We start from the raw sequence: 228809 nt of genomic DNA, 5'->3' as shown, positions 1-228809 counted from the left end.
CCGATGGCGCCGAAGCCCATCGTGACCCACAGCACGATCCACACGAAGCGGTTCGACAGATCGAACCACAGCAAGGTGGCGAACGCGATGGCGAACAGCACGAGCACGCCGCCCATGGTGGGCGTGCCGCTCTTGGTCAGGTGCGTTTCCATGCCGTAGCCGCGGATCGGCTGGCCGATCTTGAGTGCAGCGAGGCGGCGAATGACGTACGGGCCGGCCACCAGGCCGACCACGAGCGCGGTCAGCGCGGCCATGAGCGCGCGAAACGTGAGGTACTGGAAAACGCGCAAGAACCCGAACTCGGGCGACAGCGTCTGCAGCCATTGGGCCAGGGACATCAGCATGGTGTGTTGCGCGGCTCATGCGTCATGACCGGCCTCCTTTTGTTGTTGTGCCTCGATCGCCTGCACCACGCGTTCCATCTTCATGAAGCGCGAACCCTTGACCAGCACGCTGCCCAGCTGCGGCAGGCGGGCGAGCACGGCCGCGCGGAGCGTGTCGAAATCGTCGAAATGACGGCCCCAGGCATCGCCGGCGTCGTCGTTGTTGTTGTTGAAAGCCGTCGCCGCGTGCACGGTCTCGCCGCCCAGCGTGTAGACGGCGTCGAGCCCGCGCTGCCGCGCCCAGGCGCCGACTTCGGCGTGGAACGCGGGCGCACGGTCGCCGACCTCGCCCATTTCGCCGAGCACCAGCAGGCGCGGCGCGGGCAGGCCCGTGAGCACGTCGATGGCGGCAATCACCGAATCGGGGTTGGCGTTGTAGCTGTCGTCGACCAGCGTGAGCGCGTGCCCGCCGGGCAGCACGATCTCGACCGCCCGGGAGCGGCCCTTGACCGGCTCGAAGGCCGACAGGCCCGCGGCGATGGTGTCGAGCGACACGCCGGCCGCCAGCGCGCAGGCGGTGGCGGCGAGCGCATTGCCCACGTTGTGCCGGCCCGCGATGTGCAGGCGCGCGTCGAACGCGCCCAGCGGCGTGCGCACGCGCACGGTCCAGGCGCCCTGCTGCCATTCGGCACTGTCGAGCGAGATGTCGGCGTCGGCGTGCTCGCCGAAGGTCAGGCAGCGGCGCGAGCCGCTCTGGCGCGCCATGTCGGTCCACAGCGAGGTGAAGGTGTCGCCGTATGGGAACACGGCCGTGCCGTCGTCGGGCAGCGCCGCGAACACGGCGGCGTTCTCGATGGCGACCGCCTCGACGCTGGCCATGAACTCCTGGTGCTCGCGCTGCGCGTTGTTGACCAGGGCGATGGTCGGGCGCGACATGGCGGCCAGCCGCGCGATCTCGCCCGGATGGTTCATGCCCAGCTCGAGCACCGCCAACTGGTGCTGCGCGCGCAGGCGCATCAGCGTGAGCGGCACGCCGATCTCGTTGTTGAAGTTGCCGGCCGTGGCCAGCGCGCGGTCGGCGCGGAAGGCGGCGAGCACGGCCGCGATCATCTGCGTGACCGTGGTCTTGCCGTTGCTGCCGGTGACGGCGATGAGCGGCAAGCTGAACTGCGCGCGCCAGCCGGCGCCCAGCGCGCCGAGCGCGAGGAGCGAATCGGGCACCTCGAGGCCGGCAAGGCCCGCGGCTTCGAGGCCGCCGTGCGCAATGGCGGCCACGGCGCCCTGCTTTTTCGCGTCGGCCAGGAAGTCGTTGGCGTCGAAGCGCTCGCCCTTGAGCGCAACGAACAGGTCGCCGGCGGCCAGGGTGCGGGTGTCGGTGTGGACGCGCGCGATGAGGGTAGCGGGGTCGCCCACGAGGCGCGAACCCGGCACCCATTGCTGCGCTTGCGCCAGCGTGAGGTTGAGCGGTGTCGACAGGGGCGTGGCCATGGCGGTCATGCGGCACCCCGCTTCGTGAGCGCGTTGAGCGCGTGGGTCTTGTCGGAGAACGGCAGGCGCTGGCCCGCTATCTCCTGCCACTCTTCGTGGCCCTTGCCGGCGATCAGCACCACGTCTTGCGGCGCCGCCTGCGCAATGGTTTCGGCGATGGCGCGGGCGCGGTCGACCTGCACGCGGGCCGCCTCGACGCGCGTGAAGCCGCGCAGCGCCTGGCTGATGATGGCGTCGGGGTTCTCGTTGCGCGGGTTGTCGCTGGTGAGCACGACGTGGTCGGCCTGGCGCTCGGCGACGGCGGCCATCAGCGGGCGCTTGATCGGGTCGCGGTTGCCGCCGCAGCCGAACACGCACCAGAGCGCGCCGCCGCGCTGCTTGGCGAGCGGGCGCAGGCCAGCGAGTGCCTTGTCGAGCGCGTCGGGCGTGTGGGCGTAGTCGACCACGGCCAGCGGCGCACCGTCGGCCGGCTGCACGCGGTCCATGCGGCCCGGCACGCTGCTGAGGTGGGCGCAGGCGGCCACGGCTTGTGCGAGCGTGAGGCCCAGCGCGCGCAGGGTGCCGAGCACGCCGAGCAGGTTGGCGATGTTGTACTGGCCGATGAGCCCGGTGGCGAGTCGTTCGGCCGGCGCCGTGCTGCCGTGCTCGGCCACGGTGAACTGCAGGCCCTGGGCGTCGTAGCCGATGTCGCGTGCCATGAGCCGCGCGGGCTTGCCGGCTGCCGAGACGGTCCAGACGTCGAGCGCGCCGATGCCGGCGTCGACGAGGTTGGCGCACAGGCTGGCGCCATGCATGTCGTCGATGTTGATCACGGCGGCGCGCAGGCCGGGCCAGCGGAACAGCTCGGCTTTGGCCTGCCAGTAGGCGTCCATGCTGCCGTGGTAGTCGAGGTGGTCCTGCGTGAAATTGGTGAACACGGCGACCGCGATGCGGCTGCCGTCGAGTCGGCGTTCGGCGATGCCGATCGACGAGGCCTCGATGGCGCAGGCGCCGAAGCCGTCAGTGACGAAACCGCGCAGCGCGCGCTGCAGCATCACGGGATCGGGCGTGGTCAGGCCGGTGTAGGTGAGGTCGGGCGGCACGCCGATGCCCAAGGTACCCATCACGGCGCAGGGCGACGGGGCGCCGCGCTCGGTCGTGCCGTCGGGGCGCATCGCGCGCACGCCGCCGGCCGCGCGCAGCGTGGACAGCGATTCGGCCAGCCACCACGCGGTGGAGGTCTTGCCGTTGGTGCCGGTCACGGCCAGCAGGTCGAGCTGCGCCGAGGGGTTGTCGTAGAAGGCGGCGGCAATCGGGCCGGTGGCGGCCTTGAGGCCGGGGTAGCTCACGATGCGCTCATCGCCGTCGAAGCCGAAGGCGTCCACGCCCTCGTGCTCGACGAGGCAGGCCACGGCGCCCTGCGCCAGCGCGGCCGCCACGTGCTGGCGGCCGTCGGTTGCGGCACCGGGCCAGGCGATGAAGGCGTCGCCCGGGCCGACCGCGCGGCTGTCGGCCTGCAGTGCGCCCTGCACGCGCTCTTTCAGCCAGAACGCGGCGGTGGTGGGGGAAGTGAATGTCAGCATGTCAGAAGCTCTCGGGGACGTCTTGCGTCAGCACGAGGGGTTTGACCGCCAGATCGGGCGCAACGTTCATCATGCGCAGCGTCTGCTGCACGACTTCGCTGAACACGGGCGCCGCGGCGAGGCCGCCGTAGTACTGGCCGTCGCTGGGCTCGTCGATCATCACCGCGACGATGATGCGCGGCTTCTCGATGGGCGCCATGCCGGTGAACCACGCGCGGTACTTGTTGCTGGCGTAGCCCTTGCCGACCTGCTTGTGGGCCGTGCCCGACTTGCCGCCGACCGAGTAGCCGACCGTTTGCGCGCGCGTGCCGGTGCCGCCCGGGCCGGCGGCCATCTGCAGCATCTTGCGCACCGCGAGCGCGTTGGACGGCGAGAACACCCGCACGCCGACCGGCGGCTCGGTGTTCTTCAAAATGGTGACCGGGATGATGGAGCCGTCGTGCGCGAACGAGGTGTACGAATGCGCCATCTGGAACAGCGACGCCGACAGGCCGTAACCGTAGGCCATGGTGGCCTGCTCGACCGGCTTCCAGGTCTTCCATGGACGCAGCCGGCCCGTCACGGCGCCGGGAAACTGGATCTGCGGTTTCTGGCCGTAGCCGAGCGCGGTGTAGGTGTCCCACATCTCGTGGGGCGTCATCTTCTGGGCGATCTTGAGCGCGCCCACGTTGCTCGACTTCTGGATCACGCCCTCGACCGTCAGCGCCCCGTAGTTGTGGGTGTCGCTGATGGTGAAGCCGCCCAGCTGGTAGCGCCCGGGCGCGGTGTCGATGATGGTCGACGGCTTCACGCGCCCGGCCTCCAGCGCCATCGCCACGGTGATGGGCTTCATGGTCGAGCCGGGCTCGAAGGTGTCGGTGAGCGCGCGGTTGCGCAGCTGCTCGCCCGTGAGGTTCTGGCGCTTGTCGGGCACGTAGCTCGGGTAGTTGGCCAGCGCCAGCACCTCGCCGGTGGTGCTGTCGAGCACCACCACGCTGCCGGCCTTGGCCTTGCGCGCCGTGACGGCGTCGCGCAGCTTCTGGTAGGCGAAGAACTGCACCTTGCTGTCGACGCTGAGCTGGATGTCCTGGCCCTCGACCGGCGGCACCTGCTCGCCCACGCCTTCGACGACGCGGCCCAGCCGGTCCTTGATGACGCGGCGCGAACCGGCCTTGCCGGCCAGCTCCTTGTTGAACGCCAGCTCGATGCCTTCCTGGCCGTTGTCTTCCACGTTGGTGAAACCCACCACGTGCGCCGCGGCCTCGCCCTCGGGGTATTGGCGCTTGTATTCCTTGCGCTGGTAGATGCCCTTGAGGTTGAGCGCGGCGATCTGCTTGGCGATGGGCTCGTCGACCTGGCGCTTGATCCAGACGAAGGTCTTGTCTTCGTCTTCCAGCTTCTTGTCGAACTCCTTCTGCGGCATGCCGAGCAGCCTGGCCACCTGCTTGAGCTTGGCGCGCACCTCGGGGTCGTCGCGCTCCACGTCTTCGGGAATGGCCCAGATGCTGGGCGCCACCACGCTGGACGCGAGGATGAGCCCGTTGCGGTCGAGGATGCGGCCGCGGTTGGCCGGCAGCTCCAGCGTGCGCGCAAAACGCACCTCGCCCTGGCGCTGGAAGAAGCTGTTGTTGAAGACCTGCACGTACGCGGCCCGCCCCGCCAGCATGACGAAGCCGAAGGCGATGCCGGCGACGATGAACTTGCTGCGCCACACCGGCGTCTTGCTCGCGAGCAAGGGGCTGGTGGTGTAGCGCACGCTGCGGTTGCCGCGGCTCATCGGGTGGGCCTCGCGGTGGCGGCGCCGGGCTTGGGCGGCGTGGTGGGCGGCAGCGGTGCGATGGCCGGGATCACCGAGCCGTCGGGGCGCACGTACTGGGTGATGGCCGGCGAGGCCGTGCGCATCTGCAGCTGTTCCTTGGCGAGCTTCTCCACGCGCAGCGGCGTGGCCTGGGCGCGCTTTTCCACCTGCAGGCGGTCATGCTCGGTTTCGAGCTTGCGCGTCTCCTGCTGGGCGCGGTCGAACTCCGTGTAGAGCTGGCGCGACTGGTACTGGGTGTGCACAAGGTACAAAGCCGTCGCAATGACGGCCAGCAGAAGGAGCAGGTTGATCCGCGCCATGGCTACCCGGCTTCCGTGCGTTCGGCCACCCGAAGGATGGCGCTGCGCGAGCGCGGGTTGCCGCGCACTTCTTCTTCGGACGGCTTGATGCGCTCGAGCGCGTGCAGCTTCATCACCTTGGGCGCAGCGAAGGGCGCGCGGCGGTCGTAGACCTCCTTCGAGTGCTTGGCGATGAACTGCTTGACGATGCGGTCTTCGAGCGAATGGAAGCTGATTACCGCGAGCCGGCCGCCGGGCGCGAGCACCGACAGGCTGGCTTCTAGCGCTTGTTGCAGCTCCTCAAGCTCGGCGTTGATGAAAATCCGAAAAGCCTGAAATGTGCGCGTTGCAGGGTTCTGGCCCTGCTCGCGGGTTTTGACCGTGCCAGCCACGAGCTCGGCCAGTTCGGTGGTGGTTGAAATTGCGCCCCGTTCTTGTCTGCGAGCAACAATCGCCTTTGCAATCTGAACAGCAAACCGTTCTTCGCCATAGTCACGGATCACCTCTGCAATTTGTTGAAGTTCGGCCGTTGCCAGCCACTCGGCCACGCTCTCGCCGCGCGTGGTGTCCATGCGCATATCGAGCGGACCGTCGAAACGAAAACTGAAGCCGCGCACCGGGTTGTCGATTTGCGGCGAACTCACGCCCAGATCCATCAGCAGGCCGTTGACGCTGGCGTCGGGCAATTCGCCCAGCGAGCGGAATCCCTGGTGGCGGATAGAAAAACGCGCATCCGAGATGCGCGCTGCTTCGGCCACTGCTTCTGCATCCTTGTCGAATGCGATGAGCCTGCCTTCCGGCGCCAGCCGCGCGAGGACGGCGCGCGCATGCCCTCCGCGGCCGAAGGTGGCGTCCACGTACGTGCCCGCGGCTGCCGCGCTGCCGGAAAGAAGTGCTTCCACCGCCTCGTTCAACAAGACGGTCGTGTGGGTCAGGGGGGTGTTCACAGGGCTCCTCAGAACGCGAAGTCCTGAAACACATCCGGCATCTCGCCCTGGGTGGCCTCGGCCTCCTTGGCCTCGTAGGTCGCCTTGTCCCAGAGTTCGAAGTGGTTGCCCATGCCCAGCAACAGCGTCTCGCGGTTGATGCCGGTGGCGGCGCGCAGCTCGGGCGACACCAGCACGCGGCCGGTGCCGTCCATCTCGACGTCCATCGCGTTACCGAGGAAGACGCGCTTCCACCACTGCGCCGACATCGGCAGCGCAGCAATGCGCTCGCGGAATTTTTCCCATTCGGGACGGGGGAACACCATCAGGCATCCGTGCGGATGCTTGGTGATCGTGAGCTGGCCGCCCGCCGTGGCGCTCAGGACGTCGCGATGCCGGGTCGGCACGGAGAGCCGCCCCTTGGCATCCAGACTGAGCGATGAAGCGCCTTGAAACACGACCACGAAACCCCTGTGGTGGGAGGTGCCGCGACACCCGAAAGGGGCGTTGCCCGCACTTTTTCCCACTTAACTGCACTTTTTTCCACTGTAGCAGGAAACACTTGCGACGCAACTGGGGCTCGAGGGTATTTTTTGTAATGGAATCAACGACTTAGCGCCGATTTCCAAACCTGGAAATCGGCGAATTGTGTTGAGAATGAAGTACTTAGCTCACGCAGTGAAAGTGATGCGTGAAGGACGACCCCGTTACAGGGGCCGAGGGAGGCGGCTTCAGAGGATGAAGCGCGAAAGGTCTTCGTCGTGACTTAGTGCCGCAAGGCGCTCGTCGACATAAGCGGCATCGATGCGGACCGTCTGGCCCTCGATGCGGGTGGCGTCGAAGCTTACCTCATCGAGCAGGCGCTCCATGACGGTCGACAAACGGCGTGCGCCGATGTTCTCGGTGCGCTCGTTCACCTCGAAGGCGATGGCCGCCAGCCGCGTGATGCCGTCGGGCGTGAAGTCGAGCGTCACGCCTTCGGTGGCCAGCAGCGCCTGGTACTGCTTCACGAGCGACGCACGGGTCTGCGTGAGGATGCTCTCGAAGTCCGACACCGAGAGCGATTGCAGCTCGACGCGGATCGGAAAGCGCCCCTGCAGCTCGGGAATCAGGTCGCTCGGCTTGCTCAGGTGAAAGGCGCCGCTCGCAATGAACAGCATGTGGTCGGTGCGCACCACGCCGTACTTGGTCGACACGGCCGTGCCCTCCACGAGCGGCAGCAGGTCGCGCTGCACGCCCTGGCGCGAGACGTCGGAGCCCCCTGCTTCGCTGCCTGCACCTGAGCGAGAAGCGACCTTGTCGATCTCGTCGATGAACACGATGCCGTTCTGCTCGGCGTTGGCAATCGCCTGCGTGCGGATCTCGTCTTCGTTGACCAGCTTGGCGGCCTCTTCGTCGATCAGCAGGCGCATCGCCTCGGCGATCTTGAGCTTGCGCGTCTTGCGCTTGCCGCCGCCCATCTGGCCGAACATGCCGCGCAGTTGCTCGGTCATTTCCTCCATGCCGGCGGGGCCCATGATCTCGAGCGGCGCGCGGGTTTCGGCGAGGTCGAGCTCGATCTCCTTGTCGTCGAGCTGGTGCTCGCGCAGCTTCTTGCGGAAGGCCTGGCGCGTGGGGTTGGGGCTGTCGAGTGCGGGCGCGGCGCCATCGGCACCACGTGCGGGGGGCAGCAACGCGTCGAGGATGCGCTCTTCGGCCGCATCTTCGGCGCGCGCACGCACCTTCACGCTCTCGGATTCACGCGTCTGCTTGACGGCGATTTCGGCGAGGTCGCGAATGATCGAATCGACGTCCTTGCCCACGTAGCCCACCTCGGTGAACTTGGTGGCCTCGACCTTGATGAACGGCGCGTCGGCAAGGCGGGCCAGGCGGCGGGCGATTTCGGTCTTGCCGACGCCCGTCGGGCCGATCATGAGGATGTTCTTCGGCGTGATCTCGTGGCGCAGCGTGTCGTCGACCTTCTGGCGGCGCCAGCGGTTGCGCAGCGCAATGGCCACGGCGCGCTTGGCGGCGGGCTGGCCGACGATGTGGTTGTCGAGCTCGGAGACGATTTCCTGGGGGGTCATGGACATGGTCAGAGCGCTTCCACCGTGTGGTTCATGTTCGTGTAAATGCAGATTTCTCCGGCGATCGCCAGCGATTTGCGCACGATCTGCTCGGCCGAGAGGTCGGTGTTGTCGATCAACGCCTTGGCCGCCGATTGGGCGTACGCGCCGCCCGAACCGATGGCGATCACGCCGTCTTCTGGTTCCAACACGTCGCCATTGCCGGTGATGATGAGCGAGGTCGTGGCGTCGGCCACGGCCAGCATGGCCTCGAGCTTGCGCAGCACGCGGTCGGTGCGCCAGTCCTTGGTGAGCTCGACCGCTGCACGGGTCAGGTGGCCCTGGTGCTTCTCGAGCTTGGCCTCGAAACGCTCGAAGAGCGTGAAGGCATCGGCGGTGGCGCCGGCGAATCCCGCCAGGACCTTGCCGTGATAGAGCCGCCGCACCTTGCGCGCCGTGCCCTTGATGACGATGTTGCCGAGAGTGACCTGCCCGTCCCCGCCAATGGCGACCTGATCGCCTTGGGGGGTCTTGCGGCGCACGCTCACGATGGTGGTGCCGTGAAACTGTTCCATCGCAGCCATCTGGGGATGGGCCCCGCCAATGCAACCCCTGCGGTCGGACAAGCTGCTGGCGGAAAAAACCGCGGCGCAGAGGCCGCGGACACCCCTGTTACGGGGTCAGTTCTTGCGGACAGCGACCGTGGCGTGGTCGGTGATGCCGATGAGCCCGAACAGCGCGGCAATCAGCCGGTGCGCATCGACGAACTGCACCCGTTCGCCATTCGCGTCCCGCTCGCGGACCCAGCTCAGCAGCGTGCCGGCCGCCGTCAGGTCCATGCGCAGCAGGGCCGCGCACGAGATGACCGGCGCCGTCGTGTGGCGCAGGTCATGGTCCAGGCGCTGCCAGCACGACAGCGAATCGCCGCGCAGGTCGCCCGCCAGCGCGGCAAAGCCGCTGTCGGTGGACGGGAAGCTCTCGGAATCGCCCCCGACCGACAGCAGCGACCACACCGAGCTCGGCCGGCTCGCCGGCGGCGCGGCCAGCGAGGTGCACTCGCCCTTCGGGTCCTGCCAGGAGGGCGGCGACACCTCGTAGGTGATGCAGTAGTTGAGCGCCACCAGCTCGAAGTCGTCGGGCATGTGCAGCATGCGCAGCGTCGCGAGGCGCAGCTGCCACCAGGCGTCGTCGGGATGGCGCTCGTTGTTGGGCGTGGCCGCGGCCAGCACGGCCAGGAGCTGCGAAGCGCCGAAGAAGCGCAGCTGCACCGGCGAATCGGACCAGTGCGTGAACAGGATGCGCAGCGGCGCGACGGCCGGCGGATCGATCTCGGTGAGCGCGCGCCAGTCGAGCGTCCAGACCATGCCGGCCTGAGAGAGCGCGCGCGTGAGCGCCATGAGCCCCTCGCGCGTCAGGTGTGCGGGGCTGACCCAGTCGGCGGCGCCCGTCGTATCGGAGGCCGCTTCGGCGTCTTCGCTGGCCGTGACGGCCTTCACGCTGCGTGCGAGCTCGTCGAGCGAGACCCAGTCGGGCCCCATGCGCTTCATGCGCTGCGCGTAACGCATGCGGGCGGCCGCGAACTTGGCGGCGTCACCGGTGGCACGGTACAGGTCGAACAGCGCGCGCCAGCGGGCGTCGTCGCGCTCCACCGTGGCGGCTGCGGCGCCGTCGTCGGGGGAGAGCGCGCTTTCGGCGGCCAGGGCCTGCAGCAGGATGGCTTCGGCGCCGGTGTCGTCGCCGTGCGCGAAGCGGATCACCGCTTCTTCGAGCGCGCCGTCGTGGGCGAGCCGGGACGGCTGCGGCGCGGGCACGGCTGCCGCGGCAACAACCTGCGGCGCCGCGGCTGCAGGCGCTGCAGCGGCCGGCAACGGGTCACCGCCACTGTCGACCGGCGGCAGCGTCTCAGCGCCCGCGTCGGGCGGCGGATTGACCAGCGTCTCGCCATTCGGCCCGCGGCCCTTCCACCACTGCTGCGACATCTGCTCTTCGATCTCGTCGATCTTCTTGAGCGTGAGCGCGCGGCCTTCGGGCTTTTCGGAGGTGCTGTTGAGGTTGAACGACGACGGCGTGACCGTGGCCTCGAAGGCATGGGCCGCCGCCTCGCGTTGGCGCAGCTTGCGCAGCATGTCGAACTCGCGGCGGCGCACGAAGTCGTTGCGCTGGCGCCGCTCGATCATTTCCTTCAGCATCTCGCGGCTGTAGGTCTGTTCGGGCAGCGACGAGTCGGAGGACGGGGCGTCCAGCTCCGACCAGTCTTTCAGGGGATTCCGAACGAACTTGGCCACCTTCGAAAAAAGGCGGCCTGATTCTTCCTTTGGCATTCAGAGAAGGTTATCGAAAGCGCGGATTTCGCTCTACCTTGCAGCCGTTCAATCCCCGAACATTTTCTGCTTCAGCTCGCGGCGCTGCTGCGCTTCGAGCGAGAGCGTGGCGGTCGGGCGGGCCAGCAGGCGGCCGACGCCGATGGGCTCGCCGGTCTCGTCGCAGTAGCCGTAGTCGCCGGCGTCGATGCGCTGGATCGACTGCTCGATCTTCTTGAGCAGCTTGCGTTCGCGGTCGCGCGTGCGCAGTTCGAGTGCGTGCTCTTCCTCGATGGTGGCGCGGTCGGCCGGGTCGGGCACGACCACGGTGTCTTCGCGCAGATGCTCGGTGGTTTCACCGGCGTTTTCCAGGATGCCGCGCTTCAGTTCCACCAGCTTCAGGCGGAAGAACGCCATCTGCTTTTCGTTCATGTACTCGTCGTCGGGCATGGCGATGACTTCGGCATCGCTCAGTTCGGCGGCGGTCTTGGCCTTCCAGTTGTTGACCAGCTTCGGGTCTTTCTTGACGGCCAGCGGCGGCGGCGGCACCAGCGCGGTGGAAGGCGCCTGCGAGAAGCTGGATTTGGCGGCGGTCGAGGCCACGGATTGGGGCATCGAGGGCACGGTCAGTTGCGACAGCCGGGACACGCGGCCACCACGCGCAGCGGGAGCGGGCGTAGCGGGGATCGAGGGTGTCGCCGGGGCGGAAGAAGAGGCGGCAGCCGTTTTTTTCATGGGGGTCGGGGGAGCAGAAAGGGTGGCCGCAGGACGGCCGACCGGTTGGGATGACGTAGGCGCCGCGCCCGCGGACTTGGTTGCGGGCTGGGCGGACTTCTTGGCAGCCGCGGTCCCGGTCTTGGCCGGGGTTGCCGCTGGCTTTTTGACAGCGCTTTTCTCTTTCGCGGCAGGGGCGGCAGCAGCGGTGGCAGAAACCTTCTTCGTCGCGGGTACAGCCTTCACAGCCGTCGCCTTCTTTGCGGCGGGCTTGGTGGCTGGCGTGGCCTTGGCGGCGGGTTTCTTCACGGTGACTGGCTCCTTGTACGAACTGGAACGCGCTTTCACTGGGTGTCTCCTCCCAAGGGAGCCGTCGCGGGTGTCAGGCCGCGTCGGCTCACGTTGTCGGGGGCGTCCTCAGTGGTGAACCCCGGGGTTATACCCCCGAAAGCCCGCCAAAAACCCTCGGCGCCCCGTGCCGTAAGTCATATCTCGCCCCTGTGGGCGAAGCATGGCTCCCGGAACAGGCGCGCGATTGTATAGAGAACTCGAAACGCAGCGCCATGGGGTCGCGCACTGTCCTGCTCCGGTAGCATCGCGCGGCGCCGCCGGCGGAGGCGGCGCAGGCGAGGCGTGTGCTCCGGGAGGCGCCGCGCCCGCCATTCAAATACAACCGATCGGGAAGAAATCTTGAGCAAAAAAGCAGTATTGGGAGTCCTGGCCGCGGCCATCGCCGTCGCCTATGGCGGCAGCACCTGGTGGGCCGGCACGCAAATCAAATCGAGCTACGACGTCGCCCTGGGCGAACTGCCGAAGCAGACCGCGCTGGTGCGCGTGATCGAGCGCAACTACGAGCGCAACTTCTTCGGCGCCGTGAGCACCGTGACGCTCGAGCTGGGCTGCCCGGCCGAGGCCGAAGCGGCCACCGCCCCTGCCGCATCGGCACCTGCCGCCGCGCCGGCCGCAGCCACGACCGACGTCGCCCAGGCCACCGCCGAAGGCGACGAAGAAGAACCCACCGAAGACGACAGCGACGCCGTGGCCACGCCGCCCAAGCCCGTGCGCATCACCTTCCGCGACACCATCCACCACGGCCCGTTCGCCGGCGGCACGCTGGCCGCGGCCGTCATCGACAGCGAACTCGTGCTCGACGCCAAGGCGCAGGCCGAAGCCGAAAAGCTGTTCGGCAAGGCCAAGCCGGTGACCGCGCACACCAAGGTCGGCTTCGGCGGCGGCTTCACCAGCGACCTCACGGTCGCGCCCGCCAAGCTGGCCGAAGAAGGCAAGGGCGAGTTCGCCTGGCAAGGCGCGCAGGCCCGCCTGGACATGGATGCGGCCCGCACCCGGTTGCGCTACGACATGACCATGCCGGGCATGGACATCAGCACCGCCTCCAAGGGCGTGCAGGTGAAGGTGGGCAAGTTCACCGCCAAGGCCGACATGGACGGCAGCGCCGGCTGGCTCCTGGCCACCGGCAAGTCCGAAGGCCGTCTGGACAGCTTCGAGCTGAACGCGCCCAAGGGCCTGCTCCCCGGCGGCGAGGGCGCCGCCCCCGCCAAGTCGATCAAGGTGCTGCTGCAGAACGTCGACCTGATCGCCGAAGCCACCATCAAGGACGGCCTGTACGCCTCGGAAGGCGCCTTCAAGGGCAAGGGCAAGGTCAACGAGACCGCCATCGACAAGTTCGAGATCGCCAGCAGCGCGCGCCGCATCCAGGCGGCCGGCTACAAGAAGCTGGCCGACGCCTGGCTGCAGTCGACCGACGGTGCCGGTTGCGGCCAGCGCAGCAAGGGCCAGAAGGACGCGATGCAGGCGCTGATCAAGCAGCTCGCGCCCGACCTCAAGGCCATGGCCAAGCACAGCCCCGAGGCCGGCCTGGACCGCATGCTGATCGAGATCGGCGGCCAGAGCGCCGAGATCAGCTACTCGGTGGCCCTTGTCGGCGTGACCGACGAAGACCTGAAGCTGCCCGGCAACACGCTGCTGCTCCAGCGCGGCGTGCTCAAGGCCAACGCGCGCGTGCCCGTGAAGTGGATCGAGAAGCTGGCCGAAACCGGCGCCGAGAGCGGCCAGACGCCGCCGCCTGAAATGGTCGCGGGCCTGATCGAACAGGCCGAGGAGAACGGCTACGTGAAGCGCGCGGGCGACGACGTGGTCAGCCAGGTCGAGTTCAGCGAAGGCCAGCTCAAGCTCATCGGCAAGCCGGTGGGTTCGCCGCTCGGCAAGTAATCGGAAGTCTGGGTATTTCTCCCTCCCCCGCTTGGGGGAGGGCCGGGGTGGGGGCACGACGGCCTCCGCAAAGACGCGGCGCCTCATCGAAGGCCTGCCCCCATCCCTACCTTCCCCCAGCGGGGGAAGGAGCAAGTCATTCAGGGCTTCAGACCAGGCACTGCTCCAAGCCCTGTTCCAGAATTTCGCGCGGCAGCTCGATGCCGATGAACACCATGCGGCTCTGGCGGTTCTCGTCCTTGCCCCACTCCGGGCCCAGGTCGCTGCCCATGAGCTGGTGCACGCCCTGGAAGATCACCTTGCGCTCGGTGCCCTTCATGTTCAGCACGCCCTTGTAGCGCAGCATGCGCGGGCCGTAGATGTTCACGATGGCGCCCAGAAAGTCTTCGAGCTTGGCCGGGTCGAAAGGCCGGTCGGCCTTGTAGACGAAGCTCTTCACGTCGTCGTCGGTGTGGTGATGGTGGCCGTGGCCTTCGTGCTTGTGCGAGGGGTGGTCGCACGCCTCGCCATGCGCGTGGTCATGGTCATGGTGATCGTGGTCGTCTTCCTTCAGGAAGTCCGGGTCGATGTCCAGCTTGGCGTTCAGGTTGAAGCCGCGCAGGTCGAAGATGTCCTTCAGCGGCACGTCGCCGAAGTGCGCCTTCTGCTGCGGCGCGCGCGGGTTCATGTGCTTCAGGCGGTGAATGAGCGCGTCGGTCTCTTCGGCCGACACCAGCTCGCTCTTGCTGATGAAGATCTGGTCGGCAAAGCCCACCTGGCGGCGCGCTTCCTGGCGGTCATTGAGCTGCTGCGGCGCGTGCTTGGCATCCACCAGCGTGAGGATCGAGTCGAGCAGGTAGCTCTCGGCGATCTCGTCGTCCATGAAGAAGGTTTGCGCCACAGGGCCGGGGTCGGCCAGGCCGGTGGTCTCGATCACCACGCGGTCGAAGTCGAGCAGGCCCTGGCGCTTCTTGGCGGCCAGCAGCTGCAGCGCCTCGCGCAGGTCTTCGCGGATGGTGCAGCAGACGCAGCCGTTGCTCATCTGGATGATCTGCTCCTTCGACTCGGTCACGAGGATGTCGCTGTCGATGTTCTCTTCACCGAACTCGTTCTCGATGACCGCGATCTTCTGGCCGTGGGCCTCGGTCAGGATGCGCTTGAGCAGCGTGGTTTTGCCCGAGCCGAGAAAGCCGGTCAGGATGGTCGCGGGAATGAGGGCCATGGAAAAGTGCTCCGGAAGCGGAAAACAGAAAAAGGCGGGGGATTGGCGGGCAGTTTAGCCAATGCCACTGAGTTGCGTTGCCGATGGGGTCAAGCCCCGGTTCACAACGGCTTTCTGACCACCACCAGCCCCTTCAGGTACTCCCCTTCCGGAAACTCGATGGTCATCGGGTGGTCGGGCGAGGCGCCCAGGCGTTCGGCGATGTAACCGTCCACGCCCGCGTCGAGCCCGGCCGAGGCCACGATCTTGTGGAACAGGTCGGCGCTGATGCCGCCCGAGCACGAAAACGTGAGCAGCACGCCGCCCGGCTCCAGCAGCTTGAGCGCGAGGCGGTTGATGTCCTTGTAGGCGCGCGCGGCGCGCTCGGCGTGCAGCACCGTGGGCGCGAACTTCGGCGGGTCGAGCACGATGGCATCGAAGGTGCGGCCCTGGTCGATGAACTCGCGCAGCACCGTGTTCACGTTGGCATCGAGAAACTCCGTGGCAATGCCCTGCCCCTCGAAGCCGTTCAGCGCCAGGTGCGCACGGGCCCGGTCGAGTGCGGGCTTGGACGAATCGACCGACACCAGCGAAGCCCCCTCGAGCGCCCCGGCCGCCTTCAGGCCCGCGAGCGCCGCCACGGTGAAGCCGCCCGTGTAGCAAAAGCAGTTGAGCACGCGCCGAAAGCGACGGTGCTGCGCCAGCTCGGCAAAGCGCTGGCGGCTGTCGCGCTGGTCGAGGTAGAAGCCGGTCTTGTGGCCGGTGGCGATGTCGAGCGACAGTTGCCAGTCGTGCTCGCGGATGGTGATCTGGGTCTCGCCCTCGCCGCGCAGCCAGCCCGTGACCGGCTTCAGGCCCTCGCGTTCGCGGCCGCTGGCGTCGGAGCGTTCATAGAGCTTGGTCAGGCCCGTGGCCTCGAGCAGCGCATCGGCCAGCACGTCTTTCCAGCGCTCCACGCCGGCCGACAGAAACTGCGCCACCAGCGTGTCGCCGTAGCGGTCGACGATCAGCCCCGGCAGGCCGTCGGCCTCGCCGTGCACCAGCCGCACGCCGTCGCTCTGCAGGTCGAACAGGCCGCGCGCATGCACCGCGCGCGCGCAGACCGTGGAAAAAAAAGCAGCGTCGATGCGCTGCTTCTCATCAAAGCTCCAGGCCCGCGCCCGGATCTTGGACGTGGGGCCGAAGGCCGCCCACGCAAGGAAGTTGCCGTCGTGCGACTCCACGCGCACTGTTTCCCCCGAGTCCGCGCCGCCGCGCGCAATGGCGGATTCGAAGACCCAGGGATGGCGGCGTTGGAGCGAGCGCTCCTTGCCCGGCTTGAGGCGAAGGGTTTTCATGGGAGAACGGAGGAAGGAATGAAAGAAGAAATAAAAAACGAAAACAAACGATGCAGGCGGTGGGCGGTGGCTACTTGCCATCCTTGTCCGGCCGGGCCTTGGCGCGCGGATGCGCCGCGTCGTAGACCTTGGCCAGGTGCTGAAAATCCAGCCGCGTGTAGACCTGCGTGGTCGCGATGTTGGCATGGCCCAGCAGCTCCTGCACCGCGCGCAGGTCGCTGCTCGACTGCAGCACGTGGCTCGCGAACGAGTGGCGCAGCATGTGCGGATGCACCGGCGCGGCCAGGCCCGCCTTCAGGCTGCGCTCGCGCAGCAGCTTCCACACCCCCTGCGACGACATGCGCGCGCCGCGCGCACTCACGAACAGCGCCGGCTCCTGGCGCTCGCCGCGCACTGCGAGCCAGTCGCGCAGCGCCTCGGCCGCCTTGCTGCCCACGGGCACGCTGCGCCGCTTGCTGCCCTTGCCGAGCACATGGGCTTCCATCGCATCGAGATCGACCCAGCCGCGTGCCGTGCCGCTGGCCTGTGCATCGAGCCCCGTGAGCTCGCTCACGCGCAGGCCGCAGCCATAGAGCACTTCGACGATGGCGCCGTCGCGCGCTTCGGTCCAGGGGTCGGCTTCGGGGTCGTACAGCTCGGCCAGGCGCACCGCGTCGTCCACGCCCAGCGCCTTCGGCAGCGGCCGGCCCGCCTTGGGCGCGTGCACGTCCTGCACCGGGTTGAAGCCGATCAGCCCTTCATGGCCGAGCCAGCGGTAGAAACTGCGCCAGCACGACAGCACCAGCGCAATGCCGCGCGGCTCGCGCCCGGCGCTGTGCAGCTGCGCCATCCAGCGGCGGATGTGGGCCGTCTGCACGCGGTCCAGCGGCAGGTTGGCCTCGGCCGCGTGGTCGGTCAGCGCGCGCAGGTGGAAGGCATACAGCTCGACCGTGCGCGGCGCGAGCCGACGCTCCACGCGCACGTGTTCGAGGTATTTGTCGATCCATTCCATGGTGTCGTCGTGCTCCGTGCGGCGCCCGGGCCCGCTAGCTGGAACTAGAACAGATAGCCCAGGGAGGCATTGTTCACGATGGCCGCGGGCTCACGCAATGCGCCCTTGAACAGCATGCCCCAGCGGCGCCAGCACGAGGTGGGCGCGGCGGCGTACTGCACGTCGAAGGCCTGGTCGAAACCGCTGGCACGCACCAGGCGCTCGATGCGCCACAGGTGGTACGGCTCCGACACGATGATCACGCTGCGCACGCCGTTGGCCTCCAGCAGCGTGCGCGACAGCGACAGGTTGGCGCGCGTGGACGACGACACCGACTCCAGCACCATCGGCCCCGTGTAGCCCTCGGCCGTGGCGTGGTCGCGCATCACCTCGGCTTCGATGCGGCCGTCTTCGACATCGACGCCGCCCGAGAACACCAGCGTCTGCACACGACCGGCGCGCGCCAGCACGATGCCCTGGTCGACCCGGCCCGTGAGGCAGGGGTTGGGCCTGCCGTCGAGGTAGGCACGGTTGCCCAGCACCAGCGCCACGTCGGCCGCGCGCGGCAGCGGACCGGCCAGCGAGGCTTCGGCGCGCTGCCAGATCACGCCCGCGATGGCGACATACGTGAGCACGCCGGCCAGCAAGACCACGCACAGGCCGGCCAGCCAGGGCCGGCGGCGCCACCCGCGTCGCGCGGGACGGCTGGGACCGCTCAAGGGCGCAGCCGCGACAGCGCGCCCGACGACAGCTCGGCGATGCGCTCGAGAAAGTCCGTGCCCATTTCGGCGTTGAAACGCTGCGCGTCCGGCGAGGCCAGCACCAGCAGGCCGAAGGCCGGCGATTCGGCGTCGGCACGCAGCGGAATCAGCGCGATCGACGCGGCGCCGGTCGGCTCGGGCAGCCAGTTCGCCGCCTCGAAGCCCGAGTTGAGCCCGCAGTACGGCGAGGTGAGCGAAGTGGCCAGCGCCTTCACGTCGTCGCTCACCCACTGGGCATAGGCTTCGTTCAGGTACTCGGTGCCGCAGTCCCACACCTTGATGGCCGTTTGCGGCACCAGGAACAGCGACTGCAGGTCGACCGCGATGCGGTACGGCAGGCTGCGCGGGTCGCGCGTGGTCAAGAGGCCCTTGGTCCAGCGCTGCAGGCGGTCGGCGATGACGACGTTTTCGGTGCCGTGGCGCACCATGTCCATCAGGCGGTGCTCCAGCGCCTTGATCTTCTCGCGCAGCATCTCGGCCTGGCGCTCCTGCAGGCTCACGGCGCGGTTGCCGTGCGGGCTGGTGAGCTGCACCTGCGCCAGCAACTGGGCGTGGCGCTCGAAGAAGTCGGGCGTGTTCGACAGGTAGTTCGCGATGTCGTCTTCGGTGATCGGGTTCATGGCGTTGTTGTCGTGGGTGAATGGGGTCATGGCTGTTCCGAAATGTCGGGCACGTCGATCTCGCCCTCGAACACCGTCGTGGCCGGTCCTGTCATGAGCACCGGCCGGCCGTCGCCCTGCCACTCGATCGTGAGAATGCCGCCGTGCGTCTGCACGTCGACGCGGGAGTCCAGCAGCCCCAGGCGAATGCCCGCCACCACCGCCGCGCAGGCGCCCGTGCCGCAGGCCAGCGTTTCGCCGGCGCCGCGCTCGAACACCCGCAGCTTGATATTCGACCGGTCGAGAACCTGCATGAAGCCTGCGTTCACGCGCTGCGGAAAACGCGGGTGGTGCTCGATCTGCGGGCCCTGCTCGGCCACCGGCGCCGTGTCGACGTTGTCGACCACCTGCACCGCGTGCGGGTTGCCCATCGACAGCACAGCGACCGAAACGATAGCGCTGCCGGCCCGGGTGCCCAAGGCGAGGTGCCACTTCTGCCACGCGCCTTCGGGCTGCGGGTCGAGCCCGGCCGTGTCGAAGGGCACGCGCGCCGGTTCGAAGACCGGGGCGCCCATGTCGACCGTCACGCGGCCGTCGTCGCCCATGCGCGGCTCGATCACGCCGGCCAGCGTCTGCACGCGCACGTCTTTCTTGTCGGTCAGGCCGTGCTCGCTCACGAAGCGCATGAAACAGCGCGCCCCGTTGCCGCACTGCTCCACCTCGCCGCCGTCGGCGTTGTGGATCACGTACTGGAAGTCGATGCCTGCAGCGGGCGACGGGCGCACCGTGAGGATCTGGTCGGCGCCGACGCCGAAATGGCGGTCGGCCAGGAAGCGGTACTGCGCGGCGCTGAGGCCCAGCGTGCCGCGCGTTTCGTCGAGCACGACGAAATCGTTGCCGGCTCCCTGCATCTTGGTAAAGCGGATTCGCATCGCCGGATTATCGCCACCGGCGCCGCCCTTCGCGCCGGAAGGGCCGCAGCATGCGGCCCTTTCGGCACACCCGTCTCAGTGGCCTCAGCCCTGGATGAACGCCAGCAGGTCGGCGTTGACCTGCGCCGCGTGCGTGGTGCAGGTGGCGTGCGGCGCGCCGGCGTACACCTTGAGCTGGCTGCCCTGGATCATTTCGGCCGCCAGCTTGCCGGTCGCCTCGAAGGGCACGACCTGGTCGTCGTCGCCGTGGATCACGAGCGTGGGCACGTCGATCTTCGCCATGTCGGGGCGGAAGTCGGTCTCGGAGAACGCCGTCACGCAGTCGATGGTGGCCTTGATCGAGGCCTGCAGCGCGATCTGCAGCGTCTGCTTGAACACGCCCTGCGACACCTTCGCGCCCGGGCGGTTGGTGCCGTAGAACAGCGTGCTGAAGTCGTCGAGGAACTGCGGCCGGTCGGCGGCCAGCCCGGCGCGGATGCCCGCGAACAGCGAGGCCTCGGGGCCCACGGGATGGTCGGCCGTCTTCATGAACAGCGGCGTCACCGCGCTGATGAGCGCGAGCTTGGCCACGCGGGCGCTGCCCTTGCGCGCGATGTAGCGCGTGACGTCGCCGCCGCCCATCGAGAAGCCCGCCAGGATCACGTCCTTCAGGTCGAGCGTTTCGATGAGCTCGGCGATGTCGTCGGCGAAGGTGTCGTAGTCGTAGCCGGTCCAGGGCTGGCTCGACCGGCCGAAACCGCGGCGGTCGAACGCGATGACGCGGTAGCCGCGCTCGGCGAAGAACAACATCTGGGCGTCCCACATGTCGGCGCTCAGCGGCCAGCCGTGGCTGAAAAGAATCGGCTGGCCGCTGCCCCAGTCCTTGTAGTAGAGCTCGGTGCCGTCGCGAAGGGTCAGTGTTGTCATGGTTTTTCCTTGGGTTGGTTGAGAAAAGGAGCGCGAAAAAAAGGAGCGCGCAGACAAGCAGGATCCGCGCCGCTCAGAGCCAAAACATCAGAGCGCTAAAAAGTGATGCACCTCGGGCTTGCCCGGGCCGATGTGAAAGCGCAGCGCCTCGGCCTGCAGGTCGGCATCGGCCTGCGACACGCGGTGGTGCTGGCGCAGGTGCTCGGCCCACGATTCGACGAGGAACCACTCCATCACGCGCTCGGCGTCGGTCGTGTGCTCCTGCACGCCCCAGGCGTAGGCGCCATCGCGGCGGCGCTCGAGCGACAGCCGCTTCATCGCATCAAGGAACGCCGGACGGTCTTCCTTGCGGATGCGGTACTCGACCTGGATCATCACGGGCCCGCGGTCGTGCGCCACCGGCTCGGCCAGCAGCGGTTCGGGCCAGTGGTTCGAGGCCTGCAGGTCGGCCTCGCCGGCGGGCAGCCGCACGCGATGGAACACCAGCCCCATCACCACGAGCCCCACCGCGCCCGCCACCAGCGTGGCCGGCACGCCGATCTGCTGCGCAATCAGGCCCCAGCCCAGGCTGCCGGCCGCCATCGCGCCGTTGAACACCGTGAGGTACACGGCCAGCCCGCGCCCGCGCACCCAGTTCGGCAGGATCGACTGCGCCACCCCGTTGAGCGTGGTCAGCGCAATGATCCAGCCCAGGCCCAGCACCAGCAACATCAGCACCGCGAGCCATTGCGGCGGCGCGAACACCAGGCCGCCCATCACCGCGGCCGTGAGCAGCGAAGCCAGCAACAGCATGCCGTCGGCATCGAGCCGCGCGCGCAGCCGCGGCATCACCAGCGCGCCGCCGATGGCGCCCGCGCCCACCGCGCCGAGCAGGATGCCGTAGAAGCTCGCCGTGCCGCCGAGCATCTGGCGCGCCACCAGCGGCAGCAGGGCCCACACCGAACTGGCGAACAGGAAGAACACCGCCGCGCGCAGCAGCACCACATGCAGTTCCTTGCTGGCCCGCGTGTAGCGGATGCCCGCACGGAAGGCGCCGAAGAAGTTCTCGGACAGCCCGCTGTCGACCGCCGCCGGGCGCTTCCACCACAGCAGTGCCGCGATCACGAACACATAGCTCAGCACGTCGAGCCCGTAGGTGGCCGCCGCGCCGAAGCTCGCGAGGATCAGCCCGCCCGCCGCCGGCCCGATGGAACGCGCGATGTTGATGCCCAGCGAGTTGAGCGCCACCGCGCCCTTCAGTTCACTGCGCGGCACCAGCTCCGGCACGATCGACTGCCAGGTCGGCCCCATGAGCGCCGCGCCGATGCCGCCCACGAAGGTCAGCGCAATCAGGTACTCGACCGTGAGCGTGCCCGTGTGCGACAGCACCAGCAGCGTGCCGCTCACCGCGGCCAGCAGCACCTGCACGAAGATCAGGAAGCGCCGCCGGTCGAGGATGTCCGACAGCACGCCCGCCGGAATCGCCAGCAGGAAGATCGGCAGCGTCGCCGCCGTCTGGATCAGCGCCACCGCCGTCGGGCTGGCCGACAGGTCGGTCACCAGCCACGAGCTGGCCACGTCGCGCATGAAGCTGCCGATGTTGCCCAGCACCGTGGCGCCCCACAGCACCGCGAAGACCGGCTGGCGCAGCGGTGCAAAAGCGCCGGCAGACTTTTGAGGCTCAGTCATCGTGGCGCTCCTTGAGGTCGAGCCAGGCGACCAGCACGAAGCCGCCGACCAGGCCCAGGTGTTCGAAGAAGGAGTTCGCGGCCATGAAGCGTTCGTGCCCGACGGGCATCTCCCAGAAACGCAGCGCGACAAAAGTCGCCATCAGCGTGAAGCCGCCCAGTGCGAGCGCGCCGAGCCAGCGCCAGAAGCCGATGAGGATGAACGCCGCGGCACCCAGCTCCAGCACGATCACCGCCACGGCCAGCGGGCCGGCGGGCAACAGGCCGAAATGGTTCATCTCGCCGATGGCGGCGTCGAAGTCCATCGCCTTGTTCAGGCCGCCCTGCAGGTAGGCCGCGCACAGCAGCAGCAAGGCGATCCAGCGCACAGCGGGCGAAAGGGTCCAGTGCATCGTCTTCATCACACCGCCCAGCAGGCGCAACCCAGCGCGCCCCAGAAGCTCTTCAGGTCGGCGATGGGCAACTTGCTGCTCCATGCCGTCGCGTGCTGGTGGCCGTGCACGTTGCAGTCGTTGGCGCAGGCGCAGGACATCGCGGCGTTGCGCATCACCTTCTGCAACGGTGCGCCTTCGGCCTTGTCGGCCCAGCCGGCGTAGCCGCCGAAGGTGCGCGCGGGCGACCAGTCGGGCATGGCGGGCGGCACGCCGCCTTCGTCGTGCGGGGCGAACGGGCCGGCGCCGTAGACCACCTTGCCGCCCACCATCGTGAGCAGCGCGGTCGTGTCGGCAATTTCCGATTCGGCGCAGGCGAAGAAATCGCGGTCGGGCACCACCAGGTCGGCGAGCTGGCCGGCCTCGATGCGGCCCTTCTTGCCTTCTTCGTTCGAGAACCAGGTGACGTTCTCGGTCCACATGCGCAGCGCGGCCTCGCGGTCCAGGCAGTTGCGCTGCGGGTACAGCTGCATGCCGCCCACCGTCTTGCCCGTGACCAGCCACGACAGCGACACCCACGGGTTGTACGAGGCCACGCGCGTCGCGTCGGTGCCGGCCGAGACCTTCAGGCCGCGCTCGAGCATGCGCTTCACGGGCGGCGTGGCCTCGGCCGCGCCGGGGCCGTAGCGCTCGACGAAGTATTCGCCCTGGTAGGCCATGCGGTGCTGCACCGCCACGCCGCCGCCGAGCGCGGCGATGCGGTCCATCGACTTTTCGGAAATCGTCTCGGCATGGTCGAAGAACCAGTTCAGGCCGGCGAGCGGCGTGTCCTTGTTGACCTTCTCGAACACGTCGAGCGAACGGCTGATGGTTTCGTCGTAGGTCGCGTGCATGCGCCAGGGCCAGCGGTTCTGCGCCAGGATGCGCACCACGCCTTCGAGGTCGCCTTCCATCTCGGGCGCCATCTCGGGGCGCGGCTGGCGAAAGTCTTCGAAGTCGGCCGCCGAGAACACCAGCATCTCGCCTGCGCCGTTGTGGCGGAAGTAGTCGTCGCCCTGCTTGTAAGTCGAGTTGGCCGTCCAGTTCAGGAAGTCGTCCTTCTCGGCCTTGGGCTTCTGCGTGAAGAGGTTGTAGGCCAGGCGGATCGTGAGCTGCCCGTCGTCGTGCAGCTTGCGGATCACTTCGTAGTCGTCGGGGAAGTTCTGGTTGCCGCCGCCCGCGTCGATGGCGCCGGTCACGCCCAGGCGGTTGAGCTCGCGCATGAAGTGGCGCGTGGAGTTGAGCTGGTAGTCGAACGGCAGCTTCGGCCCCTTGGCCAGCGTGGCGTAGAGGATGGCCGCGTTCGGCTTGGCCAGCAGCAGGCCGGTCGGGTTGCCGGCGCTGTCGCGCACGATTTCGCCGCCGGGCGGCGCGGGCGTGTCCTTGGTGTAGCCCACGGCGCGCAGCGCGGCGCCGTTGAGCAGCGCGCGGTCGTACAGGTGCAGGATGAACACCGGCGTGTCGGGCGCCACCGCGTTCAGCTCGGCCAGGGTCGGCAGGCGCTTCTCGACGAACTGGTGCTCGGTGAAACCGCCCACCACGCGCACCCACTGCGGCGCGGGCGTGATCGCCACCTGGCGCTTGAGCATGCCCATCGCATCGGCCAGGCTCTTCACGCCGTCCCAGCGCAGCTCCATGTTGTAGTTCAGCCCGCCGCGAATGATGTGCAGGTGGTTGTCGATGAGCCCCGGCAGCACGCGCTTGCCCTGCAGGTCGATCACGCGGGTGTGGCTGCCGGCCAGCGGCAGCACGTCTTCGGCGCGGCCCACGCGGGTGAAGCGGCCGTCCTTGATCGCCACCGCGTCGGCCGTGGGATTGGCACGGTCCAGCGTGGTGAAGCGACCGTTGCGCAGGATGAGGTCGGGGGTGGAGTTTTCGGTGTGGGCCATGGTCGATGCGGGTGCGAGGGAAGTGGCTGCAAAAGCGCCGAGGGCGCCGAGCGTACCGAGAAATTGGCGACGTTGCGGGTCTTGCGCGCTCATGCGTCGCTCCGGTCCGTTGCGCGGGCGGCGGCGGTCTTCACCGCGTCGGGCTGCACGCACGTTGGCAGCTCGCCGAACACGTGCGGCTTGACCTGGTGATGCAGCCACGAAGTGGCGGCCGGCCGCTCGAACACCTGCCGCACCAGCGGCGGAATCTGCTCGCCCAGCAGGATGCCCAGCAGGCCCACCAGGGCGATCACCGGCGGCGCCGGCGAGCGCACCTGGAAGAGCGCGTAGATCACGCCGACCAGCAGGCCGAGTGCAAGGGAAACGACATAGGTCTTCATGGCCGACGCTCTCTTTCGTTCTTTCTTCGCGCGCTCAGCCTTCGTGGGCGCCGAACATCGTCTTCGCGTAGGTCACGCCGAGACCGTAGGCGCCGCCCACCTTCTTCGCAATGCCGGTCGTCAGCTCGTACGTGTCGCCACGCGCCCAGTCGCGCTGCAGCTCCAGCAGGTACTGCAGCGAGGTCATCGGCCGCGCGCCGGCCTGCACCATGCGCTCCATCGCGCGGTTGTGCGCCTCGGCCGACACGTCGCCGCTGGCGTCGGCAATCACGTACACCTCGAAGCCCTGGTCGAGCGCCGACAGCGCCGGGCCCACGATGCACACGCTGGTCCACAGGCCGGCCAGCACGATGCGCGGCTTGCCGATTTCGTTCACGCGGTCGATCACGGCGGCGTCTTCCCAGGTGTTCATCGAGGTGCGGTCGAGCATCTTCTGGCCGGGGAAGGCGTCGGTGATCTCGCTGAACATCGGGCCCGAAAAACTCTTCTCGGCCACGGTCGTGAGGATGGTCGACACCTTGAAGCCGGCCGCTGCCTGCGCCACCAGCGCGGCGTTGTTGCGCAGGTTGACGGCATCGATCGAGTGCGTGGCAAAGGCCATCTGCGACTGGAAGTCGATCATCACCAGCGTGTGGTCGGTGGGGGTGAGCAGCTGGGAACCGGCGGTGGCGGTGGCGACGGGGGTGGCTTGCTTGGTCATGGAAAAGCTCCTGGATTTGGTTAGATAATCGATTGCATTCACTATTGCCGCCGGGAGAAATCTCCCTTGGCATGGACGCAATCATCGGCGCCTGAACCCGGGCCTTCGACGAAACTTTTCACTATCAATGATCGAAGTTTTCGATCATTCCTTTTCTAACGAGGAACGCCCGTGCTCAAGCTCACCCTGGAAGCCATCGAGGTCGTCGACGCCATCGCGCGGCACGGCTCCTTTGCCGCCGCCGCCACGCGGCTGAACAAGGTGCCCTCCACCATTTCGTATGCCGTCGGCAAGCTCGAAGAACAGCTCGGCATGCTGCTGTTCGAGCGCAACGGCCCGCGCGTGACCCTCACCGGGGCCGGCGAAGAAATGCTCAAGGAGGGCCGCTGGCTGCTCGGCGCCGCGAGCGATCTCGAATCGCGCATGCGGCAGATTGCCACCGGCTACGAGTCGGAGCTGCGGCTGGTGCACGACTCGCTCATTCCCACCGAGGCCTTCATGAGCGACATCCGCGCCTTTGAAGACCTGCGCTGCGGCACGCGGCTGCGCATCGGCTGCGAGGCGCTCACCGGCAGCTGGGAGGCGCTGCGCGAGGGCCGCGCCGACATCGTGGTGGCCGCAGGCGAAGGCCCGGCCGGCGGCGGCTACCAGACCGCGGCCGTGGGCAACCTCGACTTCGCCTTCTGCGTCGCACCCACCCACCCGCTCACGCGGCTGACGCGCCCCGTGCAGCGCGGCGACCTCATCGACTGCAACGCCATCGTCGTCGGCGACACCGCACGCATCCTGTCGGACCGCACCGTCGGCCTCATGGCCGGGCAGCCGCGCATCACCGTGCCGTCGATGGCCGCCAAGGTCGCCTGCCAGGTCGCCGGGCTGGGCCACGGCTTTCTGCCGCGCGCCTGCATCGCGGGCGAGCTGTCGCGCGGCACGCTGGTCGAGCTGCCGACCGAGGAACCGCGCACGCCCGAAGCCTTCTGGCTCGCGTGGAAAACCGGCGCGCAAGGCCAGGCGCTGCGCTGGTGGCGCGAGCGGCTGAACCGCTCGCTCATTCCCGCGCTGCTGCCGCGCTCGTTCGCCTGAGGAAGAAGAAAAACGAAGAGGCTGTCGCTCAGCCGCCGGCGCGCAGCTTGTCCAGCGCCCGGTCGAGGAACGCCAGGCGGTCTTGCCCCCAGAAGCGCTCGCCGTTCAGGATGAACGTGGGCGCGCCGAACACGCCCGCTTCGACCGCGTCGGCGCTGTTCGCGCGGTACACGGCCAGCACCTCGGCCGACTGCTCCTGCGCCTGCAGCGCCGCACCGTCGTAACCGTTTTCGTCGGCGATCGCGATGCGCACGTCGGCCTGCGACGTGTCGCGCTCCTCGGCCCACAGCGCGCGCAGCAGGGCGTGCGACAGCGGCTGCGCGTCGAGGCCCTGCAGCTGGGCGGCAATCACCATCCAGCCGGGGTACTTGTTCCAGTTCGGGTCGGTCGGCGCGCCCTTCGGGTAATGCGCGGGTTCCAGGTTCATCGGCATGCCGAGGTAATCGCGCCAGCGCGACAGCTCCAGCGCGTGGTACGTGCGGCGCGGCTCGGGGCGCGTCTTCAGCGGAATGCCGCCGGTCTGCGGCACCACCGCCTGGAAGTCGTAGGGCTTGAGCGTGAGCTGCACGTGGTGGCGGCGCACGATGTCTTGCAGTTGCGGGCCGCCGAGGTAGGCCCAGGGCGAGGAGAGGCTGTAGTAGCAGTCGAGAGCGATCATGTCCGGATTATCTTCAGCCCCCGGCCACCGCGCCGCGCGGTACCGCCATACACCTCGCAACGCAGCGCCTCGCGAACGCGGTGAAACTACGTCCCTTGCGCGTTGTGCGTTTTGCACCGGCCGGGTCCTGCCCTTGCGATGCACCGCAGCCACTTTTCAGGGAGCCCCGATTTGCAGCCGAAGACCCAAGCCAAGATTGCACGCATTGCCCTGTCGGCCTCGGCCGCCGTTCTTGGCAGCCTGGCCGCCTACTGGACCCTGCTCGCCACGCGACAGGGCCACATTCTGTTCAACGCCCGCAAGCTGCCCGTGGTGCATCTGTCGGAAGATTTCTCGACCTACTCGCACCCCGTGCCGGGCGGCATGGTGCGCGGCTACGTGTACCACCCGCAGGGCGAAGACGCGCTGCAAGATTTGTTCATCTACTTCGCCGGCCGCGGCGAAGACGTGCGCGCCACCGCGCAGATGCTGCACTGGCTGCCCGAGGGCTTCGGCTTTGCGGCGGTCAACTACCGGGGCGTGGCCGACTCGGAGGGCGCGCCTTCCGAAATCGCCTCCGTGGCCGACGCCGCCCAGTTCGCCAACCACCTGCGCCGCGCCTTTCCGAATGCGCGCCTGCACGTCGTCGGCCGCAGCCTCGGCACCGGCGTCGCCATCCAGCTCGTCGCGCAGCAGAAATTCGAAAGCCTGCAGCTCGTCACCCCGTACGACTCGCTGCTCGAAGTTGCCAAGAAGCGCTTTCCGCTCGTGCCGCTGTCGCTGTTGCTGCGGCACCGCTTCAACTCCATCGAGCACAGCAAGGAAGTCGCCGCCAAGACCCAGGTGCTGCTCGCCGCGAAGGACGACGTGGTGCCGCACGAGCGCTCCGAAAAACTCATCGCCGCCTGGCCCACGCCCGTGAGCGTGCAGACCGTGTCGAACTCGGACCACCACAACATCACCGGGCTCGAAGAGACCTGGCTGATGCTGGTGGACTTTGCGTTGACGGCGGTGTTGCCGGAGCCGAAGGCGGCGTAGGAGTGGCAGGCCGGCAGTGATGCAGAGGCTTCACGCCGGCTGCTGCGGGCTAGGCCGGCTTGAGCGAGGGCTGCGCTTGCAGCGCATCGCGTACGGCGCCGGCTGTGGTGTTGACGGTGGCGATGCGTGTCATCAATGCTTCGTTGAGCAGGCGCAGCAAGGCGCTCAGTTCAGTGCGGGTGGGGGCGAGCTCTTCGCTGTCGTTCAGGGCGCTGGTGTCTACGAGCTTTTCTAGCGCGGTGTAGGCGCGCATCACGCCGTTGAGGCTGTCGGCGTCGTCGCAGACTTGCAGGGCGAGGTCGTCGAGAGCGGGCAACACGGCAATAGGACAGGCGTTTGCTTGCGCGGACACAGGTGCAGATTCAGCCATAGAGGCCTCCAGGCGGGTTCTGTTTGCTACAGCCGACGCACCCGCTTCCAAACGGTGGCGGCAGCTCGAACGGGTTGGAAGACCGGGAACCCTCTTGCGAAAGCCGGCAGGGCTCGCGCCCTCCCGTCCGAGCCGCCTAAAAAGGCGCACGAACGAAAAAGCCGCAGACCATGTGCGGTATCTGCGGCTTTCGTCGCAGAGAGTTCGACGGGCTTCCAAACCCGATCACACTTTGTTTGTGTGACAGAGCGGAGTGTATCCATCAGCTCATCCATCACACTTGCGACTTCATCTAGGAGTTCGGCCCGAGTAAGTTTCGAGCCAGCTGACTCCTCGGTGCGCCGGGACGTCTGGTTTCGCTTATCTTCCCTGTCTTCATCGTGAGCACCATGGGACCAGCGTCTATCGCTCAGCATTCTTAAGCCCTCGCGGAAGGGCATTGCTTCCCAACATTATTCGGCATCGATCTACGCAGCTACAGAATTCCCGAGCCCTGCTTCAGCACCATCGGTGCAATTTTGAGATTTGGCACCCCACTAAAAAACTGGCATGTCCTCTACAACCCACGTGGCCAAAGAAATAAACGTCGACCGGCAACGCGCCCTTGGAATTTATTACACCCCTTCAAGCGTTGCAAAAATACTGGCATCTTGGGCGATTCAAACCCCATCAGATACAGTTTTAGAGCCGAGCTTCGGAGGTTGTGCGCTCCTATCCTCCGCCATCGAAAGGCTCCAAGAGCTTCATGCAAAAAATCCGGAGTCCCAATTTTTGGGCTTCGACGTCGATCCAGAAGCCTTTGTTCATCTTAAAGGTCTGTTTGCAAAAAGAGATTTAAGCTCATCTTTCTTTAAGTCTGATTTTTTACTATCGACGCCCAGCTCTTTTAAAGTCACCGCCGTAATTGCAAACCCTCCGTTCGTGTCCTACCACAGAATGGACAAGGCTCAACGAGAAATCGTTTCGGACTGGAGAGAAAAAAATAGCCCCAGATTTCCTCTTACTGCAAGTCTATGGGCATATTTTTTAGTCCACGCGATGTCGTTCTTAAAAAAAGATGGTCGCATGGCTTTTGTCTTACCGTCAGCAGCGGTGAGTTCCGATTATGCGAAGCACGTAATTAAAGCTGTGAGCGAAAAATTCAGAAGAATAAGAATCTTTCAAGTACAACAACAGTTTTTCAGTGATTCTGGTGCTGATGAGCGCGCAGTCATCATGCTTGCCGAGGGGTTTCAATCATCGCAAGGCAGCCAACCTCTATATTTTTCCGCATTGGATATAGAAGATCTACAGAGCTCCATCGACCAAAAGAACGAAAGCTCTGTCTCACCTAAAAATTTCGAAGAGGCGAACTTAATTGTTCAAAAACTGAAGGAAGCCGGCCTATGCATTCAACTCGGTGAGGTAGGTAGTGTTGCAATAGGCGAAGTTATAGGTGATACCAAATATTTAGCCAAACCGCTTGCCGATTGGAAGCTCCTAGGCATCGCACGAGATCATCTAAAGCCATTGCTAACACGCACAAGACAGGCAAAAGGACTGACGTTATCTGACCGCGATTTATTGGACCCTCATTTCCCCTATCTGTTTCATCCAAAAACCGCACGCGCCCAGGCTGTCGCCGCCTACTTGGAAAAATACCCTCTTGCAAAAAGAGAGGCCAATGCAACATTCTCCAAAAGGATGCACTGGTACCTAGCAAGCTATGAAACCACTGCTGACGCGTTTATTGGCTCACTTTGTCACGACTCGCCAAAAATAATTTCAAACACAGGGAAATTAAGTTGCGCCAATGGCTTATACAAAATAACAACAATTAAAAAAAGCTGGAATGCTCTACTCGTTGCAGCCTCGGTAAGCTCCATTTTTCGCTGGTCGGCAGAATGTCACTCTCGACCAATGGGAGCCGGCGCCATGAAACTGGAACCGAGCGATGTGCGAAAACTTCTCTTACCTTCGATTTCGGAGAAATTAAGCACTTCAGGCGAGCAGCTATTAAAATCCCTTGACGATAAAATTCGCAACGGGAAACTGACAGAGGCAATCGATATCGCCGATCAAGTTCTTTTTCTGCAAACCAACATATTAACAACTGTCGAGCTTGAAATAATAAAAACCTCCTTAGCACATCTTCAGCAGCGAAGGAAAAAGAAAGTTCAGTAAAAAATGGAATTAGTCGCTAGACATCTCATAAAGGCGATTTTGTAAAAACCTTTTTTTATCGTTAGTAGCCGCCCCTAAGAACTTTACTGCATCCCTGTAATAAGGAAGCAACACCTTTCGTTCGGCTTCGGCAACGATATTTCTCCATCTATCCGCCATCAAAATAGGATGCGACGCAGGATCACTTTGAAATTCTACGAATATCCAATTAAGAAGAAGCGCTAGCGAAACTGGTGGCAAAGGAATTCTGGGCTTCTCAAAACCAGGATACCAAGACGACAAATGTCGATCGAGATAGCCTGCATCGCGATGTGCCGGGCTAAGTTTTCCGCATATCTGCAAATGAACACTCGGCTTTGGCTCGTTACTGTTCCGGTAGCCAATAGGCTCGTAGTCGAAATGGAACTTTCTAATTAGCGGACTGCGAGCGGGCTCCGCGCCCTTACACAAAATCAAACTATATGAAGCATTGCTAATATTTCTCTTATTGGTAGCCTGATCCACTCTCGCGCCAATATCTATTCGGCGCTCGATCCTTTTCTCTTTCACATCAGCGCGCAGACGAATATTCAATTTGAATCCCAAATTGAAATTCATCGGCCCACCTTGCTTAGGAAGAAGTGCGAGCGCTCTTTTTGCAGCATTTTGCAGTTCACCCAGTCTTGCAAAAGCTCCTTGTTGGACAATGCAGTTAAGCGTGTCTCGCTCCAATTGACAGAGCTCAGCAATATTTTCGACCATTTTATTTTGCGGCTCTGGGCTTCAGAATCAACTGATCTTCGATTCCTGGCGTTGTCCCACGATCATTTGGATGAGGCTCGGCGAATTGCCTTCTCACCACTACATATTGAGCAGTACTTGTAACATCTGTCGCCGCCACGGCCTCGGGAGCAGGTTCCGCCGCACCAGAGATATAGCAAATACTGAAATCTCGTTTAGTTATCCCCGCGAGCTTGCGACCTAATGCTTGAGGCGCACTAAATCCACTCTCCTTGACGACTGTAAAGAGAATTCTTTGTAACTCACTTGCCCACCAGCGCGGCTCTGCCTCGGTCGAAAAAATACCTTTGTATTTTGCTTTCTCAAAAATATTCTCCACTTTCCCGAAGCCCTTCTCTGTCAGGCCCAGCAAAGTTGCGGCATGGAGGCGGTCGTACAAAAACCCGGGGCGTCCAATCAAAACTGAATTTATCCAGCGCCCAATACGATGCGGAGTGGTGGAGAATAATTTTTGACTTTGAAATTCTTCCGGCAGACAACGCTCAAGATCGGTTTTATCGCGACTAGGCGCTTTCAAGAGGCGTATAACATGCCCTCGAACATTCGGGTCATTAGTATGCAATTTCGGAAAATCGATGGCGATCGCAAAAATCTCCTCAATATTTCCATTCAAATCTTGATAGGAAAATATTGAAGTGAATTCAGAGATATCTTCTTGATCAAAATGCTTGGAATCTAGCATTCCCGTCACGCACACCATTGGAATATTAGGGAACGTGTTCCTTAATAAATTGGCGACCGACGACCCCTTAAGTTTGATCGCGAGTTGCAAATTGAAGACCTGGTCGATAATAAAAAGCTGAGGAGGCTTCACTCGAACACGTTCGACTAGCTTCTCCAACAAATCCAGGACATCGCCTTTTGCTTCAACAAATTCCAACTCCGCGGTTGTTTTTCCTGAGCCAGCCTCGATAACGGCGCGGTAGTCCTCCACCTTTGCCCTCAGATCGTCAATCCAGATGATTTTTATTTTCTTCATGGCAGGCTTACTTGCGCGCAAGTTTTCCAAGGTTCTGTAGTTTCTATAAATTTAATATCGCCGCCTCGCGAACGTGCGACATCTCGCGCAATAGGAAGTCCCAAACCACTTCCCGAGCCAAACATTGAGGCGTCCTCGGAATTAGCTCGCTCCTCGAGCTTGTCATACAGTTCCCCCGAGGGGTCTGAAATAAAAGGTGTAAATACCTCTTCAAAAAAAGTGGGGTCCAGTCCAACGCCTGAATCAAGAACTCTTAAAATCACTTGCTTTCCCTCGCGACGAGCTTGAAATGATATGAGCCGCGCATCGCGACCTGCAGCAATAACCGACTTTACTGAGTTGGATATTAAATTTAGCAAAATCGTGTAAATCTCACCTTCCATTATCGGTCCCACAGTCAAATCGGAAGGCACCTCATTATCCTTAATTTCAATTCCATAATTTGAAATCAACAACTGAAAGCATCCGACTGCCCTTGCAATTGTTGTTTTCAAATGGACATTGATTAGCTCATCCGATCGCCTAAATGAGCTCACAATCCCGGTCATACCCACCAAGTTATCGAATCGCTGTTTAGTGGAATCCAACTGGGTAGAAAGAGCCGTCAATTCTTTGACGTGTTTAGGCACAGATTTAGCAATCTGATTCAAGCGGGCCGACGCCGCACCGAGAGATCCCAAGACTGTTCTTACTTCGTGCGCGAAGAGAACTGTCAACGTCGATGCTGATGCGACCAAGCGAAGATGGCGAAGCTGTCGATGGCTGTCTAAGCTTTCGGTTTCTATCGCCTTTACAGTCCTAAATAGTGTTTCCTCAGTCTCTTGCTGCTCGCGTTCTGGCAATTCCTGAACGAGCCTCTTTATTTCGCTTCGAAGATAATTTGCGGCTTTAGGAACAACTTCTTCGCGTGGAACATCTAAATCAAGAAATGGTCGAATCGCATCGCGTGCTCTCTCCGCGTCTTCACTCTCTCGAATACGAATGTAGTGATCTCTATGGATGTTCGCCCAGTCAATTGCGAACCGTGCGAAGCTTCGCAATTGTTCGAAGGCGTCGTTCTCCACGAAACCTTGACGATCCAGTCGTGGAATAAGATTCTCAATTAGTGAGCTTACTTCTACTTGCCCGAGGTAATTTCTCATACCCAGCATATTTAGAAGCGTTCGACTCGCGTCGACTCGGTTCAGGCTAGCGGCAAATTCAAAAAGCTCACCATTCGGCTTCCCCAGTCTCTTTCCGCGATCTGCGTCGATGCCGAGCCAATCATCGCGTGGATCACCATATGGAAACATGCGAAATCCGTTAAATCGAACTTGCACACCGCCCCATATATCAACGATATCCGACAAAACGTAATTTGCCAAGATTTCCGGCCGACGCGCCTCATCTTTTCGAGTTGGCACGATACCGATTCGCAGTTCCGCTCCTTTTATTAGTGGGAACTTAATTTGACTGACAAGTTTTTTCGTCCCTCCCAAGCCTTTAGCATTCAATGAGCAACTAAGCTGACCATCTTTATCAACGCTCGCCACAAGCGTGCCCCAACAGCCATCAATAATCGACTCTCTCACGTCAATTGGTGTTCCCGACAGTTCAGGCGCCATCAATCCGACATTGAAACCTGGATCGTTTTTAAAACCTGGGCGCTGCGCCCCTCGGTTGCTAACCAATAAGGCCAATTGACGTTGCAAATAATTGAAGCCGCGAGTTTGCCATTCGTCAATCAGGCCATTTTCAATCTCCAGCCTCGTTCCCGTTTTCCCCACGCTTGAAATTGAAGTTGACCCAATGCAGGAAACTGATTCAACATCGACGCCTTCCACAAAATCTTGCCAATTAAAGACAATTTTTGTTTTCTGATAGGGAAATTCTTTATTGACTGAATCATCAAATGCGGTAGTCGTGAGCGTAAGCTTTAGCCCTAGTCGGCGACATGCAAAACGACCTACACCCTTCGAACCTGTTTTAAGCCGTCCATAAAGATCAGAAACCGGATTTGTCTTCTTATTCGATGTCCCGATCTTCATCCAATATTTTTTGACCTCATCCAAAGTCATACCCGCGCCATCATCTTCGACTGTGATGGTCGGTGCTCCAAGTTCTTGAGGCTCTATGCCAACTGAGACGTACGAAGCATCGGCGTCGTATGAGTTTTTGACAAGCTCCGAAAGGGCGACATGCACGGTCGAAACCAGCTTCTCGCCTAATTCCCCTAACAACGCACTGTCGACAGCAAATCGGAATGGCTGCTCTACAGGAGTATTTTTTGTTTCGCTTATCGGCATATTTATCGTCAGCAGATTTTTTCTCAGTGTATCTGCGCCAGCAACATATGGAAACTCTTCTAGAAGAGTCAGCCCATTCAGCACTGAGCCGAAAAGACTACCGCGCATTGAGGGATTGCACCCGAACAGAGGAGTGAGTATTCGAATTTATTATTGATTTGAATGCAAATATTTTCTGCTCAATCCCTCCTTAATCCGCAAAGATAACCGCAAGACACTCCTCCTCATCCCACAAGGAGTGCTCTCATGCCAATCGCCTTACTCGCGCTGACCCTCAGCGCCTTCGCCATCGGAACGACCGAGTTCGTCATCGTTGGCCTCCTCCCCACCGTCGCTGCCGACCTCGGCATCGGCCTTCCCTCCGCCGGCCTGCTGGTCAGCCTCTACGCGCTGGGCGTTGCCATTGGCGCGCCGGTGCTCACGGCCCTCACGGGCAAGCTGCCGCGCAAGGCGCTGCTGCTCGGGCTGATGGCGCTGTTCACGGTCGGCAACCTGCTGGCGTGGCAGGCGCCCAGCTATGAATCGCTGATTGCCGCCCGCGTGCTCACGGGGCTGGCGCACGGGGTGTTCTTCTCGATCGGTTCGACGATTGCCACCGGCCTGGTGCCGAAGGACAAGGCGGCGAGCGCCATCGCGATCATGTTCACGGGCCTCACGGTGGCGCTGGTTACGGGGGTGCCGCTGGGCACGTTCATCGGGCAGCACTTCGGCTGGCGCGAGACCTTTTTGGCGGTGTCGGCGCTGGGCGTGGTCGCCTTCATCGGCAGCTGGATCTTCGTGCCGGGCAACATCCGCCACACGCCGCCGGCCTCGCTGGCGCAACAAGCGAAGGTGCTGGCCGAGCCGCGCCTGCTGCTGGTGTATGCCAAGACGGCCATCGGTTACGGCGGCTCGTTCATTCCGTTCACGTTCCTGGCGCCGATCCTCACAGACGTGTCGGGCTTCAGCGCCGGCACGGTGGGCTGGGTGATGCTGGTGTACGGCATCTCGGTGGCGGTGGGCAACATCTGGGGCGGCAAGCTGGCCGACCGGCTGGGTCCGATTCCGGCGCTGAAGATCATCTTTGCGCTGCTGGCGGCCGTGCTGCTGGTCTTCAACTTCGCGGCGCCGCACAAGTGGCTGGCGCTGGTGGCGGTGCTGATGTGGGGCGCGGTGGCGTTCGGCAATGTGCCGGGGCTGCAGGTCTATGTGGTGAAACAGGCCGAACGCTTCACGCCGCAGGCGGTGGACGTGGCCTCGGGCCTGAACATCGCGGCCTTCAACCTGGGCATTGCAGGCGCAGCCTGGGCCGGCGGTTTGATCGTGTCGCACCTCGGGCTGATGCACACGCCCTGGATCGGCGCGCTGGTCGTGCTGGTGTCTCTCGCCCTCACGCAGTGGAGCGGATGGCTTGACGCTAACCCCCAGTCTTCGCGCACTTCGTGTCGCTTCGCCAACCCCCTTGCAGGGGGCAACGCCAGCGGCCCGGCAAAGCCGGTTCCGCGGCATTCCTCGAACTGAATCCATTCATCCCCAAGGACCCACATGACCACGAACAACATCCACACCCCCATTCCCGCCTTCGGCCTCGGCACCTTCCGCCTGCAGGGCCAGGTGGTGATCGACTCGGTGAAGAACGGCCTCGACCTGGGCTACCGCACGATCGACACAGCGCAGATCTACGGCAACGAAGCCGAAGTGGGCCAGGCCATTGCCGAAAGCGGCGTGGCCCGCAGCGAGCTGTTCATCACCACCAAGATCTGGACCGACCATTACGCGAAAGACAAGCTGGTGCCCAGCCTGAAAGACAGCCTCGCCAAACTGCGCACCGACCATGTGGACCTGACGCTGATCCACTGGCCCTCGCCCGGCAACGCGGTGCCGGTGGCGGAGTTCATGGGCGCGCTGGCCGAGGCCAAGGCGCTGGGGCTCACGAAGCAGATTGGCGTGTCGAACTTCAACATCGCGTTGATGCAGGAGGCCATTGCCGCCGTGGGCGCGCCAGCTATTGCCACGAACCAGATCGAGCTGCACCCCTACCTGCAGAACCGCAAGGTGGCGGCCTTCGCGCAGCGCCACGACATCCGCATCACCTCGTACATGACGCTGGCCTACGGCAAGGTGCTGAACGACCCGGTGATCGGCGCGATGGCCACGGCGCACGGTGCCACGCCCGCGCAAGTGGTGCTGGCCTGGGCGATGCAACTGGGCTACGCGGTGATTCCGTCGTCGACGAAGCGCGCGAACCTCGAAAGCAACCTGAAGGCGCAGCAACTGACGCTGACCGAGGCCGAGATGGCGCAGATCGCAGAGCTCGACCGCGGCGAACGGCTGACCGATCCGCAAGGGCTGTCGCCGGCGTGGGATTGAGGCTCTGGCGTCGGGCGTGAAGCTGCGCGGCAGAATGCAGCAACCCCTCGGGGCGCCACGACCGGCGCCCTCTTTCTTCTGCTTCTTCTCCCCTCGCCAGCCATGACCGATCTCCACACCCGCGTCTCCGACAGCTTCAACGCGCAGGGCCTGATGGCCACGCTCGGCGCGCGGCTGGTGCATGTGGGCGATGGCGAGGTGCACATCGAGATGCCGTTCTCGAAAGCGCTGTCGCAGCAGCGGGGCTATGTGCATGCGGGCGCGGTGACGAGCATCGTCGACAGCGCCTGCGGCTACGCAGGGCTCACGAAAGCGCCGCAGGGCTGCGACGTGGTGACGGCGGAGTTCAAGATCAACTTCATGCGACCCGCGCTGGGCGAGCGCTTCCTGGCGGTCGGCCGGGTGCAGAGTTCGGGCAAGCTGCTCGCGGTGTGCACGGGCGAAGTGCGCGCCTTCGCGAAGGCGGGCGACACGGACTACAAGGTGGTGGCGATGATGCAGGCGACCATCGTGAACGTGGCGCAGTAAGCGCGCGACCGCAGTCGTCGTCGCTTTGCGCGGCTACTCGCGCGGCGTGGCGGCTTTGCCGTGTTCTTCTTTTTGCTTCTGCTGCTCGGCGATCACCGCGCGGCACATGGCCTGCAGTTCCGCCGCGACGGCGTCCGGCGCCTTGCGCAGTTCGGCAATGTCGCGCTCACCGACGCAGTGGCCTTCGAGGCGAACGTAGATGCGATTGAAGTTGCTCCCGAGCGCGCCTGCAATGTCGCGCAGGCAATCGGCGACGCTGGCAAAGCCGGTGTGGCTGTAAGAGCTGGGCGGGATCACGCCCTTGGAGCGCGGCGCGCGCACGGAATACAGGTACGACGCGCCTTCAGAGCGCAGCTCCACCACGGGCTGCAGACCGCGCTGAACGTCGTCTTTTCCTTGCTTTCCTTGCATGGGGCGGAGTGTAAATCTGGCGCGGGCAGAATCAGCTGACCAGGCCGAAGGCCGCTTCGCGAGGGGTGGCACTTCTTCATTTTTGTCACGGCGCCGCGCTTGCATTGCAGCCGCCATTCACACTTTGGACCCATGGCCAATCGCTCTTACCTGTACAGCCTCAGCAACCGGCCCACGTCGTATGCGGACCGGCCCGAAACGATCTCGGGCGTGTCCGAGTGGAACTACGACGTGCCGTTCATGTACCGGCTGCTGATGTCGGGCGACCCGCAGCTGTGCGCGTCGCTGATCTCGGACGGGCTCGATGACGACGAGGCGGACGAGAAGGTGAAGCTGTACGCGATCAGCAGCAACTTCGAGCCGGGCTTTGCGCGGGTGAAGCGCTTCATCGACATCGTGAGGTTCCTGGCAACGCAGGCGCCATCGCCCGCCACGCCGTCCACGGCACCTGCTGCGGCGCCGAAGGCCCTGTCGCTGATCGACCGGATCAAGAGCCGGCTCTCGTCGGCCGCCGCATCGAAGGCGCCCCCTGCCGTTGCCGCGCCCGCCGCGACCACACCCGCGACGGGCTCGACGCAACTGCCGGGCTGGCTGGACGAGACCCTGGCTTTTCTTGAAGCCCACCGCGACACGCACCTGCTGCTGGAAACGGTCGAGCTCGACACCATGTCCGAATCGGAAGAAGGCCCGCTGCGGGCCTGCGTCGAACAGGAGCTCGCGCGCTGCCAGCAGGCCGGCGCCGCGCTCGATGCGTTGCCGCAAGACATTGCGGCGGCGGCGCAATTGCTGCGCGAGGCCGGTGCAACAAAGCAGGCGGCCCCGCTCGATGCCTTCTTCGGGCTGCGCTTCGACGACGACTGCGACAGCACGCGCAGCCGCGCGACGGAATATCCGCTGGGGCTGCAGTGGTCGGAGGTTCTGTACTTCGGCCTGTTCAACCGCGCCGAGTTCGAAGCGGCGCAGCGTGGCGACGCTGCGGCGGCATAGCACCTCGACATCGATCCCCTGTCTCAGGCCTTGCGGGTTTGGTCGATGGGGCACGGCGCGGGTGCAGCCTTCGCGTCGAAGAGGCCTGCGGTGGCGCTGGCGTAGCGGCGCGGGTCGAAGCGCAGCACGGCGGGCAACAGCAACACGGCAACCACGGCCAGATAGGCCCAGGCCATGGTGAAGCCGCCGGTCTGCTCGCGCACCCAGCCGGTGACGAAGGGCGCGAGCGCCGCGATCATGAAGCCCACGCCCTGCATGAAACCCGCGAGCGCGCCGGCCTGCGCGGGGTCGGGCCGATGGTCGAGCGCGAGCACCATGCACAGCGAGAACGCACCGCCCAGGCCGACGCCGAGCACGACGGCGACAGCGGCCGCCGGCACGGGCAACGCAAACCCGAGCGCCGCAAAGCCTGCGAGCTGCGCCAGCAGCGCACCGGCCAGCCAGGGCCGCAGGTCGCGCTGGCCGCCGCGCCGCGCGAGCGCCGGCAAGGTGAGCGCACCGACGACCTGCGCCAGCGTCATGAGCGCGAGCACGGCACCGCCCTGCTGCGCCGTCCAGCCGCGCTCGGCATGGAAGTAATGCGGCAGCCACGCGACGAGGCTGGTGTAGCCGCCGTTGATGAGGCCGAAGCACAGCGCCAGCAGCCACGCGCGGCGGTGGCCGAAGCAGCGCAGCCAGACACGGTCGAGCGAGGGGTCGGCGGTGCCGCGTGCGGATGACGATGCAGACGGCAGCTGCCGCGCACCGCGCAGCCACGCCACCAGCGCCACGACCGCGAGCACCGCCCACATCGCAAGGCCGGCGTGCCAGTCGAGCTGCGCATCGCCGCCCACTGCGCGCGCGAGCCACGGGCTGGCCATGGCGCCGAGCCCGCCGCCGCCCATGATGGCGGCCGAATAGAGCCCGGTCATGAGGCCGAGCCGCGCAGGGTAGGCCTGCTTGACCACGCCGGGCATGAGCGCCTGCACCAGCCCGACGCCCGCGCCCGCGAGCGCGGCGCTCCACAGCAGCGCCGCGGCACCACCCGCCACATAGCGGCCGGCGCAAGCCAGCGCGATCGCGCCGAGCCCGAGCGCGATGCCGCCGCGCGCACCCAGGCGCTGGCCCACGGCCGCGCCCGACAGCGACACGGCGCCCATCGCGAACATCGGCAGCACGGTGAGCAGCGCGACGGCGTGGAAGCCGATGCCGGTCGCGGCGCGGATCGGTTCGAGCAAGGGGCTGCTCGACGTGAGAAAGGCGCGCAGGTTGAGCGCGACCAGCACGACCACGCAGGCGAAGAAGACCGGGCCCGCGCCGTTGCGCGAGGGGACCGATACAGCAGATGCAGCGCGGCTCACGCGGGCACGGCGCCGGGCACGAGCGTGCCGTGGCGCGCGACCACGCGGCCGCCCGACACCACGAGCCGGCGCACGGGGCGGCTCACCACGGCCTGCGCGGTCGTTTGCGCGTCGACCAGCACGAGGTCGGCGCGGCAGCCCACGTCGAGCCCGTAAGCCGCAAAGCCGCAGCCGCGCGCGCCGGAGTGGGTGACGGTGTCGAGCGCCACGTCGAGCTCATCGTCGCGGCGCAGGTTGTAGCGCAGGCCGATGAGCATGGCGCGCTCGAGCATGTCGGGGTTGCCGTAGGGCGACCAGGTGTCGCGGATGCCGTCGTTGCCGCCGAGCACGGTGACGCCGGCCGCGCGGCACGCCAGGAGCGGCGGCACGCTGCGCGAAGCCGGCGCGCTGGTGACGAGCACCACGCCGAGCTTCGCCATGCGCGCGAGCAAGGCATCGCGCTCGCGTTCGCTGACGTCGCCCAGGCAGAAACCGTGGCTGATCGCGACCTTGCCCTGCATGCCGAGCGCCTCGGTGCGCTGCAGGATCAGGTCGAGCGAGAAGGCGCCCATGGCGCCGGGTTCGTGCAGGTGGATGTCGAGCGGGCGCTGGTGCTTGTGGGCGATGCCGAAGAGCACGTCGAGCGACTTCACGGGGTCGCCGTCGATGGCGCAGGGGTCGAGGCCGCCGAGCACGTCGGCGCCCATCGCCAGCGACTGGTCGAGCAGCTCGGCCGTGCCGGCGCGCCCGAGCAGGCCCGACTGCGGAAAGGCGACGACCTGGATCTGCTGCACCTCGCGCAGCGTCTCGCGCGTGCGCAGCGTGCCTTCGAGGTGGCGCAGGCCGGCCTGGGTGTCGACGTCGACATGCGTGCGCAAGCGCGTGGTGCCGAGCGCGAGAAAGGCCTTCGCGAGCACCAGCGACTGGGCGGCGGCATCGTGCCCGCTGGCGTGGCGGAAGGCGCGCTCGTTCTCGATCTTGTCGGTGAGGTTGGTGCCGACCTCGTTGCGGTACCAGTCCATGCCCCACATCGTCTTGTCGAGGTGGGTGTGGCCTTCGACGAGGCCGGGCAGCAGCAAGGCGCCCTCGCCTTCTTCGACGGTGGCACCGGCCGGTGCGGCGAGTGCGGTGCCGATCTCGGCAATGCGGCCGTCGTGCACGCGCACATCGACCGCGGAAGCACCCAGGGGGCGTACGTTGCGAAGCAACAGGGAAGGCATGTTCGAACTCATGGGGTTGTATTTTTGTCAACCATATCGAATTATTTTGGGACGCGCTGGAGCAGCGCGTGATCGCCGGTGCGGCGGCGGTGCAGGAAGCCGACCTGGCGGCGCTGCTGAACGGCGATGCGCGGCGCACACGCACGACCACTGACGCGCGCCGGAGTTCGTGCCGCCGCGCAAAACTTTTGCGCCCGCGCCCTGCTTTTTTACGCGGCCTTTAGACGCGCCCTTCTACGCTGCCGGCTCCTCCATCCGTTAGCGAATTCTTTCGATGAAACACCTCCTTCGCACCGCCTTGCCGGTGCTCGTTCTTCCCACGCTCATCGCCCTGCCCCTGCTCGCCAACGCGCAGCTCACGGGCAACGTGGCGCTGACCACGAACTACAAGTTCCGCGGCCAGGACCAGGACATGCTCGGCAAGAACGACCACGCCAAGACCCGAGGCCTCAAGCCCGCCGTGCAGGGCGGCTTCGACTACGCCTTCGGCGACAGCGGCTTCTACATTGGCAACTGGAATTCGAGCGTCAACTGGCTCCAGGGCAACAGCCTCGAAAGCGACCTGTACGGCGGCTACAAGTTCAAGGCCGGCCCGCTCGACATGGACGTGGGCGCGCTCACCTACATCTACCCGGGCAATTCGACGGGGAACACGACGGAGCTGTACGCCAGCGCGGGCTACACCGACGAAACCATCGGCTCGTTCACGCTGAAGTATTCGCACACGGTGTCGAAGGACTACTTCGGCTACGCCGGCGCCAAGACCGGCTCGGGCCGCACGGGCCGCAACACCGGCTACCTGAACCTGGCCTACAGCAAGGAGATCGTGCCCAAGGTCACGCTGAAAGCTGCGGTGGGCTACACGAACATGTCGAGCGACATCCGCAGCCTGGGCTACAGGAGCTACGTCGACTACAACGTCGGCGCCACCTACGACTTCGGCAGCGGCCTCACGCTCACGGGCTCGGTGCAGGGCGCGAACAAAAAGAGTTCGTACGTCTCAGTGGCCAACCCGGGCTACGACGTCGGTTTCGGCACCGTCGGCCAGACGACGTACTCGCCGAACAAGGCGCGCTTCATCCTGACGCTGACCAAGACGCTCTGATCAGTCGATGCTGATGTTCGCCGCCTTGGCGACTTCGGCCCACTTCACGCGGTTGGCGTGCACGGTCTTCTTGAACTGCGCGGGCGACTCGATGCGCACGGTGTTGCCCTGGCTCTCGAAGCGCTCGCGGATCTCGGGCTGCTCGAGCACCGTCTTCACGGCGGCATTGAGCTTGTCGACGATGTGCGCGTCGGTGCCCTTGGGCGCGAAGATGCCGAACCAGATCGCGCTGTCGAAGCCCTTGGTGCCCGGCAGGCCGCTGGAGGCGATGGTCGGCACCTCTTTCACGGCCGCCACCGCCGTGGCGGTGGTCACGCCCAGCAGGCGCACCTTGCCGGCCTTGTAGTGCGGCAGCACGGTCTGCACCTGGTTCATGATGCAGCAGGTTTCGCCGCGCACCACCGAGGTGATGGCCTCGGGGCCGCCCTTATAGGGCACGTGGACCATGTTCAGGCCCAGGCGCGAGTTGAACTCGGCAAAGGCCATGTGCGTGCCGGCGCCGTTGCCGGTGGAGGCGTAGTTGTACTTGCCGGGGTTGGCCTTCACCAGCTCGACGAACTCCTTGAGCGTGCGCACGTTGATCACGTCGGGGTTGATGGTGAGCACGTTCGACACGTCGAGCACGGGCGCCACGGGCACGAAGTCGGCCTCCACGTCGAAGGGCAGCTTCTTGTAGAGCGCCGCGTTGCTGCCGTGCGTGGCGGCGGTGCCGAACGAGAGCGTGTAGCCGTCGGGCTTGGCATGCGCGACGTACTCGCTGGCGATGTTGCCGGCCGCGCCCGACTTGTAGTCGATGATCACCGGCTTGCCGAGCTGGCGCGACAGCGGCTCCTGGATGGCGCGGGCCACCACGTCGACGCCGGAGCCGGCCGGGAAGCCCATGATCAGTGTGACGGGTTGTTGCGGCCAGTCGGGCTGGGCCAGCGCCAGGGTCGATGCGGCAGCGGTGCAGAGCAAGGCGCCGGCGGCCAGCAGGGCGCGACGCGAGAAGGGAGAATGGGCCATATCGGTCTTTCTTCGAGGCGGACGGTGCAGGCGCACATTGTGGCGCGCGGCTGATATCTGTTTGCACATGTGCTTATGCACCGCGCCCCTTGCCTCTCCATAATCGCTCCATGGTCCGCCCCACACAACAACTCCACGCCCATCGCGAGCCGGTGCCCGTGCGCGCCGCCGCCACCGTCCTGCTGCTGCGCGACACCGACGCCGGGCTCGAACTCCTCATGACCCGCCGCTCGGCCACCGCGAGCTTCGCGCCCGGTGCCTACGTTTTCCCGGGGGGGCACATCGACGCGGCCGACGCGGACGCCGCACGCATCGCAGCACGGCGCGCCACGCAAAGCACCACGCAGCACACGCAGGCCATCGCCGCAATTCGCGAGGCTTTCGAAGAACTCGGCATCCTGCTGGCCCGCCACGCCGACGGCCGCGCGGTGAGCGCCGACGAGGTCGCCGCGATGGACCGCAACGCCACCGCCGGCACGGCCTTCGCCGACCAGTGCGCGGCACGCGGCCTGGTGCTGTCGGCCGACGAGGTGTTCACCTTCGCGCACTGGATCACCGACCGCGACCTGCCCAAGCGCTTCGACGTGCCCTTCCTGGTGGCGCGCATGCCCGAGGGCCAAGTGCCCACGGCCGACGAGAGCGAACAGTTCGAGCCCTGCTGGGTGCGCCCGGCCGACGCGCTGGCGCGCCACGAGGCGGGCAGCTTCTTCATGATCTTCCCGACCATCCGCACGCTGCAGCGCATGGCGACCTACGCGACGGTCGATGCGGTGCTCGCGACCTGTGCGCCGGCGAGCGGTGCGGAAGAAAAGCCGCTGTGGACCAGCTGCCCGCGCGCCGGCCTGCTCAAGGGCGAAGATGCGCGCTACATGGAACACGAGTCGCCCTTCGGCGAACTCGCACTGGTGTGCCCCGACGGCCAGATCGCGCACACGCTCGACTGGCAGAGCACGCAGCCCGTGGCGCTGTTGAAGAACGTGCAGCGCCTCACCGCGCCGAACCCCAGCGCCATGACCGGCCCGGGCACCAACACGTACATCGTCGGCGACGCGGCCACGGGCTACCTCGTGATCGATCCGGGCCCGAACGACGCCACGCACCTCGCACGGCTGATCGAAGCCACGCAAGGCGACATCCGCCTCATCGTCTGCACGCACTCGCACGCCGACCATTCGCCGGGCGCCGCGCCACTGCAGGCGCTGTGCGCGGCAGAGCGCAAGCCGCCGATCCTCGGCCTGTCGTCCGCGCCCACGGCACGTTCCACCGCGCGCTTCAACGCCGAGCGCGAACTGGCCGACGGCGAACGGCTGGTGCTCTCGGGCACCGCGGCCGACGGCACGCCGCTCACGCACACGCTGCGCGCCATCCACACGCCCGGCCATGCGGCCAACCACCTGTGCCTGGTGCTCGAAGAAGACGGCCTGCTGTTCTCGGGCGACCACATCCTCAACGGCAGCACGACGGTGATCGATCCGCCGGACGGCGACATGACGGCGTATCTCGATTCGCTCGACAAGCTCGACGCAGCCTGCGCGGCCGGCGGCATCGACTTCATCCTGCCGGCGCACGGCTACGTGATCGGCTTTGCGCGCACGGCCATCGCGCACCTGAAGGCGCACCGCCTGAAGCGCGAGGCCAAGATCGCCGCCGCGATGCAGCGGCTGCCCGAAGGCACGCCCGAGCAGTGGCTGCCGCTTGCCTACGACGACGTGCCCGAGCGCATGTGGCCCGTGGCGGCGCGGTCGCTCGCGGCGCATGTCGCGCGTATCCGTCAACTGGCGGACGCGCGATGAACCGCTCGAACCGCCCCTCTGCTCCCGGCGACGAAGGCGTGCGCCTGGCCAAGCGCGTGGCCGCGATGGCCCAGGTGTCGCGCCGCGAGGCCGAACTGCTGATCGAGAACGGCGCGGTGCGCGTCGACGGCGTGCCCGCGCTGCTGCCGCAATCGCGCGTGCAGGCGCACCAGCAGGTCGAGATCGCGGCCGGCGCGCGGCCCGAGCCGATCGTGCCGGTGACGCTGGTGCTCTACAAGCCCGCCGGCATGCCGACCGACAACGCACACCAACTGCTGGTGGCCGCGAACCATCACGACCCCGAACGCGAGGGCCAGCGCTTTTTGCCGGCGCATGTGCGCGGACAGCGCTGCATGACGCCGCTCGAAACCGGCGCGAGCGGCCTCGTGGCCTATACGCAGGAGTTCCGCGTCGAGCGCAAGCTGCAGGAAGACGCGGGCATCCTCGAACATGAAGTGATGGTCGATGTGGCCGGCCCGGTCGGCCCCGAAGTGCTGGCGCGGCTGGAGCGTTCGCCTGCGCGCGTAAGCATCGGCCGACAGGCCGACGACCAGACCGGCCTGCGCTTTGCGCTGAAGGGCGCGCGACCCGGGCAGATCGCGAACATCTGCGACACCGTGGGCCTGCGCATCCTGGCGATGCGGCGCCTTCGCATCGGCCGCGTGCCGCTGGCCGGGCTGCAGCCGGGACAGTGGCGCTACCTGGCGCCGCACGAGCGTTTTTGACAAAGGACCGAGGCGACGAGGCAGCACCGCAAACTGCCCCTTGACGACAGCGGCCTCGCGCCGCACACGGGAGATTCCAGCACCATGAAGTTCGGCACACCGATCCGCACCCTGGCCTGCACCCTGCCGCTGACATTGCTGGCGGGCTGCAGCTACCTCACCGCCCTGCTGTTCCCCGACGCGCCGATCGGCGCGCCGGCCGCAGCGACGGCCACCCAGCCCACCGTGGTCTCGAAAGACGGCCTCGCGCCGATTACCGCGGTGCAGGTCGATCGCATCCGCGAGGCCGTCGGCGGCAAGCCCCCGAGCCCCGCGGTGGGCAAGGTGGTGGGAAGCGCATCGCCGACCATCGAATCCTTCTTGCGTACCGAAGGCTGCATCACGGCGCGCAACGGCGCGGTGCTGAACCCGTTCGCGGCGCCCGGCCGGCTGTTCGACGGCACGGGCTTCCAGGGCGGGCCGATGGCCGAGATGCAGTACCACGACAAGACCGCCTGCGTGACGGTGCAGCGCATCCAGAACTGGAAGCTGGTGTCGCCCCGGCTGCTGCGCTTCGAGGTGGTCTACGTGGGCGACGACGGCGAGGAGCGCGCCATCAAGCGCCACGAGCTGACGCGCCAGCCCAAAGGCGGCTGGCTGTTCACGCGCTGAGCGTCGTCGCAGGCGAGCAGCGCGTGCCGCTCAGCGGACGGTCGTGGCGGGCTTGCCTTGATCGCCTTGCGCGACCACGTCATCGGCCGGCTCCCAGCCACCGCCGAGCGCCATGAACAACACAACCTGGTCGTCGGCCAGCTGCGCCTCGCTGGCTGCCAATGCAGCGTCGGCGCCGGCCAGCGCGCGTTCGGCGTCGAGCGTGTCGAGGTAGGCGGTGCGGCCGTTGCGGTACAGCTGGCGTGCCTGCGCCGCGACCTTGGCGCTTTCGTCGCGCGAGGCCTGCAAGGCGGCGCGGCGGTCGAGCTCGCGGACGTAGGTGCCGAGCGCGGTCTCGGTCTCGCGCAGCGCGGTGAGCACAGTGCCGTCGAACTTCGCGAGCGCGGCGCGCGTGCCGGCTTCGGCCTGCGCGATGCGGGCCAGCGCGGCGCCGGTGTTGGGCACGGTCCACGAGATCAGCGGGCCGACGCTCCAGGCCAGCGTGTCCTGGCGGCCGAAGCCGGTGGCATGGCCGGCCGACGAGCCTGACAGGCCCAGCGTCACCTTCGGATAGAGATCGGCCGTGGCCACGCCGATGCGCGCGGTCGATGCAGCGAGGCTGCGCTCGGCCTGGCGAATGTCGGGGCGGCGGCGCAGCAGCGCGGCGCCGTCGCCCACTGGCAGTGCGCCGGCCACGCGCGGCGCCGTGGTGCAGTCGGCCACCTCGCGCGGAAAGTCTTGCGGCAGCGCGCCGGTGAGCGTGGCCAGGCGGTAGAGCGCGCCCTGGCGCTGGGCCTTCAGCGGCGGCAGCGCGGCATCGAGCTGCGCGAGCTGGGCACGTGCGCGGCCGGCATCGATGGCGCCGGCACGGCCCGCGCGCTGCAGGCGCTCGGTGACGTTCACGGCGTCTTGCTGCAGCGCGACCGACTTCTGCGCGATCTGCAGCCGCAGGCCCGCCGAGCAGGCCTCGGCGTAGGCCCGTGCGGTGCCCGCCGCGACGTTCACGCGCACGAGGTCGAGCGCGGCTTCGGCGGCCTGGCTGTTGGCGGCCGAGGCCTCGATGGCGCGGCGGATCTGGCCGAACAGGTCGACCTGGTACGACAGCGACGCACCCGCGCTGTAGTTGAAGGTGTTCGGCGGCTCGTAGCCCTTCTGCAGCAGCGACAGGCCCGAGACGTGGCCGAAGGACGGCCCGCCGTTCACGCCGATCGTCGGGTACTTCGCGCCGGCCACTTCGGTTTCGATGGCGCGTTCGCGCTCGAGGTTGGCCACGGCTTGACGCAGGTCGGTGTTGTGCGCGAGCGCCTGGGTGACGAGCCGGTCGAGCAGCGGATCGTGGTACAGGCGCCACCAGTGCGCGGGCAGCGGCGCGGCGTTCGCCGGTGCTTCGGCGAAAGGCCTGGCGGCAGCGGGCTGGCTGGCCAGTGCCTCGGGCGGCTGCTGGTAGTCGGGGCCGACCGCCGCGCAGGCCGCGAGTCCGGCCGCGAGGGCCAGCGAGGCCATGCGAAAGGCGAAGCGGGTCATGGCGTTTATCCCTTCTTCGGTGCAGCGTTGGTCCGGGCCGTGTCGCGCTCGAGGACCTGCACAGTCACCGTCTGGCCGGCCACGAGGCGCGCGCCGTCGGGCAGCGGGTCGAGCTTCACGCGCACCGGGATGCGCTGCGCGAGTCGCACCCAGTTGAAGGTGGGGTTCACGCTGGGCAGCAGGTTGGCGCTGGTGGAGCGGTCGCGGTCGGCAATGCCGGCGGCCACGCTGTCGACCGCGCCTTCGAGCACCGCGCCGCCGCCCATCGGCGTCACGCGCACGCGGTCGCCCAGGTGGATTCGCGGCAGTTTGGTTTCTTCGAAGTAGCCCTCGACGTAGAACGACTGCGCATCGACCAGCGCGAGCACCGGGTGGCCGGCCGCGGCGTAGCTGCCCTGGCGCAGGTCGAGGTTGGTGACGAGGCCGTCGGCCGGCGCGCGCACTTCGGCGCGCTGCAGGTTCAGGCGCGCCGAATCGAGCGCCACCTCGGCCTGCGCGACGGCAGCGTGTGCCTGCTCGACGCGGGCGCGGGTCTGTTCGCGCGACTCCTTCGACACCAGGTCGTCGAGCCCCGTGTTGCGCGCGTTCTCGCGCTGGGCCTGGGCGCTCACGGCGCGCTGCGCGGCGAGCGCGGCCTGCGCCTGGCGCACGGCGAGGTCGTAGCGCGCGCGGTCCACTTCGAACAGCAGCGTGCCGGCGGCGACGGCCTGGTTGTCGTGCACCGGCACGGCGGTGACGAGGCCCGAGACGTCGGGCGCAATCTGGACCACGTTGGCGCGCACGCGGCCGTCGCGCGTCCACGGCGCGAGTTCGTAGTGGTCCCACAGGCGAAAGCCTGCCCAGACGGCGGCGGCCACCACGGCCACGGTGAGAAGAACGCGCAGCAGGCTCTGGGCCCGGGGGTTGTCTGCGAAGGGGTTGGCTTTCATTGGAATCTCTGTGTCGTTTGGGTTGTCATTGCAGGCGTCATTGCAGGGGTGCCGTGAGCCGGCTCAGGCCGTACAGCAGCAGCAGGTACAGCGCCATGTCGAACAGCGCCGGGTGCCACACCCAGCGGTACAGGCCGGTGGCGGCGAGCAGCCGGCGCACGCCCCACAGGGCGAGCAGCGCGGCGGCGGCCAGCAGCATGAGCCAGGGCACGTAGAGCCCGTAGAAACTGGCTTCGCCGATCATGCGGAAGCTCCTTGCGGTGAAGAAGAAGACACGCCCGCCAGCGAAGGCGGCGCATCGGGGAACAGGTTGCGGCGCAGGCCGACCAGTGCGGTGACGGCGGCGCGCGACGCAGTGGAGGTGTCGCGCGCAGCGAGCACGGCGGCCAATGCTTCATCGATCTGCGGCAGCAATGCCGCCGGGCGCGGCGCCATGCGGCCTTCGCCGCGCTGCCGGAAGAAGCGCGCGATGCCGCCGAGCAGCGCGGCCGACGTGGCCATCGGCAGCTGGGCGCGCACGCGCTGCAGCACGGCGATGTCGGCGCCCATGCGCAGGTCGCGCAGCGCGTCGTTGGCGGCCACGCCCTCGACGGTGCCGCCGGCCTGCGCGATGCGCGGCGCCAGCAGGCCGATGCGGTCGAGCATGCGCACGGCGTAGGCGTCGCTCTGCGCGTACTGCGGCTGGGCGGACGCGGCCATGTCGCCGAGTTCGCGCCAGGTGGCGCGCTGGATGCGGCGTGCGCTCCAGTCGGCGCCCACCGAACGCACCAGCCGCGTGACGCGCGCGGCGACCACCACGCCGACGATCTGGCCGATCATGCCGTTGATGAAGCTCACGAGGTCGGCGCTGGCGGTGTCGTGCAGTGCGAGCGTGCCCGACACCCCGAAGACCAGCGCCATCGCGGCCATGAAGTGCGTCGGGCGCGGCAGGTACAGGCCCAGCAGCAGAAAGAGCGGCGCGCAGACCAGCGCGAGCATGCCGAAGTCCTGCACCGTGGGCATGAGCACGAGCACGTAGACGGCCGAGATCGGAATGGACCACAGCGTCCACTTCAGAAAGCCGTGCATCGCGGGCACGGGGTCGTCCATGGTGGCGAAGAAGCAGCAGAAGACGGCGGCCATCATGGTGGCGGCCGAGCCCATGGTCCAGCCCGTGAGGATCCAGAACGCGCCGCACACGCAGATGGCAATGACGGCGGCGAGCGCCGACAGCAGCGCCATGCCGTGGTCGCGGTGCATCGCGCGCTGGCCGAGCGCGGCCGTGCGGCGCAGCGGCGCGCCGCCCTTCAGGCCTTCGTCGATGTCGCGGCGCAACTGCGCGCAGGCGGTCCAGCCGTCGACCAGTTCTTCGAGCCGGCCCGCGAGGCCGATGCGCAGCGCGCGGGCCCACGGTGTGAGCGCTGCGTCTTGCGCGGTGCCCAACGCGCCGATCGCCTGGCGCAGCGCCTGCAGGCGGGCCGACGCGTCGATGGCCAGGTCGCTTTCGTCGCGCAGCCATTGCGCGGCCAGCGCCAGCACGGCGGTGACGTCAGCCGCGAGGCGGCCTTCGGCCTGCGCCAGCGCCTGCAGCCGGTCTTCGACGGCCGACAGCGCGGGCGTGAGCGCCGCCACGCGGTCCTGCATGGCGCGGATTGCGCCGGCGGTCCAGCGCAGGTGCGTGGTGTCGAAGGGCACGTGGGTCGAGAGCAGGCGCAGCTGCGTGATGTCGCCCGCGAGGCGGCGGCGGTCGTCGTCCAGGCGCTGGGGGGCGGCGTTCGTGGGGGCGCTGCGGTCGCCCGGCTGGAACAGGTCGCCGATCCATTGGCGCGCGTCTTTCAACGTGCGGTCGAGCAGGCCCAGCACGGTGGGCGCCAGCCCCGTGGGCAGCACGAGGCTGTGGACCAGCGTGGCGCAGAAGATGCCCAAGCCGATTTCTTCCACGCGCGCCACGGCCGTGTCGAACAGCACGAGCGGCGTCTGCACCGACGGAAAGCCGATCAGCGCCGCCGTGTAGCCCGCGAGCATGAAGACGTACGAGCGCGGCGTGCGGTCGAGCAGCGAGATGTACAGGCACAGGCCCACCCACAGCGCGAGCACGAGCGTGAGCAGTTCGGGCGCGTTGGACAGCGCGGGCACGAGCAGCACCGTCGCCGTGCTGCCGATCAGCGTGCCGACGAAGCGGAACACCGCCTTGGAGCGCACGGCGCCGGCCAGCGGGTGGGCGACGACGTAGGTCGTCATCAAGGCCCAGAAGGGGCGCGGCAGGCCGGCGCGGCTCGCCAGGTACATCGCGAGCATCGCGGCGGCGAAGCTCTTGACGGAGAACAGGACTTCCGCGCGGGTGAAGCGCGGCAGGCGCAGCGCAGTCATCTACCTGCGGCCTTCCTGCGCGGCCAGCGCGTTGCGGCCGAGCCGCTCCTCGAGCGTGCCGAAGACGCGCAGGCACGCGGCGATGTCGTCGTCGGCGATGCCTTCGAACAGCGTGTTGCGCATCTGGCTCAACGCGGCCTCGAGGGTGGCGCACGCGGTCACGCCCGCGGGCGTGAGGTGCAGCGTCTTGGCGCGGCGGTCGGCCGGATCTTCCATGCGCTGCACGAGGCCCGCCTCGACCAGCTGATCGACCGAGCGAACCAGCGACGGCCCCTCGATGCCCAGCACCGAGGCCAGCATGCCCTGGCGCATGCCGTCGCCCATGCGGCCGATCATCACGATCGGCCAGGCCAGCGTCTGCGACACGCCGACGTGGGCCACCGCCTTGTCGGCCGCGGCGCGGTAGGCGCGCTGCAGCGTGGAGAACGACATGCCAAGGTGCATGAGCGCGTGCTCGCGGGTCTGGGAGTGGTTGTGGTCGGTCACGTCGGATAGCAATTAGTTAGCTTGCTATCTATTATACGGGTAACTACCAATCCGTGCAGCGGCCACGCGCGCGCCCGCCTGGGGCGCCGGCGACCGGGAAAAACAAAAGGGGAAAGAAGAAAAGTGTGAAGCTCGCCGATAAGCCGGATTCTGTGCACCGGAACCCTCTTGCGAAGATTCCGGCGTGACCGCCATTACTCTGGGCCGTTTGTCGCCAAACGGCTCGATGCCACCTACCCGCCAGCTCAGCGGAACCACCTCGATACTGGCCTACTTGGTGTTGCTGCGCGCAGAGATTGCCCGTTTCACCCGAACTTAATCGGCTCGTCTCTGTTGCTCTGATCCTCACCTCACGGTGGAGAGTCGTTAACTCCTGCGCTGTCCTGTGCAGTCCGGACGTTCCTCCAGTGCGATCTTTCGACCCGATGCTGTTGCCCGAAGGCAGAGCGTCGTCCCTTTCGGGCTTGCACCAGCGGCGGTCTGGCGTGCTTCACGGCGCGATTATCGCCCGGCGCGCGATGACCCTTCGGGCGATGCCGCGATCGTCAGCCCGGCGCCTCGTGGTCGCCGGCCTGCAGCAGGCCCAGTTTGCGCAGCGCCCGGTGGAAGTTGCTGCGGTCCATGCCGGCTTCGCGCGCGGCGCTGGCCACGCGGCCGCCGTGGCGGGCGAGGACGTCCGAAAGCCAGGCGCGCTGGAAGGCTTCGGTCGCTTCGCGCAGCGTGCCGCCCGCGGTGGCAAGCGCTGCGGGTTCGCTCGCCCTGGCCTGCGCAGGCGCCGCCACGGGCGCTGTCGAGGCGGCGGTCTCCAATGCCAGATGGTGCGGTTCGATGGCCGTCCAGCGCGAACCCCGCGGCTGTTCCCTGAATGCCCGCAGCGACGCACGGCTGATCACATGCTCGAGCTCTCGCACATTGCCCGGCCAGCCGTGCGCCAGCAGGGCGGCCTTCGACGCCGGCGAGAGCCGCAGGTTGCGCGCGCCCAGCCGATGCTGGTTCTCCTCGAGAAAGCTGCCGGCGAGCACGAGCACGTCGCGCCCGCGTTCGCGCAGCGGCGCGACGACGAGCGGATAGACCGACAGCCGGTGGTACAGGTCGGCGCGAAACCGGCCCTGCGCAATCGCTGCGGGCAGGTCGCGGTTGGTGGCCGCGATCACGCGCACGTCGACCTTGCGCATGCGGTCGCTGCCGGGCCGCTGCACCTCGCCGCTCTGCAGCACGCGCAGCAACTTGGCCTGCACGCTCAGCGGCAGTTCGCCGACCTCGTCGAGAAAGAGCGTGCCGCCGTCGGCGATCTCGAACTTGCCGTCGCGGTCCTGCACGGCGCCGGTGAACGCGCCGCGCTTGTGGCCGAAGAGTTCGCTGTCGGCCAGCGTCTCGGGCAGCGCCGCGCAGTTGACCTGCACCAGCGGCTGCTCGCTGCGGCGAGAGCGCGCATGCAGGCGTTGCGCGACCAGGTCCTTGCCGACGCCGGTTTCGCCGAGCAGCAGCACCGTCAGGTCGGACACGGCGACGGTGTCGATCTCGTCGCACAGCTGCTTCATCGCCGGGCTGCCGCCCAGCAGCTCGCGGGGCGCGCCGCGACCTGCGCGCAGGGCCTGTGCGACGGCCTGCTCGCGCATCGCGCGCGCCTGCATCTCGCGGATCGTGTGGGCGGCCTCGATGCCGGTTTCGACGAGGGCGACCAACGCCTCCATCTGCGCCGGGCTCACGGCATCGAAGGCGTGCGGCTCCAGCGCATCGAGCGTGAGCAGGCCCCAGAGGGTGCCGCGCAGGCGCAGCGGCGCGCCCATGCAATCGTGCACCGGCAGGATGCCCGGCTGGCCGGCGACGAGGCCGTCGTACGGGTCGGGCAGGTTGCTGTCGTGCGCGAAACGCAGGCCGCGTTCGCTGGCGAGCAGGCGCGCAAAACGCGGATGGGCGGCGACGGGAAACTGGCGCCCGAGGGTTTCATCGCTCAGGCCGTCGACCGCGACGGGCTTCAGCACGTCGACGTCGAGCTGCAGCAGTGCGGCGGCGTCGCAACGGACCAATCCGCGCGCGGCGGCGAGCAGCGAGCGGTAGCGGGCGGCCTCCGGTTCGGGCTCGGTGGTCGAATCGACACGGTTTGCGGTCATATGTACAACGCTGGATTTGTTGTTAATTTGACCACGCCCGATAAATCCCCAATGGCGTCAAGCACTTGCAGCGGCCTTCCGACTGGCACGGATCGTGAGAAGACAAAGGCATCTCAACAGAGGAAGCGCCAGACCATGAACCCGCAAACCATCGCCATCGTCAAGTCCACCGTGCCCGCGCTGAAGGCCCACGGCGAGGCCATCACCAGCCACTTCTACAAGATCATGTTCGAGGGCCATCCGCAGGTGAAGGCCTTCTTCAACGAAGCGCACCAGGCCGCCGGCACGCAGGCGCGCGCGCTGGCGGGTGCGGTCATCGCCTATGGCGCGCACATCGACAGGCTGGACGAGATCGCCGGCGCCCTGCCCCGCATCATCCAGAAGCACGCAGCGCTGGGCGTGCTGCCCGAGCACTACCCGATCGTCGGCCACTACCTGCTGCGCGCCGTGAAAGAGGTGCTCGGCGATGCCGCGACCGATGAAGTGATTGCGGCGTGGGGCGAGGCCTACGAATCGCTCGCGGGCCTGCTCATCGCCGCGGAAGAAGCCGTCTACAGCGCCAACGCGACGCAACCCGGCGGGTGGCGCGGCACGCGCGCGTTCCGCGTGGCGCGGCGCGAAGACGAGAGCGAGGTCATCACCTCGTTCTACCTGGAGCCCGTGGACGGCGGCGCGCTGCTGGCCTTCTCGCCGGGGCAGTACCTCACGCTGGTGCTGGAGATCGACGGCCAGCCGGTGCGGCGCAACTACTCGCTGTCCGACGCGCCCGGCAAGCCGTGGTACCGCATCAGCGTGAAGAAGGAAGAAGGTGGCCGCGCCTCGAACTGGCTGCACGAGGCTGCCGTGGTCGGCACGCATCTGCAGGTGCAGGCACCGTGCGGCGACTTCGTGCTGCAGCCCGCGGGCGAGCAGGCGCGCCCGCTGGTGCTGGTGACGGGCGGCGTGGGCATCACGCCCGCGATGAGCATGCTTGAATCGATGGCGCACACGGGCCGGCCGGTGCACTTCGTCCACGCGGCGCGGCACGGCGGTGCGCATGCGTTCCGCGCCCGCGTCGACGCGCTCGCGCAGCGGCATGCGAACGTGAAGCCGCTGTATGTCTACGACGCGCCGCGCGACACCGACACGCCGCACGCGACCGGTTTCGTCACCCGCGAGCTGCTGGCCGGGGTGTTGCCAGAAGACCGCGACGTCGACCTGTACTTTCTCGGGCCGAAGCCTTTCATGAAGGCGGTGTATGCCAACGGGCTGGCGCTCGGCGTGCCGAAGCAGCAGCTTCGCTACGAGTTCTTCGGGCCGCTGGAGGCGCTGGAAGCCTGAGCACAGGAAAACCCGCAACACCCTCGCGCTGAAACGGTCGCGGGCTGGTCTCACAATGCGCGCTGTCCGTCCGACAAACGCATTGATCCAAGGAGATTCCATGAAGGCCCAGAACATCCTCCAGACCATCGGCAACACGCCGCACATCCGCATCAACCGCCTGTTCGGTACCGCGAAGCAGCAGGTCTGGATCAAGTCGGAGCGCGCCAACCCCGGCGGTTCGATCAAGGACCGCATCGCGCTCGCGATGGTCGAAGACGCGGAGAAGAGCGGTGCGCTGAAACCCGGCGGCACGATCGTCGAGCCGACCTCGGGCAACACCGGCATCGGCCTGGCGATGGTCGCGGCCGTCAAGGGCTACAAGCTGATCCTGGTGATGCCCGACAGCATGTCCATCGAGCGCCGCCGCCTCATGCTGGCCTACGGCGCCACCTTCGACCTCACGCCGCGCGCCGGCGGCATGAAGGCCTCCATCGCCCGCGCCGAGGAAATCGTGGCCGGCACGCCCGGCGCGTGGATGCCGCAGCAGTTCAACAACCCCGCGAACGTCGACGTGCACGTGCGCACCACGGCCGAGGAGATCGCGGCCGACTTTCCCGAGGGCATCGACGTGCTCATCACCGGCGTGGGCACGGGCGGCCACATCACAGGCGTGGCGCGGGTGCTCAAGAAGAAGTGGCCCAAGCTGCAGGTGTTCGCGGTGGAGCCGGTGGCCTCGCCCGTGATCTCGGGCGGCGCGCCGGCGCCCCACCCCATCCAGGGCATCGGCGCGGGCTTCATTCCGAAGAACCTCGACACCTCGCTGCTCGACGGCGTGCTGCAGGTCGACGCCGAACCGGCGCGCGAAATGGCGCGCCGCTGCGCGGTCGAGGAAGGCATCCTGGTCGGCATCTCGTCGGGCGCGACGCTCGCGGCCATTGCGCAGAAGCTGCCCTCGCTGGCACCCGATGCGGTGGTGCTGGGCTTCAACTACGACACGGGCGAGCGCTACCTCTCCGTAGAAGGCTTCCTGCCCGCTTGACGCAGCTACAAGTTTCATAGCGCCACGGGCGCTTAAAATCGTCGGCCTGCTTGATAACCACAAGCCCCACGACATGCTGCGAATCTCCGAACTCAAACTCCCGCTCGACCACGCGCCTGACGCGCTGGTCACCCAGATCGCCCGAACGCTCGACGTTCCGACTGAAGCGATCGCCTCCCACACCGTCTACAAGCGCAGCTTCGACGCCCGCAAGGTCGACCTGCTCACGGTCTATATCTGCGACGTGCAGCTGGCCGACGCCGCGCTCGAAGCCACGCTGCTGGCCAGGCACGCCAGCCACCCGCACATCCAGCCCGCGCCCGACATGCGCTACACGCCGCCGGGCCATGCGCCCGCCGATGCGCCGCGCCCCGTGGTCATCGGTTTCGGCCCCTGCGGCATCTTCGCGGCGCTGATGCTCGCGAAGATGGGCTTCAAGCCCATCGTGCTCGAACGCGGCAAGACCGTGCGCCAACGCACCCGCGACACCTGGGGCCTGTGGCGCAAGAGCGTGCTCAACCCCGAGTCGAACGTGCAGTTCGGCGAAGGCGGCGCCGGCACCTTCTCGGACGGCAAGCTCTACAGCCAGATCAAGGACCCGCGCTTCCTCGGCCGCAAGGTGATGGAAGAGTTCGTGAAGGCCGGCGCGCCACCCGAAATCCTGTACGTCGCGCACCCGCACATCGGCACTTTCAAGCTGGTGAAGGTGGTGGAGAACATCCGCGAGCAGATCGTCGCGCTCGGCGGCGAGATCCGCTTCGAGCAGCGCGTGACCGACGTGCACATCGACGATGGCCACCTGCGCGGCCTCACGGTGCTCGACCAGACGACGGGCCAGAGCAGCGAGCTTCGCGCCGACCACGTCGTGATGGCGCTGGGCCACAGCTCGCGCGACACCTTCGAGATGCTGCATGCGCGCGGCGTGTACATCGAGGCCAAGCCTTTCTCGATCGGCTTCCGCGTGGAGCACCCGCAGGGCCTGATCGACCGCGCCCGCTGGGGTCGCCATGCGGGCCATCCGCTCCTCGGCGCGGCCGACTACAAGCTGGTGCACCACGCGAGCAACGGCCGCTCGGTCTACAGCTTCTGCATGTGCCCCGGCGGCACCGTGGTCGCGGCCACCAGCGAGCCGGGCCGCGTGGTCACCAACGGCATGAGCCAGTACTCGCGCAACGAACGCAACGCCAACGCGGGCATCGTGGTGGGCATCGACCCGAAGGACTTCCCGGGCGACGCGCTCGCAGGCATCGCGCTGCAGCGCCAGCTCGAAAGCAACGCCTACGTGCTCGGCGGCAGCAACTACCACGCGCCCGGCCAGCTGGTGGGCGACTTCATCGCCGGCAAGCCGTCGACCGCACTCGGCAGCATCATCCCGTCGTACAAGCCCGGCGTGACGCCGACCGACCTGCACCAGGCCCTGCCCGCCTACGCCATCGAAGCGATGCGCGAGGCCTTTCCGGCCTTCGGTCGCAAGATCAAGGGCTTCGACACGCACGACGCCGTGCTCACCGGCGTGGAAACGCGCACCTCGTCGCCGATCCGCATCACGCGCGGCGACGACTTCCAGAGCCTCAACGTGCGCGGCCTCTACCCGGCCGGCGAAGGCGCGAGCTACGCGGGCGGCATCCTGTCGGCCGGCGTGGACGGCATCAAGGTGGCCGAGGCCGTGGCGCGCAGCGCGCTCGGCACGGCGGTTTGAGTTTGATGATGAACTTCCAGCGCCCCACCACCGGCCAACTGGTCGTCGCCACGCTGGCGATGGCCGCCGTGGTGCTCGCGTCCAACATCCTCGTGCAGTTCGCGATCAACGACTGGCTCACCTGGGGCGCCTTCACGTACCCGGTGGCCTACCTCGTGAGCGACCTCGTCAACCGGCGCTTCGGCCCCGGCATGGCGCGGCGCGTGGCGTGGGTCGGCTTCGCGGTGGCCGTGGCGGTGTCGCTGCTGCTCGCACCGGCGCGCATCGCCGCCGCTTCGGGCCTGGCCTTCATCGCCTCGCAGTTGCTCGACATCCGCGTGTTCGACCGCCTGCGCCGCGGCCTCTGGTGGCGCGCGCCGCTCGTGGCCACGGTGATCGCGGCCGTGCTCGACAGCATCGTCTTCTGGGGCATCGCCTTCGCAGGCACCGACGGCCCCTGGCTCACCTGGGCGCTCGGCGACCTGGGCGTGAAGCTCGGCGTCGGCGTGCTGATGCTGCTGCCGTTCCGGCTGCTGATCGGCCGCACGGCCGCGCGCACCTCGGCCCTGAGCCATTGAAGGCCATGATGTCCAGCAACGACGATTTCCACTACTACGAGCCCGACAAGGGCCACGGCCTGCCGCACGATCCGTTCAATGCGATGGTCGGCCCGCGCCCCATCGGCTGGATCTCGTCGCAGGACGAGAACGGTGCGCTCAACCTCGCGCCCTACAGTTTTTTCAACGCCTTCAACTACACGCCGCCGATCGTCGGCTTCGCGAGCATCGGCGCGAAGGACAGCCTGCACAACATCCGCCAGACCCGCGAGTTCGGCTGGAACCTCGCCACGCGCCCGCTGGCCGAGCGGATGAACCAGTCGTGCGCGGCCGTGCCGCCCGAAGTGAACGAGTTCGAGCTCGCGGGCCTCACGCCGGTGGCGTCGAATCAGATCGCCGCGCCGCGCGTGGCCGAGAGCCCCGTGTCCTTCGAATGCCGTCTCACGCAATTGATCCAGCTCGAAGGCGTCGATGGCGTGCCGGTGCAGACCTGGCTCGTGCTCGGCGAAGTGGTGGGCGTGCACATCGCGCGCCACCTGCTCAAGAACGGCATCTACGACACCGCAGCGGCGCAGCCCATCCTGCGCGGCGGCGGTCCGGCCGATTATTTCGAGATCAGCGCCGACAATATGTTCAGGATGTTCCGGCCCCGTTGAACGCGGTCACCGGCTTTCTGTTGTTCCTCTTTCCATCCCATCGCGCCCACCGCCGATCCCACGTATGACCGACGCATCCACCGCCGCCCCGAACACGAACGCGCGCAACGCACGGCGCCCGCGCCAGGACCTGGCCGACCAGCTGCAACAGCTGAAGACCGGCGTGGGCCCCGACGCAGGCGCTGACGCGTCGGGCGCGCAGCCCGCTTCCGAGCCACAGCAGCAGCAACAACAACAACGCCCGCCGCGGGCGAAGCAGCAGCGCCCGCACGGGCAGCAGCAGCCGCAGCAGGGGCGCAAGCCGCGCGGTGCCCAGCCACAGCAACAACCGGCGGAAGCCCAGCGCGCACCGCGCAAGGTCAACCCCGTGCTCGAGCGCCTGTTCGAGCTGTACCCGCAGCTCTTCGGCGCGCGCTTCGTGCCGCTCAAGCTTGGCGTGTACGAAGAGCTGATCGCGCGCCATCCCGAAGACTTCAAGGCCGAAGACCTGAAGGTCGCGATGGGCCAGCATGCGCGCTCCACGCGCTACCTGGAGAGCGTGGCCGCCGGCCATGCGCGCCATGACCTCGACGGCAACGCGCTCGACCCGGTCGCGCCCGAGCACGTGCACCACGCCATCCTCGAGCTGCACCGCCGCCGCTCGCACCGCAACCCCGGCGAAGACCTGCGTCCGCAGCTGGTGACGCGCATCGCCAAGGCCATCGAAGCCTCGGGCCTCGACCACGAAGCGTATGCCGTGCTGGTGCGCTCGCGCGACGCCAACAACAACGCCATCGTCGACGAAGCCCTGGCCGAACTCGCCCAGCAGGCCGCCAAGCGCGAAGCCCTGCTGCGCGCCTTCGAAGCCAGCGGCCGCAGCGAACAGGAATTCGCCGACATGTACGGCATGAAGCCCGCCGACGTGACGCGCACGCTGCAGCGCGTGCGCGACGATCAGAAGCGGGCCGCGGCTGCGGCAGAGACCGCCGCAGCGGCTGCCGCAGCAGCACCGGAAGCGGAAGCGACCGACGTGCAGGCTGCTGCGCCCGAAGCAGAAGCCGCCCCGGCCGCACCCGCAGCACCTGCCGCGGACTGACGCCACGCGCCCGTCCCAACGAAAAAAGCCGCCACATCACTGTGGCGGCTTTTTTCATGGCGACGGCGTTGGCCGTCCCTGGCAGTTGGCTCAGCGCGCGTTCTGCAGCGCGGCAATGCGCTCTTCGATCGGCGGGTGCGTGGCAAACAGCTTGCCCATGGCGCCCGTGATGCCCATGGCTTCGACGGCCTTTGGCAGTTCGCCGGCCGGCAGGCCACCCAGGCGCGCGAGCGCGTTCATCATCGGCTGGCGGTTGCCCATGAGTGCGGCGGCGCCGGCGTCGGCGCGAAACTCGCGCTGGCGCGAGAACCAGGCCACCACGATCGCGGCGGCGAAGCCGAGCACGATGTCCAGCACGATGGTGCTCACGTAGTAGCCGATGCCGGGGCCCGACGAGCGGTCGTCGCCGCGGCGAAGGAAGCTGTCGACCGCATAGCCGATCACGCGCGAGAGGAACACGACGAAGGTGTTCATCACGCCCTGGATCAGCGTCATGGTGACCATGTCGCCGTTGGCGATGTGCGCGACTTCGTGGCCGATGACGGCCTCGACCTCTTCGCGCGTCATGCCCTGCAGCAGGCCGGTGGACACGGCCACGAGCGACGAGTTCTTGAACGCGCCGGTGGCAAAGGCATTGGGCTCGCCTTCGAAGATGCCGACCTCGGGCATGCCGATGCCGGCCTTGTCGGCGAACTTGCGCACGGTGCCGACGATCCAGGCCTCGTCGGGCGACTGGGGGTTGTCGATCATGCGCAGGCCGGCGGTCCACTTGGCCATGGGCTTGCTGATGAGCAGCGAGATGATCGCGCCGCCGAAGCCCATGATCAGCGCGAAACCGAGCAGCGCCGTGAGGTTGAGCCCGTTGGCCGTGAGGAAGCGGTTGACGCCGAGCAGGCTGGCGACCACGCCGAGCACCGCGACGACCATCACGTTGGTCAGGACAAACAGAAGGATACGTTTCAAGTTGAATTCTCCGTGGGGGAAATCTGCCACCTAGATAAGGGCCCCGGGGCCCTCTTCAAGCCGCGCGCGGCGCGGAGGCCCTCGGTGTTGCTTCCGGTGGAGCCATGATAGGAGCAAAAGTTCTGGCGCCCCGATATTCCCCGCCGGAGTCAAGGCCTGTCAGAAAAGCCCGCTGGTGCCCGGTGCCGGACGGGTGGCGATGTCGGCGTCGAGCCGGGCGCGGCGGCGGCTGTCCTGCGTCCAGCGCAGCGCAAACAGCACGCCGTTGACCAGCACCAGCCCTGCGGCGAACAGCCACCACAGCACGTGCGCGCCCGCTGCGGTCATGCGCGAAGCATCGAGGCTTGGGTCGATGCGCACCCACGGCGTGCCGGCGGCGTCCTTGCCGCTGGCGGTGACGAGGCCTTCGAGGGTGAAGGGCTTCAGGCCTTCGGCCGTGGCGTTGCGCTGCAGGCGGGTCCAGCGGCCGAGCAGCGAGCTGTCGGTGTCGTCTTCAGCGACATCGGCCGCGCCCGCGGTCGCGCCCGGCACATCGTCGCTGCCTTCGCCGGGCTGCTGCACCGGCGCGTTGTCGATGCGCATGGAAGACGCCAGCAGCACGCCGCCCTGCGCGGGCACGATGGCAGGACGCGCGGCCTCGATCTTCGCGGCCACCACGCTGTCGACCGCTTGTGCCAGCGCACGCTGCACGGACGCCAGCTGCTGGCGCGACAGGATGAGGTCGGCGTTCTCCTGGCCTGCTGCTGCGCTCGTGGCCAGCGCCTGCCAGGTGTTCACCGGCGTGTCGACGCCGTCCTTGTCGACCGTGGCGTCGATGGCGCGCACGAGCTCGCGCTGCAGGCGCTCGCAGGCGGCGGGCGACAGGCCGGCGGCGTCCTTGCAGGCGGCGTCGATCATCGCCACCGCGCGGTCGAAGCCGCGCACGGTCAGCGGCACGCTCTCGCGCGCACGGTAGGCCGCGAGCGGGTCGGAGGCCTGTCCGCCCATCTGCTGCATGCGCAGCATTGCGATCAGGCTGGCCATCGCGTGGTTCTCGGTCGTGCGAAGGAAGCCGGGCTCGCCGAGCGCCAGCACGCTGGGCGGGATGTCCAGAGAAGGGACGACGGGTGCGGTGCCGTTCCAGCGCACGGACGTGCAATCGATGACCGGCACGCCGCTGGTGGTGTGCGCTTCGGCACGGCCGCTCATGTCGATCTCGCACCGGCCTTGGCCCTCCATGCGCGCGCGGCTTCCCCAGCCGGGCGGCTTGTCAGCGAACTGTGCGGCATCGCCATAAGCAGTCGTGGCGCCGCCGCTCGTCAGCCATTGCGCAGCGAGCGCGGCCTCGCCGCGCGGGTCGGGTGCCGACAGCACGACCGCACCGATGGCGAGCAGGCCGACGACCAGGTGCAGCAGGTGCCGGCCCCAGTACGCGGGCCGGAAACGCCGCCATTCGTCGGCCACCGCCCACTTGTCGCCGAAGCTCACGGCGCTGAAGTCGCTGGTGCGCAGCTCGGCTTCGATCACCTCGCCGTAGGGGACCAACGCCGTCGTGCGCCAATGCGAAGGCAGCACCAGGCTCAGCTTGTCGCCGATGAAGAGGCCCACGCTCTGGACCGACGCGTTGCCGGCGTTGACCACCGCGATCTGGTTGAGCATGCCGCGCACGCGGTTCACCGGCTGCGGTTGCCGCGCAGGCGCCGTTGCCGGCGGCGTGCGCACGAACAGCCACGCGGCCCACAGGCCCGCGAGCCCGCCTGCGCCCATCAGGTAGACGCTCACCGCTTGCGTGGCGTCCCAGGTGGCGATCCACAACAGCACGAAGGCAAGCAGCCACGCGAACGCCGAGGCCCAGCCGCCGCGCCCCATGCGGCTTGCGACCTCCTCGGGCGTTTCGGTGCGCTGGCTCAGGATGTCGACCTCGCCGCGTTGGTAGCGCGCGTTCGGGTCGGTCGCAACGGATGCGGCCACGGCTTCGGGCACGGCCGCGCCGGTGTCTGCGCCGACTTCATCCAGCGACGGGAGCGCACCGATCTCGCCGCGCTTCCACTGCTGGTCCTGCGCCTGCTGGCGCTGCGCGCGCTGCCGGCCTTCGAACAGGTCGAAGCCGTTCAGGCGGATCACGACGGCGGACTTTCCGGCCAGCACCACCAGCGCCTGGTTGTGCGGCTCGATGTAGTCGATGGCGTCGTAGGGCAGCAGCACATCGACGTCGCCGATGGTGTCGTGCTCCGTGGACGAGCCCTGCGTCGACAGCCCATGGCGCAGGAAGGCGCCGCTGAGTTCGCGTACGTTGTCGTCGACCGTGAGCTTCTGCCCCATGAGAAAGGGCTGCAGCGCCGATTTTTCTTCGTCGGTGATGCGGCGCAGCACCGGTGCATTGCGGAAGTCTTTCAGGGCACTCCGGTTGTCGGAGCGGCGCGACATGTAGACGATGAAACTGTAGATCCCGTAAAGAATCAGCCCGACCTTGAGCACGATGATGATGGTGTCCATCTTTTTGGCCTCTCCCTTGGCATATGACGTATGACGCACGCGTGGCGTGCGATGCGCGCGCTTGGCAAAGGCCCCTCCCGGGCCCGTGAACGCTAGCGCGACTTCAGCTCTGACAACGCGCCCGGCAAGGGTCGAAAGACCTGCGGGTCGGCATAGAACGAAGCCGATGTATTTTCGACGCACCAGCCGGGCACGCCGAGCACCGGAATAGGAACGAAAGGCTTCGCTTCGAGCTGTTTCGCATCGATATTTCTCGCCATCGCCGCATCGTCGAAGGCGGTGGAGCCCGTCGCGCGGTGCGTCAGCAGCACATGCGCGGTGATCGGCTTGCGCGGCGTCACCAGTTTTTCGAGCAGCGCATGGCCGAAGAGCAGCAGGCGCGCCTCATGCCACAGGCTGCGCTGCGTGACGAACAGCGTCTGCCAGTCACGCGCGACCAGCGCCTCCCACAGCGCAGGCGGTGCATCGAGCACAGCGCCGTTCTCGTCGAAGAGCGTGAGCGCATCTCGCAGCGGCCCGCGCGTGGCGCCGACGCCGGCGCGTGCGATTTCGGCGGCCTGCAGTTCGTTGAGCCGGCGCTTGGTTTCGGGAAAGGCCAGCCAGACGAGGCCGTTGAAGAAGTCGTGCAGGTTGTCGCGCGTGGGCACGGTGCGCGTGCGGAAGATGTGGGCCTCGTAGGCTTGGCCTTCGGGTAGCGCGTTCTGCGTGACGAAGCCGGGCACTGCGGGTGGCTTGGCCGCCTGCAGCGCGGCGGCGACGGTGCCGCCCTGCGCGACAGCCTGCGCCACGGCTTCGCCGGGGTCGCGGTACGGAGCCAGCCAGGGTGCGGCCCACGCGATGGCCGCGACCGCCGGCAGGGCCGGACTCAAGGCGCGGGCGCCCCCGTCCATCGGATGCGGTCGGGGTGTTGCATCACCGCGAACTCGGCCGTGAGCTTGTCGAACAGCTTGAGCGAGCTGCCGCTCTTGCTGAGCAGGCCGGCGGTGCGCAGGGCCTTGGCCACGTCGTTGAGCGGCACGTCGGTGCCGCGGCGCAGCGCGGGCATGGCCTGCAGGATGAACTCGGCCGCTTCGGAGATTTGAGGCACCGGCGGCGGTGGGGGGGGCGCGGCAGGCTTGGCGGTCTTTGCCGCCGTCTTGCGCGCGGTCTTGGCGGCCACCTTCTTCGCGGGGGCCGTCTTGGCGGCCGGCGTCTTCTTCGCGGCGGCTGTCGTCTTCTTGGCCGGCGCGGTGCGCACGGCCGGCTTCACGCCGTGGTGCGGGATGTCGATGAAGCTGTCGTAGACGCCAACGGTCTCTTCGCCGGTCTTGCCCTGCTGGCCGATGCCACAGACACGGCAGCCTTTTTCGCGCAGGCGAATGACGAGCGGCGCAAAGTCGGAATCGGACGACACCAGCACCACCACGTCGGGCCGCTCGGCGATCACGAGGTCGATGGCATCGACGGCCAGCGCGATGTCGGTGCTGTTCTTGCCGGCCGACAGGTTCACCATCGGACGCACCGACAGCCGCTTGAACAGCGCCTGGCGGTTCACGGCCATCTCGGCGTTGCAGTAGGCACGGCGCACGTGGATGGCGCCGAAGTCTTCCATCGTGCGCTGCACGGCCTGCTCGATCACGTCGGCCGAGACGTTGTCGGCGTCGATGAGCAACATGATGCACAGCGACGACAGGGGCGCTGCCGGCGTCATGCGAGCTTCCAGTTCACGGTCTCGCCGCCGCGCAGCGGCTTGAGCGTGGCTTCGCCGTAGGGCACGGTCTCGGGCACCGTCCAGGTTTCGCGCTTCAGCGTGATGGTGTCGGTGTGGCGCGGCAGGTCGTAGAAGTCGGGGCCGTGGAAGCTGGCGAAGCCCTCGAGCTTGTCGAGTGCGTTCACGCTGTCGAAGGCCTCGGCGTACAGCTCGATGGCGGTGAGCGCGGTGTAGCAGCCGGCGCAGCCCAGTGCGTGCTCCTTCAGATGCGCGGGGTGCGGCGCACTGTCGGTGCCCAGGAAGAAGCGGTCGCTGCCGCTGGTGGCGGCCTCGACCAGTGCGACGCGGTGCGTCTCGCGCTTGAGCACGGGCAGGCAGTAGTAGTGCGGGCGGATGCCGCCGGTGAAGATGGCGTTGCGGTTGTACAGCAGGTGGTGCGCCGTGATGGTGGCAGCCGTGAAGCGGTCGGCGTCGCGCACGTAGTGGGCGCCTTCCTTCGTGGTCAGGTGCTCGAACACCACCTTCAGCTCGGGGAAGTCGCGGCGCAGCGGAATCATCACGCGGTCGACGAACACGGCTTCGCGGTCGAACAGGTCGATCGCCGGGTCGGTCACTTCACCGTGCACCAGCAGCAGCAGGCCGTGCTTCTGCATGGCTTCGAGCGTCTTGTAGGTCTTGCGGATGTCGGTCACGCCGGCATCGCTGTTGGTGGTGGCGCCGGCCGGGTAGAGCTTGAGCGCGCGCACGCCGGCTTCGGCGGCGAGGGCGATTTCTTCGGGCGGCAGCTTGTCGGTCAGGTAGAGCGACATCACGGGCTCGAAGGACGTGCCCGCGGGCACGGCGGCGCGGATGCGGTCGCGGTAGGCCACGGCCTGTGCGGCGGTGGTCACGGGCGGACGCAGGTTCGGCATGATCAGCGCGCGGCCGAACTGGCGGGCGCTGTGGGGCACGACGGCTTCAAGGGCGGCGCCATCGCGCACGTGCAGGTGCCAGTCGTCTGGGCGGGTGATCGTGAGGGTGTCTGTCATGGCCCGCAATTGTCGCATCGCCCCCCGCGGCAGACCTACCCCAGCAGGTACTCGCGCACCAGCAGGCGCGCCCGGCGCAGCCGGCTCTTGACGGCACCCGGCGGCTCGTTGAAGCGCTCGGCGATCTCCGCGATGGTCAGTTCCTCGAAGTCGCGCAGCAGCACGACCTCGCGGTAGTGCGCCGGCAGCGATTCGAGCGCGTTGGCCAAGTCGATGCGCAGCGCGTCGTCGCTGCGGGCCGCGAGCTGGCGTTCGATCACGTCGTCGTCGAGCGGGTCGTGGCGGAACATCGCGCGCTGCAGGCGCAGGCATTCGCGCCGGATGACGGTGAACAGCCACGACGAGAACGCCGCGGCCGCCTGCAGCCCGCGCACCCGGCGCGCGACCACCAGCAGCGACTCCTGCACGGCGTCGTCCACGTCGCTGGCCTGGCAGTGCCGGCGGGCGTAGCGGCGCGCGTCGGTCTGGCAGGCGGCGAGCAGGCCCTCGATGGCGACGGGGTCGCCGGTCTGCGCGGCCAGGATCAGGCAGGTGCGGTCGATGGTGGCGGCAGCCATGGGTCAGCGTCCTTCTTTGTCGAGCCTGCGCCCGAGCATCGCGCACATCGGGCAGAAACCGACCAGCCCGGTGAGGGCCAGCATCGCGCCCATGAGGCCGACCGCGACGGCCAGAGCGTCCGCCGGCCAGTTCATGGCGGCGAAGGCGAGGCCGGCGAGGCCCATGGCGATGCGCAGGGCGCGTTCCCAGCCGGGGACATTCTTGACGTAGAGCATGGTGGTTTCCTTCGATCCGTGACGTAGGTGAATGCGGGGGAACAGAACGCCCCTCCCGCATGGAAAGAGGCGGTCACCCGCCGAAACGGTTCGCGGAAAGTCAGGATTTTTTCATGCGCTCGCGGCGACGCCCATCCGCGCAGCCCGCCGGCAGACCTTGGTAGGCTCGCTCCCATGACCGCGCCCACCCCTACCGCCCAGCCCATTGCCACCGAACTCGCCGACGGCGGCCTTGCGGCCCTGTTCACCGCGCCCGGCGGCGCACCGGCCTTCGCGGTGCGCTGGCAGGGCGCCGTGCACGGCTACCTGAACCAGTGCCCGCACGCGGGCGGCCCGCTCGATTTCGAAGGGCAGATCCTCGAAAGCTCGGGCCGCTACCTGATGTGTGCGCGGCACGGGGCGATCTTCGAGCCCGACACCGGGCGCTGCGTCGGCGGCCCCTGCCGCGGCGCGCGCCTCACGCCGCTGGCGTTGCGCGAAGCGCCGGACGGCAGCGTGTGGCTGGCCGACTGAAGCCTTCGAGCCGCTACAGTCGCGACCTCTTCTTTCCGCCCTGCCCCATGCGCCGATTCGCTGCTTTCTCCGTCCTCGTTCCGGCCCTGCTCATCGTCGCGGGCTGCGTCTCGCGGCCCGCGCCGCGCGTCACCTTCCTGGCCGACGGCGTGTTCAAGTCACCCACCGCGCAGGACGCCGAGAACTACTGCCGCAACTTCGGCGCGCCGATGCGCTTTTTGAGCAGCACGCTGTCGGAAGTGGCGGCAGAGGGCGTGCCGGCCGGGGAAGTCGTCTACCGCTGCGACTGAGCCTCGGCTTCCGCCGGCCGCACGACTCCCGGCCTGACTGGCACCTCGCGCGGCCGCCGATCGCGGACATGGGAGTCGAGGTGCGCCTGCGTTGCGCACGGCGCGAGATCGCCTGAGTCGGCCAGGGGATATCCGTCGGCTGGCACATGTCGTGCTTGAGGGGTTTTCGTCCTTTCCGTCACCCCCACCCACCGGAGTTCCATGTGAAGCGTGCTGCCCCCGCCCTGTCCCTGAAACCCCTGGCCGCCTGCGCGGCGCTCGCCACCCTGGTCTTCGCCGCGCCCGCCGCGCTGGCCCAGGAAAAGACGCTGCGCATCGCCATGACCGCGGCCGACATTCCGCGCACCCTCGGCCAGCCCGACCAGGGCTTCGAGGGCAACCGCTTCACCGGCATCCCGATCTACGACGCGCTCACGCAGTGGGACCTGTCGAAGGCCGATGCGCCCAGCGTGCTGATTCCCGGCGTCGCCACCGCGTGGGCGGTCGATGCGAAGGACAAGACCAAGTGGGTCTTCAAGCTGCGCCCCGGCGTCAAGTTCCACGACGGCTCGGCCTTCAACGCCGATGCCGTGGTGTGGAACGTGCAGAAGGTGCTCGACAAGGAGGCGCCGCAGTTCGACGCCAGCCAGGTCGGCGTCACGGCCTCGCGCATGCCCACGCTCAAGTCGGCCCGCAAGATCGACGACATGACGGTCGAGCTCACCACCGGCGAGCCCGATGCCTTCCTGCCGATCAACCTCACGAACCTGTTCATGGCTTCGCCCGCGCAGTGGCAGAAGAAGTTCGATGCCGCAGCCGGCGCCACGCCCGCCGACAAGGCCAAGGCCGCCTGGACCGCCTTCGCCGCCGACCCCGCCGGCTCGGGCCCGTTCAAGGTCACGCGCTTCGTGGCGCGCGAGCGGCTGGAACTGGCCGCCAACAAGGCCTACTGGGACGCCAAACGCACGCCGAAGATCGACAAGGTCGTGATGATCCCCATGCCCGAAGCCAACGCGCGCACCGCCGCGCTGCTGGGCGGGCAGGTCGACTGGATCGAGGCGCCCGCCCCCGACGCCATGGCGCAGATCACGCAACGCGGCTTCAAGGTCTATTCGAACGCACAGCCGCATGTGTGGCCGTGGCAGCTGTCGTTCGCAGAAGGCTCGCCCTGGCTCGACAAGCGCGTGCGCCAGGCCGCCAACCTGTGCATCGACCGCGGCGGCATGAAGCAGCTGCTGGGCGGCATGATGGCCGAGCCCAAGGGCACGGTACCGCCGGGCCACCCGTGGTTCGGCAAGCCTGGCTTCGACATCCGCTACGACGTGAAGGCCGCGCAGGCGCTCATGACGCAGGCCGGCTACTCGGCCGCCAAGCCGATCAAGGTGAAGGTGCAGATCTCGGCCTCGGGCTCGGGCCAGATGCAGCCGCTGCCGATGAACGAGTTTGCGCAGCAGTCGCTCAAGCAGTGCTTCTTCGACGTGCAGTTCGACGTGATCGAATGGAACACGCTCTTCACCAACTGGCGCAAGGGCGCGAAGGACCCGTCGGCCAACGGCGCCAGCGCGGTCAACATCAGCTTCGCGGCGATGGACCCGTTCTTCGCGATGGTGCGCTTCGTGAGCACCAAGGCCTTCCCGCCGGTGTCGAACAACTGGGGCTACTACGGCAACGCCGAGGTCGACAAGCTGGTGGCCGATGCGCGCACCAGCTTCGACGACAAGGCGCGCGACACCGCGCTGGCCAAGTTGCACACCCACATCGTGGACGACGCCCCCTTCGTGTGGATCGCGCACGACGTGGGCCCGCGCGCCATGTCGGCCAAGGTGAAGAACGTGGTGCAGCCCAAGAGCTGGTTCATCGACATCGCGACCATGACGATGGACTGAGCGTTTCGCTCCAGCCAGCCACGAGCCAGCCACCCCATGCTCACCTACCTCCTGCGCCGCGTGATCTACGCCGTGCCGATCATGATCGGCGTGGCCCTCGTGTGCTTCCTGCTCGTGCACATCGCGCCCGGCGATCCGCTGGTGTCGATCCTGCCGCCCGACGCCTCGGCGGACCTGCAGGCGCAGCTGCGCGAGCTCTACGGCTTCAACCGCTCGCTGCCCGAGCAGTTCGCGCTGTGGGTCTGGCGCGCGCTGCACGGCGACCTGGGCGTGTCCATCGCGAGCAACCGCGCGGTGGCCGGCGAGGTGTTCACCGCGGTAGGCAACACGCTGCGGCTGGCGGTGGTGGCCACCTTCATCGGCTTCGTGCTGGGGTGCCTCTTCGGCTTCGTGGCGGGCTACTTCCGCAACTCGTGGATCGACAGGCTCGCCTCGATGTTCTCGGTGCTCGGCGTGAGCGTGCCGCACTACTGGCTGGGCATGGTGATGGTGATCGTGTTCTCGTCGCAGCTCATGTGGCTGCCCGCCACGGGCGCGGGCCCGAGCGGTTCGGGCGACTGGGCCTGGGACTGGGAGCACCTGCAGTTCCTGTTGCTGCCGGCGTTCACGATGTCGGTGATCCCGATGGGCATCATCGCGCGCACCGTGCGCGCGCTGGTGGCCGACATCCTCGACCAGGAGTTCATCGTGGGGCTGCGCGCCAAGGGCCTCACGCACGTCGGCGTGTTCCGCCACATGGTGAAGAACGCGGCGCCCACGGCGCTCGCGGTGATGGGCTTGCAACTGGGCTACCTGCTGGGCGGCTCGATCCTCATCGAGACGGTGTTCTCGTGGCCCGGCACGGGCTTCCTGCTGAACTCCGCCATCTTCCAGCGCGACCTGCCGCTGCTGCAGGGAACGATCCTGGTGCTGGCGATGTTCTTCGTGGTGCTCAACCTGCTGGTCGATGTGCTGCAGACATTGCTCGATCCACGCATCGCGCGTGCCTGAAGAAGAAAGCCGCCAAGCCATGTCCACCGTGCTCGCTTCTTCTCCCACCGCCGCAGCCGTCGAGCCGTTGCCGCCCCAGCGCTCGCGCGGCTACTGGGCTTCGGTCTGGCTGCGCTTTCGCCGCGACCCCGTCGCGGTCGGCGCGGCCATCGTCGTGCTGCTGCTGATCGCACTCGCGCTGTTCGGCCCGTGGCTCGCACCGTCCGACCCGTACCAGTCGTCGATGCTCAAGCGGCTCAAGCCCATCGGCACCGAGGGCCTGCCCCTGGGCAGCGACGAACTGGGCCGCGACATGCTCTCGCGGCTGATCGTCGGTGCGCGGCTGTCGCTTTTCATCGGCATCACGCCGGTGCTCTGCGCCTTTGTGTTGGGCACGGTGATCGGCATCGTCGCGGGCTATGCGGGTGGCATCACCAACACACTGATCATGCGCACGATCGACGTGTTCTACGCGTTTCCCTCGGTGCTGTTGGCCATCGCGCTCTCGGGCACGCTGGGCGCGGGCGTGGTCAATTCGCTGATCTCGCTGACCATCGTGTTCATTCCGCAGATCGCGCGCGTGGCCGAAAGCGTGACCACGCAGGTGCGCACCCGCGACTACGTGGAAGCGGCGCGCGCCTCGGGCGCCAGTCCCTTCACCATCGTGCGGGTGCATGTGCTGGGCAACGTGCTTGGTCCGATCTTCGTCTACGCCACCAGCCTCATCGCGGTGTCGATGATCCTGGCGTCGGGCCTGTCGTTCCTGGGCCTGGGCGTGAAGCCGCCGGAACCCGAGTGGGGCCTGATGCTCAACACGCTGCGCACGGCGATCTACGCGCAGCCGTGGGTGGCGGCGCTGCCGGGCGTGATGATCTTCATCACCTCGATTTCCTTCAACCTGCTTTCCGACGGCCTGCGTTCGGCGATGGACAACAAGGGGTGAGGCCATGGACGCACTGAAAGACATCGGCGGTCCGGCACAGCCGCTGCTCACCATCTCGGGCCTGGTCAAGCATTTCCCGCTCAAGAAAGACCCGCTCGGCCGCGGCGGCGGCGTGGTGCGCGCCGTGGACGGCGTGGACTTCGAAGTCATGAAGGGCGAGACGCTCGGCGTGGTCGGCGAATCGGGCTGTGGCAAGTCGACCACCGCGCGCCTCCTGATGCAGCTCATCGAGCCGACGCGCGGCGAGGTGATCTTCGACGGCCGCGAGGTCGGCAGCCGCGACCTGCCGCTGAAAGAATTCCGCCGCCAGGTGCAGATGGTGTTCCAGGACAGCTACGCCTCGCTCAACCCGCGCCTCACCATCGAGGATTCGGTCGCCTTCGGGCCGCAGGTGCACGGCGTGTCGCGGCGCGAGTCGGTGGCGCGGGCGCGCGACCTGCTGGCGCGCGTGGGCCTCGCGCCGCAGCGCTTTGCCGAGCGCTATCCGCACGAACTCTCGGGCGGCCAGCGGCAGCGCGTGAACATCGCGCGGGCGCTCGCCTTGCAGCCGCGCATGGTGATCCTCGACGAGGCCGTGTCGGCGCTCGACAAGTCGGTCGAGGCGCAGGTCATCAACCTGCTGCTCGACCTGAAGACCGAGTTCGGCCTGACGTACGTCTTCATCAGCCATGACCTCAATGTGGTGCGTTACGTGAGCGACCGCGTGATGGTGATGTACCTCGGGCAGGTGGCCGAGATCGGCCCGGCCGATGCGCTGTACGAGACGCCCGCGCATCCCTACACGCGCGCGCTGCTCTCCTCGATGCCGTCGATGGACCCGGACCACCGCACCGAAGAAGCGGCGCTTGCTGGCGATCCGCCGAACCCGATCAACCCGCCCACGGGCTGCCGCTTTCACCCGCGCTGCGCGCTCGCCGCACCGGTGTGCAGCAAGGTCGTGCCCGAACGCATCGTCACCGGCTCGCAGCATGCGGCGAGCTGCCTGATCCACGAGGCGGGCAGCGGGCATCCGATGGCGCAGCAGCAACAACCCCTTCAGAGGCAAGCGGCATGAGCGCAACAGCAGCAGACACCAGCGCCGGCGAACCGATGGTCCGGCTGCGTGACCTCAGCGTCACCTTCAGCGGCGGCCGCAAGCCCGTGCATGCGGTCAGCGGCGTGAGCCTCGAAGTACAGCGCGGCGAGGTGGTCGCGCTGATCGGCGAATCGGGCTCGGGCAAGAGCGTGACCATGCGCACCCTGCTGCGCCTGCACCCCGAGCGCCGCACGCGCATGGGCGGCCAGGTGCAGGTGGCGGGCCGCGACGTGCTCGCGATGCCGCAGCGCGAGCTCGCGGACTTCCGCGGCAAGGTCGCGTCGATGATCTTCCAGGAGCCGCTGCTCGCGCTGGACCCGGTGTACTCGGTGGGCGCGCAGATCGTCGAGTCGATCCGCCGCCACGAGTCCGTGAGCCAGGCCGAGGCGCAGCAACGCGCGCTGGCGCTGTTCGAGCGCGTGCGCATTCCGAGCCCCGAACGGCGGCTGCAGGCCTACCCGCACGAGATGTCCGGTGGCATGCGGCAGCGCGCCATGATCGCGCTCGCCCTCGCCTGCAAGCCGCAGCTGCTGCTGGCCGACGAACCGACCACCGCGCTCGATGCGACGGTGCAGATCCAGATCCTGCTGCTGCTGCGCGAGCTGCAGCGCGACCTCGGCCTGTCGGTGATCTTCGTCACGCACGACATCGGCGCGGCCGTCGAGGTGGCCGACCGCATCGCCGTGATGTATGCGGGCCGCATCGTCGAGGAAGGCACGGCACGCGAGCTGATCCGCTCGCCGCGCCATCCGTACACGATCGCGCTGCTCAAGAGCCGCGCGCATGGGGCGCTCGCACGCGGCACGCGGCTGGAAACCATCGGCGGTGCGCCGCCCGATCTTTCGGCGCTACCGCCCGGCTGCTCCTTCGCCGAGCGCTGCGCGCTGGCCAGCGATGCCTGCCGCGCCGCACAACCGCCCGTGGTCGAGCTTGCGCCGAACCACCGTGCGCGCTGCATCCATACGGATGCCGCAGCGGCCATTGCGCCCGTGCTGGTCGCCTGAACCTTTCACCCTTTCGATCCCACCACCATGCCGTTGCACGACCCCGCCCACGCCTTCGTTCCGTACCCCGATGCGCCGGTGGCGCGCGCCTCGACGGGCCCGCTGGCCGACCTGAGCTTTGCCGCGAAGGACCTGTTCGACGTGGCTGGCTATCCCACGGGCGGCGGCAACCCGATCGTGCTCGCGATGTCGGGCATCAAGACCCGCACCGCGCCCACGGTGCAGAAGCTGCTCGATGCCGGTGCGCGCTTCGCGGGCAAGACCGTGACCGACGAGCTCGCGTTCTCGATGAACGGCAACAACGCGCACTTCGGTGCGCCGACCAACGGCGGGGCGCCGCTGCGCATCACGGGCGGCTCGTCGTCGGGCTCGGCTTCGGCGGTGTCGTCGAATCTGTGCGACTTCGCGCTCGGCACCGACACCGGCGGCTCGGTGCGTGCGCCGGCCAACCACTGCGGCCTGTATGGCCTGCGCCCGACCCACGGCCGCGTGAGCCTGGAAGGCGCGCTCGACCTCGCACCCAGCTTCGACACCTGCGGCTGGTTCGCGCGCGACATCGGCACCTTCGCGCGCGTGGCCGATGTGCTGCTAGACGCCGACGCAGCCGCCCTGCCCGAACGCGTGCGGCTGCTGCGGCCCGACGACGTCTGGGCGCTCGCCGTGCCTGCCGCGACCGAAGCGCTGCAAGGCGCGGCCGATCGCGTGCAAGGCCTGCTCGGCCCGGCGAAGGGCACGACCGTGGCGATGGAGTCCTTCGACGCGATGTACTGGCACTTCCGTTACCTGCAGTCGCGCGAGGCTTGGCTCACCGACGGCCCGCTGATCGAGCGCTACGCGCCGCCCCTGGGCCCCGGCGTGGCCGAACGCTTCGCGTGGTCGCGCGACGTGACCGATGCGCAGGTGGCGACCGCGCGCGTGTTCCGTACCGCGTTTCGCGCGCACCTGACCGAACTGCTCGGCACCGACGGCGTGCTGCTGATGCCGACCATGCCCGACATCGCGCCGCTGCGCAGCGACACCGAGACGGCGATGGAGGATTACCGCAACCGCGCGATCCGCCTCTTGTGCATCGCGGGGCTGGCGGGGTTTCCGCAACTGTCGATGCCGCTCGCCACGCGCGATGGCGCGCCGCTTGGCCTCTCGCTGCTGGGTCCGGCGGGATCGGACCGGTCGCTGATCGCGCTGGCCGAGCGCATCGCGGGCTGATACAGGGCCATGCGGCCTGGGTTAGGCTGCTGTTCCCACGTCCGCACAGAAGCGCCATGTCGAACAACACCCAGGTCACCACCCCCAAGGAAATCGCCGCCTCGCTCACCGAGTTCTGGTCGCCGCGCGTCGTCGCAGAAGTCGACGACGCCTACATCAAGGTCGCCAAGGTCCACGGCTCGCTCGCGTGGCACAGCCATGACGACGAAGACGAGCTGTTCCTGGTGCTCAAGGGGCGCCTGCGCATCGAGATGGAAGCGGGCCCGGTCGAACTCGGCGAGGGCGAGATGTTCGTCGTGCCCAAGGGCGTGCGGCACAACCCGGTCGCCGACGAGGAATGCCACCTGATGCTCATCGAGCGCAAGACCACGCTGCACACCGGCAGCACCGTCACCGAGAAGACACGCTCGCTCGCGGACCAGCTGCGCCTGTCTGATCAGCGCGACGCGGCAGCAACCGTGCCGCGCGCGCGTTCGAGGTCGTCCAGCCAGCGGGCATAGGCCTCGGCGCGCTCGCCGTCCGCGAGCCGCAGCAGCGCCGAGGGATGCAGGGTCACGAACACCGGCCTGCCATCGCGGCGCTCGTGCAGCCACGCACCGCGCTCGGCCTGCACCGCCACCGGCCGGCCCAGCAATGCACGCGCCGCCGTGGCACCGAGCGCCACCAGCCCTTCAGGCCTCACGAGCGAGATCTCGCTGTCGAGCCAGTGCGCGCAGGCGTCGGCCTCGCGCTGCGCCGCGGTCTTGTGGATGCGGCGCTTGCCGCGCAGTTCGTACTTGAAATGCTTGACGGCATTGGCGAGGTACACGCTGTCGCGCGCCCAGCCCAGTTGCGCCATCGCGCGGTCGAGCAACTGGCCCGCCGGGCCGACGAAGGGGCGGCCCGCCAGATCTTCCTGGTCGCCGGGCTGCTCGCCGACGAGCATGTGCCGCGGTGCGAGCGGGCCTTCGCCGCACACGGCCTGCGTGGCGAGCGCGCCGATGGGGCAGGCGCGGCAGGCATGCGCGGCTGCGCGCAACTCGCCCAGGTCGGCGGGCGCCACGCCCTCGGCCGGCCGCACATGCAGCGCGATGGGCGCGCGGATGCGCCGTGCGGCGGTGGGCGGCGCATCGATCATCGACTGGCTGCGCGCCTGCGCCGCGTCCGTGAGCGGCTGGATCAGCGCGGCCTCGGGCAGGTTGTGCCAGTAGCGGCGCGGCATCTCGCGCCGCATCATCGCGACCTTCAGGCGCGCCGGGTTGAAGATGTGCTCGTAGTAGGTGAGCCAGAGCTGCTCGCCCGCATCGGGCGACGGCTTCTCGCGGCGGTCGGCGCCATCGCGAAAGGCCAGCGCCTCGCCATTCCATTCGACACAACGCTCGGGCGTGAGGATGGCCCAGCGCATCTGCGCGAAGCGGCGCGCGAAGAACGGCGCGTTGGCCTCGACGATGTGGTGGTCGGGCTCGAACCAGGCCACGTGGCGCTCGAGCCCGTCGTCGCCCATGACGCGGGTGAAGCGCACGAAGGCGCGCATCTTGTGGATGTCGCGGTGCACGGCCTTGGCCATCAGTTGCGCCTGCATCATGTCGGCGTCGAGCGGATCGTGCCGCAGCGCGGGCTCGTGCGCGAGGCGCCACAGCAAGCGGTACATCAGGGCGAAGCGCTGCGGGTCGCGGTGCAGGATCAGGTCGCCGCACAGCGCGATAAAAGACGCGGGCACGGCATGCGGCGTCCCGGCGATGAGCGGTGTTGGCGACACCTCGTTCGCCTCGTCGAACAGACCGGCAACCCGCTCCCCGTTCCATTCGACCTGCGCCGGCGGCACGCCCCCGGCCAGCAGCTGCCGCGCGTGACGGCGAAAGGCGTCGAGATCGATCGGGTCATCGAGCCGCACGTGCATCGCAGGCCTGCTCAGAACAAGGCGGCTTGCGTCGGTTGCGCGGCAGGTACCGCCGCCGCCATCGCACCCGCCGCGGGCCGGTGCCCATCGGCCACCACGAACGGCAACACCTTGCGCGCCGGCACATGCAGCCGCCGCAGGTCGTCCGCCCGCACCCGGCGCACGCGCCGCGCCTGCAGCAGCCGCTCGACCGCCTTCACGCCCAGCCCCGGCACGCGCAGCAGCATCTCGCGCGGCGCATGGTTCAGGTCGACCGGAAAACGCTCGGCATGCGCGAGCGCCCAGGCCATCTTGGGATCGACATCGAGCCGCAGCAGGCCATCGGGCGCGGCCACGATTTCCTGGTGCTCGAAGCCGTAGAAACGCATGAGCCAATCGGCCTGGTAGAGCCGGTGCTCGCGCATCAGCGGCGGCGCGACCAGCGGCAGCGCGCGCGCCGCATCGGGGATGGGGCTGAAGGCCGAGTAGTACACGCGCTTGAGCTTGTAGGCGCCGTAGAGCGTGGCGCTGGAGGCGAGGATGTGGCGGTCGTCGGTGGCGTCGGCGCCCACGATCATCTGCGTGCTCTGGCCCGCGGGCGCGAAGGGCGGCGGCCTGGCGGCGGTGGGCGCGGCGCCCGGCAGCGCGCGGATCGGCACCACGCGGCGCGCCTCCTCGCGCGTGTCGTCGATGCGCAGCCGCAGCCGCGCCATCGACCGGCGGATCGCGCTCTCGTCCTTCTCGGGCGCGAGCGCCTGCAGGCCTTCGGTGGTGGGCATCTCGACGTTGATGCTGAGCCGGTCGGCATAGCGGCCGGCGCGGGCGATGAGCTCGTCGCTGGCGTCGGGAATGGTCTTCAGGTGGATGTAGCCGCGAAAGTCGTGCTCTTCGCGCAGCTGGCGCGCCACCTCGACCACCTGCTCCATCGTGTGGTCGGGCGACTTGATGATCCCGCTCGACAGGAACAGGCCCTCGATGCAGTTGCGGCGGTAGAAGTCGAGCGTGAGCTGCACCACCTCCTCGACGCGGAAACGCGCGCGCGGCACGTTGCTCGAGGCGCGGTTGACGCAGTAAAGGCAGTCGTACTGGCAATGGTTGGTGAGCAGCACCTTCAGGAGCGAGATGCAGCGGCCGTCGGGCGCGTAGCTGTGGCAGATGCCCGCGCCCTCGGTCGAGCCGATGCCGCGTCCGCCGAGCGAGTCGCGCGGCTGCGAGCCGCTGGACGCGCACGAGGCGTCGTACTTGGCGGCGTCTGCGAGGATGGCGAGTTTGCGCTGGATATCCACGGTTGTGCTCGGCTGAAAATACTGTATGAATATACAGTTTTCGAGAGCCCCTGTCGGAAGAAGTCGCACGCTGGCGCCGGCACCGGGCATGCCGGCCGGGCCAGTCGTCTACTGCGGCGACTGCGCCTCGGCTTCTTCCGGCCGCACCCGCGCCAGGATGAAATCGATGAACGTCCGGATCGCCCGCGTGTGCTGGCGGTTCGGCATGTAGAGCATGAACATCTGGGTGCCGAAGATCGACAGGCGCCAGTCGTCCAGCGTGGTCACCACGTCGCCGCGGCGCACGTCTTCCTGCACCACGTAGTCGGGCACGAGGCCCACGCCCAAGCCCGCGAGGATGGCCTGGCGCAAGAACAAGAAGTTCTCCGAGATCAGCGTCGGCTCCAGGATCACCTCGCGCCGCGTCTCGCCCTGGTAGGCCGAGATGCGCAGCTGCCTTCCGATGACGGCCGCCGTGACCACCGGCGTGGCGCGCAGTGCGTCGAGCTGCACGGGCAGCGGGTGGCGCTCGGCGTACGCGCGCGTGGCGCAGGCCACATAGCGCACCGGGCCCATCTCGCGCGCCACGAGGTTCTGCGGCGGCTCGGGGATCACGCGGATGGCGATGTCGACCTCGTCGCGCAGCAAATCCTCGATGCGGTTCTCGAACACCACGTCGAGCACGATGCCGGGGTACTGGCGCTTGAAGTCGATGAGCCAGTCGGCCATCACGAGCTGGCCGTAGCCGCTGGGCACGCTCAGGCGCACGCGGCCCTGCAGGCCCTCGCCCAGCGCGGTGACCGACTCGCGCGCCGCGAGCAGCTCGGTCTGGATGGCCACGCCGTGCTGGTACAGCCGCAGCCCGATCTCGGTGGGCTCGGCGCGACGGGTGGTGCGCCGGATCAGCTGCGCGCCGACCGAGCGCTCCAGCTGGTTCAGGTGGTAGCTCACGTTGGCACGGGTCATCTTGAGCCGGCGGGCCGCCGCGCTCAGGTTGCCCGCGTCAAGGATTTCCACCAGCAAGGTGAGCGATTGCAGGTCCATGGGGGGATTGTGTCAAAAATTCTTTGACAGTCTGTCAACCACCTATGCAATTGTCAAAGCCGAGATACCGGCCAAGAATGCAGGGCTCCCCAGAGCCCCGGACCCCTCGGCTTCACGAGGGCCTGCCACGCAAGCAAGAGACAAGCGACACGCACATGGCCACCCCCACTCCCAGCCCTTCCACGTCCAACGGTCCCGTCACCTTCCAGCGTCAAGGCGACGTGTGTGTGGTGACCATCGACAACCCGCCCGTCAACGCCCTGGGCGTGGATGTGCGCCGCGGCCTGGCCGCCGCCATCGACGCAGCCGAGGCCGACAGCGGCGCCAAGGCGGTGCTGATCGTCGGCGCGGGCCGCAACTTCATCGCCGGCGCGGACATCCGCGAGTTCGGCCAGGCCCCGCAGCAGCCCTCGCTGCCCGAGGTCTGCCTGAAGATCGAGAACTGCACCAAGCCGGTGGTCGCCGCCATCCACGGCGCCGCGCTCGGCGGCGGGCTGGAGATCGCGCTGTCGGCGCACTACCGCCTCGCCTCGCCCACCGCCAAGCTCGGCCTGCCCGAAGTGGCGCTGGGCCTGCTGCCCGGCTCGGGCGGCACGCAGCGTGCACCGCGCCTCATCGGCGTGAAGCCCGCACTCGAACTGATGCTCAGCGGCCGCCATGCAGGCGCGAAAGAAGCGCTGACGCTCGGCCTCGTCGACCGCCTCGCCGCAGACGCCGACGCACGCGCCGAAGGCCTCGCCTACGCGCAGGAACTCGTCGCCGCGAACGCGCCGGTGCGCCGCACCCGCGAAGCCGCCGGCCTGGCCGACAAAGACGCTGCCCGCGCCGCCCTCGACGCCGCGCGCACCGACACCGCCAAGAAGAGCCGCGGCCTGTTCTCGCCGATGAAGATCATCGACGCCGTCGAAGGCGCACTCACGCTGCCCTTCGACGAAGGCATGGCGCTCGAACGCCAGCTGTTCCTGCAGTGCATCGACAGCCCGCAGCGCGCCGGCCTGATCCACGCCTTCTTCGCGGAGCGCGAAGTGCTGAAGGCGCCCGAGACCCGCTCGGCCAGCCCGCGCGCGCTCGCCTCGGCCGGCATCGTCGGCGGCGGCACCATGGGTGCGGGCATTGCCGTGGCCATGCTCGACGCCGGCCTGCCCGTGACCATGGTCGAGCGCGACGAGCCCAGCCTGGCGCGCGGCCGTGCGCACGTCGAGAAGGTGTACGACGGCCTCATCGCCAAGGGCCGCATGACGCCCGAGGCCAAGGCCGCCGTGATGGCGCGCTTCTCGGGCTCGACGAGCTACGACGCGTTCGCCAACGTCGACATCGTGGTCGAGGCCGTGTTCGAGGAAATGGGCGTCAAGAAGGCCGTGTTCGCCGAACTCGACCGCGTGTGCAAGAAGGGCGCCGTGCTCGCCACCAACACCTCGTACCTGGACATCGACGAGATCGCGGCCAGCATCTCGCGTCCGCAGGACGTGGTGGGCCTGCACTTCTTCTCGCCGGCCAACATCATGAAGCTGCTGGAGATCGTGGTGCCCGCCAAGGTGAGCGCCGACGTGGTCGCCACCGGCTTCGAACTCGCCAAGAAGCTCAAGAAGGTGCCCGTGCGCGCCGGCGTGTGCGACGGCTTCATCGGCAACCGCATCCTGGCCGTGTACCGCCAGGCCGCCGACCACATGATGGAAGACGGCGCCTCGCCCTACGAGATCGACGCGGCCGTGCGCAACTTCGGCTACCCGATGGGCCCGTTCCAGGTGTCCGACCTGGCCGGCGGCGACATCGGCTGGGCCACGCGCAAGCGCAAGGCCGCCACGCGCGACCCGCAGGCGCGCTACGTGCAGGTGGCCGACCGCATCTGCGAGCGCGGCTGGTTCGGCCAGAAGACGCAGCGCGGCTACTACCTGTACCCCGAAGGCGCGCGCACCGGCGTGCCCGACCCCGAGGTGCTGGCCATCATCGACGCCGAGCGCGAGCGCGCAGGCATCACGCCGCGCAAATTCACCGAAGAAGAAATCATGCGCCGCTACATGGCCGCCATGGTCAACGAAGGCGCCAACGTCGTGCTCCAGCGCATCGCGCTGCGCCCGCTCGACGTGGACGTGACCTTCCTCTATGGCTACGGCTTCCCGCGCCACCGCGGCGGCCCCATGAAGTACGCCGACACCGTGGGCCTGCCCAAGGTGCTGGCCGACATCCGCGAGTTCGCCAAGGCCGACCCGATTTTCTGGAAGCCGTCGCCGCTGCTCGTGGAGCTGGTCGAACGCGGCGCCGATTTCGCCAGCCTCAACAAATCCGAGTAACCCGTAGCAAGAGCCCCCAGGAGACAACCCCATGCGTGAAGCCGTCATCGTTTCTACCGCCCGCACCCCGCTCACCAAGGCGCACCGCGGCGAATTCAACATCACCTCCGGCGCCACGCTGGCCTCGTTCGCGGTGAAGGCCGCGGTCGAGCGCTCGGGCCTGGACCCGGCCCTGATCGAGGACGCGATCCTCGGCTGCGGCTACCCCGAAGGCACCACCGGCCGCAACATCGCGCGCCAGTCGATCATCCGCTCGGGCCTGCCCATCAGCATCGCCGGCACCACCGTGAACCGCTTCTGCGCCTCGGGCCTGCAGGCCATCGCCATGGCCGCCGGCCGCATCGTGGTGGACGGCGCGCCGGCCATGATCGCGGGCGGCGTGGAAAGCATCTCGCAGATCCGTGGCCGCAGCCCCGGCGACGGTGGCGACCTCAGCCTGGACCCGTGGATCGTCGAACACAAGCCCGAGCTGTACATGGCGATGATCGACACCGCCGACATCGTGGCCAAGCGCTACGGCATTACCCGCGAAGCACAGGACCGCTTCTCGGCCGAGAGCCAGCGCAAGACCGAAGAAGCGCAACTGGCTGGCCGCTACAAGGACGAGATCGTGGCCTGCACCACCACGATGGCCGTGACCGACAAGGACACCAAGGAAGTCACGCACCGCGAAGTCACCGCCACGGAAGACAACTGCAACCGCCGCGGCACCACCTACGAAGCGCTGGCCAAGCTCAAGCCGGTGATGGGCGAAGACAAGTTCATCACCGCCGGCAACGCCTCGCAGCTGTCCGACGGCGCCTCGGCCTGCGTGATGATGGAAGCCAAGGATGCCGAGCGCGCCAACCTCAAGCCGCTGGGCGCGTTCCGCGGCCTGGCGCTGGCCGGCTGCGAGCCCGACGAGATGGGCATCGGCCCGGTCTTCGCCGTGCCCAAGCTGCTCGCACGCCACGGCCTGAAGGTGCAGGACATCGACCTGTGGGAACTCAACGAAGCCTTTGCTTCGCAGTCGATCTACTGCCAGGACAAGCTGGGCATTCCGTCGGAACGCCTGAACGTGAACGGCGGCGCGATCTCCATCGGCCACCCCTTCGGCATGACCGGCGCGCGCCTCACGGGCCACGTGCTCATCGAAGGCAAGCGCCGCGGCGCCAAGTACGCCGTGGTCACGATGTGCATCGCCGGCGGCATGGGCGCCGCTGGTCTGTTCGAAATCTATTGATTCATTGAGGAGTCCGCGATGGACCTGAACTTCACGACCGAAGAAGAAGCCTTCCGCAGCGAAGTGCGCACCTTCCTGGCGGACAAGCTGCCTGCGCGGCTGTCCGACAAGGTGCGCGGCGGCAAGATCCTGGAAAAGGCCGACATGCAGGAATGGCACGCCATCCTGAATGCACGCGGCTGGCTCGCCAACCATTGGCCCGAGCAGTACGGCGGCCCCGGCTGGACGGCGGTCGAGAAGTTCATCTTCGAGCACGAATGCGCCCTGGCCTTCGCGCCGCGCATCGTGCCCTTCGGCGTCAACATGCTGGGCCCGGTGCTCATCAAGTACGGCAACGAAGCGCAAAAGAGCTACTGGCTGCCGCGCATCCTGAGCGGCGCCGACTGGTGGTGCCAGGGCTACTCGGAACCCGGCGCGGGTTCCGACCTGGCCGCGGTGAAGACCACGGCCGTGCGCGGCATCGACGCGCAGGGCGACCACTACATCGTCAACGGCCAGAAGACCTGGACCACGCTGGGCCAGCACGCCAACATGATCTTCTGCCTGGTGCGCACCAACCGCGAGGCGAAGAAGCAGGAAGGCATCAGCTTCCTGCTGGTCGACATGACCTCGCCCGGCGTGGAAGTGCGCCCGATCATCACGCTCGACGGCGAACATGAAGTCAACGAGGTGTTCTTCTCCGACGTGCGCGTGCCCGCCGAGAACCTCGTGGGCGAAGAGAACAAGGGCTGGACCTGCGCCAAGTACCTGCTGACCTACGAGCGCACCAACATCGCGGGCGTGGGCTTCTCGGTGGCCGCACTCGAACAGCTCAAGGGCATCGCCGCGTCGCAGACCAAGAACGGCAAGCCGCTCGCCGAAGACCCGGCCTTCGCGGCACGCCTGGCGCGCGTCGAGATCGACCTGGAGAACATGAAGACGACCAACCTGCGCGTGATCGCGGCGGTGGCGGGCGGCGGCGTGCCCGGTGCGGAAAGCTCGATGCTGAAGATTCGCGGCACCGAGATCCGCCAGGAAATCTCGTCGCTCGCGCGCCGCGCGATGGGCGTGTACGGACGTCCCTTCATCGAGGAAGCGCTGCACGACGGCTTCGACGGCGAGACCTTCGGCCCCGCCTACGCGTCGGCCGCCGCTTCGCGCTACTTCAACAACCGCAAGCTGTCGATCTTCGGCGGCTCGAACGAAATCCAGAAGAACATCATCAGCAAGATGATCCTGGGCCTGTAAGGAGACATGCAATGAACTTCGAACATTCCGAAGACCGGCGCATGCTCGCCGACAGCCTGAACCGCTTCATCGCCGAGCAGTACGCCTTCGATGCGCGCGACCGCATCGCGAAGTCGGCGCACGGCTTCAGCAAGGAAATCTTCCAGAACTTCGCCGAGCTCGGCGTGATCGGCGCGCTGTTCAGCGAGGCCGACGGCGGCTTCGGCGGCAGCGGCTTCGACATCGCCGTGGTCTTCGAAGCGCTGGGCCGCGGCCTCGTGGTCGAGCCGCTGCTGGGCGCCGTGATGGTCGGCGAGGCGATCAGCGCCGCCGGCAGCGATGCGCAGAAAGAAAAGATCGGCGACATCGTCAACGGCGTGACCGTGGCGGCCTTTGCACACGACGAAGCCGACACGCACTACGAACGCTCGCGCGTGGCCACCAAGGCCGAACGCAGCGGCGACGGCTGGGTGCTCCAGGGCGCCAAGGCCGTGGTGCCGCAGGGCGAGCAGGCCGACCTGTTCCTCGTGTCGGCCCGCACCTCGGGCAACGTGGACGACGAAGCCGGCATCTCGCTGTTCCTCGTGCCCGCCAAGACCGCGGGCCTCACGGTGCGCGGCTGCCCCGCCATCGACGGGGGCCGCGTGGCCGAACTCTCGCTCGACGGCGTGACGCTCGGCGCCGACGCGCTGCTGGGCGCCGAAGGCCAGGGCGCGGCCACGCTGGAACGCGCCATCGGCCGCGGCGTGCTCGCGCTGTGCGCCGAAGCGCTGGGCGCGATGGAAGCCGCCAAGACCGCCACGCTCGAGTACCTGCGCACGCGCAAGCAGTTCGGCATCCTCATCGGCAGCTTCCAGGCCTTGCAGCACCGCATGGCCGACCTGCTGCTCGAGATCGAACAGGCCCGCTCGGCCGTGATCAACGCCGCAGCCGCCATCGACGGCAGCGACCGCGTGGCGCGCGAGCGTGCGCTGTCTGCCGCCAAGTTCAGCATCGGCCGCATCGGCGCGCTGGTGGCGGAAGAGAGCATCCAGATGCACGGCGGCATCGGCATGACGTGGGAGCTGCCGCTGCCCCACTACGCCAAGCGCCTCGTGATGATCGACCACCAGCTCGGCGACGAAGACCACCACCTGCAGCGCTACATCGCGCTCGGCAAAGAGGCCACGGCATGACCGACAAGACCGTCCTCATCTCACAGGAAGGCGCCGTCCGCATCCTGACCAACAGCAACCCGGCCGCGCGCAACGCGATCACGCCGACGCTGTACGCCGAGCTCTCCGCAGCGCTCACCGACGCGCAGAACGACCCCGAAGTGGGCGCCATCGTCTTCACCGGAGCGGGCGACTTCTTCTGCTCGGGCGGCGACCTGAACCTGCTGGCCAAGCGCCGCGAACTGCCCGAGGCCGAACGCCGCGAGAAGCTCGAAGGCCTGCACGACCTGATCCGCGCGATCCGCGACTGCGGCAAGCCCGTGATCGCGGCGGTCGAAGGCGGCGCGGCCGGTGCGGGCCTGTCGATGGCGCTGGCCTGCGACATGCTCGTGTCGGCGCGCGATGCGTTCTACACGGTGGCCTACATCAGGGTCGGCCTCACGCCCGACGGCGGTGCCACGGCCTTCCTCGCGGAGTTCGTCTCGCGCCAGGTGCTCACCGAGCTGTGCCTCACCGGCGACCGCCTCACGGCCGAGCGCCTGCACGCGATGGGCGCGGTGAACCGCCTGACCGACAAGGGCGGCGCGCTGACCGAAGCCATCGCACTCGCCGCCAAGGTGGCCAACGGCCCGCTGCGCGCGAGCGCACGCATCAAGTCGCTGTGCCGCCAGGCCCATCGCGCCACGCTCGAGGAACAACTCGAAGCCGAAGCGGTCTACATGGTGACGTCGCAGGCCGACGCCGAAGCCGCTGAAGGCATCGGCGCCTTCCTCGGCAAGCGCAAGGCCGACTTCGTCACGTTGCGCCACGCGCCCCAGCCCGACGCGTCCTGACGCGCCGCGCCCTTCCCCGCGTGTGCATGCCGATGCAGATGCGGGGGTCTTTCGTTTTCCTGGAGTTGTTCCCATGCCCTCGCTGAATTCCTCGCTGCCGCTCGCCGGCGTGCGCGTCCTCGATCTGTCCCGCATCCTCGCCGGCCCGTGGTGCGGCATGGTGCTGGCCGACATGGGTGCCGAGGTGATCAAGGTCGAGCACCCGGGCCGCGGCGACGACACGCGCGACTGGGGCCTGCGCGTGGGCCAGACCGAGACCGCCTACTTCAACAGCGTGAACCGCAACAAGCGCTCCGTCACGCTCGACCTGCAGACGCCCGAAGGCCAGCAGATCGCGCGCGACCTCGCCAAGCAGTGCGACGTGGTGCTGCAGAACTTCAAGTTCGGCGGCATCGACAAGCTGGGCCTGGGCTACGAGCAGCTGCGCAAGGAGAACCCGGGCCTCATCTACTGCTCGATCTCGGGCTACGACCGCACCGGCCCCGAGGCCGCACGCCCCGGCTACGACCTCGTGGTGCAGGGCGAGGCCGGCCTGATGGCGCTGAATGGCGAAGCCAACCAGCCGCCGCTGAAGTTCGGCGTGGCCGCCGTCGACCTGTTCACCGGCATGTACTCGGCGCAGGCCGTGCTGGCCGCGCTCTACCAGCGCGAGAAGACCGGCACCGGTCGCCACATCGAGATGGCGCTGTTCGACTGCGGCCTGATGATCACCGCCTACTACGGCCTCGAAGCGCTGCTGATGGGCGAAGACCCGCCGCGTTATGGCAACTCGCATCCGTCGATCGTGCCCTACGGCGTGTTCGACGCGGCCGACGGCCCGCTGGTGATCACCGTGGGCAACAACGCGCAGTTCTCGCGCTTCTGCACCGAGGTGATCGAGCGCCCCGACCTCGCGGCCGACGAGCGCTTCAAGACCAACATCCTGCGCTCGGCCAACCGCGCCGTGCTGCTGCCCGAGTTGCACGCCGAGCTGGCCAAGCGCCCGCGCGCCGCGCTGCTCGAAAAGCTCAACGCCTCGGGCATCCCCTGCGGCGAGGTACTGGGCCTGCTGGAGGCGCTGAACTCCAAGCGCGCCATCGACGCCGGCCTGGTGACCAAGCGGCCGCATCCGGTGGCCGGCGAAGTCGACGTGCTGGCGCCTCCCTACCGTTTCGATGGCGAGCGCCTGCCCGTGCGCAGCGCGCCGCCCACTTTGGGCGAAGGCACGCACGACGTGCTGAAGTCCCTGCTCGGCCTGTCGGATGAAAAGCTGGCAGCGCTGAAAACGAACGGCGTCGTCTGATCGCACACAGCGAAGACAACGCCCGCATTCCTGAAGAGAAGTCCATGGCCTTTCCGTTTTTCCGCACCCCTCGCAATCCTGTTCGCCGCGCCCTGATCGCGCTGGCCCTTCCCCTGCTGGCCGGCAGCGCCTTCGCCCAGGCCTGGCCGACCAAGCCCATCACGCTGGTCGTGCCCTTCCCGCCCGGCGGCCCGACCGACGTGGCTTCGCGCATCGTGGCGCAGAAGATGTCGCTGTCGCTCAAGCAGAACATCCTGGTCGACAACCGCAGCGGCGCCTCGGGCACCATCGGCGCGGCCTTTGCCGCCAAGGCCGCACCCGACGGCTACACCTTCGTGATGCTGGCCACGCCGACGCTGCTGGCCTCGCACCTGTACGGCACCGTGCCCTACGACATCTTCAAGAACTTCACGCCCGTGGGCACGGTGTACGACCTGCCGATCGTGATGGTGGTGAACCCGAAGGCCCTGCCTAGCGTGAACGGCCTGCAGGACCTGATCGCCAAGGCCAAGGCCGACGGCGGCAAGCTCAACTACACGACCGCCGGCGCCGGCAGCTTCGGCCACCTGACGACCGAGCAGCTGAAGAACATCGGCAAGTTCGAGATGCAGCACGTGCCCTACCGCGGCAGCGCCCCGGCCGTGACCGACCTCATCGGTGGCCAAGTGCCGGCGATGTTCTCCGACCTCGTGGCCGTGATCCCGCACATCCGCGCCGGCACGCTGCGCCCGATCGCCGTGGGCTCCGGCAAGCGCGTGAGCCTGCTGCCCGACGTGAAGACCGTGGCCGAGCAGGGCTTCCCCGGCTTCGACGCCACCTCGTGGGGCGGGCTGCTGGCCCCGGCCGGCACGCCGCAAGCCGTGGTCGACCGCATGAGCGCCGAGCTGAAGAAGGCGCTGGCCGACAAGGAAGTCGGCGAGAAGCTGCAGAGCGTGGGCTCCTTCGCGGCCTACGGCACGCCGGAACAGACCGCCACGCGCATGCGCCAGGACTTCGAACGCTGGGGCAAGGTCATTCGCGACAACAAGATCACGAACCAGTAAGACACACGACGGGGCACCCCGTCCGCAGCCGGCCAGACGACCTAAGGAGACACCATGACAACAGGCAACGACAAGAACAACAACAACAACGTCATCGGCACACCGTTCCGCCCCCGGTTTCCGGTGCGCGGGCTCGCCGACATCCGGCGGCTGGAAGAAACGCCGCTCGACGAAGCGCTCACGGTGCGCAGCACCTACGAGCTCTTCCGCAACTCCGGCGCGGCCTTCGGCGACAAGACCGCGCTCACCTTTCTGCGCAGCGGTAACCCGGCGGATGAACCCATCCGCTGGTCGTATGCGCAGCTGCTCGCGGGCATTCACCAGACCGCCAACCTGCTGCACACGCTGGGCGTGGGACCCGACGATGCGGTCGCGGTGCTGCTGCCCGGCTGCCTCGAATACCACCTCGCGCTCTGGGGCGGCGAGGCGGCCGGCATCGTGCAGCCGCTGAACCCGCTGCTCACCGACGAGAAGCTGGTCGCGCTCATGACCGCGGGCCGTGCCAAGGTGCTCATCGCCTACGGCTCGGACGCCGAATCGGGCATGTGGTCGAAGGCGATGCGCCTGCGCAGCCAGGTGCCGACGCTCACCACCGTGCTGCGCGTGGCGCCGCACGACGAAGCGCCCGGCACTGCCGGCACGCTGCCCGAAGGCGTGGCCGAGTTCGACGTGCTGCGCGCCGCGCAACCGAGCGACCGCCTCGTGAGCGGCCGCGACATCGCGCCCACCGACATCGCCGCCTACTTCCACACCGGCGGCACCACGGGCGCACCCAAGCTCGCGCGCCACAGCCACGGCGCGCAGGTGTTCACCGCCTGGGCCAGCGTGCAGCTGGCGGGCATGAACGAGCAGGGCATCTCGATCAACGGCTACCCGCTGTTCCATGTGGCGGGCGTGCTGCCGGCGTCGCTGTCGGCGCTGTCGGCGGGCGTGGAGGTGATCATTCCGACGCCCTCGCTGCTGCGCAACAAGGAGGTGCTGGCCAACTACTGGAAGCTGGTCGAGAAGTACCGCCCGACCTCGCTGTCGGCCGTGCCCACGGTGCTCGCCGCGCTGGCCAACGTGCCGCTGGACGGCGCCGACATCTCGTCCATCACCTACTGCCGCACCGGCGCCGCCGTGCTCGCGCCCGAGCTGGCCGCGCGCTTCGAGCGCCTGTTCGGCCTGCACGTGCACGAGAGCCTGGGCATGACCGAGATGGCCGGCATCTCGACCATCACGCCGCCCGGCGTGAACGGGCCTGCAGGCTGCGTCGGCTTTCGGCTGCCGTATGCGCAGGTGCGCATCGTGGCGCTCGACGAGAACGGCAACGCCAGCGACCGCGAAGTGGCGCCCGGCGAGACCGGCATGGTGCTGTTCAAGTCGCCCAACGTGTTCTCGGGCTTTGTCGATCCGGCCGACAACGCCAAGGCCTTCACGGCCGACGGCTGGCTCGCGACCGGCGACCTGGGCTGGATGGACGCCGAAGAGCGGCTGCACCTCACGGGCCGCTCCAAGGACCTGATCATCCGCAGCGGCCACAACATCGACCCCAAGACCATCGAGGACGCGCTGGGCGCGCACCCGGCCGTGCAGCTGTGCGCCGCCGTGGGCGCCCCCGATGCCTACGCGGGCGAGCTGCCCGTGATCTTCGCGACGCTGGTGCCCGGCGCCTCGGCCACCGAAGACGAGCTGCTGGCCTTCACTTCTGCACGCGTCGACGAGGCGCCCGCGCGGCCCAAGTGGGTGTCGGTGATCACGACGATGCCGATGACCAACGTCGGCAAGATCTACAAGCCCGAGCTGCGCGCCATGGCCGCGCGGCAGGTGGTGCAGACCACCGTCGCCGAGGTCTGCGCCGGACTCGGCCTGAGCGATGCGGCGCAACCCGCGGTGAGCACGGAAGGCGAAAGCCTCGTGCATGTGCAGATCGACGCGGCCGCAGCAGGCACGCAAGCCGCAGCACTGCAGGAGCGGCTGCAGAAGGCCCTGGAACCTCTGCCCTTCAAGACGCGCATCGCGCTGAAGTGACCGGCCTGCTTCTTCTTCGACACGATTTTCTGAAACCGAACGGGAGACAAACCATGACCCATCAACCCTCGACCCGCCGCGCCCTGCTGTGCGCTGCCGCATCGACCGCCGCGCTGTTCGCGCTGGCCCCCGCGCATGCGCAGGCGCCGTACCCGAACAAGCCGATCCGTCTCGTCGTGCCCTTCCAGGCCGGCGGCGCGACCGACGTGCTGGCGCGCGTGCTGGGCCAGAAGATGGCGGCCAGCATGGGCCAGCCCATCGTGGTGGACAACAAGCCCGGCGCGGCCGGCATCATCGGCACCGACATGGTCGCCAAGGCCGCGCCCGACGGCTACACGATCGTGCTGTCGCTGAGCAACTCGCTCATGACCAACGAGTTCTTGTACGACAAGCTGCCCTACGACACGCAGCGCGACCTCACGCTGGTCTATCAGATCGCGATGGCGCCGCTGGTGCTCGTGGTGCACCCCAGCGTGACCGCGAAGACCGGGCCCGAACTGCAGAAGTACGTCGTCGCGAACAAGGGCAAGGTTGCTTACGGTTCGTACGGCGTGGGCGCCTACCCGCACCTGGCCGGCGCGCACATGAGCCTCACGCAGCAGGCCGACATGAACCACGTCGCCTACAAGGGCGAGGCGCCGATGGTGCAAGACCTCATCGGCGGCCAGATCCAGATGGCCTACGCCAGCGCGCTCGCGGCCAAGCCGCACATCGACGCGGGCAAGCTCAAGGCCATTGCCGTGACCGGCGAGCGTCGCATGAGCACGCTGCCCAACGTGCCGACGATGGCCGAGCAAGGCCTGAAAGACGAGGCCTACCGCGTGACCGGCTGGCTCGCCATTGCCGCGCCCGCGAAGACGCCCAAGGCCATCGTCGACCGCATCGCCGACGAAGTGCGCAAGGCCACGCAGCAGCCCGACGTGCGCGAGCGCGTGGCGGCCATGGGCTTCGAGATCAAGGACAGCTCGCCCGAACTCTTTGCAGCAGCCTGGAAGCAGGAGCGTCCCGTGTGGGAGCGCCTCATCAAGCAGTCGGGCGCCAAGCTCGAGTAACCCCTTTCCCATTTTTTGTCATTCAAGAGGAACAGCCATGAAAGTTCTGGTGCCTGTCAAACGGGTCGTCGATTACAACGTGAAGGTGCGCGTCAAGAGCGACGGCACCGGGGTGGACATTGCCAACGTCAAGATGAGCATGAACCCCTTCGACGAGATCGCTGTCGAAGAAGCCGTGCGGCTGAAGGAAAAGGGCATCGTGACCGAAGTCATCGCCGTCTCGTGCGGCGATGCCAAGTGCCAGGAAACCCTGCGCACCGCGACGGCCATCGGCGCCGATCGCGGCATCCTGGTCGAGACCACCGAAGAGCTGCAACCGCTGGCCGTGGCCAAGCTGCTCAAGGCGCTGGTCGACAAGGAACAGCCCCAGCTGATCATCCTCGGCAAGCAAGCCATCGATGACGACGCGAACCAGACCGGCCAGATGCTGGCTGCCTTGGCCGACCTGCCGCAAGCCACCTTCGCCTCGAAGGTCGAGCTCGCAGCCGACAAGGTCACCGTCGCACGCGAAGTCGACGGCGGCATGGAAACGCTGACGCTCACGCTGCCCGCCGTCATCACGACCGACCTGCGCCTGAACGAGCCGCGCTACGTGACGCTGCCCAACATCATGAAGGCCAAGAAGAAGCAGCTCGATGTTTTCAAGCCCGAAGACCTGGGTGTGGACGTGAAGCCCCGCCTGAAGACCCTGAAGGTCAGCGAGCCGCCCAAGCGCGGTGCAGGCATCAAGGTGCCTGACGTTGCCACCCTGGTGGACAAGCTCAAGAACGAAGCCAAAGTGATCTGAGGAAGAAACGAACATGACCGCACTCGTCATTGCCGAACACGACCACGCCAGCATCAAGCCGGCCACCCTCAACACCGTGACTGCCGCCCTGGCTTGCGGTGGCGACGTCCACATCCTCGTGGCCGGTGCCAACGCAGCCGAAGCCGCCAAGGCCGCCGCGCAGATCGCCGGCGTGTCCAAGGTGATCGCTGCCGACAGCGCATCGCTGGCTGAAAACCTCGCCGAAAACGTCGCAGCCCAAGTGCTCGCGATCGCAGCGAACTACAGCCACATCCTGTTCCCCTCGACCGCCAACGGCAAGAACGTGGCTCCCCGCGTGGCTGCCAAGCTGGACGTGGCGCAGATCAGCGACATCACCAAGGTCGACAGCCCGGACACGTTCGAGCGCCCGATCTACGCCGGCAACGCGATCGCCACCGTGCAGAGCACCGACGCCACCAAGGTGATCACGGTTCGCACAACCGGCTTCGACGCTGCTGCAGCCACTGGCGGCAGCGCAGCGATCGAAACCGCTGAAGGCGTCGCAGACAGCGGCAAGAGCAGCTTCGTCGGCCGCGAAGTCACGAAGAGCGAACGCCCCGAACTGACGGCCGCGAAGATCATCGTCTCGGGTGGCCGCGCCCTGGGCAGCGCCGAGAAGTTCACCGAAGTGATGGCCCCGCTGGCCGACAAGCTCAACGCAGGCCTCGGCGCCAGCCGCGCAGCCGTCGACGCGGGCTACGCCCCGAACGACTGGCAAGTGGGCCAGACCGGCAAGATCGTCGCGCCGCAGCTGTACATCGCAGCGGGCATCTCGGGCGCCATCCAGCACTTGGCCGGCATGAAGGACTCGAAGGTCATCGTCGCGATCAACAAGGACGAAGAAGCACCGATCTTCTCGGTGGCCGACTACGGCCTCGTGGCCGACCTGTTCACGGCCGTGCCGGAACTCGTGAAGGCGCTGTAAGCGGCTGCGACAACGATGAAGACCCGCATCACCGAACTGCTCGGCATCCGCTACCCCATCATCCAGGGCGGCATGCAATGGGTGGGCCGCGCCGAGCTGGCCGCGGCCGTGTCGAACGCCGGCGGCCTCGGCATCCTCACCGCGCTCACGCAACCCACGCCCGACGACCTGCGCCACGAGATCGAGCGCACGCGCACGATGACCGACCGACCCTTCGGCGTGAACCTCACGATCCTGCCGGCGGTGAAGCCGCCGCCGTACGCCGAATACATCCAGGCCATCATCGACAGCGGCGTGAAGATCGTGGAGACCGCGGGCAACAGCCCGAAGGACTTCATCGAGGCCCTGAAGCGCCATGACGTGAAGATCGTCCACAAGTGCACCTCGGTGCGCCACGCGCTCTCGGCCGAGCGCAACGGCGTCGATGCGGTGTCGGTGGACGGTTTCGAATGCGCGGGCCACCCGGGCGAGGACGACGTACCCGGCCTCGTGCTGCTGCCGGTGGCGGCGCGCAAGCTGCGCATTCCGATCATCGCGTCGGGCGGCATCGCCGACGGCCGCGGCATGGCCGCCGCGCTGGCGCTGGGCGCCGAGGGCATCAACATGGGCACGCGCTTCTGCGTGACCCAGGAAGCGCCGATCCACGACAACATCAAGCAGGCGCTGGTGGCCGCGACCGAACGCGACACCAAGCTGATGTTCCGCACGCTGCACAACACGGCGCGCGTGTTCCGCAACGCGATCTCCGAAGAAGTGGTGGCCACCGAACGCCGTCCGGGCGGCTGCGAGTTCGAGGACATCCGTCCGCTGGTCGCCGGCGCACGCGGCCGCGCGGCGCTGGAATCGGGCGAGGTGCACAACGGCGTGGTCTCGGCCGGCCAGTGCATCGGGCTGATCGACGACATCCCGACGTGTGCTGAATTGCTGGAGCGCATGGTGCGTGAGTGCCGGGAGCATCTGGACCGGGCGCGCAGCTGGATGAACTGAAGCTCTGCCGCGCTCCCGCCGACGGGGTACCTTGCTCCGCGAATGTCCCCCGCCCTTCGGGCTCCTCCTTGATTTCGCTGCGCAAGGCACCCCATCGGCGTGAGCGTTCAGAGCCGCTTCGGGCTGATGCGGCATCGGGCCCACGAGGTCCATGCGCGGCGCATCGCAGAAGCTGCATTTGTTGGCGCTCGCCGAGACTTCGTGCCGCATGAACCGGCTACTTCGCCGGGTTCTTCTCTAGAGTGAATGCCCCTGTCACTCGACACCCCACCAAGGGAAGAAGAAAGGCGCAACACACCAAGCCACCACCGAGATGTTTGAAGGCTGCTTGCCTCGCGGCAGGTCGTCGGTGCGAAAGCAGCGATGCAGATGCGAGGTATCAAAAGGCGACGGCCGAGGTGTTACTAGCACCCCGACCGTCTAACCAAGTTCGTGCAATCACCTCTCAAGGAACCGCACAAAAATGGCTACCAAGACTATAGCCCGGCCAACTACGCCGGTAGCTTCCGAAGACAACGCCCAAGACCCGGCGGATCTTCTCGAAAACACCCTCTCGCAACTCGAAGCGCTCCTGTGGGTCTGCCACGGAGAAGGCGTCGACTGGTGCAGCGGTGACGGGCCTCGACAGCTAGACAACGTGCTTTGGCTTGCAGCCGATCTCGCTCGCAAGGCGGGAGAGCTGTTTCAGCTGAGCGAGAAGGCGCGACGCGCAGCGCTTGAGACCGGCGGTTAGCGGCCGGTCTGCGGGCCGCAGGGCGCTGGTGGCGGACGAAGATTTTCTGTAACTCGGCTTACGCAAACTGGCACATGACGCTCACTGCAAGGAGCGCATTGCCGTGCAAGAAATAGATCGCTGCAAGCGTGGCCCAGGACTACCATTCCATCGTTCACGTGCGGTTCGGCACGAGACTGCCGCGGACTGGTTGCTTACTCGTGCGAGGAGAGTCGCGATGGCAAGTCCAATGCATGTCAACAAGCTTCAGACGAAATCCCATGACGAACCGGATGAGGTTCGGGAGCCCGAAAAGACCCGGGTCGAAGTGGTCCGCCTCGAGGGCTACACGCTCGGACGCTTCAAGTTCGAGCCCGGGTGGCGCTGGTCGAAGTGCATCAAACCGGTCGTGGGCACGGACAGTTGCCAGGTGGCTCACGTCGGGTATGCGGTGTCCGGTCGCATCACCGTGCAAATGAATGACGGCTCGCAGACTGTCATTGAGGAAGGCATGTCGTACACCATTCCGCCGGGTCACGACGCATGGGTCGAAGGCAACGCTCCGTTCGTCGGCTTGGAGATGATGAGCGCAGAGGAATACGCAAAGTCCAAGAGCTGACCCGAGGTGAAAGGCCTGGCCGACTGCGCAGGTGTCGCGCAGCAGGCCGGCGTCGACCGCTGGCGTTTGGCCGATGGCACCCCTCTGCTCAGACCCGTCGAACGGCAGCAACCCGTCTGAAGCAGACATGCCCGACGGCAACTATGCAGCGATCGCGCTCTGTCGTGCGTCTGCAATTGACGTCCGCTTCTTGCTGGTGAACTGCCCTTCAACGCGGCTGCTCCGACTACCAGCGGGAAGAAAATCTGGCCACAAAAGCCGGGGGCGATTCAGTTCGCCCTGTGCTGTTAGCCTTACATGGTCGGCAGGGCCTCTGCCACGCCAACTCCGGCCATCGCGCCCAATTCAAGAAGTGAACTCACCATGACCAGCCCGCTGTACAACGCCTCCGTTCCCGTCATGCAGCAGATGCTGCGCGCCCTGTCCGACGTGCTCAAGAAGGCCGAAGACCAGGCGACGCAGAAAAATATCGATCCGAATGCGCTGCTGCAGGCACGGCTGTTCCCTGACATGTTTCCGCTGCTACGTCAGGTACAGATCGCCGCAGATTTCTCCAAGGGCATTGCCTCCCGCCTGGCAGGTGCCGAGGTGCCGTCCTGGCCCGACACCGAGGTCAGCTTCGCCGATCTGCAAGCGTTGATCGCCAAAGCTTTGGCCCATATCGGCTCCTTCAAGCCTGAGCAATTCGATTCAAGCGAGAGCCGCGAGATCGTCTTGCGCCCCGGCACCCCCAAGGAAAAGAAGCTGACCGCAAGCGCATACCTTCTGCACTATGGACTGCCGCAGTTTTTCTTCCACGTGACCACCACCTATGCCATCTTGCGTCACAACGGCATGGAGATCGGCAAGCGCGACTACATGGGTGCCTACTGACCCAAGACAGACAGGCGTTCGGCCACTCTGGCCACTGCCGCTCGACCAGCGCCTTGCACCAAGCCTGCTGGGCCCCAGGACTTCCGCTTCCGTGATGCTCCGGTCGACGACTTTCTCCTTGGCGACGACCGGCAAGATTGCCCCTGCGATCAGGAGGTCGTGCCGTTGGTCGCACCGTATCCGGGCTATCGACCGAAAACTTCCAATCACTGCATGGCCAGGTCCAGACCCATCCAATTGCAAAATTCAAAGGTGAGGAAGAGCACGAGGAACGCAGAAGCGACGAACGCCCCGCCCACCTTGATGGATGTCAGTACCACTGCAGCTGTCTTTTGATTCTTGTCCTTCTGTCCCCGTTCGTAATGCCACTTGACGGCTAAATACATGCCCACGCTGAGCACGAGAACTTTGAAAATAACAAAAGAGATAGGGATTGAATTCATGATTGAAGGGATATCAATGGTGACAGACGGCGAAGTGCCCGAGTGCGGCGAGTAGCTCAATAGACCGCTGAAGAAGCGGAAATCAATCAATCAATCTCACGACACGGTTGCGGTGAGCTAAAGGGGCGTCCGCAAGGCGCGTCGAAAGGCATGCAAGACATGGGTCGAAAGGCGGCGCAGTCTGCCTGCACCACAGAAGCACTCTCATCGTGCTGTCGAGTGTTCATCTTCCAGGCTGATACGTACAGAACCAGATCAGCTGAAAATTTTCGTATCAGATGCAAGGGGGCCGGTAGTCGCGCCGGGGCAGCCCGACGCCTGATATGACAATCTCTGGATCGGTCCAGAACGACCGTATCAGAAAGAGATGCCCATGAACCGCTACGAGAAGCTTGCCGACAACATCGCTCAGCGTATTCGCGCGGGTAGCCTGAAGGCGAACGATCGCCTTCCCTCCGTGCGCGAACTGAAGTCGCAAATGGGCATCAGTGCGTCCACCGTGTTCTCTGCTTACTACCTGCTGGAGGCGCAAGGGCTTGTCGAAGCTCGGCAGCGGTCGGGATACTTCGTTCGAGCGGGCGCGGAAATGCCGGCCAACGAACTCGCCGCCAGCGAGCCTGTCCTGCGGTCCATGTCGGTCGACGTCTCGTCGCTTGTCTTTCAGGTCCTAGCACAGGCTCGCGAGCGCGATATGGTCCCGCTCGGCTCGGCCTTTCCGTCGCCAGAGCTCTTTCCCTTCGAGCAACTTGCCGCCGGCCTGACGCGAGCGCTCAAGCGGATGGATCCTTGGCAGACCGTCGAAGATTTGTCGCCAGGAAACGCCCAATTACGCCATCAGATCTCCCTGCGTTACGGCAGCGTCGGGATGGATGTTCCTGCGTCTGAACTGGTTATCACCAGCGGGGCGATGGAAGCCCTCAATCTTGCGCTCGAATCGGTGACGCAGCCAGGCGACCTCGTGGCGATCGAAACGCCAACCTTTTATGGTGCGTTGCAGGCACTGGAGCGGCGCGGTCTTCGCGCGGTCGAGGTTGAGACCCACCCGCGAACAGGCGTAGATCTCGACTCTCTTGCTCGCGTGATCGACCAGCATCCGGTGAAGGCCTGCTGGTTCATGCCGACCTTCCAGAATCCAATGGGCTGCACCATGAGCGACGCAGCCAAAGAGCAACTGGTCAGCATGCTCGCCACTCGCGCCATACCGCTGATCGAAGACGACGTGTACGGCGAGCTCGCGCATGGGGCTCGGAGACCGCCACCAGCCAAGGCCTGGGACCGGGCTGGCTGGGTGCTGCACTGCAGTTCTTTCTCGAAATCCCTGGCACCCGGATATCGCATCGGTTGGGTCGCGGGCGGTCGCTTTGCAGCCACTTTGGGTCGCAACAAGTTGATGAGCTCGCTGGCGACGGCACTCCCTTCGCAACTGGCGTTGCAGGAGTACCTGCAACACAAGAGTTTCGATCGTCACCTGCGCGCCCTGCGGCATTCGCTCAGCCGCCAGCAGGCTGCATGCTTGCGATTTATCGATCGATACTTTCCAACTGGAACGCGGGTCACGCGTCCCGAGGGTGGCTATTTCCTGTGGCTCGCGCTGCCAGAAGGTGTCGACTCGCTCGCACTGCACCAGGACGCTCTTCGGCTCGGCATAGGCGTAGCGCCGGGCCATCTGTTTTCAGCCGACCGCCGATACACCCGGCACCTGCGCATCAACTACGGGTATCTCGGCGACCCGCGCTTGGAAGGGGCTATCAGGAGTCTTGGAGATCTCGCCAACGCGCAGCTGAAATCTACAACTGGGAAATCGGAGCCAATCTTCGAGCAACGTTCGTCGAGTCCCTAGTTAGCGTCAACGCAGGTCGAGGTCCGCCGCCTTCGACTGACTCTCAACGTCACGCGCGCCGCTTCTGTCCAGTCGCAGCTTAAAGAACCCGCAGCACCTCAAACTGCTGTCGGATGGGAGCGACCTGTATCGACACCTCATCACCCTCGCATTTGCCCAGCATTGCCCTGCCCAAAGGGGCTTCGCTGCTGATGACCTGAACAAGCTGAGTGCCGCTGACCAACGTCATGCTGCCCCCATCCGGGCCGAGAAAGAGCTGTTGCTGCTTGTCGTCTGAATCGACCAGGCAGACCAGCGAGCCGAGCTGTATGCCTTTGATGGCGTCGTAGGGACGCGGGCGGAATCGGCGCCAATTGGCCATCGCCTGGCGTATGGCTTCGGCGCGCCGGGCTTGGCCGGTGGCCAGGTAGGCGGCTTCGAGTCCCAAGGTGTCGTATTTGTTTTCGGCGATGTTCTCTTCGTGCGTCGCCGTTTCATGGGCTGCCCGCACGGCCTGTTCGGCTTGCAGCAGATCTTCGGCGAGCCGTTCCAGCACCTGCTGTTGCAGCAAGAATTTATCCATGACGAAAGATCGGTATCTCGAACAAGCGGGGGCAGGTTTTGATTATGAAGGGCGCCAGAAGCCTTCGACGCGGTCGAACGTCAACGCCGCAGCCGCACTCATCGTGCACAGGGCATCAGGTGCTCCCCGCAGCGAAATCAAGGAGGAGCGAAGCGGGGGACATTCGCGGAGGGGAGTACCCGGTGTCCTGTGCGCGCGCCCCGAAGGACCCCCAGCCGAGGCCGTCAACGCCCCACAACAGCTAAGGAAACCCCCGATATATGAATGGTCATTGACCCCCTAGGATCGAGCGCTGCTCGCCTGTCAAGGTGTACGGATCGCGTCCCGGCGTCCGCCCTGTGACATGGCGCCTGCCTCAGCTGCCCTTTCCTTCGATGACAACTCCTCCCGAGTCCGGCCCCACGCTGGACGCCGCCAGCCCCCTCCCCCCCGACATCGAAGCCGCCGACGAACCCACCAAGGTTCCCCTCGCCATCGAAGACTGGCTCACGGTCCTCATCATGGGCGCGCTGGCGCTCATTACCTTCGCCAACGTCATCGTCCGCTACTTCACCGACTCGTCCTTCGCGTGGACGGAAGAGTTTTCGGTGTTCCTGATGATCATGCTGGCGCTGGTGGCCGGCTCGGCCGCCGTGGCGCGCGACCGGCACATCCGCATCGAGTATTTCTCGGAGAGCGGCTCGATGGCGCGGCGCAAGCGCCTGGCGCAGTTCGGCGCGCTGATGATCGCCATCTTGTTCGCGCTGATCGGCGCGCTCAGCATCCGCATGGTGTGGGACGACTACCGCTTCGAGGAGACCACGCCCGGCATCGGGCTGCCGGCCTGGTGGTATTCGATCTGGCTGCCCATCGTGTCGTTCGCGATCGCGGGGCGCGCCATCGGCCTCATGGTCCGCCGTGGCCGCAAGACGAACTACAAGTCTGACGACAACAGCAACACCAGCAAGGGCGACGCCAAGTGATCGCCACCCTGCTCTTCGTCGCCTTCGTGCTCATGATGCTGGTGGGCGTGCCCATCGGCGCCGCGCTCGGCCTGGCGGGCGCCGCCTGCATTGCGCTGGCCAACGCCGACGCCCAGTGGTTCGGCCTGCTGGCCGTGCCGCAGAACTTCTACGCCGGGCTGGGCAAGTACCCGCTGCTGGCGATTCCGATGTTCGTGCTGGTCGGCTCCATCTTCGACCGCTCGGGCGTGGCGCTGCGCCTCGTCAACTTTGCCATCGCCATCGTGGGCCGCGGTCCCGGCATGCTGCCGCTGGTGGCGATTGCCGTGGCGATGTTCCTGGGCGGCATCTCGGGCTCGGGCCCGGCCAACGCCGCCGCCGTGGGCGCGGTGATGATCGCGGCCATGAGCCGCGCCGGTTATCCGCCGGCCTTCTCGGCCAGCGTGGTGGGCGCCGCGGCGGCCACCGACATTTTGATTCCGCCCTCGGTCGCGTTCATCGTGTACTCGGTGCTGGTGCCCGGCGCCTCGGTGCCGGCGCTGTTCGCGGCCGGCATGATCCCCGGCGTGATGGCCGGCCTGGCGCTGATGATTCCGGCCGTGTGGCTGGCGCGCAAGCACAAGATGGGCGCGCTCGAATCGACGCTGCCCCGCCCGCCGTTCTGGAAGAGCTTTCGCGACGCGATCTGGGGCCTGGCGGCGCCGGTGCTCATTTTGGGTGGCATGCGCGCGGGCTGGTTCACGCCGACCGAAGCGGCCGTGGTCGCGGTGTTCTACGGCCTGTTCGTGGGCATGTGCATCCACCGGACCATCAAGGTGCGCGACCTGTTCGTGATCTTGCGCGAGTCGGGCGAGCTGTCGGCGGTGATCCTGCTGGTGGTGTCGCTGGCGGGCATCTTCGCGTACTCGCTCTCGACGCTGGGCATCATCGATCCGGTGACGCAGGCCATCGTCAACTCCGGTTTGGGCGAGTACGGCATCCTGGCGCTGCTGATCCTGCTGCTCATCACCGTGGGCATGTTCCTGGACGGCGTGTCGATCTTCCTGATCTTCGTGCCGCTCTTGCTGCCCATCGTGCAGCACTACAAGTGGGACCCGGTGTGGTTCGGCGTGATCCTCACGCTGAAGGTGGCGCTGGGCCAGTTCACGCCGCCGCTGGCCGTCAACCTCATGGTCTCGTGCCGCATCGCCAAGGTGCGCATGGAAGAAACCGTGCAGTGGGTGGGCTGGATGCTGTTCTCGATGTTCGTGGTGATGGTGCTGGTGATCGCCTTCCCCGAACTCGCGCTCTGGCTGCCCCGCAAGCTGGGCTACTGATTTTTTCGTTCCATCGACCATCGACAAAGAGGAGACCTCTCTCATGAAATTCCGCCGCACCCTGCTCGGCCTTGCCGCTGTTGCCGCCACGCTCGGCCTGTTCTCGACCGGCGCGATGGCGCAGGCCGCCTACAAGCCCGAGTACAAAATGTCGCTGGTGCTGGGCCCGCCCACGCCGTGGGGCCAGGCCGGAAAGATCTGGGCCGACCTCGTGAAGGAGCGCACCCAGGGCCGCATCAACATCAAGCTGTACCCGGGCGTGTCGCTCATTCAAGGCGATCAGACGCGCGAGTTCAGCGCGCTGCGCCAGGGCGTGATCGACATGGCCGTGGGCTCGACCATCAACTGGTCGCCGCAGGTGAAGCAACTCAACCTGTTCTCCATGCCCTTCCTGATGCCCGACTACGCGGCCATCGACGCGCTCACGCAGGGCGAAGTGGGCAAGGACATGTTCAAGACGCTCGACAAGGCCGGCGTGGTGCCGCTTGCCTGGGGCGAGAACGGCTTCCGCGAAATCACCAACTCGAAGCGGCCGATCAAGTCGCCGGCCGACATCAAGGGCATGAAGATCCGCGTGGTCGGCTCGCCCATCTACTCCGACATGCTCACCGCGCTGGGCGCCAACCCCACGCAGATGAGCTGGGCCGACGCGCAGCCCGCGCTCGCCAGCGGTGCGGTCGACGGCCAGGAGAACCCGCTGTTCCTGTTCACCGTGCTCAAGATGCACACGGTGGGCCAGAAGTTCGTCACCACCTGGGGCTACGTGGCCGACCCGCTGGTGTTCGTGGTGAACAAGGAAATCTGGGCCTCGTGGACGCCGGCCGACCAGGCCATCGTGCGCCAGGCCGCACTCGACGCCGGCAAGCAGGAAATCGCCATCGCGCGCAAGGGCCTGGTCGAAGCCGACAAGCCCGTGCTGAAGGACATCGCGGCCATGGGCGTGACGGTGACCAACCTCACGCCGGCCGAGCGCGACGCCTTCGTGAAGGCCACGCGCCCGGTGTACGACAAGTGGAAGTCGACCGTCGGCACCGACCTGGTGGCGAAGGCCGAGAAGGCCATCGCGGCCCGCGCGAAGTAAGCAGCCCCGCGTTCCTTTCTTCCCTGTGCATCGGGGTGACGGGTGGTGGTGACGATCGCGACAATGTCGCTATGCATCCCACCCTGATCATCGACACGGACCCCGGCGCGGACGACATGATCGCGCTGCTGTTTGCCCTGGCGGCGCCCGAATCGCTGGCGATTCAGGCGCTGACCACGGTGGCAGGCAATGTCCCCCTGGCCAAGACCTCGCGCAATGCGCGCCTGGCCTGCGAATGGGCCGGACGGCCGGAGCTTCCGGTCTACGCGGGCGCCGAGCGGCCCCTGCAACGCACACCGATCTACGCCGCCAACATCCACGGCCGCGAAGGCCTCACCGGCGTGGCCGTGCACGACCCCGCCGTGCCGCTGGCCGCAGGCAGTGCCGTCGACTACCTCGTTCGCACGCTGCGCGCTGCGCCCGAGCACAGCGTGACGCTCGCCATGCTCGGCCCGCAGACCAACCTCGCGCTGGCGCTCGAACAGGCGCCCGACATCGTGCGCGGCCTGCGCGAGCTGGTGCTCATGGCCGGCGCGCACTTCAACGGCGGCAACATCACGCCGGTGGCGGAGTTCAACGTGTTCGCCGACCCGCACGCGGCCGAGGCGGTGCTGCAGTGCGGCGTGCCGATCACGATGCTGCCGCTGGACGTGACGCACAAGATCCTCACGAGCGATGCGCGCATTGCGCGGCTGCGCCAGCTGGGCAACCGCGCCGGCGCGATCGTCGCCGACATCCTCGATGCCTACGCGCCGCAGGAGATGGCCCACTACGGCATGCCCGGCGGCCCGGTGCACGACGCCACCGTGACGGCCTACCTGCTGCGCCCCGACCTGTTCCAGGGCCGCCGCATCCACGTCGAGATCGACAGCCGCGAAGGCATGGGCTTCGGCCAGACCGTGGCCGACTGGCACGGCAGCCTGAAGCGGCCCGCCAACGTGCAGTGGATCGTCGACGGCGATGCGCAGGGGTTCTTCGACCTGCTGACGGAGCACATCGCGCGGCTGCCCTGAAAAAGAAAAGCCACGCCGCAAAAATGCGCGTGGCCTTGAGGACTTTTTCCAGGGATACCGCGGAACCGGCTTTGCCGGGCCGCTGGTATCGCCCCCTGCAAGGGGGTTGGCGTAGCGACACGAAGTGCGCGAAGCCTGGGGGTTAGCCTAATGTTGCAGGATCTTGTTGAGGAAATCCTTGGTGCGCGGCTGGCGATTCTCGGGGTGATTGAAGAACTCGTCCTTCGGGCAGTCTTCCAGGATCTTGCCGCCCACGTCGATGAAGATCACGCGGCTCGCGACCTTGCGGGCGAAGGCCATTTCGTGCGTGACGACCATCATGGTCATGCCTTCCTTGGCCAAGGCCACCATCACGTCGAGCACTTCGCCGACCATCTCGGGGTCGAGTGCCGAGGTGGGCTCGTCGAACAGCATGACGATCGGGTCCATCGACAGCGCACGGGCAATCGCCACGCGCTGCTGCTGGCCGCCCGAGAGCTGGCCCGGGAACTTGTCCTTGTGCGCCATGAGGCCCACGCGGTCGAGCATTTTCAGGCCACGCACCTTGGCTTCGTCGGGCGTGCGGCCCAGCACCTTGATCTGCGCGATCGTGAGGTTCTCGGTCACCGACAGGTGCGGGAACAGCTCGAAGTGCTGGAACACCATGCCGACCTTGGAGCGCAGCTTGGGCAGGTTGGTCTTGGGGTCGTGCAGCGGAATGCCGTTGACGGTGATCTCGCCCTTCTGGAAGGGCTCGAGCGCGTTCACGGTCTTGATGAGCGTGGACTTGCCGGAACCCGACGGGCCGCACACCACCACCACATCGCCCTTGGAGATGTTCACCGAGCAGTCGTTGAGCACCTGCACCGGGCCGTACCACTTGGAGACGTTCTTGATTTCAATCATTTTTTCGGACATTTGTTTCTCTCCGGTTCAGTTCAGCCACTCAATCAATCAGCGAATGATGGCGATTTTCTTGTGCAGACGCTTGACCACATAAGACAGCGAATAGCAGATGATGAAGTAGACGACCGCGGCCAGCAGGTACGACTCCACCGGCCGGCCGAAATTCTTGCCGGAGGTTTCGAAGCCCTTGAGCAGGTCGTAGGCGCCGATGGCATACACCAGCGAGGTGTCCTGGAACAGGATGATGGTCTGTGTCAGCAGCACCGGCAGCATGTTGCGGAAGGCCTGCGGCAGGATCACGAGCCGCATGTTCTGCCCGTAGCTCATCCCCACGGCCTGGCCGGCATAGACCTGGCCGCGCGGGATCGACTGGATGCCCGCGCGCATGATCTCGCTGAAGTAGGCCGCCTCGAAGGCGATGAAGGTGATCATCGCGGAATACTCCGCGCCGATGGGCCGGCCGATGACGAAGGGCACCAGCAGGAAGAAGCCCAGGATCACCATCACCAGCGGGACGCTGCGCATGCCGTTGACGTAGATGGCCGCCGGCATGTCCAGCCACTTCTTGCCCGACAGGCGCATGAGCGCCAGCACGGTACCGAAGACGATGCCGCCCAGGGTGGCCACGACCGTGAGGAACACGCTGAAGTAGAAGCCCTTCAGCACGTAGTTGCTGATGACGCCCCAGTCGTAGAAGGAAAAGTCGAGGTTCATCATGTCAGTGACCTCCGCCGGTGCCCGCGGCAACGAAGCCCGGGACACGCGCCTTCTTCTCGATGTGGGCCATGAGCCGGTTGATCACCAGCGCCGAGAAGATATAGAGCAGCACGACACCGATGTAGATTTCCATGTTGCGCCCGGTTTCCTCGCCAGCCTGCAGGTAGAACTGCGTGAGTTCCGCGATCGACACCGCGAAGGCCACCGACGAGTTCTTGAAGATGTTCATCGACTCGCTGGTCAGCGGCGGCAGGATGATGCGGTAGGCCATCGGCAGGATGACGTAGCGGTAGTACTGCAGCGTGGTGAAACCCACCGCCATGCCCGCATAGCGCTGGCCCTTGGGCAGCGCCTGGATGCCCGAGCGCAACTGCTCGGCAATGCGCGCCGATGTGAACAGGCCCAGCGCGACCACCACCAGCACGAAGGGCGGGAAATCGCGCATGACGGGGAACAGCGACGGCACCACGTGGTACCAGAGGAAGATCTGCACCAGCAAGGGAATGTTGCGGAACAGCTCGACCCAGGCGTTGCCGAATCGCACCAGCCACGGGTTGTCGGGCAGCGTGCGCAGGATGCCGATGGCCGATCCGACGACCAGGGCGATGATCAGTGCGCACAGCGACACCGACACCGTCCAGCCCCAGGCGGACATCATCCAGTTGAGATACGTAGATGCACCGCCCGTACCGAAGCAGCCTGGAACGATGTCACCATCGATCGTGTCTTTACAAAAGACCTGCCAGTCCCATGCCATGGGGAACTCCTCGTCTTGTCGTTTCTTCTATCTATGAAAAAAACAAACGCCCACCTTGAGGGCGGGCGCTTGTTGATCGGATCACGCCAAATGGATTACTTCTTGGCGTAGTCTTCCATTGGCTTGTTGTTCGGGTTGGCCCAGGCTGCCTTGGTGGCGTCCGACAGCGGCAGGTTCAGCGCCGTGTTGGTCGGGGGAACGGGCTGCATGAACCACTTGTCGTACAGCTTGGTCAGCGAGCCGTCCTTGATCTGGCGGGCAATGGACTCGTTGACCGCCTTCAGGAAGGCCTCGTCGCCCTTGCGCACCATGCAGGCGATCGGCTCGACCGACAGCTCGGGGCCGACGATGGTGTAGTCCTTCGGTGCCTTGGACTTGGAGATGTTGGCGGCCAGGATCGAGCCGTCCATCACGAAGGCGTCGGCACGGCCGGTTTCGAGCAGCAGGAAGCTGTCGGCGTGGTCCTTGCCCATGACTTCCTTGAAGTCGATGCTCTGGGCGCGTTCGTTCTTGCGCAGGGTCTGAACCGAGGTGGTGCCGGTGGTGGTGGCCACGGTCTTGCCGTTCAGGTCCTTCAGGTCCTTGATGCCCGAGCTGGCCTTGACGGCGATGCGCACCACTTCCACGTAGGTGGTCGAGGCAAAGTCGACGTCCTTCTGGCGGGTGGCATTGTTGGTGGTGGAGCCGCACTCCAGGTCCACGGTGCCGTTCTGCACCAGCGGGATGCGGTTCTGGGACGTGACGGGCACGTAGTTGACGGTGAGCTTCTTGCCCGCGGTCTTGCCCAGGTCTTCGATGATGCGTTCGCCCATCTCGGTGTGGAAGCCCACGTATTTGCCATTGCCCAGGGTGAAGGACAGCGCGGACGAATCGCGCACACCGAGGGCGACGGCACCGCTGCCCTTGATCTTGGCCAGCGTGTCATTGGCCTGTGCAAAGGCGCCGCTGGTGGCGAGCGCTGCGACAGCCAATGCCAATACTTGTTTTTTCATACGGAAAGCTCCTGAGGGTGACTGAAACAAATAGAACGAAATTCTAGACATTCGCATTTTGCGGGATACCCGGACCAACCCGGTGCATCCCACGGGCATCGTCGCCCGCCTCGCACCGGCCGCGCCCATCAAGGCGCCAGCCTGGTGCAATCCAGACATTTCGCATTGTCCGACTTTCACTAAGCAGCCTTTGTGCCCGGCATTCGGGCGGCTGTGCGTGGCGCAAGCAGTACCGGCGATCCCGGCGTGCAACAGCCGAAAAAAACTGCCGCGACTGTAGTGGCGCCGGGGTCCGGCCGCCAATGCTGATTGCGGGGCCCGGTATGCGCGGTGCTTATAGATTGTGCAGTGCACAAATCCGGCCGCCTTTGGGCGGGGGTCAGTGCGGCGGCTGGGTTCCGACCAGGTACGACCACAGCGCGTCGGCCGTGCGCTTGGGCTGCATGCTTTCCGAGAGCCCGGCCCGCGCGGCCGAACGGCTGGCGCCGGCCTTCACCGGGACCGGCGCGCTGGGCCGCTCGCGGTAGGCGCGGATTTCCATCTTGGCCTCGAGGCTGTCGATCTCGGGCGGCAGCGCGCTCACGAGCTTGCGTGCCTTGATCTCCTTGCGCACCGCGCTCTGCGGCAGGAAGGCGATGCCGTGGCCTTCGAGCGCCATCACCTTCAGGCCTTCGGCCATGTCGGTCTCGTAGACGCGATCGAGGTGGATGGCAGTGCCCGACTCTTTCAGCAACTGGTCGACCACGCGCCCGAGGTACGCGCCCGGCGCATAGCCCAGGTAGGGCAGCGGCTGGCCCGGGCGGCCCGGCAGCCGGTAGCGCGGCGCGCCCTCGGCATCGGCCTTGACCCAGGGGGCGACGGTTTCCTCGCCGAGGCTGACCATCTCGTACTTGTTGGCATCGAGCTGCAGCGGCTGCGAGGGATGGTGGTAGGCAATGAGCAGGTCGCAGCTGCCCTCGACCAGCCGCAGCACCGCGTCATGCACGTTGAGTGCGATGAGCCGGCTCTTGATCGGCCCGAAGTGCTCGCGCAGGCTGGTGACCCACGACGGGAAGAAGGTGAAGGCCAGCGTGTGCGGCACGGCGATCTCGATCACGTCCTGGCCGGCGGCCGAGTGCCCGCGCAGCATGGCGCGCGTGCTCTGCAGCGACTGCAGCATCTCGATGGCCTGGCTGTAGAGCGTCTGGCCCGCGGGCGTGAGGCGCGTGGGGTACGAGCTGCGGTCGACCAGGTCGGTGCCGGCCCATCCCTCGAGCGCCTGGATGCGCCGCGAGAACGCCGGCTGCGTCACGTGCCTCAACTGGGCCGAGCGGCTGAAGCTGCGGGTTTCCGCCAAGCTGATGAAGTCTTCAAGCCACTTTGTTTCCATACGCGGCGATTATGCGAGCGCCGCGCCATACTGGGCGCCCCCTCCTTTTCCCGCATTCGCCATGTCTTTCGACGCCTTGCAAGACTTGCCCGACCTCAGCGCCACCGAACTCTCGCGCTGCATCGCGGCCCGCGACGTGTCCTGCCGCGAGGTGATGCAGGCGTCGCTCGCCCGCATCGACGCGCTCAACCCGCAATTCAACGCCATCGTCTCGCTGCGCGACCCGGCGCAGTTGCTGGCCGAGGCCGACGAACGCGACGCCGAACTGGCGCGCGGCGAACGGCACGGCTGGATGCACGGCTTTCCGCTGGCCGTGAAAGACCTGAGCCATGCCGCCGGCCTGCCGACCTCGATGGGCTCGCCGCTGTCGCCGCGCTCGCCCGCGCGCACCGACAGCCTGCACGTCGCGCGCATGCGCGCGGCCGGCGCCGTCGTCATCGGCAAGACCAACACGCCCGAGTTCGGGCTCGGCTCGCACACCTACAACACGGTGTTCGGCATCACGCGCAACGCCTACGCGCCCGACCGCAGCGCGGGCGGCAGCAGCGGCGGCGCGGCCGTGGCGCTGGCCCTGGGCATGCTGCCCGTGGCCGACGGCAGCGACATGATGGGATCGCTGCGCAACCCCGCCGCCTTCAACAACGTGATCGGCATGCGCCCTTCGCGCGGTCGCGTGCCCGGCGACCCGGAGCAGGAACTCTTCTTCCAGCAGCTGGGCTGCGAGGGCCCGATGGCGCGCACGGTGGAAGACGCCGCGCGGCTGCTCGCGGTGCAGGCGGGCTTCGACACGCGCGTGCCGCTGTCGTCGCCACATGCCCTGCCCTCGCCCGACGACATCGCGCTCGACGGCGACGGCAAGGGCCTGCGCATCGGCTGGCTCGGCAGCGTGTGGCCCGAGTTGCCGCTGGCACCGGGCGTGCGCGAACTCGGCGAACAGGCGCTCGACACCTTCCGCGCCATCGGCTGCGAGGTCGAACCCTGCACGCTCGACGTTCCGCGCGAGCACAACTGGAGCGCCTGGCTGCGATTGAGGCAACTGCTGGTGGGCGGCAAGCTCGGCGCCTACGTGAGCGACCCGAAGCTCTTCGCCCAGCTCAAGCCCGAGGCGCAATGGGAGATCGAGCAGAGCCGCCACCTCGACGCCGCCTCGCTGTACCAGGCCTCGCTCTATCGCTCGAACGTGTACCGCGCATTCCTGAAGCTCTTCGAGCGCTTCGACTTCGTGCTCGCGCCGACCGCGCAGGTGTTCCCCTTCGACGCCGACCTGCACTGGCCGGCCGAGGTGAACGGCGTGAAGAGCGACACCTACCACCGCTGGATGGAGATCGTCACGCCCTTCACGCTGGCGGGCCTGCCGACGCTCAATGTGCGCGCGGGCTTCGGCGACGGCGGGCTGCCGATGGGGCTGCAGCTGGCGGGGCCGATCCATGCGGACATGGACGTGCTGCGGCTCGGGCATGCGTACGACCAGGCCTGCGACTGGGGCGCGCGGCGCCCGTCTGCATTGGACTGACTCCCTCCCCTTCCGGGGGAGGGCGGGGGTGGGGGCAAGCGGCCGTCGATCGAGCGCTGCCTGCATTGCAAGCGCCGTCTGCCCCCATCCCAACCTTCCCCCAGAGGGGGAAGGAGCAAGACCCACGCGTGCGGATGCGGCGCGCGGCGCCCTCCGGTTTTGGCTTGACTCCCTCCCCTTCCGGGGGAGGGCGGGGGTGGGGGCAAGCGGCCGTCAATCGAGCGCTGCCTGCATTGCAAGCGCCGTCTGCCCCCATCCCAACCTTCCCCCAGAGGGGGAAGGAGCAAGGCCCTCAGATCGGCGTGCGCACGCCCCGCCCTGCGAAGTGCCCTTCGGCGTTCGCGAGGAAATGGTTCACCGACTTCTGCGTGGCCTCGGGCGACCAGCCCGCCATGTGCGGCGTGAGCAGCACGTTGTCCAGGCCGACGAGCGGCTCGGGGCGCTTGGGTTCGCTCTCGTACACGTCCAGGCCCGCGCCCGCGATGCGGTGTTCGCGCAGCGCCTTCGCCAGCGCCTCGGTGTCGACCACGCTGCCGCGGCCGATGCTCACGAGGTAGCCCTGCGGGCCGAGCGCGTCGAGCACTTCGGCGTTGACGAGGTGCTTCGTCGCCGGTCCGCCCGGCGCGGCCAGTATCAGGAAATCCGCCCAGCTTGCGAGCGACTTCAGATCGTCGAAGTAGCGCTGCGTGGCGCCTTCGCGCGGCTTGCGGTTGTGATAGCCGACTTCCATGTCGAAGGCGGCAGCGCGCTTGGCGATCTTCTGGCCAATGGTGCCCAGGCCCAGGATGCCGAGCTTCTTGCCCGACACGTTCGGCGGCTGCGGAATGGCTTCGCGCCACACGCCTTCGCGGCACAGGCGGTCGAGCTTGCGGAACTCGCGCACGATGCTGATGAGCAGGCCGAAGGCGTGGTCGGCCACGCAGTCGTCGTTCGTGCCGGCGCCGTTGGCGGTGACGATGCCGCGTGCGCGTGTCACCTCGAGCGGAACGCCCTCGTAGCCCGCGCCGAGGCAGCAGATCAGTTCCACCGCCGGCATGGCCGCGATGTCGGCGGGCGTGAGGCCGATGACGCCGATGGTCAGCACCGCGCGAAATTTGGCGCCGTGCTCGGCGATGGCAGCGGCGCGCTCGGCGTCGCCGAAGGCGTAGGTCATGTCGTAGACCTCGGCAATCTGGGCCTGATGGGCGCTCGAGAGGCTGCAGAGCACCAGCAGGGGAATCTTGGTCGACACGTCTGAACTCCTGGGTCGGTAAAAAAGAAGGGATGAATGATCGGGCTAGAGCAAGGGGACCGCTTCGCTCTTCTGCAAAGCCCACATCTGGGCGTAGCGGCCCTGCTGGGCCAACAGCTCTGAGTGCGTGCCACGCTCGACGATCACGCCCGATTCGAGCACCAGGATCTCGTGCGCCTCGACCACGGTCGAGAGGCGGTGCGCGATGACCAACGTGGTCTTGCCCTGCGCGGCGCTGCGCAGCTCCGACTGGATGGCGCGCTCGTTGGCCGAATCGAGCGCCGACGTGGCCTCGTCGAAGATCACGATCGGCGGGTTCTTCAAGAGCGTGCGCGCAATGGCCACGCGCTGCTTTTCGCCGCCCGAGAGCTTCAGGCCGCGCTCGCCCACCGTCGTCTCGTAGCCCTTGGGCGTGGCCGAGATGAAGTCGTGGATGCGCGCGGCGCGCGCGGCGCCTTCAACCTCTTCGCGCGTAGCGCCGGGGCGGCCGTAGGCGATGTTGTATTCGACCGTGTCGTTGAACAGCACCGTGTCCTGCGGCACGATGCCGATGGCGCGGCGCACGCTGGACTGCTGCACGGCGCGGATGTCTTCGCCGCCGATGGTGATGCGGCCCTGCTGCACGTCGTAGAAGCGGTACAAGAGGCGCGCGAGCGTCGACTTGCCCGAGCCCGACGGGCCGACCACCGCCACCGTCTTGCCAGCGGGGATCTCGAAGCTCACGTGCTTGAGGATCGGGCGATCGGGTTCGTAGGCGAAGCTGACGTCTTCGAAGCGGATGGTGGAGTTGATGCCCGCCAGCGGCTGCGCACCGGGCGCGTCGCGCACTTCGCGCTCCTTCTCCATCAGCACGAACATCTTGTCCAGGTCGGTCAGGCTCTGCTTGATCTCGCGGTAGATCACGCCCAGGAAGTTGAGCGGAATGTAGAGCTGGATCATGAAGGCGTTGACCATCACCAGGTCGCCCAGCGTCATGCGCCCTTCGACCACGCCCGAGGTGGCGCGCCACAGCATCAGCACCAGGCTCACGGCAATCAGCAGCTGCTGGCCGGTGTTGAGCATGCTCAGCGTGCGCTGGCTCTTGATGGCGGCCTTGCGGTAGCGATCGAGGCTGGCGTCGTAGCGCTTGGCCTCGAACTCCTCGTTGTTGAAGTACTTGACGGTTTCGTAGTTCAGCAGCGAATCGACCGCGCGGCTCTGGGCCATCGAGTCGAGTTCGTTCATGGTCTTGCGGAACTGCGTTCGCCACTCGGTCACCGTCACGGTGAAGGTGATGTACAGCACCAGCGCCGCGCCCGTGATCCACACGAACAGCGAATCGAACTTCACGCCCAATATGGTGAGCACCAGCGCCAGCTCGATGATGGTCGGCACGATGCTGTAGAGCGACATCGAAATGAGCGAGTGCACGCCGCGCGTGCCGCGCTCGATGTCGCGCGTCATGCCACCGGTCTGGCGCTCCAGGTGGAAGCGCAGGCTCAGCGAATGCAGGTGGCCGAACACCTCCAGCGCGATCTGCCGCGCCGTGCCTTCGGTGGCCTTGGCGAAGATCAGCTCGCGCAGTTCGCCGAAGAGCGCCGTCGAAAAGCGCAAGAGTCCGTAGGCCAGCAGCAGCCCGATCGGCACGATGAGCAGCGCCTGCGCCATGTCGGGCTTGGGCGTCATCGTGTCGATCAGGTTCTTCAGCAGCACCGGCACACCCACGTTGGCCACCTTGGCGCCCACCATGAACGCCAGCGCGGCCATCACGCGCCATTTGTACTGCCAGAGATAGGGAAAGAGGCGACGCAGGGTCGCCCAGTCGGAACGGTCGGCGCGGTCCGGCGGATGGCCGCCGGGCGCATGGGGAGAGGAGGAAAGGGCTTCGCCGCTTCGGCGCATGGGGGACAATCGTGGCTGTTGTTGTTGCCTCAGATTGTGCCCATGTCCTCTTCTTCCAGTGCCTCTTCCGCCGCAGCGACGGCCGCCGCCACCCTCAAGAGCCTGCCCACCGACATGGAGCTGGTGCTCAAGGTCATTCCGATGCCGGCCGACTGCAACGCCAACGGCGACATCTTCGGCGGCTGGGTCATGGCGCAGTGCGACCTGGCCGGCTCGGTGATCCCGGCGCGCTACGCCAAGGGCCGCCAGGCCACCGTGGCGGTCAACGAGTTCATCTTCAAGCAGCCGGTGCGGCTGGGCGACATCCTCTCGTTCTATTCGAAGCTGGTGCGCGTGGGCCGCACCTCGATCACGGTGACGGTCGAGGTGTTCGCCGAGCGCTTCCGCGCCCAGGGCGAGTACATCAAGGTGACGCAGGCCACCTTCACCTACGTGGCCATCGACGACAACGGCCGCCCCCGCCCCATCGAACAGCCGGCGGCCTGAGCGGCCTCCGTCTTCAGCCGACGCCGATGCCGGCGTCGCGCACCCGTTCGATGCACTCGAACTCGCGGTTGATCCAGCGCGCGTCGCGCCGCTCTACGCGGCGGATGTAGACCGACTGCACCACGTCGCGCGTGTGGGCGTCGATCTCGACCGGCCCGCGCGGGCTGTCCAGCCGCAGGCCGCGGAACGCATCCACCAGCCGCTCGGCGCCCGCCTTGCCGCCGCGCGCGCCCGGTGCGCTCAGGGCCGCATCGATGGCCGCGAGCCCGTCGTGCGCCGCCACGGCGAAGTAACCCGGCCGCAGGTGGCTGCCGTACTCGGCCTCGAAGGCGCCCGCGAGGCGCCGGTTGGCCGGCGACTCGTGGGCGAAGGAATAGTGGTGGCTGGTGACCAGCCCCTCGGCCAGTTCGCCGATGCCGTCCAGGTAGTGGTCGTCGGTGGCGTCGCCCGTCGCGAGCAGGCGGATGCCGGTGTCGGCCATGCCGCGGTCGCGCCAGAACTTCAGGAAGATGGCCGGCATCTGCCCCGACGGCAGAAAGAAGAACACGGCCTGCGGCTTCAGCTCGCGCAGGCGCAGCATGTAGGCCGAATAGTCGAGCGTGTTCAGCGGCACGCGCAGCATCGCGCCGACACGCCCGCCGCCTGCGGTGATGCCGGAGACGAAAGCGCTTTCGGCATCGACGCCCGAGGCGTAGTCGGCCACTACGGTGCACACGTCGCGCAGCCCCTGCTGCAGCGCCCAGCGCGCCAGCGGCGCCGTGACCTGCGCGATGGTGAACGACACCCGCACCATGAACGGCGAGCGCCCGGTGATGCCCGAGGAGGCTGCGTTCATGATCACGGTCGGCACGCGCGCCTGCGTGGCGACGGCGCCGACGGCGTAGGCGTTGGAGCTGAAGTCCAGCCCCGTGAGCAGGTCGACGCGCTCGCTCTCGATGAGGTCTTGCGCCTGGCGCCGCGCCTGCTCGGGCGCGCTGCCGGGCACGTCGCGGCGCAGAAGCTCGACCGGCCGGCCCGCGATCTGCTGCTTGTGGTCGGCCAGCCAGACCGCCATGCCGGCGTCGAACTGACGCCCGCCGCCCGCATAGGGCCCCGACCACGAGCCGATGACCCCGATGCGCAACGGTCGCACGCGCGCCAGCACCAGCGAGGGCGCCGCGAGCGTGCTCGCGAGTAAGCCCAAAGCATGCCGGCGCGTGGGCCTGAATGCTACTTTTTCAGTAGCACCAATCGCCCGCGTGGCGGGCGTTGTGGGCGGGTTGATGTCTGGAGCAGGCACGAGGAACAGTGTACGCAGCCACCGTTCGCAGGCAAGCCCACGGAAGGCTTAGACCTTCGAGAAATCGGGTTTGCGTTTCTCCATGAAAGCACCGAACGCTTCCTTCGCGGCCGGCTCGCGCAGCATGCGGCCGAAGCTCGCGCCTTCTTCGCCCATGCGCTCGAGCACGGCGGGCATCTGCGTCTTCTTCAGCAGGCGCTTGGTTTCGATGAGCGCGCTCAGCGGCTTGGCTGCGAGCTTGCGGGCCTGCGTCTGCGCGATGCCGTTGGCTTCGGTCGGCGGCACCACGCGGTTGACCAGGCCCACTTCGAGCGCGGCCTCGGCCATGAAGGGCTCGCCCAGCAGCAGGGCTTCGGCAGCGCGGTGGTAGCCCAGCATCTGCGGCACCAGCAGGCTCGACGCGGCCTCGGGGCACAGGCCCAGGTTCACGAAGGGCATCGAGAAGGCCGCGTTGTCACCCGCGTAGACGAGGTCGCAGTGGAACAGCATCGTGGTGCCGATACCCACGGCCGGGCCGCAGACGGACGCGACGATCGGCTTCGGAAAGGTCGCGATGCCGCGCAGGAAGCGGAACACCGGCGATTCGGTGTTGGCGGGCGGCGCGTTGAGGAAGTCGCCGATGTCGTTGCCGGCACTGAAGATCGTCGGGTCACCCTGGAACAGCACGCAGCGCACAGCCGCTTCGCTCTCGGCCGTGGCGAGCGCGTCGGCCATCGCGGCGTACATGCTGCTGGTGATCGAGTTCTTCTTGTCGACGCGGTTGAAGGTGATGGTCATCACGCCGGCTTCGGTGTGGACGAGGATGTCGCTCATGGAAAGATCCTTGGATGGGTAAAAACGGGGGCGACGCGCTCAGGCGTCGAGAGCTTCGCGGACAAAGTCGAGGCGGTCCTGGCCCCAGAACATCTGGTCGCCGACGAACATGGTGGGGGCGCCGAACACGCCGCGTTCCACCGCCTCTTGCGTGACCGCCTTGAGGCGGTCCTTGGTCTCCTGCGCGCCGGCCAGCGCGAGCAGGCCCGCGGCGTCGAAGCCTGCATTTTGCAAGACGGCGCCGACGGTCGCGGGGTCGTTGAGGTTCTTCGGCTCGACCCACATCGCATGGAACACGGCATCGACGTACGCGCCGAAACGTTCGGGTGCCGTCATCTGCACGCCGGTCGCGCCGCGCATCAGCAGCAGCGTGTTGATCGGGAAATGCGGGTTGTGCACGAAGGGCACGCCGTAGCGCTTCGCGAAGCGCTGCAGGTCGGTCGTGAGGTACGGGCCCTTGGCCTTGATCTCGGCCGGCGAATGGTTGCCCGTGGCCTGGAACACGCCGCCCAGCAGCATGGGCTTCCAGACCAGCTCGGCGCCGGTGTCGGCGCACACGTGCGGCAGTTGCGTGGCGGCCAGGTAGGCAGCGGGGCTGCCGACGTCGAAATAGAACTCGACAGTTTTCGTCATGGGTGTCGTCTCCTTGAGGCTGTGTGTCGCGACGCGAAGCTCGGCGTCGGTCAGAACTTCTCGGACCAGGGCCGCAGGTCGAGTTCGTGCGTCCACGCATCACGCGGCTGCGAATGCAGCATCCAGTAGCTGTCGGCGATGTGGTCCGGGTTCAGGATGCCGTCGCTGTCCTTCAGCGCGTAGCGCTCGGGGAAATTGCTGCGGATGAACTCGGTGTCGATGGCACCGTCGACCACGACATGCGCGACGTGGATGCCCTGCGGCCCCAGTTCCCGCGCCATCGATTGGGCCAACGCGCGCAAGGCCATCTTGGCGCCCGAGAAGGCACCGAAGTGGGCTGCACCACGCAGCGACGCCGTCGCACCGGTGAAGATGATCGTGCCGCGATGAGCGCCCATCGGCACTTCGCGCGCCACCATCCGCTTGGCCACTTCGCGGCCGTTGAGAAAGCCCGAGAAGCAGGCCATCTCCCACACCTTGAAGTACTTGCGCGCGGATTCGGTGAGGATGCTCTCCGGCACGTTCGCACCGATGTTGAACACCATCACCTCGATCGGCCCCACGGTCGATTCGATCTGCTCGATGAGCGCCACCACTTCTTCTTCCTTGCGTGCATCGCAAGCGAAGGCGTGGGCCCGGCCGCCGTCGGCCTCGATCTGCGCCACCAGCGGCTGCAGCTTGTCGAGACTGCGCCGCGTGACGCAGGTGGCATAGCCCTCGCGCGCGAAACGGCGGGCGATGGCGCCGCCGGTGGCGTCGCCCGCGCCGACGATGAGAGCAGCCTTGGTGAGCGCCATGACGTTCATTCCTTGTAGTAGACGATCTGGTTCGAGGTGGCGAGCAACGCGCCCTTCTCGCTCCACAGCTGCGCCTTCTGGTCGAAGAAGCCGTTGAAGAACTGCTGTCCCGCCGCGCAACCCAGCAGGTAGCCCGTGCCGACCTCGGCCAGCTCGGCGGCACCGACATGGAAGTACGTGGTGATCGACACCGTGCCCGCGGGCACGTGCTTGGCGCGGCGCAGCCAGACGCGTGGATAGAACACGTCGCTCAACGCGGCGAGCGAAGCAAAGTCGAGCGGGCGGGCCTGCGCGTCGCGCACCCAGATGCGGGTTTCGCTGTGCTGCAGGCTGCCGTCCCACTTCGCGGGAATGCCGCCGCTGAAGGGACGCATCTCGTACTGGTCGAGCCAGGCCACGCCCGACGGGCCGATGCTCATGCGATCGACCGACTCGGGCTTCGGCGCCTCGGGCATGGTGAGGTCGGCCTGGCTCCAGGTGTCGCGACGCGCGGCCGTCACCACCGTGGCGGTGGTCGTCATGTTCGTCGTGCCGTCGGCGCCGGGCTGCGTGATCGTCACCGTCCAGTGCTGCGTCGAGCGGTTGGTGCGCACGGCCGTGGCCTGGATGTCGAACGCGCCCTCGCCGAGCGCGGCCGCGTAGTTGACGGTCAGGGCGATGGGCGTGCCGAGCAGGTCGGGGTGCTGGAGCACCGACTGCAGCGCAAGCGCCGCGGTGGTGCCGCCGAACGGACCGACCATGTTCCAGTAGTCGGGACTCGTGGTGCCGGTGAAGTGCCCCACGCGGATGTCGCTGTGGTGCAGGGCCAGGGCTTTGTCGAAGGGGTGTGGGGTCGTGCGCATGGTGATTCGCAGTGTGCCTCCGGTGGATGACCTCACGCAGTCGTGTGCGGGACGTTGGCGTGCTGCACTGCGGCACGCACCGGGGGCCATGCACCGCCGGCAGGGAGCTGCTGCTGCGTGCCGTGCATGGCCGTGATCCCCTTGCCGATCAGACCCGCTCGAAGATGCCTGCAGCGCCTTGGCCCATGCCCACGCACATCGTGACCATGCCGTACTTCAGCTTCTCGCGGCGCAGCGCGTGCACCACGGTCGCCGCGCGGATCGCGCCGGTCGCGCCGAGCGGGTGGCCCAGTGCAATGGCGCCGCCCATCGGGTTGACCTTGGACGGATCGAGCCCCAGCGTGTTGATCACCGCGAGCGATTGCGCGGCGAAGGCTTCGTTGAGTTCGAACCAGTCGATGTCTTCGTGCTTCAGACCGGCGTAGCGCAATGCAGCGGGAATCGCCTCGATCGGGCCGATGCCCATGATGTGCGGCGGCACGCCCTTGCTGGCGAAGCTCACGAAGCGCGCGAGCGGCGTGAGGCCGTACTGCTTGATGGCCTTCTCGCTCGCCAGGATCAGCGCGCCCGCGCCGTCGGAGGTCTGCGAGCTGTTGCCGGCGGTCACGGTGCCGCGTGCGGCGAACACGGTGCGCAGCTTGGCCAGGCCCTCGAGGCTGGTGTCGGGGCGTGCGCCTTCATCGAGGCTCACGGTGCGGGTTTTGGCGATGGCCTCGCCGGTGGCCAGGTCCGGCGTGCGGTCGGTCACTTCGATCGGCGTGATCTCGTCGGCGAACTTGCCGGCGGCCTGTGCGGCCAATGCCTTCTGGTGCGAGGCGAGCGCGAACGCGTCCTGCGCCTCGCGGCTCACCTTCCACTGCTGCGCGACCTTCTCGGCCGTGAGGCCCATGCCGTAGGCGATGCCCACGTCACCTTCGCGCTCGAAGATCGAGGGCGACAGCGAGGGCGAATTGCCCATCATCGGCACCATGCTCATGCTCTCGACGCCGGCCGCGATCATCACGTCGGCCTCGCCGACGCGGATGCGGTCCGCCGCCATCTGCACCGCGGAGAGACCCGAGGCGCAGAAGCGGTTGACGGTGATGCCACCGATGCTGGTCGGCAAGCCGGCGAGCACCGCGCCGATGCGCGCGACGTTCAGGCCCTGCTGCGATTCGGGAATCGCGCAGCCGCAGATGATGTCTTCGATGGCCTTCGGGTCGAGGCCCGGCACGGCGGCCAGCGCTGCCTTCAGCGTGGTCGCGAGCAGGTCGTCGGGACGGTAGTTGCGGAAGTAGCCGCGGTGGGATTTGCCGATGGGCGTGCGGGTGGCGGAGACGATGTAGGCGTCTTGAATCTGTTTCATGGATGGCTCCTGGAATGGGCTCCTTCCCCCTCTGGGGGAAGGTTGGGATGGGGGCAAGCGGCCTTCAACTCGTTCAGGCGGTTGAGAACGGCTTGCAGCACCCCCTCGAAATTGACAAACGGATCATTCGATCCAAAGCGCAACACCTCGAATCCTTGCGTCCGCAGGAAGGTGTCGCGTCGCGCGTCGTAGCCTTGCTGGACCTGATGCTGCGATCCGTCGAGTTCGACGATCAGCTTTGGATCGAGGCACGCAAAGTCGGCGATGTAGGTGCCAAGCGGATGCTGCCGGCGGAACTTCACTCCCAGCTGCTCGCTGCGCAAGCCGCTCCAGAGCTTGCGCTCGGAGTCGGTCATCTCGCGCCGGAGGGTGCGAGCGTTCTGTTGCGCGTTGGGAGTGGATTGGTTCTGCATAGGCTGCTTGCCCCCATCCCGGCCTTCCCCCAGAGGGGGAAGGAGGAAGAGGGAACCCGCGTCAGTTACGCACCGGCTTCCCCGTGCTCAACATCCCCATGATCCGCTCCTGCGTCTTCGGATGCACGATCAGCGAGCAGAACGCCTTGCGTTCCAGCGTCATCAGGTATTCCTCGGTCACGAGCGAGCCCGCGTCCACGTCGCCGCCGGTGACCACGTTGGCGATCAGGCTGGCGATGTGGAAGTCGTGCGCGCTGATGAAGCCGCCGTCGCGCATGTTCACGAGCTGGCCCTTGATCGTGGCGGCGCCGCTGCGGCCGGCCACGCGGAAGGTGCGGCGCAGCGGCGGGCGGTAGCCTGCGTCGGCCATGGCCTTCGATTGCTGTAGCGCCACGTACAGCAGCTCGTCCTTGTTCGGCACGATCACGTCGCTGTCGAGGAGGTAGCCCAGCTTCTTCGAGTCGAGCGCGCCGGTGCCGACCTTCGCCATCGCCGCGGCGGTGAAGCCTTCGGTGAGGAACGGCAGCAGGTCGGTGCCCGTGGAAGCCGATGCGTTCTCGGCCGCGCGGCGTGCGATGTAGGTCAGGCCGCCCGCGCCGGGGATCAGGCCCACGCCCACTTCGACCAGGCCGATGTAGCTTTCCATCGCGACGACGCGCTTGGCCGAGTGGATGGCCAGCTCGCAGCCACCGCCCAGTGCCATGCCGCGCACGGCGGAGATCACCGGCACGTTGGCGTAGCGGATCTTGAGCATGACGTTCTGCAGCTCTTCTTCCGCGCCTTCGACCGCGCCGATGCCCGCGACCACGAAGGCCGGCAGCATCGCCTGCAGGTCGGCGCCGACCGAGAAGACCTCGTCGGGCGACCAGATCACCAGGCCCTTGTACTCAGCCTCGGCCAGGTCGACCGCAGCACCGAGTGCTTCGGCCACGTCGGGGCTGATGGCATGCATCTTCGACTGGATGCTCGCAATGAGCACTTCACCGTCGAGCGTCCACACGCGCACATCGCCTTCGTCGCTGATCGTCGTGCCGGCCGTGTTGGCATCGGCCGCGTTGGCGCCCAGCACGCTTTCGGGGAACAGCTGGCGGTCATGCACGGGCAGCTTGCGCTGCGGCACGAACTTGTTCTGCGACGCGCTCCACGAGCCTTCGGGCGTGTGCACGCCACCGGCTTGTGCGACCGGGCCTTCGAACACCCATTTCGGCAGCGGTGCGCTGCTCAGTGCCTTGCCGGCGTCGATGTCTTCCTGCACCCACTTGGCGACCTGCGCCCAGCCGGCTTCCTGCCAGAGTTCGAACGGGCCCTGCTTCATGCCGAAGCCCCAGCGCATCGCGAAGTCGATGTCGCGCGCGCTCTCGGCGATGTCGGCCAGGTGCACGGCGGCGTAGTGGAAGCCGTCGCGCAGGATGGCCCAGAGGAACTGGCCCTGCGGCCCTTCGCTCTCGCGCAGGAGCTTCAAGCGCTCGCCCGCGGGCTTCTTCAGCATGCGGCCATACACCTCGTCGGCCTTGGCGCCGGCGGGCACGTACTCGCCGCTCTTCAGGTCGAAACGCAGGATGTCGCGGCCGACCTTCTTGAAGAAACCGGCCTTGGCCTTCTGGCCCAGGTTGCCAAGCTCGAGCAGCTTGGCGAGCACCGGCGGCGTCGCGAAGTTGGCATAGAACGGATCGCTCTCGGCGTTCAGGTTGTCCTGCAGCGTCTTCACGACGTGGGCCATGGTGTCCAGGCCCACCACGTCGGCGGTGCGGAAGGTGCCCGAGCTCGCGCGGCCCAGCTTCTTGCCGGTGAGGTCGTCCACCACGTCGGGCGTCAGACCGAACTTCTCGACTTCCTTCAGCGTGGCCAGCATGCCGGCGATGCCGACGCGGTTGGCGATGAAGTTGGGCGTGTCGTGCGCGCGCACCACGCCCTTGCCGAGCGTGCTGGTGACGAAGGCCTCGAGGTCGTCGAGCACCTGCGGCTGCGTGGTGGGCGTGTTGATCAGCTCCACCAGGAACATGTAGCGCGGCGGGTTGAAGAAGTGAATGCCGCAGAAACGCGGCTTCAGGGCTTCAGGCAGTGCTTCGCCGAGCTTGGTGATCGACAGGCCCGAGGTGTTCGAGGCCAGGATCGAATGCGTGGCGACGTGCGGCGCGATCTTCTTGTACAGATCGAGCTTCCAGTCCATGCGCTCGGCAATGGCCTCGATGATGAGGTCGCACTCGCCGAGCTTGGCCAGGTCGTCTTCGTAGTTGGCCTGCTCGATCAGGCCCGCGTCGGCCACGTCGCCGAGCGGCGCGGGCTTGAGCTTCTTGAGGTTGTCGATGGCGCGCGTGACGATGCCGTTCTTGGGGCCTTCTTTTGCGGCCAGGTCGAACAGCACGACAGGCACGCGCACGTTGACGAGGTGGGCCGCAATCTGCGCGCCCATCACGCCGGCGCCGAGCACGGCGACCTTCTTCACTTGAAATCGGGACATGGCTGAGTTTCGAAGTTATGAATCAGTTCGGGAAACACCGCGGAACCGGTTTGGCCGGACCGCTGGTGCTGCCCCTTGAGGGGGAGGCTGCTACACGAAGTGAGCAGCTACGGGAGTGGGTCAAGCTATCAAAAAACAAAAGGGAACCTCCGCTGCATCGGTGATGCGCTACGCCGAGTCCGACTCGGCACCTGGTGTCGATGGCGATTCGTCTGCTTCCAGTGAGTTTGCAAAGAGAACCAGTCCTCCGAAACCCAACAGACCGCAGATCGCCCAACCGAAACCGACCCACCACGGGAATGCCATCGCGCCGCCGCCGCCTCTGTACCCGGGTGCAAGGGGGACAGTTGCGAATACCCCAATAAAGGTGATGACAGCGGCCGCACCAGCGGCAACCACCACGAGGGCAAGGCCACCGATCAATTTTCCCGACGAGACGCTCATGATGGGTTGCGTGCAGCAGGCTTACTGCACACGGTTCCAGGTTTGGGTGCGCCAGAAGGGGCCCAGATAACCGCGCACTTCCAGCTTCTTGCCGCCGTCGATCGGCGTGAAGCTCGCGCGGTATTCCTTGCCGTTCTCGGGGTCGAGGATCTTCCCGCCTTCCCAGACGTCCTTGCCCTCGGCCTTCTTGCCGCCACGGACGATCTCCAGGCCTGCGATGGGCTTGCCCTTGCGGTCGTCGCTGCACTCGTCGCAGGTGGCGTCGGGCTTGGTGTCTTTCTTCAGCGACTTCTCGATGCGCCCGAGCAGCGCGCCGTTGGTCTCCGCGATGCGGATCTCGGCCTTGGCCTCGCCGGTCTTGTCGTCGACGTTGCGCCACAGGCCCACCGGCGTGCTCTGGGCCATGGCCGACGCGGCGGTGACGGTGAACAAGACGGCTGCAAGCGTAGCTTTCATGAGCGGGCTCCCGGTGGGTCGATGAAGAAAGGCTGTGTGCGTCGCTTAAGCGAGTGCAGCGTCGGTGTCCATCAACACCTTGCTGCCGGCGCGCGCGGTGCGCATCAGCATCACGGTCTCGGGGAACAGCTTGGCGACGTAGAAGCGTGCGGTCTGCAGCTTGGCGACGTAGAACGGATCGGTGTTGCCGGCGGCGATTTCGCGCAGCGCGACTTGCGCCATGCGGGCGAACAGGTAGCCGAACACGAAGTGGCCGGCCACGCGCAGGTAGTCGACGGCAGCAGCGCCCACTTCGTCGGGGTTCTGGAAGCCCTTGAAGCCGATCTCGGTGGTGAACTTGGTGAGCTGGTCGCCGAGCATCGCGATCGGGTTGATGAACTCGGCCATCTTCTCGTTCACGCCTTCTTCTTCCACCAGCTTGGCGACGAGCTTGCCGAACTTCTTCAGCGAGGCGCCGTTGTTGCCCAGGATCTTGCGGCCCAGCAGGTCCAGCGACTGGATGGTGTTGGTGCCTTCATAGATCATGTTGATGCGGTTGTCGCGCACGAACTGCTCCATGCCCCATTCCTTGATGAAGCCGTGGCCACCGAAAACCTGCATGCACGAATTGGTCGCGATGTGGCCGTTGTCGGTGATGAAGGCCTTGACGATGGGCGTGAGCAGCGCGACCAGTTCGCCCGAGTCCTTGCGCACCTTTTCGTCCGGATGGTTGTGTTCCTTGTCGAGCAGCAGCGTGCAGAAGATCTGCAGCGCGCGGCCGCCTTCGGCATAGGCCTTTGCGGTGAGCAGCATCTTGCGCACGTCGGGGTGCACGATGATGGGATCGGCTTCCTTGTCCTTGGCCTTCACGCCCGACAGCGAACGCATCTGCGTGCGGTCCTTGGCGTAGGCCAGCGCATTCTGATAAGCCACTTCGGTCAGGCCGAGCGACTGGTTGCCCACGCCCAGGCGTGCGGCGTTCATCATCACGAACATCGCGGCCAGGCCCTTGTTGGGCTCGCCGACCAGCGTGCCGGTGGCGCCTTCGATCACGATCTGCGCGGTGGCGTTGCCGTGGATGCCCATCTTGTGCTCCAGGCCGGCGCAGAAGATCGGGTTGCGTTCGCCGAGCGAGCCGTCGGCCTTGACGTGGAACTTGGGCACCACGAACAGGCTGATGCCCTTGCTGCCCTTGGGCGCGTCCGGCAGGCGGGCCAGCACCAGGTGAATGATGTTGTCCGTCATGTCGTGCTCGCCGGCCGAGATGAAGATCTTGCTGCCGGTGATGCGGTAGGTGCCGTCGGGCTGCGGCTCGGCCTTGGTGCGCAAGAGGCCCAGGTCGGTGCCGCAATGGGGTTCGGTCAGGCACATGGTGCCGGTCCACTCGCCGCTCGTGAGTTTGGGCAGGTAGGTCTTCTTCTGGTCTTCGGTGCCGTGCGCCTTGAGTGCTTCGTACGCGCCGTGCGACAGGCCCGGGTACATGGTCCAGGCCTGGTTGGCGCTGTTGAGCATTTCGAACAGGCACTGGTTCACCACGAACGGCAGGCCCTGGCCGCCGAAGGCCGGGTCGCACGACAGCGCGGGCCAGCCGCCTTCGACGTACTTGGCGTAGGCGCCCTTGAAGCCGGTGGGCGTCTTCACTTCGTGCGTGGCCTTGTCGAGCACGCAGCCTTCTTCGTCGCCGCTGATGTTCAGCGGAAAGGTGACTTCGGCCGCGAACTTGCCGGCCTCTTCGATCACGGCGTTGATGGTGTCGGCATCGGTCTCGGCGTGGGCCGGCAGTGCCTTGAGTTCCTCGGCGACGTTGAGCACTTCGTGCAGCACGAACTGCATGTCACGCACGGGGGGGTTGTAGGTAGGCATCCGGGACTCTCCTGGTCGAAGCTAGATAGATTGGAAAAAACGAAAACGGAAAAACGAAACGGGCGGCCGTGGCGCTCAGCGCACGGTCTTGAGCCGGCGCGTGCCGCGCGCAGCGGGCGCGGACTCGGTGGCGTTGGAGGCAGGCGGCGCGTCCGGCGTGGCGGCGCGCGCAAGGATGTTGTCGAAGCCGACGTTGGCACGGCCGATGGAGCCGGGCACCTGCAGGAAGCGGGCTTCGTAGTGCAGCGCGAGGATCAGGCCGTGGATCTCGAACCCGACCTGGCGCTCGTCGGCCTCGGCGCGCAGGTGGCCTTCGGTCTTCGATTGCACGATGGCGCGCAGCACGGCGGCCTGCCAGATGCTGACCGACTCGACCAGCGCATCGCGCACCGGGCCCGGGCGGTCGTCGAACTCGGAGGCGCCGCTGATGTAGATGCAGCCCGAGTCGATCTCGGTCGAGGTGCGCTTCATCCAGTTGGCGAACATGGCGCGCAGGCGCGGCAGGCCGCGCGGGGCTGTCAGAGCGGGGAAGAACACCTCTTGCTCGAAGCGCGCGTGGTACTCGCGCACCACGGAAATCTGCAGTTCTTCGCGCGAGCCGAAGTGGGCGAACACGCCCGACTTGCTCATCTTGGTGATCTCGGCCACGGCGCCGATCGACAGGCCCTCGAGCCCGATCTGCGCGGCCAGCGCCAGTGCGGCGTCGACGATGATGGCCTTGGTCTGCTGGCCTTTGGGGGCGGCGCGGGCCGGCTTGGCGGGAACGGCGGTGGCAGACATCGTGAAAGCTCCGAATAAAACGAACGGTCGTTCTATTTTGCAGGGGCTTTGCACTTTTGACCGCAAATGACCTTGGTCGGCGGTAGGTTAATGAAAGCAAGGGGCGACCGCCAGAGGGTCGCACCCTTGCCCGGCAGGATCAGAACTCCTGCGACACGGGCCGCAGCACGACCTCGTTGATGTCCACGTTGGCCGGCTGCTCCACCGCGTAGACGATGGCGCGCGCCACCGAGTCGGCCGGAATCTGGTTGGCGTCGTAGAAGGCCTTCAGGCCGGCGGCGCTCTCGGCGTCGCTGCTGCCGAGCTTCAGTTCCGAGTCCACGGCGCCGGGCGACACGCTCGTCACGCGCACGCCGCTGTTGCCCACCTCCACGCGCAGGCCTTCGGAGATGGCGCGCACCGCGTGCTTGGTCGCGCTGTAGACGGTGCCGATGGGCGTGAACACCTTGAGCCCGGCAATCGACGCAACGTTCACGATGTGGCCACTGCCCTGCGCCTGCATGCGCGGCAGCACGGCGGCAATGCCGTAGAGCACGCCCTTGATGTTGACGTCGATGGTGCGGTCCCACTCGTCGACCTTGAGCTTGTCGAGCGGCGACAGCGGCATCACGCCGGCGTTGTTGACCAGCACGTCGATGCGGCCGAAGGCCTCGACGGTGGCGGCGGCGAGCTTTTCGAGGTCGCCCCGCTTCGCCACGTCGGTCGCGACGGCGATGGCTTCGCCGCCGGCCTCGCGGATCTCGGCGACGACCTTGTCGAGCCGGTCGGTGCGACGGGCCGCGAGCACCACCTTGGCGCCGCGTGCGGCCAGGTGGCGCGCCGTCGATTCGCCCAGGCCGCTGCTCGCGCCGGTGACGATGGCGACCTTGCCTTGGATGTTGTCTTGAACGGAGGTCATGAAGATTTCCTTTGGGGTGTGTTGAAGAAGTGCATGCAGTGTGGAAAATCCACGCGTTCCAGTAAATGAAACTCTGGCGACTTCAGAATTCCAGATTCGGGAATCAAGGAACACCTCATGTCCAACCGCCTCGAAGCCCTGCGCGTGTTCTTCACCGCCGCCGATGCCGCCAACTTCCGCGAAGCAGCCGTGCGCCTGTCGGTGTCACCGCAGGTGGTGACGCGCGCGGTGCGCGAACTCGAAGAAGAACTGGGCGAGCCGCTCTTTCACCGCAGCACGCGCGGCGTGCAGCTCACCGACTTCGGGCGGCAGCTCGCCGAGCGCGCCCGCGTCGCGGTGGGCGGCGTCGACGAACTCTTTCACCGCATCGACCGGCGCGCGCTGTCGCAGCACGCGGGCACGGTGCGGGTCACGGCGCCGCATGTGTACGGCCGGTTCATTCCGCAAGCGCTGGCGCCGCTGCTGGTGGCGCATCCGGGGCTGGTGCTCGACCTGCGGCTGTCGGAGCAGCATGCCGATGTGGTCGATCAGCAGATCGACATCGGCGTGCGCGTCGGACCGATGCGCGACGCGCGCTTCGTGGCACGAAGTGTGGGAAAGATGCCGCTGCGCGTGGTGGCCTCACCGGCGCTCATCGAGCGGGTCGGCACGCCGCGCACCGTGGATGCGCTGGCCCAGCTGCCGGTGACCGCGCTGATCGACCGCAGCTCCGGTCGGCCCTGGCCCTGGGCGTTCAACAAGAAGCGGGTGTTCACCGTGTCGTCGCCCGCGTTCGTGACGGACAACATCGACGCCGAATGCGCCGCGGTGCTGGCGGGCATCGGCTTCGGCCAGCTCATCGGCCCGCTGGCGGAGCCGTGGCTGCAATCAGGCGCGATGGTGGAGCTGCTGGCGGCCGATGCGCCCGAGCCCTGGCCGGTCCACGTCTACCGCCCGCAGCGCGCGCCGGTGCCGGCGCGCGTGCGGTTGGTGTACGACGAACTGATCCGCGTGATCAGAGCTTGAAGGGCAGCACTTCCTGGCGTTGCTCGCCGAGGCCTTCGATGCCCAGCGTCATCACGTCGCCCTTCTTCAGGTACAGCGGCGGCTTCATGCCCATGCCGACGCCGGGCGGCGTGCCGGTGGTGATGACGTCGCCGGGCATCAGCGTCATGAACTGGCTCACGTAGCTCACGAGCTTGGCCACGCTGAAGATCATGGTCTTGGTGCTGCCGGTCTGCACGCGCTGGCCATTGAGGTCGAGCCACATGGCGAGCTTCTGCGGGTTCTCGATCTCGTCGCGGGTGACGAGCCACGGGCCGAGCGGGCCGAAGGTGTCGCAACCCTTGCCCTTGTCCCAGGTGCCGCCGCGCTCGATCTGGAACTCGCGCTCGCTCACGTCGTTGATGGTGCAGTAGCCGGCCACGTAGTCGAGTGCGCTCTTCTGCGAAACATAGCGCGCCTTCGTGCCGATGACCACGCCGAGTTCGACTTCCCAGTCGGACTTGACCGAGCCCTTGGGCAGCATGACCGGGTCGTTCGGGCCCTGGATGCAGCTCGTGGCCTTCATGAAGACGATGGGCTCCTTGGGCACCGGCAGGCCCGATTCGGCGGCGTGGTCGGCGTAGTTCAGGCCGATGGCGATGAACTTGCCGACGTTGGCCACGGGGCTGCCCAGGCGCGGCTTGCCCTTGACCAGCGGCAGCTTGTCGACCTTGGTCTTGCGCAGCTTGGCAATGGCGGCATCGCCGAGCTGGTCGGGACCGATGTCCTTGACGATGGCGCTCAGGTCGCGCAGCTTGCCTTCTGCGTCGATGAGGCCGGGCTTCTCCTTGCCGGGGTTGCCGTAGCGGACGAGTTTCATGCGTTCCTTTCAGTGCATTGAAATGGGGAATGGATCAATAGGTGGAGCGACCACCGGACAGGTCGAAGACCGCGCCGGTGGAGAACGAGCAATCTTCGGTGCAAAGCCAGCCGACCAGCGCGGCCACTTCTTCCACCGAGCCGAAACGGCCCATGGGGATTTTCGACAACATGAAGGCGATGTGCTCGGGCGTCATCTGGTCGAAGATGGCGGTCTTCACCGCGGCGGGCGTCACGCAGTTCACGCGGATGCCGGTGTCGGCCAGTTCCTTGCCGAGCGACTTGGTGAGGCCGATGACGGCGGCCTTGCTCGCGCTGTAGGCGCTGGCGTTGGGGTTGCCTTCCTTGCCGGCGACCGAGGCGATGTTGACGATGCGGCCATGGCCTTGCTTGCGCATCTGCGCCACCACCTCGCGGCAGCACAGGAACACGCCGTTGACGTTGACCTCCATCACCTGGCGCCACTCGTCCACCGGATAGTCCCAGAGCTTGACGTTGGGCCCGGTGATGCCGGCGCTGTTGACCAGCGCATCGATGCGCGGCGCGTGCGTGAGCGTGGCGGCCACGGCTTTCGCGACCGAGGGCTGCTGCGTCACGTCGACCTTCAGCGCGAAAGCCTTGGCGCCGAGCGCTTCGGCCGCGCGACCGGCGGCGCCCTCGTCGCGGTCCCACAAGGTGACGCTGCCGCCCGAGGCGACCAACCGCTGCGCGATGCCGAAGCCCAGCCCGGTGGCACCGCCGGTGACCACCGCATGGCGGCCTTCGAAATCGAGCCGGTTCATATCGTGATGCCGCCGTCCACGGTGAAGTACTGGCCGGTGGCAAAGATGGATTCGTCGCTGGCCAGGAACACCACCACCGGCGCGATCTCCTCGGCCTGCGCGAGGCGGCCCATGGGCTGGCGCGCCACGAAAGCCTTGCGCGCGGCCTCGGGGTCGGCGTTGGCATTGATGCGGTCGCCCAGCGAGGGCGTGTCGACCGTGCCCGGGCACACGGCATTGCAGCGGATGCCGCGTGCCACGTAGTCGGCCGCCACGCTCTTAGTGAGGCCGAGCACCGCCGCCTTGGTGGTGCCGTAGACAAAGCGGTTGGGCAGGCCCTTCATGCTCGAGCACACGCTGGCCATGTTGATGATGCTGCCGCGCCCGGCCGCGAGCATGCCGGGCAGCACGGCCTGGATGGTCCACATCTGCGCACGCACGTTGAGGCGGAAGGCAAAGTCGAGGTCGTCGTCGCTGGCCTGCTCGATGGTGCCGTTGTGCACCACGCCCGCGCAGTTGAACAGCACGTCGAGCGCGGGCAGCTGCGCCACCACCGCGCCGATGGCCGCCTTGTCGAGCACGTCGAGCTTCAGGGCCGTGACGTTCGCGACGCCGGCGTAGGCCGCCAGCAGCTGCTCGTTGACGTCGGTGGCCCACACGCTGGCGCCCTCGGCCGCGAGCGCCAGCACGCTCGCGCGGCCGATGCCCTGGCCTGCGGCGGTGACGAGCACGGTCTTTCCCTTCAATCTCATGGTCGGTGTCTCCTGGGGGTTCGCAAGTGCGAGGGGTGGATTCGGGTTAGGCCCGATGGGTGACAAGTGTGAATCGCCGTATTCTGAATTGGCCTTACCACTTGTCCAATTCAGGACAACCCTTAAGCCGACCCACCGCCTCGCCCGCCACCCGCCCTGCTCCCGTGCCGCTCCAGACCGTCGAACCCCAACGCCTCTATCGCCAGATTGCCGACCAGCTCCGCGGGCTGATCGCCAAGGGCGAATTCGACGTGGGCGCGCGCCTGCCCGCCGAGCGCGACCTGGCCAAGCAGCTCGGCGTGAGCCGGCCCTCGGTGCGCGAGGCGCTCATTGCGCTGGAGGTCGAGGGCTGGGTCGAGGTGCGCACCGGCTCGGGCGTGTACGTGCTCGACCGCTCGCACCGCGCCAGCGCACCGGTGGCGCCCACCGAGTGGGGGCCGCTGGAGCTGATCCGCGCACGCCGCGTGATCGAGGGCGAGACCGCCGCCATCGCCGCGCTCTCGGGCAAGCGCAAGGACGTCGATGCGATGACGCGCGCCATCGCCACCATGCGCGAAATGGCCGATCGCAACGTCATGCCGCTGGACGGCGACCGCGCCTTTCACCTGGCCATCGTCAACGCCGGCGGCAACGTGGTGCTGGTCGAGACGGTGCAGGGCTTCTGGGACTCGCGCCGCGGCCCGATCTTCACGCGGCTGGGCGGCTACTTCGAGACCGTGACCTCGTGGCGCGCCGCCATCGCCGAGCACGAGGCGATTCGCGATGCCATTGCCGCGCGTGACGCCGAGACCGCGCGCACCGCGATGCACACGCACATGGACAACTCGCACCACCGTTTCAGCGCGAGCTGGCGCCGCGCCAAGCCCTCCTGATTCCTCGCCAGCATTCCTGCCCATTAACTACAACGGAGACAAGCCACATGATCAGCAGCAAGAACAGCAAACGCACCGCCCTCAAGGCCCTGGCCGCCTGCGCCCTCGCAGCCGGCGCATTGGGCGTGGCGGGCATCGCCAGCGCACAGACCAAGCTCAAGTGGGCCCACGTGTACGAGACCTCGGAGCCCTTCCACAAGTACTCGGTGTGGGCTGGCGACGAGATCAAGAAGCGCACCAACGGCCGCTACGAGGTGCAGGTGTTCCCGGCCTCCACGCTGGGCAAAGAAGCCGACATCAACCAGGGCCTGACGCTGGGCACGGTCGACATCATCCTGTCGGGCGCGAGCTTCGCGGGCCGCACCTACACGCCGCTGGCGATCTCGTACTTCCCGTTCATCTTCCGCGACGCCGAGCACCAGCTCAAGTACGCCAAGAGCGACGTGTTCAAGGAACTCGCCAAGGGCTACGACGACAAGAGCGGCAACCACATCACTGCGCTGAGCTACTACGGCGCGCGCCACGTCACCTCGAGCGCCGCGCGGCCCGTGGCCAAGCCCGAGGACATGAAGGGCCTGAAGATCCGCGTGCCCGACGCACCGGCCTACCTCGCGTTCCCGAAATCGCTGGGTGCCAACCCGACGCCGATCGCCTTTGCCGAGGTGTACCTGGCGCTGCAGAACAACACGGTCGATGCGCAGGAGAACCCGCTGCCGACCATCGAGGCCAAGAAGTTCTTCGAAGTGCAAAAGAACATCTCGCTCACGGGCCACATCGTCGACTCGCTGCTCACCATCACGTCGGGCCAGCTGTGGACCAAGCTCTCGGCGGAAGACAAGAAGATCTTCACCGAGGTGATGCAGGAAGCCGCCGAGAAGACCGGCCGCGAAATCATCGCGTCGGAAGCCCGCCTGGTGGAAGAGTTCAAGAAGAAGGGCAACAACGTGATCACGGTCGACAAGAACGCGTTCCGTGAAGCCGTGCTCAAGGCCACCAAGCCCACCGACCAGGGCTACCGCCAGCAGGACTACGACCGCATCCTGGCGATCAAGTAAGCGACGCGGCCATGACCGAACAGAAGATCATCGACGACGAGGGCCACTTCCATGCGGAGGACGAAGTGGTCGACCTGTCGGACACCATCGCCGAAGGCTGGATTTCCCTGGCCGTCTTCTGGATGCTGGGCCTGACGGTGTTCTACCAGTTCGTCACGCGCTACGTGATGAACGACTCGGCCGCCTGGACGGAAGAAGTGGCGCGCTACCTGCTCATCGGCGTGGTCTTCATCGGCGCGGCGATCGGCGTGGCGAAGAACAACCAGATCCAGGTCGACTTCTTCTACCGCCACATGCCGCGCGCCATGGGCCGCGTGCTCTCGATGGCCGTCGACGTGCTGCGCACCGCCTTCTTCGTCGCGGCCGTCGTCATGACGGTGCAAATGATGATGAAGATCGGCAACCAGACGCGCATGACGCTCGTCGACCTGCCGATGAACGTGGTGTACGCGCTGTGCGTGTTCGGCTTCGCCGCGATGGCGTGGCGTTCGCTGCAGGTGCTGCGCATCCACTGGCAGCGCGGCTACAGCGTGCTCGAACAACCCGAATCCACCCTGCGCGACCGCTGACGCGGACCCACCGGCCCACAGACGCAGGCGCGGTCCTGCGACACAACCCCATGCTGAAAATCATCTTCCTGTTCTTCATGGCCGGCGGCATCCCCGTGGCCATTGCCATGGCTGGCGCCTCGCTGGTCTACATCCTCGTGAGCGACAGCACGCTGCCGCCGTTCGTGGTGATCCACCGCATGGTGAGCGGCATCGACAGCTTTCCGCTGCTGGCCGTGCCCTTCTTCATCCTGGCCGGCAACCTGATGAACAACGCCGGCATCACCACGCGCATCTACAACTTCGCGCTGGCGCTGGTGGGCTGGCTCAAGGGCGGCCTGGGCCACGTGAACGTGCTGGGCTCGGTGATCTTCGCGGGCATGAGCGGCACGGCCATTGCCGATGCGGCCGGCCTGGGCACCATCGAGATCAAGGCCATGAAGGAGCACGGCTACTCCACCGAATTCGCGGTGGGCGTGACGGCCGCCTCGGCCACGCTGGGCCCGATCATTCCGCCGAGCCTGCCCTTCGTGATCTACGGAATGATGGCCAACGTGTCGGTGGGCGCGCTGTTTCTCGCGGGCCTGCTGCCGGGCGTGATGATGGCCGTGCTGATGATGCTCACGGTGGCCTACTACGCGCACAAGAACAAGTGGGGCGCCGACGTCAAGTTCTCGCGCACGCGCCTGTTCAAGGCGCTGATGGAACTGGTCGTGGTGGTCGGCTGGCCCATGCTGCTGTGGCTGCTGGTGGCCAAGCTGGGCACGCCGCCGCAGCTCACGGTGTTCGCGGGGCTGGCGTCGCTCTTCGTGCTCGACAAGATCTTCAGCTTCGAGGCGCTGCTGCCCATCATGACGCCGGTGCTGCTCATCGGCGGCATGACCACGGGCCTGTTCACGCCCACCGAGGGCGCCATCGCGGCCTGCGTGTGGGCCATGATTCTGGGCTTTGCCTGGTACCGCACGCTGTCGTGGAAGATGTTCATCAAGGTCTGCCTGGACACCATCGAGACCACGAGCACGGTGCTGTTCATCGTGGCGGCGGCCTCGATCTTCGGCTGGATGCTCACGGCCACGGGCGTCACCACCGACATCGCCGCGTGGGTGCTGAGCTTCACCAAGGACGCGTGGGTGTTCCTGCTGCTGGCCAACCTGCTGATGCTGTTCGTGGGCTGTTTCCTGGAACCGACGGCGGCCATCACCATCCTCGTGCCGATCCTGCTGCCCATTGCGACGCAGCTCGGCGTGGACCCGATTCACTTCGGCCTCGTGATGGTGCTCAACCTCATGATCGGCCTGCTGCATCCGCCGATGGGCATGGTGCTGTTCGTGCTGGCGCGCGTGGCGGGCCTGAGCTTCGAACGCACGACGATGGCCATCCTGCCCTGGCTCGTGCCACTCCTGCTGAGCCTGGGCTTCATCACCTACATGCCCAAGCTCGTGCTGTGGCTGCCCAAGATGTTCTATTGACCATGACACCCTACATCCGACTCCATCCTGCCGACGACGTCGTCATCGCGCGCTCGCAACTGCTCGGCGGCACGCGCGTCGAGAACGTGGCCGTGCGCGGCCTGATTCCGCCGGGCCACAAGGTCGCGATGCGCGCCATCGCGCAGGGCGAACCGGTGCGCCGCTACAACCAGATCATCGGCTTCGCGAGCAAGCCCATCGCCGCCGGCGAGCACGTGCACACGCAGAACCTGGACATGGGCCCCGACAAGGGCGCCGTCACAAAAGGTTTTGAACGCGACTACGCCTTCGGTGCCGATGTGAAGCCTGCGCCCGCCAAGCGCGAGGCCACCTTCATGGGCATCAAGCGCGCCGACGGCCGCGTGGCCACGCGCAACTACATCGGCGTGCTGACCAGCGTGAACTGCTCTGCCACCGCTGCGCGCGCCATTGCCGATCACTTCTCGCGCAAGACGAATCCGCAGGCGCTCGCGGCGTTCCCGAACGTCGATGGCATCGTCGCGCTGACGCACGGCACCGGCTGCGGCATGGACACGCAGGGCATGGGCATGCAAATTTTGGAACGCACGCTCACGGGTTACGCCACGCACCCGAACTTCGCGGGCGTGCTGGTGGTCGGGCTCGGTTGCGAGGCCAACCAGATCAATGCGTGGCTCGCGACCGGCCACCTCGCCGAGGGCGAAAACTTCCGCACCTTCAACATCCAGGACACGGGCGGCACGCGCAAGACGGTCGAGAAAGGCGTGGCGCTCATCAACGAGATGCTGCCGCGCGCCAATGCCGTGAAGCGCGAGCCGTGCAGCGCCGCGCACATCACCATCGGACTGCAGTGCGGCGGCTCCGACGGCTACTCGGGCATCAGCGCGAACCCGGCGCTGGGCGCGGCGGTCGACCTGCTGGTGGCGCACGGCGGCACGGCCATCCTCAGCGAAACGCCCGAGGTGTACGGCGCCGAGCACTTGCTCACGCGCCGCGCGGTGAAGCGCGAGGTGGGCCAGAAGCTCGTGGACCGCATCAAGTGGTGGGAGCACTACACCGAGATCAACGAGGGCGAGATGAACAACAACCCCTCGCCGGGCAACAAGGCGGGCGGGCTCACGACCATCCTCGAAAAATCACTGGGCGCGGTCGCCAAGGGCGGCACCAGCAACCTCGAAGCGGTGTACGAATACGCCGAACCCGTCACCGCGCACGGCTTCGTCTACATGGACACGCCGGGCTACGACCCGGTGAGCGCCACGGGCCAGGTGGCGGGCGGCGCGAACCTCATCTGCTTCACGACGGGGCGCGGCTCGGCCTACGGCTGCGCGCCCTCGCCTTCGCTCAAGCTCGCGACCAACTCGGCGCTCTGGCAGCGGCAGGAAGAAGACATGGACATCAACTGCGGCGAGATCGTCGACGGCACGGCCTCGATTGCGGAGATGGGCCAGCGCATCTTCGAACTGGTGCTGGCCACGGCGTCGGGCGCGCAGTCGAAGAGCGAGCAGCACGGCTACGGGCAGAACGAGTTCGTGCCCTGGCAGGTCGGCGCAGTGATGTGAGGCCCGTGCAGCCCATGCCCGCCCTCCCCTTCGGCTACGCCATCCCATTGAACGAACGAGGAGCCTGATCCATGTCCAGAACACTGCCGGCCGACGGCCTGCAAACCAACGTCGCGCGCGTGCTCGAAGCCGCGGGCAGCAGCGCCGCCGAGGCGCAGCAGGTGGCGGCCAACCTCGTGCTGGCCAACCTCAGCGGCCACGACTCGCACGGCGTGGGCATGCTGCCGCGCTACATCGATGCGGTGGCCGAAGGCGGCCTCGTGCCCAACGCGGCTGTGAAGGTCAACCTCGACATCGGCACGCTGATGGGCCTGGACGGCCAGCACGGCTACGGGCAGATCGTCGGCGTGCAGGCGATGGAGCTCGGCATTGCGCGCGCGAAGCAGCACGGCAGTTGCATCTTCACGCTCGCGAACGCGCACCACCTGGGGCGCATCGGCCACTTCGCGGAGATGGCGACGGCGCTGGGGCTGGTCGCGATGCACTTCGTCAACGTGCTCTCGCGGCCCGTGGTGGCGCCCTGGGGCGGCGGCGACGGGCGCTTCGGCACCAACCCGTGCTGCATCGGCATTCCGCTCGCGGGCGCCGAGCCCTTCGTGCTCGACTACGCCACCAGCCGCGTGGCGCAGGGCAAGATGCGCGTGGCCCACAACAAGGGCGAGCAGGTGCCCGACGGCTACCTGATCGACGAACGCGGCGCGCCCACCAACGACCCGGGCGTGGTCGTCGTGCCGCAGGGAAACGGCCTGTTCGGCGCGCTCATGACCTTCGGCGAGCACAAGGGCTACGGCATGGCGGTGGCCTGCGAGCTGCTGGGCGGCGCGCTCACGGGCGGCGGCACCTGGCACCGGCCGGCGGACACGGCACGCACGGTGCTCAACGGCATGCTGACGGTGCTGATCGACCCCGTGAAGCTCGGCACGCAGAAAGCCTTCGACGACGAAGCACGTGAGTTCATCGACTGGCTGCGGCAAAGCCCACCGGGCCAGGGCTTCGAGGCCGTGCAGATCGCGGGCGAGCCGGAGCGCCAGGCGCGCGCGGCACGCCGGCGCGACGGGGTGTGGGTCGATGACGCGACATGGGGCGAGATCGTCGCCGCCGGTGCGAAGGTGGGCGTGGCCGTCGCCTAAGCTCGCCGTGCGGCGTTGCGCGACTTCTGGCTCAGCACGAGTGCGATGCCGCCGAGGATCGCCGCCGATGCAAGCGCCAGCCGCGGCGTGATCGCCTCCGACAGGAACAGCACGCCGCCGAACGCCGCCAGCAGCGGCACCGACAGCTGCACCGTGGCCGCACGCAACGCCGACAGGCGGCCCAGCGCCGCGTACCAGACGACATAGCCGAGCCCCGAGGTCAGCGCCCCGGAGGCCACGGCCAGCGCGATGCCGCGCGCATCGGCATGCGCGCGCGTGGCGAACACCAGGCTCAATGCGAAGGCCATCGGCACCGCGCGCAGGAAGTTGCGCGCCGTGGCGGCCAGCGGGTCGGCCACGCCCCGGCCGCGCAGCGAATACACACCCCACGCCACACCCGCCACCGCCATCAGCACGGCACCGAGCAGCGGCGGCGCGGCAACGCCCGGCGACACGAGGTAGACGAGTCCGGCCGCCGCGAGGACGAAGCCGAACCACGCCAGCACCCCGAAGCGCTCGCCGCCGCCCAGGCCCGCGCCCAGCATCGTGAGCTGCACTGCGCCGAAGAGGATCAGCGCGCCCGTGCCCGCGGACAGGCTCAGGTAGGCGAAGGAGAAGAACGCGACGTACGCGAACAGCATCACGGCGGGGAGCCAGCTGGTGCGCCCGAGGGCCGACGGCTGCGCGCGGAAGCGCACGACGAGCGCGAGCGTGACCGCGCCAGATGCGAGCCGGATGCTGCCGAAGCTGGCGGGGTCGATGCCGCCGTGTTGCAGCGCGAGCCGGCACAGCAGCGAGTTGGCCGCGAACGCGACCATGGCGACTGCGGTGAGCGCGACGACGTGCAGAAGAAGGGCCGGGCGGGCAGCGGCGGCGTCAGACATGGCGCGCCCCGGAAGGCCTATGGCCGCGCGGGCTGCGGGAAGGACAAGCGCTCATGCGAACCTCCGATCCAGAGGTCATGCGAAACGGGCTTGTCACCGCGGTATCACGTGGCGGCAAGGGAGGAATTCATCGTACGCGCCGCAAGAGGGCGCGTCGAGTTCGACAGGGCTCGAGCGGACCGGCTGGACGCCGGCCGGCCTTGCCGTCACGTCAAACGATCAGGGCGATCGTGGCTTCCAGGTGTTCAGAAGGCGCGCGGCGGAAGCCCGAGCGCGCAAAGCGCTGCAGCTGCCCGACCACGAAGGCCGTGAGCGCCGCGGCCCGCACCTGCGCATCGACGCTGGGCGTGGCGGAGCCGTCGGCGGCGGCCGCGCCGCGCAGCACCTGGCGCAGCGTGGCCTCGATCTTGTCGAAGAACTGGTTCATGCGCTGCTGCAGGCGCTCGTTCTCGTAGACCAGCGCATCGCCGACCATGACGCGCGTCATGCCGGGATTGCGCTCGGCGAACTGCACGAGCAGCGTGAGGATGCGGGCGGCCTGCTGGCTGCCGGTGGCACCTTCGCGCTCGAGGATCTGGTTGACCAGCGTGAAGACGCTCTGCTCGATGAAATCGATGAGGCCTTCGAACATCTGGGCCTTGCTCGCGAAGTGGCGGTACAGGGCCGCCTCGCTCACCTCGAGCCGTGCGGCCAGCGCGGCGGTGGTGACCCGCTCGGCACCGGGCTGCTCCAGCATGGCGGCCAGCGCCTGCAGGATCTGCACGCGCCGCTCGCCCGGCTTGGGGCGCTTGCGCGTCGGTACGGCGGCGGGCGTTTCGGCCGGGGTCTCTACGCCGGGGGCAGCTGTCTCTTCGTTCTGCATGGGAGCGCGTGCAAAGATGTAATCAATTGATTCTCGCACAGCGCAGTGAGCGCGCGCCTTCGGGCTGCGGAAGGCTCGCGAGGGCGTTCAGCGCGCCCGGATCATCGTGCCGTAGGCCTGGTCGGTCAGGATCTCGAGCAGCATCGCGTGGGGCACGCGGCCGTCGATGATGTGTACTGCGTTCACGCCGCTCTTGGCCGCATCGAGCGCGCCTTCGATCTTGGGCAGCATGCCGCCCGAGATGGTGCCGTCGGCGAAGAGGTCGTCGATTTCGCGCGCGCTCAGGTTGGTGAGCAGGTTGCCGTTCTTGTCGAGCACGCCGGGCGTGTTGGTCAGGAGCATGAGCTTCTCGGCCTTGAGCACGGTGGCGAGCTTGCCGGCGACGACGTCGGCGTTGATGTTGTAGCTCTCGTTCTCTTCGCCGAAGCCGATCGGGCTGACGACGGGAATGAAGGCGTCGTCCTGCAGCGCCTTGACCACGCTGGGGTCGATGGAAACGATGTCGCCGACCTGGCCCACGTCGTGGTGCACGTTGGGGTCGGTGCGGTCGGCCAGCTTGAGCTTCTGCGCGCGAATGAGGCCGCCGTCGCGCCCCGTGAGGCCCACGGCCTTGCCGCCGGCCTGGTTGATCAGGCCCACGATGTCCTGCTGCACCTCGCCGGCCAGCACCCATTCGACGACTTCCATGGTCTCGGCGTCGGTCACGCGCATGCCCTGCACGAAGCTGCCCTTCTTGCCGAGCTTGTTCAGCGCAGCCTCGATCTGCGGGCCGCCGCCGTGCACCACCACCGGGTTCATGCCGACCAGCTTGAGCAGCACGACGTCTTCCGCGAAGTCGGCCTGCAGCGCCGGGTCGGTCATGGCGTTGCCGCCGTACTTGATGACGATGGTCTTGCCGTGGAACTTGCGGATGTACGGCAGCGCCTGGGCCAGGATCTCGGCCTTGTCGCGCGGAGGGATGTTGAGGACGGGATCGGTCATGGACAGTCAGGCTCCGAAGCGGTGGACGAAGGGAAGGAATTCTCGCAACAAGGGGGCGCCGGCGGTCAGGGCCGCAGCCAGCGCGGGACCTTGAAGCGCACGATCATCAGGTACGCCCCGACGTAGGTCGTGACGAACAGAAGGCAGAACAGCATCAGCACGAAGGTGTTGTTCCAGAACAGCACCGCGGGCACCACCGACAGCGCGGCGAACATCCACAGGTAGGGCGAGGTGCGGTTGTTGCGCGCCAGCAGCTGGCGCGCCTCGTCGTCCGCGAAGGCCACGCGCACGATGCGCCGGAAGATCAGCTGGTGAAAGTGCAGCGCGTCGGCCGTGCCCGGCGACTGGCCGCGCGCCAGCTTGCGGTAGATGGAGAACAGCGTCTCCCACACCGGGTAGATCAGGAGCAGCATCGGGAACCACGGCGACACCACGCGGTGGCGCTGCACCAGCGTCACGCAGGCCACGGCGATCACCATGCCCCAGACGTAGGCGCCGCCGTCGCCGGCGAAGATCTTGCCGCGCGGGTAGTTCCAGACCAGGAAGCCGAAGGTGGCGCCGACCAGGCAGATCACCATCGCGGCGAGTTGCCGGTCGCCCAGCTGCAGCGCGACGTGCGAGATGGCCAGGCACACGAGCACGGCCACGGTGCCGGCCAGCCCGTTGTAGCCGTCGATGATGTTGAAGGCATGCGGCAGGCCGCCGATGGCCAGGGCCGCGAAGACCAGCGAGGCATACGGCAGCACTGCGAGCCAGCCGTCGAGCGTCTCGAAGCCGGTGCGCGCCACGCCCAGGCCCTGCACCCAGCACACCAGCAGCGCCGAGCCGATGGTCAGGCCCAGCCGATAGCGCACCTTGACCTGCTGGGTCACGTCTTCGACGATGCCGCCGAGCACGGCGGGCAGGATGCACACCAGCGTGAGGATCGAGGACTTGAGCGGCCAGGCGATGTTCAGCGGCTCGATGAGGCCGGCGCCCAGCCAGGCCGCGCTCATGCCGAGCATGATGCCGGCCCCGCCCAGACGCGGCACGTGGCCCTTGTGGAAACGCTGCGGCATGTCGGCGCCGTAGCGGCGCGCGTGTCTGCGCGCGCGGCGCATGAACAGCTGCACCGCGATGGCAGAGACGAAGAAACTGAGGATGATCAGGGCAATCATGAGTGGGGTTGGGGGAACCCTAGAATTCCCGAGCGAAATTAGACCATGCCCACGCCCCCTTCTTCACCCCAAGCCCCGGTCACCCTGTCGATCGTGAGCCACGGCCAGCTCGCGCTGGTGCTGCCGCTGCTCGAGCAGCTCGACCGCCACAGCCGAGGCTCGATCGCCAAGGTCGTGCTCACGCTGAACATTCCCGAGGCCGACCTGAGTGCAGGACGACACTGGGGCTTCGCCATCGAACGGATCGAGAACCCCACGCCCCTGGGCTTCGGCGCCAACCACAACCAGGCCTTCGCGCGCTGCGACACGCCCTGGTTCCTGGTGCTCAACCCCGACATCCGCTTCGACGCCGACGTGCTGGCCCCGATGCTCGCCCAGGCCGCGCCCGACGCCGGCCTGATGACGCCGCGCATCCTGGAGTCGGGCCGGCCCGTGCCCGAGCCGCACCGCGCCCTGCTGACCCCCTTCGAGATCCTGGGCCGCAAGAAGCCCGGCTACCAGCCGCCGGCCGTGCCGGCCTGGATTCCCGGCCTGTTCATGCTGTTCCGCAGCGAGGCCTACCGCCAGATCGGCGGATTCGACGAGCGCTTCTTCATGTACGGGGAAGACTTCGACATCTGCGCGCGCACCCGGCTGGCCGGCTGGAAGCTCCAGGTGACCGAAGACCTGCACGCGCGCCACGACGCCCAGCGCGCCAGCCACCGCAGCAAGAAGTACCTGTACTGGCACGTGACCAGCCTGCTCAAGGTGTGGCTGTCGGGGGCGTTCTGGCGCTACCGGCGGCTGCAGGACTAACCGCGCTCGAAAAGATCCTGCGCGACGGCGTGGCCGCCCCGGCCAAAACGCGCATAGCGCCCTCGACCGGCCTCGATGAGGATCGGCACCAGCCGCAGGAACCGCGCCGCCGGCAGCTGCGCCCTGAAACGCTGGTGCGCCACCTTGGCGCGCTGCGATGCCACGTACCTCGCAGGCACCCGGTCGCCGAGCTGCTGCAGGCGCTGCAGCAGCGCCTCTGCCCGGCGCAGGCGCCCGACGTGCTTGTCGCCGCGCTCGGCAAAGGCCTTGGCCATCTTTTCGGACAGCGTGAGACGCCGCGCACCGATCTGGTTGCTGGCGTGCTGCCGGTAGTCGATGGTGGGCTCCGGCAGGACGTCCACGCGCCCGATGGCGGCGGCAACGGCCCCCAGCCACTCGTCGTGCACCCATTCCGGCGCGAATGGCAGGGCCGCGTCGAGCAGGGTCTTGCGGAACATGGTGGTCGCACCGGTCACCAGGTTGCGCCGCAGGAACACGTCGAAGGCCTCGCCCTGCGCAATGGCCGTCAACTCTCCGGGCTGCACCTCCAGGGCATGAAAGAGGGTCGAGCCCAGCGGGGCCAGCCGGTCGTCGACCAGGCGGGCGTCGGTGTGCAACAGCAGCAGGTCGGGGCGCGCTTCGAACTGCGCCACCATGCGCGCGAGCCGGCCGGGATGCCAGACATCGTCCTGGTCGCACAGCACGATCAGGTCATGCTGGCAGGCGCCCACGGCCTGTTCGAAATTGCGCGTGACGCCCAGAGCCGGCTTGTTGCTGAACACCCGCAGCGCCACGCGGTCCGCCACCCCGCATTCGGCAAGGGTGTCGCGCACGACCGCCAGCGTGTCGTCGCTGGAGTTGTCGTCGGACAGCACGATTTCCAGCGGCAGCGGCACCTGCGTGCAGATGCTGCGGACCTGGTCGGGAAGATAGCGGGCGCCGTTGTAGGTACACAGCGCGACGGAAACACCGGGCGCCATCGCGTCAGGCCGGTGCCACGCGCGGCGGCCAGGCGTAGCTGAAATCTTCGCGTTCCAGCATGAGGTTGGGGCTGTAGGCGGGGTCGTTCTGCAGCCATGCGCCCCATCGGCGCTTCATGTAGGCCACATCGTCCTGGAACGGCCCGCTTGCCGGCTCGGTGCCCTTTCTGGCGCGCGCCGCAGGTTGGTGGTCGAGCAGCTCCGCGTAAGGGGTCCAGAGCGTGCGCAGTCCGGTTTCGCCCAGCCTCAGGCAGAGGTCCACATCCGCGAACGCCTCCTTCAGATGGGCCCCGTCGAGGCCCCCGACCTGAAGATAGCGGTCTTTGCGGATCACAAGACAGGCCGATGTCACGGCCGACAGCGACTGGATCAGTGCGGCACGGCCGCCGTAGCCTTCGCGCCCCGCGGGCATGCCGCGGTGCGAGCAGCCGGCCACGCCATCGGGTCCGAGGCCCAGGATGATGCCGGCGTGCGTCAGGATCCGGCGCCGGTCCATCAGCCTTGCGCCCACCGCGCCGACACCGGGTTGCAGCGCCAGGCTCACCATTTCAGACAGCCATTCGGGCGTGAGGACCTCGAGGCTGTCGTCGAGCAATGCGATCACGTCGCCCGTTGCAGCCTCGACCGCCGCGTTGCGCAGCGCGGCGGCGCCCTGCTTCTGCGCATGGCGCAGCACGCGCACGTTCGGGCGCCCGGCCACAGATTCCAGGCAGGCCAGCGCCGCGGCATCGTCCGAGGCGTTGTCGGCCACGATGATTTCGTAGTGCGGGTAGACGGTCTTTGCGACGATCGCGTCCACGCACCGGCGCAGCGACACCGCGGCATTGCGCGTCGAAATGACCAGCGACACCAACGGCGGCGTGTCGGGCAACGCGTAGTGCACCCGGTAGCCGAACCCGATGTGTTCTGCGGTCGCGCGCGTCTGCGTCCGTTCGAAATGCTCGTTAAGCGCGCGCTCGCCGGCCACCACGGCATAGGGCTTGGCGTCCATCGACTTCGCGGTGCTTTCGGCATGCACGCGCCAGTGGTAGAGCACCCGCGGGATGTGGCGCACCTGCCTTGGCTCGACACGCTCCATGCAGCGAAGCACGAGGTCCCAGTCCTGCGAACCTTCCAGGCCCAATCGGAAGCCGCCGACGGCACGCACCAGGTCGGCCGACAGCACGCCCAGGTGGCTGAACATGTTCTGCGAACGGAAGAGATCGGCATTCCAGTCGCACTTGAAATACGGGCCGGAACGGCTCAAGGCTTCGTCGACCTTGTCCTCGTCGGAATAGATCAACCGGACATCGGGATGGCTGGCAATGCAATCGGCCACCCAGAACAGCGCGTCCGCCGGCAGCAGGTCGTCATGGTCCATGAGCGCGATCCATGCGCCGGCGACCAGCTCGAGCGCACTGTTCGATGCGGCGGAGATGTGGCCGTTCTTCGGCCGGAGCACCACCTTGATGCGAGAGTCGCTGTCGGCATAGGACTGCAGGATCGCCCGGACCTCCGCCGAGGGCGACGCGTCGTCCGCGATGCACAGCTCCCAGTTCGGATAGATCTGTCCGCGCACCGACTCGATGGCCTCGCGCAGCCAGACCGGATTGGGGTTGTACGAGGGCATGAGCACCGAAATCAACGGCCGGTCGGCCATGGCGGCCACGCGCTGCGCCAGCCTGTCCGTGGCAGCGGGCGTGAGGGTGTCGTGGTCGCGGACCCAGCGCGCATAGTCGTTGAACCCCGTGACGCGCCGCCCGAGTTCCCACTGAATGCCGCGCCAGCCCGCCTTGCGGAACATCCGCCACGCCCGTTGGAGCCGCCCACCGACGCCAGGGGTTCTCCAGAGCACGGTCAGGAAGAAGTCGAAGAGCCGAGATACAGATTTCATAGACGACCTGCCGGCTGAAACGGCAAGGAGGGAACTTTTTCGTGGAATACGCGCCGTACAGCGGCTCGAAGGAGAAGCGAGGGCTCGATGTCCGTCGGCAGCCGATTATCTTCGCTTCGCCTTTCCGCCCGGGGCTGCACAGGCCGCCAGCCGCCGACACAGGCCGTTCACCTCGCCCGGTAAAATCGCGCGGTTCACACAAAGGATAGAAAATGAGGCCGCCCTCCGGCATCGCTGACGTGGCGACCCTTGCCCGTCACGACACAGCCCGGAGCTCTTCGGGCGAAGACACCACCGTCCATCCCCCGCAGACTCGTACAGACGCACATGAGCCAAGTTCACTCCAACCTCCACCGCAGCGCCTGGTCTGATTGGTGGGAGGGCACACGCCGCACGGACATCTGGTGGACCCTCGCCTGGTCCGACATCGTCCTGCGCTACAGGCGCTCCATGCTGGGCCCGCTGTGGCTCACGCTGAGCATGGGCGCCATGATCGGGGGCATGGGGCCGCTGTACAGCTCGCTGTTCGGCACCGAGCTGTCCACGTTCTTCCCGCACCTGGCGCTCGGCATCATCTTCTGGGGCTTCTTCTCGAGCATGGTCACCGACTCATGCAACGCGTTCGTCAGCTCGGGCAACTACCTCAAGCAGAGCTATTTCCCGATCAGCCTCTTCGTGTGGCGCAGCATGGGGCGCAACATCATCCAGTTCGCGCACCAGATCGTGCTGTACATCCCGGTGGCGCTCTGGGCGGGCATTTCGCTGTCGTGGTCTGCACTGCTTTTCGTGCCCGCATTCATCCTTCTGCTGATCAACGCCCACGCCCTGGGTCTTGCGCTGGGTCTTATCTGCACCCGATTCCGTGACGTCACCCAGATCGTCACCAGCGTGATGCAGATGCTGATGTTCCTGACGCCGGTCTTCTGGCTGCCCTCGAGCCTGCCGGGCCGCGCCAAGTACATCCTCTGGAACCCGTTTGCACAGATGCTCGACCTCCTGCGCACGCCGCTGATGGGCGGAGTCGCACAAGCCCACAGCTGGTGGGGCATCCTCGGATGGACGGCGGGCTGCGTCGCCGTTTCGTGCCTGCTGTTCGCAAGGTACCGCCGTCGCGTCGTCTATTGGCTCTGAAGAAACATGGCTTTCATTTCACTCAAAGATGTCTCCGTCAACTTCCCCATCTACGGGGCAGGTGCCAACTCGCTGAAGAAGACCATCGCGGCCTCGGTCACCGGCGGTCGATTCGGCCAGGAGACCGGCGTCACCGTCGTTCAGGCGCTCAGCAACATCAACCTCGAATTGAAGAGCGGCGACCGGCTGGGGCTGGTCGGCCACAACGGCGCGGGCAAGTCCACGCTCCTGCGCACCCTGGCCGGGGTCTATGAGCCTTCGTCAGGTGAATTCACCCGCCAAGGCTCGGTCTCCAGCCTGATCGACCCTTCGCTGGGCATCGAAGCCGATGCCACGGGCATCGAGAACATCATGCTGCGCGGCCTGGTCATGGGCATGAGCAAGAAGCAGCTCGACAAGCTGACCCCCGAGATCTGCGAGTTCAGCGGCCTGGGCGAATACGTGCACATGCCCGTGCGCACCTATTCCACCGGCATGCTGATGCGGCTCGCGTTCTCCATTTCCACCAGCGTCGAGGCGGACATCCTGTTGATGGACGAGTGGCTGTCGGTCGGCGATGCCGCCTTCACCGAGAAGGCCGAACAGCGCATGAAGGACGTGGTCGCCAAGTCCGGCATCCTGATCCTCGCCTCGCATTCGCCGGAGCTGATCGCCAAGGAGTGCAACCGGGTCATTCACCTGGAGCACGGGCGGATCGTGGAGCGCTGAAAAGCGCGCCGGGGCGGGGGGGGCGGAACTCCCCGTGCGCCCCTGGGCCTCTAGGCGATCTGCAAAGCCGTCAGAATCGCCTCGGCCTGGTGTTGCCAACCGAACTTCGCCAGTGCGTCCTGCCGCGCCAACGCGGCCATCGTGCCGTAGTTCGCACTGCTGCGGTCCACGGCCTTCAATATCACTTCGGTCCATTCATGGGCCTTGGCGAGGTAACCGTTCTCGCCATCACGGATCGCATGCCGGTAGGTGAAGCCCGGGGATGCAATGCTCAGCGTTCCGACACTGGCGGCCTCGAAGTACTTCAACTCGGACTTGCAATCGGTGAAGGCGTTCGACTGCAGCGGCATGAGGTTGAACTCGACAGTTCCAAGCAGCCGTTGCAGGTTCACGTAGTCGTGAAACGGCTGTCGGCTGATGCGATGGGCGAACTTCTTCATCGCAGGGCCGTGGTCGATGTAGCCGACGACCATGACCTCCACGTCCGGGCGCTCGGCCATCACCTCGATCAGTGCCGGCTCCACGATCGCATAGTCGAGGCGATGCGAAGGTGAGCCGCTGAAGTAGCCGAGGCAGACCTTGCCATCGCCGGTGAAGCGCATGCGCTCCTTGGCCGCATAGACCTTTTCCGCCAGCGCCAGCTGCTCCCTGTTCATGAAGTTCGGCACGACGGCGACCGGAAGGCCCGCGTAGTCTGCAAGCTTCTGGGCAAGAAAGTCGTTGGTGGTGATGGCACCGTCGCAGAGCCTCAGCGTCTGGCCCATGCGCGCGATCATCGCGAACCAGTCGTCCCAGACCCCCGCCTGCGCCATGTCGAGGCCCAAGGTGGCCATCACGAGGTGGGCATAGTCGGTATCGAAGACGAGGTCATCGACATCGAACAGCACCTGCTTGCGGCGCGAGCGGAACCTGGTGATGAGCCCGTTGATGCGATGGCAGTAGCGAGAACGGCAGATCACCAGCACGTCGGCCGCATCGGCGATTTCGTCGAATCGTTCGCTGTCCGACAGGAAGAAGTAGCTGGCCGAGACGTTCTCGACGCCGGACTCGTTGAGCACCTGCGCCATGTTGTACGCACGGTAGCGGAAGGTGCTGTTGTTCGGCTCTTCGTAAAAGTAGGCAACGCGCGTTGCACCGCGGCGCTGGTGCAGCATCGCCAGACGCGCCGAGACCGGCAAGAGCCATGGGTCGGCATAAGGAACCGCAGGAACGTCGAGGGAAAACATCAGCGCCCTGCCGTGAGCGCCCGGAGGACATCTGCGAACGCCAACGTCCAATCCGTTCCCAACCCGTTCGCCGCAAAATTGCGATGGCGAGTTTCCCTGTCGTTGGCGATCGCCACGCCCGAACGAAGCGCGTCCAGCAAAGCCCGCGTCTCCAACTCGGCGCAAATGATGTTGGGTGAATAGCCCGACAGGTCCTGCTTGTTGGCAAACCTGTTCGTCACGACCACCGCACCACTCGCGGCCAGGTCAAAAGGTGGATAGCTGGGATGCGGCGTGTACATCAAGCTGAGCCCCAGGTCGATGGTGCCCGCGAGATCGGCATAGGCCTCCCATCCGAGGCCCTCGCAGCGGTGCGGCGTGTAGCCCGCGCCGAACTTCACGTGGGGAATGTCCTTGCCGACGAGAAAAATCTCCCACTGTTCGAGGTCGAGAATGCCCTCGTTCACTGCGTGATCGATGATGCCGAGCCCGATCTGGAAAAGATTGCGTGGATTGTTCGGCCTTGCGTAGAAGAAGAACCGCTTCTTGCCGTTTGCCTCACGAGGGCGCGGATGGAACAGCGACTTCGGAAATGCCGGCTCGAACCAGAACCCGTTGCGCCCGAGGTGCGTCAGGCCCGTGGCCATCAGATGGTCGTAGAGCAATCGCGTGTTCACGACGAACCGGATGTCCTGGTTGCGCAAGACCCGCTCGCAATGCACGCGGTCTTCTCCGAACGCGTAGAACATGCGCTCGTCTTCCTGAAGAAGATAGATGATCGACGCGGCCGGAACGCTGGGCAGCGTGGCAGCCGTGGTCCACCAGGAGGTCGTGACGAAGATCTCGTCGGGATGGATGTCCAAGCCGGGAACAGCCTCGGCAACGGGCGGCGTATCGATCTCGTCGCGCTTGAGCGGCGCGAAAGCGAACTGGATCTCCTGCTGAAGCTGAATCCCGTATGCATTCAGGATCTGCCACGCGTTGGCTGGTGACGGGACCTCGGTGCGCGTGACGACCCGCAGCGTCGCGTTCATCTGGTTCGCCAACTGCGCAGAAAACAGCAAGGCAGTCCCCACGCCGCCAAACAGGCTCTCGGAGCCGATGCTGTCCGTCACCAGGCTGATGCGGGGCACCGAGGGCCGGGGAATCGTGTAGACGTCCAACGCCTGCTGGGAAATGAACCGGCGGGCGCGAAGCTGCGGCACCGATTCGGCGTTGGACTCCTCGTCCTCCTTGCTGAACACGGCGCGTCCTGCGATCGCGTCCCCCAGCTTCTCGCGAATCAATCTCGCAGCCGCCCGCGAACCGTTCTCTCGCCAGAACTCAACGAACCGCCGACCTCGCACACTCATTTTATTTTCCTGTTTTTATTTATCAAATCTCAATCAGAGAACCATCGAGAAATGCAAAATCGTGGATTGAAAATCAAAACTCACGGGGATTTCAAAAACGCTCAACCTTGAACATCAGATCAACCGACAAAGAAGGGTAAATCAAAAATTCCCCCCAAAGAATTCAATATGTTTTATTGTATTTTTAAACGAAACACCACATATTTACTGATCAGATAGGCCACAACCGTATAAACCGGCATGCCCAATGCCTGAGCCATATAAGTATTTATACCAAAACCGTCGATTGCCGTCATGACTGTCAGCAGGTTGGCAGCGTACGCCACCGCGGTGGCCAGAAAAAACTTCACCGCCGCCGGCACCATGAGCCCTTTGTAGGCGAACGTCCACCGGCTGTTCAAGGTGAAACTCACACAGATCCCCACGCCGTACCCAATGGCATTGGCCAAGACATCGCCTGCATGGAAGAAATATTTGGCGGAATATATCACCGACAATCCCACCAGCGTATTGGCAACCCCGACCACGAGAAATCGAACGAACTGAAAAGAAAAAATTTCAGCCCGTTTCATAATTGAATCGAATCCAAAATATAAAAATTCCTGAAAAACAACATTCCATCATTTCGAAGTTTTTTCAGGATTGGCGTGCGCCGCCCGCTCGGCGCTGAGAATCTGGTGTATCCCTACGCCGAGACTGCGCGCCTGTGACAATCGCTTTCCATTTCCAACGATGGATTGAAATTGGATTTTCCTTTGATAGAGGCTGGAAGCCTTGCTGACGCCCGTGGTGATTTTGGGTGGCTTCCTGGAAATTCTCTTGAAGATGGAAATGATCTCGGCGATCGTCGTCGGCCGTCCCGACGCCACGATCTTCAAGAGCACCCCCGGCCACAGACTCGGTTCGCGCAGGGTGCCGATGATCTCGCACGCCGCGTCGTCCACCGAGATGTAGTCGCGGATGGTGTCGATAGGGACATAGATGCCCACGGGTCGGTTGCGCACGATGCTGCGGGCCATGTGCGTCAGCAGCCCTTGCGCCTTCCCGACAGCCTGCCCTGCGCCATAGAGCGTCGATATCCGGGCCAGCAACACGGAAACTTGCGGGTGTGCAGCCCCGAAAGCGCGCAGAAGATCTTCCTGTCGCAACTTCGCTCGCGCATAGGCACTGTTGGGCGCCGGCACGGAGTTTTCGGTGATGACTTCGTCTTTCGACGATGCGTAGATCGCACCGGCTGAACTCGCAAGCACCAGCGCACCCGGCATCGTCATCAATACGTCGTTCGACTGGATTCGTCGAATGAGCGACGCCAGCGCCCGGACTTCCGGCTCGAGCGACTCTTCCGCACTGCCCATGGTGCCGATACCGGCGGCCCAGTAGATTTCCCATCTGGATGCTTGACGCGCCTGGAGAGAAAAGGCATCCACCGCCGCATCGATCTGCGATGCCAGCTGCGCCTCATCCGTCCAGCTGAAGCGCTCGGCGGGAGCGAATACCGTGGCGCCGTCGAGCCGAAGCGCACGGCAGAACGCGGAACCCAGCAAACCTCGGCTGCCAAGCACCCAAGTCAACGTCATGGGCGGCTCTTCGGCCTGGTCGGCTTCGAACTCACGACATAGAGAGGCTTGCCCATCGCGATGCCCATCGTCACCGCCAGGTACTCCGCGATCACGCCAAGCGCTGTCAGGATGACCCCGGAGAAAAATGCCACCACGACAGCGAGCGATGTCCACCCTTCGACCGGCACCTGTCCGGTGTATTTCTCGTAGATGGCGTAGATCGCAAATCCCATTGCCAGCAGAATCGAGAAGAATCCCATGATGGTGATGAGGCGCAGCGGCCGAGTGCCGGTCGTGAGCACCAGGCTCCAGAAATGCCGGACTAGCGACAGGAAGGAATAGCCCGAGGGCCGGCCCAATTCGTCCCTTAGACGCAATGGGCAGTGCCCCACACGGCCCGTGATCCAAAACAATCCGACATCCAGATAGACGCCGTTGCCGCAATAGGCCGACAACGTCCTGGCAATTTCGCCATCGATGAATCGGAAGCTGTTGAAGCGGCCGATGCTTTTATTGCCGAGAAGACGCGTGCTGATGCCCTTGGCCGTCCGGCTCATCAGGTTGCGCAACCAGCCATGCGGCGGCGGATTCGTGGGTTGCGCATAGACGAGCTGGAGCGAAGCACTGAGGGCCAGGTCCAGCATCGCGCCGATGCTTGTGGGGTCCTGCTGACCGTCTTCGTCCATGGTCACGACCCAGTCCCCCGTGGCGCTGGCCATGCCGGCCATGGTGGCGGCGTGCTGTCCATAGTTTCGGGACAGCCATACCGGCTGAACGAAAGCGTGGCTCTCGGCGAGAGCTGTCATGGTGAGGTCCGAGCGGTCCGGTCCGCAATCGTGGACCAGCACGACTTCGCTGACGACGAACGAGTTTCCGGCCGCGGTGACTTGCGGGTGTGTCAGCTTCTCGATTTCGGCCACGAGAATTGGCAGCGTTTTCTCTCCCGAATAAACCGGGATCACTATGGAAACTCGTTCTAGCCTGCTCATTTTAATCGCTTTAACAATTTAATTTGTCGTCGTTGAATAAACTCAATCTGAAATTCTTCTCGAAATCAGAAACTCATTTCTTCAAGCAAACAATGGCTAGATTTTCAACAATGGAAATAGACTCCGGATTTGGCCAAGACTTGGATTTTTCGCAATATCTTTCACCAATCAAATTTTGATCGCCGGAAGGCTTTTTGAATACATAACCAGACACTTCAACCAGCAATGGCGCTCTTGAATATCCTGGGGAAAATGCTGAAATATTCATATCCCCCTGAGTCGTATTCAACCTAGAGGGACGGCGCCAACCACCATCGCTTACAAAAATATACTCGACCTTCGAAAATTCATCTTTTTGCTCAAGGCGAGCGATTACCCGGTTCGCCTCAGCCCTATCCCATGAATTGACTCTTTGTTGATCAGCGAATATTTGATTGCTTATAAAAACAAAAGACACCAACAAAAGCATCAAAAATCCCGAAAAAATATTCCCCGGGATTTTCCCCAAAAACCCTCGTACCGCCGAATAGCCGACGAGCAACAGCAATCCAATAATCAATGCCACCTGGGGAAGCACTCGCGGCACTGGATGCCAGTCCTTGAATGGAGCGATCACCCCTACGGTCACTGGAATCAGCAAAAGCAAGCCCAATGCGATGCCAAGGAGATCAAGCAGCTTTTTTTTATCTCTTTTTTGATTCCATAAAATCCTCGCGGTCAAGACCACAGCGATAGAAATCATCGCGGCAACAAGAACCTTCAACCACCGAGGAGAGACCGGCTCATCCAACCAGTAGATCCGAAGCAGAAGATCCTTGATCTGCGCGATTCTCTCCGCAAAGAACCCGCGTTCAATGAGGTTTGCTCTTCCCGTCAACTCGATCCATCCCAAGCTCTTCGATATGCTGAGGATGACTAAGAAAATGAGCACAGAAGCAAGGCAAACAAGCGCCAACACCACTGCGCGTCGTTTGAGATCTTGTCCGTCAGCTACGTCAAGACCAATCCGACTCCAAGAAATCGTTCCAAACAGGTAGGCAAAAATAATAGCTGCGGAAAAATAGTTCAGAAAGCCTTGGTAGATGAACAACATGCCGACCGTGGCAGTCAGTGCAATCGCGATGCTCGGCCAGCTCATCGGCTTTCGCGAAATCATCTCCAACGACACGATGGAAAACGCCGCCGCCACGCAGTACCCGGGCAGCACCATGCGGAAGGTGAGGATTTCTGCCAGATATGGATGGGCCACCATGACAGCACCCACCAACGCCGCACCCCGCGCATTCGCGACGCCTACGAATCGCAAGATGGAAACGACCAGCGCGGCCTGAAGGAGCAGTGCGCAGATGCCGAGCGACACGTACAAGTCGTTGATGTTCACACCGAGGGAGTCGATGAAACTGTCAATGCCCCCAAGCAGAAACCGGCCCTGCGTCAGGAATACGTTCAGCTCGCCCTTTGTGAACCCCTGCCCGAATGCGTAGTCATCGACGGCAAAACCGCGCGCCAGAACGCCACCCTTTGCAATCAGTGCTGTACCAAATACGATCAGCAGCAGCTTGACATGGGTGCTCTCCCACCCGTCAAGTATTTTTAATTTTGTTTTTTCCATCACACATTGAAGCCGAATTGAAAAGCTTCTCGGGAAGCACGAACTAAACTGCGACGCGAAGCTTCGAATCGGGCCTCCTTGTCTGATTTTTCAGGATCTTCTTGAAAATATCACTGGGTGCCGCGATGCAACCTGCCGAGCTTGTTTGGCGAACCAAAGAAATCTGCTTCATCCGGATGGCATGCCCGGTTCCTGGGACGCATTTGTGCACGGCACCCGCAGACATCACCTTGAGATTCCAAGCCCAGTCTTCGTAGCCTATTTGCGCTGCCAAATTCGTTTCTGGATAGGGATTTTCCACAAGAAACTCCTTGCGCACGAAACAAAGCGACGTCCAATAGTTCACCAACGCAAGTGCTGCCGCATCGAAATTCTTGCTTTCGGCATCGATATGCACAAAAACATGCGGGTCGTGTCCGAAATAGACATTCACCTCGGGATGAAGCACGAGTTCACGCTCGTCTGCGCTCGCCATGGCATAGGCATCCGCAACCCAGGTAGGCCCCCAGAGATCATCGCCATCGAGAAACGCCACGTACTCGCCCTCGGCCAGCAATGCCGCCTGATTCCGAGCATGCCCAACATCCCCATGGTTCATGGGGACCACACGCACGTGGGGAAATCTTGCGACGCTGTCTCTGACGATCTCGACCGAAAGTGCGTCCGCGCGATCCATCGCGACGAGCAGTTCGGTGGTCAGGCCCCGATCCCGGGCCGTCTCGAAGCACGCCCAGACACTGTCCAATGCCGGCTTGAGCCACAGGCCTTCCTTGTGCGCATTGACGATTGCCGTGACGTGGAATTTAGACATGCTCGGCCTCGCTGGAGAACATGGATGAGAAAGGAAGCCCTGCCTTGAATGCGGACCAGGAACGCTCGACGCCCAACTTTTTCCTCATGGCTTGCAGGCGACGCTCCACCTCTTCCGGGTTGTCGAGAATTTCCTGGATGGCCGCGCAGTAAGCGCGCTCGTCGTCCAACGCATCGATCAGCCATCCGGTGTCGTTGGTCACCAGCTCGGAGACGCCTCCGACATTGCTCGCGATGATGGGGACGCCTGCGGCGGCGGCATTGATCAGGACCGTCGGCATGCCCTCGAAACGCGACGTGAAGAGGAAGGCGGCATACCGCTCCAGGGGAAGCTTGCTGAACGAGGCGAACATCCCCAGCAGACGCAGTTTGGGCTGCGTGCCTGCCAGCGCCGCCAGTTCGGCTTCGCGTTCAGGCTCACCGCCGCCGTAGACGTCCAGTGTGACCTCCGGCAGAGACCGGATGATCCGACCCAGCAACTCCGTATTCTTCTGGTGGCAGAACCGGCCCGCCCAGAAGACGGCCGGCCGTGGTTCGTCGGAGGCCGATCTCTTGGAAATCTCTCGCAGATCGTCCAATGCCGGCTGAGGAAGAAACTGGAGCTTCTGCGTCAATGCAGGTGTAAATCCATACCTCGCTACCACTTCTTCGAGAAAGACGTTGGTATCGAAATAGATCTTGTCGACGTTATGGATCGCGGCCCGGAGGTGCGTATCCGCATACCCCGCCCCGCGGCCATCTTCCGTGAAGTCGCGGCAGAACAGCGTCGTGTAGACCTTGCATATCGACTGGAAAGCCTTGCCCTTTTCAACCAGGGCGGCCCAGCACGCCGAGCTGTTTACGTTCGTGATCGACTCGGGCTGAAGCGTGAATATCAGCGCCTCGACAATGCGCTGCCTGTTCCGCGGATTGAGATCTGCGTCGTAATCGGACAAGACGAGCACCTGCGACCCCGAAGGCAGCCAGTCGAAGGCATCCACCTTGTCATGGTCAGTCAAGACGAGCAGCGTGGCAGCCACGCCGACCGCTTCCTGGGCCGCGCGCAGGATGTTGACACCGGCGAGATCCGCCCCGCCTTTGACAAGCCAGGGCATGAAAACGACGTGCCGGATTCCAGCAGGCAGGTCATGAAAAATTTCAGTCCAGGCGGCACCAAGCTCATCGGTCGGGATGCTGAAATTCGGGCGCAGTCTCAAATGCTTGCCGTGCAATGGATGGCACGATTCGATTTCGGGGTCGAGCACCATCAGGTCCGCAACGGTCCGCTTGACGACCGATGCGATCTTGGGCGGCATGCCCTTGAAGCGACCTTCCTTCATGCCGTGCTTCAGGTAGTGAAGCAGCGGGTGCACACCGTGCAAGACGACATCCGGATAGATGTCGCAATACCACTCGCAATCGAAGTTCTCGCTGGCCTTCAACCCCTCGAAACCGCCATGCCGCAGGAAATGAAGGTAAGGATCCTGATTCTTCAGATGCGGGTAGTTTTCGAGGTACCACTCGGCATCGAAGAGGTCTGTTTCATGGAGCAACTCGAGATCGCGAATCTCCTGCTCGGTCACAAGCAGAATTCCATTCTTTGAATATCGACTGAGATCAACGGATGGCGCCGAACGTCGCTTACCCGAGAGCGACGCACGCGCCGCTGGGCGGGAAATTGCAATCTTCCGCCCTTCCTCTTTGCCCCATTTGAGGTAATGCACCAAAGGATTGAGGCCCCGATATGCCACATCCTTGTTTGCCTCCAGATACCCTGCTGCATCAAACTTTTCGCTCGGTGCACGCCCTTCTTTGCCGCCGAACCGAAGGAAATGCTGGATCTCAGCGCCTTCCGGAACATCCGGATTTTTCTCTCGATACCATTTTTTATCGAACAAGTCCGACTGCCGGAGCAAGCTGGCATCGCGATACTCGTTCACAAGCTGAGCGCTGCGCTTCAGTAGCTTTTTGAAATTCATTCCGGGTTTCATGAAAATTGATGCGCTTCCTCGCGTTCACACGCTCAGGCCTCTGTCCGTCGATCGAATGCGCATGGGGCCGGAGTCATTCAGTTCACTCCATCAGAAGCAACTCACATTCACAGGCAGCGGGAATATTTCAAATGCAGCAAGAAGACAAAAAATTCTTCCTACTCGAAGACATCCGCCACTTGAAGCGATTTGCCTTCGGCATCCTTCTTGGACAACTGCGGCGCCATGCCGATGTCGGGCCATGCGATCTGCAGGCTCGCGTCGTTCCAGGCGATGCATCGCTCGTGCTCCGGCGCGTAGTAGTTGGTCGTCTTGTACAGAAAGTCCGCAGATTCCGTGAGAACGAAGAATCCGTGCGCAAAGCCCGGCGGAACCCACAGCTGCCGGTGATTGCCTTCGCTCAACTCCGCGCCCACCCAACGCCCAAAGGTGGGCGAAGAGCGCCGTATGTCGACAGCTACGTCGAACACCGCGCCTCGCACCGCACGCACCAACTTTCCTTGGGCTTGCTGGACCTGATAGTGCAAACCCCGCAGCACGCCCTTGGACGACCTTGAGTGGTTGTCTTGAACGAAGTCAACCTTCGACCCGACCGCTTCTTCGAAGGCACGCTGATTGAAGCTCTCGTAGAAAAACCCTCTGGCATCGCCGAAGACTTTCGGCTCGATGATCAAAACGTCGGGAATCTCGGTTTGGATGACATTCACGAGCGCACCTGTTCAGCCAGCAAATGGTTCAGGTACTTGCCGTAACCGTTCTTCTGCAACGGTGCGGCCAGCTTCTCAAGCTGTTCGCGATCGATGAAGCCATTGCGCCAAGCAATCTCTTCAGGGCACGCAATCTTCAGCCCCTGCCGATGCTCCAGCGTCGCAATGAACTGCCCCGCTTCGAGCAGGCTTTCATGCGTACCCGTATCCAGCCACGCATAGCCGCGCTGCATGATCTGCACATTGAGCTGGTTGAGGTCCAGATACGCCTGATTGACCGCCGTGATTTCCAACTCGCCGCGCTCGCTGGGTTTCACCGCCTTCGCGATGTCGACCACCTGGTTGTCGTAGAAGTACAGACCCGTCACGGCATAGCTGCTCTTGGGCTTGACGGGCTTCTCTTCGATGCTGCTGGCCTTGCCGCTGGCATCGAAGGCCACCACGCCGTAGCGCTCGGGGTCGTGCACGTGGTACGCGAACACGGTCGCACCGCTCTGCTTCGTATCGGCGTCCGACAGCAGATGCACCAGGTCATGCCCATAGAAGATGTTGTCCCCCAACACCAGCGCGCTCGGCGAATTGCCCACGAACTTCTCACCGATGATGAAAGCCTGCGCCAGCCCATCGGGACTCGGTTGCACCGCGTACTGCAGGTTCATGCCCCACTGGCTGCCATCACCCAGCAGCTGCTGGAAGCGCGGCGTGTCCTGCGGCGTGCTGATGATCAGGATGTCGCGCATGCCGCCGAGCATCAGGGTGCTCAGCGGGTAATAGATCATCGGCTTGTCGTACACCGGCAGGAGCTGCTTGCTCATGGCGAGCGTGGCCGGGTGCAGGCGGGTGCCGGAGCCACCGGCGAGGATGATGCCTTTGCGTTGCGTCATGGGGGTTTTCTTCTGTAGGGAGCCGGAAAAATCAGTCGGGCGTCAGAGCGTCTCGCGCAGCATGCGCGCGACGCCTTCCTGCCAGGGCGGCAGGCGCAGGCCGAAGGTGGTCTGCAGCTTGGTGGTGTCGAGCCGCGAGTTGTGCGGGCGCGCCGCGGGTGTCGGGAAGGCGCTGGTGGGCACGGCTTCCACGGCCTGCGGGCCGGCCTTGAGTTCGACGCCAGCCTGCTGGGCCATCTCGAGCACGAAGCGCGCGTAGCCATGCCAGCTGGTCTCGCCGCCTGCAATGGCGTGGTACAGCCCGGCCTTGGTCGGGTCTTGCAGCGTGGCGCGGATGGCGTGCGCCGTGATGTCGGCCAGCAACTCCGCGCCGGTCGGTGCGCCGAACTGGTCGTCAATGACCGTGAGCTTGTCGCGCTCCTTGGCCAGGCGCAGCATGGTCTTGGCGAAGTTGCCGCCGCGTGCGGCGTAGACCCAACTCGTGCGGAAGATCAGGTGCTTCGCGCAATGCTTGGCGACCAGTTGCTCGCCTTCGAGCTTGGTCTGGCCGTACACGCTGAGCGGGCCGGTCGCGTCGTCTTCCTTCCAGGGCTTGGTGCCACTGCCGTCGAAAACGTAGTCGGTGGAGTAATGCACCATCAGCGCGCCGATCTGCTGCGCGGCCTCGGCCACCACGCCGGGCGAGGTGGCGTTGAGCTTGCGCGCAAAGTCGGGCTCGCTTTCGGCCTTGTCGACGGCGGTGTGCGCGGCGGCATTGACGATGACGTCAGGACGCACGGCCCGCACCGTCTCGGCCAGCTGCTCGGGACGGCTGAAGTCGGCGTGGAAGTCGGTGCTGTCGAAATCCAGCGCGACCAGTTCGCCGAGCGGCGCGAGGCTGCGCTGCAGCTCCCAGCCGACCTGTCCGCCCTTGCCAAGCAGCAGCAGCTTCATGCGCCGGCCTTCGCCGTCGTGGCGTCGTATTGCTTTTCGACCCACTCGCGGTATGCGCCGCTTTGCACGTTGCGCACCCACTCGCCGTTCGCGAGGTACCACTCGACGGTCTTGCGAATACCGGTGTCGAAGGTCTCGGCGGGCTTCCAGCCAAGCTCGGCCTCGAGCTTGCGTGCATCGATGGCGTAGCGGCGGTCATGGCCCGGGCGGTCCGTGACGTAGGTGATCTGTTCCTTGTACGGCTTGCCGTCGGCGCGCGGGCTCAGCTCGTCGAGCAGCGCACACACGGTGTTGACGATCTCGATGTTGGGCTTCTCGTTCCAGCCGCCGACGTTGTAGGTTTCACCAAGCCGGCCGGCTTCGAGCACGCGGCGGATGGCGCTGCAGTGGTCCTTCACGTAGAGCCAGTCGCGCACCTGCATGCCGTCGCCGTACACGGGCAGGTTCTTGCCGGCCAGTGCGTTGACGATCATCAGCGGGATCAGCTTCTCGGGGAAGTGGAACGGGCCGTAGTTGTTCGAGCAGTTGGTGGTGACCACCGGCAGGCCGTAGGTGTGGTGCCAGGCGCGCACGAGGTGGTCGCTGGCGGCCTTGCTGGCCGAGTACGGGCTGTTGGGCTCGTACTTGTTCTCTTCGGTGAAGGCCGGGTCGGTCTTGGAGAGCGAGCCGTAGACCTCGTCGGTCGACACGTGCAGGAAGCGAAAGGCCGCCTTCTGGTCGGCCGGCAGCGCATTCCAGTAACCGCGCACCGATTCAAGCAGGCGGAAGGTGCCGAGCACGTTGGTCTGCACGAAGTCTTCGGGGCCGTGGATCGAGCGATCGACGTGCGATTCCGCGGCAAAGTTCACGACTGCGCGGGGTTTGTGCTCGGCCAGCAGGCGATCGAGCAGTGCGCTGTCACCGATGTCGCCTTGCACGAAGACGTGGTTCGCGTTGCCCTTGAGCGACGCGAGGGTCTCGAGGTTGCCTGCGTAGGTCAGCTTGTCGAGGTTCACGACGGGCTCGTCGCCCTGCGCGATCCAGTCGAGCACGAAATTGGCGCCAATGAAGCCTGCGCCGCCGGTAACCAGGATCATGAAGTCCCCCGCCTGTAGAAAAAAGTTTGCTTTACGCGAAATTAACAGTCAATTATCCCATCGGCGTGACGTGCCTATGTACAGGACTTGGCCCGGTCAGAGGCCCCGTCTACAATCCCCAACAATTGCAGGAGAGCGGGCCTCACGGAGGCCCTACCGAAGGCGCAAACTCCCATAAACGCTCAGGTCGGCCCGACGAAGTTCCAGGTGCAAACAAGGAACATCGGCAAGGGGTCAGTACTGCACTCATCGATACAGCCGTCTGGAGAGCCGCCACGCCATGTGGCGCACCGAAGGAGCAAACCCGCTGCGGGTGCAGCAGGGTGAATCTCTCAGGTACCGAGGACAGGGGGAGCGGCAACTTGGACAGCGGTCGTCCGGTTGCTTGCTATTCATTCAATAGCACTCCACGCCCGCCGTTCAAGCGCTGCAAACTCAAAGGTACTTGCAATGCGTGTGATCGTTCTCGGCGCCGGCCTGCTCGGCGTGACGTCGGCCTACTACCTCCAGCAACTCGGTCACGAGGTGACCGTGATCGACCGGCAGGCCACCCCGGCCGCCGAAACCAGCTTCGCCAACGGCGGCCAGATCTCGGTCAGCCATGCCGAACCGTGGGCCAATCCGAGCGCGCCGCTGAAGGTGCTGCAATGGCTCGGCAAGGAAGATGCGCCGCTGCTCTTTCGCATCCGCGCCGACATGCGCCAGTGGCTCTGGGGCCTGCAGTTTTTGCGTGAATGCACCCCCGCGCGCACCCGCCACAACATCGAACAGATCGTGCGTCTCGGTACATACAGCCGGGAAATGTTGCAGCAATTGCGTCGAGACACCGGCCTGAGCTATGACCAGCGCACGCAAGGCATCCTGCACTTTTATACGACGCAGAAAGAATTCGACGGCGCGCTCAAGCCTTCCGAGCAGATGCGCGCCCTGGGCTGCGAGCGCCTGGTGATCTCGGCCGACGAGGCCGTCAAGATCGAACCCGCCCTCGCCCACATCCGCCCGCAACTCGCCGGCGCCACGTACACCGCCGAAGACGAATCGGGCGACGCCAACCGCTTCGCGCGCGAACTCGTGAAGCTGGCCGAAGCGGCCGGCGTGAAGTTCCTCATGAGCCACACCGTGACGGCGCTGCGCGAAGCCGGCGGCAGCATCGACCACATCGAGGCCACCGACAACGAAGGCCGCTTCCAGCGCATCCGCGGCGATGCGTTCGTGCTCGCGATGGGTTCGCTGAGCCCGCTGTACGCCGCGCCGCTGGGCATCCGCCTGCCGATCTACCCGGCCAAGGGCTACTCGGTGACGCTGCCCGTGAAGGACGCATCGAAGGCGCACCAGGTCTCGCTCACCGACGACGAATACAAGCTGGTGTTCTCGCGCTACACATCCGAATCGGGCGACCGCCTGCGGATCGCCGGCACGGCCGAACTCAACGGCTACGACCGCGACCTGAACCGCGTGCGCTGCGAAGCCATCGTGCGGCGCGTCGAAGAACTCTTCCCCGGCGCCGGCGACACCGAGCGCGCGCAGTTCTGGACCGGCCTGCGCCCGGCCACGCCGAGCAACGTGCCGCTGATCGGCAAGACCAAGCTGCCGAACCTGTTCCTCAACACGGGCCACGGCACGCTCGGATGGACGCACGCCTGCGGCTCGGGCAAGTCGATCGCGCGCATCGTGAGCGGGCTCGCACCCGAGGTCGACTTCGCGTTCGCCGGCATGCCGGCCCCAACGCCACGCGCACTGCAGCCGGCCTGAACGCGACCGGCGCCGGACCTCAGTCCGGCGCAGTGAACACCGTCAGCACGCCGGTGTAGCCGTACAGGTGGTGGCGCGCGATTTCGCCGGCGGCGAAGAAGCCGACCAGCGGCACGTCGCCCAGCGCATGCCGCACGATCTGCAGCTCGGCGCCCGGTGCGCCGAAGTGCGGACCGCCGCGGCCCGAGCAGCTCACGTACACCGCGCCCGCGATGCGGCGCGCGGGATGCGGCGCGGCTTCGGCTTCGCCGGCCGCCACGGCGCGTGCGGTGGCCAGCGTCTGCTCTTCGGGCTCGAGCTCTTCGCGGATCTCGGCGCAGATGCGCATCAGGTCGGCGCGTGCCGCCTGCGCGTTGCGGCGGCAGAAACTCAGCCGCATGCCGGCTTCGGCGTTGTCGGCAATCGCGATGCCGCGGCGCGTCGGATCGAGGCCGATGATGTGGCGCACCAGCACGTCGGCACCCAGGTCGCCGGTGCGGCGCAGGCCGTCGCTGCCCGCGTCGGCCAGGCCGACCAGCGTGTTGCGCACTGCGTCGATGGCTTCCTGCGGCCGGTCGAGCGACACCTGCAGGTCGGCCAGCAGCACGTCGAGCGCCGGTTCGCCGTCGAGCGACAGCAGCAGGTTGCCGTCGGCCTCGGTGATCTCGCGCTCGCGCGCACCGCCCGTGCGCAGCGGCTGGCAGCCTTGCGTGACGCGCGACACCAGCCGCACACCCTCGCCGAACACCACGCCCGACAGGCCGCCCGAGAACACACCGCCCGCCGCGCCATGGCCGCGGATGTTGCCGTTGCCGCCGACCGCGAACTGCAGCGCGCCGCCGCGGCCGGACGAGAGCCCGCCGAACAGGTAGCCGGTGTCGGTGCGGCCCGCCATCTCGCCGATGAGCTCGCCCAGGTCGGGCGTGGCCGGGTCGGCGTGCACGAGCGCGGTGTGCGCCTCGAAGCCGCTCATTTCAGAGCTGCCCAGCGGCGCCACGCCCGAGAACACGCGGTACTGGTCGCTGGGCAGCGCGCACAGCATCAGGCTCAGGCCGGGCTCGTCGAAGTACTCGGCGTTGTTGGCCGACACGCCGATGCCGACGGTGCCCGACCAGTCGGTCACCTCGGGCAGCTCGGCACTCAGGTGATCGAGGATTTCCTGCGCCTCGCTCGCGTAGTGGTCGGTGATGTAGAGCAGCCCGAGCGTCGGGTTCGACGCGTAGTCGGGCAGCGCCATCTGCGCGCGCAACTGGGCCAGCACGAGGCCGGCGGCCATGCGCCATTGCGGGTGGGTGGCATGGCCGGTGGGAAACAGTTTCATGGTGCGTACCGACCCGTGCGTCGTCGTCTGAGGAGGTGGCTGTAAGACGTCAGCGCCGGCCGGAGGTTCGCTTGCGCGCGGCGGCGGACGTGGTTTTCTTGCGCGCGGCGGGCGCCGGCGCGGCTTTCTTGGGGGCGGCCTTTTTCGCGGCGGTCTTGGCGGCCGGCTTGCGCGCCGCCGTCACCTTGCCGATGGCCTGCTCCACGGCGTCGGCCAGCGGCTGCGCCATGGCCGGCACCTTGAGCTGCGCCGCGTCCTGCAGCGCCGTGCTCGCGATCTGCTGGAACTGCTCGGTGAGCGAGCCCCACCATTGCATCGGGTCGACGCCGGCAGCGGCAGTGGCTGGCTTGGCGCGCGACTTCTTCTTCGGCGCCGGAGTTTCTTCTTCCGCTTCGTCTTCCTCGGCCTCGTCGAACTCTTCTTCCTCTTCTTCTTCGACGGGCTCCGGTTCAGGCCGGGGTGCGGGGGCCGGCGCGGCAGGAGCCGGCGCAGGCGCCATGGCCGCGGCCTGCTGGGTGAACGCGCTGGCGATGTCTTCCATCCGCACGTTCATGCCGCGCAGGGTCGACAGCGTCATCTTCTGCACCTCGAGCGCCTGGATGGTCGCCTTGAGCGCGTGGCCGTTCTGCTCGAGCCAGTACTGGACCGTCTTCAATTCCTGGATGCGCTTGTCGACCTCTTCGACGCTCATGGTGGGCGCAACCCAGCTGGCGAGACTCGGGATGCCGGGCACCGCCCCGGCGCCCGCTGCGGCACCGCCGGCGAGGTTCTTCAGGAAGTCGAATCCGGGGACGAACTGGCTGAAGTCGAAGGGTTTGCTGGCGTTGCTCATGCGGGAGGTCTCCTGGCGGGGTTTTCTTGTGTTGGCAGCTTACTCCAAGCCCTTCGCGAGCGAATCAGAGCTCGTCCCTGACGCGGCTGAAAACCTTCCAGAACGCCGCGTCCTGCGAGGTCGCGAAGTTGATCCGCATCATCGTGCTCGGCGGGCGCCGCGCATGGAACAGCGAGCCCGGCGCGAGCAGGTAGCCCTGGTCGAGCATGCGTTGCGTGAGCGCGTCGGTGTCGACGCCGGTGTCGACCCAGCCGAACAGCCCGGCCGGCTCCGAGGCGAAGGTGCAGCCGTGCGACATGGCGAGCTTCACTGCGCGGCCGCGCGCACCGTCGAGCCGGATGCGCACGCGCTCCGAATGGCGGCGCAGCTGGCCCTGGTCGATGCACCACGACAGCGCCCGCTCGAACAGCGTGGGCGAGGTCAGCGTGGCCAGCAGCTTGGTCTCGAGCAGCCGCTCTTTCAGCGCAGGCGAAGCGGCCAGGAAGCCGATGCGCCAGTTGGGCGCCAGGATCTTCGCGAACCCGCTGACGTAGATGGTGCGCTGCAGCCCGTCGAGCGCGCTGAGCCGCGTGGCGTGCTCGGGCGCGAGGTGGCTGTAGGTGTCGTCCTCGACGATGTGGAAGTCGTGTTCGTTGGCCAGCTTGAGCACGCGGTGCGCGCTGCCCGGCGTGAGGCTGTAGCCGGTCGGGTTGTGCAGCACGCTCACGCTGACGAAGAGCTTGGGGCTGTGCAGCTTGCAGTACTGCGCCATCACGTCGAGGTCGGGCCCGTCGGCGCGGCGCGGCACCGGCAGGATGCGCATGCCCAGCGCCTCGAGCCGCGCGAATTCCAGCGCCCAGCCGGGCTCCTCGACCATCACCGGATCGCCCGCGCGCAACAGCGTGCGGCTCACGACGTCGAGTGCGTGCGTGGCGCCGATGGTGGTCACGATCTGGTCCGGCCCGGCCGGCACGTTGATGCGCACCAGCTTCTGCGACAGGCTGCGGCGCAGCGCGAGGTCGCCCGAAGGCTCGCCGTATTGCAGCGAGAGTTCCTGCAACGCCGACGTGGTCGTCACGCGGCGCACTGCGGTCGCCAGGAAAGTCGAGGCCATCCAGTCGGGCGGGAACACGCCCATGCCCGGCTGCGGCTTGTCGCTCGGGCGGTGGAACATGCTGCGGATCAGCGAGCTGGCGTCGGCCGGCACGCGCGAGGCCATCATCGGCGGGACCACGGGCGCGGCATGCGCCGGGTTGCGCGAGCTCTCGGGCACGGGCGCCGCGTCGCGCACATAGAAGCCGCGCTGGCGGCGCGCTTCGACGAGGCCTTGTGCAAGCAGCTGGTCGTACGCGGCGACCACGGTGTACGGGCTCACGCCCTGCTGGCGCGCGCATTCGCGCACCGAGGGCAGGCGCGCGCCGGGCGCCAGCAGCCGGTTGCGGATGCGCTCGGCGAGGCGATCGGCCAGCTGCCCGGTCAGGGACTGGGTGGAGGTTCGGGTCAGCATCGGATCGGTCTGCATCGCACGAAGACTGCGGCGTGTGTCGAAGGAATGACCAATACAGATTTCAGATTTGTTCGATCATCTGTACTGGAACTGTAATGGTCCAAAGTTTAGAGTCTGTGACATGAACTGGCAAGAATTCACCGCGCTGCTGGTGCTGGCCACGGCGATGAGCTTCTCGCCCGGTCCCAACACCACGCTCTCCACCGCCCTCGCGGCCAACGGCGGCCTGCCGCGCGCCATGCGCTTCGTGGTCGCGGTGCCGGTCGGCTGGACCTTGCTGCTCGCGATCTGCGCGGCCGGCCTCGGCGCACTGGTGGTGGCGATGCCGCCGCTGCGCCTGGCGATCAAAGGGCTGGGCATCGCCTACCTGCTGTGGCTGGCCTACAAGCTCAGCGGCAGCGCCAAACTCGGCAAGGCCGACAACGCCAGCCTCTCGGTCGGGTTCACGCAGGGCGTGATGCTGCAGTTCGTGAACATCAAGGCCTGGCTGCTGGCGCTCACGCTGGTGGCCGGCTGGATCGCCGGCCAGCCCGACGCGCTCGCGCGCTTCGCCATCGTCGCGCCCGTGATGCTGACCTATGCCTTCGCGAGCAACTTCGCCTATGCGCTGGTCGGCGCACTGCTGCGCGAGTGGCTGGCCAAGGGCACGCGCCTGCTGTGGTTCAACCGCGCGATGGGCCTCGTCCTCGTGCTCACAGCCTGGTGGATGGTGAGCGTATGAAGCTCGCCATAAAAGACGAAACGCTGGGCATGTGGCTCGGCGTGGTGGGCGTCGCGCTGTTCGCCGTCACGCTGCCGATGACGCGGCTGGCCACGGGCACGCAGGACGCCCCGCAGCTGTCGCCGTGGTTCGTCACGCTCGGGCGCGCGGCGCTGGCGGGCGTGTTGTCGGCCATCTTCCTGCTGGTGACGCGTTCGCCGCGCCCGGCGGCGCACCAGTGGAAGCCGCTGGGCATGGCGGTGCTGGGCAACGCCATCGGCTATCCGCTGCTGCTGGGCTACGCGCTGCGCGTGGTCACGGCCAGCCACGCGGCGGTGGTGACGGCGCTGCTGCCGCTGGTCACGGCCGCGGTCGCGGCCTGGGTGCTGCACCAGCGCGCGCGGCTGGGCTTCTGGCTCTGCGCCGTCGCGGGCAGCCTGCTGGTGGTGGTGTTCTCGGTGCTGCGCGCGCAGCAAAGCGGACACGGCTTCGGTTTCGAATGGGCCGACCTGCTGCTGGTCGGCGCGGTCATCGCGGCCTCGGTCGGCTACATCTACGGCGCGCAGGTCACGCCGTCGCTCGGCGCCGAGCGCGTGATCTGCTGGGTCTGCGTGATGGCGCTGCCCGTGACCTTGCCCGCCACGGTCGTGCTGTGGCCGCAGCAGCCCGTGGCCACCTCGGCCTGGGTCGGCTTCACCTACGTCGGCATGTTCTCGATGTGGATCGGCTTCTTCGCGTGGTACCGCGGCCTGGCCCTGGGCGGCGCGCTGCGCGTGAGCCAGACGCAGCTGCTGCAGCCCTTCCTGTCGATCCTCGCGTCGATCCCGTTGCTGGGCGAACCGCTCGACGTGGTGACGCTGGGCTTCGCCGCCGCCGTGGTCGCCACGGTGGTCGTGGGCAAGCGGCTGTCGCAACCGCAGGCCGCGCCCGCTGTGCCGCGCGGCGCCGAGCCGCAGGCCAGGAGCTGACGACGATGACGCTGTTCAGCCATGTCACCGTCGGCTGCACCGACCTGTCACGCGCCGCCGCCTTCTACGACGCGGTGCTCGCGCCGCTTGGCCTCATCCGTCGCCCCGTGACGCCCGACGGCGGCCCCGACGCCGCCTGCTGGATCGTGCCGGGCCAGACGCTGCCGCGCTTCTACGTGTACATCCCGCTGGACGGCGAACCCGCCAGCGCCGGCAACGGCAGCATGGTCGCGTTCTGCGCGCCCTCGCCGCAGGCCGTTCACGCCGCTCACGAGGCGGCCCTGCGCCACGGTGGCCGCGACGACGGCGCGCCCGGGCCCCGCCCCCGCTACGGGCAGGGCTATTACGGCGCGTACCTGCGCGACCCGGACGGCAACAAAATCCATGTCGTGCACCGCGGCGACATTCCGCCGCCCTGACCCCACACTCAGACTCACCTCACCTCTCATCCGCCAGAAAGAAGAAAGCCTCCCATGAACTGGAAACTCGCCGCCCGCGCCGCCAAGATGAATCCTTCGGTGCTGCGTGAAATCCTCAAGGTCACCGAGCGCCCCGGCATCATCAGCCTGGCCGGCGGCCTGCCCTCGCCCAAGACCTTCCCCATTCAGGAATTCGCCGACGCCTGCGCCGAAGTGCTGCACAACGACGGCGCCGCCGCGCTGCAGTACGCCGCCAGCGAAGGCTATGCGCCGCTGCGCCAGGCCGTGGCCGACATGCTGCCCTGGGACGTCGACGCTTCGCAGGTGCTCATCACCACCGGCTCGCAGCAGGGCCTCGACCTCGTGGCCAAGGTGCTGATCGATCCGGGCAGCAAGGTGCTGGTCGAAACGCCCACCTACCTCGGCGCGCTGCAGGCCTTCGGCCCGATGGAGCCGCACCCCGTGGGCGTGGCCAGCGACGACGACGGCGTGGTGGTCGACGACCTCGTGGCCAAGGCCGCCGACGCGCGCTTCGTCTACCTGCTGCCCAACTTCCAGAACCCCACCGGCCGCACCATGACCGAGGCGCGCCGCGCCGCCGTGTCGGCTGCCGCCGCTGCGGCCAATCTGCCGATCGTCGAAGACAACCCCTACGGCGAACTCTGGTTCGACGAAGCCCCACCGCTGCCGCTGGCCGCACGCAACCCCGAAGGCGTGATCTACCTGGGCTCGTTCTCGAAGGTGCTGGCACCGGGCCTGCGCCTGGGCTTCCTGGTGGCGCCGAAGGCCATCTTCCCCAAGCTGCTGCAGGCCAAGCAGGCGGTCGACCTGCACACGCCGATCTTCACGCAGCGCATGGTCTCGGCAGTGATGCGCGACGGTTTCCTCGACCGCCACGTGCCCACCATCCGCGCGCTGTACAAGCGCCAGCGCGACGCGATGATCGCCGCGCTCACGCGCGAAATGGCCGGTCTCGATGTGAAGTTCAACGCGCCCAAGGGCGGCATGTTCCTGTGGGCGCGCCTGCCCGAGGGCATCGACACCGTGACCCTGCTGCCCAAGGCCGTCGAACGCAACGTGGCCTTCGTGCCCGGCGCGCCGTTCTACGCGGGCGAAGGCGATCCGCGCACGCTGCGCCTGTCGTTCGTGACGGCCAGCGTCGAAGAGATCGACACCGCCATCGCCGCGCTCGCGCTCACGCTGCGCGAAGAACTGGCGCTGCTCGCCCCCGCTCCCGCCCTCGCCTGAACCGGTCCACGACCATGCACATCGCCATCCTCACCTTCGACGGTTTCAACGAGCTCGACTCGCTGGTCGCGCTCGGTGTGCTCAACCGCGTGAAGAAGCCGGGCTGGCGTGTGACGCTGGCCTCGCCCAGCGCCACCGTGACCTCGATGAACGGCGTCACGGTGCATGCCACCGCGACGCTCGAATCGGCTTGCGAGGCGGGCGCGGTGATCGTCGGCAGCGGCATCCGCACGCGCGAGATCGCCGCCGATGCGGGCCTGATGGGCGTGCTGCGCGGGCTCGACCCGTCGCGCCAGCTCATCGGCGCGCAATGCTCGGGCACGCTGCTGCTCGCCAAGCTCGGCCTGCTGGGCACCGTGCCGGCCTGCACCGACCTCACGACCAAGCCGTGGGTGCAGGAGGCCGGCATCGAGGTGCTCAACCAGCCCTTCTTCGCGCAAGGCAACGTGGCCACCGCGGGCGGCTGCTTCTCGGCGCCCTACCTCGCGGCGTGGCTCATCGCGCGCACCGAAGGCCTCGAGGCCGCGAAGAGCGCGCTGCATTACGTCGCGCCGGTCGGCGAGAAAGACGACTACGTGGCGCGCGCGATGCGCAACATCGAGCCGTACCTGCAGACGCAGCAACGGGCCACGGCCTGAATCCACTGATCCACGGAACACGGACATGATCGGACTCGCAACCCTCTCGCTCTTCCTGCTCGCGGTGCTGGCGCTGTTTCTGTCGCCCGGCCCGAACATGGCCTTCGTGATGTCGCACGGCGTGGCGCATGGCCCGCGCGGCGGCTTCGCGGCAGCGGTCGGCATCTCGGCGGCCGACCTGGTCCACACGCTGTTCGCGGCCACCGGCGTCACCGCATTGGTCGCGGCGTGGCCGCCCGCCTTCGACGTGCTGCGCTACGCGGGTGCGCTGTACCTGGTCTGGCTCGCGGTGCAGGCACTGCGCAGCGGCGGCGGCTTTCGACCCGGCGCGCAGGCGCAGCCGGCCGGCTTCGGCCGCATCGTGCGCATGGCGCTGCTGAACAACCTCGTGAATCCGAAGGCGCTGCTGTTCTTCATGGTCTTTTTGCCGCAGTTCGTCGATCCGTCGCACGGCAGCGTGCCGCTGCAACTGGTGCAGCTCGGCGTGGTGCTGTCGCTCGCCGCGCTCGCGTTCAACACGCTGCTGGGCGCCTGCAGCGGACAGGTCGGCCGCTGGCTGCAGCAACGCCCGGGCGCCGAAAAATTCCAGCGCAGCCTGCTCGCCGCCGTGATGCTGGGGCTGGCCGTGCGCCTGCTGTTCCTCGACCGGCCGGCACCGCGCTGAAAGCGAGTCTCCTCATGAACGTCTTGAAGATCGCAGCCTTCTCGGAGGGACAGACTGGCGGCAACCCCGCCGGTGTCGTCATCGGCGATGCGCTGCCGTCCGCCGCGCAAATGCAGGCGGTGGCCGCGGACGTCGGTTTCTCCGAGACCGCCTTCGCGGCGCCCATCGACGGCGGCTGGCGCGTGCGCTACTTCTCGCCGCAGTCCGAAGTGCCGTTCTGCGGCCACGCGACCATCGCGCTCGGTGCCGCGCTCGCACTGCGCCACGGCGACGGCGTGTTCGCGCTCACGCTCAACCAAGCTGAGATCACGGTCGAGGGCCGACGCGAAGGCAATGTGATTGCCGCCGCCTTGCAATCGCCGCCCACGCGCAGCGCGCCTGCAGCGCCCGAGCTGGTCGCCGAGGCATTGGCCCTCTTCGGCTACGCGCCCAGCGACCTCGACGCACGCATTCCGCCCGCCGTGGCCCACGCGGGCGCGAACCATCTGGTGCTGGCACTCCACAGCCGCCAGGCCCTGTCTGCGATGCGCTACGCGCTGGAAGCCGGCCGCGCGCTCATGCAGCGCGCCGAGCTGACGACCATCGTGCTGGTCCACGCAGAAAGCGCTCAACGCTTTCACACACGCAATCCGTTTGCCTCGGGCGGCGTCTACGAAGACCCAGCCACCGGCGCCGCGACGGCCGCGCTCGCAGGCTACCTGCGCGACCTCGGGTGGCCCCACGGGGGCGCCATCGACGTGGTGCAGGGCGAAGACATGGGCATGCTGTCGCGCCTGCATGCCGACATCTCGCCGGTGGCGGGCAGCTCGGTCCGCGTGTCGGGCACGGCACGCGTCATGGCCGCCTGAGCCCCCCTCAGCCAACACACAGACAAGGAACCTCACCCATGCTCAACATCTGGGGCCGCATCAGCTCGATCAACGTGCGCAAGGTCGTGTGGTGCACGCAGGAACTCGGGCTCGACTTCCAGCGCACCGAGGCCGGCGGCAAGTTCGGCGTGGTGCAGACGCCCGAATACCGCGCGCTCAACCCGAACGCCATGGTGCCCACCATCGACGACGGCGAAGGCGCCGAACGCGTCACGCTGTGGGAGTCGAACGTCATCGTGCGCTACCTCTGCGCCCGGTACGCGCACGGCACGCTCTACCCGAGCGAGCTGCCCGCGCGCTTCGACGCCGAGCGCTGGATGGACTGGCAGCAGACCACGCTCAACCGCGCCAGCCGCGACGCCTTCGTGCAATGGGTGCGCACGGCGCCTTCGGAACGCCAGCCCGCGCTGATCGCCGCGTCGGTGCGCGAGAGCGAGGCACTGTTCGCCATGCTCGACGCGCACCTCGCGCAGCGCCCCTACATGGCGGGCGATCGCTTCACCATGGCCGACATTCCGATCGGCTGCGAGGCGCACCGCTGGTTCGGCCTGCCCGGCGCCGAGTACCGCCGGCCCGTCTGGCCGAACGTCGAGCGCTGGTATTCGGAACTGCTTTCCCGACCGGGCACGCGCGGCGTGCTCGATTTATCCCTCGAATGACCCTGATGAAATCCCGCCCCTTCAAGCAAGTCGACGTCTTCACCGCCACCGCCTACTTCGGCAACCCGCTCGCGGTGGTGCTCGACGGCCAGGACCTCGACGACGCCGCCATGCAGCGCTTCGCGCAGTGGACCAACCTGTCCGAGACCACCTTCCTGCTGCCGCCGACCGATGCGACTGCCGACTACCGCGTGCGCATCTTCACGCCCGGCGGCGAGCTGCCCTTTGCGGGCCATCCGACCATCGGCAGTTGCCATGCGTGGCTGCAGGCCGGCGGCAAGCCCAAGGCGGCGGGCCGCGTGGTGCAGCAGTGCGGCGCCGGCCTCGTGCCGCTGCGGCACGACGGCGGGCGCTTGGCCTTTGCAGCGCCGCCGCTCAAGCGCAGCGCCCCGAGCCCTGCGCTGCTGGCCAAGGTGGCCGGCGCGCTGGGGTTGAAGGCGCAGCAGATCGTCGCGGCGCAGATGCTCGTCAACGGCCCGGCCTGGCTCGGCCTGCTGCTGGACGATGCCGACGCTGTGCTGCGGCTCACGCCCGATCACCGCCTGCTCAAGGAACTCGGCGTCGAAGCCGGCGTGGCAGGCGTGCCTGCTGCGCGCGACGACTCGCTGCTCATCGGCCGCTCGAACCGCGAAGCGCGCGCCTTCGGCCATCGCCCGGCCGCCGCGCCCGACGACGGCGAGAAGATCGATCTCGAAGTGCGTGCCTTTGCGGCAGCCGTCGGCGTGGAAGAAGACCCCGTCACCGGCAGCCTCAATGCAGGCCTTGCCGAATGGCTCATCGCCGACGGCCACATGCCCGAGCGCTACGTGGCCGCACAAGGCCAGTGCCTGGGCCGCGCGGGCCGCGTGTACATCGAGCGCGACAGCGACGGCACGGTCTGGGTCGGCGGCGACGCCGTGACCTGCGTCGACGGCCACGTCACGCTCTGAACGAAAGCACACCATGGCCCCCGCCGAAGTCGACCACCTCGTGATCGCCGCCGCCTCGCTGGCCGAGGGCGTGGCGTGGTGCGAGGCCACGCTCGGCGTGACGCCTGCGCCGGGCGGCGCGCATCCGCTGATGGGCACGCACAACCGGCTGCTGAACATCGCGAGCGACGCGTTCCCGCGCGCCTATGCCGAGATCATCGCGATCGAGCCCGGCAAGGTGCCGTCGCGGCCGAAGACGCGTCGCTGGTTCGACCTGGACGACGCCGCATTGCAGGCCGCGCTCGTGCGGCGCGGCCCGCGGCTGATCCACTTCGTGGCGCGCGTGCCCGATGCGCACGCCGCCATGCAGGCGCTCGCGCGCGAGGAGCATGCGCACATCGACCGCGGCCAGCTGCTCGAAGCCGCGCGCGACACGCCGGCCGGTCGGCTCGAGTGGCAGATCACGGTGCGCGACGACGGCCAGCGCCTGTTCTACGGCGCACTGCCCACGCTGATCCAGTGGGGAGCCGTGCATCCGACCGACGCCATGCCCGCCTCGGGCCTCACGCTGCGTTCGCTGCGCGTGGCGCATCCGCGTGCGCCGGCGCTGTCGGCCGCGCTCTCGGCCATCGGCATGGGCCGCCTGCCGGTCGATGCCGGACCGCCCAACCTCGTCGCGGTGTTCGACACGCCGCGTGGCCCCGTCACGCTTGAATCGAAGGGACTCTGACATGCTGACCCTCACCGAAATCGCCTGGTTCGCCCTCGCCTCTTTGCTGCTGGCGCTCACGCCGGGGCCGAACATGATCTATTGCGTGTCGCGCACGCTGATCCAGGGCCGCCGCGCGGGAATGATCTCGCTGGGCGGCGTGCTGATGGCCTTCCTGGTGCACCTGTTCGCCGCGGCGCTGGGCCTCACGGCGCTGCTGCTGGCGGTGCCGGTCGCGTTCGACGCGATCCGTCTGGCCGGCGCGGCCTACCTGCTGTGGCTCGCGTGGCAGGCGGTCAAGCCCGGCGGCAACGCGCCCTTCGAAGCCCGCGCGCTGCCGGCCGATCCGCCGGCCAAGCTGTTTCGCATGGGCTTTCTCACGAACCTGCTGAACCCGAAGGTGGCGATGTTCTACCTGTCGTTCTTTCCGCAGTTCATCCACCCCGAGCGCGGCTCGGTGCTGCTGCAGAGCCTGCAACTGGGCCTCGCGCAGATGGCGAGCAGCGCACTGGTCAACGCCGTGATGATCGCCGGCGCCGCGAGCATCACGGCCGTGCTGTCGCAAAGCGCCGGCTGGCTGCGTGCGCAGCGCTACATCATGGGCAGCGTGCTGGCAGCGCTGGCCGTGCGCGTGGCGCTCACCGAACGCAAGTAAGCAAGAACGAAAGACGCCTGATGCGATTCACCCGCGAAGAGATCGAAGCCGCGCTGCGCACCGTGCATGCAGCCATGCCGCCCACGCCGCAGTACACGTGGCCGCTGCTGTCGCAGCGCCTGGGCGCCACGGTCTGGGCCAAGCACGAGAACCACACGCCCGTCGGCGCCTTCAAGATCCGCGGCGGCCTGACCTACTTCGAAACCCTCGCGCGCGAACAGCCCGCGGTGCGCCACGTGATCAGCGCCACGCGCGGCAACCATGGCCAGTCGGTCGGCTTCGCGGCGCAGCGCCACGGGCTGGCCGCGACCATCGTGGTGCCGCACGGCAATTCGCGCGAGAAGAACGCGGCGATGCGCGCGCTCGGCGTGACGCTGGTCGAGCATGGCGACGACTTTCAGGCGGCCTCCGAACATGCGGCGGTGCTGGCCGAGCGCGACGCGCTGCATCGCGTGCCCTCGTTCCATCGCGAGTTGGTGCGGGGTGTGTCGACCGCGTATGTGGAGTTCTTCAGCGCTTTGAGAGATTCACCGCCCGACGTGCTGTTCGTGCCCATCGGCCTGGGCTCCGGCTTTGCCGGCGCGGCGGCGGCGCGCGCGCATTGCGGCGTGTCGACGAAGCTCATCGGCGTGGTGTCGGCGCATGCCACGGCCTACCGCGATTCCTTCCGCGCGCGCCGTGCGATCGAATCGCCCGCGACCACTTTGCTGGCCGATGGCATGGCCTGCCGCACGCCGGTGCCTGCCTCGCTGGACGTGATCCTGCAGGAAGCCGATGACGTGATCACCGTGACTGACGACGAGGTGGCGGAAGCGATGCGCGTTCTGTTCACCGACACGCACAACGTGGCGGAAGGGGCGGGTGCGGCTGCGTTGGCGGGGGCGCTTCAGCAGCAGGAGCGCTGGCGCGGCAAGACAGTGGGCATCGCACTGAGCGGTGGCAATGTCGATGCGGACATGTTCGCCGGGGTGTTGGCGCGCAGCGCTTCCTGAGCGGGTTGCTGCTGTTCAGGGCGCGTGCACAGGCCACCGGGCACTTCCCTCCGCGAATGTCCCCCGGGCTTCGCCCTCCTCCTTGATTTCGCTGCGGGAAGCACCCGGTGTCCTGCGCACGGGACACGCTGCTGGTGCTCGCCGAGCAACGACTGCACTGTCCCACGCTCACGTCGATGCGGTGCCTTGCGCAGCGAAATGAATGCGAAGGGACTTCTCGCTTTCTGGTCACGGCATCGAGTGCCAAGATTGATTTGCGAAGTCAATCTGAAACCTTTGAAAGGAGAAGCCCCATGAACGAGATTACCCGAGTCGGCGTGGATTTGGCAAAGCGCGTGATCCAGGTCTTTGCGGTCGATGCCGCGGGCTTGCGCGTCACCGGGCGCGCCTTGGCACGCGATAAATTCCTGGCTTGGTGCGCGCAACTGCCCGCGGGCTGCCTGGTTGCCATGGAGGCCAGCTCCAGCGCCCATTACTGGGCGCGCAAGCTGCAGGCCTTGGGGCTGGATGCTCGCATCATCGCAGCCCCGCACGTCGTGCCCTATCGCCTGCAAGGCAAGAGCGGCAAGAACGACGCCAACGATGCCGCTGCCATCTGCGAGGCCGCCTCGCGCCCGCACATGCACTTCGTGCCGATCAAGAGCGTGGAGCAGCAAAGCATGCTGTGCATCCACCGCCTGCGAGAGGGCGTCAAGGCGGACCGTACCGCCTGCATCAACCGCATCCGGGGCCTGTTGGCGGAGTTCGGATTGGTGTTCGCCCAAAGCCCTGAGGCGTTGCGCCAGGCGCTTCCCGACGCGATGGAAGATGCCAGCAATGAACTGGGCGCTCTGGCCCGGTTGACGCTGCAGCGGGCCTATGCGCAATGGCAAGAACTCGATGCACACCTGCGATGGTGCGACGAGCGCATCGCCGCACACGGCAAGGCCAGCGATCAGGTGCGCCAGGCCGAGCAGTTGTTGGGCGTGGGGCCGGTCACGGCATCCGCGGTGGTGGCTACCGTGGGCGACTTCAAGCAATTCAAGAACGGTGCGCAGTTCGGCGCCTGGCTGGGTCTGACGCCCCGACAGAATTCCAGCGGTGGCAAGAACAACCTGGGGCGCATTACCAAGCGAGGCGACGCGTACCTGCGCACGCTGCTGATCCAGGGGGCCAAGTCGATCGTGTTGACGGCGCACAGACGCGACGATCCGATCTCGCGCTGGGTGCAGGCCTTGCGCGAGCGCTCTGGCTGGCAGAAGGCCGTGGTGGCGTTGGCCAACAAGAATGCGCGCATCCTGTGGGCGGTATTCGCACGCGGGCGGGCCTTCGATGCGCACCACGTCAGTACCAAACCACCAGGCGCTGTCGCTGCGGTCATCGCGGTGTAGCGCGATCCGTTTGAAAAGCCTTTGTTGTCTATTTGTTTGCCAGACGTGAGTTCCAAGATGCAATGAACAGGTCAGACCGGCAGCGGGCAAGCTCGACTCCCCCTTGGTGATGCCGATCGAAATGGGCATCACGAGAAATGAATGGAGCCCCGCTGAGCGGTTCGTATCTGGGTCCGCACGGCCAAGTGCCAGTGCAACAAGACCGTCGGTAGATGTGCAGTCTGTTCCTCGTTTCGTTGCGCCTGGTTCCTCACCGCCTTGCAGGCAATACAGCATGGCAAGAAAACAACCCTGAACCCGTGCTTGACCGCGCGAGAAGTCCCGGTATAAGGGGGAGCCCGAAGGGCGGAGGACATTCGCGGAGCAAGGTACCGCGTCGGCGGGAGTGCCGCCCTGAACCACAGCCTTACGGCAGCGGCCCCGTATTCGCCGTGCTCAACGGCAGCCGCGACACCTCGGCCAACAGCAACGCCAACTGCTGCGCAGCCGCATCGATCACCGCCTGGCCTTTCGCGGCCGTGGCCGCCGCGGCATTGCCCGCCGCACCCTGCGCGTTGTAGTCCTCCATGGCCCAGCCGAGCTTGGCGCTCTTGCCGTTGCCGAGGATCGCGTAGTCGGCTGCGCGCTGCTCTGAGGTGGAACTGAAATCCTTCGCCTCGCCCATGCGCACGAACTCGGGCGTCAGCGCCAACATCATCGAGGTCTCGACGTCGCCGGCGTGCACGCCGAAGCGGTGCTCTTGCGCGCTGAACTGCGCATTGGCATCGCCCAGCGGCAGGTTGAACCAGTTCACGCTGTAGACGATGAGGCCGTGCGCGGCACGCAGCTCGCGCGCCACGATGTCCATCGCGCCCACATGGCCGCCGTGGGCGTTGAACAGCACCAGTTTCTTCACGCCGGCGCGCGCCACGCCCGCGCCGATGTCCTTCCACATCCGGATCAGCGTCTCGGCCGACAGCGAGAGCGTGCCCGCGAAACGCGCGTGCTCGGGGCTCAGGCCGATCTGCTGGGTGGGCAGGAACAGCGCCGGCAGTTCCGGCGGCAGCAGCGGCAGCGCGGCCGCCACGATGCCGTCGGCCAGCACGGTGTCCACGCCCAGCGGCAGGTGCGGGCCATGCTGTTCGGTCGCGCCCAGCGGCAGCACCGCCACCGTGGTCGCCGCGTCGAGCGCGGCGAAGTCGCGCGTCGTCAATTGAGACCAGAAACGGGGCAAGGGGACCGGAAGTGCGTTCATGCGGCGATCTTAGGGCGGGGCCATGGGCGGCGCGCGGGGCAACACTTTGCGCACAACCGCACACAACCTCCTGACATCAGACGAATCGATCGCGAATCTGTTCACGATTAGTTCTCATCTTTGGTCATTTTCAATCCAATTGTTAACAAAATGACCTAGAGTCCTTTTTCACGAACTTTCCGCCACGGCTTGTCACGGCCCAGGAAAGTTCAAGCAAAAAAGGGAGTTGCGTGTCCATCCATACACAAAGAAATGGAGGCACCGTCGTTGCCGGGCGCAAGGTCGCGCCCTTCAAGGCATTGCCTCATCGCCTCGCACGCGCCGTGCGGGGTTTGCCGCCGATCGTGTGCGTGCTGGTCTTCGGAAGCAGCACCGCCTTCGCGGATTCCACTGTCGCGCCCTCGCCTGTCGCCCCCCATGGCGGCGCGGTGGCGTATGACGCCTCGCAGCACGACGCACTGATCGTCGCGCGCCGCGCCGGTCGCATCGCGCCGGCCCCAGCCCTGCAGCAGCTGCGCCAATGGCTGGCTGCCCCGCTGGCCGACGATCAGCGCCGCCGCGTGGCGTCCGACGCCATCGCGATCGCGGTGGCCGACGGCCAGTTCGCCGACGCGGTGGCCGTGGGCCGCCAGGTGCCGCCCACCGGCCTGAGCGACTACGCGCTCGGCCCCCTGGCCGGCGCCGCGCGGCGCACGGGCGACATCGCCTTGCAGGGCGACACGGTCAAGGTCTGGCGCGCGCGCCAGCCGGCCGCCCGCGAGCCGCGCCTCCACGAAGCCTTCTGGCGACTGGCCAACGGCGACACGGCAGGCGCACAAGCCATCTACCGTGCGCTAGCCCAGCCCGCGCCCACCGAGGTCGCCGACCGCGTCGCGCTGCTCGACCTGCGCGCCGCACTGGCGCGTGCGCAGGGCCAGCCCTTCCAGGCGCTGTCGGCCTACGGCGAGATCACCGCGCTGCAGCCCGAGCGCCGCGATGCACAACGCGACGCCGACTTCCTGCTGGCCGAGTACGGCGGCGCCACGGCCGCCTTCGAAGACGCGCAAGCCGCCGAGCGCAAGCAGCCCGGCAGCATCGCCCCGCTCACGCTTGCGATGCTCGAACAACAGGCGCTGGCGCAGCAACTGCGCTGGGCCGTGAAGGCGCGCGACCAGCGTCTGGGCGCGGCCCGCGTCACCGACCTCGACAAGGTGCTGGCCGCCCAGAGCGCCGCGCTGGCCCGGGTCGATGCCGCGCTCGCGCAGCCCGCCACGCCGGACGCCGACACCTGGCGCACGCTGCGCACGCGGCTGCAGTCCGACCGCATGCTGGCGCTGCTGGAGCGTGGCCGCCCGGTCGACACGATCGCGCTGTACGACAGCCTGCGTGCCGACGGCACCGTGCTGCCGCCCTACGCACTCGGCACCGCCGCCCGTGCGCTGGCGCAGGAGCGGCGCTCGGTCGATGCCGTGCCGCTGTTCGAACAAGCGGTCGTCGATCTGCCGATGCCCGACCCCCTGCATTTCGGCCTGGTCTACGCCTACCTCGATACGGGCCGCTTCGACGACGCCGAAGCCCTGCTCCAGCGCATCGAAGGCGCCACGCCCGTGCTGATGCGTCTGGCCCCGGAAGCCGGCCGCCCCAACGACCAGTTCTCGGAAGTGAGCGGCCTGAGCGCGCTGCTGCAGCTCTATGGCGATCGCCCGAAGATCGCGCAGCCGCGCTTCGACACGCTCACCTACGAAGCCCCGCTCAACGCAAGCTACGCCTACGGCGCCGCGCTCACCGAGCGGTTGCGCGAGCACCCCGAGGCGGCCGTGGCGCGCTTCGAGGCGCTGAGCGCCGACCACCCCGACGACCTGAGCGTGCGCACCGGTCATGTCGAAGCGCTGCTCGACGCCGACGAATTCCGCGCGGCCCGGCTGCGCGCCGAGTCGCTTGAGGCCGATGCACCCGATGCCGCCGAAGTGCGCGAGATGGCGCGCAAGCGGCGCTCGCTCGTCGGCCCGCAGCTCGAGATCGACGCCGAAGGTTCGCGCGGCGGCGGCACGCTGGCCAGCCGCGAATGGCGCGTCGACAGCCGGCTCAGCTCCGGCCTCATCGGCGACGCGTGGCGCGTGTTTTATGCGCAGACGCTGGGCCGCGGCTACACCTCCGAAGGCACCGCCAAGTGGGCCCGCAGCGGCCTCGGCGCGAGCTGGCAGCAGGGCCGATGGCTGGCCGAAGGCGTGCTGCAGCATGCGAACAACGGCCGCTACCGCAACAGCGTGGCCGGCCGCGTCGACTACCGCGCCGGCGATGCCTGGCGCCTGTCGGCCACCTACGACGGCGACAGCAAGGAGCTGCCGTGGAAGGCCCGCGCCGTGCCCTTCGGCGCGCAGGCCATCGGTGCACGCGAGTTCGGCGCCAGCGTGGCCCACATCGTCAACGAGTCGCGCCGCTTCGACCTGCAATGGCGCCGGCTCGACTTCAGCGACGGCAACCTGCGCGACGGCCTCGACTTCGGCTGGCGCGAGCGCTGGGTCAGCACGCCGCGCTTCCAGCTCGAGACGCGGCTGGGCGTCGATGCCAGCCGCAGCCGCCTGCAGGACGTGCGCTATTTCAGCCCCTCGCGCGATGCCAGCGCGCAGCTGTCGGTGCGCGGCCAATGGCTCACCTGGAAAAGCGACGACCGCCAGTTCTTCCAGGTGCTGGAGCTCGGCGGCGGCAGCTACCGCCAGGCCGGCTTCGGCAGCGGCCCGCTGTGGAACCTGCGCTACGAGCACCGCTGGGCCCTGGGCCAGAAGCTCACGCTGCGCTACGGCCTGACCTTCGGCAGCCACCCCTACGACGGCGTGCGCGAAAAACAGCGCGGCGTGTTCCTGAACCTTTCGATGCCCCTGCAGTGATGTCCGTGATGCAAGCCCCCACCTTCTTCCGCCGGCTGCGCGCAGCCCTGCTCGGGCTGCTGCTGGCGGCCTCGCTGCCTGCGCTCGCGGCGCCGGTGTTGCCCGCCGACCCCGACAACGGCGTCGACTTCCGCGTGATCTCGTTCCACGACGTGCGCCCCAACGTGCGCGCCAGCTTCGAGACCTCGCCCGACGAAACCGCCATCGACGAGCGCACGCTCGCCGAAGTGTTCGCCTGGCTGCGCCACAGCGGCTACCACCCGGTCAGCCTGCAGCAGATCGTCGCCGCGCGCAGCGGCGGCAAGCCGCTGCCCCCGCAGCCCGTGCTGCTGACCTTCGACGACGGCTACCGCAGCGCCTACACCCACGTGTTCCCGCTGCTCAAGCGCTTCAACTACCCGGCGCTGTTCGCGCTGGTGACGAGCTGGCTCGAAGTGCCCGAAGGCCAGCCCGTGCACTGGGGCGACAAGCCCGCGCCGCGCGAGAACTTCCTGCTGTGGCGCGAGGCCGCCGAGATGGCGCGCTCGCCGCTGGTCGAGTTCGCGAGCCACACCCACGCGATGCACACCGGCATCCAGGCCAACCCGCAAGGCAACCTGCTGCCCGCTGCTGCCACGCACCGCTACGACCCCAAGACCGGTCGCTACGAAGACGACGCCGCCTACCTGCGCCGCATCGAGACCGACCTGCGCCGCAGCCGCGAACTCATCGAGCAACGCACCGGCGCCAAGGTGCGCGCCACCGTGTGGCCTTACGGCGCCTACAACACGCCCGCGCTGGAAGCCTCGGCGCGCGTGGGCATGCCGATCACCTTCACGCTCGACGACGGCGCGAACACGAAGGAGATTCCGCTCACGCGCATCCGCCGTGCACTGGCCGCCTACGACAACGAGGCGCCCGACTACGTGCAGATGCTGCGCAGCCCGGTGGGCGGCGAGGTGCGGCCGATCAACCGCGTGATGCACGTCGACCTCGACTACGTGTACGACCCCGACCCGGCCCAGCAGGAGCGCAACCTCTCGGCGCTGATCGAGCGCGTGGCCGCCGTGCGCCCGCGCTCGGTGTTCCTGCAGGCCTACGCCGATTCCGACGGCGACGGCGTGGCCGACGCGCTGTACTTTCCCAACCGCCACCTGCCGATGCGTGCCGACCTGTTCGCCCGCGCCGCCTGGCAGCTGCGCAGCCGCACCGGTGTGAAGGTCTACGCGTGGATGCCCGTCACGGCCTACCGGCTGCCGGCGTCGAACCCGCTGGCCACGCACACGGTGCGCACGCTGAAGGGCGACGCGCCGGCCGACCGCTACCACCGGCTCTCGCCCTTCGACCCGGCCGTGCGCACGCTGGTCGGCGACCTGTACGAAGACCTGGGCCGCCACACCTTCTTCGAGGGCCTGCTGTTCCACGACGACGCCATGCTCTCGGACGACGAGGACGCCAGCCCCGCCGCGCTCGACACCTACCGCCGCTGGGGCCTGCCGGCCGACGTGGCCGCGCTGCGCGCCGACCCTGCGCTCATGGCCCGCTGGACCACCGCCAAGACCCGCCACCTGATCGCGTTCACGCACGAACTCGCGGCGCGCGTGGGCACCTGGCGCCCCGCGCTGGAAACCGCGCGCAACCTCTACGCGCGGCCGGTCCTCGAGCCGCAGGCCGAGCAGTGGTTCGCGCAGAACTACGAAGCCTCGCTCGCCGCCTACGACTACGTCGGCCTGATGGCCATGCCGCGCATGGAGCAGGAGGCCCGCACCGCGGCCGACAGCGACGCCTGGCTCGGTCGCCTCGCGCAGCGCGCGGCCGCCACGCCGCACGGCCTGGACCGCACCGTGTTCGAGCTGCAGGCGCGCGACTGGCGCACCGGGAAACCCGTGCCCGACGCCGAGCTCACGCGCCAGTGGACCTTGCTGCAGCGCGCCGGCGTTCGCCACCTGGGCTACTACCCCGACGACTTCCTGAACAACCAGCCCTCGCTGGAGACCGTGCGTCGCGCGATCTCGGTGCGCTCGCTGCTGTCGCGCGCGCCCCTTCGTGCCGGCACCGCCGCGACCCTGCCATCTGAAGGACAGCCCCGATGAACACGCTCCAGATGCTGGTGGACCTGATTCCGCCGGTGCTCTTCGGCTTCGTCTTCTACTACCCGTTCTTCATGGCGTGGGTGTGGATTGCCGGCGGCCTTTCGCATGCGTGGTCGTTCGAGCGCAAGCGCGATGTCGAGATCGACCCGCTGCCGCTGCTGCCCTCGCAGCCGCTCGTGACCGTGGTCGTGCCCTGCTTCAACGAGGCGCCGCACCTGCGCGAAGTGATCGAGCAGCTCATGCGCACGCACTACCCGAACTACGAAGTGATCGCCGTCAACGACGGCAGCACCGACGGCACCGGCGAGCTGCTCGACCAGATGACGCAAGAGTTCAGCCGCCTGCGCGTGATTCACAACGCCAGCAACCAGGGCAAGGCCGTGGGCCTGAACACCGCCTGCCAGCTGGCGCGCGGCGAGTACATCCTGGGCATCGACGGCGATGCGCTGGTCGACCCGAACGCCATTGCGTGGATGCTCAAGCGCATGCTGGCCTCGGAGCGCATCGGCGCGGTCACCGGCAACCCGCGCATCCGCACGCGCACCACGCTGCTGGGGCGCATGCAGGTGGGCGAGTTCTCGTCGATCATCGGCCTCATCAAGCGCTCGCAGCAGCTCATCGGCACGCTGTTCACGGTGTCGGGCGTGCTCGCCATGTTCCGCCGCCGCGCCGTGCTCGAGGTCGGCTTCTGGAGCCCCGACGTGCTCACCGAGGACATCGACATGAGCTGGAAACTCCAGCTCGCCGGCTGGCACCTGCGCTTCGAGCCGCGCGCGCTGTGCTGGATCCTCATGCCCGAGACGCTGCGCGGCCTGTGGAAGCAGCGCCTGCGCTGGGCCGTCGGCGGCATCCAGACCATGCTGCGCATCACGCCGTCCATCCTGCGCCTGCGCAGCTGGCGCCTGTGGCTCATCTACAGCGAGTACATGGTGAGCGTGGTGTGGGCCTATGCGATGGCGCTCGTGCTGTTGATCAGCTTCATCCGCCCCTTCCTGCCGCAGGAATCGGCCTGGCATTCGGCATTGCTGCCGCACTGGCAGGGCACGTTGCTGGCCATGACCTGCATCCTGCAGATGCTGCTGAGCCTGTGGATCGACCGTCGCTACGACCGCGACCTCATGCGCTATTTCGCCGGAACGATCTGGTACCCGATCGCGTTCTGGACGATCACGATGGCCACCACGGTGGTCGCCCTTCCCCAAGCCCTGATACGCCGACGCGGCAAGCGCGCGGTGTGGACGAGCCCTGACCGAGGAGTTTCTTCCGATGCATCCTGAGAACCCGTTTTCTTCACCGGCGCTCCACGAAGCCCCGCCGCCCCGCACCCGTTCGTGGGGCCAGCCCGCGATGGACGAGCCCATCATCGACGCCGCGCGCATCCCGCTGCACGCCTTCGGCAACGGCCGCTCGCCGGCACGCACCCTCGCCATGTACCTGTGGCTGCGCGTGCTGCGCCCCGCGATCACCGTCGCGATCTGGTTCTGCGCCATCTGGTACGCCTGGCCCTACGTGATGGGCGCGCGCTCCCAGCCCGAGGTGCTGCACCTGCTGGGCCTGTACGCCATCGTCATCGGCGTGATCCTCGCCTCGATGCTGGTCATGGGCCCGCTGCGCCGTCGCCAGCACGGGCGCGAAACCCCGCCGGAAAAAGAGCAGTCGTCGCTGTTCGCGCTGGCGTCGTACATCGAGGTCGCGCCCGCGCGCCTGTCGACCTGGCAGCGCACACGCCAGCTGCTGGCGCACCACGACACCCACGGCCAACTGCGCGACGCCACCGACACCGCGCCGGCCGCGCTGGAAGAAGAAGTAACAGCACCGGCGAAGCGCCGCAAGGCCTGAAGCGCAGGGCGAGGGAAACCGACGCGGCCTTTCGGCCGTGTCGCTGCAGAAATTTCGGGGCGGTGATTCAATCGCGGCGGCGGCACAGCAGCGCCGCGATCGAATCACCTTCTTCCCTCAAGGAACCCCGACATGGACCTCCAGCTCCAGGACCAGCACGTTCTCATCACCGGCGGCAGCAAGGGCATCGGCCTGGCCTGCGCGCTGGGCTTCCTGCGCGAAGGCGCGCGCGTGAGCCTCGTCTCGCGCGACCTGCAGAACCTGCAGCAGGGCCAGCAGTCGCTGATCGCCGCATTCCCGCAGGCCGAAGGCCGCGTCTCCCTGCACGCCGCCGACCTGAAAGATCCCGCCAGCGCCGTCGCCGCACTCGACGCCGCCGAACAAACCTTCGGCCCCGTCGACGTGCTCGTCAACTCCGCAGGCGCCGCGCGCCGCACCCCGCCCGACGAACTCACGCCCGCCGCGTGGCACGACGCGATGGACGCCAAATACTTCACCTACATCCACATGATCGACCCGGTCGTGAAGCGCATGGGCACCCGCGGCCGCGGCGCGATCGTCAACGTCATCGGCCAGGGCGGCAAGGTCGCCAGCCCGGTGCACATGGCGGGCGGCGCGGCCAATGCGGCGCTGATGCTGGTGAGTGCGGGCATGGCTGCGGCCTATGCGGCGAAGGGCGTGCGCGTGAACGCGGTGAACCCGGGACTCACGCTGACTGCGCGGCTGCAGGAAGGGATGAAGGCCGATGCGAAGCTGGCGGGGATCGGCACGGACGAGGCGCTGGAACGTGCGACGGCGCGCTTGCCGCTGGGGCGCATTGCGACGCCGGAGGAAGTGGCGAACACCGTGCTGTTCCTGGCGTCGGCGAAGGCGAGCTATGTGACGGGGGCGATCGTGGCGATGGATGGGGCGGTGACGCCGATGATTTGATGAGAAAGGGTGTCGGCGTGGCAACGGACATCGCGAGTTCGAAGGCCGCTGCCCTCACCCCAACCCTCTCCCAGAGGGAGAGGGAGTAAGCCCGGAGAACGAATCCGGAAGCGAACGCAGTGATGCGATCTCCCAGGCCGAGCGAAGCGATGGCCCGAATACTCCCCCCTCCCCTCTGGCCGCGCCGAGGAGCGGAGCGTTTCGCGGATCAGGGCTTGCAGTTGTTTGAGCCGCAGGCGAGTTCTGCAAGACCCCGCGAAACGCGAGCACCGCAGGTTGCCCGCAGCGAAGCGGAGGGACGCGGACAGTGGGGTCGCCTTTCTTTGCTTACTTTCTTTGGCGAAGCAAAGAAAGTGAGTCGCCCGCCGGGGCGAGTCCCGGCCAGCAGCCTCAAACCCCAGCCAACAACCCCTCGAACTTCAGCGCGAGGAAATCGACAAACGCCCGCACACGCGCCGGCACGAACCGCCCACTCGGCAGCAGCGCATGCAACGGATAAGGCTCGGTCTGCCAATCCGTCATGAGGTGCACCAGCCGCCCGCTGCGAATGTCATCCCGCACATCCAGCGCCGACTTCAGCGTGACGCCATACCCCGCCACCGCCCACTCCCTCGCCAGCGACGCATCGTCCACACTGCGATTCCCATTCACCCGCACTTCCGTCCACTGCCCGTTCTGCGCAAATCGCCAGACGCGATGCCGCCGCCCGCCGCGGTTGAAAGTCAGGCAGTTGTGATGCACCAGGTCTTGCGGCACCTTCGGCGCAGGATGCCGCCGCAGATAGTCGGGCGATGCCGTCAGCAGCGGATTCGTCATCGCAAACGCCCGCGCCACCAGCCGCGAGTCGGCCAGCGCCCCATAACGCAGCGCCACATCGACCTCGTCACGCATCACATCCAAGGGACGGTCCCCGACCGACAGCGACAGCTGCACCCCGCCATGCAGCGCAAGGAATTCATCGAACCAGGGCAGCAGCGTGCTGCGCGTCAGGTCCGAAGGCGCAGCCACGCGCAAGGTGCCGACCAACTCGCCGCGATCCGCAGTGACCAGCGACTCGCCCTCATCCAGCAGTTCGAAAGCCCGCACCGCATAGTCGAGCAGCGTCTGCCCCTGCGGCGTGAGGCGCATCGCCCGCGTCGATCGCTCGAACAGCCGCGCGCCAAGCTGCGTCTCCAGCCGTTTGAGCGTGGCACTGGCTGCCGCCGGCGTGATGCCCAGCGCGTGCGCCGCCGCCGTGAGCGTGCCGCCGCGCGCCGTCTGAACGAGCACGCGCAGGTCCGAGGTATTTTCAATTTTCATTTGAAGGTGTTGCTGTTCCGCGCCGGCTTATCAAATGGCCGTTGCCATCCTACAGTCGAGCCATCGTTCCAGAAAGGTCCCTCCCATGAAAGCCATCGGCTACTACCAGCCCCTCCCCATCGACAACCCCGAATCGCTCCAGGACATCGAGCTCCCCGCCCCGGTCCCCGGCGCGCGCGACCTGCTGGTGCGTGTGAAGGCCGTGTCGGTCAACCCGGTCGACACCAAGGTCCGCAAGAACGCCGCCCCCGAAGCCGGCCAGGCCAAGGTGCTGGGCTGGGACGCGGTCGGCACCGTGGAAGCCATCGGCAGCGGCGTGCAGAACTTCAAGGTCGGCGACCGCGTGTACTACGCCGGCTCGATCATTCGACCCGGCGCCAATTCGGAGCTGCATGCGGTCGACGAGCGCATCGCCGCCCTCGCACCGAAGAGCCTCGACGACGCCCAAGCCGCCGCACTCCCGCTGACCACCATCACCGCGTACGAACTGCTGTTCGACCGCCTGCAGGTGCCCAAGGACGGCGGCGAAGGCCAGACCTTGCTGATCACCGGCGGCGCGGGCGGCGTGGGCTCCATCCTCATCCAGCTCGCACGCCAGCTCACGAAGCTGCGCGTCGTCGCCACCGCCTCGCGCGCCGAAACGCGCGCATGGTGCCTGGCGCTGGGCGCGCACGTCGTCATCGACCACTCGAAGCCGCTCGCCGCCGAACTCAAGGCCGCGGGCATCGACGAGGTCGACATGGTCGCCAGCCTCACGCAGACCGACCAGCACTACGCGCAGATCATCGAAAGCCTCAAGCCCCAGGGCCAGCTCGCGGTGATCGACGACATGAAGGTGCTCGACGCGATGCCGCTGAAGACCAAGTGCATCTCGCTGCACTGGGAAATGATGTTCGCGCGCTCGCGCTTCACCACGCCCGACATCGCCGAGCAAGGCAAGCTGCTCGCCGAAGTGGCCGCGCTGGTCGACGCGGGCCGCATCCGCACGACGGCGAATGCGAGCTTCGGCACCATCAACGCCGCGAACCTGCAGAAGGCACATGCGCTCATCGAGAGCGGCAAGGCACAGGGCAAGGTGGTTCTGGCCGGGTTCTGATCTGCGCACAATCGGTCGCATGACCGAAGAAAGCACACACCCGCCCCTCATCGAATTCGACACGCCGCGCCTGCGGCTGCGCCAATGGCGCGAGAGCGATCTCGCGCCATTTTTCACGTTGGCGTCCGACCCGGCGGTGATGGAGTTCTTGCTGCCCCTGCCCACCCGCGCCGACAGCGACGCGATGGCCGCGCGCGTCAAGGCCCGCATCGCCGAGCACGGCTGGGGCTTCTGGGCCGTCGAGCGCAAGGACACGGGCGAGTTCATCGGCTTCACCGGTCTGAACGTGCCGATGGCCGCGCTGCCGTTCTCGCCCTGCGTCGAGATCGGCTGGCGCCTTGCGCGTGCCAGCTGGGGCCAGGGCTTCGCGACCGAAGCAGCGCGCGGCGCGCTGCAGGTCGGGTTCGATCAACTCGGGCTCGGCGAGATCGTGGCGTTCACAGCCGAGGGCAATGTGCGCTCGGCCGCGGTGATGGCACGCCTCGGCATGCACGAGGACCTGCCCGGCGCCTTCGACCATCCGGCGGTGCCTGAAGGCCATGTGCTGCGCCGTCATCGGCTGTTCCGCATCGACCGCGCGGCATGGCAGGCCGCGCACAGCGCCTCAGAATGAATGCATCAGCAGCGCGGCGCCCGACACGATCGCAAACACCTGCACGAAGATCCGCAACACGCGGCCGTTGATGCGGCGATGCACCACGCGGCTGAGCACCGCGCCCACGACGAGCGCGGGCAGCAACTGGGCTGCTGCGTAAAGCTGTGAGCCGTCGATGCGGCCCGCCACCATCAGCGTGGCCAGCGACACCAGCTCACCCACCAGGAAGCACAGCGCGATCGTCGAGCGCATGGTGGGCGCCGGCTGGTGCTGGTAGACCAGCGCCAGCGGCGGCCCGCCGATGCCGGTCGCGGTTTCGGTGACGCCGGTGACGAGCCCCGCCGCCACGAAGGCGGTGCGGCCCGGCGAGAAGGCCGGCATCATCAACGTGACGAGCGCCGCCGCGATGGTTGATGCACCGACGAACAGCGACAGGTGGCTCGCGCTCAACGCCGCCAGCACCCATAGACCGCCGACGGTGCCGAGCAGGCGCCCGCCGGTGATCCAGCTGGCGCCGGTGCGGTCGATGGCGCCGCGCTCGCGCCACATCACGTAGAAGTTCAGCGGCAGCATCAGCACCAGCACACACACGGGCAGCAGGTCGGGACGCACGATGCCGATCACCGGCGCGGCGATGAGCGCAAAGCCGACGCCGGTCGCGCCCTGCACGAAGGCGGCGATCAGCACGGCGATCGAGACGAGAAAGAGGTGCTGCGCGCTCACTGCGAATGCCGCTCCGTGGCCAGGCGGCGGTGCGCGGCGGCCGGCGGATGCAGGCGCACGATGGGCGCGCGGTCCATCGCCGCGTGGGCGACGTGTGCGAGCTGCCGCTGCAGCGCGCGTGCGTCCCAGTCGGGCGGCCAGCCTTCCCACAGGCGCAGTTTTCCGTCGACGAACACGGCCACGATCTGGTCGCGATTGCCCAGGCGCACGAGGTCCCACGTGAGGTCGACCGAGGTGCACATCTCGGGCGTGTCGACATCGACGATGAGGAAGTCGGCCGCCTTGCCCACGGCGATCTCGCCCGTGAGGTGGCCCAGGCCCACGGCGCGCGCGCCTTCGTGCGTCGCGTGGTCGAACCAGGTCCAGCCGCCGCCGCTCGACGCATCGCCGATGGCCATGCCGAAGGCCAGCTTCTGCGCGGCCTCGGCGGCATCCATCAAACGGAAGGCGTCGCTGCGCGTGGCGTCGGTGCCCAGGCCGAAGCGGATGCCCAGCGCGGCCATCAGGTTTGCGGGCGCCACGGCGTTGCCCTTCCACTGGCTGGCGACGGGGTTGTAGCTCACGGCGGTGTCGGTGTCGCGCAGCACCATGAGTTCCGACGGCGTGACCAGCGTGCCGTGCGCAATGAGCACCTGCGGGCCGAGCGCGCCCAGGTGCGCCAGCAGTTCCAGCGGCCGCTTGCCGCGCTGCACCACCGAGCGCTCGACCGAGGCGAGGTGTTCGTTGACGTGCGTCTGGAACACGGTGCGCGCCTCGGCGCACAGGGCCGACACGGCAACCAGCATCTCGTCGGAGGCCGCCTCGGGCACCGAGATGGCGAGCGAGGGATGCACCAGATCCGCACCCGACCACTGCTGCAGGAACTGCGCGGCGTGCGACTGGATCGCCTGCCGATCAGCGGCAGTGCTGTCGTTGCCGCCGTCGTTGCAGATCAGGCCCAGCACGCAGCGCAGCCCGGCTTCCTTCACGGCCGCGGCCACGGCGCCGATGTCGCCCGGTGCGCGCGTGCCCGCGTCGCACACGGTGGTGAAGCCGCCGCGCAGCGATTCGAGCGCCGCGAGCTTGGAGGCCATGTAGACGAACTCGTCGTCCAGGCTCGACTCAAGCGGCACCCACACGCGGCGGAAGATTTCCGACGGCTCGCCATAGGCCAGCGACTTGCCGAAAGACTGCGTGAGGTGGTGGTGCGCGTCGATCATGCCGGGCATCAGCAGCTTGCCGGGCAGGAGCTGCGGCGTGAGATGCGGGTGGCGGGCGATGAGCGCGTCGGCGGGGCCGACGTCGCGAAAGCGGCCGCCTTCGATGCGCACGGCATGGCCGGTGGCGGGGCCGTCGCGCAGCATCAGGTGGTCGGGAACGAGCAGCAGCTCGTCGGCCGCGAAGAGCGCGGCATCGAGTTCAGGAGACATGGTGAAAAGAAAGAACGGGAAAGGAAAGGGAGAGGCGCGCGTCGCTCATTGCGGCGACGGCGCGATGGCGGGGCTGTCGGCCTTCACGCGGTTGAACACCAGGTTGAGCACCACCGCCGTGAGCGAGCCCATGGCCAGGCCGTTGCCCAGCACCAGCTGCAGCGTGTCGGGAAAGCGGCTGTACAGGCCCGGCACGACGATGGGCAGCAGGCCCATGGTCAGCGCGCCGGCCAGCACGAACATGTTGCCGCGCTCGTGCAGGTCGACCTTGCGCAGCATGTCGATGCCCATGGTGCCGATGATCGCGAACACCACCATCGCGGTGCCGCCGACCACGGCCGACGGAATGGCGCTGGCCAGCCGGCCCAGCGGCGCCGACAGCGCGATGAGGACCAGGATCACGCCGGCCGCGGCCGTCACGTAGCGCGAGCGCACGTTGGTGGCGCGCACGATGCCGATGTTCTCGCCGCTGGTGATGATCATCGAAGTGCCGAAGAAGCCGCCTGCCAGCGACACCAGCGCATCGCCGCGGATGGTGCGCGGCACCACGTCGCGCGGATCGATCTTGCGGCCCACCACGTCGGCCACCGCCACGGTCTGCCCGGTGGCCTCGACCATCGAGATGATGCTGAAGATCAGGAGCGGCACGGCCGCCACGAGGTCGAAGCGCGGCATGCCGAAAGGCAGCAATGTCGGGGCGCTCCAGAAGGGGCCGGTGGCCACGCCGCTGAAGTCCATCAGCCCGCACGCCGCGGCCAGCACCGTGCCGGCCAGCAGGCCCAGCAGCACCGCGAGCTGGCCGAGCGTGCCCTTGAACACGCGTGCGAAGAGCACGGTGAAGCCGATGGTGGCAAGCGCCAAACCGATGTTCACCGGATCGGCAAACGTGGACGTGCCCGCCTTGCCCGCGATGATGCCGCCGTACACCTTCACGAGGTTGATCGACACCAGCAGCAGCAAGGTGCCGATGACGATCTTCGGAAAGAAGCGCAGGCAGCGCGCAAACACCGGAAGCACCAGAAAGTAGAACAGCGCCGTGAGGATCACCGCGCCCGAGGCGGTCTGCAGGTCGCGCTGCTGGGCGATGGTCACGAACATCACGATGGGCGCACCGCCCGGCACCATCACGAACGGCAGGCGCGCGCCGAACTTCCACGGCCCGAACGACTGCAGCAAGGTGCCCACGCCGCACAGCAGAAAGGTGGCGCTGATCAGATTGACCGTGAGCGCGGAGTCCAGCCCCAGCGCCTTGGCCACGAGGAACACGGACGTGATGGGCACGGCCGCCATCACCAGCACGTGCTGCAGGCCGAACAGCAGCAGTTGCGACAGGGGCAGCATCGCGTCGACCGGGGCCACCGAGGCGGTGGTTGCAGAAGGCGTGTCGACAGGCACGACAGAAGGCACAGCAGAGGCATCGGGAACACGGGACATCATGGAATCCTTGAACCGGGACCGCGCCCAAATCGATTTGGGCGCACTGGCAAAAAAAGCCGCCGAAGCGGGTGAAGTACATTCCGTGGCAGCGAGCCCCAAAACGATTTGGGAATTGAATCACCGCTTTTCGAAAAGGTCAACGGGATGAGCACCAATCCATCGCCGCGGGCAAACATCAAGGACGTGGCGCGCGAAGCAGGCGTGTCGCCGACCACCGTCTCGCACGCGCTCAACGCCCGGGGCCAGGTCGATGCTGAAACGCGCGCGCGCGTCGAGCAGGCAGCGCTGAAGCTGGGCTACCGGCCCAACCGCAACGCGCAGCGGCTGCGCACGGGCGAGGCGCACATGATCGTGCTGCTGTCGTCGATGCCGTTCGCGGTCGCCGGCGGCCCGTCGCGGCTCGGCTTCCTGATGGAAGTGGCGGCCGTGGCGGCGGCGGCGGCGCTCGACCGCCGGCTGGCGCTGGTGCTGGCGCCGCCCATGGAAACCGGGCGCGTGCCGATGGAACTGCTCGACGTCGACGGCGCACTGGTCATCGAGCCCTCGGCGGGCGACCCCAACCTGGCGTACCTGCTGCGGCGCGGTCTGCCGGTGGTGGCCATCGGCAAGCCCGCCGAAGAAGCGGCCGACGGACCGGCGATGCCGCCCTATGTCGACATCCACTCGGGCCAGACCACGCGCCTGCTGCTCGAACACCTGCATGACCAGGGCGCGCGCAAGGTCGCGATGATCCTCGGCTCGGCCGCGCGCAACTCGTATGTGGAAGGCCAGGCGGCCTACCAGGCCTTCGCCGCCGCACACGGGCAGGCGCCGCTGCTGTCGCTGGTCGACGAGGCCGAGGGCGAGAACGGCGGCCGGCAGGCCGCGCTGGCGCTGCTGGCGGCGCACCCCGACATCGACGCCTTCTGCGTGCCGGTCGACGCCTTCGCCTCGGGCGCGGTGGCAGCGGTTGTCGAATCGGGCCGGCGCATTCCCGACGACGTGATGGTCGTCACGCGCTACGACGGCCTGCGCGCGCGCACCTGCGTGCCGCCGCTCACGGCCGTCGACCTGCACCTGGACGAGGTCGCGCAGCAGGCGATTGCGCTGCTGTTCGACCACCTGCGCGGTGACACCAGCCGGCGCCGCGTCGACGGGCCGGCGGCGCAGCTGGTGCCGCGCCTGTCGTCGGCACGCCAGCGCTGATCGCGCCTCAGTTGGGCTTGCTGCGCGACACGCGCCACACCGCGTTGCCCACGTCGTCCGCCACCAGCAGCGCGCCGCTCTTGTCGAGCGCCACGCCGACCGGCCGGCCGTGGGCCTTTTCGTCGGCGCTCAAAAAGCCCGTGAGGATGTCGACCGGCGGCCCGCTCGGCTTGCCGCCTATGAAGGGCACGAACACCACCTTGTAGCCCGACTTGGGCTTGCGGTTCCACGAGCCGTGCTCGCCGATGAAGGCGCCGCTCGCGAACTCGGGCGGCATGCCGCGCGGGTTCGAGAACACCAGTCCCAGCGGCGCGACGTGCGAGCCCAGCGCGTAGTCGGGCGCCAGCGCCTTCGCCACGAGGTCGGGCTTTTGCGGCGTGACGCGCGCATCGACCACGCCGCCCCAGTAGCTCCAGGGCCAGCCGTAGAAGGCGCCGTCTTTCACCGAGGTGAGGTAGTCGGGCACGAGGTCGCTGCCGATTTCGTCGCGCTCGTTCACCACCGTCCACAGCGTGTTCGTCTCGGGCTCCCAGCCCAGGCCGTTGGGGTTGCGCAGGCCGCTCGCGAACAGGCGCTTCTCGCCGGTCTTCGCATCGACCTCCCAGATCGCGGCGCGGCCCTCTTCGGCCGCCATGCCGTTCTCGCCGATGTTGCTGTTGGAGCCGACCGTGACGTAGAGCTTGCTGCCGTCGGCATTGGCGATGACGTTCTTGGTCCAGTGGTGGTTGATGCCGGCGGGCAGCGCCGTCACGACCACCGGCTTGGCGCGGGCCGACGTGTCGCCTTCGGTGTAGGGCACCTTCACGAGCGCGTCGGCATTGGCGATGAAGAGTTCGTTGCCGACCAGCGCCATGCCGAAGGGCGAGACGAGGTCCGACAAAAACACCTGCTTCACCTCGGCCAGGCCGTCGCCGTCGGCGTCGCGCAGCAGGGTGATGCGGTTGGCGCTGGGCACGCCGGCGCCCGCGCGGCCCATGACCTTGCCCATGACCCAGTTGCGCACCTTCGCGATCGGGCCGCCGGTGTCGCTGCCTTCGGGCTTGGGCGGCTTGTTGCTTTCGGCCACCAGCACGTCGCCGTTGGGCAGGGTGTAGACCCAGCGCGGATGGTCCAGCCCGCGCGCCAGCGCCGTCACGCTCAGGCCTTCGGCGGGCGTGGGCGCGGCGGTGTCGGTCCAGCCGACGGCGGGCGCCACATTGACGGTGGGAATCAGCGTCTTGTTCGGATCGACGAGCTGTGGCCGGGGGCCGGTCGTGAGTTCGGGCGAGAGCTTGGCGGTCTCGCCGCAGCCGGCGACGAGCAGCACGGCGGCCATGGCCGCTGCGGACAAGGCGAGGCGAACGGGACGGTGCGGCAATGCGTTCATGCAGATTCCTTGCGCGGCGGACGGCCGCAGACCGCCGGATCATGCGCAATCGCATGGCGCGGGCGTGTCGGTCGTGGGCGCTTTCCGGCGTGCGCGCACCTCCTTCGCGCATCGTCGCTACCATCGCCGCATGACCGACGACCTGTTCCGCGCCGACGCCTACCTGCGCACCTGTGAAGCCCGCATCCTGCGCCTCGACGACACCGGCATCGTGCTGGACCGCACCGTGTTCTATCCGCTGGGCGGCGGGCAGGCCGGCGATGCCGGCGTGCTGGTGCTCGCCGACGGCCGCGAAATCGCCATCGCCGACACCCGCAAGGCCAAGGACGCCGAGGGCCTGCCGACCGCCGAGTCCGTCCACGTGCCCGCGCCCGACCAGGCCGAGCTGCTGGCCGCGCTGGCGCCCGGCGACACCGTCACCGCCCGCCTCGACTGGGAGCGTCGCCACCGGCTGATGCGCTTCCACACCGCGAGCCACCTGCTGTGCCACCTCGTGCCGGTGCCGGTGAACGGCTGCTCGATCACGCCCGAGTACGCGCGCATCGACTTCCACATCACCGACCCGCTCGACAAGGAAACGCTCACCGCTGGCCTCGCGAAGCTGGTCGAAGCCGCCCATCCGCTGACCGTGGGCGCCATCACCGACGCCGAGCTCGACGCCAACCCCGCGCTGGTCAAGAGCATGAGCGTGCAACCGCCGCGCGGCACGGGCACGGTGCGCACCATCCGCATCGGCGGCACGGGCGAAGACGGCGGCGCGCCGTCGATCGACTTCCAGCCCTGCGGCGGCACGCACGTGGCCAACACGGCGGAAATCGGCGCCATGGTCGTCACCAAGATCGAGAAGAAGAGCGCGACCACCCGGCGCGTGGTCCTGGGCTGGCCCGCGGCCACCGCCGTCTGAGCCCCCCGGAAAGACCCGGCCTCCAGGAACTTCGCCCCGCCCTCTGGCTCCGACTGACCGGCATGATCCTTTCGCGCATCTCTCTCGCTCCCTTTCTGATAGCTACCGCCGCAGCCTGCATGCCGGCTGCGGCACAGCTGGCCCCGAAAACCGGGGCCGTGGTCACCACCCCCCATGTGCGCGCCGAACTGGTCGCCCATGCGCCCGACGGCGTGGCGCCCGGCGCGCCGGTCTGGGTCGGGCTGCAGATCACCCACCAGCCCGAGTGGCACACCTACTGGAAGAACGCCGGCGATTCGGGTCTTCCGACGGAATTGAAGTGGACGCTGCCCGCCGGCGTCTCGACCGGCGAGATCGCCTGGCCGGTGCCCAAGAAGATCCCGGTCGGCACGCTCGCCAACTACGGCTACGAGAACACCGTGCTGCTGCCGGTGCCGCTCGAGGTCTCGACGCTCTACAAGCCCGACGTGGCGCTCACCGGCGGATCGCCGGCCATGGACATCAAGCTGCAGGCCTCCTGGCTGGTCTGCCGCAAGGAATGCATTCCTGAAGAGGGCGAGTTCACGCTCTCGCTACCCACGCGCGGTTCGACCGCGCTGAACAAGGCCGCCTTCGACACCGCCCTCGCCGCGCAACCGCAGCCGCTGGGCGCGCCAGGCGCCATCACCGTCGACGGCCAGCAGCTGAAGGTGCGCCTCGACGGCCTGCCCGCCGCGGCGCGCGGCAAGACGCTCGAGTTCTTCCCCGAAACGCCCGAGGTGATCCGCACCGCCGCCGTGTCGGGCAAGGACTGGACGCAGGACTGGGACGGCGCGACCTGGACCGCCACCATGCCGCTGGCCGACCAGCGCAGCGAAAGCCCCACCGTCATGCCCGTCGTGGTGGTCCTGGCCGAAGCCGATCGCCAGCCGGGCCAGCCCGTGGCATGGCGCGCCGAGGCGCCGGTGTCGGGCACCTGGCCCGCCGCCGCAGCCGCGCCGCGCGCCGCCGCGGTGTCGCCCGCGCTGCAGGCGGCGCTGGCGGCCAACGCGGCACAGGCCGTTGCACCTGCTGCTGCTGCGCAAGCCCAGCCCGCCGGCGCCTTCATGGTCGCCCTGCTCGGTGCATTGCTCGGCGGCCTGCTGCTCAACCTCATGCCCTGCGTGTTCCCGATCCTCGCGATCAAGGTGCTGGGCTTCGCGCGGCAGGCGGGCAACGCCAGCGCGCACCGCAAGGCGGGCCTGGCCTACACGGGCGGCGTGATGCTGTCGTTCCTCGCACTGGGCGGCGCCATGCTCGCGCTGCGCGCGGCCGGCGCGCAGCTCGGCTGGGGTTTCCAGCTGCAGTCGCCCGCCGTGGTGGCAGCGCTGGCGGCGCTCTTCACCTTGCTCGGCCTGAACCTGGCCGGCGTGTTCGAGTTCGGCCGCGCGGCGCCGCAGTCGGTGTGCAGCGCGCAGGCCAAGCACCCGCTGGCCAACGACTTCCTGTCCGGCGTGCTGGCCGTGGTGATCGCCTCGCCCTGCACCGCGCCGTTCATGGGCGCCTCGCTGGGCTTTGCCATCGGCCTGCCGGCCACGCAGGCGCTGATGCTGTTCGTGGCGCTGGGCCTCGGCCTCGCACTGCCCTACCTCGTGGCGGGCTTCGTGCCGGCCGTGGCGCGCCTGCTGCCCAAGCCGGGCCCGTGGATGCACACGCTGCGCCGCCTGCTCGCCTTCCCGATGTTCGCGACCGTGGCCTGGCTGGTCTGGGTGCTGGGCCAGCAAAGCGGCATCGACGGCGCGGGCACGCTGCTCGCGTTGCTGGTGTGCCTGGCTGCGGTGGTCTGGGCGTTCACGCTGCGCGGACGCACGCGGCTCGTGATCGCCACGCTGATGATCGCCTTCACCGCCGTGCTGGCCGGCGCCATCGGCCGCAACATCGTGCAGGTGCCCGAGCCGGCCAAGCTGGCCTCGGCACCGGCCGACGGCGACCGCTGGCAGCCGTGGTCCGCGCAGCGCGTGAGCGACTTGTCGAGCGCGGGCCGGCCCGTGTTTATCGACTTCACCGCCGCCTGGTGCGTGACCTGCCAGTACAACAAGAAGAGCACGCTGGCCGACGCCGAGCTGCTCGCCGACTTCGACGCCCGGCAGGTCGCCATGCTGCGCGCCGACTGGACCCGGCGCGACCCCGCCATCACCGCCGCGCTCACCGCGCTGGGCCGCAGCGGCGTGCCGGTGTATGTCTTGCAGGCACCGGGCAAGGCGCCCGTCGTTCTGACCGAGATCCTCAGCAAAGACGAGGTGCGCGCCGCGTTGGCAGCGCTTTGAGCGCCGATGCGGTGAATTGAAAAAAGATGACAACGCCGCTGTCATGGGTTGTCACACGCACTTGAAGAAACCGTTCTAAGCTGCAGTTGTTGTTTGGAATTTTGTTTTGGAGTTCAAGCTGGCCATGACGCTTTCGCCCACTGTCGACTCACGCTCCCTTCGTGCCGCGCGCCAGGCGCGCGCCGCCCTCAGCCGCGCATCCCGCCGCGCCGTCGTGGCCGCCGCCGTGGCGCTGGGCGCCACCTTCCTCATGGGCACCAACGCCTTTGCCGCGCCGGCCGTGGGCCAGCAGGCGCCCGATTTCGTCGCCGTCGACACCAGCGGCGCCAAGCACAAGCTGTCCGATTTCGCGGGCAAGTTCGTGGTGCTCGAATGGACCAACCCCGGCTGCCCCTTCGTGCGCAAGCACTACGGCAGCGGCAACATGCCGGCCACGCAGAAGGCGGCCACCGACAAGGGCGTGGTCTGGCTCGCGATCAACTCCACCGAGCGCGCCGCCAGCGACTACCTGAAGGCCGGCGCGCTCGACGCCTGGATGAAGTCGCAAAAGGCCGCGCCCACCGCCGTGCTGATGGACGAAGACGGCGTCATCGGCCAGGTCTACGGCGCGCGCACCACGCCCCACATCTTCATCATCGACCCCAAGGGCATGCTGGTGTATGCCGGCGGCATCGACAGCATCGCCTCGGCGCGCGCCGACGACATCAAGACCGCCACCAACTACGTGAACCAGGCGCTGGGCGAAGTGCTCGGCGGAAAACCGGTGTCGATGGCGAGCACGCGGCCGTACGGGTGTTCGATCAAGTACAAGAGTTGAACGCGCGGGCGCCTCGCGCAAGGTGACGCGCAGGCCTCTTCGTCTCGCGTCCTCGATGACACAGCCGCGCTGTGTCCAGGCCTGGAAACGGGCGCGTCCGTGCCCGGCCCCGCTCGCCCCTCCCGCGTCGAACCCGTCGGCCGGTTCATTCGGGCAGCAGCCAAATCGCCGCAAAAAGCGCATTATCGTCACTGACGAACCCACGGTGCGGACTGTTCGCGAGGCGAGCATGACAAGAAGGTTCAAGACGCTTTTCTGGGTCGGCGCTGGACTCGCCGTGGGGGGAACGCTTGCCGCGCTCGTGGCGAACGAGTTGAAGACCTCCCGGCTGCAATCGGCCCTGTGGCGCGACCTTGCCAGCGGTGCCAACTTCAGCGTCGACGCCGGTGCCAGCGATGCCATCCGCTTTCCCCGCAACGGACCCTACGACGAACGGCTGGGCTATCACCAGCTTCCCGGCTACATCGAACGCCTGAAGCCACAGGGCTATGCCGTCACCCGCCAGGCGCGCATGTCGCCGCGGCTGATCGAGCTGCAGGAACACGGGCTCTTTGCGCCCTACCGCGAGAAAAACCAGGCAGGCCTGACCGTGCGCGACTGCCGCGATGCGGCGCTGCTGCACACGCGCGTGCCGAAGCGCGCCTACGAGCGCTTCGAAGAAGTGCCGCCGCTGCTGGTGAGCGCCCTGCTGTTCGTCGAGGACCGCCACCTGCTGGACGCGCAGCCGCTGCAGCGCAACCCCGCGATCGATCCGGAACGCTTCGCGAAGGCGGCGCTCGAGCAGGCGCTGCGCGCGGTCGGCCTGGGCCAGTCGGCGACGGGCGGCAGCACGCTGGCCACCCAGCTCGAGAAGTACCGCCATTCGCCGCAAGGCCGCACCGGGTCGGTCGGCGAGAAGCTGCGCCAGATGGCGTCGGCCTCGCTGCGCGCCTACCAGGACGGTGACGACACGCTGGCGCGGCGCCGCCAGATCGTCGTCGACTACCTCGACACCGTGCCCCTGGCCGCGCGCCCGGGCCTGGGCGAGGTGCACGGCCTGGGCGATGGCCTGTGGGCCTGGTACGGACGCGACTTCGGTGAAGTCAACCGCCTGCTCGCCGACAGCGCGGAAGAGGCAGCGCCCACGGACGAAGCGCTCCGGCAGCAGGCCGAGGCCTTCAAGCAGGCGCTGTCGCTGATGATCGCGCAGCGCCGCCCGTCGCAGCACCTGCTGGGCGACGGCGCCGGCCTGGCGCGGCTGACCGACAGCTACCTGCGGCTGATGGCCGAGGCAGGCCTGATCACGCCCGCGCTGCGCGATGCGGCGCTGCCGCTGCCCTTGCACCTGCAGCCCCCGCTGCCGCCCACGCCCCGGCCCGACTTCGTGCAGCGCAAGGCCGCGAGCGCGCTGCGCACCCACATCGCCACGCTGCTCGACGTGCCGCGCGCCTACGACCTGGAGCGCCTCGACCTCGAGGCCGAGAGCAGCCTGGACGGCGAAGCGCAGGCGCTCGTGGCGCAGGTGCTGGCGGGCCTGCGGACACCCGCCGCGGCGAAGGCGGCAGGGCTGTACGGCGCCCACCTGCTCGACCCGGGTGCCGACCCGAGCCCGCTGGTCTACAGCTTCACGCTGTTCGAACGCAGCGCCGGGGCGAACCTGCTGCGCGTTCAGGCCGACAACATCGACCAGCCCTTCGACGTGAACCAGGGCGCGCGGCTGGACCTCGGCTCGACCGCCAAGCTGCGCACGCTGGTGAGCTACCTCGAGCTCGTGGCCGAGCTGCACGCGGGCTGGGTTGACCTGAGCCCCGCCCAGCTGTCGGCGCTGGCGCCGAACCCGCGCGACCCGCTGGGCGCGTGGGCGCGGCAATACCTGCTGCGAGCCAAGGATCGCCGCCTTGCGCCGATGCTCGAGGCGGCCATGGAGCGCAAGTATTCGGCGAACCCGGGCGAGTCCTTCTTCACGGGCGGCGGCCTGCACCAGTTCGAGAACTTCGAGCGCTCGCGCAACAGCAGTTCGATGACGGTGCGGGAGGGCTTCAGGCATTCGGTCAACCTGGTGTTCATCCGCCTGATGCGCGACCTGGTACGCCACCGCATGTTCGGCGGTGCGTCGGATGCCGAGCGCCTGCTGAAGGACCCTGCCGACCCGCGCCGACGCGAAATGCTCGCGCGCTTTGCCGATCGCGAGGGCTCGGCCTTCCTCGTCCGCTTCCATCGCAAGTACCAGCGCCTGTCGGCCACGGAGGCCGAAGCGCTGCTGCTGCGCGACCTGAGACCGTCGGCGCCGCGCCTGGCGAGCGTGCTGTTCACCATCGAGCCCGAGGCCGACGACGCGCGGCTCGACGCGCTTCTGGTGCAGCGGCTGGGCCGCGGCGCCGACTCGCCGCGCGCACTGGGGGCGCTGCGCAGCACCTACGCCAACCTGTCGCTGGCCGATCGCGGCTACGTCGCGCGCGTGCATCCGCTGGAGCTCTGGCTGGTCGGCTTCCTGCGGACGCACCCCGGCGCCTCGCTGACCGAGGTGCTGGATGCCAGTGCGAGCGAACGCCAGGAGGTCTATGCCTGGCTCTTCAAGACGCGCCACAAGGGCGCGCAGGACAAGCGCGTGCGCGAGCTGATCGAGCTCGACGCCTTCGCGCAGATTCATCGCTCGTGGCAGCGCGTGGGCTACCCGTTCGCATCGCTGACGCCGTCGTATGCGAGCGCGATCGGCGCGTCGGGCGACCGGCCGGCCGCGCTGGCGGAGCTGATGGGCATCATCGCGAACGACGGCGTGCGGCTGCCCACGCAGCGGGTCGGCGCATTGCACTTCGCGCGCGACACGCCCTACGAGACACGGCTGGAGCCGCACAACGCGAGCGCCGAAAGGGTGCTGCCCACCGAGGTGACCGCGACGCTGCAGCGCGCGCTGGTCGATGTGGTGACCGACGGCACGGCGCGGCGCTTGAAGGGCGCGCTCACGGACGAGAACGGCCGGGCCCTCGAGATCGGCGGCAAGACCGGCACCGGCGACCATCGCTACGAGCAAACCGACCGCGGCGGACGGGTGATCTCGCAGCGCAAGATCGACCGCTCGGCCACCTTCGTGTTCATGATCGGCGACCGCTACTTCGGCACCATCATGGCTTATGTGCACGAGCCCTATGCCGCGCGCTACCGATTCACGAGCGCGCTGCCGACCCAGCTGCTGAAGTCGCTGGGGCCGCAGTTGCTGCCCGTGCTCCAGCGCAACGGGTGCGGGGGAGATTGACAGGGCGCATTGACAGCTACCTGACTCCCCTCGTCAGGTCCCGGTCGGGAACCCCGACCTACCCTTGGGCCCACAACATCGCCCCAGGGGACACACCATGACTTCCGCGCCCGCCCACGCGCAGACCTCCTCGAAATTCGCCACCGTCCTGCGCGTGACCGGCGGCAACTTCATGGAGATGTTCGACTTCTTCCTGTTCGGCTTCTACGCCACGCAGATCTCGAAGGCCTTCTTCCCCGCGGGCAACGAGTTCGCGTCGCTGATGCTGACCTTCATGACCTTCGGTGCGGGCTTCCTGATGCGGCCGCTGGGCGCCATTTTTCTCGGCGCGTACGTCGACCGCGTGGGCCGCCGCAAGGGCCTGATCGTCACGCTCGCGCTGATGGCCGTCGGCACCTTGCTCATTGCCTGCGTGCCCAGCTACGCGACCCTCGGCGTCATCGCGCCGCTGCTGGTGCTGGTCGGCCGGCTGCTGCAGGGCTTCTCGGCCGGCGTGGAACTGGGCGGGGTGTCGGTCTACCTGTCGGAGATGGCCACGCCGGGCCGCAAGGGCTTCTACGTGAGCTGGCAGTCGGCCAGCCAGCAAGTCGCCATCGTCGTGGCGGCCGCGCTCGGCTACTGGCTCAATGTGACCTTCACCTCCCAGGAAATCGGCGACTTCTACTGGCGCGTGCCCTTCTTCGTCGGCTGCCTGATCGTGCCGGTGCTGTTCATCATCCGCCGCTCGCTGCAGGAGACCGAGGCGTTCATGGCGCGCAAGCACCGCCCCGACGCGCGCGAGATCTTCCGCTCGATGGTCGCCAACTGGGGCCTCGTGGTCGCCGGGATGATGCTGGTGTCGATGACCACCGTGTCGTTCTACCTGATCACCGTCTACACGCCCACCTTCGGCAAGGCCGTGCTGCACCTGAGCACCACCGACGCGCTCATCGTCACGCTGTGCGTGGCCCTCTCGAACTTCATCTGGCTGCCGATCATGGGCTCGCTGTCGGACCGCGTGGGGCGCAAGCCGCTGCTCGTCCTGTTCACCGTGCTGACCATCCTCACGGCCTACCCCTCGCTCAAGTGGCTCGTCGGTGCGCCGAGCTTTGCGCGCATGCTCGAGGTCGAGCTGTGGCTGTCGTTCCTTTACGCCAGCTACAACGGCGCGATGGTGGTGGCGCTCACCGAGGTGATGCCGGTCAGCGTGCGCACCGCCGGCTTCTCGCTGGCTTACAGCCTTGCCACGGCGCTGTTCGGTGGCTTCACGCCGGCCATTGCCACAGGGCTGATCGAGATGACGGGCGACAAGGGCGCACCGGGCCTGTGGATGACCGCCGCCGCGGCCTGCGGCCTGATCGCCACGCTGGTGCTGTACCGCCGCAACGTCGATCTGGCCGACGCGGGCCGCGTGCCCGCCGTCTGAACCGCCGCCGGCCGGCCCGCGGGGGCCCTGCGACAATCGGGCCATGCCTTTCGCCCCTTTGCAAAACGACACCTTCCTGCGGGCCTGCTGGCGCCAGGCCACCGATCACACGCCCGTCTGGCTCATGCGCCAGGCCGGCCGCTACCTTCCTGAATACGTTGCCACGCGCGCCAAGGCCGGCAGCTTCATGGGGCTGGCCACCAACACCGACTACGCCACCGAGGTCACGCTGCAGCCGCTGGCGCGCTACCCGCTCGACGCGGCCATCCTGTTCTCGGACATCCTCACGGTGCCCGACGCGATGGGCCTGGGCCTGTCGTTCGAGGCCGGCGAAGGCCCGCGCTTTGCGCGCCCGGTGCGCGACGAAGCGGCCGTGGCCGCGCTCGAAGTGCCCGACCTGGACAAGCTGCGCTACGTGTTCGACGCCGTGGGCTCGATCCGCAAGGCGCTCAACGGCCGCGTGCCGTTGATCGGCTTCTCGGGCAGCCCGTGGACGCTGGCCTGCTACATGGTCGAAGGCGCGGGCTCGAGCGACTACCGCCTCGTCAAAAGCATGCTGTACGGCCGCCCCGACCTGATGCACCGCATCCTCGCGGTCAATGCCGATTCGGTGGCCGCGTACCTCAACGCGCAGATCGACGCCGGCGCACAGGCCGTGATGATCTTCGACAGCTGGGGCGGCGTGCTCGCCGACGGCGCCTTCCACGAATTCAGCCTGGCCTACACCGCACGCGTGCTCGCCGGCCTGAAGCGCAACGGCCCCGACGGCCAGCCGGTGCCGCGCATCGTCTTCACCAAGGGCGGCGGCCTGTGGCTCGGCGCCATGCGCGCGCTCGACTGCGAAGTGCTCGGCGTCGACTGGACCGTGAACCTCGCGGCCGCACGCCGCCTCGTGGCCGAAGGTGCCGAGGACAAGGCCAAGGCGATCCAGGGCAACATCGACCCGAACGTGCTGTTCGCCCCGCCCGCCGCCATCGAGGCCGAGGTCGGCAAGGTGCTGCAGGCTTTCGGCAAGCCCCACACCGACCGCACCACGGCGGGCCCGACGCACATCTTCAACCTGGGCCACGGCATCAGCCAGTTCACGCCGCCCGACCACGTGTCGGCGCTGGTTCAGGCGGTGCACGACCAGTCGCGCGCACTGCGCGCCTGAGTTCACAAGTGTGATCTGCCGACCGCCCGGTTGGCAGACTCAGCGTCCCCAAAAGCCAGACGGCCGGCGTTTGTCAAGCCCTAAAACGGCCCCGGACGCCCGACTTATGCACAAAACGCGTGTTGCACTGCGCAAGATTATCTGAGGGGGCGTTCGTTCTGCTCCTAAACCAATAGCGACGCTAAGTGGTTGATTTATATAGAGTTTGATTTTTGCTTTTTTTCCGGGCATTCCAGCGGAAGCCTTGAAAATCAAGGCTTCGGCGACCATCCAGCCGTCTTGTCAACAAAGTTATCCACAGAAACTCTGGATGACCGCCAAAGCGCTGTGAAATCAACAACTTAAGCGGTCTTGCTCCAAAACGCATTAACAAACCTTGCCAAAAAGGACGCCCAGCCCCTCCGCCGAATCGCCGTCCGCAGACGGCGCGCCGCCGGCTCCACACGCTTGTTTCCCCTGGCGGCTCGACATCGCGGTGCAGACGCCCGCGCATGCTGCTTTGGGTGACCTGCTGAGCTACGCCGGCGCCGAGCCGCTGGTGCCGGGCACGCTGGTGCGGGTGCCGCTGGGCAAGCGCGAAGTGCTGGGCGTGGTCTGGAACGAGCCGACCTCGCTGGAAGGCGCCGAGCCCGACATGGCGCTCAAACCCGTCGGCGCCGCGCTCGACGCGCTGGCGCCGCTGGGCGAGGCCTGGCGCGACCTCGTGGCCTTTGCCGGGCGCTACTACCAGCGCTCGATCGGCGAGATCGCACTGGCCGCCCTGCCGCCGCAGCTGCGCGACCTGAGCACGACGCAGCTGGCGCGCCGCCTCAAGCGCAAGACCACGACCGGTCCGGTGGCCGAGACCGCCGAGTCCGCGAACCTGATCGCCCTCTCCGAAGAGCAGGCGGCCGCGCTGGCCCGCATCGAGGCCGAGACCGGCACCTTCCTGCTGGTGGGCAGCACCGGCAGCGGCAAGACCGAGGTCTACCTGCGCTGCGTGGCCGACCTGCTCGCGCGCGACCCCGAGGCGCAGGCGCTGGTGATGGTGCCCGAGATCAACCTCACGCCGCAGCTCGAAGCGCGCTTCAAGGCCCGCTTCGGCGACGAGGCCGTGGTGTCGCTGCACAGCGGCATGACCAACCCGCAGCGGCTCGCGAGCTGGCTGGCGGCGCACGGCGGCGCGGCGCGCATCGTGCTGGGCACACGCATGGCGGTGTTCGCGTCGATTCCGGGGCTCAAGCTCATCGTGGTCGACGAAGAGCACGACCCCAGCTACAAGCAGCAGGAAGGCGCGCGCTACTCGGCACGCGACCTTGCCGTGTGGCGCGGCCAGCGCGAAAAAGCCAAGGTGATCCTCGGCTCGGCCACGCCCTCGCTCGAGAGCTGGCATCAGAGCCGGCCGCCCGAGGGCGACGACCCGGGCGGGCGCTACGTGCGGCTGGCCATGCCTTCGCGCATCGGCGCGGGCGCGCTGCCGGCGGTGCGGCTGGTCGACATGAACCTGCAGCCGCCGAAGACGGTGATCTCGGGCGCGCTGCTCGACGCCATCGGCCAGCGCATCGCGCGCGGCGAGCAGAGCATGATCTTCCTGAACCGGCGCGGCTATGCGCCGGTGCTGGCCTGCGGCGACTGCGGCTGGAAGAGCGAATGCCCGCACTGCAGCGCGTACCGCGTGTTCCACAAGATCGACCGCACGCTGCGCTGCCACCACTGCGGTTTCACCGAGCGCGTGCCGCGCGCCTGCCCGGCCTGCGGCAACCCCGACATCGCGCCCGTGGGCCGCGGCACCGAGCGGCTCGAAGAGCACCTGGCCGAGCTGTTCGCCGCCGTGAAGCACGCCGACGGCAGCGCGGTGCGCATTGCGCGCATCGACGCCGACAGCACCAAGAAACAGGGCGCACTCGAATCGCAGCTCGCGGCCGTGCACGCAGGCGAGGTCGATGTGCTCGTCGGCACACAGATGATCGCCAAGGGCCACGACTTCCGCCGCATCACGCTGGTGGCCGCGGTGAACCCCGACGGCGCGCTGTTCTCCAGCGACTTCCGCGCGCCCGAGCGCTTGTTCAGCCTCTTGATGCAATCGGCCGGCCGCGCAGGCCGCGATGCCGCCTACCTCGCGGCGCAAGGCACCAAGGCCGAGATGTGGATCCAGACGCACCACGCGCCGCACCCGCTGTTCGCGGCGCTGCGCCGGCACGACTACGAAGCCTTCGCCAAGCAGCAGCTCGAAGAGCGCCAGGCCGCCGCCATGCCGCCTTTTGCGTTCCAGGCGCTGCTGCGCGCCGACGCGCGCGAGCAGGCCGTGGCACAGGGCTTTTTGAACCTCGCGGCCGACAAGGCCGAGGCGCTGCCCGGCGCCGACCTCGTCACGCGCTACCCGGCGGTGCCGCTGGCGATCCAGCGCGTGGCGAACGTGGAGCGCGCGCAGATGCTCATCGAAAGCCCGTCACGCGCGGCGCTGCAACGCCTGCTGGCCGCCTGGCAGCCGCTGCTGCACGAGCTGCGGCGCACGCCCGAGGGCAAGGGCGTGATCCGCTGGCTGGTGGACGTGGACCCGCACAGCATCTGAGCGAGGCGCGAAGGCGCCTCAGCGCGAACGCAGGATGCGATTGCGCAGGCCTTCGGGTTTGCGCAGCAAGGGCGCGTCGGGGCCGGAGGCAGCGCTCTTGGCCAGGCGACCGCCGGGCACGGCAGGGCAGACGCCCGTGACCTGGTGCGAGAGCGCGGCGGCCAGGCGCGCCTCCGCCGGATCGCCGAGCGCATGGCCGAAATCGTCGGGGATGGCGCAGGTGGGTGCGAGACCGTCCGGGTAGTCGCCGAACCCCTTGGCGTTCACGCTCTGGAACTGCACGCTGAAGTAGGTGGTGCCGCAGTTGTCCTGGGGATAGAAGCCGTAGGGCTTGCCGCAGGTGGTGCCGCCGATCTGGACCACGTCGATGTCGATGCCGCGCAGGCCGTTGATGAACGCCTCGCTGGCCGAGCAGGTGTCGGGCCCCGTGAGCACGTAGACGCGTCGCAGGTCGAGGCTGGGCAGTGGCTGGGGCGGGTCGATGGGCGCAAGGAAGCCCAGGGTCGTGGCCCAAAACGGCGTGGGCAGGAGCGGCTCGCCAAACACCGGATCGCGTTCGGTGTGCTTGTTGTTGTAACGCAGGGACTCGAAGGCTTTGTCGCGCGTCTTCGCCTCGCCGGCGACCATGAAAGCCAGTTGGCTGGCCATGTCCAGATAGCCGCCGCCGTTGTAGCGCAGGTCGACGACCAACTCGGTGGGCTGCGCTGCGCGCAGTTGCTCGAAGGCTGTCTTCAGTGGCAGCTCCGCCGTTCCGATGTGGTCGTTGAACTGCAGGTAGCCGACCTTGCGGCCCGCGTTCGGGAGGACCTTGACGTTCTGGACAGGCATCGAGGTCACGGCGGCGGCCGTCAGCGCGACCTCGCGCTCGATGCCGCTGACGACGTCGCGAACGGTAAAAAGCGTGCGCGTCCCCGGCGCGGCGGGAGCAAGCCCCGCGTTGAGGATCTCGATGCCTGCGACCGTGTTGTCGTTCACGAAATCGATGCCGTTGATCTTGAGCACCCGATCGCCGCGCCGCAAACCGGCATCCGGCACGGCTGCGGGGGAGCCGGGCTCCACATAGGCCACCAGCAGATCGCGTGGCGGGCGGTCGGCGAAAAACGCCCACTTTGCCCCATAGTCGACGGACGTGCCGCCGTGCAAGAGCCCTTCCCACCGATCGGTGGCGTAGGCGAAATGGAACAGGTCCTTGCGCGCGCCCGAAGGCGTTGCGCGATGGGTCTTGAGCAGGTCGAAATAGTCGGACGTGGCGTACAACGCCGGGTCCAGATCCGGGACTTCGTCGTACCAAAGGTAGGTGTCGTTGGTCCACGCGCGCAGCCAGTTGTTCTCATCGACCGTGCGGCCGGCCTTGTCGGCGAACGGCTTGCCGTCGTAGCCCGTGCCGGTGCGTGGTGCCGCGCAGCGATCCTTGTAGAGACTCGCGGCGCGGAACACGCCTTCGACCCAGGGCGCATTGCGCAAGGCATCGCCGTCGTCGGGCGCATCGGGCGGTGCCGTGGGTGGGGTGGTGGCGACGGGTGGCGTGGTGCCCGTGCCGCTGTTCGGCAGGAAGCCGACGCCAGAACCTCCGTCTCCCCCGCCGCCACAGGCGACGAGCACGGCCATCGGAACGGACAGCAGCAGAAGACGGGCGAAACGAAAACGCAGAGGGAAAAGAGGCACGGCGAAGTTCCTGGAAGGCGGTAAGGCGCCGCCATCCTAGGAAGCTCTGCGTCGTTGCGCATTGGACCAAAGTCCTATGCGCGGCACGAACGCGCCGCGTCGCTCGTCAGTGGTAGCCCGTGGGCTCCTTGCCCATGTCGACGTAGCGCAGCTCGTTGTGCCGTCGCCGCGCAATGCTGTTCGGCCAAGCGAACACGACGAGGCTCAGCGCGGCCAGCGCGAGCGCGGCGCCCGTGCCGAGCGTGCCGACATGCCAGAACCAGCCCACCGCAGCGAGCCAGGCCAACCACATCAGGATGCGAACCAGTATTGCCATCGCGTCCCCCACTTGGACCTCACATTTGCACCATTCACACCTTGGACTCGGAACCACTGTAGCAGCGCAACTGCATACGCAAGCATTCATCTGAAGAGATAACGCACGGTATGCCTTAAGGCATGCCCTGGGAATACCCCGAAATAAACTGCAAAAAGAGTTGACGGTACCCCCCGCCTTGCACAAGCTGTGCCTGTGCGGTTCCATCGCCGGGGCTGCGTGTGTTCGTGCCCGCTCGCTTGATGCAAAGGTCGCCGTGAACTCGTCGTCTCTTCTGGCTGGGGTCGGTGTTGTCGCCGTCTCGCTCGCGTGCCTTGCAGGGTCCGCAGGGGCGGCGGAGCTTGAACTGCAGGGTCGGCGGCTGGTGGTCTCGGGTACGCTCGACGGCAGCAAGGTCAAGGCCTTCACCGAGCATTTGGGCAGCGGCACGGTGCGCACCGTGGTGTTCGAAGATTCGTTCGGCGGCACCGCCGAAGCCGCCGGCGCGTATGCCGACGCGATCCGCGAGAGCGGCGTGCAGACCGAGGTGCGCGGCCACTGCATGGCGGCCTGCGCGTATGCGTTCCTGGCTGGCAAGACGCACCGATTCGCAGACGGTCTGCAGGTCAACGGCATTCTGTTGCCGGTGGCCGCCCGCCCCACCGCAGCCGAGCTGGCGGTGCGCTGGCGCGGCGAGGAAGCCCGCAAGACGCTGGCCGACTTCACGCCCGCCCCGGGCACCGCCGCAGCAGCAGCGCACCCGATCGAAACCACCGCGCCCACACCCAAGGACAACTGGCAGCCCGACCACGGCGTGCTCTTCACGGCCAGCCCGACGCTGTTCGGCCGCATCTACAACACCTACTACTGCGACGGCACGCAGGGCCGCGATTTCTCGAAGTGCGAAAGGCTCTCCGACGCCGACCCGTACAAGCTGGGCGTGCTGACCGAGTGATCAGCGCAGCGCGCCGACCGCCACCGGGAAGGTGAAGAACGCCGCCACCGTCGTCCACAGGATGATGCGGGCGATGCGGCCGTTGTCGGCGCCGAAGCGCTCGGCCAGCATCGACACGTTGCTCGCGCTCGGCAGCGCCGCGACCAGCACGATCACCGCGAGCGCCGACGGTGCCAGCGGCAGCCCGAGCGCGATGGCGCCGCGCCCCAGCGCCCAGACGGCCAGCGGATGCAGCACCAGCTTCACGAGCACCACAGGCAGTACATCGGCCAGCGGGGCCTTCGGCGCGGGCCCGGCGCCGGTGCCCATCGCCGCCGCCACCATGGCGCTGGCGCCGTGCTCGCGCGCCACCAGCGCCGAGCGCGCGAGCACCGCGCCGATGGTGAAGAGCGCCACGGGCGAGGCCGCGTCGGCCAGCATGGCGATCGTGCGCTCGACCGGCCCGGGCAGCTGCCAGCGCATGGCCGACAGCAGCACGCCCAGCAGGATCGACCAGGGCATCGGGTTCACGAGGATGCCGCGCAGCGCCTTGCGCGCGGCCTGCGTGGCGCCCTGGCGGCCTGCGCTGCCGGCACCGTCGAGCCGCGACAGCGCGATGCACAGCGACGAGGTCACGACGAGGTCGAACGCGATGGTGATGATGATCGGCCCGGCCGCCTGCGCGCCCAGCAGCGCCACCAGCAGCGGCACGCCCATGAAGCCGGTGTTCGGAAAGGCCGCCACCAGCGCGCCGAAAGCCGCGTCGTTCCAGCCGATGCGCGCATTGCGCGTGAACAGCACCACGCCCGCCACCACGGCCAGCGCGCAGATGCCCCAGATCAGTGCCACGCTGCCGTCCAGCAGCTGCGCGATGGGCGTGCCGGCGCCGAAGCGCAGCAGCATGCAGGGCAGCGCGAAATACAGCACGAAGGTGTTGAGCCCCGGAATCGCCTCCAGCGGCAGGATGCGGGTGCGGGCGGCGGCATAGCCGGCCGCGATCAGGGCGAAGAAAGGAAAAGTAACAAGGAAAACAGGCAGCACACCGGCATTGTCGTCCTCCTTGGCCGCGCGATGCCCGCTGACACAGGGGGCCGGAGCCGGCCCCGTATCATTGCCCGCTTTGCGACGGTCGCGCCCTGCGGCCTCTCCTGCTTTCCCGTCTTTTCGCTTTCCCGGTTCCCCCTCCCCCATGTCCCACGGTCTCAATCTCGCCCAGCAAGAAGCGGTCAACTACATGCACGGTCCCTGTCTGGTGCTCGCAGGCGCGGGCTCGGGCAAGACGCGCGTGATCACGCACAAGATCGGCCGGTTGATCCAGTCGGGCCTGAAGCCCGAGCGCATCGCGGCCATCACCTTCACGAACAAGGCGGCCGCCGAAATGCGCGAGCGCGCCAAAGACCTGATCGGGCGCGACGCGCGCAAGGTGGTCGTGTGCACCTTCCACGCACTGGGCGTGCGCATGATGCGCGAAGACGGCCACGTGCTGGGCCTGAAGAAGGCCTTCAGCATCCTGGACAGCGACGACGTCACCAAGATATTGAAAGACTGCGGCGGCACCGTCGACGTCGCCACCGCCCGCATCTGGCAGTGGACGATCAGCAAGTGGAAGAACACGGGCCTGAACGCCACGCAGGCCGCGGCCGCCGCGGTGGACGACAACGAGCGCATCACGGCCGAGATCATGGGCCAGTACGAAGAGCGGCTGCAGGCCTACCAGAGCGTGGACTTCGACGACCTCATCGGCATGCCGCTGAAGCTGCTGTACGAGTTCCCCGAGGTGCGCGCCAAGTGGCAGGCGGCGCTGGGCCACATCCTCGTCGACGAATACCAAGACACCAACGCCACGCAGTACGAAGTGCTCAAGGCCTTGGCGGGCGAGCGCGGCCAGTTCACTGCCGTGGGCGACGACGACCAGTCGATCTACGGCTGGCGCGGCGCCACGCTGGACAACCTGAAGAAGCTGCCGGTCGACTACCCGACGCTCAAGGTCATCAAGCTGGAGCAGAACTACCGCTCCACCAGCGCCATTCTTCGCGCGGCCAACAACGTGATCGGCCCCAACCCCAAGCTGTTTCCGAAGACGCTGTTCTCGGAACTCGGTGAAGGCGAGCCGGTGCGCATCGTCGATGCCGACACCGAGCTGCACGAGGCCGAGCGCACGGTAGCGCGCATCATCAGCCTGCGCGCGGGCGATGTGGTTTCGCAGGGCAAGCAGTACAAGGAGTTCCGCGACTTCGCGATCCTGTACCGCGCCAACCACCAGGCCCGCATCTTCGAGCAGGCACTGCGCAAGGCGCAGATTCCCTACAAGGTGTCGGGCGGCCAGAGCTTCTTCGACCGCGCCGAAATCAAGGATCTGTGCGGCTGGTTTCGCCTGTGGGTGAACAACGACGACGACCCGGCGTTCCTGCGCGCCATCACCACGCCCAAGCGCGGCATCGGCCACACGACGCTGGCCAGCCTGGGCAGCTTCGCGAGCCAGTACAAGCTGAGCCTGTTCGCGGCGCTGTTCAGCCCGTCGCTGCCGAGCGTGATTCCCAAGCGCACGCTCGACGGCGTGCACGAGTTCGGCCGCTACATCAACGACCTCGAATACCGCGCGCGCCGCACCATGGGCGCCGAAGCCTCGCGGGCCTTCATGCTCGAGTGGCTCAAGGAGATCGACTACGAGCGCCATCTCTACGAAGGCGAAGACAGCGAGGCCGCAGCCGCCACGCGCTGGACCAACGTGCTGGAGTTCGTCGACTGGATGTCGCAACGCGCCGGCGGTTCGCTCGACGACGCCTCGGGCGCCGACGACACCAACCCGAACGAGCACAAGAGCCTGCTCGAGGTGGCGCAGACCATCTCGCTGCTGTCGACCATCAGCGAGCGCGAACAAGACCAGAACGTGGTCACACTCTCGACGCTGCATGCGTCCAAGGGCCTCGAATGGCCGCATGTGATGCTCATCGGCGTGACCGAGGGCCTGCTGCCTTTCAAGCTCGACGACGACAACGGCCGGCAGAAGGTGGTGAGCGACGAAACCACGCAGCGCCTGCAGGAAGAGCGCCGCCTCATGTACGTGGGCATCACCCGCGCGCAGCGCAGCCTGGCCGTGAGCTGGACCAAGAAGCGCAAGCAGGGCCGCGACATGGTGCCCTGCATGCCGAGCCGCTTCATTGCCGAGATGGGCCTGGACAAGGCCACGACCAAGGAAGACCCGCGCGAGAAACTGAAGGCGCTGCGCGCCGAGTTCGCACGCAAGGCGCTGGACAGCGCGGCCAAGGCCGCCGCCACGCCATGAGGATGACGGCGACGGTGGCGATCGCGTTGCTCACCGCGGTTCTCGCGGCCGGATGCGCGGCCCCGCGCCACGACCCCAACTGCCCCGCCGACGCACGCGAGCTGCCGCTGCAGGCGCTGTACGGCCAGTGGGAAGCCCGCTTCGACGACCTGCCCGGCGCGGCCGTCGTGCAGCTGGGCAAGCACCCCGAATACGCCGGCGTGCGCGGCACCATCACGCGCCGCGCCGATGCCTCGACGAAGTCCACCGTCGCGCAGCTCGCGGGCGATGTCGACGACGAGGGCGCGCTGTCCATCGACGAATCGCTGGACGGCCGCGCCATCAGCGGCGTCTGGTCGGGCACGCTGCAACCGGGCGCCTGCGGCCGCGAGTTCCGCGGCACGTGGCGCGATGCCGCGACCGAGCGCACGCACCCGTTCGTGCTGCGCAAGACCGTCGCACAGGAAGGAAAGCCATGAAGACCACACGACGACACCCTGCCTCCTTGTTCAATCTGCGCACCGTCGCCGCCGTGGCCGCGTGCCTCGGCGCCGCATCTGCCGCGCAAGCACAGGCCGTCGAGAAGCCGGCCAGTCCGCTGGCCGACGCGCAGCTCACCTGGCAGCAGTGCGCCGCGCTCGGCGCGAACAACGAAGCGCGCCTGGCTTGCTACGACCGCTGGTCGCAACAGCAGACACTGCCCTCGGTGTCGGTGCCCGTCGCGCCGCCCGTGCTCGCGAGCACGCAGCCGCCGGTGGACGGCACGATCCCGGCCACGCGCGTGGTGTCGGTCGCCACCACCGAAGGTTGCCGCGACCGCCAGTACTCGTCGCTGTCGCGCTTCTGGGAACTCGAGAACGCCACCGACTGCGGCACCTTCGGCTTCCGCGGCTACCGTCCGCTCACGGTGTCGGCCTCGGCCGCCACCGACAAGCCCCAGCCGCCGACCTCACCGTCGGCCGGCCACACGGCCGAGCCCGTGGCCTACCAGGCGAACGAGATGCGCATCGGCCTGTCGGTGCGCACCAAGCTCGCGCAGGGCATGCTCACGCAGAACGACCCGGTCAAGAAAGACTCGCTGTGGTTCGCCTACTCGCAGCTGTCGACGTGGCAGCTGTTCAACGGCGACATCTCGCGGCCGTTTCGCACCACCGACCACGAGCCCGAGCTGATGTATGTCTACCCGACCGACTTCAAGCTGCCCGGCGGCTGGCGCTGGCGCTACACGGGCGTGGGCATCGTGCACCAGTCGAACGGCCAGAGCCTGCCGCTGTCGCGCAGCTGGAACCGCGTGTACCTGATGGGCGGCGCCGAGCTCGACGACCGCTTCACGATCACGGGCCGCGTCTGGCAGCGCATGTCGGAAAGCGCCGCGAAAGACGACAACCCCGACATCTCCGAGTACATCGGCCGCGCCGAAGTCACGGGCCGCTGGAACCTCAACCGCGACAACCAGCTGGGCATCACGGTGCGCAACAACCTGCGCGACAGCGGCCGCGGCTCGGTGCGCCTCGAATGGCTGAAGGCCATCGGCGATCCGACCAAGAGCAACCTGCGTTTCCACACGCAGCTGTTCCACGGCTACGGCGACACGCTGGTGGACTACAACCGCAAGCGCACCGTGCTGAGCATCGGCCTCAGCCTGGTGGACTTCTGATCTTCCTCACATCCAGGGCCCTTCAGATGACTGCAGACCTTTCTCCCGTCGATGCCACGCAACGCGAGATCATCGCGGCCCTGCACGTGGCGCCCCTCTTCGATGCCGCCGCCGAACTCGCGCGGCGCACCGACTTTCTCGCGGACTACCTGCGCAGCACCGGCCTGAAGGCGCTGGTGCTGGGCATCAGCGGCGGCGTCGATTCGCTGACCGCCGGCTGCCTCGCGCAACGCGCGGTCGAGAAGCTGCGCGCCGAGGGCCGCGACGCCACCTTCATCGCGATGCGCCTGCCCTACGGCGTGCAGCGCGACGAGGCCGAGGCGCAGGCCGGCCTGGCGGTGATCCGCCCCGACCGCCTGCTGACGGTGGACATCCGCCCCGCCGCCGATGCGATGCTGGCCGCGCTGCGCGCCGGCGACCTGGTCTTTCGCGACGCAGCGCACGAAGACTTCGTGCTCGGCAACATCAAGGCGCGCCAGCGCATGATTGCGCAGTTCGCAGTGGCCGGCGCGCAGGACGGCCTCGTGATCGGCACCGACCACGCGGCCGAAGCGCTCATGGGTTTCTTTACCAAGTTCGGTGACGGCGCGGCCGACGTGACGCCGCTCACCGGCCTCAACAAACGCCGCGTGCGCGCCCTGGCGGCGCTGCTCGGCGCGCCCGATGCGCTGGTCTACAAGGTGCCCACCGCCGACCTCGAATCGCTGGTGCCGGGCAAGCCCGACGAAGATGCCTTCGGCGTGAGCTACGAGCAGATCGACGACTTCCTCGAAGGCAAGCCGGTGTCGGCCGCGGCGCGCGCGGTGATCCTGTCGACACACCGCAAGAGCGCCCACAAGCGGGCGCTGCCGGTCGAGCCGCCAACGCCCTGACAGCGGCGGGAGGGGGCGCCGCCGATGCAAGTGTGAATCGGCGATGGGATTAAGTCTCAGAACGACGTCAACAAACGTTGCGTGTCACCCTTTAGTATCAATTGGTGCGGATACGTCTGTAAAAATTCTGAATGGCTGGCACAACGCCCAGCCCTTTGGAATTCCATGCTTGATGTAGTGAAACCCGAAATCCTCGTGGTCGACGACGACCCCGAGGTCTGCGAAACGCTGGTCGACCTGCTCGAGTCATCGGGCTTCCGGGCACAGGCGGTGCCGGACGGCCTGGCCATGGCGGCGCGCCTCGACCAGCGCGCGTTCTCGCTCGTGATCATCGACCTGCGCCTGAAGAAGGAAGACGGCATCGAGCTCGCGCGCCAGCTGCGCACGCATTCGCGCATTCCGATCATCATCCTCACGGGCCAGGGCACGGCAGCCGATCGCGTGCTGGGCTTGGAAACCGCGGTCGACGACTTCGTCGCCAAGCCCTTCGACAACCGCGAACTCATCGCGCGCATCCGCGCCCTGCTGCGCCGCTCGGCCGGCACCGGCATGCCGCGCTCGCTGCGCGCCGACCGGCTGAGCCACGAGCGCTACCTGTTCGGCGACTGGACCCTCAACATCACCGCCCGCGAGCTGCTGCGCAGCGACGGCTCGCCCTGCGACCTGACCCACGGCGAGTTCGCCTTGCTCGAGGTCTTCGTGCTGCATGCGAACCGGGTCATCGACCGCGAGCAGTTGCTGCTCAAGACGCGCAGCGCCCAGTCGGATGCCGTGAGCCGCACGATCGACGTGCTGGTGTCGCGGTTGCGCCGCAAGATCGAGGACGACCCGGACAACCCGCGCTTCATCTGCACGGAGCGCGGCGCGGGCTACCGCTTTGCAGCGAACGTGGTTCGCTGCTGAGGCGGCCACCGCCAGGCACTGACCCATGAGCGCTCGCTTCTTCTCCTCTCTGGCGCCCCAGGGCTTGCGATCGCGCAGCCTGCGCGATCGCTGGATCCTGACCTTCGGCGTCCTGGCCATCACCACGCTGGTTCTGGCCGCAGTGGCCATGGTGGCGCTGTTCAACGCCAAGGCCGCGATCCAGGGCTTCGACGAGCGCATCCTGCCGTCCGTGGTGAAGTCGCTCGCGCTGTCGGAACGGGTCACGCACCTTGCGGCGGCGGCGCCCTACGTGGCGGAAATGTCGATCTCGGCGCGGCTCAACCAGGAGAAGGCCGAGTTGCTGAAACGCCAGGACGAAGCGCGGGCGCTTGCGGCGCAGTTGCCAGCGGCCAGCGGAGCGGCCACCGGCATCCCGAAGGTGCTGAGTTCGATGCAGGTGGTGCTGGACGACCTGATCGAATTCAAGCGGCGGGACCTCGCGCTGCGCGAAGAAGGCCGCGGACGCATTCATGCGCTGAGCCAGCTGGAACACCACATCGCCGACATGCCCGAGCGTCCCAGGTACGCGGCCGGCCATTCGCTGCTGCTGCTGCGCGTCGCCTTGTACGCCCACAACACGCTCGACCTGGATGAAGCCGAGCGGGTGTACCTGGCCGACGCCCGTTCGGGCAACGCCTTGCGCGTCGATCCGGCGGTTCGCGCGCAGATCGCCGAACTCGCCGACAGCATCTTCGCGCTGCGCAGGCAGCACCTTGCCTTGCGCGACCGCAAGACCCTGCTGCTCACTTCAACGCGCATGCTGTCGGACGAACTCACGCGCTCGGTCGATCGCCACGTGGCAATGCTCAGCGCCGAGGTGTCGTCGCGCGAGCACTCGGTGAGCCTGATCGTCCGTTCGGGGCTCATTGCCGTCACCTTCGCGCTGCTGGTGGCCGCCGCCGCGCTGCTGCTCGGGTTCTGGAACCTGCGGGATTCGCTGCGCGACCTGACCCGTGTCACCTCTGCCATCACGGAGCTGTCGCACGGCAATGCGAGCGCACAGCCCGATGTGTCGAAGCGCGACGACGAGGTCGGCGCGCTCATCGGTGCGTTCAACGTGTTCCGCGAAAACACGCTGTCGATGCGCCGGATGGGCGCCGACATCTCCGAACAGCGGCGGCTGCTGCGCACGGTGCTCGACAGCATCGACGACGGCCTGGGAGCCTTCGACGCCGAAGGCCGGCTCGTGGCCTGGAACCCGCGATTCGCCACGCTGCTGCACCTTCCCTCGCAGGCGGTGCATACGGGCGCAACGCTCGACGCGTTGCGCAGCGCGCTGCCGCCCCTGGCCGACGGCCGCCCCGCCGTCGACCTGCTGGGGCCGCCCGATGCGCAGCGGCGGCGCGAAGACCACCTGCTCGACAACGGCCAGGTCCTGGCCGTGCGCAACCATTCCATGCCGGCCGGCGGCTTCGTCACGCTGTACAGCGACCAGAGCGAGAGCCGCGCCCTCGAACGGCAGGTGCGGCAGACGCAGAAGATGGAAGTGCTGGGCCAGCTCACGGGCGGCGTGGCGCACGACTTCAACAACCTGCTCGCGGCGGTCTTCAGCAACCTGCAGCTGCTGCAAGCGCGCGACGACCTGTCGCCTGACATGCGCCGCATCGTGGACCGCGCGTTCCGCGCCTCGGAGCGCGGTGCCGTGCTCACGACGCGCCTGCTGGCTTTTGCCCGCCGGCAGACGCTGCGCGTCGAGGTACTCGATGTCGACCAGATGCTTGCAGGGCTCCAGGACCTCGTCGCCTACTCGCTGGGGCAGGACATCCGCGTCGAACTCGATCTGCAGGCCGACGGGGCCTGTGTGCTGGTCGACGGCGGGCAGCTCGAGAATGCGATCCTCAACCTCGCACTGAACGGCGGTGCCGCCATGCCGCGGGGCGGTGTGCTCACCCTGCACAGCGCACTGCGCTCTGCCGTGCAAGGCGTGGCAGTCAACGCCCCCGGGAGCGCGACGGTCGAAATCCGCATCAGCGACACGGGCAGCGGCATGCCGCCCCATGTGCTGGAGCGCATCTTCGAGCCGTTCTTCTCGACCAAGCGGAACGAGGGCAGCGGACTCGGCCTGAGCATCGTGTACGGTTTCGTCAAGCAGTCCGGCGGCGACATCCGCGTGCAGAGCGTGGTCGGCCAGGGCACGACCTTCACGCTGGCCCTGCCCGAAGCCCCGCCGAATTCCGCGCCGGCGTGCGCACCGCCGCCGCCCGCGTTGTCGCTCGCGCAGATGTGCGTGCTGCTGGTGGACGACGACGCCGATGTGCGCGACGCCACCTTCGAATTCCTGAAGGAGCGCGGTGCGCGGGTGCAGGCGGTGGCGTCCTCGACGGACGCGTCTGCGGCGCTCCAGGCCCAGGCCTTCGACCTGGTGCTGTCCGACGTCAGCCTGGGGCCCGGCGGCGACGGCCTGCAGCTGATGCGCGACGTGCAACGCCTCCATCCCCACGTCCCCGTGGTGCTGATCTCGGGCCTCCCCTCCGATCTCCTCGCGCGCCGCCACGGCGTGCCGCCGAACACGCGCATCCTGCGCAAGCCGTTCCTCAACGGCGAACTGATGCAGGCCATTGCGCAGGCGCTGGCGCAGCACCGCGCCGACGCGTCGTCTCCCGCCGCACTCTCCGCCTGAGCCGCTGCCAGAGCCGTTCGAGCCGCCGCCTGCCGCGACGGCGGTCGGCGCGCGCGCGCCGACAGTTGTTTGCATTGCGAGTGTTTCGTCATCTCTTTTGATTGTTTACTTTTTATTTACGAAGCTCCGCCCCAATAGCGTCTTGAAGGTCACCTGCTCGCCCCCCGCGATGCCGAGGGCCCGCTGCCCATCCCAAGACATGCGAAGGAGGAGCGTCCGATGCCAGGACTCGAGACAACAACCGCACCGCGCGCTGCCGCGCCGCGTTCGCCATGAGGACCGCCATGCCGCAAGGCGTGCGCCGCAATCCCGCGCCGGAAGTCGAGCACAGTTTCGTGCGTTCACTGCAGAGCGGCCCCGCGCCCTCGGGCCCGCGCGGCTTTCTGCATTGCCTGCAGCACGGCAGCCCGTCGCCGCTGGAACGCTGGCACTGCCACGACGAATACGAACTGCACCTGATCGCGGACACCCGGGGCTGGGCCTTCGTCGGAGACCATGTCGGGCGCTTCGAGCCCGGGCACCTCGTGCTCACCGGTCCGCGGCTGCCGCACAACTGGGTTTCGCACAACCTCCCCTCCGAGGGTGTCGAACTGCGCAGCCAGGCCCTTCAATTTGCAGACGCGCCGCTGCGCAAGGGCATGGAGGTGTTCAACGAACTCCAGGAAGCCGCCCCGCTGCTGGAGAAGGCACGCTACGGCGTCGAGTTCCTCGGCATCAGCGACAGCGTGCGAGAGCACTTCGACCGCATGCAGACCTGCGAGGGGCCGGAGCGGTTCGCCGAGTTCCTTCGGCTGCTGAGCCGGCTCGTGCGGTGCAAGAGCCAGCGCGTGCTCTCTTCAGGCTGGCTGCCGGTCAGGGGCCGTGCGGAAACGGTCGATGCCATCGCCAGGGCCGTCGCCTACATCCGCCTGCACCTGGACCAACCGCTGTCGGCGCCGAGTGTTTGCGACCACGCGGGCATCAGCCAGGGCAGCTTCTCGCGCCTGTTCGGTCAATGCACCAAGGTCTCGTTCACCGATTTCGCGAACCGGCTGCGCGTCGGCAAGGCCTGCCAGTTGCTCATGGAAAGCGACCAGCAGATCTCGAGCATCTGCTACGCCGCGGGGTTCAACAACATCGCCAACTTCAACCGGCGCTTCCTGAAGATCAAGGGCATGACGCCCAAGGAATTCCGCCTGCAAGTGGCCATGCGCCACAGCCAGAGCCAGACGCTGCCGATCTCACGCTTCGACATGGAGAACGTCGGCGTGGACGCAATGGCGGCAGCCGGCGCCTTCCGCGAAGGCGCTGCCCTGTACCGTCAGTCGTAGGCGACGGTCACCAGCGCGGCCGACGCGCCTCCGGTCGCAGGTGCCGCGGACGCCAGCAGCGTCAACGTGCCGCCGTGCTGGCCGATCGCATGCCATTGCGTGGCATCGATGGCTTGCGCCCGCCCCTGGCCGTCCATGAAGCGTGCGGACACCGCCTGCGTGGGGGCCGCGTCAACCGTCACCCGCGCGCTGGGGCGATCCACAGCCTCACGGGAAAGGACCAACTCGGCCTGCCACCCGCGCATCCAAACCTCCAATTAACAATTGCAATTCAAATTCATTGCCTTGCCCTAGTGGAAAAAAAGCCTCAACGAACAAGAAGCAATCAATTTCATACGTTTTCTTTCTGCGATATACGAAATATGCGCAAACGCGTATCACCCATGAAATATGTCACCATTTATTCACAAGAAAAAGCGACCAACAACAACCAGAGTTAATTACTGCAAATTCTTTATTTCACCCCTGACATTTAAGAAATAGACTCCGCCCGCCCTACAAAAGGCAATGCGTTATTCATTCTTAAAGATTCAGGGAAATCAGATGCAAAAGGGTAGTTTCTTCAAGGCAGCGGCAGTCGCGGCCACCATGGTTCTCTCGCAAGGCGCTCTGGCCGCCGATGGCACCGTCAACTTCACCGGTGAAATCGTCGACACGCTGTGCTCGATCGCACCGGGCAGCCAGAACCTGACCGTGGCGCTGGGCAAGGTCTCGCGCACCGTGTTCGACGGTGCCACCGCCGGCACCGCAGTCGCTGGCAAGAAGTCCACACCGGCCAAGTTCAGTATCGACCTGCTGGGTTGCGGCGCCACCGCCAAAGGCGCGACCGTGACCTTCACCGGCACCGCCGACCTCGACGACGCAAGCAATCTGCGTTTGGCCAACGCCGGGCAAGTCGGCGTCGGCGCCGCGAGCGGCGTGGCGATCGAGCTCGGCGACTCCGCCGGCACGAAGATCCCGCTCGGCTCGCCGTCGGCTGTCTACACGTTGGGCCAGGGTGACAACGCACTCAAGTTCCAGGCAGCGTATGTGGCAACCCGCTCGGCCGTGACGGTCGGTCCGGCCAACTCGGTCGCGCAGTTCACCATCGCCTACAAGTAATCGCCGCAGGCGCGGCCTTCGCCGCCGGCCGAAATCATTCGCTTCGGCCGACGCGGCGCCTCACCCAGGCACCACCACTTGCGCAACGCGCCGTGGTGGGCGTCACCCCCACTTTCTTTCGCCCACGCCTCGACTGCACTTGACCGTGCGCCGGCGCGACGGGATGCGCGCGTTTTGCGCACCTGAGACCTGAATGCGCCAAGGAATTTCGTCTATGTGCAGCAAGACCTGCCTCCGGGGGTCCTTTGCCCTCCTGCTGACGTTCGGCCTCCAATGGCCGGCCAGTGCGGGCATCACGCTCAGCGGCACGCGCGTGATCCTGGGCGAGAAGGACCGCGAAGCCTCCATTCCGGTGAAGAACACCAGCACCTCGCCCTACGTGGTCCAGACCTGGATCGACGCGGGCGAAGGCCACAACAAGACCCCGCTGCTCGTCACACCGCCGCTGTCGCGACTCGATCCGGGCATGGAGAACATCCTGCGCATCATGCGCGTGGCCGGCGAGTTGCCGGCCGATCGCGAGTCGGTGTTCTGGCTCAACGTGAAGGAGATTCCCGAGCGGTCGAAGGACGAGAACGTCCTTCAGATCGCGGTTCGCAGCCGCATCAAGCTGTTCTACCGGCCGGCGCGGCTTCCGGGCAAGCCCGAGGAAGCGCGCACGCAGTTGCGGTGGGTCGTCAGCCCCGCGTCGCAGGGCCAGGGCGCGGTGCTCCGGGTCGCCAATCCGTCGGCGTACCACGTCACGTTCACGGCGCTGAACATCAACGATGGCCAGCAGAAGATCAATGCCGACATGGTGCCGCCGCTCGGCGAAGTCAGCTATCCGTTGAACGCAGTGAAGGCGCCTGAAGCGATCCGGGTGAATTTCACCACGCTCAACGACTACGGTGGCGAAACACCTGAAGAGCAGGTCCAGGTGCCTTCGGGCACCGCACCCGTCGCCGTGAAGGCCGAGTTGCTGCCGCCGGCCGCACCGTCCGAGTCATCTGCCGACCACAAGCGCTGAGCCCGCACCGAGGACGACCCGCCATGCCTCGCTCTTGCGTCTTTCGCTTGCCAACACGATCGGCGCTCCATGCCGCGGTGCTGGGCACGCTCGGTGTGCTGAGCGTGCCTGCGCTCGCGCAGCAACAAACGCCATCGGACCGCGTCGACTTCAATGCGGAATTTCTCAGCATCGGCGGCAACCAGCCGCACGCCGATCTTTCGTTGTTTTCCACCGGCAACCGCGTGTTCGCCGGGACATACCTGGTCGACGTCTCGCTCAACGAGCGCAGCACCGGTCAGACCGACATCCGCTTCGCCGCGGTCGAAGGCAAGCTCGACGCCAGCCCTTGCCTCACGCGCGGCATGCTCGGCGCCTGGGGCGTCAACGTGCGGGTGTTTCCCAGCCTGGCGACCCTTGCGGACGATGCCTGCGTCGACCTGGTCTCGACCATTCCCGAGTCTGCCGCCACCTACGACGGCAGCAAGCAGCGTTTGACGCTCAGCATTCCCCAAGCGGCCTTGAAGCGGTCGGCGCGCGGGGCCGTCGGCCCGGAGAAATGGGACAAGGGCATCACCGCCGCGATGCTCGACTACCAGCTGAACTTCGCACGCTACAGCGGCAGCAGCACGCGCAATGCCACGCAGTTTCCGGCACCGCAACAGAACATCTTCGACGGCAACCCGTTCGTCGACAACACGCGCAAGCCGCAACGCAACACGCTCTTCGTCGGCCTGCGCGCGGGCTTCAACATCGGCGACTGGCGCCTGCGCCATTTCTCGACCTACAACCGCGGCCTCGACGGCCGCAGCCGCTGGCAGGGCGTCAGCACGTATGCGCAGCGCGACCTGGCGTCAATGAACGCCTACCTGCGCATCGGCGACGGCAACACGCCCGGCAATTTCTTCGACAGCCTGCCGTTCCGCGGCGTCCAGCTGGTCTCCGACGACGCGATGCTGCCCGACAGCCAGCAGGGCTACGCGCCCACCATTCGAGGCGTCGCCCAGACCAACGCGCGGGTAACGGTGAGGCAGAACGGCTACATCATCCACAGCACCTACGTCGCGCCTGGCCCGTTCGTGATCGACGATCTCTATCCCACCTCGTCGAGCGGCGACCTGGAGGTGAGCATTGCCGAGGCCGACGGCCGGCAGATGCGCTACACGCAGGCCTTCTCGGCCGTGCCCACGCTGCTGCGCGACGGCACCTGGCGCTTCTCGGCTGCTGTCGGCAAGTACCGCCTCGGAGAAGGCGCGGAAACATCGCCGACCGAGCCTTCGATGACGCGGCCTGCCTTCGTGCAAGCCACGCTGGCACGCGGGCTGGGCAACGAGCTCTCACTGTACGGCGGCCTGATGGCAGCCAACATGTACCAGTCGCTGCTCGTGGGCGCCGGCAAGAACCTGCGCAATTTCGGTGCCGTCTCGGTCGACCTGGCCCACGCATGGACCACCGATCGCACCCCCTTGAACGGCACGTCGGTCTACAGCGGGCAGTCGCTGCGCTTCCTGTATTCGAAATCGTTCCTGGACACCGGCACGAGCTTTCGCGTGGCGGGCTACCGCTATTCGACGAGCGGCTACCGCACCTTCCAAGAAGCGGTGCAGATGCAGGACCTGCCGCCGATGGAGTCGTTCCACAGCCGGCGCAACGAGCTGCGCTTCGAGTTGTCGCAACAGCTCGGAGACCGGGGCTCGGTGTACGCCTCGGCACGCCAGCAGAGCTACTGGGGCACCTCGGCCCAGGACCGGCTGGTGCAGATCGGCTACTCGGGCAACCACAAGCAGCTCGGCTACAGCATCTTCTACAACCACAGCACCGGCCTGAACCGCGCGCCGAACCGGCAGATCATGGTCACGCTGAGCATCCCCCTGGGCGACACGCGCGCCCATGCGCAGTACGCCGCCACGCGGAGCAACGGCGGCCGGGTCGTGCAGCAGGCGAGCGTCTACGGTGCGGCGTTCGACGACAGCCGCCTGACCTACAACCTGACTGCTGCGCATGCCAACCAGGACGGCGACGGCAACACGAGTGCCAGCGCCAGCTACCTCTCGCCGGTGGGCCGCTTCGATCTCGGCCATTCGCGTGGTCCCGGCTACGGCCAGACCACGGTCGGCGTGGCCGGTGGATTGCTGGCACATGCCGAGGGCGTGACGCTGTCGCAACCCTTGGGTGAAACCGTGGCACTGGTGCAAGCGCCCAAGGCGCAAGGTGTAGGCCTCGAATCGCGATCAGGCGTGCGCACCGACTGGGCGGGCAATGCGGTCATTCCCAACCTGAGTCCGTACCGGCTCAACCGCGTCGCTCTTCGCACCGGCGATCTGGGCGACACCGTGGAAGTCAAGAACGCAGCGATGGACGTGGTGCCCACACGAGGCGCCGTGGTGGCGGCACGGTTCGAAACCTCGGTGGGCTACCGGCTGTTGATCACGCTGACCAATGGCAAGGGGCGCGCACTGCCACTGGGTGCACGCATCGAGAACGAGAGCGGGCAGGAAGTTGGCGTCGTGGGGCCGGACGGCCAGGCCTTCGTCACGGGGGCGGCCGACAGCGGGCGGCTCACCGTGCGCTGGGGCCAGGAGACAGCGGACCAATGCGAAGCACCGTATGACCTGCCCGTCGAGAGCAGTCCCCCACCCATTCGTGAACTGGCCGCGCAATGCCAGGCGACAGACAGCGCCCCACCTAAGGAAGCGAAATGAGCAAGCGCACTGCACTGGGCATCTGGATGATCGCCTCGACCCTGGGGCTGCTGCTCGGCACCTCGCCGGCTCGGGCCGCCTGCTACATGACCAAGGGCTACGTGGAAAAAGTCGTCAACATGGCCATCGGCCGCGTCGTCATTCCCCACGATGCCGCCGTAGGCACGGTGTTCAAGCAGCAGCTCTTTCCGTTGTCGCTCTCCGGCGCGACCAACAAGCCATGGACCTGCACGAACGGAGGCGTCGTGAAAGGCGTGATGCTGCAGGGCACCCCCGTGTCGGGCTACGACCATGTGTACACCACCGCCGTTCCCGGCGTGGGTATCCGCTTGTCTCGCTATTTCGACAACACCGCAGTCAACTACTACCCGCACGAACGCTCGACCACCACCGACTTCACCGAATTCACTGCAGCGTCGCGCTTTCAGGTGGAGCTGTTCAAGACGGCGCCCGTCACCGGCAACGGCCCGCTCGCGCAGGGCACCTACACGCAGTACTACAGCGTGGCCGACACGCGGTCGGTTCTTACGACCAACTTGCTGGGCGAAGGCATCACCATCATCACGCCGTCGTGCTCGGTCGACGTCGGCTCGCGCAACATCATGGTGCAGTTCGGCAAGGTGCCCAAGGACGGCTTCAAGGGTCGCGGCAGCACCACCGCCGAGCGCAAGTTCAGCATCAAGCTCAACTGCAAGGCGGGGCAGAACGCGCAGAACACGGTGTACCTGCGCATGGATGCGACACAGGATCCGTCCAATGCACAAGGCGTGTTGCAACCTGCGCGCGGCGTGCCGAACCTGGCGACGGGCGTGGGCATCCAGGTGATCGACGAGAAGAGCGTGCCTGTGAAGTTCGGAGAAGAAGCGCTGGTCGGCGTCTCGAGAAACGGCGACTACGTGCTGAACTACACGGCCCGCTACTTCCAGACCGGCAACCAGGTGACACCTGGCCGGGCAGACGGCACCGCGACATTCAACATCGAATACAAGTAGCGGCCTGCGCAAACGGAACAAGAAACCAGGTGCGGCCCGTACCGGAAGCTGGTCAAGGGAGCATCATCCGGTGGCAGGATCGGATCGAGAAATCGTCCACCCCTGACCAGAATGAAAGCTCTTCGCGCACCGCGAAAGCAGCCCCGGTTCCTTGCGAGCAGTTTCACGATCACGGGCCTGCTCCGCTGTGACTCATCACTGCCGTTTGAAATCGATCATCCCATGACCCTCGAGGGCAAACTCTCCCTGGCCCTGCTGGACAACAGCAGTTCGCGCAGCATCTTGCTTCAGGAGCGCCTGCGCACCATGGGCCACCGGCCCATCACGTTCAGCAGCATCGGTGAGTTGCTGTCCACCCTGAGTCGTGGCACCCGCTTCGACCTGCTGCTGGCCGCTCCAGATGCGATGGGCAGCGAAAGCCTTCTCACCGTGTGCTGGGTGCTGGGCATGCCGGCCCTTCCCATCACCGCGCAGGGCGAACCGGACGTGGTCGCACTGCCCTCCTACTTCGAAGAAATTCCCCTGCCGAGCGGAGGCATCAGCTTCGACCTGCGCCGGATCTCGAACGAAGCGCTGGTGCAGCACATGCACACGCTCTACATGGAACAAGACACCGGCACGGTCGCTCGCCAGAGTGCACCGGACCGCTGGACCTGGGGCGAATACCGCTTCGTCGACGGCAACAACACCGTGCTGCACCGCGACCGCGAGATCTCGCTGCAGCCGCGGCAGTTCTCCTTTGCGCTCGAGCTGTTCCGCAACCTGGGCAACGTGCTGACGCGCTCCTGGCTCATGAGTTCGGTGTGGAAGCTGCCGCCCGAACGCCCTGTGACGCGCTCGCTCGACGCTTGCGCCACGAACGTGCGGCGCAAGTTGCTGCTGCAGCGCGAAAACGGCTTCGTGCTGCGCGCGGTCTATGGCCAGGGCTACCAGCTGGTTCCCGTCAGCTCGCCCGCGGGGTACCGGATGTGAGGATGTGAATTGAGGGGGCGACGCCGCCCCTCGCCGGCCTAAAGAAAAGAAAAAAGCGACCTCTTCGGAAGGTCGCTTTTTCATGGGCCATCACTTCTTGCTTCGGCAGGACTCAAGACCGCGGCGCCCCGTCTTCCCTCTGCCGCATGCGCCACTCCCCGACGAAATAATCAGCGCGAAACTTCAAGCGTTCGATCACTGCTTCGCGGTTCGGCTGTTGCGCAATGATCAGCACGCATCGCGGCTCGTGCCCCTCGCGAAGTTCCGCCTTGCCCGAGCAAGTCCCCTCGGAGGACTGCTGGAGTTCGAGCCAGCAACTCCACCCTGCGGGCAGATCGAGATCGATGTGTGCGGCGTCCATGGCGATCGAGGATAAGCCGCTCTGAAGCATCCGCCCCCACTAAGTCCTGCATTGACCCTTTCGCCCGTGGGACGAGTGCGATGTCGGCGCAGGACGACATCGCCGCGCGCCGTCTGTCCTCAAGGCATGCACGTCGCGCGATCTAGGCTGATGCCTTGCGACGAAGACGACGCGAAAACGCGCGAGCCGCGCGCGCATCGGGAGTTCACCCGCGTCGCCACGCATTCATCCGAAGGAAACCCGTCCGTTGACGACCGCCACCGCCCCTGCGCCCGCCGGCACGCCCGGCACCGACACGCCACTCCGAGCACCGCACCGCTGGCAGTTCTTCCGCGCGGGCGGCGTGGACCAGGTGGTGTTCCGCAACGGCGAGGACATCGCCCGCCTCGCCGAACTCGACCAGAAGCTGTGGGTCGCACTCGCCTGCCCCACGCGCGGCATCGACTTCGATGCGCGCACGCTCGACCTCATCGACACCGACGGCGACGGCCGCGTGCGCCCGCCGGAAGTCATCGCGGCCTGCCAATGGGCCTGCGAACGGCTGCGCAGCGCCGATGTGCTGCTCGCTGGCGGCGGCACGCTGTCGCTTCAAGACCTCGACGACACGCGCGCACCGGGTGCCGACCTCGCAAAGGAAGGCCGGCGCATCCTCGACCTGCTCGGCAAGCAGGACACGCACACGCTGACGCTCGCCGACATCGCCGACCGCGGCGAATGGCTGGCGGCCATGCGCTTCAACGGCGACGGCGTGGTCACGCCAGCCACCGCCACCGATGACACGCTGCGCGCCACCATCGAGGAAGCGATGCGCACCCACGGCAGCACGCCCGACCGCCACGAACACACACCCGGCCTCGACCGCGCACGCGCCGGGGCCTTCATGGCCGACGCGCTCGCGCTGCGCGACTGGTACGCGCGGGGCGACGAAGAGGGCTTGCTGCCGCTGGGCGCGCGCACGCTGGCCGCGGCCGAGGCCCTGCGCGCGGTCGCGGCCAAGGTCGACGACTTCTTCGCGCGCTGCCGCGTGGCCGCCTACGACCTGCAGGCGGTGGTGGCGCTCAACCCCTCGCCCGACGCCTACGACGCGCTCGCGGGGCACACACTCGACGCGAACGTGCAGCCGGTGGCCGAGTTGCCGCTGGCACCGGTGACGCCGCATCGCGCGCTGCCGCTCAGTGGTGCGAGCCTCAACCCCGCCTGGGCCGAAGCCATGGCCGCCTTTGCGCGCGATGCAGTCGCGCCGCTGCTGGGTGAACGCGACACGCTGGACGAAGACGCGTGGCAATCGCTGCGCCGTCAGCTCGCGCCTTGCGACGCATGGATCGCCGCACGCCCCGGCAACGCGCTCGCCGGTCTGCCGCGCGAGCGCATCGACGCGCTGCTCGCCACGCGCGACGCCCTGCTCGCGCTCATCGCCGAAGACGAAGCGGCCGAGCACCACAACCGCCTGCTGACCGACCTCGAGAAGCTGCTGCGGCTGCAGCGCGACCTGCGTGTGTTGCTGCACAACTTCGTGTCGTTCAAGGCCTTTTACCGGCGCGAGGGCGCGATCTTCCAGGCCGGCACGCTCTACCTGGACGGGCGCAGCTGCGAGCTCACGGTGCAGGTGCAGGACACCGCCCGGCACGCCACGCTGGCCGGCCTGGCGAAGACCTGCCTTGCGTACTGCGACTGCACGCGCCAGGGGGAGAAGATGAGCATCGTCGCCGCCTTCACGGCGGGCGACGTCGACTTTCTTTTCGTCGGCCGCAACGGCGTGTTCTACGACCGCCAAGGGCGCGACTGGGACGCCACCATCACCAAGCTGATCGAGAACCCCACCAGCGTCGCACAGGCCTTCTTCGCGCCGTACAAGAAGTTCGTGCGGCTGATCGAGGAGCAGGTGGCGAAACGCGCGGCGGCCAGCGAGGCCGGCTCGCAGGCCGCGCTGCAAACGCTGGCCGGCAAGGTCGCCACCGCGGACCGGCCGGTCGACGCCGGTGCGCCGGCGAAGTCGCCGGCCAAGCCGGGGCCGATCCTGCCGACCGGCAGCCGCATCGACGTCGGCACTGTCGCCGCCATCGGCGTGGCGCTGGGCAGCATCAGCGCGGTGCTGGTCGGCATCTTCGGCAAGTTCGTCGACCTCGGGCAGTGGATCCCGGTGGCGCTCGTCGGCATCGTGATCGCGATCTCGGGCCCGAGCATGCTGATCGCGTGGCTGAAGCTGCGCCAGCGCAGCCTGGGCCCGATCCTCGACGCGAGCGGATGGGCCATCAACGGCCGCATGAAAGTCAACGTGCGCCTGGGCGGCATGCTGTCGCAGACGGCGCGCGTGCCGCCGGGCGCCAAGCGCATCGCGCCCGATCCGTACCGCCAGCGACACGGCCTTGCAGGCGCGCTGGCCGTCACCTGCGTGGTCGGTGCGTTGCTGCTGGCATGGCGCATGGACTGGCTCGACCATCGGTTGCCACCGCGGCTGCAGCATGATCCGGCGGCTTCGTCGGCACCAGGCGCGTGAGAAAGAACATGGCAACCGACTGGCACCTCGAACGCTTCGTGGCGGCGCAAGAGCCCGTGTATGCGCAGGTCTGTGCGGAACTCACGGCGGGGCGCAAGCGCACGCACTGGATGTGGTTCGTTTTTCCGCAATT

Annotated in this window: 208 protein-coding genes, 1 other RNA gene and 2 riboswitches (2 of these 211 only partly in view); of the genes, 103 read left to right on the top strand and 106 right to left on the bottom strand. The window is 67.1% G+C overall.

Annotated elements, in window-relative coordinates; all coding sequences use genetic code 11:
- The 11 genes from mraY to dksA form a co-directional block, all read right to left on the bottom strand.
- Positions 1-344, bottom strand: partial view of a phospho-N-acetylmuramoyl-pentapeptide-transferase gene (gene mraY / locus RZE79_RS04190; protein WP_319359148.1) — the 5' end (the start) only. It extends 835 nt beyond the left edge of the window; the window shows 344 of its 1179 coding nt (coding positions 1-344); the start codon lies at positions 342-344; its stop codon lies beyond the left edge, outside the window.
- Between the two features lie 15 nt (positions 345-359).
- The gene (gene murF / locus RZE79_RS04185; RefSeq protein ID WP_319361088.1) at positions 360-1811 is read right to left on the bottom strand and encodes a UDP-N-acetylmuramoyl-tripeptide--D-alanyl-D-alanine ligase; all 1452 of its coding nucleotides are present in this window, start codon (positions 1809-1811) and stop codon (positions 360-362) included.
- 5 nt (positions 1812-1816) lie between these two features.
- On the bottom strand, positions 1817-3373 hold the full coding sequence (locus RZE79_RS04180; RefSeq protein ID WP_319359147.1) for a UDP-N-acetylmuramoyl-L-alanyl-D-glutamate--2,6-diaminopimelate ligase: 1557 nt from the start codon (positions 3371-3373) through the stop codon (positions 1817-1819).
- A gap of 1 nt (position 3374) precedes the next feature.
- Positions 3375-5129, bottom strand: a complete 1755-nt coding sequence (locus RZE79_RS04175; protein WP_319359146.1) for a penicillin-binding protein 2 — start codon at positions 5127-5129, stop codon at positions 3375-3377.
- Positions 5126-5470, bottom strand: a complete 345-nt coding sequence (ftsL, locus tag RZE79_RS04170) for a cell division protein FtsL (RefSeq protein WP_153280654.1) — start codon at positions 5468-5470, stop codon at positions 5126-5128. The genes RZE79_RS04175 and ftsL overlap by 4 nt, the downstream gene beginning before the upstream one ends.
- A gap of 2 nt (positions 5471-5472) precedes the next feature.
- A complete protein-coding gene (gene rsmH / locus RZE79_RS04165; RefSeq protein ID WP_319359145.1) occupies positions 5473-6396 on the bottom strand; it encodes a 16S rRNA (cytosine(1402)-N(4))-methyltransferase RsmH in 924 nt (307 codons plus the stop codon).
- An 8-nt stretch (positions 6397-6404) separates the two neighbouring features.
- Positions 6405-6833, bottom strand: coding sequence for a division/cell wall cluster transcriptional repressor MraZ (gene mraZ, locus RZE79_RS04160; protein WP_056576192.1), 429 nt, complete (start codon positions 6831-6833; stop codon positions 6405-6407).
- A 273-nt stretch (positions 6834-7106) separates the two neighbouring features.
- Positions 7107-8447 carry an ATP-dependent protease ATPase subunit HslU gene (gene hslU / locus RZE79_RS04155; RefSeq protein WP_319359144.1) on the bottom strand — a complete coding sequence of 447 codons (1341 nt, stop codon included), beginning with the start codon at positions 8445-8447 and terminating at the stop codon, positions 7107-7109.
- 2 nt (positions 8448-8449) lie between these two features.
- On the bottom strand, positions 8450-8995 hold the full coding sequence (gene hslV / locus RZE79_RS04150; RefSeq protein WP_042578379.1) for an ATP-dependent protease subunit HslV: 546 nt from the start codon (positions 8993-8995) through the stop codon (positions 8450-8452).
- Between the two features lie 105 nt (positions 8996-9100).
- Positions 9101-10741 carry an STAS domain-containing protein gene (locus RZE79_RS04145; RefSeq protein WP_319359143.1) on the bottom strand — a complete coding sequence of 547 codons (1641 nt, stop codon included), beginning with the start codon at positions 10739-10741 and terminating at the stop codon, positions 9101-9103.
- A gap of 48 nt (positions 10742-10789) precedes the next feature.
- Complete coding sequence (dksA, locus tag RZE79_RS04140) at positions 10790-11455, bottom strand: RNA polymerase-binding protein DksA (protein ID WP_373696534.1); 666 nt, start codon at positions 11453-11455, stop codon at positions 10790-10792.
- A 669-nt stretch (positions 11456-12124) separates the two neighbouring features.
- Between dksA and RZE79_RS04135 the strand changes: the two genes are divergently transcribed.
- A complete protein-coding gene (locus RZE79_RS04135; protein WP_319359142.1) occupies positions 12125-13663 on the top strand; it encodes a YdgA family protein in 1539 nt (512 codons plus the stop codon).
- 148 nt (positions 13664-13811) lie between these two features.
- On the opposite strand, the gene RZE79_RS04130 is transcribed toward RZE79_RS04135, so the two are convergent.
- The 12 genes from RZE79_RS04130 to RZE79_RS04075 all read right to left on the bottom strand — a co-directional run bounded on the left by RZE79_RS04130 (position 13812) and on the right by RZE79_RS04075 (position 25394).
- A complete protein-coding gene (locus RZE79_RS04130; RefSeq protein WP_153280658.1) occupies positions 13812-14864 on the bottom strand; it encodes a GTP-binding protein in 1053 nt (350 codons plus the stop codon).
- Positions 14865-14965: 101 nt separating this feature from the next.
- On the bottom strand, positions 14966-16180 hold the full coding sequence (locus RZE79_RS04125) for a class I SAM-dependent methyltransferase (RefSeq protein WP_319359141.1): 1215 nt from the start codon (positions 16178-16180) through the stop codon (positions 14966-14968).
- A gap of 70 nt (positions 16181-16250) precedes the next feature.
- Positions 16251-17171: a tyrosine recombinase XerC gene (locus RZE79_RS04120; RefSeq protein ID WP_319359140.1), complete on the bottom strand. Its 921-nt coding sequence runs from the start codon at positions 17169-17171 to the stop codon at positions 16251-16253.
- Between the two features lie 44 nt (positions 17172-17215).
- On the bottom strand, positions 17216-17869 hold the full coding sequence (locus RZE79_RS04115; protein ID WP_319359139.1) for a YdcF family protein: 654 nt from the start codon (positions 17867-17869) through the stop codon (positions 17216-17218).
- On the bottom strand, positions 17866-18561 hold the full coding sequence (locus tag RZE79_RS04110) for a DUF484 family protein (protein ID WP_319359138.1): 696 nt from the start codon (positions 18559-18561) through the stop codon (positions 17866-17868). The genes RZE79_RS04115 and RZE79_RS04110 overlap by 4 nt, the downstream gene beginning before the upstream one ends.
- Positions 18558-19442: a diaminopimelate epimerase gene (gene dapF, locus RZE79_RS04105; RefSeq protein WP_319359137.1), complete on the bottom strand. Its 885-nt coding sequence runs from the start codon at positions 19440-19442 to the stop codon at positions 18558-18560. Before dapF ends, RZE79_RS04110 begins: the two co-directional genes overlap by 4 nt.
- 84 nt (positions 19443-19526) lie before the next feature.
- On the bottom strand, positions 19527-20348 hold the full coding sequence (locus tag RZE79_RS04100; RefSeq protein WP_319359136.1) for an alpha/beta hydrolase: 822 nt from the start codon (positions 20346-20348) through the stop codon (positions 19527-19529).
- Positions 20349-20435: 87 nt separating this feature from the next.
- Entirely contained in the window at positions 20436-22016 is a 1581-nt protein-coding gene (locus tag RZE79_RS04095) for an MFS transporter (protein ID WP_319359135.1), read from the bottom strand.
- Complete coding sequence (locus RZE79_RS04090) at positions 22009-22407, bottom strand: DoxX family protein (RefSeq protein ID WP_319359134.1); 399 nt, start codon at positions 22405-22407, stop codon at positions 22009-22011. The genes RZE79_RS04095 and RZE79_RS04090 overlap by 8 nt, the downstream gene beginning before the upstream one ends.
- A gap of 8 nt (positions 22408-22415) precedes the next feature.
- Positions 22416-24314: an amidohydrolase gene (locus tag RZE79_RS04085; protein WP_319361085.1), complete on the bottom strand. Its 1899-nt coding sequence runs from the start codon at positions 24312-24314 to the stop codon at positions 22416-22418.
- A gap of 89 nt (positions 24315-24403) precedes the next feature.
- Complete coding sequence (locus RZE79_RS04080) at positions 24404-24694, bottom strand: DUF1427 family protein (RefSeq protein ID WP_319359133.1); 291 nt, start codon at positions 24692-24694, stop codon at positions 24404-24406.
- A 34-nt stretch (positions 24695-24728) separates the two neighbouring features.
- Entirely contained in the window at positions 24729-25394 is a 666-nt protein-coding gene (locus RZE79_RS04075; protein ID WP_319359132.1) for a hydrolase, read from the bottom strand.
- Positions 25395-25565: 171 nt separating this feature from the next.
- Between RZE79_RS04075 and RZE79_RS04070 the strand changes: the two genes are divergently transcribed.
- The gene (locus tag RZE79_RS04070; protein ID WP_192194950.1) at positions 25566-26477 is read left to right on the top strand and encodes a LysR family transcriptional regulator; all 912 of its coding nucleotides are present in this window, start codon (positions 25566-25568) and stop codon (positions 26475-26477) included.
- A gap of 28 nt (positions 26478-26505) precedes the next feature.
- On the opposite strand, the gene RZE79_RS04065 is transcribed toward RZE79_RS04070, so the two are convergent.
- The gene (locus RZE79_RS04065) at positions 26506-27135 is read right to left on the bottom strand and encodes a 2-hydroxychromene-2-carboxylate isomerase (protein ID WP_319359131.1); all 630 of its coding nucleotides are present in this window, start codon (positions 27133-27135) and stop codon (positions 26506-26508) included.
- Positions 27136-27306: 171 nt separating this feature from the next.
- Between RZE79_RS04065 and RZE79_RS04060 the strand changes: the two genes are divergently transcribed.
- Positions 27307-28152 (top strand): alpha/beta fold hydrolase, encoded by an 846-nt coding sequence (locus RZE79_RS04060; RefSeq protein WP_319359130.1) that lies wholly within the window; start codon positions 27307-27309, stop codon positions 28150-28152.
- Between the two features lie 49 nt (positions 28153-28201).
- On the opposite strand, the gene RZE79_RS04055 is transcribed toward RZE79_RS04060, so the two are convergent.
- The gene (locus RZE79_RS04055) at positions 28202-28504 is read right to left on the bottom strand and encodes a hypothetical protein (RefSeq protein ID WP_319359129.1); all 303 of its coding nucleotides are present in this window, start codon (positions 28502-28504) and stop codon (positions 28202-28204) included.
- 567 nt (positions 28505-29071) lie between these two features.
- On the opposite strand from RZE79_RS04055, the gene RZE79_RS04050 reads away from it, so the two are divergent.
- On the top strand, positions 29072-30685 hold the full coding sequence (locus RZE79_RS04050) for an N-6 DNA methylase (protein ID WP_319359128.1): 1614 nt from the start codon (positions 29072-29074) through the stop codon (positions 30683-30685).
- 9 nt (positions 30686-30694) lie between these two features.
- Here RZE79_RS04050 and RZE79_RS04045 read toward each other — a convergent pair whose 3' ends face one another.
- The 3 genes from RZE79_RS04045 to RZE79_RS04035 are packed head-to-tail and all read right to left on the bottom strand — an operon-like array spanning position 30695 to position 34837.
- Positions 30695-31426, bottom strand: a complete 732-nt coding sequence (locus tag RZE79_RS04045) for a hypothetical protein (protein WP_319359127.1) — start codon at positions 31424-31426, stop codon at positions 30695-30697.
- A gap of 1 nt (position 31427) precedes the next feature.
- Positions 31428-32444 carry a hypothetical protein gene (locus RZE79_RS04040; RefSeq protein ID WP_319359126.1) on the bottom strand — a complete coding sequence of 339 codons (1017 nt, stop codon included), beginning with the start codon at positions 32442-32444 and terminating at the stop codon, positions 31428-31430.
- Entirely contained in the window at positions 32441-34837 is a 2397-nt protein-coding gene (locus RZE79_RS04035) for a sensor histidine kinase (RefSeq protein ID WP_319359125.1), read from the bottom strand. The genes RZE79_RS04040 and RZE79_RS04035 overlap by 4 nt, the downstream gene beginning before the upstream one ends.
- A 138-nt stretch (positions 34838-34975) precedes the next feature.
- Between RZE79_RS04035 and RZE79_RS04030 the strand changes: the two genes are divergently transcribed.
- From RZE79_RS04030 to RZE79_RS04020, 3 genes are all read left to right on the top strand, one after another.
- Positions 34976-36229 carry an MFS transporter gene (locus RZE79_RS04030; RefSeq protein WP_319359124.1) on the top strand — a complete coding sequence of 418 codons (1254 nt, stop codon included), beginning with the start codon at positions 34976-34978 and terminating at the stop codon, positions 36227-36229.
- A 24-nt stretch (positions 36230-36253) separates the two neighbouring features.
- Entirely contained in the window at positions 36254-37078 is an 825-nt protein-coding gene (gene dkgB, locus RZE79_RS04025; RefSeq protein WP_319359123.1) for a 2,5-didehydrogluconate reductase DkgB, read from the top strand.
- 102 nt (positions 37079-37180) lie between these two features.
- Positions 37181-37606, top strand: coding sequence for a PaaI family thioesterase (locus tag RZE79_RS04020; protein ID WP_319359122.1), 426 nt, complete (start codon positions 37181-37183; stop codon positions 37604-37606).
- Positions 37607-37639: 33 nt separating this feature from the next.
- On the opposite strand, the gene RZE79_RS04015 is transcribed toward RZE79_RS04020, so the two are convergent.
- The gene (locus tag RZE79_RS04015; protein WP_319359121.1) at positions 37640-38017 is read right to left on the bottom strand and encodes a hypothetical protein; all 378 of its coding nucleotides are present in this window, start codon (positions 38015-38017) and stop codon (positions 37640-37642) included.
- 132 nt (positions 38018-38149) lie between these two features.
- On the opposite strand from RZE79_RS04015, the gene RZE79_RS04010 reads away from it, so the two are divergent.
- Entirely contained in the window at positions 38150-39004 is an 855-nt protein-coding gene (locus RZE79_RS04010) for a hypothetical protein (protein WP_319359120.1), read from the top strand.
- Between the two features lie 23 nt (positions 39005-39027).
- On the opposite strand, the gene RZE79_RS04005 is transcribed toward RZE79_RS04010, so the two are convergent.
- Both RZE79_RS04005 and RZE79_RS04000 read right to left on the bottom strand, forming a co-directional pair.
- Positions 39028-40344 carry a cyanate transporter gene (locus RZE79_RS04005; protein WP_319359119.1) on the bottom strand — a complete coding sequence of 439 codons (1317 nt, stop codon included), beginning with the start codon at positions 40342-40344 and terminating at the stop codon, positions 39028-39030.
- Entirely contained in the window at positions 40341-41543 is a 1203-nt protein-coding gene (locus tag RZE79_RS04000; RefSeq protein ID WP_319359118.1) for an amidohydrolase family protein, read from the bottom strand. Before RZE79_RS04000 ends, RZE79_RS04005 begins: the two co-directional genes overlap by 4 nt.
- 274 nt (positions 41544-41817) lie before the next feature.
- Here RZE79_RS04000 and RZE79_RS03995 point away from each other — a divergent pair, with 274 nt between their 5' ends.
- A complete protein-coding gene (locus RZE79_RS03995) occupies positions 41818-42648 on the top strand; it encodes a TorF family putative porin (RefSeq protein WP_319359117.1) in 831 nt (276 codons plus the stop codon).
- Here the strand turns inward: RZE79_RS03995 and RZE79_RS03990 are convergent, their stop codons facing one another.
- A complete protein-coding gene (locus RZE79_RS03990; protein WP_101491235.1) occupies positions 42649-43653 on the bottom strand; it encodes a tripartite tricarboxylate transporter substrate binding protein in 1005 nt (334 codons plus the stop codon).
- A 110-nt stretch (positions 43654-43763) separates the two neighbouring features.
- On the opposite strand from RZE79_RS03990, the gene RZE79_RS03985 reads away from it, so the two are divergent.
- From RZE79_RS03985 to RZE79_RS03975, 3 genes are all read left to right on the top strand, one after another.
- Positions 43764-45446, top strand: a complete 1683-nt coding sequence (locus RZE79_RS03985) for an MBL fold metallo-hydrolase (protein ID WP_319359116.1) — start codon at positions 43764-43766, stop codon at positions 45444-45446.
- A complete protein-coding gene (locus tag RZE79_RS03980; protein ID WP_319359115.1) occupies positions 45443-46171 on the top strand; it encodes a S4 domain-containing protein in 729 nt (242 codons plus the stop codon). Before RZE79_RS03985 ends, RZE79_RS03980 begins: the two co-directional genes overlap by 4 nt.
- Before the next feature lie 84 nt (positions 46172-46255).
- Entirely contained in the window at positions 46256-46822 is a 567-nt protein-coding gene (locus tag RZE79_RS03975) for a hypothetical protein (RefSeq protein ID WP_319359114.1), read from the top strand.
- Positions 46823-46852: 30 nt separating this feature from the next.
- Here the strand turns inward: RZE79_RS03975 and RZE79_RS03970 are convergent, their stop codons facing one another.
- The 7 genes from RZE79_RS03970 to norR all read right to left on the bottom strand — a co-directional run bounded on the left by RZE79_RS03970 (position 46853) and on the right by norR (position 54203).
- Positions 46853-48325, bottom strand: a complete 1473-nt coding sequence (locus RZE79_RS03970; RefSeq protein ID WP_319359113.1) for a TolC family protein — start codon at positions 48323-48325, stop codon at positions 46853-46855.
- 5 nt (positions 48326-48330) lie between these two features.
- Positions 48331-49254: an HlyD family secretion protein gene (locus RZE79_RS03965; protein ID WP_319359112.1), complete on the bottom strand. Its 924-nt coding sequence runs from the start codon at positions 49252-49254 to the stop codon at positions 48331-48333.
- A gap of 37 nt (positions 49255-49291) precedes the next feature.
- Positions 49292-49498, bottom strand: coding sequence for a DUF1656 domain-containing protein (locus RZE79_RS03960; protein WP_319359111.1), 207 nt, complete (start codon positions 49496-49498; stop codon positions 49292-49294).
- The gene (locus tag RZE79_RS03955; protein WP_319359110.1) at positions 49495-51603 is read right to left on the bottom strand and encodes an FUSC family protein; all 2109 of its coding nucleotides are present in this window, start codon (positions 51601-51603) and stop codon (positions 49495-49497) included. Before RZE79_RS03955 ends, RZE79_RS03960 begins: the two co-directional genes overlap by 4 nt.
- Positions 51604-52047 carry a MarR family transcriptional regulator gene (locus RZE79_RS03950; protein ID WP_319361083.1) on the bottom strand — a complete coding sequence of 148 codons (444 nt, stop codon included), beginning with the start codon at positions 52045-52047 and terminating at the stop codon, positions 51604-51606.
- Positions 52048-52212: 165 nt separating this feature from the next.
- An RNA gene (gene rnpB, locus RZE79_RS03945) (RNase P RNA component class A) lies at positions 52213-52581 on the bottom strand.
- Positions 52582-52634: 53 nt separating this feature from the next.
- Complete coding sequence (gene norR, locus RZE79_RS03940) at positions 52635-54203, bottom strand: nitric oxide reductase transcriptional regulator NorR (protein WP_319359109.1); 1569 nt, start codon at positions 54201-54203, stop codon at positions 52635-52637.
- 135 nt (positions 54204-54338) lie between these two features.
- Here norR and hmpA point away from each other — a divergent pair, with 135 nt between their 5' ends.
- The 6 genes from hmpA to RZE79_RS03910 all read left to right on the top strand — a co-directional run bounded on the left by hmpA (position 54339) and on the right by RZE79_RS03910 (position 60510).
- On the top strand, positions 54339-55523 hold the full coding sequence (hmpA, locus tag RZE79_RS03935; protein WP_319359108.1) for an NO-inducible flavohemoprotein: 1185 nt from the start codon (positions 54339-54341) through the stop codon (positions 55521-55523).
- A 100-nt stretch (positions 55524-55623) separates the two neighbouring features.
- Positions 55624-56544 carry a cysteine synthase A gene (cysK, locus tag RZE79_RS03930; RefSeq protein ID WP_319359107.1) on the top strand — a complete coding sequence of 307 codons (921 nt, stop codon included), beginning with the start codon at positions 55624-55626 and terminating at the stop codon, positions 56542-56544.
- Positions 56545-56617: 73 nt separating this feature from the next.
- On the top strand, positions 56618-58243 hold the full coding sequence (locus RZE79_RS03925) for an NAD(P)/FAD-dependent oxidoreductase (RefSeq protein ID WP_319359106.1): 1626 nt from the start codon (positions 56618-56620) through the stop codon (positions 58241-58243).
- 8 nt (positions 58244-58251) lie between these two features.
- Positions 58252-58800: a VUT family protein gene (locus tag RZE79_RS03920; protein WP_319359105.1), complete on the top strand. Its 549-nt coding sequence runs from the start codon at positions 58252-58254 to the stop codon at positions 58798-58800.
- 5 nt (positions 58801-58805) lie between these two features.
- Positions 58806-59435, top strand: coding sequence for a flavin reductase family protein (locus RZE79_RS03915; protein ID WP_319359104.1), 630 nt, complete (start codon positions 58806-58808; stop codon positions 59433-59435).
- A 64-nt stretch (positions 59436-59499) separates the two neighbouring features.
- Positions 59500-60510, top strand: a complete 1011-nt coding sequence (locus tag RZE79_RS03910) for a ProQ/FINO family protein (RefSeq protein ID WP_319359103.1) — start codon at positions 59500-59502, stop codon at positions 60508-60510.
- A gap of 90 nt (positions 60511-60600) precedes the next feature.
- Here RZE79_RS03910 and htpX read toward each other — a convergent pair whose 3' ends face one another.
- From htpX to RZE79_RS03875, 7 genes are all read right to left on the bottom strand, one after another.
- Positions 60601-61473, bottom strand: a complete 873-nt coding sequence (gene htpX / locus RZE79_RS03905; RefSeq protein ID WP_101488641.1) for a protease HtpX — start codon at positions 61471-61473, stop codon at positions 60601-60603.
- A 159-nt stretch (positions 61474-61632) separates the two neighbouring features.
- Positions 61633-63948, bottom strand: coding sequence for an IgaA/UmoB family intracellular growth attenuator (locus RZE79_RS03900; protein WP_319359102.1), 2316 nt, complete (start codon positions 63946-63948; stop codon positions 61633-61635).
- Between the two features lie 92 nt (positions 63949-64040).
- The gene (locus RZE79_RS03895) at positions 64041-64838 is read right to left on the bottom strand and encodes a DUF3025 domain-containing protein (RefSeq protein WP_319359101.1); all 798 of its coding nucleotides are present in this window, start codon (positions 64836-64838) and stop codon (positions 64041-64043) included.
- A complete protein-coding gene (locus RZE79_RS03890) occupies positions 64814-65638 on the bottom strand; it encodes an NYN domain-containing protein (RefSeq protein WP_319359100.1) in 825 nt (274 codons plus the stop codon). Before RZE79_RS03890 ends, RZE79_RS03895 begins: the two co-directional genes overlap by 25 nt.
- Positions 65635-66666, bottom strand: coding sequence for a dihydroorotase (gene pyrC / locus RZE79_RS03885; RefSeq protein ID WP_319359099.1), 1032 nt, complete (start codon positions 66664-66666; stop codon positions 65635-65637). The genes RZE79_RS03890 and pyrC overlap by 4 nt, the downstream gene beginning before the upstream one ends.
- Positions 66667-66701: 35 nt before the next feature.
- Positions 66702-67223, bottom strand: a complete 522-nt coding sequence (locus tag RZE79_RS03880) for a sigma-70 family RNA polymerase sigma factor (RefSeq protein ID WP_319359098.1) — start codon at positions 67221-67223, stop codon at positions 66702-66704.
- A 3-nt stretch (positions 67224-67226) separates the two neighbouring features.
- Positions 67227-67439 (bottom strand): DUF2892 domain-containing protein, encoded by a 213-nt coding sequence (locus RZE79_RS03875; RefSeq protein ID WP_319359097.1) that lies wholly within the window; start codon positions 67437-67439, stop codon positions 67227-67229.
- Between the two features lie 174 nt (positions 67440-67613).
- Here RZE79_RS03875 and RZE79_RS03870 point away from each other — a divergent pair, with 174 nt between their 5' ends.
- The 9 genes from RZE79_RS03870 to RZE79_RS03830 all read left to right on the top strand — a co-directional run bounded on the left by RZE79_RS03870 (position 67614) and on the right by RZE79_RS03830 (position 75804).
- Positions 67614-67952 carry a Rieske 2Fe-2S domain-containing protein gene (locus tag RZE79_RS03870; protein WP_319359096.1) on the top strand — a complete coding sequence of 113 codons (339 nt, stop codon included), beginning with the start codon at positions 67614-67616 and terminating at the stop codon, positions 67950-67952.
- 47 nt (positions 67953-67999) lie between these two features.
- Positions 68000-68242 carry a hypothetical protein gene (locus RZE79_RS03865; protein ID WP_101488631.1) on the top strand — a complete coding sequence of 81 codons (243 nt, stop codon included), beginning with the start codon at positions 68000-68002 and terminating at the stop codon, positions 68240-68242.
- Positions 68243-68445: 203 nt separating this feature from the next.
- On the top strand, positions 68446-70107 hold the full coding sequence (locus RZE79_RS03860; RefSeq protein WP_319359095.1) for an ABC transporter substrate-binding protein: 1662 nt from the start codon (positions 68446-68448) through the stop codon (positions 70105-70107).
- A gap of 36 nt (positions 70108-70143) precedes the next feature.
- On the top strand, positions 70144-71097 hold the full coding sequence (locus RZE79_RS03855; RefSeq protein WP_319359094.1) for an ABC transporter permease: 954 nt from the start codon (positions 70144-70146) through the stop codon (positions 71095-71097).
- A gap of 19 nt (positions 71098-71116) precedes the next feature.
- Entirely contained in the window at positions 71117-72019 is a 903-nt protein-coding gene (locus RZE79_RS03850; RefSeq protein WP_319359093.1) for an ABC transporter permease, read from the top strand.
- 4 nt (positions 72020-72023) lie between these two features.
- Positions 72024-73073, top strand: a complete 1050-nt coding sequence (locus tag RZE79_RS03845) for an ABC transporter ATP-binding protein (protein ID WP_319359092.1) — start codon at positions 72024-72026, stop codon at positions 73071-73073.
- 35 nt (positions 73074-73108) lie between these two features.
- Complete coding sequence (locus RZE79_RS03840; protein ID WP_319361081.1) at positions 73109-74098, top strand: ABC transporter ATP-binding protein; 990 nt, start codon at positions 73109-73111, stop codon at positions 74096-74098.
- A 27-nt stretch (positions 74099-74125) separates the two neighbouring features.
- A complete protein-coding gene (locus RZE79_RS03835; RefSeq protein WP_319359091.1) occupies positions 74126-75304 on the top strand; it encodes an amidase in 1179 nt (392 codons plus the stop codon).
- A 56-nt stretch (positions 75305-75360) separates the two neighbouring features.
- Complete coding sequence (locus RZE79_RS03830) at positions 75361-75804, top strand: cupin domain-containing protein (RefSeq protein WP_319359090.1); 444 nt, start codon at positions 75361-75363, stop codon at positions 75802-75804.
- Here the strand turns inward: RZE79_RS03830 and RZE79_RS03825 are convergent.
- The 3 genes from RZE79_RS03825 to RZE79_RS03815 form a co-directional block, all read right to left on the bottom strand.
- Positions 75741-77183 (bottom strand): UdgX family uracil-DNA binding protein, encoded by a 1443-nt coding sequence (locus RZE79_RS03825; RefSeq protein WP_319359089.1) that lies wholly within the window; start codon positions 77181-77183, stop codon positions 75741-75743. The two genes, RZE79_RS03830 and RZE79_RS03825, sit on opposite strands and share 64 nt — an antisense overlap.
- Before the next feature lie 11 nt (positions 77184-77194).
- A complete protein-coding gene (locus tag RZE79_RS03820) occupies positions 77195-78448 on the bottom strand; it encodes a putative DNA modification/repair radical SAM protein (protein ID WP_319359088.1) in 1254 nt (417 codons plus the stop codon).
- 108 nt (positions 78449-78556) lie between these two features.
- Positions 78557-79471 carry a LysR family transcriptional regulator gene (locus RZE79_RS03815; protein ID WP_319359087.1) on the bottom strand — a complete coding sequence of 305 codons (915 nt, stop codon included), beginning with the start codon at positions 79469-79471 and terminating at the stop codon, positions 78557-78559.
- A 155-nt stretch (positions 79472-79626) separates the two neighbouring features.
- On the opposite strand from RZE79_RS03815, the gene RZE79_RS03810 reads away from it, so the two are divergent.
- The 15 genes from RZE79_RS03810 (at position 79627) to RZE79_RS03740 (ending at position 96488) form a co-directional block, all read left to right on the top strand.
- Positions 79627-81762: a 3-hydroxyacyl-CoA dehydrogenase NAD-binding domain-containing protein gene (locus tag RZE79_RS03810; RefSeq protein WP_319359086.1), complete on the top strand. Its 2136-nt coding sequence runs from the start codon at positions 79627-79629 to the stop codon at positions 81760-81762.
- A 31-nt stretch (positions 81763-81793) separates the two neighbouring features.
- A complete protein-coding gene (locus RZE79_RS03805) occupies positions 81794-82984 on the top strand; it encodes an acetyl-CoA C-acyltransferase (RefSeq protein WP_319359085.1) in 1191 nt (396 codons plus the stop codon).
- Positions 82985-83002: 18 nt separating this feature from the next.
- A complete protein-coding gene (locus tag RZE79_RS03800; protein ID WP_319359084.1) occupies positions 83003-84211 on the top strand; it encodes an acyl-CoA dehydrogenase family protein in 1209 nt (402 codons plus the stop codon).
- Positions 84212-84222: 11 nt separating this feature from the next.
- The gene (locus RZE79_RS03795) at positions 84223-85365 is read left to right on the top strand and encodes an acyl-CoA dehydrogenase family protein (protein ID WP_319359083.1); all 1143 of its coding nucleotides are present in this window, start codon (positions 84223-84225) and stop codon (positions 85363-85365) included.
- Positions 85362-86177 (top strand): oxepin-CoA hydrolase, alternative type, encoded by an 816-nt coding sequence (locus tag RZE79_RS03790; RefSeq protein WP_319359082.1) that lies wholly within the window; start codon positions 85362-85364, stop codon positions 86175-86177. The genes RZE79_RS03795 and RZE79_RS03790 overlap by 4 nt, the downstream gene beginning before the upstream one ends.
- A gap of 73 nt (positions 86178-86250) precedes the next feature.
- Positions 86251-87459 carry a CaiB/BaiF CoA-transferase family protein gene (locus RZE79_RS03785; protein ID WP_319359081.1) on the top strand — a complete coding sequence of 403 codons (1209 nt, stop codon included), beginning with the start codon at positions 86251-86253 and terminating at the stop codon, positions 87457-87459.
- 44 nt (positions 87460-87503) lie between these two features.
- Positions 87504-88502: a tripartite tricarboxylate transporter substrate binding protein gene (locus RZE79_RS03780; RefSeq protein WP_319359080.1), complete on the top strand. Its 999-nt coding sequence runs from the start codon at positions 87504-87506 to the stop codon at positions 88500-88502.
- Positions 88503-88556: 54 nt separating this feature from the next.
- Positions 88557-90512, top strand: a complete 1956-nt coding sequence (locus tag RZE79_RS03775; protein ID WP_319359079.1) for an acyl-CoA synthetase — start codon at positions 88557-88559, stop codon at positions 90510-90512.
- A gap of 53 nt (positions 90513-90565) precedes the next feature.
- Complete coding sequence (locus tag RZE79_RS03770; protein ID WP_319359078.1) at positions 90566-91564, top strand: tripartite tricarboxylate transporter substrate binding protein; 999 nt, start codon at positions 90566-90568, stop codon at positions 91562-91564.
- Positions 91565-91601: 37 nt separating this feature from the next.
- The gene (locus RZE79_RS03765) at positions 91602-92351 is read left to right on the top strand and encodes an electron transfer flavoprotein subunit beta/FixA family protein (protein WP_319359077.1); all 750 of its coding nucleotides are present in this window, start codon (positions 91602-91604) and stop codon (positions 92349-92351) included.
- Positions 92352-92364: 13 nt separating this feature from the next.
- On the top strand, positions 92365-93297 hold the full coding sequence (locus RZE79_RS03760; protein ID WP_319359076.1) for an FAD-binding protein: 933 nt from the start codon (positions 92365-92367) through the stop codon (positions 93295-93297).
- A gap of 15 nt (positions 93298-93312) precedes the next feature.
- On the top strand, positions 93313-94284 hold the full coding sequence (locus RZE79_RS03755; RefSeq protein ID WP_319359075.1) for a nitronate monooxygenase family protein: 972 nt from the start codon (positions 93313-93315) through the stop codon (positions 94282-94284).
- 463 nt (positions 94285-94747) lie between these two features.
- Positions 94748-95017, top strand: coding sequence for a hypothetical protein (locus tag RZE79_RS03750; RefSeq protein WP_319359074.1), 270 nt, complete (start codon positions 94748-94750; stop codon positions 95015-95017).
- A gap of 217 nt (positions 95018-95234) precedes the next feature.
- A complete protein-coding gene (locus RZE79_RS03745) occupies positions 95235-95615 on the top strand; it encodes a cupin domain-containing protein (RefSeq protein WP_153280721.1) in 381 nt (126 codons plus the stop codon).
- Positions 95616-95978: 363 nt separating this feature from the next.
- Positions 95979-96488, top strand: coding sequence for a DUF1993 domain-containing protein (locus RZE79_RS03740; RefSeq protein WP_319359073.1), 510 nt, complete (start codon positions 95979-95981; stop codon positions 96486-96488).
- 206 nt (positions 96489-96694) lie between these two features.
- Here the strand turns inward: RZE79_RS03740 and RZE79_RS03735 are convergent, their stop codons facing one another.
- Positions 96695-97021, bottom strand: coding sequence for a hypothetical protein (locus RZE79_RS03735; RefSeq protein WP_319359072.1), 327 nt, complete (start codon positions 97019-97021; stop codon positions 96695-96697).
- Positions 97022-97304: 283 nt separating this feature from the next.
- On the opposite strand from RZE79_RS03735, the gene RZE79_RS03730 reads away from it, so the two are divergent.
- Positions 97305-98771 carry a PLP-dependent aminotransferase family protein gene (locus tag RZE79_RS03730; RefSeq protein ID WP_319359071.1) on the top strand — a complete coding sequence of 489 codons (1467 nt, stop codon included), beginning with the start codon at positions 97305-97307 and terminating at the stop codon, positions 98769-98771.
- Positions 98772-98850: 79 nt separating this feature from the next.
- Here the strand turns inward: RZE79_RS03730 and RZE79_RS03725 are convergent, their stop codons facing one another.
- A complete protein-coding gene (locus RZE79_RS03725) occupies positions 98851-99333 on the bottom strand; it encodes a GreA/GreB family elongation factor (RefSeq protein ID WP_099794983.1) in 483 nt (160 codons plus the stop codon).
- A 374-nt stretch (positions 99334-99707) separates the two neighbouring features.
- Here RZE79_RS03725 and RZE79_RS03720 point away from each other — a divergent pair, with 374 nt between their 5' ends.
- From RZE79_RS03720 to RZE79_RS03705, 4 genes are all read left to right on the top strand, one after another.
- Positions 99708-100295 (top strand): TRAP transporter small permease, encoded by a 588-nt coding sequence (locus RZE79_RS03720; RefSeq protein WP_319359070.1) that lies wholly within the window; start codon positions 99708-99710, stop codon positions 100293-100295.
- Positions 100292-101590, top strand: coding sequence for a TRAP transporter large permease (locus RZE79_RS03715; RefSeq protein WP_192194893.1), 1299 nt, complete (start codon positions 100292-100294; stop codon positions 101588-101590). The genes RZE79_RS03720 and RZE79_RS03715 overlap by 4 nt, the downstream gene beginning before the upstream one ends.
- Before the next feature lie 43 nt (positions 101591-101633).
- On the top strand, positions 101634-102671 hold the full coding sequence (locus tag RZE79_RS03710; protein ID WP_319359069.1) for a DctP family TRAP transporter solute-binding subunit: 1038 nt from the start codon (positions 101634-101636) through the stop codon (positions 102669-102671).
- A gap of 71 nt (positions 102672-102742) precedes the next feature.
- Positions 102743-103684 (top strand): nucleoside hydrolase, encoded by a 942-nt coding sequence (locus RZE79_RS03705; protein ID WP_319359068.1) that lies wholly within the window; start codon positions 102743-102745, stop codon positions 103682-103684.
- Positions 103685-103831: 147 nt separating this feature from the next.
- Here RZE79_RS03705 and RZE79_RS03700 read toward each other — a convergent pair whose 3' ends face one another.
- From RZE79_RS03700 to RZE79_RS03680, 5 genes are all read right to left on the bottom strand, one after another.
- Positions 103832-104569 carry an amino acid ABC transporter ATP-binding protein gene (locus RZE79_RS03700; RefSeq protein ID WP_101490176.1) on the bottom strand — a complete coding sequence of 246 codons (738 nt, stop codon included), beginning with the start codon at positions 104567-104569 and terminating at the stop codon, positions 103832-103834.
- A 48-nt stretch (positions 104570-104617) separates the two neighbouring features.
- Positions 104618-105286, bottom strand: coding sequence for an amino acid ABC transporter permease (locus RZE79_RS03695; RefSeq protein WP_194274010.1), 669 nt, complete (start codon positions 105284-105286; stop codon positions 104618-104620).
- 1 nt (position 105287) lies between these two features.
- Positions 105288-106043, bottom strand: coding sequence for an amino acid ABC transporter permease (locus RZE79_RS03690; protein ID WP_056575887.1), 756 nt, complete (start codon positions 106041-106043; stop codon positions 105288-105290).
- A gap of 95 nt (positions 106044-106138) precedes the next feature.
- Positions 106139-107035 (bottom strand): transporter substrate-binding domain-containing protein, encoded by an 897-nt coding sequence (locus RZE79_RS03685; RefSeq protein ID WP_319359067.1) that lies wholly within the window; start codon positions 107033-107035, stop codon positions 106139-106141.
- Between the two features lie 379 nt (positions 107036-107414).
- Positions 107415-108404, bottom strand: a complete 990-nt coding sequence (locus tag RZE79_RS03680) for a LysR substrate-binding domain-containing protein (protein ID WP_153280726.1) — start codon at positions 108402-108404, stop codon at positions 107415-107417.
- Between the two features lie 61 nt (positions 108405-108465).
- On the opposite strand from RZE79_RS03680, the gene RZE79_RS03675 reads away from it, so the two are divergent.
- Positions 108466-109917: an amidase gene (locus RZE79_RS03675; protein ID WP_319359066.1), complete on the top strand. Its 1452-nt coding sequence runs from the start codon at positions 108466-108468 to the stop codon at positions 109915-109917.
- A 292-nt stretch (positions 109918-110209) separates the two neighbouring features.
- Here the strand turns inward: RZE79_RS03675 and RZE79_RS03670 are convergent, their stop codons facing one another.
- Positions 110210-111148, bottom strand: coding sequence for a 2-hydroxyacid dehydrogenase (locus RZE79_RS03670; protein WP_319359065.1), 939 nt, complete (start codon positions 111146-111148; stop codon positions 110210-110212).
- A gap of 45 nt (positions 111149-111193) precedes the next feature.
- Positions 111194-113029 (bottom strand): ABC transporter ATP-binding protein/permease, encoded by a 1836-nt coding sequence (locus RZE79_RS03665; RefSeq protein WP_319359064.1) that lies wholly within the window; start codon positions 113027-113029, stop codon positions 111194-111196.
- 42 nt (positions 113030-113071) lie between these two features.
- Between RZE79_RS03665 and RZE79_RS03660 the strand changes: the two genes are divergently transcribed.
- Complete coding sequence (locus RZE79_RS03660) at positions 113072-113515, top strand: acyl-CoA thioesterase (RefSeq protein ID WP_099794971.1); 444 nt, start codon at positions 113072-113074, stop codon at positions 113513-113515.
- Positions 113516-113528: 13 nt separating this feature from the next.
- On the opposite strand, the gene RZE79_RS03655 is transcribed toward RZE79_RS03660, so the two are convergent.
- The 13 genes from RZE79_RS03655 to RZE79_RS03595 form a co-directional block, all read right to left on the bottom strand.
- The gene (locus RZE79_RS03655; protein ID WP_319359063.1) at positions 113529-114698 is read right to left on the bottom strand and encodes an ABC transporter substrate-binding protein; all 1170 of its coding nucleotides are present in this window, start codon (positions 114696-114698) and stop codon (positions 113529-113531) included.
- A 144-nt stretch (positions 114699-114842) separates the two neighbouring features.
- Positions 114843-115607 (bottom strand): enoyl-CoA hydratase, encoded by a 765-nt coding sequence (locus RZE79_RS03650; RefSeq protein ID WP_319359062.1) that lies wholly within the window; start codon positions 115605-115607, stop codon positions 114843-114845.
- A 39-nt stretch (positions 115608-115646) separates the two neighbouring features.
- The gene (locus RZE79_RS03645) at positions 115647-116240 is read right to left on the bottom strand and encodes a 2-hydroxychromene-2-carboxylate isomerase (protein ID WP_319359061.1); all 594 of its coding nucleotides are present in this window, start codon (positions 116238-116240) and stop codon (positions 115647-115649) included.
- A gap of 50 nt (positions 116241-116290) precedes the next feature.
- Positions 116291-117037 carry an SDR family oxidoreductase gene (locus RZE79_RS03640; RefSeq protein WP_319359060.1) on the bottom strand — a complete coding sequence of 249 codons (747 nt, stop codon included), beginning with the start codon at positions 117035-117037 and terminating at the stop codon, positions 116291-116293.
- Positions 117038-117042: 5 nt separating this feature from the next.
- On the bottom strand, positions 117043-117879 hold the full coding sequence (locus RZE79_RS03635) for a thioesterase family protein (protein ID WP_319359059.1): 837 nt from the start codon (positions 117877-117879) through the stop codon (positions 117043-117045).
- 148 nt (positions 117880-118027) lie between these two features.
- Entirely contained in the window at positions 118028-119224 is a 1197-nt protein-coding gene (locus RZE79_RS03630) for an acetyl-CoA C-acyltransferase (protein WP_319359058.1), read from the bottom strand.
- On the bottom strand, positions 119221-119637 hold the full coding sequence (locus RZE79_RS03625) for an endonuclease domain-containing protein (RefSeq protein WP_319359057.1): 417 nt from the start codon (positions 119635-119637) through the stop codon (positions 119221-119223). Before RZE79_RS03625 ends, RZE79_RS03630 begins: the two co-directional genes overlap by 4 nt.
- 61 nt (positions 119638-119698) lie before the next feature.
- Positions 119699-122098, bottom strand: a complete 2400-nt coding sequence (locus tag RZE79_RS03620; protein WP_319359056.1) for a 3-hydroxyacyl-CoA dehydrogenase/enoyl-CoA hydratase family protein — start codon at positions 122096-122098, stop codon at positions 119699-119701.
- Positions 122099-122266: 168 nt separating this feature from the next.
- A complete protein-coding gene (locus tag RZE79_RS03615) occupies positions 122267-122542 on the bottom strand; it encodes a hypothetical protein (RefSeq protein ID WP_319359055.1) in 276 nt (91 codons plus the stop codon).
- A gap of 21 nt (positions 122543-122563) precedes the next feature.
- Positions 122564-122998: a DUF2147 domain-containing protein gene (locus RZE79_RS03610; RefSeq protein ID WP_319359054.1), complete on the bottom strand. Its 435-nt coding sequence runs from the start codon at positions 122996-122998 to the stop codon at positions 122564-122566.
- Positions 122999-123043: 45 nt separating this feature from the next.
- The gene (locus RZE79_RS03605) at positions 123044-124840 is read right to left on the bottom strand and encodes an acyl-CoA dehydrogenase C-terminal domain-containing protein (RefSeq protein ID WP_319359053.1); all 1797 of its coding nucleotides are present in this window, start codon (positions 124838-124840) and stop codon (positions 123044-123046) included.
- 75 nt (positions 124841-124915) lie between these two features.
- Complete coding sequence (locus RZE79_RS03600; protein WP_153280739.1) at positions 124916-125620, bottom strand: TetR/AcrR family transcriptional regulator; 705 nt, start codon at positions 125618-125620, stop codon at positions 124916-124918.
- Between the two features lie 139 nt (positions 125621-125759).
- Positions 125760-126518 (bottom strand): SDR family oxidoreductase, encoded by a 759-nt coding sequence (locus RZE79_RS03595; RefSeq protein WP_319359052.1) that lies wholly within the window; start codon positions 126516-126518, stop codon positions 125760-125762.
- A 117-nt stretch (positions 126519-126635) separates the two neighbouring features.
- Between RZE79_RS03595 and RZE79_RS03590 the strand changes: the two genes are divergently transcribed.
- The gene (locus tag RZE79_RS03590; protein ID WP_319359051.1) at positions 126636-127523 is read left to right on the top strand and encodes a LysR substrate-binding domain-containing protein; all 888 of its coding nucleotides are present in this window, start codon (positions 126636-126638) and stop codon (positions 127521-127523) included.
- Here RZE79_RS03590 and RZE79_RS03585 read toward each other — a convergent pair.
- The 3 genes from RZE79_RS03585 to RZE79_RS03575 are packed head-to-tail and all read right to left on the bottom strand — an operon-like array spanning position 127513 to position 129873.
- Positions 127513-128361: a fumarylacetoacetate hydrolase family protein gene (locus RZE79_RS03585; protein ID WP_099794959.1), complete on the bottom strand. Its 849-nt coding sequence runs from the start codon at positions 128359-128361 to the stop codon at positions 127513-127515. The two genes, RZE79_RS03590 and RZE79_RS03585, sit on opposite strands and share 11 nt — an antisense overlap.
- Positions 128362-128395: 34 nt before the next feature.
- Positions 128396-129142: an SDR family NAD(P)-dependent oxidoreductase gene (locus tag RZE79_RS03580; RefSeq protein WP_319359050.1), complete on the bottom strand. Its 747-nt coding sequence runs from the start codon at positions 129140-129142 to the stop codon at positions 128396-128398.
- Positions 129139-129873: an SDR family oxidoreductase gene (locus RZE79_RS03575; RefSeq protein ID WP_319359049.1), complete on the bottom strand. Its 735-nt coding sequence runs from the start codon at positions 129871-129873 to the stop codon at positions 129139-129141. Before RZE79_RS03575 ends, RZE79_RS03580 begins: the two co-directional genes overlap by 4 nt.
- 164 nt (positions 129874-130037) lie before the next feature.
- Here RZE79_RS03575 and RZE79_RS03570 point away from each other — a divergent pair, with 164 nt between their 5' ends.
- From RZE79_RS03570 to RZE79_RS03545, 6 genes are all read left to right on the top strand, one after another.
- Positions 130038-130745, top strand: a complete 708-nt coding sequence (locus RZE79_RS03570; RefSeq protein WP_319359048.1) for a FadR/GntR family transcriptional regulator — start codon at positions 130038-130040, stop codon at positions 130743-130745.
- 47 nt (positions 130746-130792) lie between these two features.
- A complete protein-coding gene (locus tag RZE79_RS03565; protein WP_319359047.1) occupies positions 130793-131800 on the top strand; it encodes a sialic acid TRAP transporter substrate-binding protein SiaP in 1008 nt (335 codons plus the stop codon).
- Between the two features lie 11 nt (positions 131801-131811).
- Positions 131812-132369, top strand: a complete 558-nt coding sequence (locus tag RZE79_RS03560) for a TRAP transporter small permease (protein WP_319359046.1) — start codon at positions 131812-131814, stop codon at positions 132367-132369.
- Between the two features lie 50 nt (positions 132370-132419).
- Complete coding sequence (locus RZE79_RS03555; RefSeq protein WP_319359045.1) at positions 132420-133817, top strand: TRAP transporter large permease; 1398 nt, start codon at positions 132420-132422, stop codon at positions 133815-133817.
- A gap of 2 nt (positions 133818-133819) precedes the next feature.
- Positions 133820-135358: an altronate dehydratase family protein gene (locus tag RZE79_RS03550; RefSeq protein WP_319359044.1), complete on the top strand. Its 1539-nt coding sequence runs from the start codon at positions 133820-133822 to the stop codon at positions 135356-135358.
- 71 nt (positions 135359-135429) lie between these two features.
- Complete coding sequence (locus tag RZE79_RS03545) at positions 135430-136488, top strand: malate/lactate/ureidoglycolate dehydrogenase (protein ID WP_319359043.1); 1059 nt, start codon at positions 135430-135432, stop codon at positions 136486-136488.
- Here the strand turns inward: RZE79_RS03545 and RZE79_RS03540 are convergent.
- The 4 genes from RZE79_RS03540 to RZE79_RS03525 all read right to left on the bottom strand — a co-directional run bounded on the left by RZE79_RS03540 (position 136485) and on the right by RZE79_RS03525 (position 140372).
- Complete coding sequence (locus RZE79_RS03540) at positions 136485-137372, bottom strand: DMT family transporter (RefSeq protein ID WP_319359042.1); 888 nt, start codon at positions 137370-137372, stop codon at positions 136485-136487. The genes RZE79_RS03545 and RZE79_RS03540 overlap by 4 nt on opposite strands.
- 211 nt (positions 137373-137583) lie before the next feature.
- Positions 137584-138234, bottom strand: a complete 651-nt coding sequence (gene slmA / locus RZE79_RS03535) for a nucleoid occlusion factor SlmA (RefSeq protein WP_319359041.1) — start codon at positions 138232-138234, stop codon at positions 137584-137586.
- An 87-nt stretch (positions 138235-138321) separates the two neighbouring features.
- A complete protein-coding gene (gene argB / locus RZE79_RS03530; RefSeq protein WP_062471140.1) occupies positions 138322-139215 on the bottom strand; it encodes an acetylglutamate kinase in 894 nt (297 codons plus the stop codon).
- 65 nt (positions 139216-139280) lie between these two features.
- Positions 139281-140372: a glycosyltransferase gene (locus tag RZE79_RS03525; RefSeq protein WP_319359040.1), complete on the bottom strand. Its 1092-nt coding sequence runs from the start codon at positions 140370-140372 to the stop codon at positions 139281-139283.
- 45 nt (positions 140373-140417) lie between these two features.
- Here RZE79_RS03525 and RZE79_RS03520 point away from each other — a divergent pair, with 45 nt between their 5' ends.
- Positions 140418-141167, top strand: a complete 750-nt coding sequence (locus RZE79_RS03520; RefSeq protein WP_319359039.1) for a glycosyltransferase family 2 protein — start codon at positions 140418-140420, stop codon at positions 141165-141167.
- Here RZE79_RS03520 and RZE79_RS03515 read toward each other — a convergent pair.
- Together RZE79_RS03515 and RZE79_RS03510 are read right to left on the bottom strand one after the other, a co-directional pair.
- On the bottom strand, positions 141164-142147 hold the full coding sequence (locus RZE79_RS03515) for a glycosyltransferase family 2 protein (RefSeq protein WP_319359038.1): 984 nt from the start codon (positions 142145-142147) through the stop codon (positions 141164-141166). The genes RZE79_RS03520 and RZE79_RS03515 overlap by 4 nt on opposite strands.
- 4 nt (positions 142148-142151) lie before the next feature.
- Positions 142152-144020 carry a glycosyltransferase gene (locus RZE79_RS03510; protein WP_319359037.1) on the bottom strand — a complete coding sequence of 623 codons (1869 nt, stop codon included), beginning with the start codon at positions 144018-144020 and terminating at the stop codon, positions 142152-142154.
- Positions 144021-144347: 327 nt separating this feature from the next.
- On the opposite strand from RZE79_RS03510, the gene RZE79_RS03505 reads away from it, so the two are divergent.
- Both RZE79_RS03505 and RZE79_RS03500 read left to right on the top strand, forming a co-directional pair.
- Entirely contained in the window at positions 144348-145151 is an 804-nt protein-coding gene (locus tag RZE79_RS03505; RefSeq protein ID WP_319359036.1) for an ABC transporter permease, read from the top strand.
- 6 nt (positions 145152-145157) lie between these two features.
- Positions 145158-145859 (top strand): ABC transporter ATP-binding protein, encoded by a 702-nt coding sequence (locus RZE79_RS03500; protein ID WP_153280756.1) that lies wholly within the window; start codon positions 145158-145160, stop codon positions 145857-145859.
- Positions 145860-145909: 50 nt separating this feature from the next.
- On the opposite strand, the gene RZE79_RS03495 is transcribed toward RZE79_RS03500, so the two are convergent.
- From RZE79_RS03495 to rfbB, 12 genes are all read right to left on the bottom strand, one after another.
- Positions 145910-147085, bottom strand: a complete 1176-nt coding sequence (locus RZE79_RS03495; protein ID WP_319359035.1) for a glycosyltransferase — start codon at positions 147083-147085, stop codon at positions 145910-145912.
- Complete coding sequence (locus tag RZE79_RS03490; RefSeq protein WP_319359034.1) at positions 147085-148416, bottom strand: hypothetical protein; 1332 nt, start codon at positions 148414-148416, stop codon at positions 147085-147087. The genes RZE79_RS03495 and RZE79_RS03490 overlap by 1 nt, the downstream gene beginning before the upstream one ends.
- 173 nt (positions 148417-148589) lie before the next feature.
- Positions 148590-148988: a GtrA family protein gene (locus tag RZE79_RS03485; RefSeq protein ID WP_319359033.1), complete on the bottom strand. Its 399-nt coding sequence runs from the start codon at positions 148986-148988 to the stop codon at positions 148590-148592.
- Positions 148989-149036: 48 nt separating this feature from the next.
- Complete coding sequence (locus RZE79_RS03480) at positions 149037-149993, bottom strand: NAD-dependent epimerase/dehydratase family protein (protein WP_319359032.1); 957 nt, start codon at positions 149991-149993, stop codon at positions 149037-149039.
- The gene (locus RZE79_RS03475; RefSeq protein ID WP_319359031.1) at positions 149990-150964 is read right to left on the bottom strand and encodes a glycosyltransferase; all 975 of its coding nucleotides are present in this window, start codon (positions 150962-150964) and stop codon (positions 149990-149992) included. Before RZE79_RS03475 ends, RZE79_RS03480 begins: the two co-directional genes overlap by 4 nt.
- Positions 150965-151037: 73 nt before the next feature.
- A complete protein-coding gene (locus RZE79_RS03470; protein ID WP_319359030.1) occupies positions 151038-152576 on the bottom strand; it encodes a glucosyltransferase domain-containing protein in 1539 nt (512 codons plus the stop codon).
- 43 nt (positions 152577-152619) lie between these two features.
- Positions 152620-153387: a glycosyltransferase gene (locus tag RZE79_RS03465; RefSeq protein WP_319359029.1), complete on the bottom strand. Its 768-nt coding sequence runs from the start codon at positions 153385-153387 to the stop codon at positions 152620-152622.
- Positions 153380-155344 carry a glycosyltransferase family 4 protein gene (locus tag RZE79_RS03460; RefSeq protein ID WP_319359028.1) on the bottom strand — a complete coding sequence of 655 codons (1965 nt, stop codon included), beginning with the start codon at positions 155342-155344 and terminating at the stop codon, positions 153380-153382. Before RZE79_RS03460 ends, RZE79_RS03465 begins: the two co-directional genes overlap by 8 nt.
- A gap of 170 nt (positions 155345-155514) precedes the next feature.
- Positions 155515-156063 carry a dTDP-4-dehydrorhamnose 3,5-epimerase gene (rfbC, locus tag RZE79_RS03455; RefSeq protein WP_319359027.1) on the bottom strand — a complete coding sequence of 183 codons (549 nt, stop codon included), beginning with the start codon at positions 156061-156063 and terminating at the stop codon, positions 155515-155517.
- Positions 156060-156947 carry a glucose-1-phosphate thymidylyltransferase RfbA gene (gene rfbA, locus RZE79_RS03450; protein ID WP_319359026.1) on the bottom strand — a complete coding sequence of 296 codons (888 nt, stop codon included), beginning with the start codon at positions 156945-156947 and terminating at the stop codon, positions 156060-156062. The genes rfbC and rfbA overlap by 4 nt, the downstream gene beginning before the upstream one ends.
- 42 nt (positions 156948-156989) lie before the next feature.
- Complete coding sequence (rfbD, locus tag RZE79_RS03445) at positions 156990-157880, bottom strand: dTDP-4-dehydrorhamnose reductase (protein ID WP_319359025.1); 891 nt, start codon at positions 157878-157880, stop codon at positions 156990-156992.
- On the bottom strand, positions 157877-158956 hold the full coding sequence (gene rfbB, locus RZE79_RS03440; RefSeq protein WP_319359024.1) for a dTDP-glucose 4,6-dehydratase: 1080 nt from the start codon (positions 158954-158956) through the stop codon (positions 157877-157879). The genes rfbD and rfbB overlap by 4 nt, the downstream gene beginning before the upstream one ends.
- A gap of 118 nt (positions 158957-159074) precedes the next feature.
- A riboswitch (glycine riboswitch) is annotated at positions 159075-159164 on the top strand.
- Positions 159165-159208: 44 nt separating this feature from the next.
- Positions 159209-159315: riboswitch (glycine riboswitch) on the top strand.
- A gap of 91 nt (positions 159316-159406) precedes the next feature.
- Between rfbB and RZE79_RS03435 the strand changes: the two genes are divergently transcribed.
- Positions 159407-160708 carry a D-amino acid dehydrogenase gene (locus RZE79_RS03435; RefSeq protein ID WP_319359023.1) on the top strand — a complete coding sequence of 434 codons (1302 nt, stop codon included), beginning with the start codon at positions 159407-159409 and terminating at the stop codon, positions 160706-160708.
- A 19-nt stretch (positions 160709-160727) separates the two neighbouring features.
- Here the strand turns inward: RZE79_RS03435 and RZE79_RS03430 are convergent, their stop codons facing one another.
- From RZE79_RS03430 to RZE79_RS03420, 3 genes are all read right to left on the bottom strand, one after another.
- Entirely contained in the window at positions 160728-162008 is a 1281-nt protein-coding gene (locus RZE79_RS03430; RefSeq protein ID WP_101488545.1) for an FIST C-terminal domain-containing protein, read from the bottom strand.
- 49 nt (positions 162009-162057) lie between these two features.
- Entirely contained in the window at positions 162058-162840 is a 783-nt protein-coding gene (locus RZE79_RS03425) for a PhaM family polyhydroxyalkanoate granule multifunctional regulatory protein (RefSeq protein WP_319359022.1), read from the bottom strand.
- Positions 162841-162904: 64 nt separating this feature from the next.
- On the bottom strand, positions 162905-164326 hold the full coding sequence (locus tag RZE79_RS03420) for a PLP-dependent aminotransferase family protein (RefSeq protein ID WP_153280771.1): 1422 nt from the start codon (positions 164324-164326) through the stop codon (positions 162905-162907).
- Positions 164327-164447: 121 nt separating this feature from the next.
- Between RZE79_RS03420 and RZE79_RS03415 the strand changes: the two genes are divergently transcribed.
- The 13 genes from RZE79_RS03415 to RZE79_RS03355 all read left to right on the top strand — a co-directional run bounded on the left by RZE79_RS03415 (position 164448) and on the right by RZE79_RS03355 (position 175125).
- Positions 164448-165047, top strand: a complete 600-nt coding sequence (locus RZE79_RS03415; protein ID WP_319359021.1) for a LysE family translocator — start codon at positions 164448-164450, stop codon at positions 165045-165047.
- Positions 165044-165994: a DMT family transporter gene (locus RZE79_RS03410; RefSeq protein ID WP_319359020.1), complete on the top strand. Its 951-nt coding sequence runs from the start codon at positions 165044-165046 to the stop codon at positions 165992-165994. The genes RZE79_RS03415 and RZE79_RS03410 overlap by 4 nt, the downstream gene beginning before the upstream one ends.
- A gap of 11 nt (positions 165995-166005) precedes the next feature.
- Entirely contained in the window at positions 166006-166413 is a 408-nt protein-coding gene (locus tag RZE79_RS03405; protein WP_319361080.1) for a VOC family protein, read from the top strand.
- A 54-nt stretch (positions 166414-166467) separates the two neighbouring features.
- Entirely contained in the window at positions 166468-167661 is a 1194-nt protein-coding gene (locus RZE79_RS03400; RefSeq protein WP_319359019.1) for a PLP-dependent aminotransferase family protein, read from the top strand.
- A gap of 14 nt (positions 167662-167675) precedes the next feature.
- Complete coding sequence (locus tag RZE79_RS03395) at positions 167676-168299, top strand: DJ-1/PfpI family protein (protein WP_319359018.1); 624 nt, start codon at positions 167676-167678, stop codon at positions 168297-168299.
- Positions 168300-168324: 25 nt separating this feature from the next.
- The gene (locus RZE79_RS03390; RefSeq protein WP_319359017.1) at positions 168325-168963 is read left to right on the top strand and encodes a LysE family translocator; all 639 of its coding nucleotides are present in this window, start codon (positions 168325-168327) and stop codon (positions 168961-168963) included.
- A gap of 14 nt (positions 168964-168977) precedes the next feature.
- Positions 168978-169811, top strand: coding sequence for a PhzF family phenazine biosynthesis protein (locus RZE79_RS03385; protein ID WP_319359016.1), 834 nt, complete (start codon positions 168978-168980; stop codon positions 169809-169811).
- Between the two features lie 38 nt (positions 169812-169849).
- On the top strand, positions 169850-170491 hold the full coding sequence (locus tag RZE79_RS03380; RefSeq protein WP_319359015.1) for a glutathione S-transferase: 642 nt from the start codon (positions 169850-169852) through the stop codon (positions 170489-170491).
- Between the two features lie 5 nt (positions 170492-170496).
- Positions 170497-171420: a PhzF family phenazine biosynthesis protein gene (locus RZE79_RS03375; protein WP_319359014.1), complete on the top strand. Its 924-nt coding sequence runs from the start codon at positions 170497-170499 to the stop codon at positions 171418-171420.
- 13 nt (positions 171421-171433) lie between these two features.
- Positions 171434-172129 carry a VOC family protein gene (locus tag RZE79_RS03370; protein ID WP_319359013.1) on the top strand — a complete coding sequence of 232 codons (696 nt, stop codon included), beginning with the start codon at positions 171434-171436 and terminating at the stop codon, positions 172127-172129.
- A gap of 1 nt (position 172130) precedes the next feature.
- The gene (locus tag RZE79_RS03365; RefSeq protein WP_319359012.1) at positions 172131-172763 is read left to right on the top strand and encodes a LysE family translocator; all 633 of its coding nucleotides are present in this window, start codon (positions 172131-172133) and stop codon (positions 172761-172763) included.
- 20 nt (positions 172764-172783) lie between these two features.
- Positions 172784-173755 carry a threonine dehydratase gene (locus RZE79_RS03360; RefSeq protein WP_319359011.1) on the top strand — a complete coding sequence of 324 codons (972 nt, stop codon included), beginning with the start codon at positions 172784-172786 and terminating at the stop codon, positions 173753-173755.
- A 293-nt stretch (positions 173756-174048) separates the two neighbouring features.
- Positions 174049-175125, top strand: coding sequence for an IS110 family transposase (locus RZE79_RS03355; protein ID WP_319355424.1), 1077 nt, complete (start codon positions 174049-174051; stop codon positions 175123-175125).
- Between the two features lie 406 nt (positions 175126-175531).
- On the opposite strand, the gene RZE79_RS03350 is transcribed toward RZE79_RS03355, so the two are convergent.
- A complete protein-coding gene (locus RZE79_RS03350; protein ID WP_319359010.1) occupies positions 175532-176359 on the bottom strand; it encodes a creatininase family protein in 828 nt (275 codons plus the stop codon).
- 230 nt (positions 176360-176589) lie between these two features.
- On the opposite strand from RZE79_RS03350, the gene pgaA reads away from it, so the two are divergent.
- The 5 genes from pgaA to RZE79_RS03325 all read left to right on the top strand — a co-directional run bounded on the left by pgaA (position 176590) and on the right by RZE79_RS03325 (position 184067).
- Complete coding sequence (pgaA, locus tag RZE79_RS03345; protein ID WP_319359009.1) at positions 176590-179226, top strand: poly-beta-1,6 N-acetyl-D-glucosamine export porin PgaA; 2637 nt, start codon at positions 176590-176592, stop codon at positions 179224-179226.
- Between the two features lie 8 nt (positions 179227-179234).
- Complete coding sequence (gene pgaB / locus RZE79_RS03340; protein WP_319359008.1) at positions 179235-181298, top strand: poly-beta-1,6-N-acetyl-D-glucosamine N-deacetylase PgaB; 2064 nt, start codon at positions 179235-179237, stop codon at positions 181296-181298.
- Complete coding sequence (pgaC, locus tag RZE79_RS03335) at positions 181295-182575, top strand: poly-beta-1,6-N-acetyl-D-glucosamine synthase (RefSeq protein WP_319359007.1); 1281 nt, start codon at positions 181295-181297, stop codon at positions 182573-182575. Before pgaB ends, pgaC begins: the two co-directional genes overlap by 4 nt.
- Complete coding sequence (locus RZE79_RS03330; RefSeq protein ID WP_319359006.1) at positions 182565-183137, top strand: PgaD family protein; 573 nt, start codon at positions 182565-182567, stop codon at positions 183135-183137. The genes pgaC and RZE79_RS03330 overlap by 11 nt, the downstream gene beginning before the upstream one ends.
- Positions 183138-183269: 132 nt before the next feature.
- Positions 183270-184067 carry an SDR family oxidoreductase gene (locus RZE79_RS03325; protein ID WP_153280787.1) on the top strand — a complete coding sequence of 266 codons (798 nt, stop codon included), beginning with the start codon at positions 183270-183272 and terminating at the stop codon, positions 184065-184067.
- 390 nt (positions 184068-184457) lie between these two features.
- Here RZE79_RS03325 and RZE79_RS03320 read toward each other — a convergent pair whose 3' ends face one another.
- Positions 184458-185366 (bottom strand): LysR family transcriptional regulator, encoded by a 909-nt coding sequence (locus RZE79_RS03320; protein ID WP_319359005.1) that lies wholly within the window; start codon positions 185364-185366, stop codon positions 184458-184460.
- Between the two features lie 85 nt (positions 185367-185451).
- Between RZE79_RS03320 and RZE79_RS03315 the strand changes: the two genes are divergently transcribed.
- The gene (locus RZE79_RS03315) at positions 185452-186462 is read left to right on the top strand and encodes a zinc-binding alcohol dehydrogenase family protein (protein ID WP_319359004.1); all 1011 of its coding nucleotides are present in this window, start codon (positions 185452-185454) and stop codon (positions 186460-186462) included.
- 19 nt (positions 186463-186481) lie between these two features.
- Positions 186482-187075: a GNAT family N-acetyltransferase gene (locus tag RZE79_RS03310; RefSeq protein WP_319359003.1), complete on the top strand. Its 594-nt coding sequence runs from the start codon at positions 186482-186484 to the stop codon at positions 187073-187075.
- Here RZE79_RS03310 and RZE79_RS03305 read toward each other — a convergent pair.
- Genes RZE79_RS03305 through RZE79_RS03295 form a run of 3 tightly spaced genes read right to left on the bottom strand, consistent with a single transcriptional unit; the run spans position 187067 to position 190530 of the window.
- Positions 187067-187780 (bottom strand): sulfite exporter TauE/SafE family protein, encoded by a 714-nt coding sequence (locus RZE79_RS03305; protein ID WP_319359002.1) that lies wholly within the window; start codon positions 187778-187780, stop codon positions 187067-187069. The genes RZE79_RS03310 and RZE79_RS03305 overlap by 9 nt on opposite strands.
- Positions 187777-189189, bottom strand: a complete 1413-nt coding sequence (locus tag RZE79_RS03300) for an amidohydrolase family protein (RefSeq protein ID WP_319359001.1) — start codon at positions 189187-189189, stop codon at positions 187777-187779. Before RZE79_RS03300 ends, RZE79_RS03305 begins: the two co-directional genes overlap by 4 nt.
- 45 nt (positions 189190-189234) lie before the next feature.
- Positions 189235-190530: a solute carrier family 23 protein gene (locus tag RZE79_RS03295; RefSeq protein ID WP_319361079.1), complete on the bottom strand. Its 1296-nt coding sequence runs from the start codon at positions 190528-190530 to the stop codon at positions 189235-189237.
- A gap of 240 nt (positions 190531-190770) precedes the next feature.
- Between RZE79_RS03295 and RZE79_RS03290 the strand changes: the two genes are divergently transcribed.
- Positions 190771-191811 carry a LacI family DNA-binding transcriptional regulator gene (locus RZE79_RS03290; RefSeq protein ID WP_319359000.1) on the top strand — a complete coding sequence of 347 codons (1041 nt, stop codon included), beginning with the start codon at positions 190771-190773 and terminating at the stop codon, positions 191809-191811.
- A 7-nt stretch (positions 191812-191818) separates the two neighbouring features.
- On the opposite strand, the gene RZE79_RS03285 is transcribed toward RZE79_RS03290, so the two are convergent.
- Complete coding sequence (locus RZE79_RS03285; RefSeq protein ID WP_319358999.1) at positions 191819-193177, bottom strand: sorbosone dehydrogenase family protein; 1359 nt, start codon at positions 193175-193177, stop codon at positions 191819-191821.
- A 130-nt stretch (positions 193178-193307) separates the two neighbouring features.
- Here RZE79_RS03285 and RZE79_RS03280 point away from each other — a divergent pair, with 130 nt between their 5' ends.
- The 7 genes from RZE79_RS03280 to priA all read left to right on the top strand — a co-directional run bounded on the left by RZE79_RS03280 (position 193308) and on the right by priA (position 205524).
- Positions 193308-194081, top strand: a complete 774-nt coding sequence (locus tag RZE79_RS03280; RefSeq protein ID WP_319358998.1) for an alanyl-tRNA editing protein — start codon at positions 193308-193310, stop codon at positions 194079-194081.
- Positions 194082-194143: 62 nt separating this feature from the next.
- Positions 194144-196366: a protein-disulfide reductase DsbD family protein gene (locus RZE79_RS03275; protein WP_373696533.1), complete on the top strand. Its 2223-nt coding sequence runs from the start codon at positions 194144-194146 to the stop codon at positions 196364-196366.
- A gap of 124 nt (positions 196367-196490) precedes the next feature.
- On the top strand, positions 196491-197183 hold the full coding sequence (locus tag RZE79_RS03270; RefSeq protein ID WP_319358996.1) for a redoxin domain-containing protein: 693 nt from the start codon (positions 196491-196493) through the stop codon (positions 197181-197183).
- A gap of 229 nt (positions 197184-197412) precedes the next feature.
- Positions 197413-200415: a transglycosylase domain-containing protein gene (locus RZE79_RS03265; RefSeq protein ID WP_373696532.1), complete on the top strand. Its 3003-nt coding sequence runs from the start codon at positions 197413-197415 to the stop codon at positions 200413-200415.
- 97 nt (positions 200416-200512) lie between these two features.
- Positions 200513-201820, top strand: a complete 1308-nt coding sequence (locus RZE79_RS03260) for an MFS transporter (RefSeq protein WP_319358994.1) — start codon at positions 200513-200515, stop codon at positions 201818-201820.
- Between the two features lie 43 nt (positions 201821-201863).
- Positions 201864-202973, top strand: a complete 1110-nt coding sequence (hemE, locus tag RZE79_RS03255) for a uroporphyrinogen decarboxylase (protein ID WP_319358993.1) — start codon at positions 201864-201866, stop codon at positions 202971-202973.
- A 475-nt stretch (positions 202974-203448) separates the two neighbouring features.
- Positions 203449-205524: a primosomal protein N' gene (gene priA, locus RZE79_RS03250; RefSeq protein WP_319358992.1), complete on the top strand. Its 2076-nt coding sequence runs from the start codon at positions 203449-203451 to the stop codon at positions 205522-205524.
- An 18-nt stretch (positions 205525-205542) separates the two neighbouring features.
- Here priA and RZE79_RS03245 read toward each other — a convergent pair whose 3' ends face one another.
- Positions 205543-207189 (bottom strand): S41 family peptidase, encoded by a 1647-nt coding sequence (locus RZE79_RS03245; protein WP_319358991.1) that lies wholly within the window; start codon positions 207187-207189, stop codon positions 205543-205545.
- 106 nt (positions 207190-207295) lie between these two features.
- Positions 207296-207505, bottom strand: a complete 210-nt coding sequence (locus RZE79_RS03240) for a hypothetical protein (protein WP_319358990.1) — start codon at positions 207503-207505, stop codon at positions 207296-207298.
- Between the two features lie 256 nt (positions 207506-207761).
- Between RZE79_RS03240 and RZE79_RS03235 the strand changes: the two genes are divergently transcribed.
- The gene (locus RZE79_RS03235; RefSeq protein WP_319358989.1) at positions 207762-208439 is read left to right on the top strand and encodes a hypothetical protein; all 678 of its coding nucleotides are present in this window, start codon (positions 207762-207764) and stop codon (positions 208437-208439) included.
- Here the strand turns inward: RZE79_RS03235 and RZE79_RS03230 are convergent, their stop codons facing one another.
- Entirely contained in the window at positions 208440-209459 is a 1020-nt protein-coding gene (locus tag RZE79_RS03230; RefSeq protein ID WP_319358988.1) for an AEC family transporter, read from the bottom strand.
- A gap of 148 nt (positions 209460-209607) precedes the next feature.
- Here RZE79_RS03230 and RZE79_RS03225 point away from each other — a divergent pair, with 148 nt between their 5' ends.
- The 7 genes from RZE79_RS03225 (at position 209608) to RZE79_RS03195 (ending at position 219066) form a co-directional block, all read left to right on the top strand.
- The gene (locus tag RZE79_RS03225; protein WP_319358987.1) at positions 209608-211704 is read left to right on the top strand and encodes a UvrD-helicase domain-containing protein; all 2097 of its coding nucleotides are present in this window, start codon (positions 209608-209610) and stop codon (positions 211702-211704) included.
- The gene (locus RZE79_RS03220) at positions 211701-212162 is read left to right on the top strand and encodes a hypothetical protein (RefSeq protein ID WP_153280804.1); all 462 of its coding nucleotides are present in this window, start codon (positions 211701-211703) and stop codon (positions 212160-212162) included. The genes RZE79_RS03225 and RZE79_RS03220 overlap by 4 nt, the downstream gene beginning before the upstream one ends.
- Positions 212159-213340, top strand: a complete 1182-nt coding sequence (locus tag RZE79_RS03215) for a phospholipase A (RefSeq protein ID WP_153280805.1) — start codon at positions 212159-212161, stop codon at positions 213338-213340. The genes RZE79_RS03220 and RZE79_RS03215 overlap by 4 nt, the downstream gene beginning before the upstream one ends.
- Positions 213341-213366: 26 nt before the next feature.
- A complete protein-coding gene (nadE, locus tag RZE79_RS03210) occupies positions 213367-214212 on the top strand; it encodes an ammonia-dependent NAD(+) synthetase (protein ID WP_319358986.1) in 846 nt (281 codons plus the stop codon).
- A 177-nt stretch (positions 214213-214389) separates the two neighbouring features.
- Positions 214390-215115 (top strand): response regulator transcription factor, encoded by a 726-nt coding sequence (locus RZE79_RS03205; RefSeq protein WP_319358985.1) that lies wholly within the window; start codon positions 214390-214392, stop codon positions 215113-215115.
- Positions 215116-215140: 25 nt separating this feature from the next.
- Positions 215141-217756 carry an ATP-binding protein gene (locus RZE79_RS03200; protein ID WP_319358984.1) on the top strand — a complete coding sequence of 872 codons (2616 nt, stop codon included), beginning with the start codon at positions 215141-215143 and terminating at the stop codon, positions 217754-217756.
- Positions 217757-218028: 272 nt separating this feature from the next.
- Positions 218029-219066, top strand: a complete 1038-nt coding sequence (locus tag RZE79_RS03195; protein ID WP_319358983.1) for an AraC family transcriptional regulator — start codon at positions 218029-218031, stop codon at positions 219064-219066.
- On the opposite strand, the gene RZE79_RS03190 is transcribed toward RZE79_RS03195, so the two are convergent.
- Positions 219057-219269 carry a hypothetical protein gene (locus tag RZE79_RS03190; protein ID WP_319358982.1) on the bottom strand — a complete coding sequence of 71 codons (213 nt, stop codon included), beginning with the start codon at positions 219267-219269 and terminating at the stop codon, positions 219057-219059. The genes RZE79_RS03195 and RZE79_RS03190 overlap by 10 nt on opposite strands.
- Positions 219270-219609: 340 nt before the next feature.
- Between RZE79_RS03190 and RZE79_RS03185 the strand changes: the two genes are divergently transcribed.
- The 5 genes from RZE79_RS03185 (at position 219610) to RZE79_RS03165 (ending at position 225818) form a co-directional block, all read left to right on the top strand.
- On the top strand, positions 219610-220167 hold the full coding sequence (locus RZE79_RS03185) for a fimbrial protein (protein WP_319358981.1): 558 nt from the start codon (positions 219610-219612) through the stop codon (positions 220165-220167).
- 214 nt (positions 220168-220381) lie between these two features.
- The gene (locus RZE79_RS03180; RefSeq protein ID WP_319358980.1) at positions 220382-221173 is read left to right on the top strand and encodes a molecular chaperone; all 792 of its coding nucleotides are present in this window, start codon (positions 220382-220384) and stop codon (positions 221171-221173) included.
- Between the two features lie 23 nt (positions 221174-221196).
- Positions 221197-223854: a fimbria/pilus outer membrane usher protein gene (locus RZE79_RS03175; protein WP_319358979.1), complete on the top strand. Its 2658-nt coding sequence runs from the start codon at positions 221197-221199 to the stop codon at positions 223852-223854.
- On the top strand, positions 223851-224846 hold the full coding sequence (locus RZE79_RS03170; RefSeq protein ID WP_153280813.1) for a fimbrial protein: 996 nt from the start codon (positions 223851-223853) through the stop codon (positions 224844-224846). Before RZE79_RS03175 ends, RZE79_RS03170 begins: the two co-directional genes overlap by 4 nt.
- Positions 224847-225068: 222 nt before the next feature.
- Positions 225069-225818, top strand: a complete 750-nt coding sequence (locus RZE79_RS03165) for a winged helix-turn-helix domain-containing protein (protein ID WP_194274014.1) — start codon at positions 225069-225071, stop codon at positions 225816-225818.
- Between the two features lie 112 nt (positions 225819-225930).
- On the opposite strand, the gene RZE79_RS03160 is transcribed toward RZE79_RS03165, so the two are convergent.
- The gene (locus RZE79_RS03160; RefSeq protein WP_319358978.1) at positions 225931-226179 is read right to left on the bottom strand and encodes a hypothetical protein; all 249 of its coding nucleotides are present in this window, start codon (positions 226177-226179) and stop codon (positions 225931-225933) included.
- Positions 226180-226426: 247 nt separating this feature from the next.
- Here RZE79_RS03160 and RZE79_RS03155 point away from each other — a divergent pair, with 247 nt between their 5' ends.
- Positions 226427-228676 (top strand): hypothetical protein, encoded by a 2250-nt coding sequence (locus RZE79_RS03155; RefSeq protein WP_319358977.1) that lies wholly within the window; start codon positions 226427-226429, stop codon positions 228674-228676.
- An 8-nt stretch (positions 228677-228684) separates the two neighbouring features.
- Positions 228685-228809, top strand: partial view of a DUF1810 domain-containing protein gene (locus tag RZE79_RS03150; RefSeq protein WP_319358976.1) — the start only. Its footprint extends 301 nt past the window's final position; only the first 125 of its 426 coding nucleotides appear in the window; it begins with the start codon at positions 228685-228687; the stop codon falls past the right edge of the window.

This window comes from Variovorax sp. EBFNA2, from assembly GCF_033802765.1.
In the GTDB taxonomy this organism is placed as follows: domain Bacteria; phylum Pseudomonadota; class Gammaproteobacteria; order Burkholderiales; family Burkholderiaceae_C; genus Variovorax; species Variovorax paradoxus_H.
This window is presented reverse-complemented; position numbering and strand designations above follow the sequence as displayed.

Coding starts and splice junctions, on each gene's coding strand:
- RZE79_RS04090 (WP_319359134.1), bottom strand. CDS start 22,407: ATGCACTGGACCCTTTCGCCCGCTGTGCGCTGGATCGCCTTGCTGCTG.
- RZE79_RS03630 (WP_319359058.1), bottom strand. CDS start 119,224: ATGAAACAGATTCAAGACGCCTACATCGTCTCCGCCACCCGCACGCCC.
- RZE79_RS03400 (WP_319359019.1), top strand. CDS start 166,468: ATGAACTGGAAACTCGCCGCCCGCGCCGCCAAGATGAATCCTTCGGTG.
- RZE79_RS03990 (WP_101491235.1), bottom strand. CDS start 43,653: ATGGCCCATTCTCCCTTCTCGCGTCGCGCCCTGCTGGCCGCCGGCGCC.
- RZE79_RS03580 (WP_319359050.1), bottom strand. CDS start 129,142: ATGAACCGGCTCGATTTCGAAGGCCGCCATGCGGTGGTCACCGGCGGT.
- pgaC (WP_319359007.1), top strand. CDS start 181,295: ATGAACACGCTCCAGATGCTGGTGGACCTGATTCCGCCGGTGCTCTTC.
- RZE79_RS03220 (WP_153280804.1), top strand. CDS start 211,701: ATGAGGATGACGGCGACGGTGGCGATCGCGTTGCTCACCGCGGTTCTC.
- RZE79_RS03785 (WP_319359081.1), top strand. CDS start 86,251: ATGCCCTCGCTGAATTCCTCGCTGCCGCTCGCCGGCGTGCGCGTCCTC.
- RZE79_RS03835 (WP_319359091.1), top strand. CDS start 74,126: ATGCCGTTGCACGACCCCGCCCACGCCTTCGTTCCGTACCCCGATGCG.
- RZE79_RS03685 (WP_319359067.1), bottom strand. CDS start 107,035: ATGAAAAAACAAGTATTGGCATTGGCTGTCGCAGCGCTCGCCACCAGC.
- RZE79_RS03750 (WP_319359074.1), top strand. CDS start 94,748: ATGGCTACCAAGACTATAGCCCGGCCAACTACGCCGGTAGCTTCCGAA.
- RZE79_RS03505 (WP_319359036.1), top strand. CDS start 144,348: ATGAGCCAAGTTCACTCCAACCTCCACCGCAGCGCCTGGTCTGATTGG.
- RZE79_RS03260 (WP_319358994.1), top strand. CDS start 200,513: ATGACTTCCGCGCCCGCCCACGCGCAGACCTCCTCGAAATTCGCCACC.
- RZE79_RS03875 (WP_319359097.1), bottom strand. CDS start 67,439: ATGCTCTACGTCAAGAATGTCCCCGGCTGGGAACGCGCCCTGCGCATC.
- RZE79_RS03660 (WP_099794971.1), top strand. CDS start 113,072: ATGTCCTCTTCTTCCAGTGCCTCTTCCGCCGCAGCGACGGCCGCCGCC.
- ftsL (WP_153280654.1), bottom strand. CDS start 5,470: ATGGCGCGGATCAACCTGCTCCTTCTGCTGGCCGTCATTGCGACGGCT.
- RZE79_RS04050 (WP_319359128.1), top strand. CDS start 29,072: ATGTCCTCTACAACCCACGTGGCCAAAGAAATAAACGTCGACCGGCAA.
- RZE79_RS03555 (WP_319359045.1), top strand. CDS start 132,420: ATGCTGAAAATCATCTTCCTGTTCTTCATGGCCGGCGGCATCCCCGTG.
- RZE79_RS03760 (WP_319359076.1), top strand. CDS start 92,365: ATGACCGCACTCGTCATTGCCGAACACGACCACGCCAGCATCAAGCCG.
- RZE79_RS03520 (WP_319359039.1), top strand. CDS start 140,418: ATGCCCACGCCCCCTTCTTCACCCCAAGCCCCGGTCACCCTGTCGATC.
- cysK (WP_319359107.1), top strand. CDS start 55,624: ATGAAGGCCCAGAACATCCTCCAGACCATCGGCAACACGCCGCACATC.
- RZE79_RS03850 (WP_319359093.1), top strand. CDS start 71,117: ATGTCCACCGTGCTCGCTTCTTCTCCCACCGCCGCAGCCGTCGAGCCG.
- RZE79_RS04100 (WP_319359136.1), bottom strand. CDS start 20,348: ATGACAACACTGACCCTTCGCGACGGCACCGAGCTCTACTACAAGGAC.
- RZE79_RS03800 (WP_319359084.1), top strand. CDS start 83,003: ATGGACCTGAACTTCACGACCGAAGAAGAAGCCTTCCGCAGCGAAGTG.
- RZE79_RS03310 (WP_319359003.1), top strand. CDS start 186,482: ATGACCGAAGAAAGCACACACCCGCCCCTCATCGAATTCGACACGCCG.
- RZE79_RS03705 (WP_319359068.1), top strand. CDS start 102,743: ATGCATCCCACCCTGATCATCGACACGGACCCCGGCGCGGACGACATG.
- slmA (WP_319359041.1), bottom strand. CDS start 138,234: ATGCAGAACGAAGAGACAGCTGCCCCCGGCGTAGAGACCCCGGCCGAA.
- RZE79_RS04130 (WP_153280658.1), bottom strand. CDS start 14,864: ATGGCCCTCATTCCCGCGACCATCCTGACCGGCTTTCTCGGCTCGGGC.
- RZE79_RS03515 (WP_319359038.1), bottom strand. CDS start 142,147: ATGGCGCCCGGTGTTTCCGTCGCGCTGTGTACCTACAACGGCGCCCGC.
- RZE79_RS03215 (WP_153280805.1), top strand. CDS start 212,159: ATGAAGACCACACGACGACACCCTGCCTCCTTGTTCAATCTGCGCACC.
- RZE79_RS03485 (WP_319359033.1), bottom strand. CDS start 148,988: ATGAAACGGGCTGAAATTTTTTCTTTTCAGTTCGTTCGATTTCTCGTG.
- RZE79_RS03275 (WP_373696533.1), top strand. CDS start 194,144: ATGATCCTTTCGCGCATCTCTCTCGCTCCCTTTCTGATAGCTACCGCC.
- RZE79_RS03745 (WP_153280721.1), top strand. CDS start 95,235: ATGGCAAGTCCAATGCATGTCAACAAGCTTCAGACGAAATCCCATGAC.
- RZE79_RS04080 (WP_319359133.1), bottom strand. CDS start 24,694: ATGAAGACCTATGTCGTTTCCCTTGCACTCGGCCTGCTGGTCGGCGTG.
- RZE79_RS03900 (WP_319359102.1), bottom strand. CDS start 63,948: ATGGACACCATCATCATCGTGCTCAAGGTCGGGCTGATTCTTTACGGG.
- RZE79_RS03490 (WP_319359034.1), bottom strand. CDS start 148,416: ATGAGTGTGCGAGGTCGGCGGTTCGTTGAGTTCTGGCGAGAGAACGGT.
- RZE79_RS03545 (WP_319359043.1), top strand. CDS start 135,430: ATGTCCAGAACACTGCCGGCCGACGGCCTGCAAACCAACGTCGCGCGC.
- RZE79_RS03240 (WP_319358990.1), bottom strand. CDS start 207,505: ATGGCAATACTGGTTCGCATCCTGATGTGGTTGGCCTGGCTCGCTGCG.
- pgaB (WP_319359008.1), top strand. CDS start 179,235: ATGCAAGCCCCCACCTTCTTCCGCCGGCTGCGCGCAGCCCTGCTCGGG.
- RZE79_RS03585 (WP_099794959.1), bottom strand. CDS start 128,361: ATGAAACTCGTCCGCTACGGCAACCCCGGCAAGGAGAAGCCCGGCCTC.
- RZE79_RS03915 (WP_319359104.1), top strand. CDS start 58,806: ATGATGTCCAGCAACGACGATTTCCACTACTACGAGCCCGACAAGGGC.
- murF (WP_319361088.1), bottom strand. CDS start 1,811: ATGGCCACGCCCCTGTCGACACCGCTCAACCTCACGCTGGCGCAAGCG.
- RZE79_RS03795 (WP_319359083.1), top strand. CDS start 84,223: ATGAACTTCGAACATTCCGAAGACCGGCGCATGCTCGCCGACAGCCTG.
- RZE79_RS03840 (WP_319361081.1), top strand. CDS start 73,109: ATGGTCCGGCTGCGTGACCTCAGCGTCACCTTCAGCGGCGGCCGCAAG.
- dkgB (WP_319359123.1), top strand. CDS start 36,254: ATGACCACGAACAACATCCACACCCCCATTCCCGCCTTCGGCCTCGGC.
- RZE79_RS03830 (WP_319359090.1), top strand. CDS start 75,361: ATGTCGAACAACACCCAGGTCACCACCCCCAAGGAAATCGCCGCCTCG.
- RZE79_RS03725 (WP_099794983.1), bottom strand. CDS start 99,333: ATGGATAAATTCTTGCTGCAACAGCAGGTGCTGGAACGGCTCGCCGAA.
- RZE79_RS03615 (WP_319359055.1), bottom strand. CDS start 122,542: ATGAGCGTCTCGTCGGGAAAATTGATCGGTGGCCTTGCCCTCGTGGTG.
- RZE79_RS03595 (WP_319359052.1), bottom strand. CDS start 126,518: ATGACCTCCGTTCAAGACAACATCCAAGGCAAGGTCGCCATCGTCACC.
- RZE79_RS03620 (WP_319359056.1), bottom strand. CDS start 122,098: ATGTCCCGATTTCAAGTGAAGAAGGTCGCCGTGCTCGGCGCCGGCGTG.
- RZE79_RS03480 (WP_319359032.1), bottom strand. CDS start 149,993: ATGACGTTGACTTGGGTGCTTGGCAGCCGAGGTTTGCTGGGTTCCGCG.
- RZE79_RS03375 (WP_319359014.1), top strand. CDS start 170,497: ATGAAATCCCGCCCCTTCAAGCAAGTCGACGTCTTCACCGCCACCGCC.
- RZE79_RS03285 (WP_319358999.1), bottom strand. CDS start 193,177: ATGAACGCATTGCCGCACCGTCCCGTTCGCCTCGCCTTGTCCGCAGCG.
- RZE79_RS03720 (WP_319359070.1), top strand. CDS start 99,708: ATGACAACTCCTCCCGAGTCCGGCCCCACGCTGGACGCCGCCAGCCCC.
- RZE79_RS03965 (WP_319359112.1), bottom strand. CDS start 49,254: ATGAAAGCCAACCCCTTCGCAGACAACCCCCGGGCCCAGAGCCTGCTG.
- RZE79_RS03420 (WP_153280771.1), bottom strand. CDS start 164,326: ATGCTGACCCGAACCTCCACCCAGTCCCTGACCGGGCAGCTGGCCGAT.
- RZE79_RS03825 (WP_319359089.1), bottom strand. CDS start 77,183: ATGCACGTGCGGCTCGATGACCCGATCGATCTCGACGCCTTTCGCCGT.
- RZE79_RS04000 (WP_319359118.1), bottom strand. CDS start 41,543: ATGCCTTCCCTGTTGCTTCGCAACGTACGCCCCCTGGGTGCTTCCGCG.
- RZE79_RS03510 (WP_319359037.1), bottom strand. CDS start 144,020: ATGAAATCTGTATCTCGGCTCTTCGACTTCTTCCTGACCGTGCTCTGG.
- RZE79_RS03980 (WP_319359115.1), top strand. CDS start 45,443: ATGAACCGCTCGAACCGCCCCTCTGCTCCCGGCGACGAAGGCGTGCGC.
- RZE79_RS03730 (WP_319359071.1), top strand. CDS start 97,305: ATGAACCGCTACGAGAAGCTTGCCGACAACATCGCTCAGCGTATTCGC.
- RZE79_RS04035 (WP_319359125.1), bottom strand. CDS start 34,837: ATGCGCGGTAGTCTTTTCGGCTCAGTGCTGAATGGGCTGACTCTTCTA.
- RZE79_RS04065 (WP_319359131.1), bottom strand. CDS start 27,135: ATGATCGCTCTCGACTGCTACTACAGCCTCTCCTCGCCCTGGGCCTAC.
- RZE79_RS03330 (WP_319359006.1), top strand. CDS start 182,565: ATGCATCCTGAGAACCCGTTTTCTTCACCGGCGCTCCACGAAGCCCCG.
- RZE79_RS03390 (WP_319359017.1), top strand. CDS start 168,325: ATGATCGGACTCGCAACCCTCTCGCTCTTCCTGCTCGCGGTGCTGGCG.
- RZE79_RS03790 (WP_319359082.1), top strand. CDS start 85,362: ATGACCGACAAGACCGTCCTCATCTCACAGGAAGGCGCCGTCCGCATC.
- RZE79_RS03845 (WP_319359092.1), top strand. CDS start 72,024: ATGGACGCACTGAAAGACATCGGCGGTCCGGCACAGCCGCTGCTCACC.
- RZE79_RS03435 (WP_319359023.1), top strand. CDS start 159,407: ATGCGTGTGATCGTTCTCGGCGCCGGCCTGCTCGGCGTGACGTCGGCC.
- RZE79_RS03680 (WP_153280726.1), bottom strand. CDS start 108,404: ATGGAAACAAAGTGGCTTGAAGACTTCATCAGCTTGGCGGAAACCCGC.
- RZE79_RS03280 (WP_319358998.1), top strand. CDS start 193,308: ATGACCGACGACCTGTTCCGCGCCGACGCCTACCTGCGCACCTGTGAA.
- RZE79_RS03920 (WP_319359105.1), top strand. CDS start 58,252: ATGAACTTCCAGCGCCCCACCACCGGCCAACTGGTCGTCGCCACGCTG.
- RZE79_RS03815 (WP_319359087.1), bottom strand. CDS start 79,471: ATGGACCTGCAATCGCTCACCTTGCTGGTGGAAATCCTTGACGCGGGC.
- RZE79_RS03625 (WP_319359057.1), bottom strand. CDS start 119,637: ATGCAGAACCAATCCACTCCCAACGCGCAACAGAACGCTCGCACCCTC.
- argB (WP_062471140.1), bottom strand. CDS start 139,215: ATGACCGATCCCGTCCTCAACATCCCTCCGCGCGACAAGGCCGAGATC.
- RZE79_RS03855 (WP_319359094.1), top strand. CDS start 70,144: ATGCTCACCTACCTCCTGCGCCGCGTGATCTACGCCGTGCCGATCATG.
- RZE79_RS03460 (WP_319359028.1), bottom strand. CDS start 155,344: ATGAATTTCAAAAAGCTACTGAAGCGCAGCGCTCAGCTTGTGAACGAG.
- RZE79_RS03175 (WP_319358979.1), top strand. CDS start 221,197: ATGCCTCGCTCTTGCGTCTTTCGCTTGCCAACACGATCGGCGCTCCAT.
- RZE79_RS03650 (WP_319359062.1), bottom strand. CDS start 115,607: ATGAGCGACATCCTCGTCCACACCGAAGCCGGCGTGATGACCATCACC.
- RZE79_RS03430 (WP_101488545.1), bottom strand. CDS start 162,008: ATGAAACTGTTTCCCACCGGCCATGCCACCCACCCGCAATGGCGCATG.
- RZE79_RS03425 (WP_319359022.1), bottom strand. CDS start 162,840: ATGAGCAACGCCAGCAAACCCTTCGACTTCAGCCAGTTCGTCCCCGGA.
- RZE79_RS04015 (WP_319359121.1), bottom strand. CDS start 38,017: ATGCAAGGAAAGCAAGGAAAAGACGACGTTCAGCGCGGTCTGCAGCCC.
- RZE79_RS03160 (WP_319358978.1), bottom strand. CDS start 226,179: ATGGACGCCGCACACATCGATCTCGATCTGCCCGCAGGGTGGAGTTGC.
- RZE79_RS03370 (WP_319359013.1), top strand. CDS start 171,434: ATGGCCCCCGCCGAAGTCGACCACCTCGTGATCGCCGCCGCCTCGCTG.
- RZE79_RS04010 (WP_319359120.1), top strand. CDS start 38,150: ATGGCCAATCGCTCTTACCTGTACAGCCTCAGCAACCGGCCCACGTCG.
- RZE79_RS03265 (WP_373696532.1), top strand. CDS start 197,413: ATGACAAGAAGGTTCAAGACGCTTTTCTGGGTCGGCGCTGGACTCGCC.
- hslU (WP_319359144.1), bottom strand. CDS start 8,447: ATGTCCATGACCCCCCAGGAAATCGTCTCCGAGCTCGACAACCACATC.
- RZE79_RS03550 (WP_319359044.1), top strand. CDS start 133,820: ATGACACCCTACATCCGACTCCATCCTGCCGACGACGTCGTCATCGCG.
- RZE79_RS03690 (WP_056575887.1), bottom strand. CDS start 106,043: ATGGCATGGGACTGGCAGGTCTTTTGTAAAGACACGATCGATGGTGAC.
- RZE79_RS03710 (WP_319359069.1), top strand. CDS start 101,634: ATGAAATTCCGCCGCACCCTGCTCGGCCTTGCCGCTGTTGCCGCCACG.
- RZE79_RS03775 (WP_319359079.1), top strand. CDS start 88,557: ATGACAACAGGCAACGACAAGAACAACAACAACAACGTCATCGGCACA.
- RZE79_RS03560 (WP_319359046.1), top strand. CDS start 131,812: ATGACCGAACAGAAGATCATCGACGACGAGGGCCACTTCCATGCGGAG.
- RZE79_RS03315 (WP_319359004.1), top strand. CDS start 185,452: ATGAAAGCCATCGGCTACTACCAGCCCCTCCCCATCGACAACCCCGAA.
- RZE79_RS03465 (WP_319359029.1), bottom strand. CDS start 153,387: ATGTCTAAATTCCACGTCACGGCAATCGTCAATGCGCACAAGGAAGGC.
- RZE79_RS03350 (WP_319359010.1), bottom strand. CDS start 176,359: ATGAACGCACTTCCGGTCCCCTTGCCCCGTTTCTGGTCTCAATTGACG.
- RZE79_RS03600 (WP_153280739.1), bottom strand. CDS start 125,620: ATGTCTGCCACCGCCGTTCCCGCCAAGCCGGCCCGCGCCGCCCCCAAA.
- RZE79_RS03740 (WP_319359073.1), top strand. CDS start 95,979: ATGACCAGCCCGCTGTACAACGCCTCCGTTCCCGTCATGCAGCAGATG.
- RZE79_RS03645 (WP_319359061.1), bottom strand. CDS start 116,240: ATGACGAAAACTGTCGAGTTCTATTTCGACGTCGGCAGCCCCGCTGCC.
- rfbB (WP_319359024.1), bottom strand. CDS start 158,956: ATGATCCTGGTTACCGGCGGCGCAGGCTTCATTGGCGCCAATTTCGTG.
- RZE79_RS03950 (WP_319361083.1), bottom strand. CDS start 52,047: ATGCACCTTGGCATGTCGTTCTCCACGCTGCAGCGCGCCTACCGCGCC.
- RZE79_RS03500 (WP_153280756.1), top strand. CDS start 145,158: ATGGCTTTCATTTCACTCAAAGATGTCTCCGTCAACTTCCCCATCTAC.
- RZE79_RS03765 (WP_319359077.1), top strand. CDS start 91,602: ATGAAAGTTCTGGTGCCTGTCAAACGGGTCGTCGATTACAACGTGAAG.
- RZE79_RS03955 (WP_319359110.1), bottom strand. CDS start 51,603: ATGACTGCGCTGCGCCTGCCGCGCTTCACCCGCGCGGAAGTCCTGTTC.
- dapF (WP_319359137.1), bottom strand. CDS start 19,442: ATGCGAATCCGCTTTACCAAGATGCAGGGAGCCGGCAACGATTTCGTC.
- RZE79_RS03635 (WP_319359059.1), bottom strand. CDS start 117,879: ATGCGCACGACCCCACACCCCTTCGACAAAGCCCTGGCCCTGCACCAC.
- RZE79_RS03525 (WP_319359040.1), bottom strand. CDS start 140,372: ATGATTGCCCTGATCATCCTCAGTTTCTTCGTCTCTGCCATCGCGGTG.
- RZE79_RS03975 (WP_319359114.1), top strand. CDS start 46,256: ATGAAGTTCGGCACACCGATCCGCACCCTGGCCTGCACCCTGCCGCTG.
- RZE79_RS03640 (WP_319359060.1), bottom strand. CDS start 117,037: ATGGCGCTCACCAAGGCTGCTCTCATCGTCGGCGCGGGCGACGCCACC.
- RZE79_RS03170 (WP_153280813.1), top strand. CDS start 223,851: ATGAGCAAGCGCACTGCACTGGGCATCTGGATGATCGCCTCGACCCTG.
- nadE (WP_319358986.1), top strand. CDS start 213,367: ATGACTGCAGACCTTTCTCCCGTCGATGCCACGCAACGCGAGATCATC.
- dksA (WP_373696534.1), bottom strand. CDS start 11,455: ATGAAAAAAACGGCTGCCGCCTCTTCTTCCGCCCCGGCGACACCCTCG.
- RZE79_RS04020 (WP_319359122.1), top strand. CDS start 37,181: ATGACCGATCTCCACACCCGCGTCTCCGACAGCTTCAACGCGCAGGGC.
- RZE79_RS03865 (WP_101488631.1), top strand. CDS start 68,000: ATGCGCCGATTCGCTGCTTTCTCCGTCCTCGTTCCGGCCCTGCTCATC.
- RZE79_RS03380 (WP_319359015.1), top strand. CDS start 169,850: ATGCTCAACATCTGGGGCCGCATCAGCTCGATCAACGTGCGCAAGGTC.
- RZE79_RS03605 (WP_319359053.1), bottom strand. CDS start 124,840: ATGCCTACCTACAACCCCCCCGTGCGTGACATGCAGTTCGTGCTGCAC.
- RZE79_RS03355 (WP_319355424.1), top strand. CDS start 174,049: ATGAACGAGATTACCCGAGTCGGCGTGGATTTGGCAAAGCGCGTGATC.
- RZE79_RS03695 (WP_194274010.1), bottom strand. CDS start 105,286: ATGATGAACCTCGACTTTTCCTTCTACGACTGGGGCGTCATCAGCAAC.
- RZE79_RS03295 (WP_319361079.1), bottom strand. CDS start 190,530: ATGCTGCCCCTGTCGCAACTGCTGCTGTTCGGCCTGCAGCACGTGCTG.
- RZE79_RS03290 (WP_319359000.1), top strand. CDS start 190,771: ATGAGCACCAATCCATCGCCGCGGGCAAACATCAAGGACGTGGCGCGC.
- RZE79_RS04180 (WP_319359147.1), bottom strand. CDS start 3,373: ATGCTGACATTCACTTCCCCCACCACCGCCGCGTTCTGGCTGAAAGAG.
- RZE79_RS03960 (WP_319359111.1), bottom strand. CDS start 49,498: ATGATCGGCGAAGCCAGTTTCTACGGGCTCTACGTGCCCTGGCTCATG.
- RZE79_RS03270 (WP_319358996.1), top strand. CDS start 196,491: ATGACGCTTTCGCCCACTGTCGACTCACGCTCCCTTCGTGCCGCGCGC.
- RZE79_RS03665 (WP_319359064.1), bottom strand. CDS start 113,029: ATGCGCCGAAGCGGCGAAGCCCTTTCCTCCTCTCCCCATGCGCCCGGC.
- RZE79_RS04030 (WP_319359124.1), top strand. CDS start 34,976: ATGCCAATCGCCTTACTCGCGCTGACCCTCAGCGCCTTCGCCATCGGA.
- RZE79_RS03365 (WP_319359012.1), top strand. CDS start 172,131: ATGCTGACCCTCACCGAAATCGCCTGGTTCGCCCTCGCCTCTTTGCTG.
- RZE79_RS03165 (WP_194274014.1), top strand. CDS start 225,069: ATGACCCTCGAGGGCAAACTCTCCCTGGCCCTGCTGGACAACAGCAGT.
- RZE79_RS04095 (WP_319359135.1), bottom strand. CDS start 22,016: ATGACTGAGCCTCAAAAGTCTGCCGGCGCTTTTGCACCGCTGCGCCAG.
- RZE79_RS04120 (WP_319359140.1), bottom strand. CDS start 17,171: ATGGAATGGATCGACAAATACCTCGAACACGTGCGCGTGGAGCGTCGG.
- RZE79_RS03880 (WP_319359098.1), bottom strand. CDS start 67,223: ATGGCTGCCGCCACCATCGACCGCACCTGCCTGATCCTGGCCGCGCAG.
- hemE (WP_319358993.1), top strand. CDS start 201,864: ATGCCTTTCGCCCCTTTGCAAAACGACACCTTCCTGCGGGCCTGCTGG.
- RZE79_RS04085 (WP_319361085.1), bottom strand. CDS start 24,314: ATGGCCCACACCGAAAACTCCACCCCCGACCTCATCCTGCGCAACGGT.
- RZE79_RS03810 (WP_319359086.1), top strand. CDS start 79,627: ATGGCCACCCCCACTCCCAGCCCTTCCACGTCCAACGGTCCCGTCACC.
- RZE79_RS03195 (WP_319358983.1), top strand. CDS start 218,029: ATGAGGACCGCCATGCCGCAAGGCGTGCGCCGCAATCCCGCGCCGGAA.
- RZE79_RS03565 (WP_319359047.1), top strand. CDS start 130,793: ATGATCAGCAGCAAGAACAGCAAACGCACCGCCCTCAAGGCCCTGGCC.
- RZE79_RS03925 (WP_319359106.1), top strand. CDS start 56,618: ATGCTGCGAATCTCCGAACTCAAACTCCCGCTCGACCACGCGCCTGAC.
- rfbA (WP_319359026.1), bottom strand. CDS start 156,947: ATGACGCAACGCAAAGGCATCATCCTCGCCGGTGGCTCCGGCACCCGC.
- RZE79_RS03700 (WP_101490176.1), bottom strand. CDS start 104,569: ATGATTGAAATCAAGAACGTCTCCAAGTGGTACGGCCCGGTGCAGGTG.
- RZE79_RS03805 (WP_319359085.1), top strand. CDS start 81,794: ATGCGTGAAGCCGTCATCGTTTCTACCGCCCGCACCCCGCTCACCAAG.
- RZE79_RS03300 (WP_319359001.1), bottom strand. CDS start 189,189: ATGTCTCCTGAACTCGATGCCGCGCTCTTCGCGGCCGACGAGCTGCTG.
- RZE79_RS04045 (WP_319359127.1), bottom strand. CDS start 31,426: ATGGTCGAAAATATTGCTGAGCTCTGTCAATTGGAGCGAGACACGCTT.
- RZE79_RS03755 (WP_319359075.1), top strand. CDS start 93,313: ATGAAGACCCGCATCACCGAACTGCTCGGCATCCGCTACCCCATCATC.
- RZE79_RS04125 (WP_319359141.1), bottom strand. CDS start 16,180: ATGAAAACCCTTCGCCTCAAGCCGGGCAAGGAGCGCTCGCTCCAACGC.
- RZE79_RS03495 (WP_319359035.1), bottom strand. CDS start 147,085: ATGTTTTCCCTCGACGTTCCTGCGGTTCCTTATGCCGACCCATGGCTC.
- RZE79_RS04145 (WP_319359143.1), bottom strand. CDS start 10,741: ATGCCAAAGGAAGAATCAGGCCGCCTTTTTTCGAAGGTGGCCAAGTTC.
- RZE79_RS04175 (WP_319359146.1), bottom strand. CDS start 5,129: ATGAGCCGCGGCAACCGCAGCGTGCGCTACACCACCAGCCCCTTGCTC.
- RZE79_RS03675 (WP_319359066.1), top strand. CDS start 108,466: ATGTCTTTCGACGCCTTGCAAGACTTGCCCGACCTCAGCGCCACCGAA.
- pyrC (WP_319359099.1), bottom strand. CDS start 66,666: ATGACAGACACCCTCACGATCACCCGCCCAGACGACTGGCACCTGCAC.
- RZE79_RS03180 (WP_319358980.1), top strand. CDS start 220,382: ATGTGCAGCAAGACCTGCCTCCGGGGGTCCTTTGCCCTCCTGCTGACG.
- RZE79_RS03590 (WP_319359051.1), top strand. CDS start 126,636: ATGTCCAACCGCCTCGAAGCCCTGCGCGTGTTCTTCACCGCCGCCGAT.
- RZE79_RS03995 (WP_319359117.1), top strand. CDS start 41,818: ATGAAACACCTCCTTCGCACCGCCTTGCCGGTGCTCGTTCTTCCCACG.
- RZE79_RS03395 (WP_319359018.1), top strand. CDS start 167,676: ATGCACATCGCCATCCTCACCTTCGACGGTTTCAACGAGCTCGACTCG.
- rfbD (WP_319359025.1), bottom strand. CDS start 157,880: ATGAAGCTGCTGCTGCTTGGCAAGGGCGGACAGGTCGGCTGGGAGCTG.
- RZE79_RS04110 (WP_319359138.1), bottom strand. CDS start 18,561: ATGACCCCATTCACCCACGACAACAACGCCATGAACCCGATCACCGAA.
- RZE79_RS03415 (WP_319359021.1), top strand. CDS start 164,448: ATGAACTGGCAAGAATTCACCGCGCTGCTGGTGCTGGCCACGGCGATG.
- hslV (WP_042578379.1), bottom strand. CDS start 8,995: ATGGAACAGTTTCACGGCACCACCATCGTGAGCGTGCGCCGCAAGACC.
- RZE79_RS03475 (WP_319359031.1), bottom strand. CDS start 150,964: ATGAGCAGGCTAGAACGAGTTTCCATAGTGATCCCGGTTTATTCGGGA.
- RZE79_RS03320 (WP_319359005.1), bottom strand. CDS start 185,366: ATGAAAATTGAAAATACCTCGGACCTGCGCGTGCTCGTTCAGACGGCG.
- RZE79_RS04040 (WP_319359126.1), bottom strand. CDS start 32,444: ATGAAGAAAATAAAAATCATCTGGATTGACGATCTGAGGGCAAAGGTG.
- norR (WP_319359109.1), bottom strand. CDS start 54,203: ATGACCGCAAACCGTGTCGATTCGACCACCGAGCCCGAACCGGAGGCC.
- RZE79_RS03895 (WP_319359101.1), bottom strand. CDS start 64,838: ATGGACGGGGGCGCCCGCGCCTTGAGTCCGGCCCTGCCGGCGGTCGCG.
- RZE79_RS03610 (WP_319359054.1), bottom strand. CDS start 122,998: ATGAAAGCTACGCTTGCAGCCGTCTTGTTCACCGTCACCGCCGCGTCG.
- RZE79_RS03770 (WP_319359078.1), top strand. CDS start 90,566: ATGACCCATCAACCCTCGACCCGCCGCGCCCTGCTGTGCGCTGCCGCA.
- RZE79_RS03200 (WP_319358984.1), top strand. CDS start 215,141: ATGAGCGCTCGCTTCTTCTCCTCTCTGGCGCCCCAGGGCTTGCGATCG.
- RZE79_RS03575 (WP_319359049.1), bottom strand. CDS start 129,873: ATGAGATTGAAGGGAAAGACCGTGCTCGTCACCGCCGCAGGCCAGGGC.
- RZE79_RS03325 (WP_153280787.1), top strand. CDS start 183,270: ATGGACCTCCAGCTCCAGGACCAGCACGTTCTCATCACCGGCGGCAGC.
- RZE79_RS03540 (WP_319359042.1), bottom strand. CDS start 137,372: ATGTCTGACGCCGCCGCTGCCCGCCCGGCCCTTCTTCTGCACGTCGTC.
- RZE79_RS03385 (WP_319359016.1), top strand. CDS start 168,978: ATGAACGTCTTGAAGATCGCAGCCTTCTCGGAGGGACAGACTGGCGGC.
- hmpA (WP_319359108.1), top strand. CDS start 54,339: ATGAACCCGCAAACCATCGCCATCGTCAAGTCCACCGTGCCCGCGCTG.
- RZE79_RS03185 (WP_319358981.1), top strand. CDS start 219,610: ATGCAAAAGGGTAGTTTCTTCAAGGCAGCGGCAGTCGCGGCCACCATG.
- RZE79_RS03410 (WP_319359020.1), top strand. CDS start 165,044: ATGAAGCTCGCCATAAAAGACGAAACGCTGGGCATGTGGCTCGGCGTG.
- RZE79_RS04075 (WP_319359132.1), bottom strand. CDS start 25,394: ATGACCAAGCAAGCCACCCCCGTCGCCACCGCCACCGCCGGTTCCCAG.
- RZE79_RS03470 (WP_319359030.1), bottom strand. CDS start 152,576: ATGGAAAAAACAAAATTAAAAATACTTGACGGGTGGGAGAGCACCCAT.
- RZE79_RS03870 (WP_319359096.1), top strand. CDS start 67,614: ATGACCGCGCCCACCCCTACCGCCCAGCCCATTGCCACCGAACTCGCC.
- RZE79_RS03985 (WP_319359116.1), top strand. CDS start 43,764: ATGGTCCGCCCCACACAACAACTCCACGCCCATCGCGAGCCGGTGCCC.
- RZE79_RS03970 (WP_319359113.1), bottom strand. CDS start 48,325: ATGACCCGCTTCGCCTTTCGCATGGCCTCGCTGGCCCTCGCGGCCGGA.
- RZE79_RS03225 (WP_319358987.1), top strand. CDS start 209,608: ATGTCCCACGGTCTCAATCTCGCCCAGCAAGAAGCGGTCAACTACATG.
- RZE79_RS03910 (WP_319359103.1), top strand. CDS start 59,500: ATGACCGACGCATCCACCGCCGCCCCGAACACGAACGCGCGCAACGCA.
- RZE79_RS03360 (WP_319359011.1), top strand. CDS start 172,784: ATGCGATTCACCCGCGAAGAGATCGAAGCCGCGCTGCGCACCGTGCAT.
- RZE79_RS03780 (WP_319359080.1), top strand. CDS start 87,504: ATGGCCTTTCCGTTTTTCCGCACCCCTCGCAATCCTGTTCGCCGCGCC.
- RZE79_RS03890 (WP_319359100.1), bottom strand. CDS start 65,638: ATGACGCCGGCAGCGCCCCTGTCGTCGCTGTGCATCATGTTGCTCATC.